The organism is Pseudomonas sp. GW821-FHT10C09, from assembly GCF_059415465.1.
The window spans coordinates 1-230686 of sequence record NZ_JBWKNG010000001.1 but is presented as its reverse complement, the minus strand read 5'-3'; the positions used below and the strand labels follow the sequence as shown (position 1 = coordinate 230686).

The window sequence follows — 230686 nt, the reverse complement described above, 5'->3', positions numbered from 1 at the left end:
GCTGTTTTTCAGTATAGACCCGGAACAGACAGGTACCTGTTCATCATCCTTGCCGGGCCATCACTTGCGATGTGGCGTTCAGCCGTTGGCATTCCCGTCTGGCATCGGCTTCCGCGTCAAAGCCGTCACCGATGAAACCCTGCGTGCGAGTGTCGGCGATGCGGTACCAGACCGCGGCGTCGGGTGGCGGGTGACCGGCTTCTCCGGCCCGGCGGCCATGAATGATGATCTTGTTGCAACGTTTCACAACGAAAATGTCTTCCATGGCGTCACCGCAGCTGATTCTTGTTCAGATCAACTATAGAAGTTCTTTGTGATCGTGCAAAAAATAGACAGGTCAGTTCGTCGCTTCAGCGCTGGCGATCATGCGCTCAAGGAACATGGCCATCCCGACTTCCTCTGCCTTGAGCCCTTTACGCAACCTTGGCCGAGGCAACTCAGCCAGAGCGCCGAGCATAAAAGCGTCGAGCACCGCCGGGTGGATGTAGCATTTGCGGCACACCGCGGGCGTGTTGCCTAACTGCCTGGCGACGTTCTTGACCATCTCTACCACATGGCGTTTTGCGTCCGACTCCGGCTCCCACTGCAATTCGCGCAACACCGATAACGCCAGCACACTGCCTGCCCACGTGCGGTAATCCTTGGCGGTGAAATCGGCCCCAGTGAGGGTCTGCAGGTAGGCGTTGACGTCGGCAGAACTGACGGTGTGTCGCTCGCCGTTTTCATCCAGATACTGAAACAGGTTTTGCCCGGGGATTTCCTGGCAACGCTTGATGATGCGGGCCAGGCGTCGGTCTCTCACCGTGATCTGGTGCTCGACGCCACTCTTGCCACGAAACTGGAAGCGGATCGCACTGCCGTTGACTTCAACGTGACGGCTGCGCAACGTCGTTAGGCCGTAGGAACGATTGTCCCGGGCGTACTGCGTGTTGCCGACCCGGATCAGCGTTGCATCAAGCAAGGTAATGACGGTGGCCATGACCTTTTCTCGGCTGAAGCCGGGTGCGGCCAACAGCGTTTCAAGCTGTTTGCGCAGTTTTGGCAGCGCCAGGCCAAAGTCGCGCAGGCGCGAATATTTGTCGGCATCGCGCACTTCGCGCCAGCGCGAGTGGTAGCGGTATTGCTTGCGACCGCGAGCGTCGCGGCCGGTGGCTTGCAGATGGCCGCGCGGGTCGGCGCAGATCCACACATCCGTGTAGGCCGGCGGCACGGCGAGGGCGTTGAGGCGTTTGATTTCGTCCGGATCGGTAATGCGCTGGCCCGCCGGATCGAAATAACAGAATTTGCCACGCAGCAGCTTTCGGCTGATTCCGGGCTGCGTGTCATCGACATAGTGCAGGTCGGGCGGCAGTACATCGGGCAGTGCGATATCGGACATGGCGAGTCAACCTCGACAACAAATCAGGAGTCAGTACAGCCATTGACCGCACTCATTTGTCGTTGGTGCCAAAAGACTCAGGCCAGCACCGCCACCGCTTTGATTTGTGCCCAGAGTTGCTGGCCGGGGTGCACGCCCAACTGATCCCGGGAGTAACGGGTGATACGCGACAGCAATGGCGTGCCAGCGGCGTTCAGGCGGATCAGCACATGGGCAGCGTTGTCGGCACTGATTTCACTGATCACGGTCACCGGCAGGCGATTGAGGATGCTGCTTTGCTCGACGCTGCGCAGGCTCAGGCTCACATCGCGCGCCTGCACCTTGCAACGCAGTGTCTGGCCCAGGGGCATGGGCGCATGGGCGACGCGAATGCCCAGATCGGTCTCGGGCAACTGCAAGGTCAGCAACTGATAGTGCGCGTCATACGCGCTGACATGCCCCTCGATCACCACGCCCGCGTCGTCGCCCATCGCCAGCGGCAGGTCGAGACGGGCGAGGGTTTCGCCGATAGGACCGCTGGCCAGCGCCTTGCCTTCGCTCAGCAAGACGATGTGGTCGGCCAGCCGTGCGACCTCATCCTGCGAGTGACTGACGTACAGCACCGGGATGTCCAGCTCATCGTGCAGGCGTTGCAGGTAAGGCAGGATTTCGTTTTTGCGCTGACTGTCCAGCGCCGCCAGCGGTTCATCCATCAGCAGCAGTTTCGGGCTGGTAAGTAGCGCGCGGGCGATGCCGACGCGCTGCCGCTCGCCGCCGGAAAGGTGCTGCGGGTGACGCTCCAGCAGATGCCCGATCCCCAGCAGTTCCGTGGCATGGTCCATGTCGACCCGGCGCTGCTGTTTCGGGATGCGCTTGAGGCCGAATTGCAAATTCGCCAGTACCGACAGATGCGGAAACAGACTGGCTTCCTGGAAGACATAACCCAGCGCACGTTTATGCGGTGGTACGAAAATCTTCTTTTCGCTGTCTTGCCAGACCTCATCGTTGACCTGGATAAAACCCTGTTGAGCCTTTTCCAGTCCGGCGATGCAGCGCAGGCAGGTGGTTTTTCCCGAACCCGAATGTCCGTACAGCGCGGTCACGCCACGACCGGGCAATTGCAGGTCCACGTCCAGGGCGAACCCGGAATAGCTCAGTTGCAGACGCATATCGATCATCGATCAGCTCCAGCCCGCTTTGGTTTTACGGCTGGAGTAGAGCGCCAGCAACACTGCAAAAGAGAACACCAGCATCGCCCCGGCCAGCCAATGGGCCTGGGCGTATTCCATGGCTTCGACGTGATCGTAGATCTGAACCGACACCACACGCGTCTTGTCCGGAATGTTGCCGCCGATCATCAAGACCACGCCGAACTCGCCGACGGTGTGGGCGAAGCCGAGAATCGCCGCCGTGACAAAACCCGGTCGTGCGAGCGGCAAGATCACGCTGAAGAAGGTGTCCCACGGATTGGCGCGTAAGGTCGCGGCGACTTCCAAGGGGCGAGTGCCAATGGCGGAAAAGGCGTTTTGCAGCGGTTGAACCACGAACGGCATCGAATACAGCACCGAGCCAACGACCAACCCCGCAAAACTGAAGGTCAGGGTGCCCAGCCCCAGCGATTGGGTGAACTGACCGACAAAGCCGTGAGGCCCTAGCGCCAGCAACAGATAAAAGCCAATCACCGTGGGCGGCAGGACCAGGGGCAGGGCGACGATCGCCCCGACCGGACCGCGCAACCAGGAGCGGGTGCGCGACAGCCACAACGCAATCGGAGTGCCGATGACCAACAGGATGGCCGTCGTCAGGGACGCCAGTTTGAGGGTCAACCAGATGGCGGAGAAATCGGCACTCGTCAGCGTCATTTAGAGTTGGTAACCGTAGGATTTGATGACAGCAGCGGCTTTCGGCCCCTTGAGGTAATCAACCAGTGCCTTGGCGGCCGGGTTGTCCTTGCCTTTGTTGAGGATCACCGCGTCTTGTTTGATCGGGTCATGCATGTCAGCTGGAACGATCCATGCCGAACCGCCGGTGACTTTGCCGTCTTTATAAATCTGCGACAAGGCTACAAAGCCCAGTTCGGCGTTGCCGGTGGAGACGAATTGATAGGCCTGGCTGATGTTCTGGCCTTCAACGATTTTGTCCTTGACCTTGTCGGTCAGGCCCAGCTTGTTCAGTACCTGAGTTGCGGCCAGACCATAAGGCGCGGTTTTGGGGTTGGCGATGGACAGGTGTGTGTATTCGTTCTTTTTCAGCACGTCACCCTTGGCATCGACGTAACCGTCTTTGGCGGACCACAAAGCGAGGGTGCCAATGGCGTAGGTGAAGCGCGAACCCTTGACGGCATCGCCTTCCTTCTCGAGTTTTTCAGGTGTGGTGTCGTCGGCCGAGAGGAACACTTCGAATGGCGCGCCATTCTTGATCTGGGTGTAGAACTGGCCGGTGGCACCATACGCCGCGACCAGTTTGTGCCCGGTGTCTTTCTCGAAATCGGCAGCGATCACCTGGATAGGGGCTGTGAAGTTGGCCGCGACAGCGACCTGGACTTCGTCCGCGTGTGCGGAGCCTAAAGCGAACACGGCGATCAGGCTGGCAAGGCAAGTAGGGGCAAAACGTGAGGCACGAATGGTCATGAAACGGCTCCGTTATAGGCGAATGCAGCAAGGGGTGAAACGCTATATAGCAGAATATATAGCGAAATGCCTTCAAACGGAATGTGTTGGTTTATGAGGTTATGTGGAACTGTAGCAACTGACGCAGTTGCTACAGGGGTTGGGCTTATCGACGCAATAGCTTGGCCAAAGCTTCATCCGCCAGGCGTCGGGTCAATTCTGCTGTGGTCATTTCAGTGCTCAACCGGAACGCTTGCCCGGCCCAGAGGTTGCTGAAATCCGCTTCATCCTTGGCTCGCAGCGGCATCAGCGCACCGCCGGCGAGTGGGAATTTCGGCGCCTTATCGCTGATCGGGCCGATCTCACGCATCACCCGATTGAGAATGCCGCGTGCCGGGCGGCCGGTGAAAAGGTTGGTGACGGCGGTCTCGCTTTCTTTGGCCGTGCGCAATGCTTTGTAGTGAGACGCGCTGACCTTGGCTTCTGGCGTAAACAAATAAGCCGTGCCCACCTGCACTGCCGAAGCACCCAACATAAAGGCTGCTGCAACGCCGCGCGCATCACTGATCCCCCCGGCGGCGATGACTGGCACTTTCACTGCATCGACAATCTGCGGCACCAAGGCAAGTGTCCCCACTTGGCTGCTCAGGTCGTCACTGAGGAACATCCCGCGATGACCGCCGGCCTCGTAACCCATGGCGATGATCGCGTCACAGCCGTGCTGTTCCAGCCAGATGGCTTCTTCCACCGTAGTGGCCGAGGAGAGAATTTTTGCGCCGGTGGCTTTTACCCGGTCCAGCAGGGATTTTTCCGGCAGGCCGAAGTGAAAACTGACTACGTCAGGGCGAAACTCTTCGACGACCTCGCACGCCGCAACATCGAACGGGGCCCGGTTTGAAACCGGTGTCGGCGCATCGAAATCGGCGCCCAGTTCCCGGTAGTAAGGTTCCAGCAAGTTCTTCCAGTCCCGGGCGCGTTGCTCGTCAGGGGCCGGAGGTTGATGGCAGAAATAGTTGATGTTGAACGGGCGCTGGCTGTGTTGGCGAATCGTCTTCAGTTCTTCGCGCAATTGCTCGATGGTCAGCAATGCAGCAGGCATCGAGCCCAGGCCGCCAGCGTTACTCGCGGCGATGACCATGGCCGACCCATTGGCCCCGGCCATGGGGGCCTGGATGATCGGCAGTTCGATCCCGAGCAGGTCAAGAATGCGGGTGTCTGGCCATTGGCTCATTTCAATGATTCTCCGACGTCAAACAGGGCAGGGACGGTAGAGCCGTTTTTTTACCAGCTATCACGGGTGAAAGGCCAGTCGACTTTTGGCTGCTCTGGCTTAAAGTCTTGTATGGCGAGATGTTTCCATGTGGTATTTCATCGGTTCCATTACCAGATTGATTCCATTGAGAGGCGACGATGTTCAAGGGTATTTTGATCGACAAAGACGACAGCGGTTATCGGGCCACACTGCAAGAGATCAATGACGATCAACTGCCCGAAGGTGATGTGACGGTACGCGTGGCGTACAGCACACTGAACTTCAAGGATGGCTTGGCCATCACCGGCAGCAGCCCTGTGGTGCGAAAATTCCCACTGGTGCCAGGGATCGATCTGGCAGGCACGGTTGAAACCAGCGACCACCCGGACTACAAGGCTGGTGATCAAGTGGTCCTCAATGGCTGGGGCGTGGGCGAAGGGCATTGGGGTGGATTAGCGCAGAAGGCGCGTCTGAACGGTGACTGGCTGATCCCGTTACCAAAGGAATTTACGGCGGCCCAAGCCATGGCCATCGGCACTGCCGGCTACACGGCCATGCTGAGCATCCTGGCGCTGGAACATAACGGCGTGACGCCCGACCAAGGCGAAGTGCTGGTCACCGGTGCCAACGGCGGTGTAGGCAGTTTCGCCATCGCATTGCTGAGCAAGCTGGGTTACCGCGTCGTCGCTTCCACCGGTCGCACCTCCGAACACGATTACCTGAAACAGCTGGGCGCCAGCGAAATCATCGACCGCGCCACCTTGTCAGAACCCGGCAAACCGTTGGCCAAGGAGCGTTGGGCGGCGGTGATTGACTCGGTCGGCAGCCACACCTTGGCCAATGCCTGCGCCAGCACCAAGGCCAACGGCACGGTAGCGGCGTGTGGTCTGGCGCAAGGCATGGACTTCCCGGCCTCGGTCGCTCCCTTCATTCTGCGCGGCGTGACCTTGGCCGGTATCAATAGCGTGACCCAGCCCAAGGCCAAGCGAGTACTGGCCTGGAATCGACTGGCCAAGGATCTGGACTTCGCGCTGCTGCCGCTGATCAGTCATGAAATCGGTTTGAGCGAAGCCATCGATGCCGCGCCGCGCCTGCTCGCCGGGCAATTGCGCGGGCGGGTGGTGGTCGATGTGAATCGCTGATCAGCGCGTCTCGCGTTCCAGCAACAGCCGCTTGCGCTCAACCCCCCAGCGATAGCCCGACAGGTTGCCGTCGCTACGCACCACACGGTGGCAAGGGATCGCCACCGCCAGACTGTTCGCGCCGCACGCCTGGGCCACGGCGCGCACAGCTTTGGGCGACCCGATGCGTTGGGCGATCTCGGCATAGCTCGCGGTGCGGCCGGCGGGAATCTCGCGCAAGGCTTGCCAGACACGCTCCTGGAACGCTGTACCGCGCACGTCCAGCGGCAAATCCAGGCCAATGGCTGGCGCTTCGATAAACCCTACGACCTGGGCAATCAGTTGCTCGAACTCATGATCGGCACCGATCAAGTTGGCACGCCGAAACTTGTCCTGCAGATCACAGACCAGTTGATGCGGATCATCCCCCAGCAGAATCGCACACACCCCGCGTTCACTTTGCGCCACCAGAATGGCCCCCAGGGAGCACTGGCCGACGGCAAAGCGGATGTCGTTGTTTTGCCCGGCAGCACGATAGTCGCCCGGCTTCATGCCGAGCAGGTTATCGGCTGCTTCATAGAAACGACTGTTGGAATTGAAACCAGCGTCGTACAAGGCGTCGGTGACCGAGCCACCATCCGCCAGACGATCACGCACCTTGCGCGAGCGATGGGCCGAGGCGTAACCCTTGGGCGTCAGTCCGGTGACGGCTTTGAACACTCGATGGAAGTGGAAGCTGCTGAGGCCCGCTGCGTCCGCCAGTTCATTGAGCGGCGGCAGATTTTCGGCGGATTCGATGTGCCGGCAGGCCGCGGCCACGGTGGCCGCGTGCTGGGCTGCGACATCACTTTGGTCTTTTGCCGCCCGTTTGCTGGGACGATATCCCGCCGCCTGGGCTTGCTGCGGCGTGTCGAAAAACTCGACGTTCTGCGGATTCGGCAAGCGCGCCAGGCTGCTGGGGCGGCAATAGATGCCGGTGGTTTTAACCGCGTAGACAAACTGCCCGTCTGCAGCTGGATCGCGTGCAACCACGGCGGCCCAACGAGGATCGATTTCGGTAGCGGTTTTAGTCGAATGAGTTGTCATGTCTGTAGTTCCATTAACCCGTTTCATTCAGATTAATCAGGCGGGAGTGGCGTGGCACTCCGGGTCTTGCGGTCAAATTCGAGACGTTCATCCGGCGGTGCGAAAGGTGAAGTTGATCCGTTGTTCACCCAGCGTCGGATGATGCCCGTCCTTGATCGGCAGTACGCCGTGATAACGCAAACGATCGACGCCACCCCAGACCACAATATCGCCATGCAAAAGCGGCACGCGCTGGCTTTTATCACTTCGTTCAAAACCGCCAAACAGGAACGTCGCCGGCAACCCCAGTGAGACCGACACGATCGGCGCTGCGTAGGAACCTTCGTCTTTATCCTGGTGCAAAGACATCTTCGCGCCGGGGACATAGCGGTTGATCAGGCAGGAATCGGGAACAAAATCCGCAAATCCCGCTTCACGTGCCGCCGCTTGCGCCAGCTCGAAAAACACATCAGGCATCTTCGGCCAGGGTTGCCCGGTCTGCGGGTCATTGCGCGTGTATTTGTAGCCGCTTCGGTCAGTGGTCCAGCCAAGAGCGCCGCAACTGCTCAAGGCCACGGACATGGTAAAGCCGCCGGGAGTGACCATCTGCCGAAACGGCGCGAGCGCCAAAACACCCTCCAGCGCAGTCAGTAAAGAATCCAGCCAGGGCAAGGCAAAGCCGCGCAAGACGCAGGCTTGCTCACCGAGTTGCTCGCGTTTGGGCGGCTGCTCGGCTTCTGTATCGGCAAACAAATCCAGGGTGAAGGGGCTCATGGCTCATAACGCATCGTGAAAGATGATTCCAAGGGTATGCCGTTTTCCACTGTGCAGGCGACTTACGCCATGGCGCATGTTGACGCGGTAATAGCCGCGAACACCTTTGACCGGGCGCTGGCTGACGGCAAAGATCAAGGCGTCGCCTTTCTTCAGGTCCATGACCAAAGGGCGTGACTGCATGCGCGGGCGCTGTTCGGTCAGCACGAATTCACCGCCGGTGAAATCTTCGTCGGGTGCTGACAGAAGAATCGCCACTTGCAACGGGAAGACATGTTCGCCGTACAGGTCCTGGTGCAGGCAGTTGTAGTCCTGCGGGCCATATTGCAGCAACAACGGTGTTGGGCGTTCCTGACCGGCGGCATGGCAGCGCTGTAAAAAGTCTTCGTGCTTGGCGGGAAAGCGCGTTGGCAGGCCCATGCATTCGTGCCAGCGATTGGCAATCGGCACGAGGCTCGGGTAAAGCTCGCTGCGCAGGCGCGCGACGGGGGCCGGCAGAGGGTATTTGAAGTATTTGTACTCGCCACGGCCAAAGCCGTGACGAGCCATGATCACCTGTGAACGAAAAAGCCCAGGCTGCGCGTAAAAGGCGCTGATCTCGTCGCAGGCTTTGGCATTCAGGAGCGATCGGATAATGGCGCAGCCATCCTGATCGAGTTGTTGCTCCAGCATGTTCTGACTCCTTAACCCAAGGTTGAGGTGGCCAGTCTAGGCAGCGGGGGCGGGGCGAACACTCCGGCGCTTGCGGTCAAACTTCAGGCACGGGAGCCGACATCCCTGTGGTCGCTCCGGGGGGGCTGTTACAGCGCTTTGCTGACGCTGATCTCGCTGATGACATCGTCGCTCTGGCCATGAATGGCATCGAGCGCGGCCTTGGCTTCTTCGGCGGTGCCGTTTTCGAGCTGGGCAAACTCGAAGCGGCGCTCGCCGTTGAGTTTGTATTTGATGACGTACTTGGTCGTTTGAGCCACGGTCATACCTGCCTTGTTTCGTGTGCGGACGTTGCTCAGCTCAGTTTCGTGCTGGAGCGACGGATGATCTTGATCGAGTGAGTCAGGGTCGGCTTGCGGGTCACGCTGATCGGCCGGCGGTTGACCGTGTCGATGGTGATGTTCCAGAAACCGGTGCTCGGCGCGGTAATCCGGGCCGGGAAAGTATCGAACGCGCCGCCGTGGTAGGTGTGACGACCGCCATTCTTGAAGCTGCGGAAGTTGGCGTCGTTCATCAAGCGGATGTTGCACGTTTGGGAGCACTGGATGACGACGATGTCGTCTTCATTGAGGTGCTCGCGCTGGTGGATAAATTTCATGAGGCGCCTCCAGAAGGGCTTTTTCTACAAAATCAAAACGATAGCATGGGCGATTGGCGCAGTTTATCAGCCCGGACAGGTTATTATCGGGTCGTCAGGGTTCGGTTTGACAATTAAAAACAGTAATTCGGAATTCTGTGAGCGATAAAAGTGGTGCGCCTCGGAGAAAATCAGCATTTGTGCTGTCCGAGGGTCTTTATCGGAGGTTTTGTATGAAGTGGGGTGTGTTAGTCCTGCCGTTGGCGTTGGTCGTAGGTGGTTGCGCGAATGTTTCGGAGATCAACGAGACGCTGCCGACCATGAGTGTGATCTCAGGCAAGAAGCCCCATGAGTACGCGCAGTGCCTGGTGGAGCAATTGGCTGATAGCCGTGGCGCTTTGCAAGTCGAGCCGCACAAAGACGGGATGCGCGTGATCGTTCCGGCGAAGTTCTCGTCGGCCCCGGCAGCCGTTTTTGATATTGAAGAGCGCTCCAACGGCAGCAGCATCAAGCTGCATGAGCGGATGTCCAATGTGCCGGTGCGCCCCAAGGATGTGCAGAAAGCCGCGAACACCTGTATTTCCGGCTGATAGACTGGCGACAATCTACATCGATGCCGTCAAGGCTGTGCTTTGACGGCATTGTCATTTCTGGAGTCAGGCATGAAGCGAGAGCAGGTTCGGGAGCGGCATGCAGAGGGTCATATCTCTGCCACCCATGTGATTCAGAATCCGGCGAATCCTGGGGAGTGGATCGTGTTTTTCAAGAAAAGCGCCGGGCGCAGTTATTTTCTGGTGGACGATAACGACGAAGTCGAATCTTTCAGTCGTCTCGACGACTTGATCGAGACCGTGCGCGGTCTCGGGATCAAGTTTGCTGAAATTCACATGTAGCGTCGGCCTTATTTGCAGACCACCAGGACGCTGCGGTTCTTGAAGTTGCCAACGTCGACGCCAAGGGTCTTGTCGCTCTCCTTGGTTGACGGCGTGCCGTCGGTCCCGACAATGCGATAGCCGGTGCCAGCGCAGGAGGCATCGGCTTTTTCATAGCAGGTGGCCCACGAGTTGGCTTCGCCGGAGCAGTCGATCGCCAGCCCCTGTTCACCGTTTTTCAGGTATGCCGTTTCCGAGGTGGCGCAGCCGCTCAGGGCCAATACTGCAATCAGAGGCAAAAATTTAGTCATGTCGTTGTCGTCGTCAGGATGATGGGGCTAAGCCTGTGACAGCGCTGGCATCAAAAGGTTATAGCGAAGGGCCACTTCTTTGCAGATGGCCACAAAAAAGCCCTGCGCAAAGCAGGGCTTGGTCAAAACCGGTTCTGATCAAGTCTTGTCTTTACCACGGCGTTTGGCGGGTGCCGGGTGTTCCAGCTCCAATACGGATGCCACCTCAATCGCCAGCTTCTCGGTAGGGAACGGTCCGGTGATGGTCTCGGTGCCGCCGAAGTTCTCTATCCACCATTGGCCGTCTTTCTGTTTGATCAGGAACCCGTTGACGCTTTTTACTTCCGACATCTATCTGCCTCGTTGGCTGGTTCAATTGCGCCATGATAACGCCAAATGCACCCAGAGAGTGCTGATGGGCGTATGGTGGTGCGATTGCATGTCTGGTGGGATCGCCCGTGCAGGTTCCGGGTTATCTGCTATCTATTAGAAGCTGTCGAAGGATCTGTGCAGCGAAATGCGGAACTATCCGCGAGAATATTTCTCTATGTTGGCATCGGTTAGCCAGTGCGGGGCATTGTAAGGTGCACGCCGCCTGATTAGACTGCGCCGAAACTCGTACACACAGCCCTTTCAAGGACTTATATGATCAAGAAATGCTTGTTCCCAGCAGCCGGTTACGGTACTCGCTTCCTGCCAGCGACTAAAGCCATGCCCAAAGAAATGCTGCCGGTGGTAAACAAGCCACTGATCCAGTACGGCGTCGAAGAAGCTCTGGACGCTGGTTTGACCGAAATTTCCATCGTTACCGGTCGCGGCAAACGCGCCCTGGAAGACCACTTCGATATCAGCTACGAGTTGGAAAACCAGATCAAGGGCACCGACAAAGAGAAATACCTGGTCGGTATCCGCAAGTTGCTCGACAACTGCTCGTTCTCCTACACCCGTCAGACTGAAATGAAAGGCCTGGGTCACGCGATCCTGACCGGTCGCCCACTGATCGGTGACGAGCCGTTCGCTGTGGTGCTGGCGGATGACTTGTGTGTAAACCTAGAAGGTGACGGCGTTCTGACCCAGATGGTCAAGCTGTACAAGCAGTTCCGCTGCTCGATCGTCGCCATCCAGGAAGTCGACCCGCAAGAAACTCACAAGTACGGTGTTATTGCCGGTGAGATGATCCGCGATGATATCTACCGCGTTCACAGCATGGTCGAGAAACCAAAGCCGGAAGATGCACCGTCGAACCTGGCGATCATCGGTCGCTACATCCTGACCCCGGATATCTTCGACCTGATCGAACAAACCGAGCCAGGCAAGGGGGGTGAAATCCAGATCACCGACGCCCTGATGAAACAAGCCCAGAACGGCTGTGTGATGGCCTACAAGTTCAAAGGCAAGCGTTTCGACTGCGGTGGCGCTGAAGGCTACATCGACGCGACCAACTTCTGCTTCGAGAACTTCTACAAGACTGGCAAGGCTTACTGATAGCTTCTGACCTGCTTGTATTGAAAAGCCACCTTCGGGTGGCTTTTTCATTTTCTGGCCCCATATCGTTTGCAACACTTGCCCGGCGAACGTCTGCGGGTATGCTTGTGGACTGCCGAGGAGATTGAAAATGGCCTTTGATTTTGATTTGTACGTGATTGGCGCCGGTTCCGGTGGTGTGCGAGCTGCGCGGTTTGCTGCCGGTTTTGGCGCAAAAGTGGCCGTGGCCGAGAGCCGCTATCTGGGCGGCACCTGCGTGAACGTCGGATGTGTGCCAAAGAAGTTGCTGGTCTACGGGGCGCACTTCGCCGAAGACTTCGAGCAGTCTTCCGGTTTTGGCTGGACGCTGGGCGAGGCGCAGTTTGATTGGGCCACGCTGATCGCCAACAAGGACCGTGAGATCAATCGCCTGAACGGCATTTACCGCAACTTGCTGGTCAACAGCGGCGTGACCTTGCATGAAGGTCACGCCAAAATCGTCGATCCGCACACCGTCGAGATCAATGGCGAACGCCACACCGCTAAAAACATCCTGATTGCGACCGGTGGCTGGCCGCAGATCCCGGAAATTCCGGGGCACGAGCACGCAATCAGTTCGAACCAGGCGTTTTTCCTCAAAGAGCTGCCAAAACGCGTTGTGGTGGTGGGCGGTGGTTACATTGCCGTGGAATTCGCCGGCATCTTCCACGGGCTGGGCGCCAACACCACGTTGCTGTATCGCGGTGAGTTGTTCCTGCGCGGCTTCGATGGTGCGGTGCGCAAGCATTTGCAGGAAGAATTGACCAAGCGTGGCATGGACCTGCAATTCAACTCCGACATCGAGCGCATCGACAAGCAGCCTGATGGCAGCCTGAAGGTGACGCTCAAGGACGGTCGTGAGCTGGAAGCGGATTGTGTGTTCTATGCGACTGGCCGGCGTCCGATGCTCGATAACCTTGGGCTGGAAAACACTGGCGTCAAACTCGACAAGAAAGGCTTTGTTGAAGTCGATGAGCAGTATCAGACGGCTGAGCCGTCGATCCTGGCGCTCGGCGATGTCATCGGCCGCGTGCAGTTGACGCCGGTCGCCCTGGCCGAAGGCATGGCTGTGGCGCGACGCTTGTTCAAGCCTGAGCAATATCGTCCGGTGGATTACAAGATGATCCCGACTGCCGTGTTCAGCCTGCCGAACATTGGCACCGTTGGCTTGAGCGAGGAAGATGCTCGCGAAGCCGGCCACGAGGTGGTGATCTACGAAAGCCGCTTCCGCCCAATGAAGCTGACCCTGACTGAATGTCAGGAGCGCACGCTGATGAAGCTGGTGGTGGATGCCAAGACTGACAAGGTGTTGGGCTGCCACATGGTCGGACCGGATGCCGGCGAGATCGTCCAGGGCTTGGCGATTGCCTTGAAGGCAGGGGCGACCAAGCGCGACTTCGACGAAACCATCGGCGTGCACCCGACGGCCGCCGAAGAGTTCGTCACCATGCGTACGCCTGTCGCTGGTTAATCGTCCTTGGCTGCGTCTGGCGCTGTTGCAACAGCAGCCGCCAGGCGCACGCTTTCATCGAGGCTCGCCTGAGTCTTGAGCAATTCAATCTCCAGCACTTTATTAGCCTGCGACTGCTCGTCGACGCTCTGTTTCAGCGACTGACTTTCCAGCAGGGCGACGCGTAAGCGTTCCTGGAGGAGGGTGCGTTCGCTGTCGATGCGGTTGACCTGTTCCAGCAGTTGGTCCTGCCGGCTATTGGTGTGTTTGAGTTGATCCTGCAACAGGCTCAGCTCCCTCTGAGAGCCACGGTTTTCGGTGAACAAGCGTTCATTGTCGCGGTGCAGTTGAGTGATCTCGTCCTGACGCACCATCGCGCTTTGCTGCGCTTGGCGTAATTCCATCTGAATCTGCTGCACCTGGCTTTCGTGACGGCTTTGTTCCTGCTCGCGCTGTTCCTTGACGGCGTTGCGGTAGTGCTCCAAGGCCTCGCGGGCGTGCAAGTGCTTTTCTTCCAGTGAGCGAATCTGCTCATCCTTGTCCTGCAAGCGCAATTCGAAACCGGCTAGCGCCTGATTCAGCCCGGCGTTGCGGGTTTGCTCGGTTTGCAGCATGGAGCGGGTTTCTTGCAGTGATTCAGATTCCTGGGTCAACGCCAGGCTTTGCATCTCGTACTGCTGATGCAATTCGGTATTGGCTTCCTGGGCTTCTGTGAGCTGGCTTTCCAGTGTTTTGCGTTGCTGGTCGAACTGCTCGCGAGCCTGATCGATAGGCTCTTGGGCCTTCTCTTTCAGGCGTTGGGCCAGGCGCGACACCAGGCCCGCCAATTCGTCATCAATAGGTTCTGCCACGGGCTCGGCCTGTTCGCGGCCGTCATCCAGTTCCTTCAGGTAGCGATGGATCGTGGTTTTCGAGCCGGTGTTGCCCATTTCGATCCGTACTGCATCGATGCTTGGGTTCTCGCCACGGGCGAGGATCGCCAACCGTGCCGCTTGCACCACTGCTTTATTTACGCCGCCACGAGCCATGAGTTCTCCTACGATTTCGTACTGTGGTACATGCCACTAAAGTACACAGTGTACCATCTGAAAAATAAAGATAAATGATGTCAGTTTGTCATGCGGGATATACTGGTATTACCCCGTGTGATGAGCCGAACGGCACGATTGCACCCGCCAACGCGGTACGTTTTAGAGAGTTGAGCCGATGACCGAGCTGGATCGATACCTACAGGCCGCCACACGCGATAACACCCGGCGCAGCTACCGGGCAGCCATTGAGCATTTCGAAGTCACGTGGGGCGGGTTTCTGCCGGCCACCGCCGACAGCGTCGCGCGCTATCTGGTGGCGTACGCGGGGGAGCTGTCGATCAACACGCTGAAGTTGCGGTTGTCGGCGCTGGCGCAGTGGCACAACAGCCAGGGATTTGCCGATCCGACCAAGGCGCCGGTGGTGCGCAAAGTCTTCAAGGGGATTCGCGCGTTGCACCCGGCTCAGGAAAAACAGGCGGCACCGTTGCAGTTGCAACATCTGGAACAGGTGGTGGCCTGGCTGGAGCTGGAAGCACAGACCGCCAGATCTCAAGATGATCGACCGACTCTTTTAAGAGCAAGGCGCGACATGGCGCTGATCCTCCTGGGATTCTGGCGCGGGTTTCGCAGTGATGAGCTGTGCCGTGTACAGATCGAGCACGTTCAGGCGATCGCCAGCTCAGGCATCACGCTCTACTTGCCGCGCACCAAGAGCGACCGCGAAAACCTCGGCAAGACCTACCAGACCCCAGCCTTGCAGCGTCTTTGCCCGGTGAACGCCTACATCCAGTGGATCACCGAAGCCGCATTGGTTCGCGGGCCGGTGTTTCGAGGCATCGACCGCTGGGGGCACTTGAGCGAGCAGGGGTTGCACGCCAACAGCGTCATCCCGTTACTGCGCCAGGCGCTGGAGCGCGCCGGTATTCCCGCCGAGCTCTACACCAGTCACTCCTTGCGACGCGGCTTTGCCAGTTGGGCCCATCAGAGTGGTTGGGACTTGAAGTCGTTGATGAGTTATGTGGGCTGGAAGGATATGAAGTCCGCCATGCGCTATGTTGAAGCGAGCCCGTTTCTCGGAATGGCTCGGGTCACTGAAAAGCCAGTGGTGCTGTAGAGCACGTTTTCTTCTATTAATACCGTCGGCTAATAGCGAAAACAAATCAGCAGCATGAGGTTTGCCAATGAGCCATCCGGGAATCGAGTGGGTAGGATTCACCCCATCAACTTGTTAACCCAACTTTTCAACCCTGACGGAGAGTCACCGATGCCTATCATCAACAGCCAAGTTAAACCGTTCAAAGCTGACGCCTTCAAAAATGGCGACTTCGTAAAAGTGTCGGACGCTGACCTGAAAGGCAAATGGTCTGTCGTTTTCTTCTACCCGGCTGACTTCACCTTCGTTTGCCCGACCGAACTGGAAGACCTGGCTGACAACTACGACGCGTTCCAGAAACTGGGCGTCGAGATCTACAGCGTTTCCACCGATACCCACTTTGCCCACGCTGCCTGGCACAACACTTCGCCAGCCATCGGCAAAATCCAGTACACCATGATCGGCGACCCGACTCACGCCATCTCCCGCAACTTCGACGTGCTGATCGAAGACGCAGGCTTGGCTGACCGTGGCACCTTCGTGATCAACCCTGAAGGCCAGATCAAAATCGTTGAACTGAACGATGGCGGCGTTGGCCGTGACGCTTCCGAGCTGCTGCGCAAAATCAAGGCTGCCCAGTACGTCGCTGCTCACCCAGGCCAGGTTTGCCCGGCCAAGTGGAAAGAAGGCGAGGCCACTCTGGCTCCGTCCCTGGACCTGGTCGGCAAGATCTAAGTCAGTGAGCGCTTCATCAGGGCGGTACGCCGCACCTACTCAGTAAGCTGCAACCGCCCTCAAAAACGCCCGGGCGAGATTCGCTCGGGCGTTTTTTTATGCCTGCTTTTCATGAAACACCAGAAAGGAAATCGCCCGTATGTTGGACGCCAATCTTAAAGCCCAGTTGAAATCGTACCTGGAACGGGTCACCCAGCCGATCGAGATCGTTGCTTCCCTCGACGACGGTGCGAAATCCCGGGAAATGCTCGAACTGTTGAAAGACGTTGCCAGTCTTTCCACACAAATTACCTTGCTCGATAACGGTGATGATGCACGCAAGCCATCGTTCTCGATCAATCGCCCGGGCGCCGACATCAGCCTGCGTTTCGCCGGCCTCCCGATGGGCCACGAATTCACTTCGTTAGTGTTGGCGCTGCTGCAAGTCGGCGGCCACCCTTCGAAGGCCAGTGCTGAAGTGATCGAACAGATTCGCTCACTCAAAGGCGAGTTCAGCTTCGAGACTTACTTCTCGCTGTCCTGCCAGAACTGCCCGGACGTGGTCCAGGCGCTGAACCTGATGGCCGTGTTGAACCCCAACATCCGCCACGTCGCCATTGATGGCGCGCTGTTCCAGGCCGAAGTCGATGAGCGCCAGATCATGGCGGTGCCGAGTGTTTACCTGAACGGCGTGAACTTCGGCCAGGGCCGCATGGGCCTGGAAGAAATCCTCGCAAAACTCGACACCAGCGGCATCGAGCGTCAAGCCGAGAAGCTCAGCGCGAAAGAAGCCTTCGATGTATTGGTCGTCGGCGGTGGTCCAGCGGGTGCAGCAGCGGCAATCTATGCAGCGCGTAAAGGCATTCGCACCGGTGTTGCGGCAGAGCGTTTTGGTGGGCAGGTGCTCGACACCATGGCCATCGAAAACTTCATCTCCGTGCAGGAAACCGAAGGGCCGAAACTGGCCAGCGCGCTCGAAGAACACGTCAAGCAATACGACGTCGATATCATGAACCTGCAACGCGCCACCGCGCTGATTCCGGCGAAGAATCCCGGCGAGTTGCACGAAGTCCGTTTCGAAAGCGGTGCCACGTTGAAAACCAAGGCGCTGATTCTTGCCACGGGGGCGCGCTGGCGTGAAATGGGCGTGCCGGGCGAGCAGGAATACAAAGCCAAAGGCGTCTGTTTCTGCCCGCACTGCGACGGCCCGCTGTTCAAGGGCAAACGTGTGGCGGTAATTGGCGGCGGTAACTCCGGCGTTGAAGCGGCCATCGACCTGGCGGGTATCGTCAGCCATGTCACGTTGCTGGAATTCGACAGCAAGCTGCGCGCCGATGCCGTGTTGCAACGCAAGCTGTTCAGCCTGCCGAACGTCACCGTCATCACCAGTGCTTTGACCAGTGAAGTGAAAGGCGATGGCCAGAAGGTGACCGGTCTGGTCTTCAAGGATCGCGATTCGGGTGAGTTCAACACGGTCAACCTCGAAGGCATCTTCGTGCAGATCGGTTTGCTGCCTAACACCGATTGGCTCAAGGGCACCATCGAGCTGTCGCCTCGTGGCGAGATCATCGTCGATGCTCGCGGTGAAACCTCGATGCCGGGCGTGTTTGCCGCCGGTGATGTGACCACCGTGCCGTACAAGCAGATCGTGATTGCGGTGGGCGAGGGCGCGAAGGCTTCCCTGAGCGCATTCGATCACCTGATCCGGACCTCGGCCCCGGCATAAGCGCCGACGCTGAAAACACAAAAAAACCCATGAGCGATCATGGGTTTTTTTGTGCCTCACACATCCGTGTGTGGGAGCGAGCAGGCTAGCTCCCACAGGGGATGTTTGGTGGGGCTTACAGCGGAGCAGGCTGGATGATTTCAACCCAGTACGCATCCGGGTCCTTGATGAAGGCCAGGCTTTTCATGCGTCCGTCATTCAAGCGCTTCTGGAAGTCGCAGCCCAGCGCTTCAAAACGCTCGCACGCTGCGCGGATGTCCGGCACGGAGATGCAGATGTGACCGAAACCACGCGGGTCGGTGTTGCCGTTGTGGTAGGCGAACTCAGGGTCGTTCTCGGTGCCGTGGTTGTGGGTCAATTCGAGAATACCGGGAATCGACTTCATCCACTCGGTGCGAGCGGCGGCGTCGGCCGGGATCTGGTTCTTGTCCACCAGGGCGAGGAAATACAGGCTGAATTCCGCTTCCGGGAAATCGCGTTTTTCCACCAGCGAGAAACCGAGGATGCGCGTGTAGAAATCCAGGGACTTGGTGATGTCCTTGACCCGCAGCATGGTGTGGTTGAAGACGAACTTCTGGGTGGCGGTGTCAGGTTGGGCGGTGACGCCTGGGAAGGTGTTCAATTCGTGCAGGCTCATGGGCCCTCCGGAAAATAAGTGGGGCTAACGAATGGTCACAATGATACGCAAGGGCTCTGACATCACCAAACCCAAACGGTCTGCTATTGCCTGACAGGCGGGCGAGGCTCAGACTTTACGGTTCAACTCGTGAGTGTTTATTGCAATGGTTCGATTCTGTAAGCCGATGTTCGTCCTGTTGGGGGTCCTTTCAGCCGTGGCAGGTGCTCATGCAGAGGCGCCGCAAGTGCCATGGCCAAGTGGTTGGGAAGTCGAAAACCTTGCGCAAGAAGGTGCGAACCCGGCTGTTTCCCGTCAGCGTGCGGTCAAAAACGATCAAAGCGGCACACCAGTCATGGTCATGGAGTTGACGATGACTCAGGTCGAAAGCGGTCATCAAGTGAATGTGCAAGGCGTGTTGCTTGAGATGCGCAAGGCGGTGCAGAAAGACTTCTTTCAAAGCGGCTATCAAAGTGTCTGCAACAAAATACACCCCGCGACATTGAGCCGCCTGTCGGCACTGGAAACAACCTGCACCATTACCCAGAACGGGCGACACGTGCTGTCGCAAACATTGGTGGGGGCGGTGGATGCCGATAAAGCCTATGTTCTTTCGTACGCGGGACAGGCCGAGGCTTACAAGACAAGTCAGGACGAAATTGAGCAGCTGCGTAACAGCTTGAAACTTTAGTGACGGGGTTTTACGTTGACGCAAATTGGCTGGATGCGGACATTTTTAGATACCCAAAGGCATTAAGCACAAAGTTAATCGTAAAGTTGCGAGTTGATCGTGGCAGATCGTTGCATTTAGTAGGTATCCATGAAAAAGCCCTGCATTGGCAGGGCTTTTTTATAACCGCAAGGTGTTAGCCGCGCAGCCAGGAATCAACAGTGGCTGCACCGTATTGTTCCTTCCAGGCCTTCAGGCCGCGGTGGTTGCCACCCTTGGTTTCAATCAGTTCACCGGTGTGCGGGTTCTGATAGACCTTGACCACGCGAGCGCGGCGGGTTTTAGGCGTTTTTGCTTGTTGCAGACCGGATTTTGCCGGGTTCGGATCGAGGATGGCGATGATGTCACGCAGGCTCTTGCCGTAGGTTTTCATCAGCCCCTGGAGCTTTTCTTCGAATTCGATTTCTTTCTTGAGCCCGGCATCATTCTTCAGCGATTCCAGCTGCTTGAGCTGCTCCTGAAGGGCCTTTTCAGCTGCACGAAATTCAGCGAGTCTGGACAATATCTTTACTCCAATAGTGTATTTGGCTGATACCAACCGCAAACAAAGCTATAAGCCAAGAGCCTTGAAGCGACTCGGTGATAGTGGCTCACCTGCCCATCTTGCACAGGCATGAAAAATTGTAGTAGTTAATTGCCCAAGAGTAAATCCTGACGTTTTCTTCATGTAACAGCAGTAGTCTTTTGATTCAATTTGGTGCATGAAGACGATGTCTCGTCGCTTAAACCCATTAGTTAATGGTGGGTTAATGCGTTAATGAATTCAGCGCCGGGCATCGGTTGGCCGAACAGATAACCTTGCAGGAAGTTCACACCGTGGGCGGTCAGGTAGTCACTTTGTTCTTCGGTTTCGACACCTTCGGCGACAATTCCCAGATCAAGCTTGGCCGAGAGTTCGATGATGGTGTCCAGAATATGCCGTGAAAGGGCGTCGATACCGATCATGGCCACAAAGCTCTGGTCGATTTTCAGGAAGTCCACATTGAACTGGCGTAGATAACCCAGGCTGGAGTGCCCGGTGCCGAAGTCGTCAATCGCGATCATCACGCCCAGTGCGTGAAGTTGTTCAAACAGCTCAAGCGTAATGTCGTTTGGCTTGATCAATTCGCGCTCGGTCAGTTCCAGCACCAGGTAAATCGAGCCGGGCGCAAAGGCACTCAGGAACGCTCGACAGTCCTTGACCAGTTCCAGGTCCTTGCAATGGCTGGCGGTGATATTGATGCCGATGTGAAAGGGCTCGGCAAACGTTGAAGAAACAGGCCCCAGCAACTGCGCAGTCTGGCGCATGAGCGAACGGGTCATGGGCACGATCAACCCGGAATCTTCGGCGAACGGGATAAACAGATCAGGCCGTACCAGGCCTTCCTTTGGGTGTTTCCAGCGCATTAACACTTCGGTGCCGGACCACTTCTGCGTATCGCCATGCACCACCGGCTGAAAGTAGGGGACAAACTCTTCAGCCGCGAGGGCGCGCTGCATTTCATGAATGGGCGACCATGATCGCCTTTGCAGCGCGTGGCCGATGGCACCCGAGACAACGCCAAAAAAAATCAGCAGGCTGAACAGCGGCGGGTATTCGCTGGCCATGTAACGCCAGTTTTCCCCCTCGGGGAAACCGGCTACGACCGAAAAGGCATAGCGCGAGGACGACAGTTCGCTTTCGGCCAAGGGCAAAGTGGGCAGGGCGCCTTGGTGGACTTTGCCGTCGACGGACAACCAGCTCGGGCCCACTTGCAGCAACAGTATTGTCTTGCGACCAATCAGGCGCAGTACGTTAGTCAAGTGGTAACCGTCCAGCGTCGTCAGCGCCCCCCGTTTCCCCTCATTCAGGCGATACACCAGCACCGCCGTATCGGGGGTGACAGGGTTGCCATTCATTAGCCACAACTTGCCTTGTACATAGTCCTTGGCGTCGACCTTTTGCTGAGCGTCACCGAACAACGAAGTGCAATAAAGGTTGTCGTCCCACACCAGGCTGGCCGAGCGCACAAACGGGCGGCGGGTGACCTGTTCACGCAAGGCCAGTTTCACGTCGTTGCAGTTTTGCCCGGCCAGCGGCAGCAACTCGCTCGCGGACTGCGCCGTGTTGTCCAGCATCAGTTCGAACTGGCGCAGGGCTTCGTCTGCGGTCACCCGTGTGCTTTGCTCAAGAGCACGTCCAGCCTGCATATAGAGAATGGCAAAGCCCAATATAATCGGGAGCAATCCACACAGCAGGCTCACCATAATGCGGATACGCAATGGGCGACGGCGTTTGGCACTCAATGGCATTCGCGAAATCTCTCACACAGAAACAGGGCTCTCAACGGCGGGCAGGACGACAACACGCCTCCCAAAAAGAGTTCAGGTAGTGGCCATGATAGTTGGCCCTCGGCGCTTATGCCGCTCAACGGGTATTCAGGTCGAGCGCCAGTTTGATAAAGGCCAGTGTGGCGGGTGACGACTGACGCTGGTCCAGCACCGCCAGCCCGACTTGGCGAATAACACGGGGCGACAGTGGTTTTTTCACACAGCGACTGTTGAGGTTGTCGGGCAGGGAGCTTTCAGCCACGACCGTCAACGCATCGCCGCGGCTGACCGTGTCCAGCGTGCTGATCAATTGTGAGCAGCGGTAGCGGATGTTCGGTATGAGGCGGGCGGCGCTGAACAGTCGCGACACCAACTCCGATGAGCCTGCCTCAGTCAGCACGAACGGGTCGTTGCACAAGTCGCTCAAGCTCAGAGTGTCCCGACCGGCCAGCGCATGGTCGGCAGGCACCAGTGCGACCATCTGGTCTTCCAGCAGCGCGAAGGTGTCGAAGCGCTCTTCAGGCAGTACCACAAAGCCGATATCGATTCGCCGCTCCTCCAGCCATTGAATCACCTGACGGTCCGGGCCTTCGTCGATGTGGACTTCAATGCCCGGATGCGTCGCGCGGTAGTGCTGCAGGATCTGCGGCAGCAGGCGGATCGACGACGTCGGGCCAAACGAGCCGATGCGCAACGTGCCGCGTTTCATCCCGCGCGCATCGGCCGCTTCCTGGCGCAAGGTGTTGGCCAGCCCGAGCATTGCCCGGGCGCGCAATAACAGTTGTTGGCCAATGTCGCTCAATTCGACTTGGGACTGATGCCGCCGTAACAGTTCCACGCCGAGTTCCTGTTCCAGCGACTTGAGCGCGTGAGACACCGCCGACTGGGAAATCCCCAGGCGATTGGCAGCCGCCGTGAAACCGCGCAGTTCCGCGACCAGCGAAAAGATCTCAAGTTGAGTCAGGGTCATGAGCTTTTACTCATTTTACGATGATCGTTCATTAGTCGAATGATACGTCATCTTCCTTGGCCTGGTTTTGCCTCTCCATGACAATGTTCGTAGAAACAACGACTTCGCACACATCGGTGTATCTGAAACTCGCCGCCGTCACCATGATCTGGGGCGGTACGTTCGTGGCCGGGCGTTTTCTGGCCGACAGTCTCAGCCCGTTGTTCGCCGCCAGTCTCAGGTTTTTGCTGGCCAGCGCGGCGTTGTTGCTGTTTCTGCTGCTGGCCCGAATCCCGTTGATCCGGCCGAACCCGCAACAATGGTTGCGCCTGGCACTACTGGGGTTCTTTGGGATCTTCTTCTACAACCTGTGTTTCTTTTATGGGCTGCATTACATCAACGCCTCGCGAGCCTCGTTGATCGTTGCGCTGAACCCGGCAGTGATCGGCCTCGCCTCATGGCTGATCTTCAAGGAGCGCCTGGGCCGGGCGAAAGTCTTCGGCATCGCGATCTGCATTGCCGGGGCGAGTGTGGTGATTGCCAGTCGTAACCCGCATCTATTGGCCGGCAACGTCGATGCCTGGATCGGTGACCTGCTGATATTCGGCTGCGTGCTCGGCTGGGGCATTTATTCGCTGTTCTCCAAAGAACTGAATCAGTCTTTGGGGCCGGTGCAGACGGTGACCTACTCGATTCTGCTGGGCACGGTGATGCTCTGGGTGACCAGTGCCATGCGCGGTGAACTGAATGTCAGCGCGTTGATCAGCCTCGGTCCGCAACAATGGCTGAGCCTGATGTACCTCGGCGTTTTGGGTTCGGCGCTGGCCTACATTGGTTATTACGACGGCATCCGGCAGATCGGCGCGACGCGTTCAGGGGCGTTCATTGCCTTGAACCCACTGACCGCCGTCATCCTCGGCGCACTGTTGCTGGGCGAGCCGTTGACGCTGGCGATGTGCCTTGGCGGCGTGCTGATTCTGGCGGGGATTTTCCTCTGCAATAAACCCCTTGCGCGAGTAGGGGAAAAGGGGATTTGATACAGAAGGCGGACAAACCTATTTACGCTGTGTAGAATCGGGTTACGCATACAATAATAAACGTCTTCTGGCAGCAGAAGCCTCGCCCGCAAGAGCCTTGGGTCGACAATGAAGAGTTTTGGGTTTCAATTGATCTACGGTGACTTCCTCGCCCGCAGCGTGCGGGGCATCTCCTGTGCGCCACCCGCCGGTCTCAGCATTGCTAGCAACTAACACTTTTTAACTGTTAATTCTAAAAGCATGATGAGGCGCCAAAATGGCAGATTTATACGAAAACCCAATGGGCCTGATGGGCTTTGAGTTCATCGAATTCGCATCGCCAACCCCGAACACCCTGGAGCCGATCTTCGAGATCATGGGCTTCACCAAGGTGGCGACCCACCGTTCCAAAAACGTGCACCTGTATCGCCAGGGCGCGATCAACCTGATCCTCAACAACGAACCGCACAGTGTTGCTTCGTACTTCGCGGCCGAGCACGGCCCGTCGGTGTGCGGCATGGCGTTTCGCGTCAAGGATTCGCAGCTTGCCTACAAGCGCGCGCTGGAAATCGGCGCCCAGCCGATCCACATCGAAACCGGCCCGATGGAACTGAACCTGCCGGCGATCAAAGGCATTGGCGGCGCGCCGCTGTACCTGATCGACCGTTTCGGCGAAGGCAGCTCGATCTATGACATCGACTTCGTGTTCATTGAAGGCGTGGACCGCAACCCGGTCGGTGCCGGCCTGAAGATCATCGACCACCTGACCCACAACGTGTATCGCGGTCGCATGGCCTATTGGGCCAACTTCTACGAGAAGCTGTTCAACTTCCGCGAAATTCGCTACTTCGACATCAAGGGCGAATACACCGGCCTGACCTCCAAGGCCATGACCGCGCCGGACGGCATGATCCGCATCCCGCTGAACGAAGAGTCGTCCAAGGGCGCCGGGCAGATCGAAGAGTTCCTGATGCAGTTCAACGGCGAGGGCATCCAGCACGTTGCTTTCCTGTCCGATGACCTGCTCAAGACCTGGGATCACCTGAAAAGCATCGGCATGCGCTTCATGACCGCGCCACCGGAAACCTATTACGAAATGCTCGAAGGTCGTTTGCCAAACCACGGCGAGCCGGTTGATCAACTGCAAGCGCGGGGCATTTTGCTGGACGGTTCGTCCGAGTCGGGTGACAAGCGCCTGCTGTTGCAAATCTTCTCGGAAACCCTGATGGGGCCGGTGTTCTTCGAATTCATCCAGCGTAAAGGCGACGATGGTTTCGGCGAAGGCAACTTCAAGGCGTTGTTTGAATCGATCGAACGGGACCAGGTTCGTCGTGGCGTGCTCGCCACCGAGTAACCCGCCACACCACTAAACAATGTGGGAGCGAGCCTGCTCGCGAATGCAATCGTTCATTCAACATCTTCGTTGACTGATACGACGCCTTCGCGAGCAGGCTCGCTCCCACATTTGTTTTTGGGGTGGGGTTAAGGGCGGCGCTGTCGCATCAGGTGTTTGAAGCCTTCGAACACCAGCACCACCACCGCCAACCAGATCGGAATATAGGTCAACCATTCCCCAGGCTTGATGCTTTCCCCAAGCAGCAACGCCACGCCCAGCAACAACACCGGCTCGACGTAACTCAACAGCCCGAAAAGGCTGAACGGCAACAAGCGGCTGGCGATGATGTAGACCACCAACGCCGACGCGCTGATCACCCCGAGAATCGGAATCAACAGCGACAGCCACGGGTGTTGATCGAACACGCCGAAGCCTTGCTCGCCACTTTGCACAAACCAGAACGCCACCGGCAGCGTCAACGCCATGTCCAGCCACAGACCGCCGAGGTTGTCCGAGGCCAGGCGCTTGCGCACGATGAAATAGGTGGGGTAGCCAATGCACACCAGCAAGGTCGCCCAGGAAAACCCACCGACCTGATACACCTCATTGACCACGCCGAGGCAGGCCAGCACCACGGCGACTTTTTGCAGATAGGACAGACGTTCGCCGTAGGCGATTCGCCCGGTCAGCACCATGGTCAGCGGCAACAGGAAATACCCCAGCGATACGTCCAGGCTGTAGCCGTTAAGCGGCGCCCACATGAACAGCCAGAGTTGCACACCGAGCAGGGCCGAGGAGGCGATCAGGGCGGCGATCAATTTCGGATTCGCCGTGGCGCGTCGGACAATCTCGACCACACGCGTCCATTCGCCGGACACCACCATGAACACGGTCATGCAGGGCACGGTCAGCAGCATGCGCCAGCCAAAAATTTCCACGCCGCTCAAAGGCGTGAGCAACGACGTGTAGTAGTACATGACGGCAAACAGCACCGAGGCCGAAACCGATAAAGCGATACCTTTAGACAAACTGCCCTCGCGAGGTTGAAGGTGAAACGGGGCGCAGAGGATACGTGGTTTTCGTATCAAATATTGTCCGATCGATCAACACAGATCGAATGTGGGAGCGAGCAAGCCCGCTCCCACATTGAATGTTTGTTTCTTCAGGTATTGCGCGGTTTACGGCCCGACACAAAATGGCTCACGTCATTGAACCCCGGCGTCGACGAGTGCCCGGGCACCACCAGCGAATCAATAAACGCCTCATCTTCAGCCGTAATCTTCACCGCTTGCGCCTTGGTGTACGCGTCCCACTGTTCTTCGGTGCGCGGCCCGACAATGGCTGAAGTGACGGCGCCGTTGTTCAATACCCAGGCAATCGCAAATTCGACAATCCCCACGCCACGTTCCTGCGTGTACTGCTGAATCTGCTGGGCAATGCGCAACGACTCAACCCGCCATTCGGTTTCCAGAATGCGTTTGTCTGCGCGCCCGGCGCGGCTGTTGGCGTCCGGCTTCACATCCGGCGCATATTTGCCGCTGAGCACACCCCGGGCCAACGGGCTGTAAGGCACCACGCCGAGGCCGTAATTGTGCGCGGCGGTGATTTGTTCAGTCTCGGCCTGACGGTTGACGATGTTGTACAGCGGCTGGCTGATCACCGGCCGGTCGACGCCCAGTTGATCGGCCACACGGATCACCTCGGCAATGCGCCAGCCACGGTAGTTGGACAAACCCCAATAACGAACCTTGCCCTGGCGAATCAGATCGCCCATCGCCGACACGGTCACTTCCAGCGGCGTGTTGTGGTCTTCGCGGTGCAGGTAATAGATGTCGAGGTAGTCAGTGCCCAAGCGCGTCAGGCTGGCGTCGATGCCATTGAACAGGTGTTTGCGGCTCAAGCCGCTGCGGTTCGGCACACCGTCCACCGGGCCGAAGCCGACCTTGGTCGCCAGCACCCATTCATGGCGATTGCCGGCAATCGCTTCGCCGACGATCTCTTCGGAACGACCGCCGGTGTAAACGTCGGCGGTGTCGATGAAATTGATGCCCTGGTCCCAGGCCTTGTCGATGATCCGCAGGGAATCTTCGGTGCTGGTCTGTTCGCCGAACATCATGGTGCCCAGTGTCAGGGTGGAGACCTGTAAACCCGAATGACCCAGCGTGCGATAGCTCATGAGGAAATCCTTTTACCGGTGGGAGAAAGGCCTCAATCAAATACCAGAACCTGCGTCGGGAGCAATCGGAATATCAGCTCAATTGAGTACCTGTGGGAGCGAGCCTGCTCGCGAATGCAATCGTTCATTCAACATCTTCGTTGACTGATACAACACCTTCGCGAGCAGGCTCGCTCCCACAGGGGTTGGCGGCAATAAACAGACATGTTTAAACGGTCGGGGTCTGTGGGGCTGGAGGCTACATAACCTTGCGCCGTTGCCTACGACTGCGCCAGAATCCGCCGGCTTGTGCGCCTTGGGGCTGGGCTCTATCGTTTGCTCGCCGCTGAAAAACAGCGGTCGGGTTTGGTAGCCCGGTTATCCGGCGCATAGCGCACCTAACACAGGGACTTCTTATCGTCCTCTGTTTATATGGTGGCCATGCGTAGGGCGCTTCCGGGCGCGCCGGGTTGCCAGATAACCGGTCTACCAACCTCCGTATGGCCGCCACCTTCGTTTGGTAGCGAGGGCGATGGCTCCACTTTAAATATCTGGAGTTACATCTATGTTCAAGATCACACCCAACCCACCAGAAACCGACACCGACGACGTTTCCCCCTACGAATCCACTGATTCCAAAAAACTCAACACCGCCGCCGACCGCGCCCTCGATTACTACCTCAAACCGGTCATCCCCAAAGACACCCCACGCAAACCCAGCACTATCTATTCCGTCGGCGCCGACACCGATAACGAAACCCTGCTGGTCAACGCCTGCGAGACGTTGGCGTCAGCGAGCGTCATGTTGAGCGATTTCGCCGGGCAACTGAACGGAACCCAGCGCCACACCCTGCTCGGAATTCAAAACTCCGTGATGCTGGGTGAACTGGCGGTGAACCGGATGCTCGACAACGTCGATCCGCATAGCTAACACACAACCCCTGTGGCGAGGGAGCTTGCTCCCGCTGGGCTGCGCAGCGGCCCCAAAAACTTGCGGCTGCTGCGCACCCGAGCGGGAGCAAGCTCCCTCGCCACAACAGAGTGTCTGCCTTGAGAAATGAAAACGGCCCGAAAGGGCCGTTTTTTGTAGGGGTGAAAAAGGCTTACACCCGCAACGTCCGCGTCATCCGCAGCGCCAGCAAGCTGCCACACACAATCACACCCGCCAGCAGATAAAGCGCAGCATCCGTCGAACCAGTGCTGTCCTTGACCCAACCCACGAGGTACGGGCTGAGGAAACCCGCCATCTGCCCCATGGAGTTGATCAACGCCAAACCACCCGCCGCCGCACCTGCGCTCAACAGCGCCGTCGGCACCGGCCAGAACATCGGCAGGCCGGTGAGGGCGCCCATGGTGGCGATGGTCAGGCCGAGGATCGCAATGGCCGGCGTCGTCGCGAAGTTCACCGCGATCAACAGACCCACCGCGCCCATCAACATCGGCACCACCAAATGCCAGCGACGTTCCTTGCGCAAGTCCGCCGAACGGCCGACCAGCAACATAAACACTGCCGCCAACAGGTACGGAATCGCGCTCAACCAACCAATTACCAGGTTATCGCTGAAACCGAGGTTCTTGATGATCGACGGCAGCCAGAAGTTGATCGCGTACACGCCGCTCTGGATGCAAAAGTAGATCAAACCGAACGCCCAGATCGCCGGGTTCTTGAACACCGCCAGCAACGAATCAGTGGTGGTTTTTGGTTTGTTGGCCAGGTCTTCAGCGTGATCCGCTTCCAGTACCGAACGCTCGAACGGCGTTAGCCATTTGGCGTTGGCGTAGCTGTCGCTCAACAGGAAATAGGCGAGGGCGCCGAGGATCACGGTCGGAATACCTTGCAGCAGGAACATCCACTGCCAACCGGCCAAGCCACCCTGGCCCGCCGCGAAGTGGTTGAGGATCCAGCCAGAGAACGGGCTGCCGAGCAGGCCGGACACCGGGATCGCCGACATGAACAGCGCCATGATGCGGCCACGGCGGAAGGTCGGGAACCATTGCGAGAGATACAGCACCACGCCCGGGAAGAACCCGGCTTCGGCCGCGCCGGTGAACAGGCGCAAGGTGTAGAACTCGGTCGGGGTGGTGACGAACAGCAGGCACGTCGAAAGCGTGCCCCAGACGATCATCATCAACGCGATCCAGCGCCGTGGGCCGAATTTGGTCAGGGCCAGGTTGCTCGGCACGCCGCACAGCACATAGCCGATAAAGAAGATCCCGGCACCAAGGCCGTACACGGTTTCGCTGAATTTCAGTGCGTCGAGCATCTGCAGTTTGGCAAATCCAACGTTCACCCGGTCGAGGTAGTTGAACAGGTAGCAGATGAAGATGAAGGGAATCAAACGCAGGGTAATGCGTTTGTAGACGGCGTTTTTCTCGTCAACGATGGCCTGGGTAGCGGCGGCGCTCTGTGACATGGCGGCTCTCTCTTTATTATGATTTTTTGCGATGCAAGGGTAACGTTGATCGCCCAGTGAGTCTCGGCCACGCTCCGGGTTGTTGTCTTTGTGCCTGAGCACAGGGTTTGCGACCAAGGCCTGTGCGGGTGAACAACCCGTCCCACCCCGTTTTCAAGGATCCCCGTTATGTTCGAACTCGATCACGACCTGGCCCAGGACATCGTCGACCGGGCGATGGCCATCCTGCCGTACAACGTCAACGTCATGGACAGCCAGGGATTGATTCTCGGCAGCGGCGAACCGGAGCGCATCAACACCCGCCACGAGGGCGCGCAACTGGTGCTGGCCAATGGTCGGGTGGTGGAAATCGACGCGCAAACCGCGATTCATCTCAAGGGCGTGCAACCGGGCATCAACTTGCCGCTGTTGCTGGATGGGCGCTTGATTGGCGTGCTTGGCATTACCGGCGAACCCGAGCCATTGCGCACTTATGCCGAGCTGGTGCGGATGACCGCGGAGATGCTGGTCGGCCAGCGCAATCAGCAGGCCGAGCAGCAATGGCGGCGTCAGCGTTGCGATGATCTGCTCGCGTTGCTGCTGAGCGAGGCGGGGGATTCGCCGCGCTTGCTCGATGAGGCGCAGCAGCTGGGGCTCAAGCCGCAGATGACGCGGGTGCCGTATCTGTTTGAATTGGGCATGGACCACGGCCCGGCGCAAACCGTTGAAGCGCTGAGCGCCTGGCTGACCTCGCGCTACCCGGACAGTTGGTGCGTGAGTTCGGCGAAGTCGTCGTTGCTGTGGTGCCGGCCGGCCTCGCAATCCATCGAGAATGATCGGCTGCTGGAAAAACTCGACGGCCTGGGCTGGAACATTCTGCGCATCGCGGTGGGCGGGCAGGCTGATGGGCTGTCGGGGCTACGGCGTTGCTACCGGCGCGTGGGTGATTTGTTGGCGTATGGACGCGATGTGTTACCGCGTTCGCGCTTGCTGACGCTCACTCGGTATCGACTGCCGGTGATGTTGTGGCGACATCGTAACGACGATGCACTGGACGAATTGCTCAAGCCACTGCGCAAGGTCATCGCCAAGGATGGTAACGGCCAACTGCTGGCGACGTTGCGCAGTTGGTGTGATCACGATGGGCAGAGCCAGGCGTGTGCCGACGCGTTGGGGATTCATCGCAATAGCTTGCGGTATCGAATGGAGCGGATTGCCGAGTTGAGTGGGGTTGATCCTCTCAAGCTGGATGGGATGTTGGCGCTTTATCTGGGTGTGCAGCTTCTGCCGCAAACCGACTAGGGTGGTGGATATAAGGACGCCTTCGCGAGCAGGCTCGCTCCCACATTTGGAATGCGCTCCCCTGTGGGAGCGAGCCTGCTCGCGAAGGGGCCAAACCGTTCACCACAAGACTTTGTAGAAATGAACAATAAACGTCACACCCGCTTGTGCAGCGGACTGGCGTTATTGTCCGGGGCTACTGGCAGCATGGAGCGCATTGGAACTGGAGAATTCGCATGAAAATCGTCATCGCCCCCGATTCGTTCAAGGACAGCCTAAGCGCCCAAGGCGTGGCAGACGCCATTGCATTGGGGTTGGCAGACGTCTGGCCGGATGCGCATTTGGTCAAATGCCCGATGGCCGACGGCGGCGAAGGCACGGTCGAGTCGATTCTGGCGGCGTGCGAGGGCGAACTGCGCCGCACACCTGTGCGCGGTCCGCTCGGTGCAACCGTCGACGCCGCCTGGGGCTGGCTGCCGCACAACCACACCGCGATCATCGAAATGGCTGAGGCCAGTGGCCTGCAACTGCTCCCGTTGAGCCAGCGCGACGCGTGCACCAGCAGCACGTTTGGCACCGGTGAGCTGATTAGCGCCGCCCTCGATGCCGGGGCGCAGCGAGTAATTCTGGCGATTGGCGGCAGCGCCACCAACGATGGCGGCGCCGGGGCCATGCAGGCGCTGGGCGTGAGGTTGCTGGATGCGCAGGGGCAAACCCTGGCACCAGGCGGTTTGGCGTTGGCGCAACTGGATCGCATTGATCTGAGCAACATTGACCCGCGTCTGGCTAAAGTGCGCTTCGACATTGCAGCCGATGTCACCAATCCACTGTGCGGTCCCCACGGCGCTTCAGTCATTTTCGGCCCACAAAAAGGCGCATCGCCCGAGCAGGTGCAGCAACTGGATAACGCGCTTGGGCACTTTGCCGAACGGTGCGCTGATGCATTAGGTCGCGACGTCAAGGACGAACCGGGCAGTGGGGCGGCAGGCGGCCTGGGATTTGCCGCCAAGGCATTCCTCGGTGCGCAGTTTCAGGCCGGCGTGGACGTGGTTGCGGAATTGGTCGGGCTGGCTGAAGCCGTGCAGGGCGCCGACCTGGTGATTACCGGCGAAGGGCGATTCGATGCGCAGACCTTGCGTGGCAAGACACCGTTCGGCGTGGCGCGCATTGCCCAACAGCAAGGTGTGCCAGTGATCGTGATCGCGGGCACGTTGGGCGAGGGCTATCAGGCGTTGTACGAGCACGGCATCGATGCAGCGTTTGCCTTGGCCAGTGGCCCGATGACGCTGGAACAGGCGTGCGCCGAGGCGCCACGGTTACTGCAAGATCGCGCGAGCGACATTGCGCGGGTCTGGCGAATCGCTGCTCGCACTGACTGACCCCGATCTGGAGGCAAACAAATTCTCTGTGGCGAGGGAGCAAGCTCCCTCGCCACAAGAGCGTCACCCATTCCGGTGTTTCGTACCCCTCGAAATATATTTCTCCAACCCCCGCAAAAATCCTCATCCCCGGCCGATACAGCCTATAGACGCTCACACCCCCGGTTCGACAGTGGCGCCGAGCTGAAGGGACGCACCCACATCCCTTCAGTGATTTCCGGCAAGGATGCTCGTAGCCTCAACCACCCGAGAATCCTCCTATGTCACTGCGTAATCTGAACATCGCGCCTCGCGCCTTCCTCGGTTTTGCTTTTATTGCCTTGCTCGTCATCGTGCTGGGTGTGTTTGCCGTGAACCGTATGTCGATCATCCGCCAGGCTTCCATTGATATTGAAAGCACGCAGCTGCCCAGTGTCGGCTTTCTAGGCAACATGACCGAAAACGTCCTGCGCCTGCGCATCCTTTCTTTCCGTGTGCTGACCAACCGCGAACCCGCTGCTTTGCAGGAAGCCCAGACACGCATCGGCGTGCTCATCGACAAGGTGCGAAGCGCCCAGGCCAGTTACTCAGCCTTGCCCGCGCAGCCGGACGAAGCTGCACTGTACAAAACCTTCACGGCAACGCTGGACGGTTACCTGCAAGCGCAAAACCAGATGATGGAGCTGTCGCGGCAGAACCAGCTCGACGAAATGCGCACCTTGATCAACACGCGGATCAAGGACGGCACCGATCAAATGGGCGAGCAGTTGAACAAACTGGTGGCCCTTAATAATGGATATGCCAAAGCGGCGGGCGCCGAAGCGGGCGAACACTACAGCAGCGCCATCACCGGCATCGTTGTGGTTGCGGTCATGGCCGCACTGCTGACCGTACTGCTCGCCTGGCTGCTGACCCGCAGCATCGTTACCCCGCTGAACCGCGCGGTGCAGGCGGCCGAAACCATCGCCGGCGGCAACCTGACCAAAGTCATCGAGGTCGACGGCAAGGACGAACCGGCCCGTTTGCTCGGTGCCTTGGCCGCCATGCAAACCAACCTGCGCCAAACCATCGAACAGATCGCCGGTTCAGCCACGCAACTGGGCGCCGCCGCGGAAGAACTCAGCACCGTGACCGAGGAAGCCTCGCGCGGCCTGCAACAGCAAAACAACGAAATCGAACAAGCCGCCACCGCCGTCAACGAAATGACCGCCGCCGTGGAAGAAGTTGCGCGTAATGCGGTATCGACCTCCGAAGCGTCCAGCCAGTCGACCCAGGCCGCCCGCGAAGGCCGTGACCGGGTGGTGGAAACCGTTAACGCGATCCAGACCATGACCCACGACGTGCAAAATACCTCGGTGATGATCGAAGGCCTGGCCGCGCAGGGCCGTGACATCGGCAAAGTGCTGGACGTGATTCGCGCCATCGCCGAACAAACCAACCTGTTGGCGCTCAACGCCGCCATCGAAGCCGCCCGCGCCGGTGAAGCCGGACGGGGTTTTGCCGTGGTCGCGGACGAAGTGCGAGCACTGGCCCATCGCACCGCGCAATCGACCCAGGAAATCGAAAAAATGGTCGCCGGCATTCAGAACGGCACAGGTGAAGCGGTTTCGTCGATGCAGCAAAGCAACCAGCGCACCCAAAGCACCCTGGAAATGGCCCGCGCTGCTGGCGTCGCACTGGAGCAGATCACTCAGTCGATCCACTTGATCAACGAACGCAACCTGGTGATCGCCAGTGCTTCGGAAGAACAGGCGCAGGTGTCCCGCGAAGTCGACCGCAACCTGGTGAACATCCGCGACCTGGCTACCCAGTCGGCGACCGGTGCCAACCAGACCAGCGTCGCCACCCATGAGCTGTCGCGTCTGGCGGTGGATTTGAATGCCATGGTGGCGCGTTTCGTGATTTGAGATAGGGTGAAGGCTGGGAGTCCGCGCGCGACAGGAGAATCACATGCGCTATTCAGCCTTGACCAAACGAATCGCCGGCGATGGAGCGGCAGCCTGGCAGATTCATGACCGAGCGCTGGACATGCGCGAGCAGGGCATTGATGTCCTGCTTCTGTCTATCGGCGATCCGGATTTCGACACGCCACAACCGATTGTCCAGGCCGCCATCGACAGCTTGCAGGCCGGCGACACCCACTACCCGGACGTGCGCGGCAGTCGAGGGCTGCGCAGCAGCATTGCGCGGCGCCATCGCCAGCGCAGTGGTCAAGCGGTGGATGGTGACCATGTGATCGTGTTTCCGGGGGCGCAATGCGCGGTGTATTCGGTTGCGCAATGCCTGCTCGATCCGGGCGACGAGGTGATCGTCGCCGAACCGATGTACGTGACTTACGAAGGCGTGTTCGGCGCTTGTTCTGCGAAAGTAGTGCCCGTGGCGGTGCGTCCGGAGAACGGCTTTCGCGTCGATCCGGCGGATGTCGCGGCACTGATTACGCCGAAAACCCGGGTCATCCTGCTCAACAGTCCCAACAACCCGTCCGGCGCCAGTTTGCCGCTCAACACCTGGCAAGCGCTCGCCGCGTTGTGTGTGCGCCATGACCTGTGGTTGATCAGCGATGAGGTCTACAGCGATTTGTTGTTCGAGGGCGAACACACCAGCCCGGCGAGTCTGCCGGGCATGGCCGAGCGCACCGCGACCATCAACAGCCTGTCCAAATCCCACGCCATGAGTGGCTGGCGGGTCGGTTGGGTGATTGGCCCCAAACCCATGGCTGAGCACCTGGTGAATCTGTCGTTGTGCATGCTGTTCGGGATTCCGGACTTTATCCAGAACGCGGCCCAATTGGCGCTGGATCAGGACCTGCCGGAAGTGGTGTTGATGCGTGAGGAATATCGTCAGCGTCGCGATCTGGTGTGCGCACGGTTGAGCGGTTGTCCGGGGATCAAGCCGATCCGTCCGGATGGCGGCATGTTTGTGATGGTCGATGTGCGCCAGACCGGGCTCGGCGCTCAAGGGTTTGCCGAGCGGTTGCTGGAGGGGTATGGCGTGTCGGTGTTGGCTGGCGAGGCGTTCGGGCCGAGTGCGGCGGGGCATATCCGGATTGGTTTGGTGGTGGATCGGGTGAAACTGGCAGAGGCGTGCCGGCGGATTGCGTTGTGTGCGGCAGATTTGTTGGAAGCCAGGCGGGCCTGAAAGACTTCTAGTGGATTTGATGGCACCTTCGCGAGCAGGCTCGCTCCACATTGGATCTGTGGCGTTCACAAATCCCCTGTGGGAGCGAGCCTGCTCGCGAAAGCGGACTACCAAACGCCGTAGGACTCAGCCCTGCCAAGCCCGGGTGTTCACCAGATTCTTCGGCCGCTCTCCAGCCAGCGCCATCAGCAGATTATCCACCGCACACCGCGCCATCGCCTCCCGCGTCTCATGCGTCGCCGACCCCATGTGCGGCGTTGCCACCACATTGTTCAACGTCATCAACGGCGAATCCGCCTGCAGCGGTTCACGCTCAAACACATCCAGCCCCGCCCCCCGAATCTGCCCGGATCGCAGCGCCTCGATCAGCGCTGCTTCGTCCACCACTTTGCCCCGGGAGATGTTGATGAAAATGCTCTCCGGGCGCATCAAGGCAAACTCCTCGGCGCCGATCAGCCCTTCGGTTTCAGCCGTCAGCGGCAAGGTCAGGCAAATGAAATCGGCCTGCTGCAACAGCTCGGTCAAACTGCGGTACTGCGCATTGAAACGCTGTTCAACCGCCGGTTTCGGCGAATGACTGTGATAGATCACCGGCATGCCAAACCCGAAATGCCCACGCTGCGCCAGGGCCTCACCAATACGACCCATGCCGATGATGCCCAACGTCTTGCCATGCACATCCGTACCGAAATGCACCGGGCCGATGTTGCGCGTCCATTGTCCTTTGCGAACCATGTTCGCCAGTTCCACCACACGCCGGGCGGTCGCCAGAATCAGCGCGAAACCGGTGTCTGCCGTGGTTTCTGTGAGCACATCCGGCGTGTTGCTCAGCAGGATGCGGCGCTCGGTCAGGTAGTCGATGTCGTAGTTGTCGACGCCAACCGACACGCTGGCGATGGCTTCCAGATTTGGCGCCAGGTCCAATAACTGCGCATCCAGTTTCAGGCTCGCGCCGAGCAAACCCTGGGCGCGGGGCAGGGCGTCGCGCAGTTGTTCGAGGCCCTCGGGATTGAGGTTGTCGATCAGCGTCACCTCGGTCTGCTCATGCAGTCGAGCCATGAGCAGCGGCGAGAGTTTCTTGTACAGCACAACCTGCTTTTTCATCGTCATCATCTCAACGTCAAATCAAGGGTGAGCAGCCGCTGGCCGTGGCGCAGCAGCCTTGGCCACGACGCGATCACTGGCGCCGGGCTTGAGGAAAATCGTCAGTACCACGGACAGCATCAACGCACCGCTCATCAGCAGATACGAAGCGCCGGGTGATCCGGTGGAACTGTTCAGGTAGCCGACCAGGTACGAGCCGCCAAATGAGCCGAGCGCGCCCATGCTGTTGATCAACGCCATGGCACCGCCCGCGACGTTGGCCGGGAGGATCTCCGGGACGATGGCGAAAAACGGCCCGTACGGCGCATACATGCAAGCGCCGGCAATCACCAGCAAGGTGTAGGACCACCAGAAATGTTCGGCGCCCAAGGCGTAGGAACCGTAGAACGCGATGGAGGCGATCAGCAGCGGCGGCCAGACGAAGCGTTTGCGCTTCTGCAATTTGTCCGAGCCCCAGGACACCAGCAGCATGCCGATCACGGCCGCCAGATACGGCAACGCCGACAGCCAGCCGGCCTCGATCATGTCCATCTGCGCGCCGGCCTTGAGGATTGACGGCAACCACAGCACGAAGCCGTAGACGCCAATGCTCCAGCAGAAAAACTGCAGCGCCAGGATGATCACCTTCGGCGAACGAAAGGCTTCGGCGTAGTTCTTCACCGCTTTGATCCCGACCTGTTCGGCGGCGAGGGCGCTTTCCAGGTCCTGCTTCTCTTGTTCGCTGAGCCACTTGGCCTGCGCCGGACGATCATCCGCCAGGCGCCACCAGATAAACGCCCACAGCACCGCCGGCAAACCTTCGATGATGAACATCCAGCGCCAGCTGAAATGCTGCACCAGATAGCCCGACACCACCGACATCCAGAGCATGGTCACCGGGTTGCCGAGGATCAGGAACGTGTTGGCCCGTGAGCGTTCGGCACGGGTGAACCAGTGGCACAAGTAGACCAGCATCGCCGGCATGACCGCGGCCTCAACTACGCCGAGCATGAAACGGATGACGACCAGCCAGTAGGCGTTGGAGACGATCCCGGTCAGCGTCGCGAGCCCGCCCCAGAGGATCAGGCTGACGAAAATCAGCTTCTTCACGCTGTGTTTCTGCGCGTAGATCGCGCCCGGCACCTGGAAGAAAAAGTAACCGAGGAAGAACAGCGCGCCGAGCATCGACGACAGGCCCGGCGTGATCATCAGGTCGGCGGCCATGCCCGAGGCGGCGGCGAAGCCATAGTTGGCGCGGTCCAGATACGCCAGGCTGTAGGTGATGAACACGATGGGCATGATGTACCACCAGCGGCGGGTGGCGAGTGAGGCGGTTTTCATGGGTGGTGCTCCTGAGCTTGTTGTTTTTGTCGCAGCAGGTAGTTAAATCTTCAGTGACTTGGAACTAGGTCAGACACAAATCCCCTGTGGGAGCGAGCCTGCTCGCGAAGAGGCCCTCAAATTCAGCAGATAATTCCAGCCGGGTCGGCAGACCTTCCATATCCCCCCGACTCTGCACCGCACGACTGCCAATCCAGTTGGCCCTCCGCACCGCATCGGCAACGCTGTGGTTTTCCAGCAGCGCGCTGATCATCCCGACCGCAAAGCCATCGCCAGCGCCCACCGTATCCACCACGGTTTGCACCGGTACGCCCGCGACAAACCCTTGATCCAGTGGCGTGCGGTAATAGGCGCCATGCGGGCCAAGTTTGATCGCCACCGCTTCAACACCCAGGTCCAGATAAAACGCTGCAATGTCCGCCGGGTCTTCAAACCCGGTCAGCAAGCGGCCTTCACTCAACCCCGGCAGCACCCAATGGGCGAGGGCGGCGAGGCGGTTGATTTCGGTAATCATCAGTTGCTCGCTGGCCCACAGGCTCGGGCGCAAGTTAGGGTCGAACGACACGCTGCGCCCGGCATTGCGCATGCGGGTCATCAGTTCAAAGGACATTTCCCGGGCAGACGCAGACAGCGCCGGTGGAATGCCGGTGGCGTGCAAGTGCCGGGCGTTGAGCAATGACGGAGCGATCGATTGCACCGACAAGTGACTGGCGGCCGAACCACGCCGGAAATACTCGACTGCCGGGTCGCTGCCATCGCCAGTACGGGACTTGAGCTGAAAACCGGTCGGGTGCGTCGGGTCGATGGCGACGTTGCTGCAGTCCAGGCCTTCGTTGCGCAGCGTATCGACGACAAATCGGCCCAATGAGTCAGCGCCCACGCGACTCAACCACGCCACGTTGAAGCCGAGCCGTGAAAGGCCAATCGCGACGTTGCTGTCCGCTCCGGCAATGCGTTTGTGGAACTGGCCAACCTCTGCCAGATCACCGCTGTGTTCGGCGACAAACATCGCCATGGTTTCGCCGAACGAGAGGATATCGAACTCAGACATGAGCGTTCTCCAACCGGGATTGGCCAAGACGGGCGAGGGCGGCGACGTGTTCGGTGGTCAGTTGCACCAGGTCATCGCCTTGCAGCGGGTATTCTGCCGCCCGCATCACACCTTGGGCCATGTGCCGCAGCAGGTGTTCCCACTCATGCACGTCATGGGCGGTTGGCGGGATCGCAACCAGTTTTCCGTCGGCCCGGCGGGTCACGGCTTTGCAGTGCACGTAACCGACATGGCGACCGAGCAACCGTGCAGCGCTGGCGGCGGACTGGTCCTGCCAGTGCCAGTTGCCGATGTCGAAGGTCATCTTGATTGGCAGATTGTGGTGTTCGACTTGGGTAAAAAAGCGTTGAAAGGGTTCGATACGGCCGCCGTGCAAGGTCTGGTCGTTTTCCACCAGCACCTGTATCGGGCTCCGGGCGAGGACGCGGCTGAGTGCCTGAAGATCATTGTTGTCGGTGAAGTAACCCAGGGAGACTTTCAGCCATTTGGCGCCGAACGCTTGGGCACGCTCGAGGGTGGCGGTCAGTTCAGGATTGGGTTTTGACTGACCGGCCAGCCACAGCTCCATGGGCGATGAGTAGATGCTTTCCAGCCCTTGGGCGTGGCTGTTGTCGGCCAGTTGCAGCGGGTTTTCATCGGTCAGCAACTCTTCGCGCCATTCAATTCGCGTAGCGCCGGCAGCGGCCAACACGTTGATAAAACTGCCCTGGCCGCGTTGGCGCACAAGGTCCGCGCCGTAGCTGGACAGGCTGATGGAGACGGGGGGTGTGTTCATTGTTTTTATACCTCTGAAACCGGTTTCATTTTTGTTCAAAAAAAATGCATGGCTGAAAGATGCGGCGTTCTTCAGGGCCCCTTCGCGAGCAGGCTCGCTCCCACAGATGAACGCATTCCAATGTGGGAGCGAGCCTGCTCGCGAAGGGGCCATAACATTCACCGAAGATTCCCAAGGGTCGACCCTCGAACAACCAGCCGCGCCGAAAAATCCAGTGTCCGCACCGCCCCGACATCCCCACGCAACCGCTTGAGCAGACACTCAAACGCACTCGCGCCAATCTCCTCCGTCGGCTGCGCGAGGGCGGTAATCCCACTGCCCACCAACGGATACCAATCCAGATCATCCAGCGCAATCAACCCTACATCCGCAAACAAATTGCACTGCAATTCGCGCAACGAATGAGTACTGGCCAATGCCGCAATGCCATTGGCACAAAACAACGCTTTCGGGCCGGGGCCGGGAGTGTTCAAGAACGTTTTCAGATACGAGGTCAGCTCGCTGCCGGTTTCAACTACGGCACCTTTAAGCGCCGGACGCTGCTCAATCTGCGCCTTGAAACTGCTGACCCGCTCGATCCGGGAACTAGTGCCGTCAAACGGCTCGGTCACCAGCAACACGTCGCGATAACCCCGCTCCTGCAAATGGGCGAGGGCCATTTCCACCGCTGCCGGGTTATCCAGCCCGACCAGGTCACTCTCAAGCTGCTCGACTTTGCGATCCACCAGCACCATCGGCATCTCGCGATGCAGTTCGCGCAGTTCATCGCGGTGATGACCCAAAGTGTTCACGATCAGGCCTTCGATGTTGTACGAGCGCAGCAACGCCAGGTGCTGACGTTCCTGCTCATCGTCGCGATCGGTGTTGCACACCACCAGGCTGTAGCCGTGCTGACGGCAGGCGGTTTCCACGCCGTGCATCACGGCAATCGAATAAGGGTTACGGATATCGGCCACCAGCATGCCGATCAGGCGGGTTCGTCCGCGCTTCAGACCTCGGGCCATCTGGTTGGGGCGGTAGCCGAGTTGGGCAATTGCCTGCTCGATGCGCAGGGCGGTGGCATCGGAGAGCAGGGCGCGGTCGTCGCCGATGAAGCGCGAGACGCTGGCCTTGGAGACGCCGGCGTGTTCAGCAACGTCGAGCATGGTGACGCGGCTGCGCTGGGCGGCGGAGAAATCGTTCAAGGGGACGACCTTTTTATTGGAGTTGACAGGTTCAGGTACTTTGTACTGAAACCGGTTTCAGGAAACTCCATTAATGGTCTTTCGTCAAGCAGGTCGTGCCTGTGCGCAGCGCAAGGAAGGCTGGTATTCCGATAAACGGTCGCAATACCTGTCAGATCTGACAGTAGGCGCCCAGGAGATAAGCGGGTCTAATTTCTTCAGGGTTCACCCGATCATTCTGAACCGGAGAACAGCAGATGGCATCGACAAATGCAGGAATTGGTGTGTTCGCCCGAGCTTTCACGGTGGAGGGGGTAGATCCAAATGACCCCACGGCGCAGTTGCCAGCTGATGCAGCAACCAATGGTGTGAATCTGAACATCCCCCTGTGGGACGCGCCATCCGTTGTGGTCGGGAACAGCGATTTACTGGAAATCTGGGTAATGGAACCGGGCGTTGCACTTGAAACGCTTTTCTACAGCAATCGTTTTCCTGTCCCGGTCACCATCCCGGCACGGTTCCATCTGCCGGCCCAATACCTGCGACGCCCAGGCGAGATCAGCCTGCGGTACCGGGTGACATCGGGAGACACTGGCAACGAGGACTCAGCGTTGCCACAACGATTCACCTTGAAGGTTCAACTACCGATCAATTTGTTGGAGCCGGAGTTCCCCAACGCCACATTGTGGGGGTACCTCTATTGCAAGACTGTCCCGCCCATGTGGGAGGAAATTCGGGTTCGTATCCCACCACAAGCGGGCAAGTTCGAACGCGACGATGAGTGCTTCCTGGATTGGGAGTCTTTCGAAAGTTTGAATGGCGTCGGCGCCGTCCCGGACACCTCCACACGTTTCAGCATGACGTTAACGGCTGACCACGCGGCTAATGGCTTCGACTTTGTTCTCGAACGGTATGACAGACTGATCAAGCCAATAAATGGGCTGGGTTCGGCATTGGTTAGTTACTCAATTTATCGTAATGGCATTCCAACGGGAAGATCCGCTGTAGGGCTCGTCAAGATCGATCGTGTTATTCCAGGGGATATAACTTTTTGTGGTCCGTGAAACATTGAAAGAGCAGCAAGTTGCAAGTGTTTAACGTTTAACAGCGTTTTAATCTTAAAGACGTCAATGCCAGATTATCGGAGCATGCAGCCAGCAGTCGCGCGGTTCTCCATCGGGCAATTACGTGTGCGTGTCAATGATTAACTCATCGATGGAGAGTACGAAAATGAATATGCAAGTTAAAACAGGTGGCGGGATTCTGGCTTTACCACCCACCATTGTCGGCCAATTGCCGGATGGTCGCCTGACTCGTCAGCAACTTATGGTAGATAAGCAAATAACGGTGCAATTAGCCGATGTTGACGATAAAGGCACGGACGGCGCGGCCAAAATTGAACTCATGGTGTTTCCGAAAGGTGTAACCCCCGTCGTGTTTGACCCAACTTATGTAGTACTTACCAAGAACAAAGACGAACAGACCGGGGGGGACTGGTCATTTCCGATTGATTTCGATATTGCCACCACCGTGCTGATTGATAAGTTTGATACGAACGGTGAGTATGCGTCTTACGAAATGGCTTTCTTCATTTACGATGCCTTTGGAAACGTCGATACCTCGACTACATTCGCCGAAGTCCTGGTCGACTTGACTGCACCTTACCAACCGCAACCCGGCCGAGGCAACGGCACGGGCACACGGCCGACGTCCGTAGCGCTGACAGGCGTGCCTGCCGTCATTGACGACGCCTGGTTGAACGACCCCGCCAACGCAGGTGGCCTGAGCCTGACCATTCCCACTGGCTATAGAAAATTTGAAGCGGGTAACGACAAGGTCAACTTTTACTTCTCTGTACAAACCACCTTCCCATTGATGCAAGGCGAAGGGGCCGCCGTTTCCGACTTTCCTCTGCCGGTGGGTGGCGTGATTAACATTCCGCTAGCGTATCTGAGTGCCTTGGCTGAGGGCGCCTACTTTTCTTCCTACAACCTCACCGACCTGGCGGGCAACATCAGCAATAACGCTAACATCACTAACGCATTCAGAAGGGTCAAGACACCGGCGCCCGTCCTGAAAGCGCCAACAATTCCGATCACCGGAGCGAATGGCCTTACACCGATCACCCTGCCGTTGCTCACGCCGCCAACTAAAGCAATCATGGAAATCGAAATTCCACTGAATTCGTTGCCCGGTGATCGGATCAGCCCACTCATCGAATCAGATGCAGGGATTTTTAGCTTGCCGGATCAACAAATTCCACCCGTCGGCACTCCAGGCCCGCTCAAATTCGAAATGGACTACGATTTTTTTGCGCAGGTTTTTGGCGATGCAAATGGGGCCGATGACGTCGAGTTCAGTTTCCGGTATGAACTGCATCGCATAGGCCTGGTGCCCATTCCTGTTTCGCAAGACAGCGTTGGTGTCGTTGGCCTTCAGTACGCAGGGCCAGAACAACCCAACCTGCCAGACCTGGAAAACCCAAACATTCCGCCGGTGGTGATCCAGGGCGCCGGCACACCGCCACCAACCCCCAACACCCTTGGCCCAGCTCAAGCAGGCAACGCGGCTGCCATGAACTGGCCTGTATGGACCGACTCGAATCGACAGGTCACTGGCCGTGAAATCGTCAAGTTCTACTACCAGGGCAAACTGGTGGGTGGTCCGATCCCCGTGCGTGTTGGCGATACAACCGTCACCGCCAGCTTGCCGTGGCCGACGATTCAGGCTGAAGGGAACGGTATTGGCGCTAATGCCCGAGAGGCTTACGTGACCATCGAATACCCTGGCAGCGACAACGTGATGAAACAGCAGACCACCACCAAAGTCGATGTGTCTGCGATTGTGATCAATCTGCCGGTTGCACAAATTATCGTCTCTGCCTTCAGAACGGCAACCACTGTGGTGCCGGAGCGTGTTGTGACCAGCATCAACTGCCCAAGCCTCAACCACCCGACGGTGGCGAATGGCGCGATGCCGCCTTATCAGCCGCGCCAGTTGCGGATCAGGATCCGTCGCGATATCAACATCCCGACGGGTGCCATGGTCAATCTGGATTTTGAAGGGCGGACAACCAACGCGGTGGGCGGGCCTTCCATCCAAGGCACACAGATTACCGCTTCATTACCGATGCCGGCGACGGGTGACCTGGAGTTCAGGCTCACGAACTACACAGCGATCAGGACGGTCCAGTTGCCAAGCACTGTTGCGGGTCAACGTCCTGCTACCCGCTATGCGCGGATCGCTTACACCGTCAACGGGGTTGTGTCCGAGACTATTGTGCCCGTGGCGCTGTTGAACTCGAGCCTGGTGTATTGCGAGCAAGAGCGTCCTGAAACTCCTTAACTGAGCTTCAAGTAAAACTTCTTACTGTTGGAGGCGGCACTAGTTGTCGTCTCCATCAGTGGAAGCGAAGTGTTGTACGTCCAGATACGGAGCCTCGCACATCAAAAATGGATAAGTCGTACGCACACAAAGATTTGTCCTACATATCACTGGGTAGGTAAACCGTAGTCTGGCGGCCGTTTTAGTCCGGCTCGTGCACCGTTTGAGTCGGAGACTTGTTCCTGACGGAATGCTATCGAGTAGGGCTCAACTATGTCGTCAAAGTCGCAACTTCCATTACCCCAAACATCAATCGGCATCTGGACATTATCGTTTATGTCCTTGATGTTGAATTCATCACTGATTCAGGCTGCCACCGTCCCTACGGGCACCAGCCAGTCCATCGACGCCACTACCCCCGTTGAGACCTGGCAACTTCAAACCAACGCCGCACTGCTCGGCTCCGGAGCTACAACGCTAGGTATCACCAGTGCACCGGGTGGGACAGTCAACCTGAGCAACTCGAGCACGACCACCGACGGAACAGGTGGTTTTGTCCACGGGATTACCCTGACAAACGCCAGCGCCACGCTGAGCAACTCAACGGTGACCAGTGCCACCGGAATGGGGATATCGGCTGTACGCGGTGTCGCAAGCGTCGGCGGTTCCAAGGTCACCCTGCGTGACCGGTCTGTTGTTCGAGGTTTCCAAGGGGGTATCGCGGGCAACCGTTTCAGTGACATCAACATCCAGAACTCGACCGTCGAAGGCACCGGTGCCAACAGCTTCGGGGTTCGCGTGCTTGAGGGGTCATTGGTGGCCAGCGGTAGCACGATTACCGGGGGGCTCAACGGCGTGACCGTGGGCACTGACACTCTGGCAACGACGGTCATTCCTACGACGATCGTCCTGGACAGTACTCGGGTGGAAGGCAAGACCGGCTCGGCCATTGTGGTCGGCATCAATGCGCCGAACTTTCCAACCGTGGCCAACATCCAGGTACGCAATCGCTCGACCCTGGCTTCCGGTAACAACACGGTGCTGGAAGTCCGCCCGGGCGCGTCGGCCAATTTTCTGGTTGATAACAGCGACTTGACCGGCAGTGTGGTGGTCGCCGCGGGTAGTTCAGCCGACGTCACGTTGCAAAACAATGCGTCATTGGTGGGTGATTTACAGAACGTGACCTCTGCAACACTCAACAATCAGGCGCGGATGACCGGCAACGTGTTGGGCGCCTCCAGCGTGGTCATCGACAACGCATCTACGCTGAACGGCAATCTGCAAAATGTGACCAATGCAAGAATCGACCACCAGAGCGTGGTGACGGGCAACGTGGTGGACGGCGCGAGCGTGGTGATCGACAACGCGTCTACGCTCAACGGCAATCTGCAAAATGTGGCCAATGCAACAATCAACAACCGGAGCGTGATGAATGGCAACGTAGTGGGCGCCGCGAGCGTAGTGATCGATAACGCCTCGACGTTCACCGGCAATTTGCAGGACGTGGCCCATGCCACGATCAGCAACCAGAGCGTGATGACCGGGAATGTCAACGCTGCCGCTGACAGCATTGCCGATCTGACATTAAGCAACGGCGCCAGCCTGACCGGTCAGGTGAACAATGTCGCCAATTTCTCGATCGGCAATAGTGCGCTGTGGCAAATGACTGACAGCCAGTCAGTTAACAACCTCACGCTCAATAATGGCGGGCGAGTACGCTTTGGCGGGAATCAGGACTACTTCCAGCTGAACGTGGCCAACCTGGCAGGCAGCGGTACGTTCGAGATGGGTACGGATTTCAACAGGGGTGTCAGCGACCTGTTGAATGTCACCGGCAGCGCAGCCGGCAATCATCAGTTACTGGTGACCAGTACAGGCCTTGAACCGGTCAATGACTCGTCGATCAAGGTCGTGCAGAGCGTCGCAGGCAGTGCTCAGTATGGCCTGGTCAACGATCGGGTCGACGTGGGTGCATTCACTTACCGCTTGGCCAAGCAAGGTGATGACTGGTACCTGCAACCCGATAAAACAGTCGTCAGCACGCCGACCCGCACCGCCCTGGCAATTAACGCCGCAGCGCCGACAGTGGGCTGGGGCGAGATTGTTTTAGTGAGCAACCGGATGGGGGATCTGCGCAAACTTGAGGTGCAAACAGGGGCTTGGGTTCGTTCTTTTGGTAGTCGGTACAGCATCAGCAACAACGCTTACGGCGATGGTTACAGCCAGAACCAGTACGGGCTTTCGATGGGGGTCGACACCCCCGTACAGATTGCAGGCGAGCAGGTATTACTGGGCGTGTTTGCCGGCTACAGCAAGTCGAACCTCGATTTGAGTCGCGGCAGTGCCGGTGAAATCGATAGCACGTCCCTTGGCCTCTATGGCACGTGGCTGGGCAATAGCGGTTATTACCTGGATACCGTGGCCAAACTTAATCATTTCCGCAACGATGCCAAGGTATCGATGAGTGATGGCAGTCAAACCAAAGGTCATTACAACAACTTGGGTGCGAGTGTGTCCGGCGAGTTTGGCAAGCACATCGACATCAGCGACGGGTATTACGCAGAAGTGTTTACCCTGTGGCAGGGCGCCGCCGTGCAAGGCAAGAATTTCAATCTGGACAACGGTTTGAATGTTGATGCCGACACCACGCGTTCGCTGCTGGGCAAGGCGGGTGTGACGCTGGGGCGCGCCATGACACTGGCCAACGGGAGCGTTTTGCAACCGCGTATTCGGACAGCCGTTGTTCGTGAATTCGTGAACAATAACGAAGTGCGAGTCAACAACAACAAGTTTAACAATGACCTGTCGGGCAACCGGCTCGAAGTCGGGGCCGGTGGTTCATGGACATTGAACAATCGCTGGCAACTCCATGCAGAACTGGAAACCAGTAAAGGTGACAATGTCACCAAAGACTATGGTGTGAACATGGGGGCTCATTACTCGTTCTGAGTGTGACGTAAAAAAGGGAAGCGCTGGCTTCCCTTTTTTATTGATAGCACTGTGAACTATCCTGCTTTTCGTACTTGAAAGTCACCTTTGATAATAAAGGTCTTACCGTTAGTATTTGGCAGTTCGAGGTTGACATTGAAGGAGCCTTTGACGTTTTCCCCTGACGCTGGCTCCAGTTTGATTTCGCCCGAATCACCTTCGTAAATAGTGCCGTCTTCGTCTTTGAAGCTAAAGCTCACGTCTGCGCGAGTTTTCAGTGAATGCACACCCGTTTCGAAATCGCCGGGTACGCACATATGGATTTCTCGAACAGGCGAGCTTTTAGCTCTTGTTTTTGGGGTTGGCCGTTCAACGGCAGTAATCTTAACGGTGTCAATTTTATTGAGGCCTGCTTTAAGCTTGTCGATGAATCGGGAAGTAGCGACAAATGCCGGAATTTCTTTGTGAGTTGCAAAAACGTCGGCAGTGACATAATTGCCCTCTGCAAAGCTGATACGTTTAATGACAGCGTTCATGGATTCGGTCTCCGTTACGTTAAGTAAGGTATCCAAAGGCCATGCTCGGCCCTAATCCTGGATGCACTATAAAAGCCCGTTAGGGGGTAGGTTGTAAACTGTCATTGTTGACAGTTTACAAGGGCTGGCATTCGTGAAATTAATGACGAAACCATGGCGCAAGATGTCTGCTGGCAGGTCCTTGTCGCGCTCTTCTCTATACCGTGACCGGCAACCAGACAGCACATAGCAACAACACGCTCATCCCTCTATTGAAATACGTTTGCGCGGCGGGTGAGCGCAACAATTTGCCAGACTTCGCCCCCACTATCGCCCAGCCCCCCACACACGGCAGTGATACCAAAAAGAACACCAGCGACAATTGCATCACTTGCAGCATTTTTCCTGCACTGCTCCCGGAAAAAACACCGACCACGGCCAACGCCATCATCCAGGTCTTTGGGTTTATCCATTGGAGCCCGGCCGCGCTCCATAATCCGAGTCGAGGCGTGCCGGACGTGGACTGTGGATCGATTCTGTCTGGCGGCGAACGAAAAATCTGCCACGCCAGGTAACTGAGCCAGACAATGCCGGCCCATCGCAGGGATGTTTCTATAAGGGGATGAGCGTTCAAGGCTTGCCCGAAACCGCTGCCTACCAGCAATACAACCAGCGCGGCACTGGTGCACGCACCGAAAATGATCGGCAAAGTCGCCTTGAAGCCATACCGGGCGCTGTTGCTCAGCACCAGAATGTTGGTCGGTCCCGGCGTGATGGACGCGACAAAAGCGAACAGCACAAACGGCAACAACGTGGGGAAAGTGGACGACATGACAATGGGCTCCGTGAATGATCTCAGGAGCTGATCCTCACAAAGTCGGCCTCACGCGTCTGGAAGATTTGAGCAGCGCTTGCGGTACATGGCCGGCGTCATGCCATACGCCCGCACAAACCAGCGCCCCAGATGGCTCTGATCGGCAAAACCCAGTTCCATCGCCACCGTCGCCGGCTGTTCGCCACGGGCCAACAGGCGTCGGGCAGTGGCCAGGCGCAGTTGCACCAGGTACGCATGGGGCGCCATGCCGTAGGCTGCTTTGAACGCGCGGGTCAGGCGGAATCGGTCGACACCGGTTGCCGCCGCCACCTGATCGAGACCGATGTCGAATCGGGCGTTGGCGTGCAAGTACTCCCGGGCTTTTTGCGCAACCAGCGGCAGGCGCGGGTCTTGGGCATAACGGGTGCGCCAGTGCAGGTGGCTGGTCAGGCGTTCAAGCAACCCGTCGAGGGCGGTCTGGCGCACGATCTTCAGTTCGCCGCCATGCAGGGTCTGGAAGGCGAGGCTGGTGGCGTGGGCCAGTCGTGCGTCGCTGGCCAGTGTGTTGGCGAAACTCAATTGACTGTTGTCGGGGGCAGTTTCGAATACCGCACTCAGTTCGCGCCTGAGCCACTGTGGATCGAGGTACAGCATGCGATAGGTGAAGCCATCCTCGGTTGGCGCTTCGCCGTCGTGGATGTCGCCTGGTTCGAGCAAAAACACCTTGCCCGGCGTGCTTTGGTGGCGGGTACGCCGGCAATTGAATTGCTGGACGCCTTGCTCGGTCACGCCCACCAGATAGCTGTCGTGCCAGTGCGGATCGTAAGCGTGGCCTTCGAAATGCGCGCGCAGGGTCTCGATGCCGGTGTCGGCATCCTGGGCCAGGTCGATCCAGTTGTGAGGGGCCATGAGCACCTGAAAGAAAGTGTATGACCCTGGCAGGTTAGCGCGGGATGGGGGGAGAGAGTCTAGAAGGTTTGTGCGCCCCCGGTAGTCCCAACGAGTTTTTGGGGCTACCGGGGGTATGGCACCGACTGATGTTACTTACGCCAAACGAACTGACCATTTTCCACCGATACCTTTTTATCGGGACTGCCTATGCCTACAGCTTCGAAAGTCAGACTACCTACAAAAAGATCTTCTGTCGGGTCAAATTCGAGATCAAGCGTGCCTCTGATCGCTTTAAAAACCTCAGGGGCCTGATTCGGTGTGAAGTACGTGGCGACAATCTCATCATTATCGGTGCCGAATGAATGGTTCCCGGCCTTAAGGCTTTCCTTGATACGGAGGACAATTTGGTGTTGTTTGGGTGGAAGCAGTTCCCAAACCGTCTGAACTGCAACGAGTTCCAAATGCTGATCAATGAGCTTGACAGCAACGCTGTCAGACTTGAATTTATCGCTGATGCCGCCTTTCAAATCTGCACTGAGCGTGTTTTCGTTCACCTGGGCAATGGCGGTGGCTGAGAGTGTCGATTCTTGAGGTTGTTTAGTAGGCATGGTGTTGCTCCTTGGCCAATGGATTCGGCAGGAAAGGAATTCCTGTATGCCCAAACATAAGTCAAAGACTATTGCAGCGAAACTGTCAAATATGACAGGTATAAAGGATTGGATTGCTATCGCGTTTCGCGGTTAGTCACCCAAAAAGCCCCGCTGCGATGTTGATTGAAAAGCCGAGAATTGCCGTGTTGAACAGAAAACCGATCAGCGACTGCGCCAATACAATCTTGCGCATGTCCCGGGTCGCCACGCCGACATCCGAGGTCTGCACCGCCACCCCGATGGTGAACGAGAAGTACAGGAAGTCCCAATAGTTAGGCGTTTCCAGTCCTTCCGCAAAGCGTAGTGCCAGGTCTTTTCCATCCCACGTGTAGAACAAACGGGCGTAGTGCACGCTGAAGATGACCCCGATCAGCAACCACGACCCGATGACAGTGAGCCCGGTAAAGCCGTAATGCAGGAGCTTACGGGTGGTTTCCAGGTCTTTACTGCCTGCCAGCTCGAAGGTGATGGTGGCGAGGCTGGCGATCGCGGCGATACACACCACAAACAGGACCAACCCGGCGTTTTCGTCTTCGATCTCGGCGATGCGCTTAACGTCCGGGGCCTTGGCGCGGGCGGCGAGCCAGAGCATGAGGATCAGGTAAGTCCAGACCCCGGCGTTCCAGCCGATGAGGATTTTGCTGATCACCGAATCGGCGGGAGCCAGAATGCCTGCCGCGAGGCCGAGGGTGGCGGCAGAGGACAGGCGAGGGTGGGTGTGGGTGAGGTAGGGCATGAAGACTCGATGCGTCAGGGCTGTGCAAACACCTTAGCCCAGCGCAGTCGGTTGTGACCACAAAGCTCAGAGCGACGCGGTCCATTGTGGGAGTGAGCCTGCTCGCGAAAGCGGAGTGTCAGCCAACATCAATGTTGAATGTGCAACCGCTTTCGCGAGCAGGCTCGCTCCCACAGGGATTGCATTCTCGCCAGACAACCGGGCTGCGAGCAAAAAAAAACCCTGAATTCAGGGGCTCTTTTTAGCGTGGTGAAGACACCACCAGCATCTGGCCAGGCTTCAGCGCCTGGCCAACGCGCGGGTTCCAGCGCTTGAGGTGCTGCATCTCGACATTGAAGCGCTTGGCGACGATGTACAGCGAATCGCCTTGCTGGACCTTGTATTGGGTCTGCGACTTCTTTTTGTCGGCTTTGCTGTTGGCGGCCACGACCGTGTTGACGCGGCCACCGCTGCGCTTGGTGTTGTCTTGCATCACCAGGGTCTGACCCGTCTTGAGGTGCTTGCCCGTCAACTTGTTCCAGCGTTGCAAGTCTTCGACGTCGACTTTGTTGGCCTTGGCGATGGTGCCGAGGTTGTCGCCGCGTTTGACCCGGTAGGTGGTGCGCTTGACGCTGGCGAGTTGAACATCGTCTGCGCCTTCGAAGACCGGTTTGCGAGGCTTCTTGCTGATCAACTCTTCCGGACGCATGGTCGACAGGCTGGTGGTCAGCAACTGCGCCTTGGACGTTGGCACCAGCAAGTGCTGGGGACCATCGAGGGTGGTGCGCTGTTTGAACGCCGGATTGAGCTGGAACAGTTCGTCTTCGTCGATGTTGGCAACCTCGGCAACCTTGGACAGGTCCATGCGCTGGTTGATTTCGACGACCTGGAAGTACGGTTCGTTGGCGATCGGGCTGAGGTTCACACCGTACGCTTCGGGCGCCAGGACCACTTGCGACAAGGCCAGCAGCTTCGGCACATACGCTTGGGTTTCTGCCGGCAGCGGAAGGTTCCAGTAATCGGTCGGCAGGCCGAGCCTTTCATTGCGCTCGATAGCCCGGCTGACAGTGCCTTCACCGGCGTTGTAGGCGGCGAGGGCGAGCAGCCAGTCACCGTTGAACATGTCATGCAGGCGGGTCAGGTAATCCATGGCCGCGGTGGTCGAGGCGGTAATGTCGCGTCGGCCATCATAGGCACGGGTCTGGCGCAGGTTGTAGTAACGCCCGGTGGAAGGGATGAACTGCCAAAGACCCACCGCGTCGGCCCGGGAATAGGCCATCGGGTTGTAGGCGCTTTCAATCACTGGCAGCAGCGCCAGTTCCAGCGGCATGTTGCGTTCTTCAAGGCGTTCGATGATGTAGTGAATGTACAGGCTGCCGCGCTCGCCGGCATTTTCAAGGAAGGACGGGTTACTGGCGAACCACAGTCGCTGTTGCTCGATACGCGGGTTGACGCCCAGGCCGTCCTGCAACTGGAAACCCTGGCGCATGCGCTCCCAGACGTCCTGCGGTACTTGCGGCGAGGGTTTTTCGCTGAGCCAGATCGGCTTCTGTTTGGCGCGAGCGGCGATATTCGGGGTATGTGCCGCGTCGGTCTGCGGCACATGGCTGGAACAGCCCGCCAGAGTGGCGGACACAGCCACCGCGATGGCTTGAGCCAAGCGGGTCAATGCGTCTGAATTGATGGCTTTACGAATAGATGACGACATTGGCTGGAAGTAAGTTCCGGGCAAAAATGTCGGCCGATTCTAGAAAGGGTACCCCCTGCGGTCAACCATTCAGAATTTTCATTGCAATAGGATGACGGTCTAGAACGTATCTTTCCAAGCCCGCAACGCAGCAAAAACCGCACTCGGAGCCCGGTTATTGGGGCCATTCCGTTCGTCCACTTTTTCTTTAACAGATGTTTCATCAACCCGTAAAAACGGATTGGTGAGCTTTTCCAGGGCCAGGGTCGACGGCAGGGTCATGATTCCGGCGGCGCGTTGTTGGGTCACTTTTTCGAGGCGCTCGGCGGTGTCGCGGTTGTCTGGCTCGACCGCTGCGGCAAACTTGAGGTTGCTCAGGGTGTATTCGTGGGTGCAATACACCAGCGTGTCTTCGGGCAATGCAGCCAGGCGTGTCAGCGAGGTGTGCATCTGCTGCGGCGTGCCTTCGAACAAGCGGCCGCAACCGGCGGCAAACAGGGTGTCACCGCAGAACAGCAGGCCATGATGATAATAGGCAATGTGCCCCAGGGTATGGCCGGGGACGGCGTACACATCGAAGTCCCAGCCGAGCACGCTGACCCGGTCGTTGTCCTTGAGCGCGATGTCCCGCTGCGGGATGGATTCGCTGGCCGGGCCGTAGACTGTCGCGTCTGTCGCTTTTTTCAGCTGCTCGACGCCACCGACGTGGTCATGGTGGTGATGAGTGATCAGAATATCGCTCAATACCCAGCCCGGATGTGCCGCAAGCCAGGCCTGCACGGGGGCGGCATCGCCCGGATCGACCACGGCGCAGCGCTGAGTACGGTGGTCTTGTAACAACCAGATGTAGTTGTCGGTGAAGGCGGGCAGGGCACTGATCTGTATCATCGTCGGATTCGCCAAGCGGAAAACAATGGCGCATCTTAGAACTTCCTGGCGCGTTGGAGAATGCAATGACCGATAAAGCGTTCGCTCAGGCTGATCCCGAGTGGCTGACATTGATCAGCGCGGCCCGTGAATGGCTGTCCGGCCCTATCGGGCAATTTTTGCTGGACGAAGAACGACGCATGCTCGAAGACGAGTTGGGGCGCTTCTTCGGCGGTTACCTGGTGCATTACGGTCCGTCGGCCCAGACGCCACCGTCGGCGCCGCAAGTGCAGCGCAATGTGCGCCTCGGTGCACCGTTGCCCGGCGTCGAGATCGTATGTGAAGAACAAGCCTGGCCGTTGAGCGAGCACGCCGCCGACGTGGTGGTGTTGCAGCATGGGCTGGATTTCTGCCTGTCGCCCCACGGTTTGCTGCGTGAAGCGGCGAGCAGCGTGCGGCCCGGTGGGCATTTGCTGATCATCGGCATCAATCCCTGGAGCACTTGGGGGCTGCGTCATGTGTTCGCCCATGACGCCATGCGCAAGGCGCGCTGTATCTCGCCATCGCGCGTTGCCGACTGGCTGAACCTGCTGGGTTTCGCGCTGGAGAAACGCCGCTTCGGGTGCTATCGTCCGCCGCTTGCGTCACCCGCCTGGCAAGCTCGTCTGGCCGGTTGGGAACGCAAGGCCGGTGACTGGCAACTGTCGGGTGGCGGCTTCTATTTATTGGTGGCGCGCAAGATTGTCGTGGGTTTGCGTCCACTGCGTCAGGAACGGCGCGAACCGATGGGCAAGCTGATTCCCTTGCCGATGGCCAAGGTCAATCGCCGTCGCATCGACCCGTAATACTGTTTATTTTCCCGACCGGGTCAGTCCCGGCCTCGGGCATCGTCGATCACGGATCGGCGAGCCACCGCATTTTCTGGATAGATTGGCATGAGCGATAGCGTAGAACTCTTCACCGACGGCGCCTGCAAAGGCAACCCGGGCCCTGGCGGCTGGGGCGCACTGCTGGTGTGCAAAGGCGTTGAAAAGGAACTGTGGGGCGGCGAAGCCAACACCACCAACAACCGCATGGAGCTGATGGGCGCGATTCGTGGCCTCGAAGAGCTCAAGCGCTCCTGCGACGTGTTGCTGGTGACTGACTCGCAGTACGTGATGAAAGGCATCAACGAATGGATGGACAACTGGAAGAAACGCGGCTGGAAAACAGCGGCGAAAGAACCGGTTAAAAATGCTGATCTGTGGAAGTTGCTGGATGAGCAGGTCAATCGCCACAAAGTCACCTGGAAATGGGTGCGTGGGCACATTGGTCACCACGGTAACGAACGGGCTGACCAGTTGGCCAACCGTGGGGTGGATGAAGTGCGCGGGTACAAGCAGGCCTGAGTGGGCGTATGTCGAAATACCGGGTCATGGCCATTCGCGAGCAGGCTCGCTCCCACATTGGAACTCGGTCAAGTGTGAGAGCGAGCCGGCTCGCGAAGGCCGTGACACGGTCTACCTGAAACACCTGGGCGAGCGTGTTAACATCGCCGCTTTTGCACGATTGACCCGTTGAGAGCTGAGCACTGATGGCCACCAGATCCGTTGTACTCGATACCGAAACCACCGGCATGCCGGTGACCGACGGCCACCGGATTATCGAAATCGGTTGTGTCGAGTTGATTGGTCGGCGCCTGACGGGCCGGCATTTTCACGTTTACCTGCAACCGGATCGCGAGAGTGACGAAGGCGCCATTGGCGTCCACGGCATCACCAATGAATTCCTGGTGGGCAAGCCGCGCTTCACTGAAGTGGCCGATGAGTTCTTTGAATTCATCAAAGGCGCGCAGCTGATCATCCATAACGCAGCGTTCGACGTTGGTTTCATCAACAACGAATTCGCCCTGATGGGCCAGCACGAACGTGCGGACATCACCCAACACTGCTCGATCCTCGACACCTTGATGATGGCCAGGGAACGTCACCCGGGGCAGCGCAACAGCCTCGACGCCTTGTGCAAACGGTATGGCGTCGACAACTCGGGCCGTGAATTGCACGGCGCGTTGCTCGACTCCGAGATCCTTGCCGACGTTTACCTGACCATGACCGGCGGCCAGACCAGCCTGTCGCTGGCCGGCAATGCGTCCGACGGTAATGGCTCCGGCGAAGGCGCGGACAACTCCGCCACCGAAATCCGCCGCTTGCCCGCCGACCGCATCCGCGCCCGAATCATCCGCGCCAGCGAAGATGACCTGGCTCAACATGTCGCGCGTCTGGAAGCCATCGCCAAAGCCGCCGGCGCCCCGTCGTTGTGGCAACAACTGGCGGACGCCAAGGCCCAGGCCTGATTCAAGGGCTGTTGTGGCGAGGAGAGCTTGTTGTGGCGAGGGGGCAAGCTCCCTCGCCACAGGTAAGCTGCCGAAGTCTTGGAATTGATGGCCACATGATGGTGCGCCGATTGACCCACTTCAGGGCATCGCCACTCGCCACATCCGCCTCAACCCTCTACCCTGAGGGTATTGGCAGGCCACGGTCTGCCGCCTCAGGACACTGAGCCCCATGTATAAAGATTTGAAATTCCCGGTCCTGATCGTCCACCGCGACATCAAGGCCGACACCGTCGCCGGTGATCGCGTGCGGGGCATCGCCCGGGAGCTGGAGCAGGAAGGCTTCAGCATCGTTTCGGCGGTGGATTACACCGAAGGGCGGCTGGTCGCGTCGACCCACCACGGCCTCTCCTGCATGTTGATTGCCGCCGAAGACCCCAGCACTCACTCGCATTTGTTGCAAAACATGGCCGAACTGATCGGCCTGGCGCGAGTGCGCGCGCCGGACCTGCCGATCTTCGCCCTCGGCGAACAAGTGACTCTGGAAAACGCGCCGGCCGATGCCATGGCCGAGCTCAATCAGCTGCGCGGGATTCTTTACCTGTTCGAAGACACCGTGCCATTCCTGGCTCGGCAGGTGGCCCGTGCTGCGCGCAAATACCTGGATGGTCTGCTGCCGCCGTTTTTCAAGGCGCTGGTGCAACACACTGCCGACTCCAATTATTCCTGGCACACGCCGGGCCACGGCGGTGGCGTGGCGTATCACAAGAGCCCGGTCGGGCAAGCGTTTCACCAGTTCTTTGGGGAAAACACCCTGCGTTCGGATTTATCAGTGTCGGTGCCTGAGCTGGGCTCGTTGCTCGATCACACCGGTCCACTGGCCGAGGCGGAAGCCCGAGCCGCGCGCAATTTCGGCGCCGATCACACCTTTTTCGTGATCAATGGCACTTCGACCGCCAACAAAATCGTCTGGCATTCGATGGTCGCGCGCGATGACCTGGTGCTGGTGGACCGCAACTGCCACAAGTCGGTGTTGCATTCGATCATCATGACCGGCGCGATCCCGTTGTACCTGTGCCCGGAGCGCAATGAACTGGGGATCATCGGTCCGATTCCACTGAGCGAATTCAGCCGCGAATCGATCCAGGCCAAGATCGACGCCAGCCCGCTGACCAAGGGCCGAGCGCCCAAGGTCAAACTGGCGGTGATCACTAATTCAACCTACGACGGTCTTTGCTACAACGCCGAGTTGATCAAACAGAACCTGGGCAACAGCGTCGAGGTGCTGCATTTCGACGAGGCCTGGTACGCCTACGCGGCGTTTCACGAGTTCTTCGCCGGACGCTACGGCATGGGCACCTCGCGCAGCGAAGACAGCCCGCTGGTGTTCACCACGCACTCCACGCACAAGTTGCTGGCGGCGTTCAGCCAGGCCTCGATGATTCATGTTCAGGACGGCGGTGCGCGGCAACTGGACCGCGATCGGTTCAACGAAGCGTTCATGATGCACATCTCCACCTCGCCGCAGTACAGCATCATTGCCTCGCTGGACGTGGCCTCGGCGATGATGGAAGGCCCGGCCGGGCGTTCGCTGTTGCAGGAGATGTTCGACGAGGCCCTGAGCTTTCGACGCGCCCTGGCCAATCTGCGGCAGCACATCGCGGCGGATGACTGGTGGTTTTCCATCTGGCAGCCGCCGTCGGTGGAAGGCATCGATCGCGTGACCACCGAAGACTGGCTGCTGCAACCCGATGCAGACTGGCACGGCTTTGGCGGTGTCACTGACGATTATGTGTTGCTCGACCCGATTAAAGTCACCCTGGTCATGCCCGGCCTGACCGCAGGCGGCGCGCTGAGCGAACGCGGGATTCCGGCGGCGGTGGTCAGCAAGTTCCTCTGGGAACGCGGGCTGGTGGTCGAGAAGACCGGGCTGTATTCGTTCCTGGTGTTGTTCTCCATGGGCATTACCAAAGGCAAGTGGAGCACGCTGTTGACCGAGTTGCTGGAGTTCAAGCGCAGCTACGACGCCAACGTCAGCCTGGCCACCTGCCTGCCCTGTGTGGCGCAACAGAGTGTCGGGCGCTATCAAGGCATGGGGTTGCGCGATTTGTGCGATCAATTGCATGCCTGTTATCGCAGCAATGCCACGGCCAAGCACCTCAAGCGCATGTACACCGTACTGCCGGAAATCGTCATGAAGCCCGCTGACGCCTATGATCATCTGGTAAGGGGCGAAGTGGAGGCGGTGTCGATCGATGCTCTGGATGGGCGGATCGCTGCGGTGATGCTGGTTCCGTATCCGCCAGGCATACCGCTGATCATGCCGGGTGAGCGGTTCACCGAGTCGACTCGGTCAATCATCGACTATCTTTCATTTGCACGGACGTTTGATAGCAGTTTCCCAGGATTCGTCGTCGATGTGCATGGTTTGCAACACGAAGACGAGGGCAATGGACGGCACTACACCGTCGATTGCATCAAGGAATGAGGACCTTTCCCAGTATGCAACCTGTCATTAATCCCAAGTACCCCGGCCTGTCGGTGCGTGTCGCCGATGACGGCTTTGCGGCCTACATCTGGGGCAGTGATTTCAGTTTTGAAGTCGCCGCCTATGGTGCTGCCGAAATCGGCAAACCGGTCGATCAGTGGCTAATTACGCCGATTACGCCTTATCGAAAGTGCTACGGCATTGACCCGGAAGAGTTCAGCAGCTTTCGCGATGCCGCCGACAGTGCGATTTTCATGGCGTACCTCGACGATGAGCCGGTCGGTCATCTGGTGGTCAGCACCAACTGGAACGGCTTTGCCCATATCGACGAGCTGGCGGTGCATGCCCCGGCGCGGCACCACGGGGTGGCCAAAGCCCTGCTGGACGTGGCTCAGTTCTGGAGCCGCAAGAAAAAACTGCCGGGCATCATGCTCGAAACCCAAAACAACAACCTAGGCGCCTGTCGGCTCTATGAGCGTTGTGGGTACGTGATCGGCGGGATGGATCATCTGCGCTATCGCGGGATCGATCCGAACACCGCCGAAGTGGCGCTGTTCTGGTATCGCTTGTTCGATAATGCGCTGGAACACCCGATCAGTTCGCCAGCATCGCCGCGGCTTGTTCCGTAACGATCTCCAGCAGTGTCTGAATGGCGGCGGCGGGCTCGCCGTTTTTCAGGGTCAAGGCGTAGAGGCTGACCGGCACCGCCGGGGCCAATGGGCAAACATCCAGTCCACTGGTTTTGGCGCCCAAGGCGGTAAAAGGGTCGACAATCGCCAGACCTTCACCGGCCTCGACCATGCTGCGCATCATCTGATGCGTCTGCACCCGGATATGCACGACCGGGGCTGGACGCAACGCCTGCAATTTGTTCTCCAGGGCACGGCTCAGCGGATCGTGGCCTTCGAGGCCGACCATCGACTGGCCCGCCAAGTCCTGCAACGAAATGTACTTCTGCTTGGGTTGCAGCCAGCCATGGGGCGCCAGGAGCTGGAGCTTGCCTTGGGCGATCACTTGGCAATGGATGTCGGCGTGATCGGGGTCATGCAGGCTTAATCCCAGATCGCTTTCGCGCAACAGCAGGGATTTGATGATCTCGCGGGTCGGTTGGCTCAACAGGCTGCAAGGCGCGTCGGGCAGGCGACGGCGCAGCGCGGCGATGCTCTGGGGCAGCAATTGTTGAGCAAGCGGCGGGGTGCAGATGATGCGCAGGGGCGGTGCCTGGTACTGCTTGAGACTGGCGGCCAGGCGTTGGACGGGCTCCAGCGCTTCGTAGACGTGGGTGATTTGTGCTTCCAGCTCCCGCGCTTCGCGGGTCGCCTGCAAGCGCCCACGCACGCTGGAGAACAGCATGAAACCCAACTGACCCTCGGCCTCGCGCAAAATGCCTTCAACCTCGGTCACCGGCAACTGCAGCCATTCGGCGGCGGTGCCCAGGTGACCGGTCTGCACAAGCGCGTGGATCACTTCGATATGGCGTAAACGCATGCGTGAAGTCCATGTTCAGCAGGTGAGGGAATCAGTGACTGAATCCTAACTCAAGTGCGTGCATATGACTTCTGCTCATAACGCGGGGTTATGAAGCGACGTTGGCTTCCGGCACGCTGCCGACGAAGGTGTCGGGTTCACGCACGATGGTCACGTCCGATTGAACCAGCAGAAACTGGTTGTCATCGAGCTTCTTGACGCGATCGCCAATGGCCAGTTTGTAGGTGGTGACAGGCTCCGTGCCGCCGAGGCCGTCTGCCGACGGGGTGGATTCCTGGAACTCATGCACGGAATAAACGCGGCCTTCCGCATCTCTTGCATGGAACTGACCGACAAGTACTGCTGCCATCTGTTTAGAACCTCTGGAGATAAATCACTCAATTTTCGGTTCTGTAGACCGTGGTTAAGCGAAGTAAGTTTTCCTACAAGAAAAAAATAGTCAGGGGCGGTGAAATTCAGAGCCCGCTGGGTGAATCGTCATCTATACCTACAAGTTCTTTCCATCGGACAGTCGAGACATCTTCCATGAGTAACGTCTATACGATCGCCGTCGTGGTCGGCAGCTTGAGAAAGGCATCGATCAATCGCAAGGTGGCATTGGCCCTGGCTGACCTGGCACCGGCAAATCTCAAGCTACAAATCGTCGAAATCGGCGACTTGCCGCTCTACAACGAAGACATCGATGGTGCTTCACCGCCGGCAGCCTACAGCACTTTCCGGCAACAAGTACGTTCATCCGACGCAGTGCTGTTCGTCACCCCGGAATACAACCGCTCGGTACCCGCGCCGTTGAAGAATGCAATCGACGTGGGATCGCGGCCCTATGGCCAGAGCGCCTGGAGTGGAAAGCCGGGCGGGGTGATCAGTGTTTCGCCGGGTGCAGTCGGCGGTTTTGGCGCCAACCACCACTTGCGCCAGTCCATGGTGTTTCTGGATGTACCGTGCATGCAGCAGCCGGAAGCCTACCTCGGAGGGGCGGGTTCGGCGTTTGACGAGGCGGGCAAATTGTCCGAATCAGTGAAGCCGTTCCTGCAGAGCTTTATCAATGCTTACGCGAAGTGGGTCGAACAACACAAAAAAGTCTGAAAACACCGTCTCCCCCTGTAGGAATGAGCCTGCTCGCGATAGCGTCGTGTCAGTTAAATCAATGTCAGCTGACAGACCGCTATCGCGAGCAGGCTCACTCCTACAGGGGTTAGGGGGTGTTCATCAGTCGGCCACAGATCATCGACTCGATCTCCGCCAGCCACGCAGCCGTTTGCACCGCCGCCGGCTGTGCGGTCACGCAATAACGCCGGCCACTCCAAGCGGTGATCAGCCACGCATCAATGTTCGTTTCTGACGGTTGCTCAGGTAAATCACTACACGCCGCAAACGCTTCGCGCCACTTCTGCGACAGCTCCTGGAACACCCGCCGATGGTGCTTGGGTTCGGCGATCTGGTGTTCGAGGGTCATCAGCTCATAGTCGAACAATGGCTGTTCAACGGCCGGGTTGCGCCAGTGCAAGGCCATGTCATCGGTCTGTAACCTTTTTTTGTACGGGATCGGGGGTGTGTAGAAATTGGGGCTTTACTCTGGTCATGCGTTGCGGCTGAATCGCGGTTTGTTTTTCCGCGCAAGGTTGCTTTGCATGCTCATCGCCTCACTCATTTTCCTGCTGACCATCACCCTGGTGATCTGGCAACCCAAAGGCCTGGGCGTGGGCTGGAGTGCGGTATTCGGTGCCGTGCTGGCGCTGATTTTCGGCGTTGTGCAGGTGAGCGACATCCCGATTGTGTGGCAGATCATCTGGAATGCCACCGGCACGTTCGTGGCGCTGATCATCATCAGTTTGCTGCTGGACGAGGCGGGTTTCTTTGCCTGGGCCGCCTTGCACGTTGCCCGTTGGGGCCGGGGCAGCGGGCGCAAGCTGTTTGCTTATATGGTCTTGCTGGGGGCATTAGTCTCGGCCTTGTTCGCCAATGACGGCGCGGCGCTGATCCTCACGCCCATCGTGATTTCCATGCTGCTGGCACTGCGGTTCTCCCCGGCGGCCACCTTGGCGTTCGTAATGGGCGCCGGTTTCATCGCCGACACCGCGAGCCTGCCGCTGGTGGTGTCGAACCTGGTGAACATCGTTTCCGCCGACTTCTTCCACATCACGTTCAACCGCTACGCGGCGGTCATGATCCCGGTCAACCTGGTGAGCGTCGCGGCCACGTTGGCGATGCTGATGTGGTTCTTCCGTCGCGATATTCCCAAGGATTACGACCCCGAACAATTGGAGCAGCCGGCTACCGCGATCCATGACAAGGCAACGTTTTATGCTGGTTGGGTGGTCTTGGTGATCCTGCTTGTGGGTTGTTTTGCCCTGGAACCGCTGGGCATTCCAATCAGCGCCATTTCCGCTGTTTGCGCCGCGTTGCTGCTGGGTATCGCCGCGCGAGGCCACAAGATTTCCACACGCAAGGTGATGAAAGAAGCGCCGTGGCAGATCGTGATTTTCTCGCTGGGCATGTATTTGGTGGTGTATGGCCTGCGCAACGCCGGGCTGACCGGGTATCTGGCCGGTTGGCTCGATGGTTTTGCCCATTACGGTGTGTGGGGCGCGGCCATGGGCACTGGCGTGCTGACAGCAATTCTGTCTTCGATCATGAACAATTTGCCGACGGTACTGATCGGTTTGCTGTCGATCGATGCCAGTCAGGCCAGTGGTGTGGTGAAGGAGGCGATGATTTACGCCAACGTCATCGGCAGCGACCTGGGGCCGAAGATCACGCCGATTGGCAGTCTGGCGACGTTGTTGTGGCTGCATGTGCTGGAGCGCAAGAGCATCCGGATCGGGTGGGGGTATTACTTCAAGGTCGGGGTGGTGCTGACGGTGCCGGTTTTGCTGGTGACGTTGGCGGCGTTGGCTGTGCGGTTGTCCTTTTAGACCTGGTCGGCCTCTTCGCGAGCAGGCTCGCTCCCACATTTGACGTCGTCATGGCGCAGATCCCCTGTGGGAGCGAGCCTGCTCGCGAAGGGGCCGGTCCAGACACCACACCTCTCAACCATTACCCGGCACATTCGGCCAAAGATCCGCCACCAGAAACAACCGCTCTGCTTCCTCCCAATCCCCCTCGGCGTTTTCGGTCAGGCGCACCATCAACTGCGCCGGCGCCAAAGGCTCCAGATCACCGAGCCACGCACTCAATTGCTCGACGCTCCAGGTCTGCTCCGCAGGATAATACGCCGGCGCCAGCCAGGCATGGCGGGGCAGGGGCTGCCAGCGGCCGAAGGGGCGTTGCACGACAAAGTCCGCCCAGTCTTTCTGATGCAGCCAGCTACCGCGCAAATGCTGCGGATGCGCGCCGCTGGGGGGGTCGGCGAGGCCCGGCCACGGATACAGCAGGTAACCGCCGAGCCACAAGTGCGCGCTGAACTGCTGGATATCCAGGGCTGCCAGCACTTCGCGACTTTCGCTGCGGGCAGAAATGGGCAATTGATGCTGAGCCAGGTGCGCCAGTTTGCGGTCCAGTCGATCATGACAGCCGGGGCCGAGCCACTGCGCGGAGTCATGCCCGTCGCCATTTTGCGGCCCCAGATAGAGCTTGATCGCCAGTTCCAGGTGATGCACGCCGTCGCGATCACGCAGCAGCATGTCCAATTCGCCCAGCGTGTGGCCTTCACGGCGGATCGGCAGGTTGGCGGCGATCAGCTCGATACCCGGCGCGTGACGCACCGCGTACTGCCAAAGGCGCTCGTAATACAGGCCCAAACGCCGGGTTCGGGCCTGGGACAGCCAATGCAGCAAGTCATAACTGTCACGGTCCAGTTGCCGCAGCCAGTGCTCCAGGCGATGCGGTTCTTGCACCCAGTCGCTGCCGGCCAGCGGATGCCGCTGCGGCCACGGCGTATCGACGAGCATCGGCGGCGCGAGGATGACCCAGGCCAGGTCGCGCACTTCGGGGTGGCGCAACTGATGGGGCAACGAGAGCAAATCGGGAAATAGGATCATCTTGCGAGCATAGCCCTAAACATGAGTACACCCTTGTGGCTGAAAGGATTTTGTCTATCCCGCGCTTTCGCCCATAATCGTCTTTTTCGCCGTCCTTGCAGGAACCCCATGGAGCAATTTCGTAATATCGGCATCATCGGTCGCCTGGGCAGTTCCCAGGTGCTGGATACCGTCCGCCGACTGAAACGGTTTCTGCTCGATCGTCACTTGCACGTGATCCTCGAAGACACCATCGCCGAAGTCCTTCCCGGTCATGGCCTGCAAACCTCGTCCCGCAAGATGCTCGGCGAAGTGTGTGACATGGTGATTGTGGTCGGCGGTGACGGCAGCCTGCTGGGCGCCGCTCGCGCGCTGGCCAAACACAATATTCCGGTGCTCGGCATCAACCGTGGCAGCCTCGGGTTCCTGACTGATATCCGCCCCGATGAGCTGGAAGTCAAAGTCGCCGAAGTGCTCGACGGCCACTACCTGGTGGAAAACCGCTTCCTGCTGCAAGCCGAAGTCCGCCGTCACGCCGAAGCCATTGGTCAGGGCGATGCCCTCAATGATGTGGTGCTGCACCCCGGCAAATCAACGCGGATGATCGAGTTCGAACTGTACATCGACGGCCAGTTCGTCTGCAGCCAGAAGGCCGACGGCCTGATCGTCGCGACGCCCACCGGTTCGACCGCCTACGCGCTGTCGGCGGGCGGACCGATCATGCATCCCAAGCTTGACGCTATTGTGATTGTGCCGATGTACCCCCATACCTTGTCGGGCAGGCCGATTGTGGTCGATGGCAACAGTGAGCTGAAAATCGTCGTGTCCAAAGATATGCAGATCTACCCGCAAGTCTCCTGTGACGGGCAGAACCACTTCACCTGCGCGCCGGGTGACACCATCACCATCAGCAAAAAAGCGCAGAAGCTGCGGCTGATCCATCCGCTTGACCACAACTACTATGAAGTCTGTCGGACCAAGCTCGGTTGGGGCAGTCGATTGGGTGGTGGAGGCGACTGATGCTCGATCCCGCGCGTAGCTACGACCTGATCGGTGACGTGCACGGTTGCGCTCTGACCCTTGAGCACTTGCTCGACCGGCTCGGTTACCACAAACAAGGTGGCGTCTGGCGGCATCCGTCGCGCATGGCCGTGTTTGTGGGCGACATCATTGATCGCGGCCCGCGGATTCGCGAGGCATTGCACATCGTCCATGACATGGTCGAGGCCGGCCAGGCGTTGTGCATCATGGGCAATCATGAATTCAACGCGCTGGGCTGGAGCACGCCGGCGCCACCGGGCAGCGGCAAGCAGTTCGTCCGTGAACACACGCCGCGCCATGCCCGGTTGCTGGGTGAAACCCTGACCCAGTTCGAAGACCATCCCGGTGACTGGCATGACTTCCTGCAATGGTTCTACGAGATGCCGTTGTTCGTCGATGCCGGGCGCTTCCGGGTGGTGCATGCCTGCTGGGATTCGGGCCTGATCGAGCCGTTGCGCGGATTATTCCCCAACGGTTGCGTCGATGAGCATTTCCTCCAGGCGTCGGCCGTGCCGGGCAGCTTCGCCTGCACCGTGTTCGACCGGTTGCTGCGCGGCACCGACATGCGCCTGCCCGATGGCTTGACCATGACCAGCGGCGACGGCCTGGTGCGTTCGTTCTTCCGGACCAAATTCTGGGAAGACGACCCGCAAACCTACGGAGACATTGTGTTCCAGCCCGACGCCTTGCCCGAGCCGGTGGCCAGGACGCCACTGTCATCCACGGAAAAAAATACCTTGCTGCGCTATGGCGTCGATGAGCCGCTGTTGTTCGTCGGCCACTACTGGCGCAGCGGCAAACCGGCACCGATCCGCCCGAACCTGGCCTGCCTGGATTACAGCGCCGTGCTCTACGGCAAACTGGTCGCCTATCGGCTGGATCAGGAAACCCGGCTCGATCCACATAAATTTGTCTGGGTCGATGTCGAACGGCCGGAGGTGCTGCGATGAGTGTGGTTGCCGTATTACGTCTGCCGCTGGCGGTGGATTTGAGCGGGTTCGTCAAACTGCTGCAGCGCATGCAGGTGCCGCACCGCGTCAGCGAGGAGTCGGGCGAGCAGGTGCTTTGGGTGCCGTCCAACATCAGCGAAGACGTGCGTTCGTTGTACGAACGTTTTCCGGCCGGTGATCCCGATCAGCAGCTCGACATCCCGGCAGCGCAAACCACGAGGCGCCCCGGTTTTGTCGAGCAACTGCGTTACGCCAGGGCGACCGCGGCGATTTTGCTGCTGAGCATCCTTGTCGGCGCGGTGACGCTGCTGGGCGAAAACCTCGACACGATGCGCTGGCTGACTTTCCTCGATTTTCGTGTCGTCGGCGAGTACATCCATTTCGTACCTTTGGCCGACAGCCTGGCGGCGGGGCAGTGGTGGCGGTTGATCACGCCGATGCTGATCCACTTCGGCATCCTGCACCTGGCCATGAACGGCATGTGGTACTGGGAATTGGGCCGGCGCATCGAGTCGCGCCAGGGCAGCATCAACCTGATCGGCCTGACGTTGCTGTTCAGCCTCGTCTCCAACTATGCGCAATATTATTTCAGCGGCCCGACCTTGTTCGGTGGCTTGTCCGGCGTGCTGTACGGCCTGCTCGGGCATTGCTGGATCTTCCAGCTGTTGTCGCCGAACCCGGCTTATCGCCTGCCGCGCGGCGTGCTGGTGATGATGCTGGTGTGGCTGGTGCTGTGCCTGTCCGGGCTGGTCTCGATGATCGGCTTCGGTGAAATTGCCAATGCGGCGCACGTCGGCGGGTTGCTCGTCGGATGCCTGACCGGTTTGTTGGGTGGTTTGTACAACCGCCGTAAACTGGCCGCCTAAAACAGTTTATGTATTAAAGAGCGCGGAGACCTTGATGTCCTCTTTTAACGAAATGATCCAAAACATCACCCCCGATATCTACCAGAGCCTGAAACTGGCGGTGGAAATCGGCAAATGGTCCGACGGTGGCAAACTCACCGCCGAACAACGCGAGCTGTCGCTGCAAGCGATGATCGCCTGGGAAATCCAGAACCTGCCCGAAGACCAGCGCACCGGTTACATGGGCCCGCAGGAATGCAGTTCGAAGTCGATCAGCGTACCGAACATTCTGTTCAAGTCGGAAGCCATCCATTGATCGAGATTGGCCGCGGTGCAATCAGTAAAATGTCGGCGCGTCTTGACGGGTCTGACGTGCAGTACGCGTTTCGTCTGGGCGATGTCGAGGTGCCGGTCAATCCGATGATCGGGACCACCGTACGCCTGGAATACCTGGGGGCGATCTTTTGCTCCCATTGCGGGCGCAAGACCAAAACCAGTTTCAGCCAGGGCTATTGCTACCCGTGCATGACCAAACTGGCGCAGTGCGACCTCTGCATCATGAGCCCGGAGCGTTGCCACTACGACGCCGGCACTTGCCGTGAGCCGGAGTGGGGCGAGAAGTTCTGCATGACCGACCACATCGTGTACCTGTCCAACTCGTCGGGGGTGAAAGTCGGGATTACCCGTGCCACCCAACTGCCGACCCGCTGGATCGATCAAGGCGCCCGCCAGGCGTTGCCGATCATGCGCGTGTCGACCCGTCAGCAGTCGGGCTTCGTCGAAGACCTGTTCCGCAGCCAGGTGGCGGACAAGACCAACTGGCGTGCCTTGCTCAAGGGCGAAGCGGTGTCGGTGGACCTGGCCGAAGTACGCGATCAGCTGTTCGACAGCTGCGCCGAGGGCCTGCAAACCTTGCAGGAACGATTTGGCCTACAAGCAATTCAGACCATTGCCGACGTAGATACCCTCGAAATCCGCTATCCGGTCGAGCAATACCCGGCCAAGATCGTCAGCTTCAACCTGGACAAGAATCCGATTGCCGAAGGCACGCTGTTGGGGGTCAAGGGTCAATACCTGATCTTCGACACCGGCGTGATCAATATTCGTAAATACACGGCTTATCAGCTCGCCGTGCATCAGTAAGGACTCCAGCATGCGCACCGAACAACCGAAGATGATTTACCTGAAAGACTATCAGGCGCCCGAGTACCTGATCGACGAGACGCACCTGACCTTCGAGTTGTTCGAGGACCACAGCCTGGTCCATGCGCAACTGGTGATGCGCCGCAATCCCGAGCGCGGCCCGGGCCTGCCGCCGCTGGTGCTGGATGGTCAGCAGCTTGAGCTTTTGTCGGTCACCCTGGCGGATCGCGAGCTGAGCGAAAGCGACTATCAACTAACCGAGAATCACCTGACCCTGCACCCGACCAGCACCACCTTCACGGTCGATACCAGCGTCAAGATTCACCCGGAAACCAACACCGCGCTGGAAGGCTTGTACAAATCCAGCGGCATGTTCTGCACCCAGTGCGAGGCCGAAGGCTTCCGCAAGATCACCTATTACCTCGACCGCCCGGACGTGATGAGCAAGTTCACCACCACGGTCGTCGCCGAGCAGCACAGCTATCCGGTGCTGCTGTCCAACGGCAACCCGATTGCCAGCGGTCCCGGCGAAGACGGCCGGCACTGGGCGACCTGGGAAGACCCGTTCATGAAGCCGGCGTACCTGTTCGCGCTGGTGGCCGGTGATTTGTGGTGTGTCGAAGACACCTTCACCACCATGACCGAGCGTTCCGTGGCATTGCGCATCTACGTCGAGCCGGAAAACATCGACAAGTGCCAGCACGCCATGAACAGCCTGAAGAAGTCGATGCGCTGGGATGAAGAGGTCTACGGTCGCGAGTACGACCTGGACATCTTCATGATCGTCGCGGTCAACGACTTCAACATGGGCGCCATGGAGAACAAGGGCCTCAACATCTTCAACTCCAGCGCCGTGCTGGCCCGTGCCGAAACCGCCACGGATGCCGCGCACCAGCGCGTCGAAGCCATCGTTGCCCACGAGTACTTCCACAACTGGTCGGGCAACCGCGTGACCTGCCGCGACTGGTTCCAGCTGTCGCTGAAGGAAGGCTTCACCGTGTTCCGCGATGCCGGGTTCTCTTCGGACATGAACTCGGCCACGGTCAAACGCATCCAGGACGTGGCTTACCTGCGCACGCACCAGTTCGCCGAAGACGCCGGCCCCATGGCCCACGCCGTGCGCCCGGACAGCTTCATCGAGATTTCCAACTTCTACACCCTGACCGTGTACGAAAAGGGTTCGGAAGTGGTCGGCATGATTCACACCTTGCTTGGGGCCGACGGCTTCCGCAAAGGCAGTGACCTGTATTTCGACCGCCACGACGGCCAGGCCGTGACCTGCGACGACTTCATCAAGGCGATGGAAGACGCCAACGGTGTCGACCTGACCCAGTTCAAGCGCTGGTACAGCCAGGCCGGTACTCCGCGCTTGGCGGTGAGCGAGTCCTACGACGCGGCGGCGAAAACCTACAGCCTGACCTTCCGCCAAAGCTGCCCGGCGACCCCGGACAAGGTTGAAAAACTGCCGTTCGTGATTCCCGTGGAGTTGGGCCTGCTGGACGCCAAAGGCGCGGCGATTGCCTTGCGCCTGTCCGGCGAAGCCAGCGCTCAGGGTACGTCGCGGGTGATCTCGGTGACCGAAGCCGAGCAGACGTTTACCTTCGTCGACATCGCTGAACAGCCGTTGCCTTCGTTGCTGCGTGGTTTCTCGGCGCCGGTCAAATTGAGCTTCCCGTACAACCGCGATCAACTGATGTTCCTGATGCAGCATGACAGCGATGGTTTCAATCGCTGGGATGCCGGTCAGCAGCTGTCGGTGCAAGTGCTGCAAGAGCTGATTGCCCAGCATCAGGCGGGTGAAACGCTGGTGCTGGATCAGCGCCTGATTTCTGCCCTGCGCACCGTGCTGTCGGACGAGAAGCTGGATCAGGCGATGGTCGCGGAAATGCTTTCGTTGCCGGGTGAGGCGTACCTGACGGAAATCAGCGAAGTGGCTGACGTCGATGCAATTCACATTGCCCGTGAGTTTGCGCGCAAGCAATTGGCTGACGGGTTGTTCGAGGCGTTGTGGCTGCGTTATCAGGCCAATCGTGATCTGTCGAAGAAGACCCCTTATGTGGCCGAAGCCGAGCACTTTGCTCGTCGTGCGTTGCAGAACATTGCGCTGTCGTACCTGATGTTGAGCGGCAAGCCGGAAGTGTTGGCGGCGACGCTTGAGCAGTTCGAGGCGAGCGATAACATGACCGAGCGCCTGACGGCGTTGGCGGTGTTGGTCAATTCGTCGTTTGAAGAAGATAAAGCCAAGGCGCTGGCGAGTTTTGCCGAGCACTTCAAGGACAATCCGCTGGTCATGGATCAGTGGTTCAGTGTTCAGGCGGGCAGTGCATTGCCGGGTGGTCTGGGGCGTGTGCGTCAGTTGATGCAGCATCCGGCGTTCAACATGAAGAATCCGAACAAGGTACGGGCGCTGGTGGGGGCGTTTGCCGGGCAGAACCTGATCAACTTCCATGCGGCGGATGGTTCCGGGTATCGCTTTCTGGCGGATCTGGTGATCGAGTTGAACGGGTTTAACCCGCAGATCGCTTCCCGTCAGTTGGCACCGCTGACTCGCTGGCGCAAGTATGACGATGCGCGTCAGGCGTTGATGAAGGGCGAGCTGGAGCGGATTCGTGCTTCGGGGCAGTTGTCCAGCGATGTGTTTGAAGTTGTGAGCAAGAGCCTGGCCTGAGTCTGGGTTTTCTCCCTCAGGGTTCATTCGGGCCCTGTGGGAGCTGGGTTTTCTGCCTTGGCGGCCTGACAGCCGACCATTCTCTTTCTCGGTGTGGTGTACATATCCATTCCTGCGGTTACGGCCACTTAGGGTTTCGCCCTTACGGCGACTCACTTTTTTTTCAAACGCCAAAAAAAAGTAAGCAAAAAAAGGCTCGCCCCGAGCGTCCGGCCCCTCGCTAAAGCTCGGCGTTCCTTCGCTCCGGTATCCATCCGGGGACACTGCCCTCCGGTCTGCTTCGCTACGACCTACATGCAGCGTGTTCGACTGCGTCGAACGGCGCTACGCGCCACTCCCCGGATGCACACCTCCACTCAGCCTCCCGAAGGGGCGGGCAGATCAAAAGCTGCAGGCGAGCTAACGCTCGGCCTGTTGAGTGGTGAGAAGCAATGGGTGTACGCCGATTCAATGTGGGAGCGGGCTTGCTCGCGAAGCTTTTGGCTTTGGCTTTGGCTTTGGCTTTGGCTTTGGCTTTTGATCTGCTTTTGATCTTTCGCCCCTTCGGCAGGCCGAGCGTAGGTGTTCATCAGGGGGGTAGGCGCGTAGCGCCGTGCGGCGAAGCCGCACACATCGAGAGGAGGTCGTAGCGAAGCAGACCGTAGGCGATGCCCCCTGATGGATACCGTAGCAAGGGAACACTGAGCCTTAGCGAAGTGCCGTACGCCGGGGCGAAGCCTTTTGGTTCCTTTTTGGCGTTTGAAAAAGGGACTCGCTGTAAGAGCGAAACCATAATCAGCCGTTACCGCAGCAACGGATATGTACACGCATCGAAATCACGCGTCCGAATGCTGTGCTATTCAGCACCTACCCATCCCCCTCAGGTTAACAAAACATAACGTGGCGTCGATTGTCAGACCTTTCCAAACCCCGATAGGATAAGCCAGCTTCCGAAGGGGCTCTAGATTGCGCGTTTCAGGACTAAGCTCCAGACTGCCAATCACAACGAGCCACCTTACGGCGCCCTGAAAGGTTGAACGACCTAACAATAATAATGGGGGAAGGTCTATGAGTGAGCCTGTCATGGGTGTGGGTATCTGCCGCCCGCCGGCACTGCGCAAATTCGCATTGCTGGCTACAGCGCTCTCGCTGTTGGGCTGTGCCGCATTGTCGGCACCTGCGCTGGCCGCTGCCGCGCCAGCATCCGATGTTGTTTATTCCATTGAATCGGCCAAGGCTGCCAAAAGCCTGATGCTCGATGTCGTCCACGCCGGCAAGCGCCTGGTGGCGGTCGGTGATCGCGGGCACATCCTGTATTCCGACGACCAGGGCGCAACCTGGGTTCAAGCCAAGGTCCCGACCCGGGCGCTGCTGACATCGGTGTTTTTCGTCGATGACAAACACGGCTGGGCCGTCGGCCATGACGCACAGATCCTCGCCAGCGAGGACGGTGGCGCCACCTGGACCAAGCAATTCGAAGATTTGAAACGCGAAGCGCCGCTGCTCGACGTCTGGTTCAAGGACGCCAACAGCGGCTTTGCCGTGGGCGCGTATGGCGCGCTGCTGGAAACCACCGACGGTGGCAAAAACTGGGAAGACGCCAGTGATCGCCTCGACAACGAAGACCAGTTCCACCTCAATGCCATCGCATCGGTCAAGGATGCCGGGCTGTTCATCGTCGGTGAACAGGGCAGCATGTTCCGCTCTGCTGACTGGGGCCAGACCTGGGAAAAACTTGAAGGCCCGTACCAAGGCTCGCTGTTCGGCGTGATCGGCACGGCGCAAGCCAATACGCTGCTGGCTTACGGCCTGCGCGGCAATCTCTACCGCTCCACGGATTTCGGCAGCACCTGGGAACAGGTTGAGCTGAAAGCCGCTCGCGGCGCGCTGGAGTTCGGGTTGTCCGGCGCAACGCTGCTCGACGACGGTTCCATCGTGATCGTCGGCAACGGCGGCTCGGTGATCCGCAGCAACGACAACGGCGAAACCTTCAGCGTGTTCAACCGTCCGGATCGCATTTCCGTTTCGGCAGTCACGGCGGCGGGCAACGGCAATCTGATTCTGGCAGGACAGGGCGGCGTTCGCGCTACTTCGCCAACCGGCTCAGAGCTGGGTAAATAATAAGAAGGGCGGAGCTATGACATCCATGACAAGTCATCACCAGGACAAGGCGACGTTTCTTGAGCGCCTGATTTTCAACAACCGCCCGGCAGTGATCACGATCTGCCTGCTGGTCAGTATTTTTCTGTTCTGGCAGGCGACGCTGATCCGGCCGTCCACCAGTTTCGAAAAAATGATCCCGCTCGAGCATCCCTTCATTCAAAAAATGATGGAGCACCGCAACGATCTGGCGAACCTGGGCAACACCGTACGCATCTCGGTGGAAGCCACTGACGGCGATATCTTCTCCAAGGAATACATGGAGACCCTGCGTCAGATCAACGACGAGGTGTTCTACATTTCCGGCGTCGACCGTTCCGGCCTCAAGTCGCTGTGGAGCCCGAGCGTGCGCTGGACCGAGGTGACGGAGGAGGGCTTCGCCGGTGGTGAAGTCATTCCGCAGAGCTACAACGGTTCCCAGCAAAGCCTCGATCTGCTGCGCAACAACGTCCTCAAGTCCGGTCAGGTCGGGCGTCTGGTGGCCAACGACTTCAAGTCGAGCATCGTCGATATCCCGCTGCTGGAGTCCTACCCGGACCCGCAGGACCAGGGCAAGTTGCTGGCACTGGACTACCGCCAGTTCTCCCACCAGCTGGAAGAAAAGATCCGCGACAAGTTTGAAAAACAGAACCCTAACGTGCAGATCCACATCGTCGGTTTCGCCAAGAAAGTCGGCGACCTGATCGATGGCCTGGTCATGGTGGTGATGTTCTTCGGCGTCGCCTTCATCATCACGCTGATCCTGCTGTACTGGTTCACCAACTGCATGCGCAGCACCGTGGCGGTCCTCAGTACCACGCTGGTGGCGGTGGTCTGGCAACTGGGGTTGATGCACTTCTTCGGCTTCGGGCTCGATCCGTACTCGATGCTGGTGCCGTTCCTGATCTTCGCCATCGGTATTTCCCACGGCGTACAGAAGATCAACGGTATCGCCTTGCAGTCCAGCGAGGCCGACAACGCACTGACCGCTGCGCGACGCACATTCCGTCAGTTGTTCCTGCCGGGGATGATCGCGATCCTCGCGGATGCGGTGGGTTTCATCACGCTGCTGATCATTGATATCGGTGTGATTCGTGAACTGGCCATCGGCGCGTCCATCGGCGTGGCGGTGATCGTGTTCACCAACCTGATCCTGCTGCCGGTGGCGATTTCCTACGTCGGTATCAGCAAGCGCGCCGTCGAACGCAGCAAGAAAGATGCACACCGCGAGCACCCGTTCTGGCGTCTGCTGTCGAACTTCGCCAGCAAGAAAGTCGCGCCGGTGTCGATCTTCCTGGCCTTGATCGCCTTCGGTGGCGGCCTCTGGTACAGCCAGAACCTGAAAATCGGCGACCTCGATCAGGGCGCTCCCGAGCTGCGTCCGGACTCGCGCTACAACAAGGACAACAATTTCATCATCAGCAACTACTCCACCAGTTCCGATGTGTTGGTGGTGATGGTCAAGACCAAGGCAGAAGGTTGCTCACGCTATGAAGCCATGGCGCCGATCGATGAGCTGATGTGGAAGATGCAGAACACCGAGGGCGTGCAGTCGGCGATTTCCCTGGTGACCGTGTCCAAGCAGATGATCAAGGGTATGAACGAGGGCAACCTGAAATGGGAAACCCTGTCGCGTAACCCGGACGTGCTGAACAACTCCATTGCGCGTGCCGATGGCCTGTACAACAACAGTTGCTCCCTGGCGCCGGTGCTGGTGTTCCTCAACGATCACAAGGCGGCAACGCTGGATCGTGCGGTGCATGCGGTGCAGGACTTCGCCAAGGAGAACAACAAGGACGGTCTGGAATTCATCCTCGCCGCCGGTAACGCCGGGATCGAGGCGGCCACCAACGAGGTGATCAAGGAATCCGAGCTGACCATCCTGATCCTCGTCTACATCTGCGTTGCGACCATGTGCATGATCACCTTCCGTTCGTGGGCGGCGACCTTGTGTATCGTCCTGCCGCTGGTGCTGACTTCGGTACTCGGCAACGCCTTGATGGCCTTCATGGGTATCGGTGTGAAAGTCGCGACGTTGCCGGTAGTAGCGTTGGGTGTGGGGATTGGCGTGGACTACGGCATTTACATCTACAGCCGCCTGGAAAGCTTCCTGCGTGCCGGTCTGCCGTTGCAAGAAGCCTATTACCAGACACTGAAGTCCACCGGTAAAGCCGTGCTGTTCACCGGTCTGTGCCTGGCGATCGGTGTGTGCACCTGGATCTTCTCGGCCATCAAGTTCCAGGCCGACATGGGCCTGATGCTGACCTTCATGCTGCTCTGGAACATGTTCGGCGCGCTGTGGCTGTTGCCGGCGCTGGCCCGCTTCCTGATCAAACCGGAGAAACTGGCCGGGCAGAAGGGCAACTCGCTGTTCGCTCATTGATCCTTGCCTGAAACAAAAAAGCCGCAACCCTGGTTGCGGCTTTTTTACATCTGAAGGTTGACGCTAAACCCATGTGGGAGCGGGCTTGCTCGCGAAGGCGGTGTACCCGTCAAGATGATATCGACTGACACTCCGCCTTCGCGAGCAGGCTCGCTCCCACAGGGGTTTTTTGTAGCCGTTGGATTGTATTTTTTCAGGAAGGATCGCTGCCCAACACCACATTCAACGCACTGCGCGCATCATCCAGCTGCACCAGCGTCGCGTGCCGTGCGCCGAGCGCATCGCGATTTTCGATGGCGGTGAGGATTGCCTTGTGCCGGGGCAGCGCGAGTTCATGCAGGTTCGGCCGTTGGTTGGAATGCTTCAACGCCTCGGCAATCGCCACCGACAGCATGTTGCACAGGTTGGCCAGCAAGTCGTTGTGGGTCGCATCGGCGATGCGGCTGTGGAAGTCCAGGTCCGGTTGCAGCAACGCTTCCGGGGTCGGTGCCGCTTCCATGCGCTGGTAGGCTTCGCCGATGGAGGCGATGTCAGCCTCCGTGGCGAACTGCGCGGCCAGTGCAGCGGCGGCGGGTTCGATGATGCTGCGCACACTGGTGAGCAAATCGAAAAACTGATTCTGCGGGCTGCTTTGCATCAACCAGTGCAAAACGTCCGGATCGAGCATGTGCCATTCCTTGCGCTGCTTGACCACCGTGCCGACACGCGGGCGCGAATACACCAAACCTTTGGCAACCAACACTCGGGTGGCTTCGCGCAGCACCGGGCGGCTGACCGCGTACTCCTCACACAGCAGGGCTTCGGCGGGCAGTTTGTCGTCCGGCTTGAAGCGCCCGGAAACGATCTGCATGCCCAGTTCCTGGACAATGCGCGAGTGCATGCTTTTGCGGTCGGAGGGTTTGCGGTAATCCATGGGGAACGGCGCGGTCCTGTGCGAAGGGGTGTCGCGCATGATAACAGGCACGACGGGATCTTGAGGCAGATGCAAAGCAAATGTGGGAGCGAGCCTGTTCGCGAAGGCGGTGTACCAGTCAAGTTGATATCGACTGACACTCCGCTATCGCGAGCAAGCTCGCTCCCACAGGAGGACGGTGGGGTTAGTGAGAGTGGCGCGGCACTTCGGCGCCGCGGCAGCCGACCAGGAAGTCGAAGTCGCAACCTTGATCCGCCTGCAGCACATGGTCGATGTACAGCTGACGATAGCCGCCCAGGATCATCTGTTGCGGTGGTTGCAGGTCCGCCATCCGCGCCGCCAGTTCAGCATCCGGAATATCCAGGTGCAAACGCCCGCTGGCACAGTCCAGCTCAATCCAGTCACCTTCTTTCACTGCGGCCAACGGCCCGCCTGCCGCCGCTTCCGGCGCGACGTGCAACACCACGGTGCCATACGCGGTGCCACTCATGCGCGCATCGGAAATGCGCACCATGTCGGTCACGCCTTGCGCCAGCAGCTTGGCCGGCAAACCCATGTTGCCGACTTCAGCCATGCCCGGATAACCCTTGGGACCGCAGTTTTTCATGACCAGAATCGAGTTGGCGTCGACGTCGAGCTCCGGATCGTTGATCCGCGCCTTGTACATGTCGAAGTTTTCAAACACCACCGCGCGCCCGCGATGCTGCATCAGTTCTGCCGTGGCTGCGGACGGCTTGAGCACTGCACCGAGTGGCGCCAGGTTGCCGCGCAACACGCAGATGCCACCGTCGGCGCGGATCGGGTTGTCGAGGGTGCGGATCACCTCGTCCTGACCGTAAATCGGTGCGTCTTTGGTGTTCTCGCCGAGGGTCTTGCCGTTGACGGTCAAGGCATTCGGATGCGGGATCAGGTTGGCTTCACCGAGACGGCGCAGCACGGCGGGCAGGCCGCCGGCGTAGTAGAACTCTTCCATCAGGAAGCGCCCGGACGGTTGCAGGTCGACGATGGTCGGCATGCCGCGACCGATGCGGGTCCAGTCGTCCAGTTCCAGGTCCACGCCGATGCGGCCGGCGATGGCTTTCAAATGGATCACCGCGTTGGTCGAACCGCCGATGGCGGCGTTGACGCGGATGGCGTTTTCGAAAGCTTCTTTAGTGAGGATTTTCGACAGCTTCAAGTCTTCGCGAACCATCTCCACAGCACGCATGCCGGACATGTGCGCCAACACATAACGTCGAGAATCAACCGCCGGAATCGCCGCGTTGTGGGGCAGGGAAGTGCCCAGTGCTTCGGCCATGCAGGCCATGGTCGATGCCGTGCCCATGGTGTTGCAGGTGCCCGCCGAACGAGACATGCCGCCCTCGGCCGCGAGGAAGTCGTCGAGGGTGATGGTGCCGGCTTTCACTTGTTCGCTGAGCTGCCAGACCACCGTGCCGGAGCCAATGTCCTGGCCCTTGTGCTTGCCGTTGAGCATCGGACCGCCGGTGACGACGATGGCCGGCACGTCGCAACTCGCTGCGCCCATCAACAATGCCGGGGTGGTTTTGTCGCAACCGGTCAGCAGTACCACGCCATCGATCGGGTTGCCGCGAATCGCTTCTTCGACGTCCATGCTCGTCAGGTTGCGGGTGAACATGGCGGTCGGGCGCAAGTTGGATTCGCCATTGGAGAACACCGGGAATTCAACCGGCCAGCCACCGGCCTCGATCACCCCACGCTTGACGTGCTCCGCGATCTGGCGGAAGTGCGCGTTGCACGGGGTCAGTTCCGACCAGGTATTGCAGATGCCGATGATGGGTTTGCCCTGGAACTGGTGGTCGGCGATGCCCTGATTCTTCATCCAGCTGCGGTACATGAAGCCGTTCTTGTCGGCGGTGCCAAACCATTGGGCGGAGCGCAGGGTGGGTTTCTTATCAGACATGATCGATTCTCTTATTGTATGACTATATTGTTGCGGCTACGGCGTAACATAAGCGCAAATTCGCCTGTTTGGAAGTGTTGTTGAGTAAATAGTAATACTATATAGTCGATTTCAACGGAGGGTTGGCCCTGGTGATTTTTGGCGAGAGGCGGCCCCCGAGGTTCTATAACAACAACAATCGGAGACCGATCTCATGAGCCAGGAACTGCGGCTTATCCGCCGCATCACGCTGAAACTGATTCCCTTCCTGATCCTGCTGTACCTGATCGCCTATGTGGATCGCTCCGCCGTAGGCTTCGCCAAGCTGCACATGGGCGCCGACATCGGCCTCGGTGACGCGGCTTACGGTCTGGGTGCCGGGCTGTTCTTCATTGGTTATTTCCTGTTTGAAATCCCCAGCAACCTGATGCTTGATCGCTTCGGTGCACGACGCTGGTTCGCGCGGATCATGATCACCTGGGGCGCCATCACCATCGGCATGGCGTTCGTTCAGGGACCGCAGAGCTTCTATGTGATGCGCTTTCTGCTCGGTGCGGCGGAAGCCGGGTTCTTCCCGGGCGTTCTGTACTACATCACGCAGTGGTTCCCGATTCGCCATCGCGGCAAAATCCTCGGTCTGTTCATCCTTTCCCAACCCATCGCGATGATGGTCACCGGGCCGGTGTCCGGTGGCTTGCTCGGTATGGACGGGACGCTCGGTTTGCACGGCTGGCAGTGGTTGTTCATCGTCATCGGCACCCCGGCGATCCTGCTGACCTGGCCGGTACTGCGTTACCTGCCTGATGGTCCGCAACAAGTGAAATGGATGGACCAGGCCGAGAAGGACTGGTTGTCCGGCGAGTTGAAAAAGGACCTTGAGGAATACGGCCAGACCCGTCACGGCAATCCGCTGCACGCTCTCAAGGACAAACGCGTGTTGCTGCTGGCACTGTTTTACCTGCCGGTGACGTTGAGCATTTATGGACTGGGCCTGTGGTTACCGACGTTGATCAAACAGTTCGGTGGCAGTGACCTCGTCACCGGTTTCGTTTCCGCAGTGCCGTACATTTTCGGGATCGTCGGTTTGCTGATCATTCCGCGCAGCTCCGACCGTTTGAATGACCGCTACGGTCACTTGGCCGTGCTGTACGTGCTGGGTGCCATCGGCCTGTTCCTAAGTGCCTGGCTGACGGTGCCGGTGTTGCAATTGGCGGCGTTGTGTCTGGTGGCGTTCGCGCTGTTTTCCTGCACGGCGGTGTTCTGGACCTTGCCGGGCCGCTTCTTTGCCGGGGCCAGTGCCGCGGCCGGGATCGCCTTGATCAACTCGGTGGGCAACCTTGGCGGTTACATCGGTCCGTTCGTGATCGGTGCGCTGAAGGAGTACACCGGCAACCTGGCGTCGGGGCTGTATTTCCTTTCGGGTGTGATGGTGTTCGGGCTGGTGCTGACGGGTGTGGTTTACCGGTTGCTGGAGCGCAAGCATGTGCTGCCGGCGGATCAGTTTGCGGCCAGTGCGCGTGGTGCGACCCGTACCTAGCCATCCCCAAATCCCCTGTGGGAGCGAGCCTGCTCGCGAAAGCGGAGTGTTAGCCGCCAAAGATGTCGGATGTGCTGACCTCTTCGCGAGCAGGCTCGCTCTCACAGGGTGCAATGCCGATTTCAAAAGTGTTAACAGGAGAATATTCATGCGTTTGGTTCAATTCGAATTAAGTAACGGCGAGCGCCGCGTCGGCGTCGTCGAGGGCGGTCTGGTCCGGGAAGTCCAGGACGCACACACCGTTCGCGATCTGGCACTGGCAGCCATCGAAGCCGGCACAAATCTGCAGCAGCAAGTAAATGCTTTGGGCCTGGGCATCAGCCACGACTACGCCGAACTGCTTGCCACATTGCGCATCCTGCCACCGCTGGATCACCCGGACCCGGCGCACATGCTGGTCAGCGGCACGGGCCTGACCCATTTGGGCAGCGCCTCGGCCCGGGACAAAATGCATCAACACGCCGGTGACGAAGCGGCCATGACCGACACCATGCGCATCTTCAAATGGGGCGTGGAGGGCGGTAAACCGGGCGCCGGGCAGGCGGGCGTACAACCGGAGTGGTTCTACAAGGGCGACGGCAGCATCGTCGTTCGGCCGGGTCAGCCGTTCCCGCTGCCACCGTTCGCCGAAGACGCCGGCGAAGAGCCCGAGCTCAGCGGCCTCTACGTCATTGGCCACGATGGCAAGCCTTATCGCCTGGGTTATGCAGTCGGCAACGAGTTCTCCGACCACGTCATGGAACGTAAGAATTACCTGTACCTGGCGCACTCCAAATTGCGCAGTTGCAGTTACGGCCCGGAGCTTCGGGTCGGCGAATTACCCCAACATCTGGCCGGCACCAGCCGCATCCTGCGCGACGGCGAAGTGCTGTGGCAAAACGAGTTTCTCAGCGGCGAAGCCAACATGTGCCACAGCCTGGAAAACCTCGAGTACCACCATTTCAAGTACAGCCAGTTCCTGCGGCCGGGTGACGTGCACATTCATTTCTTCGGCACCGCGACCTTGTCGTTCGCTGACGGTATTCGTACGCAGCCGGGCGATGTGTTCGAGATCAGCCAGGCCGAATTTGGTGCACCGTTGATCAATGGCATCGAGCCGGCGCCAGCAGCGTTCGAACCCGGCACCGTCGGCACCCTTTAAGGAGACATGCATGACCCAGATCCTTGGACACAACTACATCGGTGGCCAGCGCAGCGCTGTCGGCTCACTCAAGCTCCAGAGCATCGATGCCAGCACCGGTGAAGCGTTGCCACACGATTTTTACCAGGCCACCCCGGAAGAAGTGGACGCCGCTGCCAAGGCTGCCGCGACGGCTTACCCGGCCTATCGCAGCCTGAGCGCGGAACGTCGTGCGCAATTCCTCGATGCGATTGCCGACGAACTGGACGCGCTGGGGGACGAGTTCGTCGCCGTGGTTTGCCGCGAAACCGCGCTGCCTGCCGGGCGCATTCAAGGCGAACGCGGTCGCATCAGTGGCCAGATGCGCCTGTTCGCCAAAGTGCTGCGTCGTGGTGATTTTTACGGTGCGCGGATCGACAAAGCATTGCCCGAGCGCACGCCACTGCCACGTCCGGACTTGCGCCAATACCGTATCGGGCTTGGCCCGGTCGCGGTGTTCGGCGCCAGCAACTTTCCATTGGCGTTTTCGACCGCTGGCGGCGACACCGCCTCGGCCCTGGCAGCCGGTTGCCCGGTGGTGTTCAAGGCTCATGGCGGCCACATGGCCACGGCCGAATGGGTGGCTGACGCAATCCTGCGCGCCGCAGAAAAAACAGGCATGCCGGCCGGTGTGTTCAATATGATCTACGGTGGCGGCGTCGGCGAAGCGCTGGTCAAGCACCCGGCGATTCTGGCCGTCGGCTTTACCGGCTCGCTAAAGGGCGGCCGAGCCCTGTGCGACATGGCCGCTGCACGCGCGCAGCCGATCCCGGTATTCGCGGAAATGTCGAGCATCAACCCGGTGATCGTGTTGCCGCAGGCGTTGCACAGCCGCGCTGAAACCGTCGCCCGTGACCTGACGGCGTCGGTGGTTCAGGGCTGTGGCCAGTTCTGCACCAATCCAGGGTTGGTGATCGGGATTCGCTCGCCGCAGTTCAGCGCGTTCGTGCAGCAGGTCGCGTGGTTGATCAACGATCAGCCGGCGCAAACCATGCTCAATGCCGGAACCTTGAGCAGCTATGGCAAAGGCCTGGAAAAACTCCTCGCGCATCCGGGCATCTCGCACCTGGCGGGCAGCGCGCAAAAGGGCAATCAGGCTCAGCCGCAACTGTTCAAGGCAGACGTCAACCTGTTGCTCGAGGGCGATGAAGTCTTGCAGGAAGAGGTGTTCGGTCCGACCACGGTGGTGGTGGAAGTGGCTGATCAGGCGCAATTGAGCGCTGCACTGAACGGGCTGCATGGCCAGCTCACGGCGACGGTCATTGGCGATCCGGCGGACTTCGAACAGTTCGGCGAGCTTACGGCGCTGCTGGAGCAAAAGGTCGGACGGATTCTGCTGAACGGCTATCCGACCGGCGTGGAAGTGTGCGATTCGATGGTCCACGGCGGACCGTACCCGGCGACGTCCGATGCGCGCGGCACGTCGGTGGGCACCTTGGCGATTGACCGCTTCCTGCGCCCGGTGTGCTTCCAGAACTACCCGGACAGCCTGCTGCCGGACGCGTTGAAGAATGGCAATCCGCTGCGCATCCAGCGCCTGGTGGATGGCCAACCATCCAGAGAAGCCCTGTAACAGCCACACCCTAATCCCCTGTGGGAGCGAGCCTGCTCGCGAAAGCGGTCTTTCATTCAACAATGATGTTGAATTTTAAATCGCCTTCGCGAGCAGGCTCGCTCCCACAGGGGGTCGGTGTCATGAGCTATCATTGCGTCTTTCCCATTCATAGATTGATTGCCATGACTGCCCAAGCCGACACCTTGCTCAACACCCTCGAACACTGCGATATGGTGGAAATCGACGGGTTGCACGCATTCGAATTCTCCCTCGATGAAGACGACAACCTGCACATCGAATGCATCGACGGTCGTGTGTCTAAGCACTGGGAGTTCACCCCGGCCGAAGTTGAGGCCGCGACTTTCGATCCAGACCTGCAAAGCTGGCTGATCACTGGCAGTTCCGGTGAGCATCGTCTGGTGTGTACGGAAGCATTCGGCGGCGGTGACGACGAGGACGGCGAGCATGAGGATGCGTAAGATCTGGCCTCTGTTGATGGCCGGCAGTATCGGTGCGATGGGCACTCAGGTCTCCTCGGCCGAGGACTATCAATTGCTGGTGGGTTCCTACACGGCGGGTCAGAGTCAGGGCATTTATCGCATGAGCTTCGACAGCTCGACCGGGCAGATCAACCCCACGCCATTGCAAGTGATCAAGAGTGAAAACCCGTCCTGGCTGACCCTGTCCAAGGATCAGCATCGGCTGTTCGTGGTCAACGAAAACGGTCCGGGGCAGAAAGATCCAGTCGGGCGCGTCAGCAGTTATGCCATTGATCCCAAGACCCATGCACTGAGCCTGATCAATCAGGTGCAGAGCCTGGGCAACGAGCCGACCCATTCGAGCCTCAGCGGCGATGGCAGTCATCTATTTGTCAGCAACTATTCGGTGGTGGAAGATCCGGGCGGCACCCTCGCGGTGTTGCCGGTGGGCGCTGATGGCAAACTCAACAGCGTGGTGCAGATGAGCAGTCATCCGTCGAGTCGGGTCAACCCCGAGCGGCAGATGTCGGCGCACGTGCATTCGACGATGTCCTCGCCGGACGGTCGCTACGTGTTCTCCAATGACCTGGGCGCGGACAAGGTTTTTGTCTATCGCTTCGACCCCAAGGCCAACCCGGATCTGCCATTGAAGCCAGCCCAACCGGCATCGGTGCAGTTGCCACCGGGTAGCGGGCCGCGTCATCTGCTGTTCAGCGCTGATGGCAAGCATGCCTGGCTGAGCATGGAAATGAGTGCTCAGGTGGCCGTGTTCGATTACAAGGACGGCACGCTGGCGCAAACGCAGATGGTCGACCTCGCTGCGGGCCAGCCTACGTCCGATAAGGCAGCGGCAGCGCTGCATGCCTCCGCTGATGGCAAATTCCTCTACGTCAGCAACCGTGGCACCGCCAATCAGTTGCTGGTGTTTGCCATCGACCCTGCGACGGGCCACCTCAAGGAACTGCAGCGACGCTCCGTGGAAGGCGACCATCCGCGCGAATTCAGCCTCGACCCCAGTGGCCAGTTCGTGTTGATTGCCAACCAGAAGAGCAACCAGATTGTCGTCGTCGAACGCGATGCCAAGACCGGTTTGTTGGGTAAAACCGTGCAAAAGCTGCCGATGGACGCGCCGAGCGACCTCAAGTTCATGCTGCGTCAATAGGCCGCAGGCCCCGGTACAAGGGGCCTGCAACCTTCTATTAATGATGCTGATATCTGCTAATGCTACAAAGCATTTCAAGACGCGGACCCTCGAAGGTTAAGTTTGCTTCACGGCCCCACCGGGCAAGCAAGCCAACTGAATCCGAGGAATACCGCCATGAACTTCAATCTCTTCTCTGTAATCGCCGCTTCCGCCATCTCCGCCACCGTTGCTCTGCCAGCCAGCGCCAACGTTGAAATCAGCGAGAAAAAATCCCACTCCCAGAGCTACACCCAGAAATACCTGCAACAGAGCGCCAACTTCTACGCCGCTCTGGATCACAAAACCCAAGCCTGAACTTCAAGCCCTGCACCTTTTATGCAGGAGCGAAGTCACTTGCGTCGATCAAGCTGAAAAGCTTCGAGAAACCTGAGTGATGTCGCTCCTGCATAACGCGTTTACGACAGCATCACATTGCCATCAACTCTCGACTTGATATCACATCGCCACGAGTCTAGATTTGACGCTGAGTTTTTGACTCCTTTTCTAATAACAAGGATCGACAGCATGGCGATGCGTCTGGCAGTGGTTCTTCTTTTTCTGTATTCCACCCCCATTGTTTCGGCTGTCCAGCCCGTTCCAGACGAGCCGGATGCTGCGCGCGAGCGCTTGATGAGTTTTATCGAAGACTGAAATAGACTGGCTTAATGATCAACGAAGCTGATGGTCACTATGGATAACCCTGAGTGGTTGCCACAGCTTTTTTGATTGATTCTGTGGGCATCGAAACATGCCCGCGGAGAACACCATGGCCAGCTCAATCCTCACTTCTGCCAAACACGGCGCCTACCTGGCTATCGGTCTTTACGTCGCAATGGTGCTGGTGGTCAGCCTTTCGGCTCAATCGCAACACACCATCGACGCGCCGATTCAGGTCGCCTATCCCGCCATCCAGTTCGAACACCGCGCTCAAGACGTCGTGGTCGATCACGCAGAACTGGCGGGAGTGGTCGGGGCATGAAAGGGCGCAAACTCTGGGTGATTGCCTTTCTGGCATTCATCACCAACGGTTCATCGTTGCTGGGCATCGGGCAGGCTTCGGCGGGTTCTGTGGCTCGCTCGATAGAGGCCAATCACAACCTTGCACGCAATATTGAAACGCAAAAGGCGATGGGGCTGTTGGCGGGTAATCCACCGATCAAGCGCCAGGTCGATTTCTTCGGGCGGTTTCAGGTGGATTGCTCGGTGTTGCGGATGTGTGAAGTGTTTGCCTGAGCGACCAGTCGCCACAAGTTATGTGTGGGGTTACTTGTGCATCACGCCGGTAAACAGGCCTGACTCCAAAAAACGCTGCAACCAGTCTTGCAGCCGCACATAAGGCGTCTGCGCAAACCACTCGCGATCGACATGGGCGAACTGCCGTATGAACGGCATCAACGCTACATCCGCCAGGCTTGGATGTTCGGCCAGCAAGTAATCGCGCCCCTGCAGCAATTCATCAAGCTGACGCAAAAACACCTCACCTTGTGCCCGATAAACCTCCATCGGCTGTTCGGGGTAACGTTCGGCGTATTTGTAGCGATTCAAATGCACCTTGAACACCTGATCGTTTGCTTCGATGAGGGCGGCGATCTGCGCCTGTCCGGCGGGATCATCTTTAAGCAACCAGTCCTGTGGATCATTTTGCGCCAACGCCCAGTGCATGATCGCCAGGCTTTCATCGATGACCCGACCATCAACGCTCAGCACCGGCACCGTGCCTTTGCTCGACAGCGCGAGCATCTCGGCGGGTTTGGCCTTGAGGCTGACCTCGACAATATCAACCGCGACCCCTGAATAACGCAGGGCCATGCGCGCACGCATGGCGTACGGGCAGCGGCGGAAGGAATACAGCGTATTCATTTCACCTCCAGCGTACTCAGGCCGTTGCCCTGGCGATGGACCTGAATCTGCACCGGAATCCGTTCATGCATTTCCTGCACATGGGAAATCACCGCGACTTTACGACCCTGAGCCTGCAAGCCATCGAGCGCGTCCATGGCCAGTTGCAGGGATTCCGGATCGAGGCTGCCGAAGCCTTCGTCGATGAACAGCGATTCGATTTTCAACGTGCTGGACGCCATCGACGCCAAGCCCAAGGCCAGCGCCAGCGACACCAGGAATGTCTCACCGCCCGACAGCGAGTGCACCGAACGCAGTTCATCGCCCATCTCGGTGTCCATCACCAGCAACCCGAGCATGCTGCCACCGCGCTTCAACCGATAACGGCGCACCAGTTGGCGCAGTTGCACGTTGGCGTGATGCACCAGCAAGTCGAGGTTGTACGCCTGCGCGATCTTGCGGAAGGTATCGCCGGTGGCCGAACCGATCAGTGCACTCAAGCGAGCCCAACGCTGATACTCGGTGTAGGCGTCGGCGATCTGCTGTGCCAGCGCCTGATTGGCGTTTTGCCGGCGCTGATCCTCGGCCTGTTCGGCGCGCAGTTCGGCGCAGCGGTGTTCGCTGGCGGCAAACAGGTTTTGCAGTTCGGCGAGCGCGCTGGCCAATTGATCGGCATCGAGGTTGCCATTGTGCTGCGCCTGATGATTGAGCAGGCGTTTGTCGCGCTCTTGCAGCAAGACCTTGGCCTGTTCGATGGCTTTTTCACTGTGCTGCAATTGCTGGCGCAGTTCGCTGACCTGTTGATCGTCGACGCTCAGCAACGCTTCCAGACCACCGTCATCCAACTCCGGATGCTGGGCGCGCCAATCGGCGATCTTGCTGCTCAACTCGCGGTCTTCGGTTTCCAGCGCTTGAGAGCGCTCGTGCAAGGCCTTGAGTTCGGCGGCGAGTTGCACCAGGCGCGTGCGCACGGTTTGCAGTTCTTGATTGGCAGCCGACTCTGCAGTGCGTGCCTGTTCGACCGCATGATCGAGCTGCTGCTGCCATTGCTCGGCACTGGCGTGTACGCCCAACAATTGCGTCAGGCTCTGCTGGCAGGCCTGCTGTTGCTCGGCGAGGGTATCGAACTGCTGCCTGGCGACTTCCAGTTGCTGAATGCGCGTTTGCTGGCGGTCCTGTTCTTTTTCCAGCGTCTGCTGGCGTTGCAGTTGTTCTCCGAGTTCATCGCGTTGCTGCTCGAGTTGCTCCAGGCGCTGGGCAATCTGCCGGTCGAGCTGCATGAACGTCGCGGCGGGCTCGTTGCGCAACGCTTCCAACGTCTCGCTCGGGAGCAGGGTGCTGAACGCCGTCAGTTCTTCATCCAGACGCTGGCGATCGCTGCTCAACTCGCGTTGCTGAGTACTCAAGTGCTGCGCCGCTTGCTGGCTCGCTGTTTCGGCACTGCGCAGTTGATGCTGAAGGCGCGCGGCGTCCTGTTGCAAGGTGAGCAGGGCGGTTTGCCGTTGTTCGTCCTGGGTGATGCTCTGGTTCAACTGAGTGTTTTGCTGCGTCAGCCAGGCATCGCGCTTGTTCGTGTCCTGCGCCAGCAATTGCGTCGACAAAGGATGCGCGTCGAGGCTTGGCGTCAGGGCTTGTTGCTGAGTGGCGAGTTGCTCTTGCTGCTGTAGCAGCTCTTTCTGCTGAGCGATCAAGCCACCGACTTCTCCGCGCAAGTCAGTGAGTTTTTCCTTCAGTTGGTCGACGGCTTTCTGCGCGTTGGCCTGCTCGCTTTCATCATGGCGGCCGAGGCTTTGCAGCAGCGCTTCTGGCTGATGATAAGGATGGTCGGGGCTACCGCAAACCGGACACGGTTGATCGTCCTGCAACTGCTCACGCAATTCTTCGACGCTGGCACTGCGGGCCAGACGCTGACGTTCCAGCAGTTCGCGGGTAACGGTCAGGGTCTGTTCGGCGACCGTCAGTTCGTTCTTGGTTTTTACCCCGTCCTGGGTCAGCCGGTCCCGTTCTTGCTGAGCGGTCGACTGGCGTTGTTGAAGCTCCGCGCCTCGGCTGTCCAGCTCCCGCTGCTGGCTCCACAGTCGTGTCAGCTCTTCGAAGGCCCGTAGCTGCTTGCGGTTGTCCTGCAACAGATTGCCGAGCAACTGGATCTGTTCAGCCACGGCTTCGGGCTCGGCGCCGGCCTCTTTGTAGAGCACTTCCAGCTGCTGCTTTTGCGCGGTGAATGCTTGCGCTGCGCGTGTGGCGCTGAGCTCCAGGGCGGCCATTTCGGCCTGGCCCTTGTTCAAGCGATTGCCGATCAACATCAGCTGTTGCAGGCGATCACGATAGGCATTCCACGCCTCGCTGAGCGGCGCCAGTGCGGCGCTTTGTTCTAGCTCCCCGGCGATGCGTTGCAGGCGTTCGGCGACGAGTTTCTGCTGGTCCAGCAAACCTTGAATGGTGCTCTGACCCTGAGTGCAGGCCAGTTCGGCTTGCTGCTTGAGATCGGCGCTGAGGCTCGCGTCCTTGACCAGACGGGCGAGGGTGCTTTGCGCTTCAAAGGCCTGGCGCAGCAGCGGCGCACTGTGGGTGTGCTGCTGTTGTGCTTCGGTCAGCGCGGTGTGGGCGCTGCTCAGGCTCTGTTCGAGTTGGGTCTGGCGCTCGGTCAGTTCCTGTTGCTGTTGCGTGTGTTGCTGAATCTGCGCGGCCAGTGGTGTGAGCTGGGCGGTGAGTTCGGTTTTGCGGGCGAATTGGTGCCGTTGCGGGGCCAACTGCTCCAGGCGCGTCAGTTTCAGGCGTTCGCCGACCTGACTTTCCCAGTCTTGCTGCGCACCGGTCAATTGCTCCGTGGCGCTCAGTTGTTCGTCCTGCAACTGGCGCAGCTCTTTGAGCCAGGTGTGCTGCAGCTCAAGCTGCTTGAACTGCGCCTGCTGTGTCTTCAGCTGTTGCTGCGCTTCATTGAAGCGCTCATCCAGTTCGGCGCGGGCTTCGGGTGCCAGCGGTGTTACGCCGGTGGCCTGGTCCTGCAACAGTTTGTGCGCTTCACGCGCCTCTTTGGTCTTGTCGAACGCGCGGCGACCGAGCTGGGTGTACAGCGCGGTGTCGGTGAGTTTTTCCAGCAGTTCGCTGCGTTCGTTGTCGTTGGCCTTGAGGAAGGCGCTAAATTCGCTCTGGGCGAGCAAAACGGCGCGGGTGAACTGCTCGAAATTGAGGCCCAATACGGACTCGAGCTGGGTTTTGAACTCGACTTTCTGGCTGGCCAGCAGTTGATCCTGATCGATGTCGCGCAAGCTCTGGCGACTGGCTTGCAGCTTGCCGCCAGCCTTTTCCCGGGCGCGATTGGCTTCCCAGCGGGCGCGGTAACGCCGGCCGTCGATGCCGACGAAATCCACTTCGGCATAGCCTTCGCCGGTGCCGCGACGCAACAACGTGCGCGGGTCGCCGGTGCTGATTTCACCATCGGCGTCCGGTGCTTTCGCCGACACTTGCGCATTGCTCAGGCGCGGTACGGCGCCAAACAGGGCCAGGCACAAGGCATCGAGCAAGGTGCTTTTGCCGGCACCAGTCGGCCCGGTGATCGCAAACAAACCGGCGCTGGCCAAGGGTTCGGCGGTGAAGTCGATCTCAAACGGCCCTGCCAGGGAGGCGAGGTTTTTCAGGCGGATCGCGAGGATTTTCATGGCTGTTCGCTCTCCATCTGCACGTCTTGCAGCAACTCGGCAAAGTCCTTCAGCGTTTGCTCATCGACCTCACTACCGTAGCTGTCCTGCCAGGCGCGACTGAACAACTCCTGAGGCGTGAGCTGATCCAGTTCGACCAGCGTGGTGCCGTCGACGACGCCGTCACGGCTACCGTTGCCGGCGTACTCGGCGGCGATGCGCACCAGACGCACGGCTTTGCCTTGCAGGGCGGTTTCAATCTGATGACGCAGGTCGGGTTGTGGCTCGTCGAGGCGAACGCGGACTTCCAACCACGGTTGGCGCTGGATGTCGGCCAGCAAATCGATGTTGGGCAGGTCGGCCAGTTGCAGGAGGATCTCTGCCAGCGGCGCCGGGCCGATGCGTTGCAGGTTCACTGCCCTAGGAATCAGTTTCGGTTCGACGCTGACCAGGGTTTCGCCGTCGAGGGTGACGTCGAGAATCTGATGTTGATAACCGATCTCGGAGAACGACAGCGGAATCGGCGAGCCGCTGTAGCGGATGCGCTCTTCGCCGTTGACCTTCTGCGGCTTGTGCAAATGACCGAGGGCGACGTAACTGATGCTGGGTCCGAACAGGCTGGCGGGCAAGGCCTCGGCGTTGCCGATGATCAGGCTGCGCTCGGAATCTTCAGACACCGAGCCGCCGGCCATGTGCGCGTGGCTGATGGCGATTAATGCCTGGCCGGGTGTGCGCTTGGCGTTGGCCGCTTCGATCAGCCATTCGTGAACCTGGCCAATCCCGCGCAAATAGTTGTCGCCCAACTGCGCGCCGGTAACTTCGGCAGGGCGCAGGAATGGCAGCGCCAGGCACCAGCCGGCAATCTCACCGCTTGCATCCGGTAACGGCAGCAACAGGCGTTCAGCGTCCAGTTGCCCGTCGTCCAGCCACAACACGCGGCCGAGCGCATGGGTGCGCAAGCGGCGCATCAATGGCGCGGGCAGTTCGATTCGCGAGCCGGAATCGTGGTTGCCGGCGATCATCACGATGGTCAGCAATGGTTGCTGTTCATGAGCGCTGACGATGAAGTCGTAGAGGCGTTCCTGGGCTTTGACCGGCGGGTTGACCGTGTCGAAGATATCGCCGGCTATCAGCAACACATCGGGTTGGTCCAGCTTCAGCTGGCGCAACAACCACTCGAGAAAACAGGCGTGCTCGAAATCGCGTTCCTGGCCGTGCAGATTCTGCCCAAGGTGCCAGTCGGAGGTGTGGAACAGACGCAAGGCGGACTCCGTTGCAAATAAGGTGATGGCCGCGTGAGGAATGAGGGCGGCTAAAGGGGAAGGAGTTTACTGGCAAAAAAAGCGTGGCGCGCGGTGGATGTGATGAAACCGCAGAGTTGTGGTGAGGGGGCTTGCCACAGGCAAGCCCCCTCACCACAAAAGCTCGATTATTTGGGGTATAGGGGAGGGAGCCCGCTATCACCCACCGGATCCTGAACCCGCTCGGCAATCGGGATCGCCTTGATCGCGCGCCACAGTTCTTCGCCTTGCCAGTGCTGGCCGGTTTCGCTGTAGAGCGCACCGTTCAAGCCGTCCAGCGCATCGGACAAAGGCACGAAACGGGCGGCCATGTCGGCCAGGGTTTCCGGTTGTTGCCGGGCCCAGGCGTCGAGCGCCTGGCGGGTGGCGTGGGAGTCGTTCGCCAGGCAGGCGCGCTTGAGGTCGTCGAGGACAGTGCGCGGGCTCGGGCCGGTCTGCGTCGCACGCAGGATCGCCGGTTGCCAGCGCGCGCGCCACCAGAGGCCGAAGCCGAGCAGGGTGGTGCAGGCCAGGATCAGCGTGCTGAGTTTCCAGCGCCACAGGGTTTCGCTGTCCACGGTGGAACCGACCTGAGGCATCCCGGCCGGCGTATCGACCTGCATGCTCGGGTTGTTCGCGACTTGCAGCGTTCGCGCCGGCAGGCTGCTGCGTTCCAGATGATCTTCAAAGGTGTTCCACCAGACCACGTCCACCGCCGGCAATTCGATTGCACCGCTGCGCGCAGGCACCAGGGCTTCACGGTCTTCGCGACTGCCGATCAGGCCGCGCTCACTGTTCTGGTTGCCCAGTACCGGTTGATCCGGATAGCGCCGCAAGCCGTTGACGTCGGTGGCGGGCAGCGGCGGCAGTTGCGAACTGGCCAGGCCTTCAACTTTGAGGATCAGGCTGCGGGTCAACGAGTCGCCGACCTGGGTGTGGTCCGGTTCCGGGTTCCAGCTTTCGCTCAGCGTCACGCTGCGAGCCGGCAGCCAGGGCAGGTCAGCCGGGTAGGTGATGGGTTTGGCCTTGACCGTCAGCAACATCTGCGTGGAGCTGACGCGCATCAGCTTGCCGGATTTCGGCACCTGGGCGGCGGCGTCCTGCGCGGGCTGGGTGTCGACCAGCGTGGCGCTGAAGATCTGCGCCGGAATCGCCAATTCGCCGCTGTGTTGCGGATAAATCGCGTAGCGCATTTCGATCACGCCATGGCGCAGGCCGTTGATGACTTTTTCGTAGGTGCGCGACTCGCCCAGTTGTTCGATGCGCGCATCGGGCACCTGCAACGGGGTCAGGCTGCTGTCGTCGTACAGCGACACCGAATGGTAGATGCGCAAGGTCAGGATCGCCTGGGCCTGCACGTACACACTGCTCTGGTCGAGGCTGGCGTCGATGAACACCGGGGCCAGTTTGGTCGCCGTGTCCTGGTTTTCGCTCTCGACCACTTGCAGCGTGATCGATTGGCTCTGCGCCTCGCCCAGTTGCAACGGCGGAATGGTCACGCTGCCGTTTTCCTTGGGCAGCAAGGTAATGATCCAGCGCGTGGTCGCGCGGTTGTCGCCACTGAGGGTGTTCAACTGATTGACCTGACGGGTGCCGCGCACTTCGAACAGCGGCTCCAGCGGGCTCATGTCCGGCTTGCCGAACTGGGTGACGTCGCTGGATTCAAGGGTCAGCTCGACCGTCTCGCCGGAGTTCAGGCGACTGCGATCAACGCTGGCCACGAGCCCCTCTGCCTGAGCCTGAACGGCACAGCACAGCAGGGCAAGCATGAAGAGGGTGAAGCGGGTCATCGAGTTTTTCCCTGATCCTGATGTTGTTGCTGCTCGTACCAGAATTTGCGCCGGAGCAGTTCACCCGGGTCATCCGGGATCTTGCGCAACCATTGCTCCAGCGCTTGAAGCTGTTCGCCTTCGATCGTGTCGCTGGTCGGACGCGGTGGCGGCTTGGTGCTTTGCTCGTCGCCCAACTCGCTGCCCGGCACCTCATTGGCGCCCGGTTTCGGTGGCGAGGTGGTCTGTTGTTTGGCGTCCGGCGTGGTCTGTTGGACGTCGGTTTGCGGTTCACCTTCGCTCGTCGGTTGCGTGGCCGCACCGGGCTGCGATTCTTGCTCGGTGGACGGTGCCTTGTTGTCGTCGGAGGTCTCGGGCTCAACCGGTGGCGGAGTGTTTTTCTGTTTGAGCAGACTCTCCACCAACGCCTTGTTGGTCAGGGCCGGGCGCAAATCCGGTTGCAGTTCCAGCGCCTGTTCGTAAGCATCCAGCGCGGCTTCCAGTTCTCCACCTTTGGCCAGGGCATTGCCTCGATTGTAGTGGGCGTGGGCGTCACTTCCCTGGGCAAACCGCTGGGCGGCGCCACTGTAGTCGCCAGCTTCATACAGCGCCACGCCTTGCCATTGCGGATCCTCGAAATACTGTGCAGCCCTGGCCGGGTGGTCTTGCCTGAGCAAATGCAGGCCCCGTTGATCGGGGCGCAGCCACAGGTCTTCAAAGTCGAAGGCGTAACTCGGTTGCGGCAGCGCCAACAGCAACGGCAGGCAGAACAACCAGCCGCGCCGCCCGGCGCACGCCGCCAGCAACAACAGCGGCAGCAACAGCCAGTAACCCTGGTCGGCCCAGGTGTCGAGACGCAACATCTGTCCGTCGTTGCGTAACATGCGCGGGCCATCCAGCAGTCCGAGTGCGCGCAGGTCGGCCTCGTCCAGTTGCGCCTGGCGATAGCGTCCGCCGAGCTCATGGGCAAAGGCTTTGAGGCTTGAGTTGTCCAGGCGCGGCACCAGAATTGCGCCTTCACTGTCCTTGAGGAAGCTGCCGTCCTCCTGAGCCACCGGTGCACCTTCGGCGGTGCCGATGCCCAGCATCAAGAATTCGGTCGAGTGGCCGTCCAATGCCTGATGGATGCCTTCGCGTTCCTGTTCGGTCAGGGTCGAACTGATCAGCAGGATCCGGCCATCGCCCAAAGCTCCCTGACTTAGCAGAGCCAGGGCCTTGTTCACCGCGAGATCGGCGCGATGGCCGGCCTCGGGCATCAGCGACGGTTTCAGCGCATCGAGCAGGTTGCGGCTGGTCGACAGATCATCCGACAGCGGCACCAAGGTGTGAGCGCTGCCGGCGTAGACGACGATGGCCGTCTGGGCGTCGCTGCGCACCTCAAGCAGATCGAGCAGCTTGCGTCGCGCTTGTTCCAGGCGATTTGGCGTCACGTCGGTGGCGAGCATTTCCGGGGTCAGCTCAAGCACCACCACCAGCGGGTCGGCGGGTTTCTGACTGTTTTGTTCGACCCGCTGCCAACTCGGGCCGAGCAGCGCCAGCACGGTCAACACCCATGCCAGGCCAAGCACGACCCACGGCAGTTTGCTGTCGCGTCCGTTGCCACCGCTGAGCAGTGCTGCGTGAAAGGCCGGCGGCAGAATCATCTGCCAGCGCCCGGCGCGCTTTTGCCGGTGCCAGAGTTGCCACAGCAGCCAGCCGAGCACCGGCAACAGCAACAGCCACCACGGGCGAAACCAGAAAGGCCAGAGCGCGCTCATCGGCGTCTCCGCACGCGCAGGCGCTTGAGGCGCTGGCGCCAGTCAGGCAGGGGCGATTGCAAGAACAGATCCTTGGTAAACAGGCGTTGCAACAGGTTATCCGGCCAGCGTTCGCGCACCACCAACAGCATGCTCAGCAGCAGGGCCATCGCCAGCGGCCAGTGGTACAACGCCTGCGCCGGGCGAGCCTGGGTCGGTTGTTGTGTCACCGGTTCGAGTTTGTCGAGGGTGTCCTTGATGATCTGTAGTTCGTTACCGTCATGGGCGCGGAAGTACTGACCACCAGTGGCCTCGGCGATGGCTTTCAGGGCCGGCTCATCGAGGTCCAGGCTCGGGTTGACGCCGAGGAAGCCCAGCGTGCCGCTTTCTTCCGGGTTGGCGCCGATGCCGATGGGGTAGATTTTCACCCCTTCGCTGGCCGCCAGTCTTGCTGCCGTCAACGGGTCGATTTCGCCGCCGTTGTTGGCGCCGTCAGTCACCAGAATCAACACGCGGCTCTGTGCCGGGCGCAGGCGCAGGCGTTTAAGGGCCAGCCCGATGGCATCGCCGATGGCAGTATTCTTGCCGGCGATGCCGATGCGCGCTTCGTCGAGCCACACTCGCACGGTGTGGCGGTCGAAGGTCAGCGGCGCTTGCAGATAGGCCTGGCTGCCAAACAGGATCAGGCCGACCCGATCGCCATCGCGGCTTTCGAGGAAATCACCGAGCAAATGTTGCACCAGGCTCAAGCGGCTGACGTCCTCGTCCTGCCACTGCATGTCGGGGAAATCCATCGAGCCGGAAACGTCCACCGCCACCAGCAAGTCGCGGCCACTGGCGGCAATTGGCAGCGGTTCGCCGAGCCATTGCGGGCGCGCGGCGGCGATCAGCAGCAACAGCCACAGCAGCATGAACGGTGCCTGCTGACGCCAGGCCGGCAGGTTAGCCCGCGCACGGCGGCGGGCCAGGCCTTCGAGGTCATTGAGGAAGCTGACTTTGAGGGCCGGCTCGCCGCTGTCGGCCACTGGCAGCAACACGCGCATCAGCCACGGCAGGGGCAGCAAGGCAAATATCCACGGCCAGGCGAACTCAAACATGTTTGCGAATCCAGGTGTCGACGGCTTGGGTCAGGCCGGCGATGGCCTTGTCGTCGAGTTTGCATTCGGGTTTGTAGGCGCCTTCCACCAGCACCATCCAGCGCGTCAGGCCGGCCGCCGGGCAGCGGTTGTCGAGAAAGGCCAGCCATTTGCGCCCGTTGAGGGTGTGGCTCTGGCTGTAGGGGTAGTGGTTGCGGCACAGGCGCTTGAGCAAGCCGTTGAGCTGTTGCAACCAGGCACCGGCCGGTGCGCCGTCGTAGGGCTTGGGCATTTGCGCCAGTTCGGCCAGTGCGGCGAGACGCACCGGGTCCAGCGGTTGTTCGGCGCGAACGATGGGACGTTTGCGCACGAGCAAGTGTCGCATCCGCCACAAGCCAAAGCCGATCAGCGGCAGCAATAACAGCAACAGCCACCAGCCCGGCGCGGGCGGCCAGAATTCGATAGGCGGCGGCGTAATCAGCGGCTGCAATTGATCGAGGCTGCTCATCGACCTTTCCCCGGTTTCTGAGGGTTCAGAAACTCGCGCAGTTGTTCGACCATTTCACTCTGGGTGCTCAACGGCATCAGCAACACGCGCAGCTTCTGGGCGAGCAATTCCCAGCGGGCGATGCGCGCTTCGGCCTGCGCGCGGTAGGTCTGGCGCAGGTCGAAATTCAGGGTGTCGAGTTCCAGTTGCGCACCGCGTTCGGCGAAACGCAGCAAACCGGCGGCGGGCAGGGCGTGATCCAGCGGATCGGAGAGGGGCAGCAGCAACAGGTCGCAATGGCGCGACAGCAGGCTCAGCTGTTGTTCCGAACCTTCGGTCAAGGCGCGCTCGTCGCAGATAACGATCACCAGGCTGCCGGGGCGTAACACTTCCCGCGCCCGACGCAGGGCCATGTTGAGGGAATCGCGGTTCTGCTCGGTTTCGGTGTGCAGCGATTGATTGACCCGCACCAGCCGGTTGAGCAATTGCAGCAGGCTCTGTTTGCTGCGCCGTGGCTTGATTTCGTAATGCTCGTTGTCGCCGAACACCAACCCGCCGACCCGGTCGTTATGACCCAGCGCGGCCCAGCCGATCAGGCTCGCGGCCTGAGCGGCAAGCACTGATTTGAACATCAGGCCTGATCCGAAGAACAACCGGCAGCTTTGCTCGACCATGATGAAAATCGGCCGCTCGCGTTCTTCATGGAACAGTTTGGTATGGGGTTCCTGGGTGCGCGCGGTCACGCGCCAGTCGATGGTGCGCACATCGTCGCCGGCCTGATACACCCGCACCTGGTCGAAGTCGACGCCGCGCCCGCGAAATTTCGAGTGATGCAGGCCGATCAGCGGGCTGCGCTGGCTCGGCGTGGAGAATAACTGCACTTCACGCACGCGATGGCGCATGTCGATCAGCTCGGCGAGGCTGACACGGATGCCCGGCTCGGGCGGCAGTAGGGCGTTCATCGGGGTCAAGCGACGGCTACGACGTCGAGAATCCGCTGGACCACCCGGTCCTGGTCGATGCCAGCCGCTTCGGCTTCAAAGGACAGAATGATGCGGTGGCGCAGCACGTCAAACAGCACGGCCTGGATGTCTTCCGGGCTGACGAAGTCGCGGCCGGCCAGCCAGGCGTGAGCGCGGGCGCAACGGTCGAGGGCGATGGAGCCGCGAGGGCTGGCGCCGTAGGCAATCCAGTCGGCCATTTCCGGGTCGAACTTGCCTGGGTTGCGCGTGGCCATGACCAGTTGCACCAGGTATTCCTCCACTGCGTCGGCCATGTACAAACCGAGGATTTCCTTGCGCGCGGCGAAGATCGCCTGCTGGCTGACCCGACGTTCTGGCTTGGTTTCGCCGTTCAGGGCTTCGCCACGGGCCTGCTGGAGGATCTTGCGTTCGACCGCGGCGTCGGGGAAGCCGATTTTCACGTGCATCAGGAAACGGTCGAGCTGGGCTTCGGGCAGCGGGTAGGTGCCTTCCTGCTCGATCGGGTTTTGCGTGGCCATCACCAGAAACAGCGGCGACAGCTCATAGGTGCTGCGCCCGACACTGACCTGACGCTCGGCCATGGCTTCGAGCAACGCCGACTGAACCTTCGCTGGGGCGCGGTTGATTTCGTCCGCCAGTACCAGGTTGTGGAAGATCGGACCTTGCTGGAAAACAAAGCTGCCGGTTTCCGGGCGATAGATTTCCGTGCCGGTGATGTCGGCCGGCAACAGGTCGGGGGTGAACTGGATGCGGTGGAACTGCGCTTCGATCCCTTCGGCAAGCTCTTTGATGGCCTTGGTCTTGGCCAGGCCCGGGGCGCCCTCGACCAACATGTGGCCGTCGGCAAGCAAAGCGATGAGCAAGCGCTCGATGAGTTTTTCCTGGCCGAGAATCTGCGTTGAAAGAAAGGTTCGCAGCGCAAGCAGCGCTTCACGATGTTCCATCGATGACTGTTCCTGGAGAAGGTGGCCGAAGTCGTTCGAATAACGCTTGGGCTGGGGGCGTTACTTTAATCCATCGCGGGGGGCGGCGACTAACGGCATTTTGTGCAAAGTAAGGTAAATGATTGGTGGAATTGTCTGAAATTTGTCCGGGTCGGAAAGTGTTGCCGTTCTTTCGGGCCTCTTCGCGAGCAGGCTCGCTCCCACAGTTGACCGAGTCGTTTGATTGAAACGCGGTCAATGTGGGAGCGAGCCTGCTCGCGAAGGGGCCGGCAAAAGCACTGATATTCAGAGCTGGCTTATATAAGTCCCCGTCCCCTCAAGAATATTTTTCAGCGTTTCCTCGACTTCCGCCAAATCCCCAGCCTCCGTGTTGTGAATGATTTCCAAAGAATCATCCCCATTCAACGCATCCGCATCCGCCGCGGCGATTTCGATCAGCAGCCGGGTAGGGCTGAGGGTGACTTTCACGCCGTCCAGGGTCGAAGGCTCGCCGTCGAGGGTGATTTCCAGTTCATCCTCGTCCGGGTAGCGGGTCATCAGGAACATGTCGCCCGCCTCGCTGTGGCAGCAGAGCATGGCCATGTTGTCTTCCTCGTCATCGCAAGGGTTCACAATCAAGAGGGCGGTGGTCATTTGCATGGGGAATTCCTGGCTCGACGAGCGTGGTGAAGACGCACAAAACGCAATTCTGCCAGCCCAACGGAATTTCTGCTCGGCTGAGTGTCAGAGGAGGGGCGTGGACACTTGGAGTGTTACTGGTCATTTCTGGTACGCAGGTGCCGGAAAACCGGGGATAAAACGCCCGTTTTTGCCCACGGCTGCTAGTGTTGTTCGAGGCGTGTGCCGCCAGTTGCGTACCGATGACCGAATATGTCGCAGCACCGCAAGCACGGGCCTCGCCGCACTCGTTAAGCTGCGCAACGGATGAGCACCTGTAAAGACATTGCGCTGTTCGCAGCCCAGTCGGTTTTGCAGATGCCCATTCATGGAAGGTGAATGTGACCTGAGTGTCTCGTCCAGCTTCACCCACCTGTCCCCTGTTTCCTCTGCCCGAGAATCAGGAACAGGGTGACGGATCGCCCCGAAAGGGGTTTTGCACGCGACGCTTCCATCAATAACAAGCCCAAGCGGAGTACCACAGATGGCGTTCTTCACCGCAGCCAGCAAAGCCGACTTCCAGCACCAACTGCAAGCGGCACTGGCACAGCACATCAGTGAACAGGCACTGCCACAAGTGGCGCTGTTCGCTGAACAATTCTTCGGCATCATTTCCCTGGACGAGCTGACCCAGCGTCGGTTGTCCGACCTCGCCGGCTGCACCCTTTCTGCGTGGCGCCTGCTTGAGCGCTTCGATCACGCGCAACCACAAGTGCGCGTCTACAACCCCGACTACGAACGCCACGGCTGGCAGTCGACCCACACCGCGGTCGAAGTGCTGCACCACGACCTGCCATTCCTGGTGGACTCGGTGCGTACCGAGCTGAACCGCCGCGGCTACAGCATTCATACCCTGCAAACCACTGTGCTGAGCGTGCGTCGCGGCAGCAAGGGCGAGTTGCTGGAAATCCTGCCGAAAGGCACCCAGGGCGAAGGCATTCTTCAAGAATCGCTGATGTACCTGGAAATCGACCGTTGCGCCAACACCGCCGAGCTCAATGTCCTGAGCAAAGAGCTGGAGCAGGTGCTCGGTGAAGTCCGCGTCGCCGTCGCCGATTTCGAACCGATGAAAGCCAAGGTCCAGGAAATCCTCACCGGCCTGGACAACAGCCAGTACGCGGTCGACCCGGAAGAAAAAGGCGAAATCAAAAGCTTCCTGGAATGGCTGGTGGGCAACCACTTCACGTTCCTCGGCTACGAAGAATTCGTGGTACGCGATGAAGCCGACGGTGGCCACATCGTCTACGACCAGGATTCCTTCCTCGGCCTGACCAAACTGCTGCGTACCGGCCTGACCTACGATGACCTGCGCATCGAAGACTACGCCGTGAACTACCTGCGCGAACCGACCCTGCTGTCGTTCGCCAAGGCTGCGCACCCAAGCCGTGTACACCGTCCGGCTTACCCGGATTACGTGTCGATCCGTGAAATCGATGCCGACGGCAACGTGATCAAGGAATGCCGTTTCATGGGCCTGTACACCTCTTCGGTGTATGGCGAGAGCGTGCGGGTCATCCCGTACATCCGTCGCAAGGTCGAAGAAATCGAACGCCGTTCCGGCTTCCAGGCCAAGGCTCACCTGGGCAAGGAACTGGCGCAGGTGGTTGAAGTACTGCCGCGCGATGACCTGTTCCAGACCCCGGTCGACGAACTGTTCAGCACCGTGATGTCGATCGTGCAGATCCAGGAACGCAACAAGATTCGCGTGTTCCTGCGCAAAGACCCGTACGGCCGTTTCTGCTACTGCCTGGCCTACGTGCCACGCGACATCTACTCCACCGAAGTGCGCCAGAAGATCCAGCAAGTGCTGATGGATCGCCTGAAAGCTTCGGATTGCGAATTCTGGACGTTCTTCTCCGAATCCGTGCTGGCTCGCGTGCAACTGATCCTGCGCGTCGATCCGAAGAACCGTCTCGACATCGATCCGGTCCTGCTGGAAAAAGAAGTGGTGCAAGCCTGCCGCAGCTGGCAGGACGACTACGCCAGCCTGGTGGTTGAAAGCTTCGGCGAAGCCCACGGCACCAACGTGCTGGCCGACTTCCCGAAAGGCTTCCCGGCCGGTTACCGCGAACGTTTCGCAGCCCATTCGGCTGTGGTCGACATGCAACACCTGCTGAGCCTGAACGAAAAAAATCCACTGGTGATGAGCTTCTATCAGCCGCTGGGTCAGGTGTCCGGCCAGCGCATGCTGCACTGCAAGCTGTATCACGCCGATACCCCGCTGGCGCTGTCCGACGTGTTGCCGATCCTGGAAAACCTCGGCCTGCGCGTACTGGGTGAATTCCCGTATCGCCTGCGCCACACCAATGGCCGCGAATTCTGGATTCACGATTTCGCGTTCACCGCTGCCGAAGGCCTGGAACTCGACATCCAGCAACTCAACGACACGCTGCAGGACGCTTTCGTCCACATCGTGCGTGGCGATGCCGAGAACGATGCGTTCAACCGCCTGGTGCTGACCGCCGGCCTGCCGTGGCGCGATGTAGCGCTGCTGCGCGCTTACGCTCGCTACATGAAGCAGATCCGTCTGGGCTTCGACCTGGGCTACATCGCCAGCACCCTGAACAACCACACCGACATCGCTCGCGAGTTGACCCGGTTGTTCAAGACCCGTTTCTACCTGGCACGCAAGCTGTCCGGCGACGATCTGGAAGACAAGCAGCAACGCCTGGAGCACGCGATCATCGCCGCTCTGGACGAAGTCCAGGTGCTGAACGAAGACCGCATCCTGCGTCGCTACCTGGACCTGATCAAGGCCACCCTGCGCACCAACTTCTACCAGACTGATGCCAACGGCAAGAACAAGTCGTACTTCAGCTTCAAGTTCAACCCGCACCTGATTCCAGAGCTGCCGAAGCCGGTACCGAAGTTCGAAATCTTCGTTTACTCGCCTCGCGTCGAAGGCGTGCACCTGCGCTTCGGCAACGTTGCTCGTGGCGGTCTGCGCTGGTCCGACCGTGAAGAAGACTACCGCACCGAAGTCCTGGGCCTGGTAAAAGCCCAGCAAGTGAAGAACTCGGTCATCGTGCCAGTCGGCGCGAAGGGCGGCTTCCTGCCGCGTCGCCTGCCACTGGGCGGCAGCCGTGACGAGATCGCGGCCGAGGGCATCGCCTGCTACCGCATCTTCATTTCGGGCCTGTTGGACATCACCGACAACCTGAAAGACGGCGCGCTGGTTCCGCCGGCCAACGTCGTGCGTCATGACGACGATGACCCGTACCTGGTGGTGGCTGCGGACAAGGGCACTGCGACCTTCTCCGACATCGCCAACGGCATCGCCATCGACTACGGTTTCTGGTTGGGTGACGCGTTCGCTTCCGGCGGTTCCGCCGGTTACGACCACAAGAAAATGGGCATTACCGCCAAGGGCGCGTGGGTTGGCGTGCAACGTCACTTCCGCGAACGCGGCATCAATGTCCAGAAAGACAGCATCACCGTGGTCGGCGTCGGCGACATGGCCGGCGACGTATTCGGTAACGGCCTGTTGATGTCCGAGACGCTGCAACTGGTGGCTGCGTTCAACCACCTGCACATCTTCATCGACCCGAATCCTGCGCCTGCCAACAGCTTCGCCGAGCGTCAGCGCCTGTTCGACTTGCCGCGTTCGGCCTGGTCGGATTACGACACCAGCATCATGTCCGAAGGCGGCGGGATCTTCTCCCGTAGCGCGAAAAGCATCGCGATTTCCCCGCAGATGAAAGAGCGCTTCGACATTCAGGCCGACAAGCTGACCCCGACCGAACTGCTCAATGCCTTGCTCAAGGCACCGGTAGACCTGTTGTGGAACGGCGGTATCGGTACCTACGTCAAAGCCAGCAGCGAAAGCCACGCCGATGTCGGCGACAAGGCCAACGATGCACTGCGCGTGAACGGCAACGAACTGCGCTGCAAAGTCGTGGGCGAGGGCGGTAACCTCGGGATGACCCAACTGGGTCGTGTCGAATTCGGTCTCAATGGCGGCGGTTCCAACACCGACTTCATCGACAACGCCGGTGGCGTGGATTGCTCCGACCACGAAGTCAACATCAAGATCCTGCTGAACGAAGTGGTTCACGCGGGCGACATGACCGACAAGCAACGTAACCAGTTGCTGGCGAGCATGACCGACGAAGTCGGCAGCCTGGTGCTGGGCAACAACTACAAGCAGACTCAGGCTCTGTCTTTGGCTGCGCGTCGTGCCTTGCCGCGTATCGCTGAATACAAGCGTCTGATGAACGATCTGGAGGGCCGCGGCAAGTTGGATCGCGCCATCGAGTTCCTGCCGAACGAAGAAGCGATCAACGAGCGCGTTGCAGAGGGCCACGGCCTGACCCGCGCCGAGCTGTCGGTGCTGATCTCCTACAGCAAGATCGACCTCAAGGAGGCGCTGCTCAACTCCCTGGTGCCGGACGACGACTACCTGACCCGCGACATGGAAACCGCTTTCCCGCCGTCCCTGGTGAGCAAGTTCTCCGAAGCCATGCGCCGTCACCGTCTGAAGCGCGAAATCGTCAGCACCCAGATCGCCAACGACCTGGTCAACCACATGGGCATCACCTTCGTTCAACGACTCAAAGAGTCGACCGGCATGAGCCCGGCGAACGTGGCGGGCGCCTATGTGATCGTGCGTGACATTTTCCACCTCCCGCACTGGTTCCGTCAGATCGAAGCCCTGGACTACCAGGTGTCCGCTGACGTGCAGCTGGAGCTGATGGATGAGCTGATGCGTCTGGGCCGCCGCGCCACGCGCTGGTTCCTGCGCAGCCGTCGCAACGAGCAGAATGCCGCTCGTGACGTCGCGCACTTCGGTCCACATCTGGCAGCGCTGGGCCTCAAGCTCGACGAACTGCTGGAAGGCCCGACTCGCGAAGGCTGGCAGACCCGCTATCAGGCTTACGTCGCTGCTGGCGTACCTGAATTGCTGGCGCGCATGGTTGCAGGCACCACTCACCTGTACACCTTGCTGCCAATCATCGAGGCGTCGGACGTGACCGGCCAGAACGCAGCAGACGTCGCGAAGGCTTACTTCGCCGTCGGCAGCGCCCTGGACATCACCTGGTACCTGCAACAGATCAGCGCGCTGCCGGTTGAAAACAACTGGCAAGCCCTGGCCCGTGAAGCGTTCCGTGATGACGTCGACTGGCAGCAACGTGCGATCACCATCTCCGTCCTGCAACAGGGCGACGGCACTCAGGACGTGGAAACACGCTTGGCGCTGTGGATGGAAGCGCACGAAGGCATGATCGAACGCTGGCGCGCGATGCTGGTGGAAATCCGTGCCGCCAGCGGCACGGACTACGCCATGTACGCGGTGGCCAACCGTGAGTTGCTGGACCTGGCATTGAGCGGGCAAGCGGTGGTGACCACCACTTCAGCCGTCAGCGAAGAGCTGGAGCCAGCGGCCTGATCAGGCGCTGAATGAAAAAACCGTCTCGAAAGAGACGGTTTTTTTTGGCCTGGATTTTTTGTGGTGTCGGTTCAGGCCCTATCGCGAGCAGGCTCGCTCCCACAGTTGACCGCGTACCCCTATGGGAGCGAGCCTGCTCGCGAAGGGGCCTTAAGCCTCAATACAACTTCCGGCCCGAATTACTATCCAGCATCGACACTTTATCTGTCGGGCTGGTCAATAAATTACTGAGCGACTGGTCAAACTTCTGCAATGCCCTAACTTGCACATTCTGCTGCTCGTTAATATCCGCCACTATCTCTGAACTAGGTTTAAAGTCCGCCCAAAGAGGCGTCAGCGCTTTCGCATCATGCCCTTGTGCAGTGCCAATATAGTTGAGATTAGAGTCGTAAAAGTCTGCGCTGACATCCGCCGCTAAATCCGAACTACGCGAGGTCATCAACTGGCTGCGACTGTCGACAATCGCCACCACGTCCGGTTTCGCCGCCTTGAGGCTTTGCATGTCCGGGTACACCGTGACCGAGCCGAACTGGCGCTGCAACGAGGCCTTGACCCAATCCACGGCCAGGTCAGGCTTGGAAGTGGCGACGAAGGCGTCATGAATCGGCTGGACCAACAAACTCTGGCCGAAACCGGTGCCTGCGTTGGCCTGGTAATCCTGCAGGTAGGCGCGATTGGTCTGGGTGTTTTGGCTGTAGATGATGCCCAACGACACGTCATGGCCATTAGGAATGCTCGTGGCGTTGCTGCGGCCAACAGGCGCGGTAAAGATGCCGTCCAGCGAAGAGACCGCAGTTGGGGCGGTGGGGATCGAGCAGCCTGTTAAAACAACCGTCATCGTCAAGGTACTGACAAGCGCAAGTTTCATGGTGTTACTCCCGTGAAACAACTTGAAGTCGTGAAGTTTAAGTGCCGGTATTGCCCGGCGGTGATTCCAGACTAAACCTGTCTTTGCTGAATTAAATAACCAATAAGTGGGCTTATAGGCAGGCCAATAGTTTTATTTGGTTTAAACAGGGGCGTTTGATTGCTTCCAGAAATAAAAAGGCCCGAAATCGAAGTTTGGGCCTTTTTATTTATAGCTGTACGTTCAGCCATCAGTTTTCCAATGGGATCAACACTTTCTCATCAGGCGACAACACCATGAACACCAACAATTTGGCGGGCTTAGTGGCGCTGGCGTTTTTCGAGACCAGATGTTCCGATCCTGCCGGCTCGTACCAGTATTGGCCGGCCTTGTAGGTGATCGCTTTTTCACCCTTCACCTGAGAAGTGATCGAGCCGGAAATCACGTACGCCATGGCCGTGCCTTCATGCTTATGGGCAATCGAGGATTGGCCAGGCTTGTAGTCGACTTCGATCATCATGGCTTTTTTGCCGGGGACGTTTTTCAGCAATTCGTCCTGCAGCACCGTGACCTTTTCTGAAGGGCCTTCGTGGGCGAGCGCGCTGACTGAAGCGGTCAGGGCGAGGACAGCGAGCGGGGCAGCAAGGAAACGCAAAGCTTTCATGGTTCATTACCTGCGGTGGTTATCGTCAGCAACAACGATAGTCCGCAGGGTGGACCAATCAAACAGCCAATATTCGCGAAGGTGAGGGGACCAATCCAGTCCAATCGATGAGCCCCTGGGGCGAGCGAGCTCGCCACAGGGATAGCTGCTACAGGGTGTTCTAGCGGATCGGGAAGCTGTTGAAATCCACGGCGTTCGCCAGTTGATTGTCAATCAGGCCGATAAAGCCCTGGACTTCCGGGCAGTTGAAATGCGAGTGCATCGCCGCTTCCGATTGCCAGCGCGAGCTGACGGTCCAGCGGTTGGTGTCCTCGGGGCAGCGGTCGACCATATAGGAGTCGCAGCCCGGTAGTTCGCGCAGGGTTTCGACAATCTTTTGCAGTTGCTTGCCCAGTTCATCCGAGCGGCCGGCGGCGGCCTGCACCTGTACGGTATTGATCACTTCGTTGGACATTGCCCACACTCCTGAATCAGGCCGGACGAATCCTGCTCATTGAGGGATAACGCTTAGGCAGGATAGGCCTGCAACGCCGGACCGCCAATAGCCAATCGCCCGGTAAAGGCCCAGACCAATCCGTCAGGCCACCTGCTGCAAAATGTCGCGTAGACGGTCCAGGGCGGTGTCTATGTCCAGCGTGTCAATGGCACCAAAACCCAACAAAAGCCCGTCCTGTGGCGCTTGCTGAAAGTAAAAGGCCTCGATCGAATAGAGCCCGACTTCGACCTTTTTCGCCAATTCAATCACCAGTGCCAGATCGATAGGCACTTTGCACATCACCACCATGTGGAACCCGGCCGTGGTCGGCACTGGCTCGAACCACGGCGACAGATCGCCCGCCATGCGCGCCAGGATGCGTTCGCGACGCCCGGCATAGATCGTGTGGCAGCGGCGGATATGCTTGAGCAGGCAGCCTTCGGCGATGAATTTGGCCAATGCCCACTGCGGCATCGTCGACGTGTGCAGGTCGGTGAGTTGCTTGGCGCGGATCACCGCTTCAAGAATCGCCGGCGGCAAAATCGCATAGCCGAGCCGCAACTCCGGCAGCAGGGTTTTCGAGAAGGTCCCGACGTACGCGACGATCCCGCGCTCATCCATGCTTTGCAGCGAATCGGTAGGGCGGCCTTCGTAGCGAAATTCGCTGTCGTAATCGTCCTCGATGATGATCGCGCCCAGTTCATAGGCGCGTTCCAGCAGCGCCACCCGGCGTTCCTGGCTCATCGGCAGGCCGAGCGGGAACTGATGGGACGGTGTGACGTAGATCAGCCGCGTGCCGAGGGGAATTTTGTCGACCTGAATGCCTTCTGCGTCCACCGGCACACCGATTACCGTGGCACCGTGCGAACCAAACAACAGGCGTGCCGGCGGGTAACCGGGGTCTTCCATGGCGACGATGCTGCCGGGCCGCGTGATCACCCGGGAAATCAGGTCCAGCGCCTGTTGTGCGCCATTGCACACCACCACGTCTTCGTCCTGGCAATTGACCCCGCGCGAGAACGCGATGTGCCGGGCGATGGCGTTGCGTAGCGCCGGCAGGCCCTCGGGCAGGCTGTAGAAGCCCTTGGAGCCGGCGATCTGGCGCAAGGCATGGGAGGTGCAGCGACGCCAGTCATCCTGCGGGAACTGGCCCTTGCTGGTGGCGCCGCCAATGAAGTCATAACGCAACGAGCCTTCCAGCGTCGGATGCCGCAGGAACACCGGCAGCTTGCGCCAGGATTCGATGACCTCAAAACTCGCCAGCTCGGAATGGCTCTGTTTGCGGACGATTTTCGAGGGCCGCGCATTCACGTAAGTGCCTTTGCCGATCACCCCGGTCAGGTAGTTTTCGTAGGTCAACTGCGCGTAGGTGTCGGAAATGGTCTTGCGCGAAATCCCCAGCTGTTCGGCCAGCAAGCGGCTGGGCGGCAGCTGCGTCCCGGCGGCGAGGCGCCCGGATTCGATGGCGCTGCGCAACTGGTTGTACAACTGGCCCGTCAGGTCCTTGCGGCCGTTGATGACAACATGAAGTTCCATACCGGCGGGGCTCCTGCAGCGGTTGAGGCGCGTGTGCGTCGCGCCAGATTACCCGCATGCGCGGCCGTGCAGAAGTTGCGCAGGTGAAAAACCCGGGATTGGACTGGCGCCGAGTGGTCCACGGTTATTTCGCAGAATTGGATCTGTCGCGCCGCGGCCTCGACGGCTACCGTGAACTACACATCATCGCGTCACGAGGTCGCCCCATGAGTTCCCGCCTGGATTACTACAGCGCGTCGCCCAAAGCGATGAAAGCGATGATTGCCATGGAAGCCTTGACCAGCAACCTCAGTATCGAGCCTGCGTTGCTGCACCTGATCAAGATCCGCGCCTCGCAGCTCAACGGCTGCGCCTTCTGCACCGACATGCACTCGGTGGACGCACGGCGCCTGGGCGAGACCGATCGGCGCTTGTATTCAATCGTCGTGTGGCGCGACAGCGGCTTCTTCAACCCTCGGGAGCGGGCGGCGCTGGCCTGGACCGAAGCGGTGACGCTGCTCTCCGAAAGCCATGTGCCGGATGACGTTTTTGCACTGGCGAGGGAGCAATTCAGCGAAGCGGAGCTGGTCGATTTGACGATTGCCGTGACCACCATCAACAGCTGGAATCGCCTGGCGGTGAGTTTTCGGCAAACCCCTGGCGGCTGAATCGATTATCCGCGTCCGGTGTCACATGAGGTTCATAAACGCTGCGCAGGATGAGGTTTTCAAGGATCGATCGACAGGGAGTCACAGATGTCATTGATGGTATCCACCTACGCTGCCGGTATCGACCCGGTGCTGGCGCAATCCTTCCGGGTGAGCGCCCGTTGCGGGTGCTTCATGCAGGCCGCCCGCAGCCTCAATATCAAATCCACGCAGCTACGCAAACACCTGGCGCAGCTTGAGTCGCAATTGCAGTGTTCGCTGTTCAATCACCAGGACAATGGCCTGGCCCTGAGTCGTGAAGGCTTGGCGCTTCAGGCGCAGCTGATCGCGCTGGCCCATGAGCGCGATGCGCCGGTGATCGAGCAACCGCTGATTCGCCTGGCGGTGGCCGAGTCGATCCTGCACGACATCCTCGGCCGTGATCTGGTCGCCTTGTTGCGCCGCAACGCCAGCGTGCGCCTGGACATCATCACCCTCGACAGTGAACTGAGCCTGCAAGCCATCAGCGCCGATGTGGTGCTGTGGCTGGCCGGCACGGATTCGCCGCTGCCGGGGCCGAGTTTTGCGGTCAGCGAGCCGCAGCGACTGGCGCGTCTGGAGTACCTGCCGCACATCGCCAAACGCTATTCACGGGTCGCGGCGCGGCCAGACAGCCTCGATGATCTGGCCGACTTCATGCTTGTGCAGTGGCAGCATGACCGTCAGGTCGAGAGTTTTCGGCCGTGGAACAGCGTGGTAGATCAGCGTCTGGCCGGCGTGGTGCAGTTGCATTCCTACGAACTGATGCTGGAGATGATCCGCTGCAGTGCCTGCATCGGGTTGCTGCCACGCTACATCAGTCAATTCGACCGCGGATTGATTGCGTTGCCTGAACTGTTCGAACAGCCGATGCAGCGTCAGGTGTGGATGGCGGTGAATGCCGACACCCAAGGTCAGGCCGACGTGCAGATGATCGTCGAACTGATCCAGAACACCTTCAACGAACGCCGGGAGTGGTTCGAAGGTTAACAACGATCAAAAATGTGGGAGCGAGCCTGCTCGCGAAAGCGGTGGATCAGTCACATCAATACTGAATGTGCCGCCGCCTTCGCGAGCAGGCTCGCTCCCACATTTGGTTCTCGCCATGCCGAAAGAATGCGTTGTATCGTAAGCGGCCATGTCTGCATCAAGGATGAATCACCCATGCCCGCCACCGAACCGGTCATCACCCTCGAACGTTTCAGCGAAGCCCACATCGACGGCGTCACCGCGCTCTACAACGATCCGGCGATTACCCGTCAGGTCCTGCAAATGCCGTTTCAATCCACCGAGATCTGGCGCCAACGCCTGGCCTCGGATAACGAGCGCCTGGTGAAACTGGTCGCGCTGCATCAGGGCACGGTCATCGGCAACATTGGCCTGGAACAGTTCTCGCGGATCCGCCGCAGCCATGCCGGCAGTATCGGCATGGGCGTCGCGGTGGCATGGCAGGGCAAAGGCGTGGGTTCGACGCTGTTGGCGGCGGTGCTGGACATCGCCGACAACTGGATGAACCTGCGACGGGTCGAGCTTTCGGTGTACGCCGACAACGAAGCGGCCATCGGTCTGTACCGAAAGTTCGGTTTCGAGACCGAAGGCCTGTTCCGTGACTACGCCGTGCGTGACGGCCGACTGGTCGACACCTTGAGCATGGCGCGTCTGCGTCGCATGCCCAACGCCGATTGACTCAGTCGCCCAGTGCAAACGCCACCGCCGCCTGCGCATGCAGTTCGGTGGTGTCGAGCAGGGGCAGGGCGCTGTGCTCGGGTTTGATCAGCATGCCGATCTCCGTGCAACCGAGGATGATCGCCTGGGCTCCGCGCCGGGTCAGCGATTCGATCACTTGCTGATAAACCTTGCGCGACGTTTCACTGATTACCCCGACGCACAACTCGTCGTAGATGATCCGGTGCACGGCGTTGCGTTCCTCGGCTTCCGGCACCAGCACCGTCAAACCCATCGCGCTCAGGCGATCCTTGAGAAAATCCTGTTCCATGGTGAACGCGGTCCCGAGCAACCCGACCTTCAGCGCACCGGCATCGACGGCTGCCTGACCGGTCGGGTCGGCGATGTGCAGGAACGGAACCGTGATCGCGGCTTGAATCTGCCCGGCCACCTTGTGCATGGTGTTGGTACACAGCACCACACACTCGGCGCCGCCGGCTTCGAGCCGCCGCGCCGCATCCACCAGAATCGCCGCCGCATCGTCCCAGCGCCCGGCATGCTGGGCCTGTTCGACAGGCCCGAAGTCGACGCTGTACATTAGCAACTGCGCCGAACGCAACGGCCCGAGCCGGTCACGAACCTGCTGGTTGATGAGGCGATAGTATTCGGCGCTGGACTCCCAGCTCATGCCGCCGATAAGGCCGATGGTGCGCATGCGGTGCTCCCTGTGAAATGGCTAACCTAGCGAGAGTATCCCGTGGATCTTGACGGTCATCTATCAGGAAATTTCACATGCCCGGCGTGCTGGCGTTCACGCCGGTGGGTGTCGAGGTGTTTTCCGAGTCGGCGAGCGGTGGCGAATACCTGTTGCTACGTCTGGATGAGCAGTTTGCGAATGAGATGCTGCCTGCTGTCAGCCAGCGTGTTGAGTCGGCCGGTGATCGACGGGCGCTGACGTTGGCGCGTGAGATCCGATGCCTGTTGCTCACCCCTCAACCTGATCTGATGGCGCTAGAACAAACAGCCCTGGGCCTGATTGACCAGGCGCCTGTGAGGACGCAACACGGACCTGACGCCAAAGCGTTCGCCCCGGTGCTGGATCAGATCGCCGAACAGTTCCATGAACCGCTGACGCTGGACCAATTGGCCGCCACTTACGGGCACAACGAGCTGCGTTTTCTGCGCGACTTCACCCGGGTCATGGGCCTGACACCGCATGCGTATCTCGTTGAGGTGCGTCTGCAAGCCGCCCGACGGATGATCGAACACACGGACCTGCCGTTGGCCAGCATCGCCCTGGACAGCGGTTTCGCCCATCAGTCGCACATGGGCAGCATTTTTCGCAAACACCTGGCCATGACTCCCAGCCAATACCGCTCGCGCTTTTAGTCGTACGTCGGCGGCCTGCATCTGCCATGCTCAATGTCCGCAGCACCGCTCCAACCAAAGGAACACCGCAATGGACGACGTACAACAACTGGGCGAAATGCTTCGCCACTACGCAGAAAGCGAAGCGCACAAAAAGCAGACGTTCGAGTCGCAATCGGCGCTTTGGGCGACGCGTATCGGTGGGCTGTTCGATCAGATCCAGCAGTGGCTGGAACCGGTCCAGGCGCCGCACCTGCTGGAAGTGAGCCGCGAGGCGTATGTGGCTTCGGGGCCGAGCGTGCCGGTGGAGACGTCGCCGTTCAAGACCGAGAAACTGTCCATTGTCATTGCCGGCAAACCGGTGGAGTTCGTGCCGGACGTGATGGGCACTGGCGGTCAGATTTCCCTGGCGGTGATGGGGCTGACGGCTGCGCGCTATGGCAGCGTTTCGCTGGTGTGCCTGCCGCCGTCGACCAATTGGCAGTGGCGCAAGACCAATGGTTTGAAAGACCCGGACACGTTTGCGTTTGATGCGAACTTTCTGGCGCAGCAGTTACAGAGCCTGATCCCGCGTGATCGCGGCCAGGTCCTCCCGGACTGACCCAAAACCCCTTGTAGGAGCGGGCTTGCTCGCGAATGCGGTGTGTCATTCAACATCAATGGTGACTGACAGGGCCTTTTCGCGAGCAGGCTCGCTCCCACAGGGGACAGGTGGTGGGTTAGATTTTTAGGTTGCCCCAGCCAGGCTTTGTCTCTTCGGGTGCGACTGCCTTCACCTTCTTCCCGGTGGCCAATTCCACCCGCCGCGCCACCTCGGGATCATCGGCAAACGGAATCAGACTGGCATCCTCCAGGCTCTGCGTTGTCTCCCGCTTCAGGCAATGCTCAACCCCGAGCCAAAGCCCCAGCACCGCCATCACATTCAGTAGCACTTCAAACATTTCGGGCTCCTTGCCTCAGGCAATCTGCGCTTCGCGTTCAGCCATCGTCACGTCCGCAACGCGCACGGTGCGCCAGGTGTTGTAGGCCATCAACAGCATGCCGCTGAGGAAGAACACGCCGCCGGTAAAGCGCACCACATACCCTGGGTGGCTGGCCTGCAAGGCTTCGACGAAGGAGTAGGTCAACGTGCCGTCGTCGTTGATCGCGCGCCACATCAGGCCTTGGGTGATGCCGTTGACCCACATCGAGGCGATGTACAGCACGGTGCCGATGGTCGCCAGCCAGAAGTGCGCGTTGATCAGGCCGATGCTGTGCATCTGCTCACGGCCAAAGACTTTCGGCACCATGTGATAGACCGCGCCGAAGGTAATCATCGCCACCCAACCGAGCGCCCCGGCGTGAACGTGGCCGATGGTCCAGTCGGTGTAGTGGGAGAGGGCGTTGACCGTCTTGATCGCCATCATCGGCCCTTCGAAGGTCGACATGCCGTAGAAGGCCAGGGACAACACGAGGAAGCGCAGGATCGGGTCGGTGCGCAATTTATGCCAGGCGCCCGAGAGCGTCATCATGCCGTTGATCATCCCGCCCCAGCTCGGCGCCAGCAGGATCAGCGACATCGCCATGCCCAGCGACTGCGCCCAGTCCGGCAGCGCGGTGTAGTGCAAGTGGTGCGGGCCGGCCCAAATGTACAGGGTGATCAGCGCCCAGAAATGCACAATGGACAGGCGATAGGAATACACCGGCCGTCCGACCTGTTTCGGCACGAAGTAGTACATCATCCCGAGGAACCCCGTGGTCAGGAAAAAGCCCACCGCGTTGTGGCCGTACCACCACTGCACCATGGCGTCGGTCGCCCCGGAATACACCGGATAGGACTTGAACCAGTCCACCGGGATCGACAGGTGGTTGACCACGTGCAGCATGGCGATCACCACGATGAACGCGCCGAAAAACCAGTTGCCGACGTAAATGTGCTTGGTCTTGCGCTGCACCACGGTGGTGAAGAACACGATGGCGTAAGCGACCCAGACCACGGTCATCCACACCGCGCCGCTGAATTCGATCTCGGCGTATTCCTTGGTGGTGGTGTAGCCCAGCGGCAGGGTGACCAGCATGACCACGATCACCGATTGCCAGCCCCAAAACGTGAACGCGGCGAGGGTGTCGGAGTACAGCCGCACCTGGCAGGTGCGCTGCACCGCGTAGTAACTGGCGGCGAACTGCGCGCTGCCGGCAAAACCGAAAATCACCAGGCTGGTGTGCAGCGGACGCAAGCGGCCGAAGGTGGTCCACGGTAGGTCGAGGTTCATCTCGGGCCACACCAGTTGCGAGGCGATCCACACCCCCATCGCCATCCCCACGACACCCCAGACAATGGTTGCCACGATGAATTGGCGGACGACCTTGTAGTTATAGGCCTGTCCGAATGTTGCTGTGCTCATGGTCAATGCTTCCACGGTTGCAAAGTCTTGCACTGTAGAAACCCCGTCGAAAACAAAACAGACTCAGGAAAACTTCATTTATGCGGATCAGATATGAGGCAACCCCGCGGCCATCTACCACTGCCTGATACGGTTTTTTAGCGCTCAGGTGAATCTGTAACGCGCTGCGCCGCAGGTTCATAGTCCCCCTCACAAACGGTAATCGGCCGCAGAGCCCGATCCACCCTGATGAGGACGCCACATGTATCAGTACGATGACTATGACCGGGCCCTGGTCTTCGAGCGGGTTGCGCAGTTTCGCGATCAGGTCGAACGCTTCATGGCCGGTGAGTTGAGTGAAGAGGAGTTTCTGCCGTTGCGTTTGCAGAACGGTCTCTACCTGCAAAAACATGCCTACATGCTGCGCGTGGCGATTCCGTATGGCACGTTGAGCGCGACGCAACTGCGCACACTGGCGAGCATCGCTCGCGATTACGACCGCGGCTACGGTCACTTCACCACGCGGCAGAACATGCAGTTCAACTGGATCGAACTGGCCCAGGTGCCGGACATTCTCGAACGCCTGGCCGAGGTCGAAATGCACGCGATCCAGACGTCCGGCAACTGCGTGCGCAACATCACCACCGAAGCGTTTGCCGGTGTCGCGGCGGACGAACTGCTGGACCCGCGTCCCCTCGCCGAAATCCTGCGGCAGTGGTCGACCATCAACCCGGAATTCCTGTACCTGCCCCGCAAGTTCAAGATCGCCATCTGCTCGGCGGAGCAGGACCGGGCAGCGATCATGATGCATGACATCGGCCTGTACCTTTATCGTGATGACGATGGGCAGATGCTGTTGCGGGTGATCGTCGGTGGCGGCCTGGGGCGCACGCCGATCCTTGGCTTGCAGATTCGCGAAGGCTTGCCGTGGCAGCATTTGTTGTCCTATGTCGAGGCGGTGTTGCGGGTCTACAACCGCTACGGTCGAAGGGACAACAAGTACAAGGCGCGGATCAAGATTCTGGTCAAAGCCCTGGGGATCGAAGCTTTTGCCAAGGAAGTGGAGGAGGAGTGGCAGCACCTCAAGGACGGTCCGGCGCAGTTGACCGAGGCTGAATATGAGCGGGTCGCCAATGCCTTTGTGCCGCCGGATTATCGCTCGCTGTCTGACGTCGACCTCGCGTTTGGCACGCGCATGGCGGACAACCCGGCCTTCGCCCGTTGGGTCTCGCGCAACGTTCAGCCGCACAAGGTCGCGGGTTACACCAGTGTGGTGCTGTCGACCAAACCCGGCATCGCCTCGCCGCCGGGTGACGTGACGGACGCGCAAATGACGGCGGTGGCCGAGTGGTCCGAGCGGTTTGGTTTTGGCGAGATTCGCATCGCCCATGAACAGAACATCGTGCTGCCGGACGTGCCTAAGGCTGATCTCTACGCGCTGTGGTGCCTGGCGGATGAGCAGGGGCTGGGCTGCGCCAACATCGGTTTGCTCACCGACATCATTGCCTGCCCCGGTGGCGATTTCTGTGCGCTGGCCAACGCTAAATCGATCCCGATCACCCACGCCATCCAGGCGCGTTTCGAGGACCTGGATTACCTTCACGACCTGGGCGACATCAGCCTGAACATCTCGGGTTGCATGAATGCCTGCGGTCACCACCACATCGGCAACATCGGCATTCTGGGCGTCGATAAAAACGGCAGCGAGTGGTATCAGATCACCCTCGGCGGCAGCCAGGGCAAGAACAGCGCACTGGGCAAGGTCATCGGCCCGTCCTTCAGTGCATCCGAAGTGCCTGAGGTCATCGAGCGCATCGTTCACACCTTTGTCAGCTACCGCGAGAGCGAAGAACTGTTCGTCGATACCTTGCAACGCATTGGACTGGAGCCGTTCAAGGAGCAGGTGTATCCAAAAGTGCTGGAGGAATCGGCATGAACAATCTGCTGCGACTGGAGGAGGGTGTGGCGCGAATTGTGGCTGACGATCCGTGGTGGCTGGTCAGAAACCCGGAGGACGATTTGCCTGCGGGTTCGCTGATTTTGCCGTTGAGCCGCTGGCTGAAAAATCCCTTCGGGCATGCTGTGTGGCTTGGGCCCGACGATGAAGTGGAAAGCCTCAAGCCGTGGATGCCAATACTGCCGTTGATCGCCCTGGATTTTCCGAACTTTCGAGACGGTCGCGGTTACAGCCAGGCGTACCTGCTGCGCACTCGCCTGGGCTGGACCGGCGAACTGCGCGCAGTCGGTGATGTGCTGCGCGATCAACTCAGCCACATGCGCCAATGCGGCTTTGACAGCTTTGCGGTGCGCGAAGACAAATCGGCTGAGGATGCGTTGAAAGGGTTGGCGGGGATGAGCGTGTTGTACGGTCGTTCGGTGATAGAGCCGCGCCCGTTGTTCAGACGACGCTGAATAGCTGCTACAGGGTGTGTTTTAGCTTGGGGCAATGATGGCATTTTGGTAGAGTTCGCGACTTGTCAGGGAGCAAGTGAAGAAAGGAGTCGGGTGTGAGTGCGGGTAAAAAGATTTTAGGGTTGATATCGCTACTGCTGATGCTGGCCCTGTGGGCCTGTTACGTATATGTGTTCAAGGACAACCGCGACGGGCTGTTGGGTGGCGCCTTCGACAGCACGGCCTGGTGCGGCATACCACCGGCCAGCGATGGCGCAGCGATGGGCAAGGATCAACTGACCCTGCGGATCACCAACAACCTGCGCGGCGAGTTCATGATCAGCGGCGCGATAGTGGTTTCCGAACGCACGTTCAACCGCTACGACCTGGCCCGCAACGAGCTGCGCCTGCGTCTGGAGCCCTTGCAATGGTCGTACGGCGTCACGCCGGTCTTCCTTGAACAGGTCAAGGTCCAGCCACTGACGCGTAACCTGTCATCGCTGAACAAGAGCGCCTATGCCGAACTCGACCCCCGCCCCATTGGCGTGCAGGGGCGGGCGGCGGACTTCCCGTTCGACACCTACCGCTACGGCTATAAGCCGGTGCTGTATTACCTCAAGGGTAACGATCGTATCGACCTCAAGTTCAAGCACATCACCACCAGCATGGAGATGTCGAACACCTTCACGCCGATCCAGAAGTACAACCGTGCGGAATACATCAACGAGAAAAACTCGCTGGCGCGTGAGGAAGACTACAAACCTTATGCCGCCAATGAGTGTGCGTTCAGTGTCGAGCGCAAGGGCTCGTTCAAGATGATCGTCTTGATGTTGCTGCTGGTGATCGGCCTGCCGTTGCTGCATGTGTTTTATCGCGACGAGCCGGGCATCGACTTTCTGGCGACGCTGGTCAGCATCGGGGCGATCAGGGTGTTGCTGGTGGGGCCGCTGAATGACTTCCAGTTGTACAAAATCGACTTTTTGTTTGCAGGAGTGATTTTGCTGGTGGGCACGGTGTCGCTGATCAAGGCGATGCGGGCCAACAGTCGGCGGGAGTTGGCGTTGAAGAGTGGTTCTTCGTGGTAGGACGAGGGCGGTCTGCAAGGACTGGCAAATAACCTGTGGCGAGGGAGCTTGCTCCCGTTGGGGCGCGAAGCGGCCCTGAAAGCAGCGACTGCTGCGCAGCCGAGCGGGAGCAAGCTCCCTCGCCACAAAGTGTTCGGCTTCCAGATATTGGGAGCCGGTCATTTATTTCAACGCCGGATCTCCCATGTTCATTTTCTTCCAGCCCTGCAGCAGCACCTGCGCTTTCGGTTCCTGGCCGTTGTCCAGGTAGTACTGGATCAACGACAGCCGCGCATTGCGGTTGGCCGGTTGTACTTTCAGCAAACGTTCCAGCACTTCGCAGGCCTCTTCGACCTTGCCGCTGTCATGCAACGCCACGGCCAGTACGTAGCCGTATTGCGCGTTCTGCGGTTCCAGTTGTGCGGCTTTGCGCAGCGCCGACATGGCCTGATCCGACTTGCCCGCGCGCACCAGCGACAAGCCCTGGGTGTGCTGCAACAACGCGGCGTCCGGGTGGTCTTTTAGCCCTTGGGCCATCAGCGCCTGCGCCTCCTGGCTACGGCCATTGGCTTCCAGCCATTGCACCAGCGTCACCAGCGCCGGGTAGAAATCCGGATCGCGCTTGAGCGCCGTGCGCAGGTAGGCTTCGACCTGGTCGTTACGGCCGCTCGCCTGGTAGAGCATCGCCAGGTTGAGGTTGGCTTCGGCGCGTTCCAGCAGGCTCTTCTGTGCCGCTTCGTACTCGGCAATCGCCACGTTCCAGTTCGCCTGGGCAGCGCCCAAACCATTGCGAGCGGCACCCAGCAGGTCCCGGGCTGCGGCAATGCGCACGGCCATCACCGGGTCTGTCAGCAACGGCGTCAACAGCGGCGCCCGCTCAGGTGGCGGCAGGAACGCGCTGATCGCGCGCACCGCACTTTCACGCACCTGTGGCGCGGGATTGCTCAGGTCCTTGGTGGCCAGTTTCAACGCCTGTTCACTCGGGTACAGCGGCAATTCGGCGAGCAGGGTGGCTCGCTGAATCGCTGGCAAGTTGCTGCGTTGCAGTTGCTCATACAAGGCTTGCGCCGCGCCGGGCTGGCCGTTGCGAATCAGCCACAGGCTTTCGTCGTAACGCGGAGCCTGTGCGGTCGGTGCGCTGTTCCACAGTTTGAATTGTTCGGTGACTTTGTCGCCGTCCTTGCCCTGGTGACAGGTGAGGCAGGCGTCCGGGGTGCCGAGTTTTTTCGCCCGCTCAGGGTTGGGAATGCTGAAACTGTGGTCATGCCGCAAGTCATTGCCCATGTAGAATTTGCCGGGCATGTGGCAATCCACGCACTGCGAACCCGGCTGACCCATGGTGTGGCGGGTGTGCTCGACGGAATCGTAGTTTTTTGCCTGCAGGCCTTTGCCGTCGACGCCTTCCACCGGCGTTTTACCCGCGGTGTTGTGGCATTGCAGGCAAACGCCGTTGCCCGGCGCCTTGAGTTCGGTGCTGTGCGGGTTGTGGCAGTTGCTGCAGCGCACGCCCTTGTCGAACATTTTGCTTTGGGCAAAAGAGCCGTGTTCAAACACCTCGTCCTTGATCTTGCCGTCCAGCGCATACAACTCGCGAGTCAGGGGGCTCGGCAGGTAGTCATCCATCAGGCGTTTGCCGACGGTGTAGCCATCGCTCAGCGGTGCACGGCGTGAATGGCAGCGGGCGCAGGTTTCGATCTCGACCGTTGCGTTCTTGTCCTTGAGGTCGACGGCAAAACCGGCATGAATCAAATCACCTTTTTTCGCCGTCCATTCCAGGTGATTGGAGGCCGGGCCGTGGCAGGCCTGGCAGCCGACGCCGAGGCTGTTCCATTGGCTGTCGAAGGTGTTTTTCGCCGCATCGAAATTGCGTTTGAAGCCGGTGGTATGGCATTCGACGCACATGAAGTTGGCGTTCTGGCTCGGTTTGCTCCAGTGCAGCGGGTTCTTGAAATTCACCCCCTGGCCCGGATAGAGGTGGAACCAGCGGTGCTTTTCGGTATCCCAGGCCACGCCCAAGGGTTGCAAGCGACCTTCGCCCACTTCGATCAGGTATTGCTGCAACGGCGCGATGCCGAAGGTATAGGCCACTTTGAAGTCGGCGTTCTTGCCGTCGATCCCCGGCGTGTTGACCCAGAAGCCGTCGTCCTTGCGCGAGAAAACGGTGGTCTCGTTTTCCGCCTTGAAGGTGACGTTATTGAAGTCGCCCAGCATCGTTTCGGCATTGGCCGCCTGCATCGCCAATTGGTGATGGGAGCCTTTCCAGTCCTTGACCTGTTCGCTGTGGCAGCCCTGGCATTGTTGCTCATCGACCATCTTCGCCGGGGCCAGCGCGACCGGTTGCGGTTTGGCCGGTTGCGCGACAGGGGTAGCGACGGCAGCGGGTTTCAGCGGTGCCGGCGTGCTGCTGAGCAGAAACCAGCCGATGCCGATGACCGCCAACAGCAGTGCACCGATGGTCACGGGAAAGAGGTAGCGATTAATCAGGTTCGGTGGCGAATCAGGGTTGGGGTTTGTTGCTTTATTTTTATGTTTCGGCATTGCGACTTCCGTAGTCCAGGTGCGTTTGCCTTGAGGCGCGCGATCAAGCTGGGTGCAGCTTTGCTGGATGCCGGGCGTCTGTCAAATGACCGTTGCGAGAGAGTTCGCAGCGTTAGATGAAATGTGTGTTTTTTTTGAGTTTTTTATCGCGAAATGCCTATGACTCCAACCGCCTTTGCACTAGGGTGGTCGCCCTTAAAAACAGGAGTTCAAGCATGAAGCTTGCGTTAATGATGAGCACGTTGTGCATCGCCACAATCGCGGTGACAGGGTGTGCGAGCAAGGTCGTCGAGCCGGAGCAGTATTCCGGGTTCCTCAAGGATTACAGCCAGCTCCAGGAAGCCAAGTCGCCGTCCGGCGCGACGGTGATGCGCTGGGTCGATCCTGCGCTGGATATCAGCAAGTTCACCAGCGTCTATATCGAACCGACCCAGCTCTATCCGGCACCCCAGCCTACGGTAAAAATCCCCCAGGCCACGCTGAGCGGGATCACCGGTTATTACGACCAGGCGCTGAAGCGTGAAATGGCCAAGTCGCTGCCATTGGCCGCCGGCCCTGGGCCGGGTGTGATCGTGGTGCGTGCCGCCATTACTGCGGTCAGCAGCAAGACCGAAGGTTTGAAACCTTACGAAGTGATCCCGATTGCGTTGGTTGCCGCAGCCGTGAGCACCGCCAGCGGTATTCGTGATCAGGAAACCGATCTCGCCACCGAAGCAGCGTTCCTTGATGGCGGCAGCAATAAAGTCATCGCCCAGGTCGTGCGCAAGGGCACCGGCAAGCCGCTGGAAAACGATGCGCAGGTGATGAAGGCGGACGACGTCAAAGGCGTGATGGATGGCTGGGCGTCGGATTTGAATCAGTCGTATTTGAAGATCAAATCCAAATAATGTGCTGTGGCTGATGGCCTCTTCGCGAGCAGGCTCACTCCTACAGGGGGTTTTTGGTGTCCACAGCTCCAGTGTGGGAGCGAGCCTGCTCGCGAAGGCGGCCTGACAGCCGCCACATTCCTCAGTAATCCACACGCGCCATCCGGTTGTAATGGCTGACCAGCGAATCATAACCGCGGGTCACAGCATGAAAGTCATCGCTCAATCGCTGAGGTTCTGCCTTGTCCTGCCAGTCTTTGTGCAAGGTATTCAAGGCATCGAGGTACTTCTGGGCAGGCCCGGTGATGTGGCCCCAGAGGTAGCGCGGTACTTCGTTGCGTTTTCTCGTTTCGGGTAACTCTGCATGGTCGAATTGCTGGCGGTAATCCCAGGCCCGTTGCAGCTCTGCGGTGGTCAAGGCCAGCGCCTGCGGGGAAAGATTGCGGTTTTTGACCCCCTCAGTGACCACGTTCAGTGTGTCCTTGGCCTGAATCATGTAATCCAGCAGGTACCAATGAATGTCTTTGCCATGGCGCGCTTCGATCAATTTCAGCTGCTCGCGTCGCTGTTCAAGGTCCAGCGTTTCGACGCGGTGTCTCAACACCGCGGAGGCCAAAAGGTAGGCGTCAGCCCTGGGCTGAAACTGCACGGCGAATTCGGGCGGTAATTCATAGGTGGGCTGTGAGAAAACCGGTTGCTGGTAAAAACGGATTTTCAGCGTGAGAGGCGTCACGCGTTCCAGCGCCTGCACGTAGTCGTCTGTCAGCGTCACCAGCGACGTTTCATAGCCGAGGATCGAGAGTCTCTCGCTGATTTTCGGCGAACAGACATCCCTTTGTGCCTCGTTCACGGTAGTGGCAACGCCATCGTCGAAATCACGTTGGTTGGCCATCCAGTTCTGAACGGGTTCCCCGAGTTGCGGCGGTGACGTGTAACGCTCGTACGCGAGGTGCCATTGCACGTCGATCCGATTGATGCAGTTGATGATCGGGCTCAAGGCATTGGCTTGCGCAGTGACGGGCGCATCATGCTTGTCCAGCCACAGGTCGAATGTCGTCAGGGGCTTTCCGGACCCGATCATCCCCAGGGTAATCACGCCCCAGAATATCCCCACAGGGAACAACCATTCCCGAGTCATCGTTCGGCCTCCTTGCCGTACCACTGTTCCATCGTGGCCGGTGCGGCGCATTCGCTGGCACTGGCCGGCATGCGGCTGCACAAGCGTTCCGTCCATTGTTGCAGGCCCTGATTGCGATTGACCGTGCCTTGACTGGAAATCACTTTGAACACACCCAACAACGTCACCAGCAACAAAATACCTGCACCTGCAAGGCTGCGTTTGATCCAGGGACTGGAGGGCTGCCAAGAGACGCGCAGTGTGCCATCGTACCGGCGCATCAGACCCACACCCACCAGCGTGGCGACGTAAACGCCACTGCCGATCAGGCCATATACCTTGCCAATGCCCGCAGCCATTACGGTGCAAGGTAACAGGTCACGCAGTACGCCAAACGGTGGCGGGTTAAACCCGGGCAACAGGTACGCACTGAGTCGATCATCCAGCAACCACACACGATGCGCCAACTGATGCATCAGCCAGTGCAGTACCCAGCCGCCGGCTGAAAAAATGACTGACCAGAACACCGCGACGCCGATCAAGCTCCCGAGGCGCTCTCCATCGGGGGCGTATAGAACAAAGCTACCGATCAAGCACGCGAGAACGATGCCCAGGTAGATCGGCCAGTTGTCGACGGTGTGTTATCACTCGCGCCAGAAGAACGGCGTGCCGCCGGGCATGGCTTCGCAGATTTTCGGGAGGTTGGCGTACAACGCTGAGCTCAGCTGACGGCACTGCGCCCAATCCTCTTCGCTCAGGCGTCGGGCGAACGCCCGGCGTTGACTGAAACTGCCCGGCGCCAGCAGCAGGCGAGCGGCACGATGCACGGGGGTGGCGGCCGGTTGGGTGGCCAGGGTTTGTTGCGTTGCGAGGAAGATCGGCGCTTCGTGACGGTCCACCAGTCGCTGCCATTCGGCTTTCGGACAGGGGCTGGCGGGCCCGGCATGCCAGCCTTGCCCGGTTGAAACCGCTTCAAAAATCGTCGATGACCAGAAACGGCTGTCCAGCAATAACTGGCTCAGCAGCCCGTTGAACCACTGGCGATGGTATTCGCCCTTGAGCCATTGATGGCTGAAACACTGAGCATAGGTTTGCAAAAAAACTTCGGCGTCTTCGCGTTCAAGTGCCTCGCGCAAATAATGCGTGATGCCTTGACGCTGCTGCGCCAACAGCTGCTCGATCTGCTCCTCGTCGAGTTCCAGACGTTGCCAGGCGCTGAACCAGTGGAAAGTCTCGATCGCCCATTCCAACAGGGCTTTGGATGTGTCGGGATGCTCGACGCAATGACGCAGCACCTCGTCTTCCATGACATCCAGCGCGCCGTGTTGGAGGGCCAGGGCATGGCGTTGCTGCAACTCACCGAGGCTGACGCCGTTGAGCGAACGCGTGACCTGTTGCAGCACGTCGATTTGTGTCCCCGACAGATCGGTCAGGTCCCACGACGCTTCTTCACGCGGATCCTGCTCACTGAACTGTTCCCATTCCTTGGCATTCAGCGCGTGTTCATAAGCCTCGCGCAGGCGCTGAAATCCCTCGGGGTCTTCATCCGGGCGCGTCTGTTTGAGCAGGGCGGCGTATTGGCGTTTGATGGTGCGCGTGTCGGCGTCGGCCGACAGGCCCAGGACGGTCCAGCAACTCATTGGGGGTGCAACTCCATGAAATCCCGCGACGCGATACAGTGATGGCTATATGATTCTGCGCACCCTACCTGTTTCGCGTCGAAATGTCCTCGGGACTTACGTGCCGTCGCCGACAAACCAGCGGTAATACGGATTACCCCCATCACCCATCATCACTTCACGGATGTCTCGAGCCCAGGCATCCCGATCACCGTCATACGCGTGCAGACTCGCCCGATAGAACTGCATCAGGCGCTGCTGATGGGCGTTCATGCGTTCGATGAAGCCATCGTCGGCATTCAATAACGGTATCGGCTGACGCAAATCCAGCAGGGCCGGCAGCACGCGGCTGATTTCCTTGGCGCGTACCCACGGAGCGTATTCGATCCGTGGCTGATCATCGGTCACCGGCAGCGCATCGGCGGCAAACCGTTCCAGCCCGGCGCGGTCGGTCACCCATGTGGCAAGCAATGCCGCGGCTGAACCGACGCCCACATCCTGCATCGTGCTGCGCACGGATTCCTGCTGGAACCGTTGGCTGATCTTCGCTGCGTCCAGTTCGATAGGTTCCAGGGAGCCCACCAGCAGCATCTCGTGGAACTCGCTGGTCCACAGCGTGGCGTAGGGGAAAACGTCGAGGAAGCTGCGCACCAGCGAGCGCGAATCATCAATGTTCTGGGTCGGCAACGGCAGCCATTGCGCGACCAGGCCTTTCTTCTCCAGACGGCTGGCGGCCAGTTGGTAGAAATCCCGCGAATACAGATTCACCACGCCGGCGGCGGAGGGTGGTGGCGGTTCGAGGGTGATCAAGTCGTAATTCTGCGGGCTGCGCAGCAGTTCCTGGCGGCCGTCGCGCAAGCGCACATCCACCGTCGGGTCGGCGGCGGCATTGAAGTTGCCTTTGAACAACGGTGCGGCTTTGACCACCGACGGCAACAACTCGGCGACCACGCGATGTTCCAGCCCCGGATAGCGGGTCAGGGCGCCAGCGGTGATGCCAGTGCCAAAACCGATCACCAGCGCCGAGCGCGGTTCGCCGTTGTGGATCAGCAGTGGCAACAGCGCCTGAATCCGCATGTAGCGCAGCGATGGCATGGCGTCGCCGGTGTTCGATACGCCCTGGATATACAGGCGCTGGAAGGTCTTCGGCCCCTTGCCCTGTGTGACCACGGCCACCGTGCCGCCGCGTCCTTCTTCATAAAATGCCAACGTACCGTTGCGGGCGCCGGGCAGCAGGCTGGCGAGTTTGTCGACTGGTGTGAACACCGCCACGACCACCGACAACAGGCCGAGGGCGACCACAGCCTGACGCCGGCCTTTCTTGACGTGATGCCCTTTACGCACCGCGAAATAACCGATTCCGGCAGCGACAATCGCCAGCAGACCCAGGGTGCGTACCAGTCCCAGCAGCGGGATCAGCAGGAACCCGCAGAGCATCACGCCGACAATCCCGCCCAGCGTGTTGAACGCAACAACGGCCCCGACATCCTTGCCGACGTGGTCATGGCCCACGCTGAGGCGCAGCGCCAGCGGAAACGCCGCGCCCAGTAACACGGTCGGAACGAACACGATGCTCAGCGCCGCCACGGCGAACCGTGCGCTCATGCCCATCAACTCGCTGGCGCCCATGGCCAACACGGCGATTTCGGCCTGGGATTGCACATACACCAGCCAGCGCCCGAGAAAGGCCACTTCCAGCAATGCGATCAGGCCGGCGCCGGCAATCAGCAAGCCAAACACGCCCCAGGGATCACGAATGCGATCCACCCGACGGGCCAGCAGCGCGCTGCCGAGGAACAAGCCGGTGAGGTAGGTCGCCAGCACCACGGCAAACGCATAGGTGCGGGTGCTCATGAATTGCACGATGGATTGCGACCAGACCACTTCGTAGCCCAGCGCCACACCACCCGCGATGGAATACAGCCACAGCGCCAGGCGATCCGGCGCTTTGGCCACGTGGTGTTTGACCGGGGCCTCTAGCGGCGCCGGGCGATGGCGTTGAAACCACAGCGCACCAGCGGCGGCCAACAGGTTCAGCATTGCGGCGGCCAAGGCACTGCCGCGCACGCCGAGGGTGGCGATCAACACGAAGGCCGCGAGGAGGGTCCCGGCAATCGCGCCGGCGGTATTGGCGGCATAGAGTTGGCCGCCAGCCTTGCCCAGGTATTGCGGGTCACTGGCCAAAGAGCGAACCAGTACCGGCAGCGTCCCCCCCATTAACAGCGCAGGAATGCCCACCAGCGCAAACGGCAAGACCCATGCGGCGAGTCCGATATGCTGTTCCAGCCAGGCGAATGGACTGGCCGCCATGCTCATCGCAAAGGTCGCACCGACGCCCAGCATCGCCACCAATACTTCCAGCCCCGCGTACAGCAGAACCGGTTGCTGCAAGCGATCAGCCCAGCGGCCGAACAGCAATCCACCCAGGGCCAGCCCGGCAAAAAACGCGCTGATGCCCGTGGTGATCGCATACACCTCGACGCCAACCACCAGCGACAACTGCTTGATCCACAGCACCTGGTACACCAGCGCGGCGGCGCCGGAGACGAACAGCAGCAGGGCGGGAATCAACAGGGCCGGGGACGCGACGGTGTGCGGGGCAGGTAGGGTCGACGACTTGCTGGCGACGCGTGAGGACATTGCGGGTTGCCTTGTTCCGATTCAATAAAGCCTGTGACCTTGCTGGCCTCATGCTGAAAATAAGTCCGCTCGCCGGTGAAGGCGAGCGGCGGTCACGCGATCTTACTGTGCAGGCTGTGCAGCTTTCATTTTTTCAGCGATCTTCGCATCTACCGCAGCACGGATCTGGTCAACACTGAAGCTGGCCGGTTTCTGGCTTGGCGGGTACTCGATGAAGGTCTGCAGGAATTGCGCAGACTTGGTCACCGCTTGTGCGACCAGGTAAACGTTTTTGGTGGTCCAGTCGTAATACTGATCGGAAACGATGTCGGCGCGTTCATACGGGTCCATGCGCAGGTTGAAGATTTTCGGTACGCGCAGGCACACGAATGGTTCGCTCCAGACCTTGAAACCGCCTGGTGCGCGTTGCTCGCAGAACACGGCTTTCCAGTTATCCCACCGCATCGACACCAGCACGCCGTCGTCGTTGAAGTAGTAGAACTCCTTGCGCTCGCCTTTAGGCTGTTGACCCGTCAGGTAAGGCAGTTGGTTGTAGCCGTCCAGGTGCACTTTGAAGTTGGCGCCACCGGAAACCGGTGCCCAGCCCTTCAGCAGCTTGTCTTTCACACCGGTATCGCCAGCCGCCGCCAGCAGGGTCGGGAACCAGTCCATGCCCGAGAACATCTCGTTGGACACTTCACCGGCCTTGACCTTGCCCGGCCAGCGAATCATCGCCGGTACGCGGTAAGCACCTTCCCAGTTGGAGTTCTTCTCGTTACGGAACGGCGTGGTCGCCGCGTCCGGCCAAGAGAACTGGTTCGGGCCGTTGTCGGTGGTGTAGACGACGATGGTGTTGTCGGCGATTTTCAGGTCGTCGAGGGTCTTCAGCAGTTTGCCGACGTCGCCGTCGTGTTCCAGCATGCCGTCCGCATATTCGTTGCCGGGCATGCCGCTCTGGCCCTTCATCGATTCGCGTACGTGGGTGAACAAGTGCATGCGGGTGGTGTTCATCCAGACAAAGAACGGTTTGTCCGCCTTGGCCTGTTTCTCGATGAATGCCTGAGCGGCGGCGGTGGTTTCGTCGTCGATGGTTTCCATGCGCTTGGTGGTCAAGGCGCCGGTGTCTTCGATCTTGCCGTCAGCGAAGCTGTGGATCACGCCGCGCGGGGAGTTGGCCTTGACGAACTCAGGGTCGTCTTTGGGCCAGTACGGACGCTCAGGCTCTTCTTCGGCGTTGAGGTGGTACAGGTTGCCGAAGAACTCGTCGAAACCGTGGTTGGTCGGCAGGTATTCATCCTTGTCGCCCAAGTGGTTCTTGCCGAACTGGCCGGTCGCATAACCCTGGGACTTAAGTGCCTGGGCGATGGTGATATCGCGCTTTTGCAGACCGACCGAGGCACCTGGCGCGCCGACTTTCGACAGCCCGGTACGCAGCGGCGTCTGACCAGTGATGAATGACGAGCGTCCGGCCGTGCAGCTGTTCTCCGCATAGTAGTCGGTGAACATCATGCCTTCTTTGGCAATCCGGTCGATGTTCGGCGTCTTGTACCCGACCACGCCCATCGAATAGGCACTGATGTTGGTCTGGCCAATGTCATCGCCGAAGATCACCAGAATGTTGGGTTTTTCAGCGGCCCCGGCAGTTGCCGAAATCGCCATGACCGAGGCTGCCACGAGGGCGAGCTTCGGTAGCCATTTGTGTATGCGAGTCATCTGACCTGCTCCTTTTACTCACTTGCGTCGCCTAATGCGACAAACGTTTATTGCGGTCCTGCGTTACGCTTTTTTTACTTCACTTGCTCGGGAGTGGCGGCGTCGTAGGGATAGATTCGGCGCCATTCGGCGGCCATGTCCACGACCGTCCAGTCACGTGTTTTTGCTTCGTCGAGGGCCTTGTCCAGCCGTCCGATGTCGGACTTGCGGTCGTAGGCCCATTCGCGTTTGGCATCGGTGTGATGCACCAGCCCCATGAATCGTTTGCCCGGCCCTGCGGCGGTCCATTGCAGCATCTGCAAGTCGCCGTCGGAGTTGCCGAAGGCGAGGATCGGCCGCTTGCCGATGACCGCGTCGATGCTTTCCGGTTTGCCTGGGCCGTCGTCGTTGTGGGCCAGTTTCGGGGTGCGCAGGATCGAGGTCTTGCCGTCCTTGTATTGGAAGGCTGTGACAAATGTGGTGCCGATCACCTGCTCCGGCGGGATGCCGTAGACCTTCTCGGCAAAGGCGCGCATGAAGGCCGTGTCACCGCCAGAGACGATGTAGGTTTTGAAGTTCTGTTCGCGCAAGTAGTCGAGCATTTCCAGCATCGGCTGGAACACCATCTCGGTGTACAGCTTGCCGGTTTTCGGGTGTTTGGCCTGGCTCAGCCAGGTCTTGGCGTAGTCATCGAAGGCTTCGGTGGTCATCCCGGTGTGGGTCGCGCCGAAGATTTTCAGGATGCCGCCCATGCCGGAAGCGGCCAGCGCCTTGTGATCGTTTTCCAGTACGGCCTTGAACGGCTGGGTGGTTTTCCATTCCGGGTGTTGCGGCGCGGTGCGCTTGACCTCTTCGAGGGCAAACAGCAACTCGAAGTACATTGGCTGCTCGCTCCACAAGGTGCCGTCATTGTCGAACACGGCGATGCGGTCTTCGGGTTTGACGAAGTCTTTGCTGGATTGGTCGGTGACGGCCTGGACGAACTCGATGATGTGTTTCTTCGACGGACCGTCGTTCCACGAGGGCAGGGGTTCGGCGGCTTGCGCAAGCAACGGCAGGGCCAACGCGAAGAGCAAAGTCAGCCCGAAGCGGTGGCGGATCGATATCGGGTTCGTCATGGGAAATCCTTTTGGTGAACAGGGTTTAACGGCCGTAATGCCGAGGCGGGCAAGGCCTGCTGTTGTCGGGCCTGACTATGCAGCGTAGACAACGAATCCTTGAGTTGCCGCAATGCCTGATCTTCGGTTGGCGCAGGGCCGTAGCAGGCGCGCAGCAGGTCTTGCAGTCGAGGGCTGAGCGTGCTCAATTTCAGGCCCAGGTGGCTGCGCTTGAGCCACAGGTACAACGCACTCAACTGAGCCGGTTTGCCATCGATTTGCCGCGGAATCTGCCGCCAGGCGTAGTCGGCAGATTCCAGCCATGCCGCGTGCCGTGCCTGACGCCGGGCTTTGGCGTCGAGGCACGCGCGATACACGAAGGGACGGGCGAACCATCCGGCCAAAATCGCCACCAACAGCAACGCCAGGATCGCCAGCCAGTGTCCGGAAAGGTGTACACGGCTTTGTTGACCGAGTTTTTTCAGGTCTTCGGTGATTGAGAACACCGGTTTATAAGCGCTGTTGGCCGCAGCCTCGAAGCTCACCGCCGGGACTTGCGCGGTGCGGGTTTGCTGGCTGCTGGCGTCCCACCAGGTCAGGTCGATGGCAGGCAGGTTGTAACGGCCTTCGGTGTCGATGCGGTACGTCACAGTGTCAATGCGCTGGCCGCCGTTGAAGTTGCCTCGGCCGTCGTCCAGATTGCTGATTTGCGGGTTTTTCGGGTAACGGCTCAAGCCACTGATATCGCCGAGCGCTGGTGCTGGCAGGGACATGGCCATGGCGTTGTCGGCCTGCAAGGTCAACTGACGGGTGATGCTGTCGCCCACTTTCAGCGGCGTCGCCGAGTGGATGACTTTCTGTGTGAGACGCAAGCCTTGCGCTACCAACACCGGCTCACCGGGCTTGAACCCTGGCGGTTGCGCAGCGGTGAAGTGCAGTGGCTGGCTTTGCGCGCTCAACGGGGCACTGGCCTGGCCTGGCGTGGCCTGCACAGTCAGCGGCGGGATGTCGAAACCCTGGGCCAGATTCGGGGTGATCCGGTAGGTGTAGCGCATGCCGTTGAACGATTTTCCGTCGAGGGTCTGATTGATGTGCTCGGCGTGGCCGTCGGGTGGCAGGACCAGTGCGCCCGGCAGCTTGAGGTCAGGCAGGGTTGGCGCGTCGGTAAACCAGCTGTCGGTGAGGATGTCGAGTTGCAGCTCCAGAATGCCGCCCACCATGACTGAGTCATTGGGTTGCAGGTGGGTCTGCACGCGGAGGTCGGGTTCGGTGGCCAGGGCTGTGGTGGTGAGCAGGCAGAGGAGCAGGCCTGTTAGTTTGATAGTGACTGTTCGGACGCCTTCGCGAGCAGGCTCGCTCCCACAGTTGATTTGTGTGCGCTGAGGATCCCCTGTGGGAGCGAGCCTGCTCGCGAAGGCCACGACTCGGTTCATGGTCTGGCCCCCGCCTGATCCTGCAAACTGAATTTCTGCTTAAGGAACTTCGCCGGCGAGGTACTCAAGTTCTGCAACCACTGCTCATCCGAAGCCGCCTGTTCGGTTTGCACCGGTTTGCTCTGGCCCTTGCCCGGTGCCTTGTCCATCTTGATTTCGTCCGGCTTGACCTCGGGTGCGTTCTGCTCGGCGCTTTCAGTGTCTTTCTGCAAGGCAATCGCCAAGGCCAGATTGGCCGTGGCCTCGGGGAATTGCGGCTGCAACTTCAACGCCTGGGTGTACGCGGCAATCGCCTGATCAAATTTGAAGCGGCGCACGTAAATGTTGCCCAGGTAGAAATACGCCTGTGGTGTTTCCAGTCGGGCGAAACTGGCCAGTGCCAGATCGAAGTCCGCTGCGTTATAGGCGGCGATGCCTTTCCAGTATGGATCGACGAAGCGCGCAGCGGCCTGTGGGAAGTGCTCGTGCTCAAAGGCCCAGCGGCCTTGCTGATCAGGGGTGAAGAAGGCGTCGGTCAGAGCGTTGGCCTCGGCACTGCTCGGCTGGAAACCAACGCCCAGTGTCAGCAACAAACCAGCCATCCAGTTCAGGCTCCAGCCTTTGCGCACGCTGAAAAACGCAAGTAGCAGCAACGGCCAGCACAGCCAGTAACCGGCGTCTTTCCAGTGCAGTTCGCGCTGTTCGTCGCTGGCACTCTGGAAGTGCTGCTCGGCGTGCAGTTCCACCCAGTCGAGATCGTCATTGTTTAGCGTCAGGCTGCCCAGCGGCGCATCCACGGCGGATGCCAGTTGCTTGAGCGCCGCCTGATCAAAACTGCCGAGCACCGGGCGACCGTTGCTGTCGGTGCGCGGCTGGCCGCTGGCGTCATGGATGATGCCGCCATCCTCGCTGCCGACGGCGAGGATCAGCACTTGTAGCGTGCTGTCGTCGAGTTGCTTGTCGAGCCCGGCGAGTTGCGAAGTGTCGGCGCCGTCGGTGATCAGCAGCAGCGTGCCCGGGGTTTTCTCGGCGGCGAGCAGGCGTTTGGCTTGCTCTATCACTGCACCGACGTTTTTGCCTTGCTTGGCAATCAGGTCGGTGCTCAGAGCCTGAATGAACGTCTCCAGCAACGCCGGATCATCGGTGGGCGGCAACACCAGGTGCGCGCTGCCGGCGTAGGCGATCAGCGCGTTGCGCGCACCGGCGCGACGGTGGATCAGGTCGTGCAGTTTGTGCTTGGCCGCTTCCAGTCGACTCGGCGGTACGTCGCTGGCGTCCATGGACGGCGACAGGTCGAGGGCGATGATCAGCGGCGCACGGTTTTCCAGGAAGTCCGGGCGATCCTGCTCCCAGGTCGGGCCGGCGGCCGCGACAGCGCCGAGGATCAACACGGCGCAGACCAGATGCACCGGTCGCAAGCGTTGTTGATCCTGCGGGGTGATCAGCAGGTGCGGCAGCAAGTGCTCGGCAATGTTGCTGCGCAAGCGTCGTTGCCAGTCGCGGCTGCGGCGCCAGAGCAGCGGCAGCAAGGCGGCGAATGGCACGAGCAACAGCCAGAGCGGACGCAGGAAGTGGAAGTCGCTGAGGTTGATCTCCATTTCAAGCCTCCTGCCGCTGACGCGCGAGTGTCAGGTGGGGGCGGAGCAGGGCGCCCAGGTGATACAACGCCAGCAGCCCGATGGCGGCGCCGAGCGGCCACCAGAACAGGTCCTTTTTCGGCTGATGGCTGAGGGTTTTCACCTGGTGCGGGGTCAACTTGTCGAGGGTGCTGTAGACCTGATCCAGCGCGGTGCGGTCCTCGGCGCGGAAGAACTGGCCACCGGTGGCCTTGGCGATCTGTTGCAAACCTTGCAGGTTGACCTTGGCTTCGCCTTCGGCCGTCGGGTCGCCGATGCCGATGGTGTGAATCACCACGCCTTTGGCGGCGGCCATTTCTGCGGCGTGGTCCGGGGTGATGGCGCTGCTGGTGTCATTGCCGTCGGTCAGCAGGATCAGCACTTTCTCTTGTTCGTGGGCTTGGTCGAGCAGTTTCAGACTCAGGCCAATCGCATCGCCAATGGCGGTGTTGGGGCCGGCCATGCCGATGCCGGTGTCGTCGAGCAACAGCGACAGGCTGGCGTGGTCCAGGGTCAATGGCGCCTGCGGATAGGCGCCGCTGCCGAACACGATCAGCCCCAGGCGATCATCCTTACGCTTGTCGATAAAGCCATGCACGACTTCTTTGACGGCCGCCAGACGATTGATTTTCTGGCCATTGGCGTCGGTGAAATCGGTGGTTTCCATCGATTGGGAGATGTCGATGGCGAGCATCAGGTCGCGCACCGGTTGCTGGCGTTCGATGGGTTTTTCGACGAACACCGGGCGCGCGGCGGCCAGCAGCACCAGCGCCCAGACCATCAGGTTAAAGGCGAGCTGCCAGCGGTTATTGCGTGTGCCGGCCTGACTCGGTGCCTGACCGATCGCGCGGCTCATGGCACCGAAAAACGGCACGCGCACGGCGCTGCGGGCCTCGCGGTAATCGGGCAGGAAGCGATAGCCGAACCACGGTAATGGCAGCAGGATCAGCAACCAGGGGTAATCAAGCTGCCACATGATGATGCTCCACCCAGAGTTTGCAGGTGTTGAACAGGTGCTCGCGTTGCTCGGTTGGCAATGCGAGCAGGGTTGAATCAGGGGCATACGCCAACTGCGCCAGTTGCTGGCTGAAGTCGGCGGGTAGCGGCGATGCACTGTGCTGCACCAAAAAGGCCTGCCAGTCCTCACCTCCAAGCGCACCAACTGTCCCCTGTGGGAGCGAGCCTGCTCGCGAAGGGGTCTTCACAGTCACCATGGGTATCGACTGATCGGCCGCCTTCGCGAGCAGGCTCGCTCCCACAGGTTTTTTATTCCAAGGGGAGGGCATCGAGAGGGCGACACGTTTGAGCAGTTCGGGGAGTTCGCACAATGCTTTGAGCTGATTGTCGCTGGCCTGCAACTCAGCCAATCGCACCAACGCCTCCCGCCGATATCGATCCCGTCGCCACTGCCAATACCGCCGCGCACTGACCAATACAACAGCCACCACCAGCAACCCCAGCAACACCCACCAACCCCACGTCTGCGGCGCATAGCTGACCGGCGCCGGCAGGGCAATTTCCTTGAGTTGATCGATGCTCGGAATGTTCGGGTTCATCGCCGCCCCCTGCCGAGTTCTGCCCGCAGTTGTTCCTGCGCGTCGGTCGCGGTGCTGAACATCATCAACGGCACCTGGCTGCGACGCAGCAATGTCGCGACATCCTTGAGCCGCCCACTGAGGAAATCCCCCAGCGGCTGATGCACGCTGCGCTGCTCGACCGCCAGTTCCACCTGCAACTGGCCTTGAGTGACTAGCAAGCGCCCGTTTTTCGGCAGGTTCAGCGCCAAAGGGTCATACACCTGCATGGCGATGACATCGTTGTGCGTCGCCAATTGCCGCATCAATTGCAAGGTGCGTTCGCCGGCGCCGGCAAAGTCGCTGACGATGCAGATCAAATGGTCATGCCCGGCCACCGCCAGGCAATGCTGTAACACCTTGTCCAGTTGGTCTTCGCCTTCCGCGTCGGGGTTGGCGGCGTTCAGTTGCTGGTTCTGCTCGGCAATCCGGCTGCACAACGCTTCGATCCGTTTGCGGCTGCGCAGCGGAGCAATGCTGTCGATGCGTGAATCGTTGAACACCAGCCCGCCAACCCGATCACCGGCGTTAAACGTCATCCACGCCGCCAGTGCGCCCAGTTCAGCGGCGATGGCCGATTTGAAACTGCGCTGCGAACCGAAAAACATCGACATGCGCTGGTCCACCAGAATCAGTGCCGGGCGATCGCGCTCTTCGGTAAAGGTGCGCACCACCGGTTTGCCGGTGCGCAGCGAAGCGCGCCAGTCGAGGTGACGCAAGTCGTCTCCCGGCTGGTAGCGGCGCAACTCGTCGAAATTCAACCCACGCCCGCGCAGCCGCGAAGCATGGTTGCCGGCGAGGATGCTGCCTTGCGGTTGCCGCGCCAGAAAACTCAAGTCACGGGCCTTGAACTCCAGCGCCATCAGTTGCGCGAGCGAAACATAGACCAGGCCGTCGGTGCTTTTCATGTTCTACCTCAGGCCGGAATCGCAACCTTGTCGAGCAGACGATCAAGCACTTGATCCGCCGTCACGCCGTCAGCCACCGCGTCGTAACTCAGTTGCAATCGATGACGCAGCACCGGATGAACCACGGCGCGCACGTTATCCGGCGAAACGAAATCCTGCCCCTGCAACCAGGCATCGGCGCGGGCGCAACGGTCCAGACCGATGCCGCCGCGAGGGCTGGCGCCGATGGCGATCCAGCGGCCCAGATCGGCGTCGTAATCGGCCGGGTGGCGAGTGGCATTGATCAGGTCGATCAGGTAGCGGTCGATGGCCGGGGACACGTGAACCGCGCTGACTTCACGGCGCGCGGCGAAGATCACTTCCTGAGACAGTGAGAAGCCCTGGACCTGTGCCGTTTTGGCACCCAGCGCAAATTCTTCCTCACGCAGCAGGCGCAACACCTGGCTCTCGTTTTCTGCACTCGGGTAGTCGAGCAGGACTTTCATCAGGAACCGGTCCATCTGCGCTTCGGGCAGGGGATAGGTACCTTCCTGTTCAATCGGGTTCTGCGTGGCGACCACGATGAACAGTTCCGGCAGCACATGGCTGTTGCCTGCCACGGTAATTTGCCGCTCTTCCATGGCTTCCAGCAATGCGGCCTGGACCTTGGCCGGGGCACGGTTGATTTCGTCCGCCAGGATCAGGTTGCCGAACAACGGGCCGGGCTGGAACTGGATCTCGTTCTTGCCGTCGACCTGGTGCAAGACCTCGGCGCCGGTGATGTCCGACGGCAGCAGGTCAGGGGTGAACTGGATGCGGCTCATCTTCGCGTCCAGGTGTTTGGCCAGCGCCTTGACCGTGCGGGTCTTGGCCAGTCCTGGCAAGCTCTCCAGCAGCAAATGCCCGTTGGCCAACAGTCCAAGCAGAATCTGCCCGATCACCTGATCCTGGCCCAGGACGCTTTCGGCGATGCTGGCTTGCAGGGCGTTGAGGTCGTTGAGTGCAGTCATGACGGATCCTTGATTCAGAACATGAATGTTGGAATGACGGGAATGAGTCTGGAATCGGTGGCCATCCCTGGTCACTCCTTAGAAAAACGCTAATGTCAGGTTGACGCTGATGCCATTGCCTTCAGGCCGGTTTTTGGTATCGAACTCCGGTACCCAACGGGCGCTGACGCTGGCCTGGGCATCGTTGAACTTGCCAGCCCAGCCAACGGCCGGGCCAGCACCGACCGAGCGGCCGCGAAAGCCGCTGGTAGCGCCACTTCCCGAGTCATCAGTCACCTGCTGGATGTAGCCTGCGGCGATACCAGCATTCCAACCGTTGCCGAAACCGTGGGTCCACAGCGCATCGAGGGTGAAAATGTTGCCGTTGCGGTAATCGGTGGCGTCATTCTCGGTGTAGAACTCCAGCGCGCTGGACAGGGTGAATTCGCCACCCTTGCCGTCCAGGTGGGTGAAGGCGACGGTGGGCATGAAGGTGTAATTGTTCTGGCCAGGGTTGGCCAGACGGTCATCGTTGTAGGCACCGGTCGGCACATAGATCGGCAGGGACAACGAAATATGGTTGACCTCGTCGATGTGGTAACCCGCCGCAATCGGCGTCACCAGCATGTCGGCGAACTGGGTCCCGGTGTCCTCGTTGCCCAGGGTTCTGCCACGGGGGCCGGTGACACTGGCGGTGACGTCGGTGTATTGCACTGGCACGCCGATGGCCGAGGCGTAGTTCCAGCGACCCTTGCCGGTGTCCCAGATATGAGTGAAGTTGGCCATGGTGTAGGACACTTTCATGTCCAGCCCGGTACTCAAGGCACCGACAATCGGCACCTGAGAGTTACCCTTGAGGGTGCCGTCGTACCAAATGCTGGTCAGGGACATGACCCAGCCGGCCTCCGGCGGGACGATCCCGGCGTTGGAAAATACCTGTTGCCCGGTAATCGGCCGCCCGACACCGCCCTCGGCTGCCAGCGTCAACGGGCTTGCGCCAATGACGCACAGCGCCAGTAAAGGACGTACTACAAAAGGCCTGACCATGACTGACTCCGCTTACTGTTTTTGTTGTGAATTGACCGGCGTCAGCAGCGGCATTTGCCACTGACCGCTGGTGACTTCCGGTTTTGGCAGGTACAAGCGCAAGATTCCGTAGAACGGGCCTTTCGGCGCTGGCAGCCAGTTGTTTTGCAATGCTTTGGCCGGGGCTTTGTTTTGCACGTACAGGGTCAGGCCGCCGTCGGCGTCGAGCGTGAGATCGGGCAGCATCCGTGAGTTGATCAGGTAGCGATTCAGCGGGTTGGCCACCAGCAACTTGTTCTTGCCGTCGTACATCGTCAGCGACCAGAAGGCATCGGCCGGGGGCAGGGCGCCCTTGTCGAAGTGCAGGGTGTAATCGTGCTTCGAGGCATCGACCGGCTGGCCGTCCTTGTCGACGAAGTAGCCGATGTACTCCGCTTCTTCGGCCGAGTTGCCGAAGATCCCCATGTTGGCGCCGGCGTAGCGGTACAGGTAGTTGCCGTTAAGGTGATCACGGGTGCCGAAGAAGTCGCCGCTGGTGACCTGGTGAGTGTCGACCTTGTCCTTCTTGAACTGGGCGAACTCGGCTTTGGCGTCGCTGATGCCGTCTTCCAGCGCCTGGCGCTGTTCAGCGCTGAGGTCATGCAGATTGAATGGCTTGCCGGCTTGAATGCCGATCTTGGCAAAGCGCGCGAGCAGGTCTTTTTCCGCGTCCTGCGCCGGGGCGAACGACAGCATGAAGTTCAGATATCGGAACAGGTCCGGGGTGTCGCTCATGGTCGGCAGCGGTTTTGGCCAGTCAATCTTTGCTGCTGCCGGCGGTGCCTTCTGTTTGACGTAGTGGCTCAGGGTTTCGACCTTGTAGCCTTTCTGGATCTGCTTGACCTTGGCCAGGTCCTTTTCATCGAACAACTGTGTGCGATACAGCGCGTAGGCGATGTTGCTTTCGCTGCGCACCAACCGGTCCATTTCCACCGGTTGCTGACCTTGCCAGTTCGGCCCGGCGATCATGAAATGGCCGCCGTTGTTGCCGGTGCTGCGGGTGCCCAGGTAGGCAAAGTTCTGCGTGTACGCGTCAATCAATTGCACCGAGTAATAACGGTGTTCCTCGATAGGCGGCAGGGTCAGCACTATGGGTTCGGCGCGCAGGTCCATCCAGACAAACGAATAGGGCGTGTCGGCGTTGGGCGTGACGAAGGCGGTGTCTTTGGCGGTGAATGCCTTGGCGGTGTTGCCGATCTGGTTCAGCGGTGCCTTGAAGTTCGGGCTCTTCTTGTCGATGGCCTGGGTGTAGAGGGTCTTGTACATCTCTACCACCGGGAAGCCGTACAGATAGGCTTCCTTGGCGATGCCACGGGCTTCTTCAGGCGTGGCGGTGAAGAGATTCTGGGCGCCAACGCCGCAGCTGACGAACATGGTCATCAGGCTGAAACCGGCTGCGCGAATTGCACCGTGCATAAGTAGTCCTTATTTACCGAACGTAACGTTGATCCCGGCGAACAGAGTGAACTGCGGCAAGCCGTCGCCTTTGCGTTCAACTGTCCACTGCGGCTCGATGAATGCGTTAAGAATATTAGTCCCGGTTTTCCACACCTTGCCGCCACCGAAACCGATCGGGATGTAATGGGTGTTGTTTTTCAGGTCGAACGTCCAGGTACCGGTCGAACGCAGGTACCAGCCCTTTTCCAGGTTGTGCATGAGAAAGGGCTGCATGGTTGCGGTTTCGACATGGGCGCGGTCGTGGTCGCCGGCGAAGGAACTCTGGTATTGCACCAGTGCGCCCAGCAGGCCACGAGGTGAGGAGTCGATGGCCACGGCCGCCAGGCCTGCCTGCCACTTGCCGGTGCCCAATTCATCCTGTTCAGCGGTTGGCGCGGTGATTTGCGGGCCGATGCCCAGCTGCACGCCGTCGGTCTTGAGGATGAAGATGTCGAACAGGTTCAGGTCACCGATGCCGGTGCTGTAGCCGCTGTGCGGGTCGGGGCGGGTGCTGATCGGCAGGGTGGCGCGGAGCAATTGCGGCACGCCGATAAAGTCATTCGGTGCCATCGGCAAGGTGCCGCGCAGCAAGGCATCGTTGGTGTGGACGTCGGTGTCGTAAAGCTTGGGGGTGTAGTAATCCTGAAGGTTGGCGCCAGGGGCCAGACTCAACGGGTTGTTACTTTTGTTAGCCACGTCGGCGTTATCGGCGAACGCACAAACGACAGGCGCAAACCATGCCGCCATCAGCAACACAGCGTTTTTTTCCATAGTGGCTAACATGATTCCCCGGTTCCCTGGTGGCTCATTGGTCTACTCGGCACTTTCCGGCCGTTGCTGCGTAATCTCTTTCCGATCAAGCCTGTAGGAAAGTTCAGAAGCTAGCAGCTAACCACAACTTAGCCAATCCAAGGAGTTTTTTCTTTCGGATTGTGTGCAAAATCTGCTGATTTTGTTGTACTAAAAAGTTAATACGAATCATGGGGTTATCTGGCAAACCTGTTCCTTGGTCGAGCCGGTAATCCTGTGGGAGCGAGCTTGCTCGCTCCTACAGTGAGTGATGCTCAGCGTTTTTTCGCCTCCGCACGAATCCGCTCTTCCTGCTCGCGCAGCTCCGGGGTGAACTCGGCACCAAAATCCTCGGCCTCGAATATCTGGCGAATCTCGATCTCGGCGTCGGTGCCCGGCATCGGGTTCGGGCATCGCTTGACCCAGTCGATGGCTTCCTGTTTCGACTTCACCTGCCAGATCCAGTAGCCAGCGATCAGCTCCTTGGTTTCGGCGAACGGGCCGTCGACGACGGTGCGTTTCTCACCCGAAAAACGTACACGCGCACCTTTGCTGCTGGGGTGCAGGCCTTCGCCTTCTAGCATGATGCCGGCTTTGACCAGTTCTTCGTTGTAGTTGCCCATGGCGGTCAGCAGTTCTTCGGTGGGCATCACCCCGGCTTCGGAATCCTGGCTGGCTTTGATGATGATCATGAATCGCATGGTGTTATCTCCGGTGGAGGTGGGGGATTCAGTGTCTAGTCGAATGACCGAATCCTGAATCGACAGCGTCGCAAAAAAAACACCACCCATCTTCACGCAGCCGCATCCCGGGAGCTGCCGACAGCTGAGATCGCATTCGAAATAAATCCAGCGCCATAACTATGTACCGCACCCAACCACGGTGCCATCGACAAGCTGTGCCCTACAGACAAGGAGTGACTGTATGGCACAGCAAATACATAACGATGGATCGTCAGGGAGTGTCGTCATCAGGTCGGGGCCACCAGCGTCAAGTGGTGGAGGCTCTGGTGGGGGATTTGGTGGCGGCGGGGTTTCAGGCGGGTTCGGTAGCACCAGCAAGAAAAAGCGTAAGGCGCGTAAGCGAGCCCTGGAAGCTCATCGTCAGGCGCAGGAAAAAGAGCGCGTTGATGCTGACGGCCAAGCCCAAGCTCAAGCTCAAGCAGAGGCGGCACAGGCACAGGCCGCCGCAGCGCAGGCTCAAGAACAGGCGCGCATCCATGCCCTGAATCAGTTTCTTGGTGCTTTGGCGCAGCGCCATGACGCCATCAGAGTCGACGTTGACCGCAGCTTTTCGGCCAAGGCTGCACAACTCGCGCAAGTCCTTGAGCATGAAATCTCTGGTGCGCGGCGACCACCCGACATCGACCAAAGCGAGCGATGGCAGCTTTACACCATTACCAGGGAAAAAAGCCAAATCGACGGGCTCATCGCCCGTAAGACTGCAGAACTCAATGCAAAGAATGCAATTGCCCGTTCCTTCGATGGACACGATCCAACCACACGCACTTCCAGCGATTACCTGGCACGACTGGGGGAGTTTGGCCCAGCCCTGAATGAAGGGCACCAAATCTGGGAAAACGCCTACAACGCAGCCCACGAAGCCCGGCTTCTGTCAGCGCAAATAAACACGCTTACGGACAAATCCCATGCGTTGGCCAGACATCATGCCGAGCAGACCGTTGTCTGGCGTGAACGGGAAGCCCTGTGGGAGCGAAATCGGCAGTACGCCGAGCAGCGTGACGCGCGAGTGCGGTTCAAGCAACGGTCCGATGAAGACCGGCGGGTTGAACGGGGCAGGCTGGCCAACACGCTGACTGTGCCTGCGGCGGCAACCGCCGCTGGTGGAATGTTTTTGACCCGCGCAGGTGTGCTCGTTGCTCCAGACGTAGCAGCGGGAATTGAAGCCGCATTCAGGGTCGCAGGCAGGCACCTTGTCGACTTTGCCCGCATTGCAGTCAGGACAGGCCCGGTGTTTATCACCGCAATGGTCTACTCGCCGACGTTGGGTAATGGCGAATTAACTCCCGAGCAACGCAGGCGCCTGTTTCATTCGGTTGGTGTGCCGGCGCAAGCACTGGGTCTTTCTGACAATCGTGCGTTGCAATCGATCGCAGAGGCGGGCGGGTCGGTTGAAGTAGCCTATCGGTTCAAGGCAGAAACGGTGCTGGAGGGCACCGCGATCATTGCCGTGAGCACAGGAGGCGAGATTGACGCCCATGTTCCGGTCGTCAACGCGGTACTCGATCCGCTGACGGGAATCTATAGCGCAGAAATCCCCGGATCACCCATCAGGTACCTGCAATTTACGCCTGACGTGCCCGCTCTGGCTGCTACGACCCATCATGCCGGGTTGGCGGTGATTACGCCGCAGGTTCAGGGCATCCCGGAAGGTGTCGATTTACGCATTCAGGATTGCATTGTCTGCGTGCCGGGCCTTGCGCCGACTTACTTCACATTCGGCTTACCCGTCATGGGGTCTGGTGTCGTCACCGGTATCGGCGAGCCGGCCGGTGCTGACTGGTGGAAAACCACTGGCCGGGCGAACGGGGCGGCTATTCCGGTACAGATAGGCGACCAGTTCCGAGGCCGTGAATTCAACACGTTCGGGGCTTTTGATGAAGCGCTGTGGCGAACGGTTGGCGAGTCGCCGGCGCTGGTCGCCGAATTTGATGAGGTGAATAAAAAGCGTATCGAACAAGGCTTCGCGCCCTACGCGCCGAAAAGCACCTGGGTCGGTGAACGGCGTGAATTCGAACTGCGATACCAGGAGCTCGTTGAGCTTGGTGAAAACCCCTTCAACCTAGACACAATCAGCATTACCACGCCGCAAAGCACCCAAGGGCGGCTGGGTATCACGCCTGCGGTTCTACCCTGGCCAATTCGACCTGTAGGTGTTGGCACATGGACACCGCTCGTGCCGCCAGGCGCCGAAAGCCTCGGTCCTACAACTTCACCCTTCATACCGACTGTTCCGGTGGTTTATCCCGGCACTCCAACCATCCCGGTCCTACCCCAAAACGAGACGTTTCCGGCTGTTGACGAAGGGCTGATCGGTGCCAATATCCCTGGGTATCCGGCGGATATGGAACTGCCTTCGTCGGATGTTCTGTTTCTTGATCGGCGGGATGATCCGGGGGTTGCAACAGGTTTGGGGGCTGATGCCTCAGCGGTCTGGCTTGGGGGGGACGCGAGGGGAGTGGGTGCGCCAATCCCGTCCCGAATTGCGGATCAATTGAGGGGAAAGGCATTCAGTAATTTTCATGGGTTCAGGCGGGCGTTTTGGAAGGCTGTTGCGGCAGACGCTGAATTGAGCCTGCAGTTTAGTGGAGGCAACTTAGGCAGAATGCGAAATGGTTCCGCTCCTTTCTCTGCTGTTACTGCGGATCAGGTTGGGGGGCGTAAAGCTTTTGAGCTGCATCATGACGTTGAAGTTTCAAAAGGGGGGGATGTCTACGGTATGGACAACCTTTCCGTGATGACGCCTAAACGCCATATTCAACTACACAAAGGGAGAAATGCTCATGATTTTTAAAGAGAGGCTAACGGACTACACAGAGGCAGAGTTTTTGTTGTTTTTGAGGGAGCTTTTCCACCAGACAAGTGGTTTGAAAGGACGAGCGCTGGAAGTGTATTTGGATAAGCTCGTTGATCATTTTGAAATGGTCACCGAACACCCAGACCGCTCAGACGTCATCTTCTACCCAAAAGAAGGCCGGGAAGACAGCCCCGAAGCCATCTTGAAAGAAGTCAAAGAATGGCGCGCACTCAACAACAAACCCGGCTTTAAACCAGAGTGAAGCAATCCCTGAATGCGTAGAAATCATCTGCTCATAATCCATGAGCAGATGCCATTGCCCGACAGTTGTTAAGTGTCATAGACACAAGGAAAACCAAGGATGGAACTTAAAGCAGCACTCAAGGATTACACCGAACCGGAATTTCAAACCTTGGTAAACAGGATTTGGGCCGTTGATATGCGCAAGCGAGGTCATGATCAACTGATCAATCACTTTGACCGTATCGTTGGTCATCCTGAGGGTGCTGACCTGCTGTTTTACTCAAAAGATGAGTACAACCCGAATTCCCCCGAAGGGGTCGTCGGTCACGTCAAGGAATGGTGGCAACAACATGGCGTCCCTGCGTTCAAGGGGCAGAGTGCACTCGTGAGCGCGCCCATGCCGTACGTCCCGCTGAATCCCGCGCAGATGGCGCAGCAACGAGCGCTCCTCAGCCTGGCTGGCGTTCAAAGAATCGTCACGGAACTGGCGGCATCCGAACAAGTGATCGAAACCGCTCTCGGCCTACTTGAACAACGAATCAAGCACCTGCATGACCAGCAGGTCGATGAAGTGAAAACCATCGAGCGCGAGGCGAGTCTCCGAGCGCTGGAAGTGGCCGAGTACGAGGCGCGTAAGGCTGCGCACCAGTATGGATACTGGAAATCGAGCGTCGAGTTCACCAAGAGCGCCGCCCTGCGCGATATGACTGATGCTCGCTCAGAGCAGGCACAGTGGCAAAGTATCGCGCAACAGATCAGCGCCACCCATGAGCGGTACGCAGGGCATTTGATCGCGATCAACCAGCGTCTGCTGCGCTTGCAAGTTCAGGCTGAAGCATTGCTGGTCCTTGCACAGGCTCAACTTGTCCGTCAGCGCCATAAAGAGGGGGTTGGCCCGACCCAGGCGCCCGGTCTGCTTGTTGCCTGCCTCGCCTTTGCCAAGGTGCGCCCCAGCATTTTGCTTAACGGTGCCTTGTCGCAGCCTCTGGAAACCCATTGGGTGGCTCTGCAAAAATCCATACGTTCGGCGATGGCGGAGTTCACGTGGCAGCTCACGAATGAAGCCGAGACTCATACAGGTGTATATGCAGCGATCCTGCGATTTGAGTTTGTCAGTCGTGCCGAAACCGAGATGTATGGGTTGAGTGTACCCTTGGCCGAACTTCACCCTATGGAAGGGCAGGACTGGCAAGGTCTGGCGAAGTCTCAAGCCGGGATCGACATGCGCTTCAGAATGAACAGCGGTAGTGACTCCGTTCCACCCGGCACCCTGTCTCGCGGATTAAAACAGATACAGACGCTATTACAGATAGCCCTGAGGCCGACCAATGGAACGAAAGTGCCGGTGCGCGAGGCTATTTGGGATGATCGTCTGAATGCCTTTTGCTTCTCCACAGACTCAGCAGTACCGGTGGCCGTTAGATGGGTTTCGCCGGGCGTATCAGATACCCCCGCCGGCTTGGTACCTGCTACCGCGAGCAAGCTGGGATTTCTCTTGTCGGCACCTGTGCCAGTACTCGATGTGATCGACGATATTGAAACGGTTCAGTTCGATGACTATGTCGTCGTTTTCCCGAGCAATTCAGGGCTGGACCCGCTCTACGTCATGTTCAGGGATAAACGTGAGTATCCCGAGATAGCGATTGCAGAAATCACGCCCTGACACGACTTTCGTTCACGACCTGCTACTAATCTGCCATTCGGCCCGACAAAGGAATGTTGCCCTCTATGCCAGTTTTGGAATTGACCACCCTGATCCCCAACCGCACGCCGGAGTTTGTACTCGACTTCTGTCTGGAAGGCCTCAATTTCCCGAAGATCTTCCCGGAGCGAGTCACGCTGCTGAGTGATATCGACTTGAGTAACCTGCGCATCGAAGCCGGGCGCCAGTTCCGTTTTCGACACTGGATGTTCAATGCCATTCCCGCGAACTGGACCGTGATGATCCGTGAAGTGGGTGACCATCATTTCATCGATGAAATGGTCGAGGGGCCACTGGCTGCCTTTCGTCATGAGCATCGAGTGACGGCTGGGGAGGGCGGTACTCTGTACTCCGACCGTGTCACTTATGCGGCGATTGGCGGCGCAGTCTTGGAGTGGTTGCTGGTCAATGGCTACATGCGCCGAATCTTCGCAGCCCGGCATCGCAACATGTTGCGGTTGCTGGCTTGATGTGACGGTTCTTGTATTGCTTGTGAGCGTTGTATCCAATTCAGTGGGCAACACTTCACAATTTGTATCTGGGCATAGGTCGTCGGACCATTTCGTGGTTAACTTCGGCCTCTTCAAAATTCTCCACATCAACGTTCAGAAGGACTCCGTTCATGGCTCAAGTCACTCTTAAAGGCAACCCGGTTCAAGTCAACGGCCAACTGCCACAAGCCGGTTCCAAGGCGCCAGCCTTTTCCCTGGTCGCCGGCAATCTGTCCGATGTGACCCTGGCGAGCTTCGCCGGCAAGCGCAAAGTGCTGAACATTTTTCCAAGCGTCGACACCCCGACCTGCGCTACTTCGGTTCGCAAGTTCAACGCCCAGGCCAATGATGTCGCCAACACCGTTGTGCTGTGCATCTCCGCTGACCTGCCGTTCGCCCAGGCACGCTTCTGCGGCGCCGAAGGCCTGGAGAACGTGCAAAACCTGTCGACCCTGCGCGGTGCCGAGTTCATCGAGAACTACGGTGTTGCCATCGCTGACGGCCCGCTCAAAGGCCTGACCGCCCGTGCGGTCGTGGTTCTGGATGAAAACGACAACGTGCTGCACAGCGAACTGGTCAAGGAAATCGCTGAAGAACCGAACTACGAAGCAGCACTCGCCGTTCTGAAATAAGCGACGTCATTACAATTGTTAACGGCCTGGCCCTGTCCAGGCCGTTTTCATTTGTGATTCAGTGTCTTGCCCAAACATCCTGTTACGTAAGCCGAAGGTAAATTGCCGGTAAAGCCGCTTTGCTTAATAGCCGCCAGTGCTTATCGTTCAGCCTCATGTAAAACAAGCCCACGCGCCCAATGGTTGATCATTCAATGCAATCCTCCGCTTCCCGTAGTCCTCGTCGCTGGCTGTTCGGCCTGCTTGTCCTGTTGGTCATCGCTGGCGTGTGCTGGAAATTCTGGCCCACCGGTGCTGCTCACAAGGAGGGCGCAGGGCAGAAAGCCGTGGCCGGTCATACCGGCAGGTCGGGGGGAATGCGCCCGGGTTTCGGCGGGGCAACCGGTCCGGTGCCTGTGCGCGTGGCGCCTGCGGTCAAGGGTGACTTCCCGCTGTACTACAAGGCGTTGGGCACCGTTACCGCGCTGAACACCATCAACGTGCGCAGCCGTGTGGGCGGCGAGTTGACCAAGGTGGCGTTCGAGGAAGGGCAAATGGTCAAGGCTGGCGATTTGCTGGCTGAAATCGACCCACGTCCGTACCAGAATGCCTTGCTCCAGGCCGAAGGCACGTTGCTGCAGAACCAGGCACAACTGAAAAACGCCCAGGTCGATGTCGAGCGTTATCGCGGGCTGTTCAAGGAAGACAGTATCGCCAAGCAAACCCTGGACACTGCCGAAGCTTTGGTCGGTCAGTACCTGGGCACCGTCAAGACCAATCAGGCGGCGGTCAACGACGCCAAGCTCAATCTCGAATTCACCAGGATCCGCGCGCCGATTACCGGGCGTGTCGGTTTGCGTCAGCTCGACGTCGGCAACCTGGTCGCCGCCAACGACACCACGGCGCTGGCGATCATCACCCAGACCCAACCGATCAGCGTCGCCTTCACCTTGCCGGAAAACAACCTTGATGTGGTATTGGCCCGCTATCGCACTGGCGCCAAACTGCCCGCCGAAGCCTGGGACCGTAGCGACACCAAACTGCAGGCCACCGGCGTCTTGCAGAGCCTGGACAACCAGATCGACACCACCACCGGCACCCTGAAATTCAAGGCGCGCTACGAGAACCGCGATCAAACCCTGTTCCCTAATCAGTTCGTCAACGTCCACTTGCTGGCCGACACCCTCAAGGGTGTGGTGCTCGCACCGTCGGCTGCGATTCAGTTCGGCACCAACGGCACCTTCGCCTATGCGCTGGACGGCGACAAGAAGGTCACTATCCGTCAGTTGAAAGTCGGCGCCAGCGATGGCACGAATACGGTGATCACCGAAGGCCTGGCGCCCGGCGATCGTGTGGTACTGGAGGGCACCGACCGCTTGAAGGAAGGCAGCGAAGTCGAAGTGGTCAATAACCCCGACGACGTACCGACTACCCCGACCGGGCACCTGCAAGGCAAGTCGGCGGCGAACGCCACTGAGCCGGCCGCTGCCGACAAGGCGAAAAAGGGCGGCGCATGAACATCTCGCGGCTGTTCATCCTCCGTCCGGTCGCCACGACCCTGAGCATGCTGGCCATTGTATTGGCCGGTTTGATCGCCTACCGGTTGCTGCCGGTGTCAGCGTTGCCCCAGGTCGATTACCCGACGATCCGCGTGATGACGCTCTATCCCGGCGCCAGCCCGGATGTCATGACCAGCGCGGTTACCGCGCCACTGGAGCGCCAGTTCGGGCAAATGCCCGGCCTGACCCAGATGGCGTCGACCAGTTCGGGCGGCGCGTCGGTGCTGACCTTGCGGTTCAGCCTCGACATCAACATGGACGTCGCCGAACAGCAGGTACAAGCCGCGATCAACGCGGCGACCAATTTGCTGCCCAAGGACCTGCCCGCACCGCCGGTGTACAACAAGGTCAACCCGGCGGACACCCCGGTGCTGACCCTGGCCATTACCTCCAAAACCATGTTGTTGCCCAAGCTCAATGACCTGGTCGACACGCGCATGGCGCAGAAAATCGCCCAGATCAGCGGTGTCGGCATGGTCAGCATTGCCGGCGGCCAACGCCAGGCGGTGCGGATCAAGGTCAATCCCGAAGCCCTGGCGGCCAATGGTCTGAACCTCTCGGACGTGCGCACGCTGATCGGTGCTTCCAACGTCAACCAGCCCAAGGGCAACTTCGACGGCCCGACCCGGGTGTCGATGCTGGATGCCAACGATCAACTGACGTCGCCCAAGGACTACGCCAACCTGATCCTGGCCTATGCCAACGGCGCGCCGTTGCGGCTCAAGGACGTGGCAGAAATCGTCGACGGCGCGGAAAACGAACGCCTGGCGGCATGGGCCAATGAAAACCAGGCAGTGCTGCTGAACATCCAGCGCCAGCCGGGTGCCAACGTGATCGAGGTGGTCGACCGTATCAAGGCCTTGCTCCCGAGCATCACCGACAACCTGCCGGCCGGCCTCGACGTCACTGTACTGACCGACCGCACCCAGACCATTCGTGCCTCGGTCAAAGATGTCCAGCACGAGTTGCTGATCGCCATTGCCTTGGTGGTGATGGTGACATTCCTGTTTCTGCGCCGTGCCAGTGCGACGATCATTCCATCGATTGCCGTGCCGTTGTCGTTGATTGGTACGTTCGGCGTGATGTACCTCGCCGGGTTTTCGGTGAATAACCTGACCCTGATGGCCCTGACCATCGCCACCGGTTTTGTGGTGGACGATGCGATCGTGATGCTGGAGAACATTTCCAGGTTTATCGAAGAAGGGGACAGCCCCCTGAATGCCGCGCTCAAGGGCGCGAAGCAGATCGGTTTCACCCTGATTTCCCTGACCCTGTCGCTGATCGCGGTATTGATCCCGCTGCTGTTCATGGCCGACGTGGTAGGGCGCTTGTTCCGTGAGTTTGCGATTACGCTGGCGGTAGCGATCCTGATTTCGCTGGTGGTGTCCCTGACCCTGACGCCGATGATGTGCGCGCGGTTGCTCAAGCGTGAACCGAAGGAAGAAGAGCAGGGGCGTTTCTACCGGGCTAGCGGCGCGACAATCGACTGGATGATCGCGGCCTACGGGCGCAAATTGCAGTGGGTGCTCAAGCACCAGCCGCTGACCTTGCTGGTGGCCATCGGCACGCTGGCGTTGACCGTGTTCCTCTACATGGTGGTGCCCAAGGGCTTCTTCCCGGTGCAGGACACCGGGGTGATCCAGGGCATTTCCGAGGCGCCGCAGTCGATTTCCTTCGCCGCGATGAGCGAACGCCAGCAAGAGCTGGCCAAGGTAATCCTCGCCGACCCGGCGGTGGAAAGCCTGTCGTCCTACATCGGTGTCGACGGTGACAACTCCACACTCAACAGTGGTCGCCTGCTGATCAACCTCAAGTCCCACAGCAACCGTGACCTCAGCGCGACCGAGGTCATAGCTCGCCTGCAACCGGAACTGGACAAACTGGTCGGCATTCGCCTGTTCATGCAGCCGGTGCAGGACCTGACCATCGAAGACCGTGTCAGCCGCACGCAATACCAATTCAGCATGTCGTCACCGGACTCGGAATTGCTCACCTTGTGGAGCGGCCGCCTGGTCGATGCATTGTCCCATCGTCCAGAACTGACCGACGTTGCCAGCGACTTGCAGGACAAGGGTTTGCAGGTCTATCTGGTGATCGACCGCGATGCTGCTTCCCGGGTCGGGGTGTCAGTGTCGAACATTACCGATGCGCTTTACGATGCCTTCGGTCAGCGGCAGATTTCGACCATCTACACCCAGGCCAGCCAGTACCGCGTGGTTCTGCAATCGCAATCCGGGGAGAAAATCGGTCCGGATGCGCTGAACCAGATTCACGTGAAAACCACCGACGGCGGGCAGGTTCGCCTGTCCAGCCTGGCGCACATCGAAGAGCGCCAGGCGCAACTGGCCATTACTCACATCGGGCAGTTCCCGGCGGTGATGATGTCGTTCAACCTGGCGCCGGGTGTGGCGCTGGGGCATGCGGTCGAGATCATCGATCAGGTGCAGAAAGACATCGGCATGCCAATTGGCGTGCAGACCCAGTTCCAGGGTGCGGCCGAGGCGTTCCAGGCGTCGTTGTCGAGTACCTTGCTGCTGATTCTGGCGGCGGTGGTGACCATGTACATCGTGCTCGGCGTGCTGTACGAGAGCTATATCCACCCGATCACCATTCTCTCGACCTTGCCGTCTGCAGCAGTAGGCGCCTTGCTGGCGTTGATCCTGAGTGGCAACGATCTCGGCATGATCGCGATCATCGGCATCATTTTGCTGATCGGTATCGTGAAAAAGAACGCGATCATGATGATCGACTTCGCCCTCGACGCAGAACGCAATCAGGGCATGGACCCGGAAACCGCGATCTATCAAGCCGCGTTGCTGCGCTTCCGGCCGATTCTGATGACCACGCTGGCGGCGTTGTTTGGTGCGGTGCCGCTGATGCTGGCCACCGGTTCCGGCGCGGAATTGCGTCAGCCGCTGGGTCTGGTGATGGTCGGCGGGTTACTGGTGAGCCAGGTGCTGACCTTGTTCACCACGCCTGTCATCTATTTGTACTTCGACCGACTCGGCCGGCGTTGGGGCCACAAGTCTGACGCCGTGGAAGCGGTAGAACAGCCATGAACCTGTCCGGACCGTTCATCAAGCGCCCGGTCGCAACGATGTTGCTGAGCCTGGCGATCATGCTTCTGGGCGGCGTAAGTTTCGGTCTGTTGCCGGTATCGCCGTTGCCGCAGATGGATTTCCCTGTGATCGTGGTGCAGGCAAGCCTGCCCGGCGCGAGCCCCGAGGTCATGGCCTCGACCGTGGCCACACCGCTGGAGCGATCCTTCGGCGCCATCGCCGGGGTCAACACCATGAGCAGTCGTTCCAGCCAGGGCTCGACCCGGGTGATCCTGCAGTTTGACCTCGACCGCGACATCAACGGCGCAGCGCGGGAAGTGCAAGCGGCGATCAACGCCTCGCGCAACCTGCTGCCGAGCGGGATGCGCAGCATGCCGACCTACAAGAAGGTCAACCCGTCCCAAGCGCCGATCATGGTGCTGTCGCTGACGTCGGATGTGCTGGAAAAGGGTCAGCTTTACGATTTGGCCTCGACCATCCTGTCCCAGAGCCTGTCGCAGGTGCAGGGCGTGGGCGAAGTGCAGATCGGCGGCAGTTCGTTGCCGGCGGTGCGTATCGAGCTCGAACCGCAAGCCCTCAACCAGTACGGCGTGGCCCTCGACGATGTGCGCAACACCATTGCTAATGCCAACGTGCGCCGGCCGAAGGGCTCGGTCGAAGATGGCGAGCGGTTGTGGCAGGTCCAGGCCAACGATCAACTGGAAAAAGCCAAGGATTACGAGTCGCTGATCATCCACTACAACGGCGGCGCCGCCCTGCGCCTCAAGGATGTGGCTAAGGTCAGCGATGGCGTCGAGGACCGCTACAACAGCGGTTTCTTCAACGACGACGCGGCGGTGCTTCTGGTGATCAACCGTCAGGCCGGTGCCAACATCATCGAGACGGTCAATGAAATCAAGGCGCAGCTGCCGGCGTTGCAGGCGGTGCTGCCGGCCAGCGTCAAGCTGAACCTGGCGATGGACCGGTCACCGGTGATCAAGGCGACCCTGCATGAAGCGGAAATGACCTTGCTGATTGCCGTGACGCTGGTGATTCTGGTGGTGTTCCTGTTCCTCGGTAACTTCCGGGCCTCGCTGATCCCGACGCTGGCAGTGCCGGTGTCGCTGGTCGGCACCTTTGCGGTGATGTACCTCTACGGATTCTCGCTGAACAACCTGTCGCTGATGGCGCTGATCCTCGCCACCGGGCTAGTGGTCGACGATGCCATCGTGGTGCTGGAGAACATCTCCCGGCACATCGACGAAGGCGTGCCGCCGATGAAGGCCGCGTACCTCGGTGCACAGGAAGTCGGGTTTACCTTGCTGTCGATGAACGTCTCGCTGGTGGCGGTGTTCCTTTCGATCCTGTTCATGGGCGGGATCATCGAAAGCCTGTTCCGCGAGTTTTCCATCACCCTGGCCGCGTCCATCGTGGTGTCGCTGGTGGTCTCGCTGACCCTGACGCCGATGCTCTGTGCCCGTTGGCTGAAGCCGCACACGCCGGGTCAGGAAAACCGTTTACAGCGCTGGAGCCAGCGCGCCAACGAATGGATGGTCGGCAAATACGCGACCAGCCTCGACTGGGTATTGCGTCACCGTCGACTGACCTTGCTCAGTTTATTAGTGACAATCGGCGTTAACATTGCGCTGTATGTGGTTGTTCCTAAAACGTTTCTTCCGCAGCAAGACACCGGCCAGCTGATTGGTTTCGTGCGCGGTGACGACGGCCTTTCGTTCAATGTGATGCAGCCGAAGATGGAAACCTTCCGGCGTGCCGTGCTCAAGGACGACGCGGTGGAAAGCGTCGCGGGGTTCATCGGCGGCACGAACGGCACCAACAATGCCGTCATGATCGTGCGACTCAAACCGATCAAGGAACGCAGCATTTCCGCGCAGAAAGTCATCGAGCGCCTGCGCAAGGAAATGCCCAAGGTCCCCGGCGCACAGTTGATGCTGATGGCGGACCAGGACCTGCAATTTGGTGGTGGCCGCGAACAGACCTCGTCGCAGTACTCCTACATCCTGCAAAGCGGGGATCTGGGCGCATTGCGCGAGTGGTACCCGAAAGTCGTCACTGCGCTCAAGGCGTTGCCTGAGTTGACGGCAATTGACGCTCGGGAGGGTCGTGGTGCGCGGCAGGTCACGCTGATTGTCGATCGCGATCAGGCCAAGCGCCTGGGTGTCGACATGAGCATGGTCACGGCCGTACTGAACAACGCCTACAGCCAGCGGCAGATATCGACGATCTACGACAGCCTCAACCAGTATCAGGTGGTGATGGAAGTCGATCCGAAATACGCCCAGGACCCGGTGACGCTCAAGCAAGTGCAGGTGATCACCGCCGATGGCGCGCGGATTCCGTTGTCGACCATCGCTCACTACGAAAACAGCCTGGAAGACGATCGGGTCAGCCACGAAGGCCAGTTCGCCTCCGAAAGCCTGTCGTTCGACATGGCTGAGGGCGTGACGGTGGAGCAGGGCACCGCTGCCATCGAACGGGCGATTGCCAAGGTCGGTTTGCCTGAAGACGTGATCGCGAAAATGGCCGGCACCGCCGATGCGTTCGCCGCCACCCAAAAGAGCCAGCCGTGGATGATTCTCGGCGCGCTGGTGGCGGTTTATCTGGTGTTGGGTGTGCTGTATGAAAGCTACATCCATCCGCTGACCATTCTGTCGACCTTGCCGTCAGCCGGGGTCGGCGCGTTGCTCTCGATCTATGCACTGGGCGGCGAGTTCAGCCTGATCTCGTTGTTGGGACTGTTTCTGCTGATCGGCGTGGTGAAGAAAAACGCCATTCTGATGATCGACCTCGCGCTGCAACTCGAGCGCCATCAAGGCCTGGCACCGTTGGAGTCGATTCGCAGTGCCTGTCTGCAACGTTTGCGCCCGATCCTGATGACCACGCTGGCGGCGATCCTCGGTGCCGTGCCGTTGCTGCTGAGCCGGGCCGAAGGCGCGGAAATGCGCCAGCCACTGGGCCTGACCATCATCGGCGGGCTGATCTTCAGCCAGGTGTTGACCCTTTACACCACCCCGGTGGTTTACCTCTATCTCGACAAACTGCGCCATCGCTTCAATAAATGGCGTGGGGTGCGTACCGATGCTGCTCTGGAAACTCCGCTATGACTGACCGTTCGCTTATCAATCTGGCCGCCCCGCTGGCCGCCGCCCGAGGCTCGCGCCTGCTGAGCCTGGCGCTGTGCGTGGCGATGCTCAGCGCTTGTGCTGTCGGCCCGGACTATCAGCGCCCGCCAGCGGCTGCGCCGATGCAGTACAAGGAAGCGGCAGGCTGGCGTCAGGCCAGTCCAAGCGACTCTCTGGCGCGTGGCGCCTGGTGGGAGTTGTATGGCGATCGGCAGCTCAACGGTCTGATCGAGCAACTCAACCGCTCCAACCAGACGGTGGCCCAGTCCGAGGCCCAATACCGCCAGGCCCAGGCCTTGGTGCGCAGTGCGCGCGGGGCGTTTTTTCCGACAGTGGATTTGACCGTCGGCAAAAACCGCTCGAGCCAGGGCACCGGCAGCAGCAATTCGAGCCTGACCAGTTCTTCAAGCGGCATTCGTGACACGTACACGGCCCAGGCCGGCGTCAGTTGGGAAGCGGACGTGTGGGGCAAACTGCGCCGGGGCCTTGAAGCCGATACCGCCAATGCCCAGGCAAGTTTTGCCGACCTGGCCGCGATGCGCCTGAGCCAGCAGTCCGAGTTGGTGCAGAACTACCTGCAATTGCGGGTGATCGACGAACAGAAGCGCTTGCTGGAAGCGACGGTCGAGGCCTATCAGCGTTCACTGACCATGACTGAAAACCAATACCGTGCCGGCGTTTCCGGGCGGGACGCGGTGGCGCAGGCGCAAACTCAACTCAAAAGCACCCAGGCCGACATGGTTGACCTGATCTGGCAGCGCGCCCAGTTCGAGAACGCCATTGCCGTGTTGATCGGGCTGCCTCCGGCCGAATTCAGCCTGGCAGAAACCACCGCCATCCCGACCTTGCCTGAAGTGCCGGTGGGCCTGCCTTCGCAATTGCTGGAACGGCGTCCGGACATTGCCTCCGCCGAGCGCTCGGTGATGGCAGCCAACGCCAACATCGGCGTGGCCAAGGCCGCGTACTACCCGGATTTCACCCTGAGCCTGAACGGCGGGTATAGCAGCAGCACCTATTCCAACTGGATCAGCGTGCCCAACCGTTTCTGGTCGGTCGGCCCGCAACTGGCGATGACCTTGTTTGACGGTGGCCAGCGCTCGGCAGAAGTCGATCGTAGTGAAGCGGCCTACGACGAGACCGTGGCCAAGTACCGCCAGACCGTGCTCGATGGCTTCCGCGAAGTGGAAAACTACCTGGTACAGCTCAAGGTGCTGGAGCAAGAAGCCGGCGTGCGCCAGGAAGCACTGGAGGCAGCGCGTATCTCGTTGCGCCTGACCCAGAATCAGTACAAGGCCGGTTTGATTGCTTATCTGGATGTGGTGGTGGTTCAAGCTACGGCGTTGAACAACGAACGCAGCGTGCTGGATCTTTTGCAGAGCCGGTTGATTGCCAGTGTGCAATTGATCGCTGCGCTGGGCGGCGGTTGGGACGGGGCGTTGCAGGTCAGCGAAAACCAATAACACCATTCTTTGTGGTGAAGGGGTTGGTACGGCTGGTCGGGTTACCTGTGGCGAGGGAGCAAGCTCCCTCGCCACAGGTTTAGTGTCACGGCGTACCGATCCCATTTGGCATCAAACAAGCGTTTCATCGGGTTGATGGCCATTTGCTTATTTTGTCAGTGCGTTCTTTTACGCAATCAGTACAATCGCCCGCATTTGCCCCCCGAGTAAGAATGCTCTACGGCGGGCGCTCGCGAGATGTCTCATGCTGATCGGTAGCTATTCACCCACCCTGGTTATCATTTCGCTCTGTGTGGCGATTCTCGCGTCCTATACCGCGCTCGACCTGACCGGGCGAATTGCCACGGCCAAAGGCCGGGCGGTGCATTTGTGGACGGCGGGCGGTGCTTTTGCCATGGGTATTGGCGTGTGGTCGATGCACTTCATCGGGATGCTCGCGTTCAATTTGCCGATTGACCTGGGTTACGACCTCACGATCACCTTCCTGTCGCTGCTGACCGCCGTCCTCTCTTGCGGATTTGCCCTGTGGCTTGTCAGTCAGCCGAAGTTGCCGGCCTGGCAACTGGCGTTTGGCGCGCTGGTGATGGGTGCCGGGATCAGTGCGATGCACTACACCGGCATGGCCGCCATGCGCATGCAGCCGGGCATCGATTACGACCCGACTCTGTTTGGCACCTCGCTGCTGATCGCCGTGGGCGCTTCAGGCGCGGCACTCTGGATCGCCTTCCGTCTGCGTCAGCACACACCCTATGTCGGCCTGATCCGCGGTGGTGCGGCGATCATCATGGGCATCGCGATTGTTGGCATGCACTACACCGGCATGGCGGCAGCGCGTTTCCCGGACGGCAGTTTCTGTGGGGCGGCCGTCAGCGGCTTGAACGGCAAGGGCCTGGACAATCTGGTGCTGATTACCACGCTGGCGGTGCTGAGCATTGCCTTGCTGACGTCGGTGCTGGATGCACGTCTGGAAGCACGCACCGCTGACCTCGCACGCTCGCTGACCGAAGCCAACCGCGAACTGACGCAACTGGCCTTGCACGACCCCCTGACCGGTTTGCCCAATCGCGTATTGCTGGCCGATCGCATCGAACAGGCGATGTCCAAGGTCAAGGAGCAGGGCGGTTGTTTTGCGCTGATGTTCATCGATCTGGACGGTTTCAAACCGGTCAATGATGCCTTTGGCCACCACATGGGCGATCAGTTGCTGCGTGAAGTCGGCCTGCGCCTGCGGGAAGATTTGCGCAGCCAGGACACATTGGCCCGCATCGGCGGTGATGAATTTGTGCTGCTGGTGCGGCTCGCCGAGCCGGATGATGCGCTGAGCCTGGCGGCGCGCCAGGTCGGTTTGATTGCTCGTACGTTCCGGGTGGCCGAACATGACTTGCAGATTTCCGCCAGCGTCGGCATCGCGCTGTACCCAGGCAATGGACAGACCGCCCAAGACCTGCTGATGAACGCTGACGCCGCGATGTATCACGCCAAGGGTGCCGGGAAAAACGGCTACAGCTTCTTCGACGCCTCGATGAACAGCAACGCGCGCAAGCAGCTGCAATTGCTGCAAGACTTGCGCAATGCGCTGGAACAGAAACAGTTCAGCCTCTATTACCAGCCCAAGTTCGACGCGATCAATGGCCGGCCGGTGGGCGCCGAAGCACTGCTGCGTTGGGAGCATCCGACGCGGGGCATGATCCTGCCGGACACGTTTATCGATCTGGCGGAAAAAACCGGGCTGATCATTCCGATCGGCGAGTGGGTGCTCAACGAAGCCTGCCGCCAGATGCGCGAATGGTATGTGCTGGGCTACACCGACTGGCGGATCGCGGTGAACCTGTCGGCGTTGCAGTTCTGCCACGCCGGCCTGGTTCAGAGCGTGGCCAAGGCCCTGAGTACCCATCGGCTGCCGGCCAATAGCCTGACCCTGGAAATCACCGAAACCACCGCCATGAGCGATGCCGATGCGAGCATGACGGTGTTGCAGGAACTCTCGGCCATGGGCGTCGACCTGTCCATTGATGACTTCGGGACGGGTTATTCGAGCCTGATGTACCTCAAGCGCCTGCCGGCCAATGAGTTGAAGATCGACCGCGGTTTCGTCCGTGATCTGGAGCACGACATCGACGACGCCGCCATTGTCTCGGCGATCGTCGCGCTCGGTCAGGCGCTGGGCTTGCGAATCGTCGCTGAAGGGGTCGAAACCGGCGTGCAGCAAGACTTCCTGACCAAACTGGGATGTGATTCATTGCAGGGATATCTGCTCGGACACCCGTTGCCGGCCGACCGTTTCATGGTCGACATCCTGCGCGCAGAACAACTCACCACCGCCTGAGATCTTCACAGGTGTGCAACAGATGGGTGGTATCTGTTGATGTGAGCCCATGCAAAAGCCGGCAAGGGCGGTTATTCTTGACCCCGACTGCTTACGTAGGATTGGGAGAACGCTTACATGGACAAAGTCATCGTCATCACCGGTGGCGGCCGCGGCATTGGTGCCGCCACCGCCTTGCTGGCTGCCAAACAGGGCTATCGGATCTGTATCAACTACCAGTCTGACGAGTCCGCCGCGCAAAGTGTGCTGGAGCAAGTCCGCGCACTGGGCGCCCAAGCCATTGCGGTGCGCGCCGATGTCAGCATCGAAGATGAAGTGATCTCCATGTTCCACCGCGTGGACACCGAACTGGGCCGGGTCACGGCACTGGTGAACAACGCCGGGACCGTCGGGCACAAGTCCCGGGTCGACGAAATGTCCGAGTTCCGCATTCTCAAGATTCTCAAGACCAACGTGCTGGCGCCGATCCTCTGCGCCAAGCACGCGATTTTGCGCATGTCGCCCAAACACGGCGGGCAGGGCGGCAGCATCGTCAACGTGTCGTCGGTGGCCTCGCGTTTGGGCTCGCCCAACGAGTACGTGGATTACGCCGCATCAAAAGGTGCGCTGGACAGCTTCACCATTGGTTTGTCCAAGGAAGTGGCGGGTGAGGGCATTCGCGTCAACGCCGTGCGGCCGGGGTTTATCTTCACTGATTTCCATGCATTGAGCGGCGATCCGGACCGGGTCAGCAAGCTTGAGTCGGCGATTCCGATGGCTCGGGGTGGCAGGCCGGATGAAGTGGCGGAGGCGATTGTGTGGTTGCTGTCGGACAAGGCTTCTTATGCGACCGGGACTTTTGTTGATCTTGGTGGCGGGCGTTAATTCATAGCATTTGTATTGCCTGTACTGACCTCTTCGCGAGCAGGCTCGCTCCCACAGGTTTTGTGGACACTGAAGATCCACTGTGGGAGCGAGCCTGCTCGCGAAGGCGGCAGTCCAGACAACAACAATCGCTCAGAACGACCGCACTATCCGCCCCAACGTCTCCATCGCCTTCTCCGAATCCTCGGTCCACGGGCTGCCATAATTCAGCCGAATGCAATTGCGAAACCGTTGCGTCGGTGAAAAGATCGGCCCCGGCGCGATGCTGATGCCTTGCGCCAACGCCATCTGGAACAACTTCAAAGAATCCATCTGCGCCGGCAATTCCAGCCACAGAAAATAGCCGCCAGCCGGCTGACTGACGCGGGTCTGGGCCGGGAAGTAGCGGGCGATGGCGGCAAGCATGGCGCTTTGCTGTTCTTCCAGTGCATAACGCAATTTACGCAAATGCCGGTCGTAACCACCGTGTTGCAGGTAATCGGCGATGGCCGCTTGTGCCGGCATCGACGCGCAAAGTGAGGTCATGAGTTTTAAGCGTTCGATCTTCTGCGCATAACGCCCGGCCGCCACCCAACCGATGCGATAGCCGGGGGCCAGGCTTTTGGCGAACGAGCCGCAGTGCATCACCAACCCTTCGGTATCAAACGCCTTGGCCGGTTTTGGCGCCTGTTGTCCGTAATACAGCTCGGCGTAGACATCGTCCTCGATCAACGGCACCTGATGGCGGCGCAACAATTCCACCAGTTCCTGCTTTTTCGCCTCGGGCATGGTCGCGCCCATCGGGTTCTGGAAACTGGTCATGCACCAGCAGACCTTGATCGGATGGCGTTCCAGCGTCTGGGCGAGCACTCCCAGGTCAATGCCATCGCGCGGATGCACCGGGATTTCCACAGCCTTGAGTTTCAACCGTTCGAGTATTTGCAGGCAGGCGTAGAACGCGGGCGCTTCAATGGCCACCAGGTCGCCGGGTTCCGTGACCGCTTGCAGGCACAGGTTCAAGGCTTCGAGGGCGCCGTTGGTGATCAGCAGCTCTTCCATCGGCAGCATCAGCCCGCCAACCATGTAGCGCAGGGCGATTTGCCGACGCAATTGCGGGTTGCCCGGCGACATGTCGGTGACGACCATGCGCGGGTCCATCTCCCGGGAGGCGCTGGCCAGCGAGCGCGACAGGCGCTGCAACGGGAACAGGGTCGGGCTGGGGAAGGCTGAACCGAACGGGACGGTGTTTGGGTCCTTGATCGAGTCCAGCACCGAGAACACCAGTTCGCTGACATCGACTTCGGTGGACTCGTTGACCTGGCTGCTGATCACCGGCTCCGAAAACGGGCTCGGTGCGTGGACGTTGACGAAGTAGCCGGAGCGCGGGCGGGCGCGGATCAGGCCGCGGCGTTCGAGCAAGTAGTAGGCCTGGAACACCGTGGACGGGCTCACCCCGTAAGTCTGGCTGGCATAGCGCACCGACGGCACGCGCTGGCCGGGGCCGAGGACACCGGAGCGGATCAGTTCAGCGATGTCGTCGGCGAATTTTTCGTAGCGTTTCATCGAGTGCCTGGATTTGGTTTCATACAAAAAATCGAGGTGACTTCTTCGCGAGCAGGCTCGCTCCCACAGGTATTGCGTTGTCTTTGTGGGAGCGAGCCTGCTCGCGAATGGTGCCACCGCAGTCTAAGGGATCAACGGTTCATCGGCGCAACAAACCGGCTCTTCGCTTCGCTATAAATGCCCGGCTCATCGCTGTCTTCAATCTTGAAGATGATCGTCTGCGAACTGCTGCTCGGCCGTTCCGTGGTCATCGCCACCGATACCGGCACATCGACAATCTCGCCCGGCGCCAGGCTCAGTTGCGTCTTGCCTTGCAACTGGAAGCCGTCGCCCTCCACTAGACTCAAACGATAGTCCTGGCGCAGCTGGGTTTTATTGATGACCTTGAGGCTGTAGATGTTTTCGATCTGCCCCTGACTGTTTTCACGGAACAACCCACGGTCCTTGCTCACGTCCAGCGACACCATCGGCCGCTCCACCAGCGCGAGGGCGAGGGCGCCGATCATCACCAACAGCACCGCCGTGTAACCGATCAGCCGTGGCCGCAGCAGGTGCGTCTTGCCCCCCTGCAACTCATGCTCCGAGGTGTAGCTGATCAGCCCACGGGCATAGCCCATTTTGTCCATGATCGAGTCGCAGGCGTCGATGCACGCGGCACACCCGATGCACTCCATCTGCAAGCCGTCACGGATGTCTATGCCGGTCGGGCAGACCTGCACGCACAGCTGACAGTCGATGCAATCACCCAGACCGACCTCGGCCGGTTGCACTTCACGCTTGCGCGGGCCACGGTTCTCACCACGGGCCGCATCATAGGAAATGGTCAGGGTGTCTTTGTCGAACATCACGCTCTGGAACCGCGCATACGGGCACATGTGCATGCACACCGCTTCACGCAGCCAGCCGGCGTTGATGTACGTGGCGCCGGTGAAGAACAGCACCCAGAACAGGCTGACACCGCCCATTTGCCAGGTCAGCAGCTCTTCGGCCAATGGCCGGATCGGGGTGAAATAGCCGACGAAGGTCAGCCCGGTGAGCAGGCTGATCGCCAGCCACAGCGTGTGCTTGGTGGAGCGGCGCAGCAGTTTGTTCAAGCCCCACGGCGCGGCTTGCAGCTTGATGCGCTGGTTGCGTTCGCCTTCGGTGATTTTCTCGCACCACATGAAGATCCAGGTCCAGGAGCTCTGCGGGCAGGTGTAACCGCACCAGACTCTGCCTGCGAACACGGTGATCGCAAACAGACCGAACGCGGCGATGATCAACAGCGCCGACAGCAGGATGAAGTCCTGCGGCCAGAAGGTCGCGCCGAAGATGTGGAATTTACTTTCGGAAAGGTCCCAGAGCACCGCCTGGCGGTCGCCCCAATTCAGCCACACCGTGCCGAAGAACAGCAAAAACAGAAATCCCGCTCCGCTCAAACGCAAGGTGCGGAACAGGCCTGTGAAGCTTCGGGTGTGGATCAGGTTGTCGCTGGACTTGGCCTTCATCTTTGGACGCGAAGGCTCAAAAGTCTGTACCGCAGCGGTGCTTTCAACTAATCGGACGGGGATTCTATCGCTCATGGTCTGTCGCTCATCAGCCTCCATCAGGCCAGCGCACTATGAGCGTCGATCTGTTTGCATAACAGACTCAGGTATTGCAATAAAAAGCGGATCAGATGAGCGCTAATCCGCTATGTGCGACAACTTGAAGCACCAGCCCCGGCGCGACGCAGCCGCCTATCTCAAGCCTGCGCCGCGATTGTTGATCGGCGTCATCAAATTACCGAATCACTGTCCGTGGCCTTCAAATGCCGGCGACCATCCACCGCGCCTGCTACGGTCAATGCATCGGCTTCTGCTTCGGTGATGTAGATACGCTGGCCGGCAAGGTCCACTGCTGACATGGATTTTTCCGAGTCAGTGACAATGGTGACGTCGGGGCACAGGCGAATTTCCTCGCCGTTTTCGGTGGTGAAGAAGCAAGTCTCGTTTTCGATGCGCACAGTCATGGTGGTGTCCTTTTTTCTGCGGGTACTTAACCGTTAGGGCACATTCGCCGGCCATCGTTCGGTGCAACCGATTAATGGTCGGCGCGGTCCATCCTCAAACAACCCGCATAAGGACCACAGCATGAACGCCTGGTGGCATGAAGTTTGGGTGACGCTGCAAGCGGAGTTCGCCGACATCGGTGATGCATCGCAATTGACGCGAATTACCGTGCGCCTGCTGATAGCGGCGTTACTGGGCGGGATTCTTGGTTTCGAACGCGAGCACAAGGGCAAGGCCGCCGGAGTGCGCACCCACATGCTGGTGGCGCTGGGAGCGGCGCTGTTCGTGCTGGTGCCGCAGATGTCCGGGGCTCAGGCCGATGCGATGAGCCGGGTGGTGCAGGGCGTCATTGCCGGGATCGGGTTTCTCGGCGCCGGGACTATCCTGAAAAACACCGAGGGCGACGAAGCCCAGGTCAAAGGCCTGACCACCGCCGCCGGGTTGTGGATGACCGCCGCCATCGGCGTGTCGGCCGGCCTGGGGCGCGAGGCGACGGCGGTGTTCAGTACGTTGCTGGCGTTGGCGATTTTCAGCGTGATGCCCAGGATCGTGCGGGTATTCGAAAAGGACAAACTGGACAACTAGTAGTTGCCAGAAGCGCGGATAAATGCGTCATCCAAATTTTTTGCACCATAGTGTTCGATAAACTCCTCGCTATGAATGAACTGTTTGAAACTATGGTTGCTAATCATATAAAAACGATCGCAGTTGTAGACGATCTCTTCGGTATTATGAGACGAAACTAACACTGCAACTCCTTCTTTGGCTGCTCCGTGTAAGCACTTCCAAATGTAATGTCGAAACTCAGGGTCAACGCCAGCAGTAGGTTCGTCAAGAATGATGAAATCAGAACTCAAAGTTAGTAATGCTAAAGTGAAAAACCAACGTTTTTCGCCATAACTACAAGTTGATGATCTTTTATTCCATATACGTTTGTAGCGATCAACAATCTCTGGGCTCCAGGCGTGAAGTTTTGCCAGTGATTGGCGTTGTAAGTTTTTTTCTGGCGAGCAAAGCAGGGTGGTGATGTTAAAGATGTCAAACATTCGGAGTGTGTGTGGTGTGGTGATAGTTTGAGATAGATAAACCTGATTTTTAAACGTATTGATGATTTCGGCGTTTTTCCTGTCTTGTATGCCGCAAATTATATCAAAAAATGTTGTCTTCCCACTGCCGTTCGGCCCTAACAATCCAACAATATTGCCTGGGTTGATATTCATCGAGGCATTAATGAATAGTGGGTCTTTTGAGTGGCTGAATGTCAGGTTGTTGACGTTTAATGAGTGCATTAGTAGCGACTCCATACCGGATTTATTCTAAAATGGCGAAGGGTAAGAAAAAAAGCGCAAGAGAAAAATGATAATGTGCAAATTGCTATCTGAGGGCGCTGCCACAGTCCCTTGGACATAATTTCACTAGCAATCCACAAGGGATTTAATAATTGAATAAAGCTACCTGAGGAAAGTTGTGCGCTGATTCCGTATATGCCCGCAATTAACATTGCAAAAGAGATGATTGAGAATAATGTGTTCGCAGTCTGAAAGCTGGTAGGTAGTAGCGTCAATAGCAGTGCAGGGATGCTAAATAAGAGAAAGCAAAAATAGAATCTGGCTATTATCTGTAAAATTTCGTTTGTGTTGGGGGAGCCAAATGCCGCACGTGTCAGGCAGTAGAATACAGCGCAGTAGATTATTGATATGCAAGAGTAAGCTATGAATTTTGCGAGGAGAAAAATCAGTTTTCCTTCAGGTTTGTAAATGAATGATCGGGTAAATCCACTTTCCCTTCTGCCGATGATATAAAAGCTCAAGCCAAAAAACGCCACATTTGAAGAGATATAGGCGTAAAACCAAGAAGTGCTTTCCATGTAATTTAAACTGTAGGGTGGTATTTGGCCTCTGGAATAGTTAAGTAAATAAAATACTGCGCTAGGGGATAGTAGTGTCCAAAAAAAAGCGGCGGGCTCTTTTAGTTGTTCTTTTGTAAAAATCAAGGCGAGTTTTGACGCTCGGTAAGTGATGTGATTAGACATTTCGATACTCGCTTTAAGGGAAGGGGACCATGGTGCTTATACGGTCGCTGTATATTTCACGTCTGAAGCTGCTGGAATAAGTATTGTCTGTATTTATGTTTTGCGAGTTGTTCATGTGCAAAAATAGATCCGTAGAGACGTATTTAGTAAGGTAGTAGTTGTTGTTTTCGATTTTTATTGTTTTAACGTACAAGTATCCTATGATATTAGATGCGTTGAGTGCTCCTAACAGACTGCTAATGCTAAATTCTGATGATAGAGGAGATGGCGTGATATTTGAACATTCGACTTCGGTAATGGTTTGATAGGTTTGGTATGAATTGCAGTTTAAAAAGTGTTGGAGGTACGGATCTTCTATTTCGCTATTTTTTCTCTGGGTGGCACCATGTAAATCCATGAAGCGGTAGGTTTGCCATAACTCTAGGATCGATTTGTCGATTGCTTCTTCCTCTGTTGCTGCATATGCCATACCTGCACAATATTTAACATGTCTTTCTGGATCGCTGTTTCCATAGACAGTAAGTACACTTTTCCCAGGAAAATTCTGGTCCGAAATATCAATGATAGTTAAGTCTCCCGACAGACGCAGGTAATTATAAAGGTTGAGAGAGTTAAATTTTTTCAACTCGTTAATGGCTTCCTTGTTTGAAATGATTCTATTGCATTTTTTTGTTAGCCAGAATTTGGCAAGGAACTGCCTTTCAAGTTGTTCTTTCAAAGATCCAAGAATCGCAAGATTAGGGTCTGAATGGAAGCAGCAGCCGCAGGTGTCCCTCAGTGGATATATAAATGAATCGCCTGCTATGTTGTGCGCGCTGAGGGATATACAGGCGCTTGGGATGTGGCAACTTGAAAAATCGGAGGTGCGATAGACCTTTGTTAGATTAAAAGTGTGTAGTCGGATTTCTTTTTTTGTTATTTTTTTGACTGCTGTTTGGACGAAAGCAACGGTGAATTTTTCTACTTCTTTTGGGGGTAATACGCTATCTAGTGTTCCAGAGGTGTCCGGCCAGATCTCCATGTAGAAGTGCCTGCGTTCAAAGTACTCGCCGAGTGCAGCACGCGTTGCATTGCCGTCGCAACCTATGCCTGAACCACCGTTGCGCCAATAATCATTAATTTCTACCGATCTTGGCATGCTTAAAAGGCCAGGTGGCTGTAAAACAATTTTAGAAGGTAAAGATGCGATGTTGTTATGATTGTATAAGTTCATGTTGATTGCCTATCAAATGGACGCACATTGGTAGGAATAGTCCCGGATTTAATCCGATTGCCTTACATACCATTGTGTCGGTATATGCTGACCAAAGGCGACTTTTCAATTCGAGTTTTTTGCATTGTAGATCAATTAATGTATAAATTGACCCTGCTTCCATTAGGGCCATGCGATAACCGCGATACCGGTATTTGAAAAAAGTTTTTGGTAGGTAGGCTACATAAATTATTGCAATGCTTGGTGTGCCAATGGTGTTTGAAGGTGAAAAAATAGCGCCGATAAGGTTTTCTATGTTTTGAGAATTTTGAATTATTTCAAATGTTCTCGATTGAGGTAATAGATGCAGAATTTTCTCGCGGCAGGGCCATGGTTGTTCCTGTGTCAATGAACATACGAAAACTTCAATAGGGTATAATGCACCTCCACTTGGGTATCCTCGTTTGTGACTGTCCGGTGTTGCAGAGGTTAATGGATTGACTAATTGTTCGATAACGTCAAAGGGTATAACGCTTTCTGCGAATTTCTCGCATGATTCATTTCTGGATAAATCAGAGGTTATGTCTTTGTTCATTTTCAATGGAAAACAGAACTCCATGTCTGGATATATTCTTAATTCATTTCCGGTAAGATCTCGTAAATTGTTGTCGCTGATAAAGTGAAGTGCTGTTGAGTTTTCAAACGCCTCATGTATTGTGAAGTTTCCCTTCGTGTGGAATTGAATCGTTTGATCGTATGCTTGAGGATCTATGAACCTAAGGTAGTAATCATGAGGTAGTTTTTTCATGGGTTAGCCCTTAGGCAGTCACACATACACCAGTGTGCAGTACAGGATTCTTCGATTTTTCCATTGTTCAATGATATGGAAGTTTCTTGTAGAATGTTGTCTTGGTATCGATAGATGTCATCCTTGCCAGTCATTAATTTTATTTTTTGTATCAGTGCGCCGATAATTATACTTTTCTGATACAAGGATAGGCGCGGAGCAGGAGTGAATGTTTTTTTGCTACGACAAAAATTGAGAAGCCGAGACCACGTGTTGGAACTGGGGTGAAAGGATTCATTTTCGATAAGCCGATCTATCGTGCAGAAATGGCAAGGACTTCCAATGTTTGGCAGATAAGGTTGGCTAATAATAAAATGATCGCCCGCTGCGTAGGCGACACTAATTGCGCTTTCCGGATGATTTTTCGAAAGTTTAAAGTAATGTGTTTTTATTTTTTCGTAGTCATAATTTTTACATAGTAGTACAAAGAAATTTTTTGCGTTTAGTTCAAGGTTTAGGGTTGATTCTGAAGTTTGGTGGGCGACAATAGCTTCAGGTAGTTCGCTGTTTATTAGTAACTTCAATTCCTCGTGATTTTCCCAGTTATGAATCACGAATGTTTTTTTGAAATAGGTGTTCTCTTTTTCTATCTCGAGCCCTAATAGCGTCTTCAGTGATAGGTAGGCGTCACCTTTATCTAGATGATGTTCGTGAAACAGCTTATAAAGCTCGTTTTCTGTAATCGTTGGTTTGTCTTTGAGCTTGGTAATTACTTTGAGCAGAGAGGGTGAGTTTATTCGGGCTACTCCTCTCTCGGAAATCAAGATATCTTGGTTTTCAAAATTCAGAATATTGTAATTGTTTATTTTCAAATTCATGATTGCACCAATGAGGTTTTTTCGTTTCTAAACGAAAAAACCTCTAATCAACTTGCGATAAATTTATTGTTCAATGAGTGATCCGTCGATATTCCGTGTAACAGCGTTACCGCCGGATCCACCTGAACCACCTGAACCACCACTGCAACCACCGCCACCGCCGCAACCACCACTTCCTCCGCATCCACCTGCCCCTCCAGAACCACCAGCTATATGAGGGGTCGAGTTTTCGCCAAACTCATGTTTAAAACTAAGTAGGATTTCGATCATGTTTTCGTCTTTCATTTTGTTACTCCAATTTGGAAGGAGGTCACTTTTAAGTAAGTGACGTTAAAGGTTTAGTTTTTTGTAGCTTGGAATGCAAGTTAGACATTTTTTTGGTGTGGAAATACTCCGACTACAAGAAGTAATCATTCCTACGCATGAGGTTAAAGATACGTACTTTATGAGATTGCGTAGCAAACGATAAGATTTGCAGTCTCACGGTGTTGGATTTCGTTGCTGGCAGTGTTGTCGGCGGGAAATAGATTAGGTTTTGTTTAAGTGGTTGCGATGAATAGTCTGAGGATGGATGTAGTATTTTTCTCGAATGTTTGTAGGGTCAGTCTTATTGTTTTTTTTCATCCGCCAAGTTGTCCGACGAACGGTAGATATTTTAAGAAGACTTCGCGTCGCTAAACAGAAAATTCAGCGATAAGTTGTCTCTATTCATCTTTTGCTTTGGCGCTCCCACGCAAAGCGAGGGAGAAACCAAAGCGGTGGTAACACTAGGGCTGCACAATCACCGGCGGCATGGTGCTCGGTGGTTCTTCCCGAGGTGGCGGTTGAGTGCCGGGCGGGTCCTGCTCAGGCACGGGTTGCGGCTCGGTCGGTGGAATGACCGGGCTGTCGATGTTTGGGTCAGGCGTTTCGGCAGGGATTGGAATACTCATTGTTCAAGCCTCCAGTGGCACATGGCGTAAGTCGTGCTTAAGTGGATTGACCTCCTGACGCGGGAATTGATTCCCCGCAAAACGCCAGGGCAATTCCCTCTGAACTTTTATCGCCGCCGGTGGCTCCCAACCTAAGTGAATCAAATCAGGGAACACCCGCTACAAGAGCGTCCATGGGGCGTAAAGGAGAGATGCTCGATGACTGCTGAAAAACCGACAGAGCTGAACTACAACCCTCATATGCCGCTGTCGCAGGCTTTATTACTGCCGCGAATCGCCATTGAAAATACCCAGCCGAGCCTTGATGGCGGACAGTTCGCCGTCAAGGCCGTGGTCGGCCAGGACGTGGTGGTGACCAGCAAAGTGTTTGCCGACGGTCACGACAAACTGGCCGTGCGAGTGCGCTGGCGTGCCGAAGGCGACGAGGTCTGGCAAAGCGCAGTCATGGCGGACCTGGGCAATAACGGCTGGCAAGGCCAGTTCCGCGTCGAGCGTCAGGGCCGCTATCTGTTCTGCATCGAAGCCTGGATCGATCAATTCGCCAGCTTCTGCTATGAGCTGGAAAAGAAGCACGCGGCGCGAGTCCCGGTCAGCCTTGAGTTGCAGGAAGGTCGTACTCAGGTCCAGCAGGCCGCCGAACGTAGCGAAGGCGAGTTGAGCGAACAACTGGCGGCGCTGCATCACGAATTGTCCGGCCTGCTCGAAAACGAGCAGGTGGCGTTGTTTCTGCACCAACGTAGCGCCGAGCTGATGGCCCAGGCCGATCATCGTGCCTATGTGAGCCTTAGCCCCGAGTACCCGCTGGATGTCGAACGGGAGCTGGCGCAGTTCGCCAGTTGGTATGAGTTGTTTCCGCGCTCGATCACCGACGATCCGGCCCGTCACGGCACCTTCAATGATGTGCACTCGCGGCTGCCGATGATTCAGGACATGGGCTTCGACGTTCTGTACTTTCCGCCGATCCACCCGATCGGTCGCAGTTTCCGTAAAGGCCCAAACAATTCCCTGACGGCCGGTCCCGACGACCCCGGCAGCCCCTACGCGATTGGCAGCGAAGAGGGCGGGCACGAGGCGATTCATTCAGAGCTGGGCACCCGCGAGGACTTCCGCCGACTGGTCGCCACGGCGGCGGACTACGGACTGGAAATCGCCCTCGACTTTGCGATTCAGTGTTCCCAGGACCACCCATGGCTGCAGCAGCACCCGGGCTGGTTCAACTGGCGGCCGGACGGCACGATCAAATACGCCGAGAACCCGCCGAAAAAATACCAGGACATCGTCAACGTCGACTTCTATGCGACCGAGGCGATTCCAAGCCTGTGGGTCGAACTGCGCGACATCGTGGTCGGCTGGGTCGAGGAGGGCGTGAAGATCTTTCGCGTCGACAACCCGCACACCAAACCGCTGCCATTCTGGCAATGGCTGATCGCCGATGTGCGCGCGTTGTACCCCGAAGTGATCTTCCTCGCGGAAGCCTTTACCACGCCGGCAATGATGGCGCGGCTGGGCAAGGTCGGTTATTCGCAGAGCTACACCTATTTCACCTGGCGCAACACCAAGCATGAGCTGGCGACGTACTTCACCGAGCTGAACGAATCGCCGTGGCGTGAATGTTACCGGCCGAACTTCTTCGTCAATACACCGGACATCAATCCGGCCTTCCTGCATGAGTCCGGGCGCGCCGGTTTTTTGATCCGTGCGGCGCTGGCGACCATGGGCTCTGGGCTGTGGGGCATGTATTCGGGTTTCGAGTTGTGTGAATCAGCACCGATCCCGGGCAAAGAGGAATACCTCGACTCCGAGAAGTACGAGATTCGTCCACGGGACTTCAACGCGCCGGGCAACATCATTGCCGAGATCGCGCAGCTCAACCGCATCCGCCGGCAGAACCCGGCGCTGCATACGCACCTTGGCCTGAAGGTCTACAACGCGTGGAACGACAACATTCTGTATTTCGGCAAGCGCAGCGCGGACGGCAGCAATTTCATTCTGGTGGCGGTGAGTCTCGATCCGCATAACGTTCAGGAAGCCAATTTTGAATTGCCGCTGTGGGAAATGGGTTTGCCCGACGACGCCATCACCCAGGGCGAAGACTTGATGAACGGGCATCGCTGGACCTGGTATGGCAAGTACCAGTTCATGCGCATCGACCCGGCGTATCAGCCGTTCGGCATCTGGCGAATAACCACCTAACACGCAGAACCTGTGGGAGCGAGCCTGCTCGCGAAAGTGGTGAGCCAATCGCCAAAGATGGATCGGATGTACCGGCCTCTTCGCGAGCAGGCTCGCTCCCACAGGTAATCATTGTGTTTGGGCTCAGCGGCTTTTTCGATTTCAACAGGAGTTTCAAATGGCGAAGAAACCCAAGGCAGCCACCTTCATCAAGGACCCGCTCTGGTACAAGGACGCGGTGATCTACCAGGTTCACGTCAAATCATTTTTCGACTCCAACAACGACGGGATCGGCGACTTTCCCGGCCTGATCGCCAAACTCGACTACATCGCCGACCTGGGCGTCAACACCATCTGGCTGTTGCCGTTCTACCCCTCGCCTCGCCGCGATGATGGCTACGACATCGCCGAGTACCGGGGTGTCCACGCCGACTACGGCACGATGGCCGATGCCAAGCGTTTCATCTCCGAAGCCCATGAACGTGGCTTGCGGGTGATTACCGAACTGGTCATCAACCACACCTCGGATCAGCACGCCTGGTTCCAGCGCGCCCGCAAGGCCAAACCCGGCTCGGCGGCGCGGGACTTCTACGTCTGGTCCGATGACGACCACAAATACGACGGCACCCGCATCATCTTTCTCGACACCGAGAAATCCAACTGGACCTGGGACCCGGTCGCCGGCCAATACTTCTGGCACCGTTTCTACTCCCACCAGCCGGACCTGAACTTCGATAACCCGCAAGTCATGAAAGCCGTGCTTTCGGTGATGCGCTATTGGCTCGACATGGGCATCGACGGCCTGCGCCTGGACGCCATTCCGTACCTGATCGAACGGGACGGCACCAACAACGAAAACCTCCCCGAGACCCACGACGTCCTCAAGCAGATCCGCGCCGAGATCGATGCCAACTACCCGGACCGCATGCTGCTGGCCGAGGCCAATCAATGGCCGGAAGACACGCAACTGTACTTCGGCGACACCGACGCCAAGGGCTTGAACGGCGACGAATGCCACATGGCCTTTCACTTCCCGTTGATGCCGCGTATGTACATGGCGCTGGCTCAGGAAGATCGCTTCCCGATTACCGACATCCTGCGCCAGACGCCGGAGATCCCCGCCAACTGTCAGTGGGCAATTTTCCTGCGTAACCACGATGAGCTGACCCTGGAAATGGTCACCGACAAGGAGCGCGACTACCTGTGGAATTACTACGCAGCCGACCGTCGGGCGCGGATCAACCTGGGCATCCGCCGTCGTCTGGCGCCATTGGTAGAGCGAGATCGTCGTCGCGTGGAGCTGCTTAACAGCCTGCTGCTGTCGATGCCCGGCACGCCGACCCTGTATTACGGCGATGAAATCGGCATGGGCGACAACATCTACCTCGGCGACCGCGATGGCGTGCGCACGCCGATGCAGTGGTCGATTGACCGTAACGGCGGGTTCTCCCGCGCCGACCCGGCGAGCCTGGTGTTGCCACCGATCATGGACCCGCAATACGGCTACCTGTCGGTCAACGTCGAAACCCAGGCCGGCGATCCGCATTCGCTGCTCAACTGGACCCGACGCATGCTCGCCGTGCGCAAACAGTCCAAGGCTTTCGGGCGCGGTACGCTGAAAATGCTTTCGCCGAGCAACCGGCGGATTCTGGCCTACACCCGTGAATTCACCGGCGAGGATGGCAAGCACGAAATCATCCTCTGCGTGGCCAACGTCTCGCGCAGTGCCCAGGCGGCGGAACTCGACCTGTCGGCGTACGTCGGCATGGTGCCAGTGGAGATGCTCGGCGGTAACGCGTTCCCGCCGATTGGCCAATTGAATTTCCTCCTGACCCTGGCGCCGTACGGTTTCTATTGGTTCGGGCTCGCGGCGGAAAACCAGATGCCGAGCTGGCACGTGGAACCGGCCCAAAGCCTGCCGGACTTCACCACGCTGGTGTTGAAGAAACGCATGGAAGAACTGCTCGAAACGCCGTCTCGCGGCACATTGGAGCAAGGCATTCTGCCGAACTGGCTGCAGAATCGCCGCTGGTTTGCCGGCAAGGACGCAGCCATCGAACAGGTCAACCTGGCTTATGGCGTGCGCTTCGGCGATCCGTTGCACCCGGTGCTGTTGAGCGAAATCGAAGTCTCCAGCGCCGGCCAGACCCACCGCTACCAGTTGCCATTCGGTTTTATTCCCGAAGATCAGGTCGGCGCCGCACTGCCTCAACAGCTGGCATTGTCGCGGGTGCGACGTGGGCGTCAGGTGGGTTTGATTACCGACGCCTTCAGCCTCGAACCCTTTATCCATGCCGTGTTGCATGGCATGCAGAACGACACGGTGTTGTCGTCGAGCGAGGGTGACATCCGCTTTGAACCGACCGCGGAACTGGCGAAACTCGGGCTGACGCAAGAGTCGCCCATACGCTATCTCTCGGCCGAGCAATCCAACAGTTCGGTGGTGATCGGCAACAGCCTGGTGCTCAAACTGATCCGCAAACTCGCCTCGGGCGTGCACCCGGAACTGGAAATGAGCGCGTACCTGACCAATGCCGGGTTCCAGAACATCTCGCCACTGCTGGGCTCGGTGGTGCGCCGCGACGAACACGGCGAGGACACCTTGTTGATGATCGCCCAGGGTTATCTGAGCAATCAGGGCGATGCCTGGGAATGGACCCAAAACAACCTTGAACGCGCGCTGCGTGATGAGTTGGCTGACGCGATCTCCGAGCAGGAACAGCACTACAACGCGCTCGGTGAGCTGAAGGATTTCGCCGGCATGCTCGGCCAGCGCCTGGGAGAAATGCACCAGGTCCTGGCGGCGCCGACCAAAGACAAGGACTTCGCGCCGCAGGTGACTACTTCGAAAGAGGCGCTGGCCTCGGCCAAGGACGTGGCGGCGCAGCTGGAACACGCGCTCAAGTTGCTCAAGCAGCATCAAAATCAACTGAACCCGGCGGATCAGGCTTTGGTCAGTCGTTTACTGGACGAGAAAAAAGCCATCCTCAGCCATGTCCAGGAACTGGGCAAGAAAGCCGTCGGTGGCTTGCGCATCCGCGTCCACGGCGACTTGCACCTGGGCCAGGTGCTGGTGATCAAGGGCGATGCCTACCTGATCGACTTCGAGGGTGAGCCGGCGCGGCCGTTGCGTGAGCGACGGGGCAAGCACAGTCCGTACAAAGACGTCAGCGGTGTGTTGCGTTCGTTCGATTACGCCGCTGCGATGACGATCAATGTGCACAACGTCGACAACACGGCCGAAGCTCAGGGCGCGCGCCAACGGGTCGCCGAGCGTTACCTGATTGAAGCAAAACAGGCATTTGTCGACGCTTATCGGCTGGCGGCAGCTAGTCTTGCTCATGCGTGGCAAGATCCGGAAGGCGAGGACGCCGCGCTGGCGTTGTTCGGTCTGGAGAAGGCGGCCTATGAAGTGGCGTATGAGGCCGAAAATCGACCCACTTGGCTGCCGGTGCCGTTGCACGGCTTGTATGGATTATTGAGTGGGCTTAAACCCTTTTCCGATCTTGGTGGAGAGTAGTCATGAGTTTCTCGAACAAGGAACAGGGTCACGCTAAAGAGGCGTTACTGCCCAGATCGCGGGACATCGACGCGCTGGTACGCGCCGAACATCACGACCCCTTTGCAATTCTCGGCCCCCATGGCGATGGCGCCGGTGGGCAATTCATTCGTGCCTATCTGCCGGACGCCTTGAGCGTGCAAGTGTTGGCCAGGGACTCCGGGGAAGAACTCGGCAACCTTGAGGCCACCCAGACACCGGGGCTGTTTGTCGGGCATTTCGATCGGGCCCAGGCGTACCTGCTGCGCACCCGTTGGGCCGGCGGCGAGCAAGTCAGTGAAGACCCCTACAGCTTCGGCCCATTGCTTGGCGAGATGGATTTGTACCTGTTCGCCGAAGGCAATCACCGCGACCTGAGCAGTTGCCTCGGCGCGCAGTTGCAGACGGTTGACGGTGTCGACGGCGTGCGTTTCGCCGTGTGGGCGCCCAACGCCAAGCGCGTGTCGGTGGTGGGTGATTTCAACAACTGGGACGGTCGCCGCCATCCCATGCGTCTGCGCCATCCGACCGGGGTCTGGGAGTTGTTCATCCCGCGCCTGCGAGCGGGTGAGGCGTACAAATACGAAATCCTCGGCAGCCACGGCATATTGCCGCTCAAGGCTGACCCGATGGCGCTGGCCACTACCTTGCCGCCAGACACGGCCTCGAAAGTCGCCTCGCCGCTGAACATCGACTGGCAGGATCAGGCGTGGATGGAGTCGCGTGCTGAGCGTCAGCGAGCGACGGCGCCGCTGTCGATCTACGAACTGCATGCCGGCTCCTGGCAGTGTGAGCTCGACGATCTGGGCGAAGTCGCCCGCCAGTACACCTGGCACGAGTTGGGTGAGCGGCTGATTCCTTATGTGAAGGACTTGGGGTTCACCCATATCGAGCTGATGCCGATCATGGAGCATCCATTCGGCGGCTCGTGGGGTTATCAACTGCTGTCGCAATTCGCCCCCAGCGCCCGTTACGGTTCTCCGGATGACTTTGCCGCGTTCGTCAACGCCTGCCACCAGGCGGAAATCGGCGTGATTCTCGATTGGGTACCGGCGCATTTTCCGACCGATACCCACGGCCTGGCGCAATTCGACGGCACAGCGTTGTATGAATACGGCAACCCGCAGGAAGGTTTTCATCAGGACTGGGACACCCTGATCTACAACCTCGGCCGCACCGAAGTGCACGGTTACATGCTGGCTTCCGGGCTGCACTGGCTCAAGCATTTTCACGTCGATGGCCTGCGTGTCGATGCGGTCGCCTCGATGCTTTATCGCGACTATTCGCGCAAGGCTGGCGAATGGGTGCCGAACCGCCATGGCGGTCGGGAAAACCTCGAAGCCATCGACTTCTTGCGCCACCTCAACGACGTGGTCGCGCTGGAAGCGCCGGGTGCGCTGGTCATCGCCGAAGAATCCACCGCGTGGCCGGGTGTCAGCCAAAGCACGCAACAGGGCGGCCTGGGCTTTGCCTATAAATGGAACATGGGCTGGATGCACGATTCGCTGCATTACATCCAGCAGGACCCGGTGTACCGCGCCCATCACCATAACGAACTTAGTTTTGGCCTGGTGTATGCCTGGTCCGAGCGTTTCATCTTGCCGATATCCCACGATGAAGTGGTTCACGGCAAGCATTCGCTGATCGACAAAATGCCCGGCGACCGCTGGCAGAAGTTTGCCAATTTGCGCGCCTACTTGAGCTTCATGTGGACGCATCCGGGCAAGAAGCTGTTGTTCATGGGCTGCGAATTCGGCCAGTGGCGCGAGTGGAACCACGATCAGCAACTCGACTGGTATTTGCTGCAATACCCCGAACACAAAGGGGTGCAGAAACTGGTCGGCGACCTCAATCGGCTGTACCGCGAAGAGCCGGCGCTGCATGAGCAGGACGATGCGCCGCAAGGCTTCCAGTGGATGATCGGCGACGATGCGATCAACAGCGTCTACGCGTGGCTGCGCTGGAGCAAGGAGGGCCGGCCGGTGCTGGTGGTGGCCAACTTTACCCCGGTGCCGCGTGAGGGTTATCGCGTCGGCGTACCGTTTGCCGGGCGCTGGACCGAGGTGATCAACAGTGATGCGGCGATGTATGCCGGTTCCAACTATGGCAACAGCGGCGGGGTGTTTACCGAAGAGGAGCCGAGCCATGGCCAGGCATTGTCGCTGGTGTTGAATTTGCCGCCGCTGGCGGTGTTGATCTTGCGACCTGAGGGCTGATCTGACACCGAGTCGCTCCCTTCGCGAGCAGGCTCGCTCCCACACTGGATTTGTGTCGTATGCAAAACCACTGTGGGAGCGAGCCTGCTCGCGAAGGCGTCAGCGCTGACAAAGCCTCTCTTGATGCCTGTCGCTCACCACCGCATCCGCACCCCCAGACTCCCGATTAACCCGTTCAAATCATTGTCATCCACGTCACTGCTGTAATCCGCACTGACGTACAAACTCACCGCCGGCGTAACCCTCGCTACCAACCCCAACCCCACTTCAACCGTCGATGAATTGCGGCTGCTGCTGATCTTGTCGACCTGGTCGAGGGTCACGGTATTGCCGGTGTACACGGTGTGCCACAAGTTGGTCCGCACGTAGGGTTCGACGCCCAGGCCATTGATGTCGTAACTACCTTTCAATCGCGCACCGACCCGGCCGCTCCAGGACGTCAGGTCGCTGGATGACGCGTTCCCTGAGCCGGCATACGGCGTATCCAGTGTGATGCGTTGATTGATCAACTGCGCTTGGGGTTCGACTACCCAGTTCTCGCTCAGGCCAATCGGAAAGCCGCCTTCCACCGACAACGTCATCGCACTGCCTTCCGTTGCCTGCCGTGCGCCCTGGTCATTTCGGCTGAAGCCGTTGACCCGGCCGCCGCTGGCGGTCAAATCCACGTGCCAGCCTTGTGGGCCCGTCAAGCTCCAATATGCACCGAGGCTCTGGCCTTGAAGGTTGAGGGTGTCGTTGTCGGGGTCGGCCAGGGCTGGACTGGTCAACAAGCCGTTGCTGTTGCCTTGTAACCGGGTGGTGCCGCCGATCAGTCCGACCTGCTGGGTATGGCCACTGCCGCTCTGCAGGGTGAGGATCGCCGGCCCTTTGAATTCAGTGCTGCCCGGGATCGAAGAACCCTGTGACAGAAAGTCGGTCTGCGCCTGCCGCGACGGCTTGCCGTAGACCTGATCCCAGGTCGAGGGGGCTTCGTCTTCGATGGTCAGACGTGAACTTCGACTATCGGACGCGGAGCCGAAGACGCCGGGATAGAACGAGGTGAGGTGCGAGGTTGGCAAGGTGAGAACCGGTACATCCTGGCGATACCATGGAAGGGTTTCTTCCTCCGCGGGTGCCGCCTGGGTTTCGAGGGTCGAGCACAGCAGGATAGAGCTCGAGACAGTGCAAAAAGTGACTTTTATCTCTTGTTGGGTGAATGAAGTCTTCATGGGGGTCTACCTTGCAATCGCATGCGGTATCTCGCTGTGGCGTCTCTCCTACCCCGAATGAGGGGCGGCCGAATGGATTGAGGGCAAGCCGCTGGGCGCCCGGATTGGCGGGTGTCTGAGGGGGTTGCCCCCTGATGGTACTTCGGGGGTAGTAAGGTGTAGCTAAGAAGACCGTTGACAGCGCGTCAAGAAAATGGCCGATAAATGGTATGGGTATTTTAAGTGTTGCAAGTGACTGATTTACGGCGCAGATCTAAGCGCTTGTTTGTTCGATAAAACGTCAAAAAAACTGCGAATCAGAGCTTCTACTCGGTTGCTAGAGGTGTACCTCCACCGCCAGCGGCAAGTGATCCGACAGGTGCGTCCAGGGTTTATTGCCGAGGATTCGCGGTTCATGGCTGCTGGCGTTACGCAGGTAAATCCGGTCCAGGCGCAGCAACGGAAAACGCGCGGGATAGGTTTTCGCCGGTCGCCCGTTATGGCGTTCGAACGCTTCGTGCAGGTAGTCGCGACGGGCGAGGGCGGCATTGCCTTGCAGCTGCCAGTCGTTGAAATCACCGGCAATGATCACCGGGGCATCGTCGGGCAGGGATTCGAGCAGTTGGCAGAGGAGCTGCAATTGCAACTGACGATGACTTTCCAGCAGGCTCAGGTGTACGCAAATCGCATGCACTTCAGCGTGCCCCGGCACCTCCAACACGCAGTGCAATAACCCGCGCCTTTCGGGGCCGGTGATCGAGACATCCAGGTTACGAAACTCGCGGATCGGGTATTTCGACAGCAGGGCATTGCCGTGGTGGCCGTCGGGGTAGACCGCATTGCGGCCATAGGCGAAATCGCTCCACATGCTGTCGGCGAGGAATTCGTATTGCGAGGTCTGCGGCCAGTTGTAATAACGGGAAGAGTGCCGATCGTGTTCGCCGACCACTTCTTGCAGGAACACAAGATCCGCCGACGTACTGCGAACCGCCTCGCGCAGCTCCGGGAGGATGAAACGCCGGTTGAGGGCGGTGAAGCCCTTGTGAGTATTGACCGTCAGCACCCTCAGGCGATGAATCGCCGGGGACGGCTTGAGGGTGGCCCGCTGCTCGGAATCGCTGGTCACGTTGGCTCCTCTGAATGTTGGCTACTTATGCATGCGACTGATGCGGCGGCAGGCAGTTCAGTGGCAATCAGCGAAAGTGTGTTCACCACCGAACAACTGTGGGAGCGAGCCTGCTCGCGAAAGCGGTGTGTCAGTCAAAATACTTGTCGACTGACACACCGCTTTCGCGAGCAGGCTCGCTCCCACATTGGATTGTGTTGGATTCAGATGAAGACGATTTCATAGGGCAAGCGCATGCGGTCCAGGATCACCCGGGGTAGCAGCGGTGCAATGCCCAAGGCGGGTTCGCCGTCGAGCTGGCTGGCGTAGGCGTGGGTGGCGTGGCTTTTGCGCGCGACGGTCCAGGTGTCGAGGCGGACTTTGCGGGCCCGGTGCCAGGGCATCAGCGCCTGATCGCGAGCCGGCCAGTGCCAGGCCCATATTGGCAGTTCATGGAATGTCGCACCGACCATGCTCGCCGCCGCGGCGCTGGCACGGCCGACGGCGTCGTGGTCGGGTGTACCGTCTTCGCGCCAGGTGCTGAACACCACGTCACCGGGACGCAGGTAGCGGGCGATGAACCGGGTCAGTTGCGTCTCGTGTTCAGCGAGGACGAAATCAGTGAAGCCACCCCGAATCCATTTCAGGCTGTGCATCGGCAAGCCGAGCCGGCGCAACGCTTCGACGCTTTCCTGGCCGCGAAACACGCTCAGGCGTTTCTCGGACCATTGCTGCGAACCGGGTTGAGTGGCACTGCCATCGGTGACCGAAATCAATTGCAGGGGATGACCGAGGGTCGAGAGCAACTGCAGCAGGCCGCCACAGGTGACCACTTCATCGCCGGGATGCGGCGCGATCACCACGGCGCGTGCGCCGGGGGGAACCAGGGTCTGGGTGTTGATGACGGGGATGTTGTCCAGTTGCAGCGCGCTGTTCCAGATTTGTGCTGGCTGGCTGCTGTCGATGATGGAGACGGATTTCATCGGGGCTACGTCCTTGTTCTGTTTGATAGCAATGTGCGACTTCTCCGTACCCTGGATTGTCGCGTGCTGAGTATTGCTCAAGTAATCCTATTCGTCGCGTAACGGTTCCGACTAAGCCGGTTTTTTTTTAATCGATCTGTGCCAGATCGTGTAAGTAGTCGCCGAAACCACCCCGCGCGCGACTGTCCAGACGGGCGCTGGTGAGCACTTGCGGGCGATGACTCCAGGCAATTTTTGCGCCGCAGCGCTCCAGTTGTCGCACCAGTTGCACGTCTTCATGACAGGTCAGCGGTTCGAATCCGCCGGCGCGCCGATAGGCGTCGGCACTGATGCCCAGGTTGGCGCCGTGAATGTGCCGGTGGCCGTCGCGTGCCTGGTAATGCTGGTGATAGCGAATCTGCGCCGACTCATCGAATGATTCGTGCCACGCATCGACCGTGACCGTGCCGCACACCGCGTCCGCATCCAGCGACAACTGCGCCACCAGCCAGTCCTGCGCGACACGACTGTCGGCGTCGGAGCAGGAGATCCAGCGCACCCCCAATGCCAGCAGAAAACTTGCCCCGACTGCGCGTGCCTGGCCGACGTTGCGGGCCTCGATGCTCAGGCTGTGGACCGGGTAGCGCTGGACAATCTCCCCAGATCGGTCGGTGCAACTGTCGAGCACCACCAGCACTGCGACGCTTTCACCGCGCAGCAACTCATGTTGCGCGGCGCACAGGGCGGCTTGCAGGCAGTCGGCGAGCAAGTCTTCTTCGTTATGCGCGGGGATCAGAATGCCAATCATCGCAAGCCCTCAAGTGAGGCCACGGAGCGCGGTTCGCGGCTCCATAGCTCCAGCAGGAAATCCGCTTCCTGATGCAACACCAGACGCGCCAGCGGAAGGTGTTCGTGAAGCAAGTCATGCACTTGGCGCGCGTTCAAGGGGCAGCCGTCGATGGGCGGGCGCCAGTGACAGGCCAGCAGTTGGCCGTCGGCGGTGAGTGACTGTTCGGCCCGTTGGATCAGGCGTTTCAAGTCTTCGGCATCGAGGTAGTAACCGATTTCACTGAGCACGATCAGGTCGAATTTTTCTTCCGGCCAATCCGCAGGCAAGCGTGAGTGGCGCACTTCGGCATGATCAAACGGGCCGAGGCGGGTGCGCGCCAACACAACGGCTGCGGCGGCGGTGTCGCAGCACAGCAGGCGATCGCAACGGCTGGCCAGTTCAAAGCTCAGTTCACCATTGGCGCAGCCGGGCTCAAAGATCGCGCGGTAATGCGGGCGCGGCAGGGCGGCGAGGGTGATGGCGCGTTTGCGCTGCTCGTACCAGCGTTGACGAAACGCCCACGGATCATCGTTACCGGCAAACAAACCGTCGAAATAACGATCGTCGACACTCATAGAAACACCACCTCGAACGGCTGCAACAGGCGGTCCAGCACATAGGGCGCCAACACGGGCGGCAAGCCGATGTGCGGGTCTCCTTCCAACTGGCTGGCAAAGGCGTGAATCGCATGGCGCTTGCGTGCGATCAGCGGCGGCGTCAGGAGGATTTTGCGTGCCCGGTGCCACGGCACGAACGCGTCTTCCGGCGTTGCCCAGTGCCAGGTCCACACGGGCAGTTCATGCAGGGTCGCACCGACGCGGCTGGCGGCAGTGGCACTGGCTCGCCCGACGGCTTCATGATCGCAATGGCCGTCTTCGCGCCACGTGGTGAACACCACGTCGTTGGGGCGCAGATGCTGTTCGATGAACGCGCTCAACTCGGATTCGCGCGCGGCCACCTGGCTGTCACTGAAACCGCCGCGCAGCCATTTCAACTGGTGCAGCGGCAAACCGAGACGGCGCAGCGCTTCAGCCGATTCTTGCGGGCGAACGGCGCTCAGACGCTCCACCGGCCAGCGTGTCGAACCGGGATGACTGGCGCTGCCATCGGTGACCGAAATCAATTGCAGCGCCCGACCCGCCGCCGCAAGCACCTGCAGGAAACCACCGCAGCCCAGCACTTCGTCATCCGGGTGCGGCGCGATGATCACCGCGCGGGCGCCCTCGGGCACCAGGCTGAGGATGTCGATCACCGGCAGTTGCGCCAGATGACGGGAGGTTTGCCACAGTTGCAGGGGCGTGCCCTGGCCGACGATGGGGTTGGTTTTCATAACGTCCATGTCCCTTCAATAGCTTGTTTACCGAGCGCGGCGAGGTCCCGCTCGGCATGACTTTGACGCAGGAATACCGGCAGGTCCGCGATCAGTCGGGCGAACTGCCGGTCCTTGCAATAAGGCCCGGCGCCGAGGGCGTGGCCGACGTGGAGGATCACTAGTTCAGCGGCCTGTTCAACCACCGCCCGGGCACGGCGAGCGAGCAATTCGGCGTTTTCCAGCGGCGAGGCATCGATGCTCATTGCGCTGGCGCGCAACACCTGTGCGGCGGCGAAAAGAGCGCTGTCGACCGCGCCGAAGTGGGCGAGAGCATGGGGTTCTTCGCGTTGCGCGCAGTGAGTGCGCAGGCGTTCGGCGATGCTGTGTGCGGCGCCGTACCAACAGGCGGCAATGCCGATTCCGCCTTGCCAGAAACCCGGCCGTTGCAAGTAGTCGCCGGGTTGGCCAATGAGGTGAGCTTCAGCATTATCGAACAGCACTTCGACGCTGCCGGTGGCGCCCATGCCGACGGCTTGCCAGCCTTGATCCGTCACGCTGACGCGGGGTTGATCCAGTGCCACCGCGACCAATTGCTGACAGTCGTTTTCATCCCACGCGGTAAGCAAGGCATGGCTCAACACCGCCGCACCCGAGCACCAGGCTTTGCGCCCCTTCAAACCTTGTTGACTGATCCGCACCCGTGCATTCGGCGGTTCGGCGGCCCACATGCCCCAGGTGCTGTCGGGTGTGGGCTCGCCACCGAGTTGCGCGATGATTGCCAGTGCATCGGTGTGGCCTTCGTACAGTTTGCACAACCCCAGATCATGCCCGCCGACCTCGGCCAATCGCTGAAAACGCTCCAGCGTCCGGCCACTGCCCGGCAGTGGCAGCTGATCCAGTCCCGCTTCCACCAGCGCCCGCAGGCAACGACCTAACGCCTGAGTGTCAGCGTAATCCGCGGGTTGGCGAGCCAGAAACGCCTGAAGGTCCATTTCACTCTTCTTCCTCATGCTGCAATTCGAACAGCAGCAGCGAACGGCCGGTCACCGAATATTCGTGGCCGATTTCAAAGCGTTCCTGCCCGCGAATCGACGGTTGATTGGTGTCGATCATGCAAGTCCAGAACCCGCCGTCCGGCACTTCCGGCAAGGTGAAATTGACGATGTCGTGGTGCGCGTTGACCACCAGCAACAACGTCGCGTCGGCACCCTTACGGCGGATCCCGGTTTCCTGGGCGCGGCCATCGAGCAAGATACCGAGGCAACGACCGTGGGCCTCATTCCATTGCTCCTGGGACATTTCACTGCCGTCCGGCGCGAGCCAGGTCACGTCCTTGACCCCGATGTCTTCGTTGTAATTGCCCACCAGGAAGCGTCCGCGACGCAGGATCGGGTACGCCAGGCGCAACTTGATCAGTCGTTTGACGAACTTGAGCAGGGCCTTGCCGTCCTCACTGAAGTCCCAGTTGACCCAGCCGATCTCGCTGTCCTGGCAATAGGCGTTGTTGTTGCCTTCCTGAGTGCGGGCGAATTCGTCGCCGGCCACCAGCATCGGCGTGCCTTGGGACAGCAGCAGCGTGGCAAAGAAGTTGCGCATTTGCCGCTGGCGCAACTCGTTGATCTCGGGATCGTCGGTCGGGCCTTCGACGCCGTGGTTCCACGACAGGTTGTTATTGCTGCCGTCCTGATTGTTCTCGTCGTTGGCTTCGTTGTGCTTGTCGTTGTACGACACCAGGTCGTTGAGGGTGAAACCGTCGTGGGCGGTGATGAAATTCAACGAGGCATAAGGGCGACGGCCGCGCTGGTTGAACATCTCACCGGAGGCGGTCATGCGGCTGGCGAAATCGGCGAGTTGGCCGTCGTCACCTTTCCAGAACGCGCGCACGGTGTCGCGGAACTTGTCGTTCCATTCCACCCAACCCGGCGGGAAGTTGCCGACCTGATAACCACCGGGACCGCAATCCCATGGCTCGGCAATCATCTTCACCTGGCGCAGCACCGGGTCCTGCCGGCAGGCCACGAGGAAGCTGTGACGCTCATCGAAACCGTCGTGGTAGCGGCCGAGAATGGTCGCCAGGTCAAAGCGGAAACCGTCGACGTGCATTTCCGTCGCCCAGTAGCGCAAGGAGTCAGTGACCATTTGCAGGACGCACGGATGGCTCAGGTCCAGGGTGTTGCCGGTCCCGGAATCGTTGATGTAGAAGCGTTTGTCGTCGGGCATCAAGCGGTAGTACGAGGCATTGTCGATGCCGCGCATGGACAGGGTCGGCCCCTGTTCGTTGCCCTCGGCGGTGTGGTTGTAGACCACGTCGAGGATCACTTCCAGGTTGGCTTCGTGCAGGTGCGCAACCATTTCCTTGAACTCGGCAATCTTGCCGCTGGCCAGATAACGCGGGTCCGGGGCAAAAAAGGCGATGCTGTTGTAGCCCCAATAATTGGTCATGCCCTTGTGCAGCAAGTGCTGGTCATTGACGAACGCGTGGATCGGCAGCAATTCAACCGATGACACCCCGAGCTTGCGGATGTGTTCCAGCACGTCATCGACCATCAACCCGGCGAAGGTGCCGCGCACGTTCTCGGGGACGGAAGGGTGACGCATGCTGATGCCGCGCACGTGGGTTTCGTAAATGATGGTTTTGTCCCACGGCACGCTGACGCGATGGTCGTGGCCCCAGGTGTGCGCCGGGTCGATGACTTTGCATTTGGGCACGAAAGGCGCGCTGTCGCGTTCATCGAAACTGAGGTCGGCGTCGGGGTGGCCGATGGTGTAGCCGAACAGCGCTTCGGACCATTTCAACTGGCCGACCAATTGTTTGGCGTAAGGGTCGATCAGCAATTTGTTCGGGTTGAAACGGTGACCGTTGGCCGGGTCGTAGGGGCCGTAGACGCGATAACCGTAGATCAGCCCCGGATGGGCGTCAGGCAAGTAGCCGTGGTAGATCTCGTCGGTGTATTCGGGCAGTTCGATCCGTTCCAGTTCCACTTCGCCGGCGTCGTCGAAGATGCACAGTTCGACTCGAGTGGCATTGGCGGAAAACAAGGCAAAGTTGACCCCCAGACCATCCCAGGTTGCGCCCAGCGGGAAGGGCAAGCCTTCTCGGATTCGCGATGCCTCGGCGTGAGGTTCTGGCGCGGATTTTTTTGGCGTGGTCATAAATGCTCCTGCAAGAAAGAATCGGGTATTTTTCGAGGGCGAACGCGCCCTCAGTGGCGAGCGAACTCGCCACGTTTTCGATCAGCACAATTCGGTTGGCGCGTCAGGTGATCGGTGGTTTCTTCGCCACGCGAGGCTTCTTCTCGACGGCTTTCTCACCCGGCGGGATCACTTTCGACGCCGCTGCGGGTTTGACCTTGGCCTTCGATTTGGCGTCGCTGGCTTTGCCGTCCAGTGCACCATTGGCCTTGGCTGCTCCAGGCTTGGCAGCGGTTTTGCTGCCAGTGGCTTTCGGTGATTTTTTCGGCGCCAGGGCTTCCGCTTCGGCCAGCTTGTGCGCCATCTCCCAGTGGCGGGCTTCCTGACCCTCGGGTTTCCCTTCAGATTCCCAGATCTGATAGGCAAATTCGCGAACGCGTTTATCGTCGGTACTCATCGCAATGCTCCTGAACTGAACTCAAGCTTGGGTAAAGAGTTGGATAAAGAGATTGACCGGGACAACCCCCAGCGCGGCGCTGATGTTCAGCTCCCTGTTTTTTGTGACTGCGACGCTGGAAAAAAGTCCCTTCAGATTTTCATCGGAGGAGGCGAACGGTAATTTCACCCGTGTATCGCCCCACAGCGGCGCATCAATCTGTGGTTGGGCACTGTTTTTCAGCAGTTCGGCGCAGCGAATAGGGACGATCACGATGGCGCGTTTTCCTTCCAGCACGCGGGCAAATGCCAGCACCCGATGCGCCTGACTGCCGACCACTTCAAGGGCCTGACAGCGCCCTCGGGAAAACAGCTCGGCATGCTCGGCGCGCAGGTTCAGCACCTCGGCAATCAGCGTCTGCTTGATGCGCCCGTCACGCCAGTTCGACAACAGCTCGGGCACCTGCGGTGTCGCTTGAAGGGCTCGTTCACGACTGGCGTAATCCACCGGCCGGCGGTTGTCCGGATCGACCAGGCTGAAATCCCAGAAGTCGTTGCCCTGATAGAGGTCCGGCACCCCCGGCACGGTCATTCGCAGCAAGGTTTGCGCCAAGCCGTTGATAGCGCCGGAAGGCGCAATGGCCTGCGCCGCTTTACCGAGGGCTGCGCGCAACAGCTCACCTTCGGGGGCCAGAAACAGCCGCTCGATAAACGCTTGCATCGCCTGTTCGTACGGTTCGTTCGGCGCGCTCCAGCTACTTTGCAATTTGGCTTCGCGCAGGGCTTTTTGTTGCCACTGCCAGAGGCGTTTGGCGTAGTCCGCCAGCGCCGGTTGATCGTCAATGTGCAGGGTCAACGGCCAACTGCCGAGAATCGCCTGATACAGGATCAACTCATCGCCCGCCGACGGCATGTGGTCGTCGTCGCGCAGGGGGCGGGCAAGTGTGCGCCAGAGCGGGACTTGCTCGGCGTACCACGCGCTACGCTCGCTCAACACCGCCAGGCGTGCGCGGGTGTCTTCGCCGCGTTTGTGGTCGTGGGTGGCCGTGGCCAGCAGGTTGTCCGGGAACTCGGCCAGGCGCTGGGCGCAGACCGCATGGAAGTCCGACACCGGGGCGCTGAACTGTTCGGTACTGAAGCCCACGTCATTGCGCGAGAGCAACACGGCTGAACGATAGAACGCGGTGTCTTCGACGGCTTTGGCGGCGGCCGGTGACGTCAGTTGCTGAAAGCGTACGCAAGCATGCTTGAGCATCTTGCGCTGACGACCTACCGGGCGCTTGCGCCACGGCTCGCCGCCAAGCCAGCCGGCCAGGCAATCGAGCACCGGCCAATCGGCTTCGCTCAAGGTATGCCGCGCACCGTCCATGGCCTGCTGGAAAAACACATCGTCTTCGGCGGAGCGGCCACGAGGACTGATATAGGTCCGGTATACCGGGAAATGCACGATCAATTCCTGCAACGCCCGGCGGATCGCACCAAGGGTCAGGTCACGGGTCATCAGGTCGTCGCGGGCCACTTGCAGCAAGGCCTGGGCAACGCTTTCGAAATCACCGGCCAGCGAGCCGTTGAGGATCTGCTGCCGCGCCAGTTGCGCTTCCTGCTGAAAGTCGGACGGCCGTTCGCTGAAACGCTGCCAGAGCTCGCCCAGGGTGTGTGCGCCTTGCGGATCATGCTGCAACAGCGACAACTGGTTCATGAATTCATAACCGGTGGTGCCGTCCACCGACCAGTCGCGGTGCAGGGTTTCGCCTTCGCCAAGGATCTTCTCGACGTAGATCGGCAGGTGCCGCCCCGGTGACAGGCTATCGACCCGGCGTCGCAGTTTGCGGCAGTAACCACGGGGATCGGCGAGGCCGTCGATGTGGTCGATGCGCAGACCGTCCACCAGCCCTTCAGCCACCAATTTGAAGATTTTCGCGTGAGTGGCTTCGAACACGGCGGGCCGCTCGACGCGCAAACCACCCAGTTCATTGATATCGAAAAAACGCCGCCAGTTGATGTCATCCGCTGCGGTGCGCCAACTGGCCAGACGATAACTCTGGCGCTCGAGCAGGTTATGCAGGCGCTGGAAACCCTCGGGTGTCAGCGAGTCGTAAGCGCGGAGGTGCTGTTCGATGGACTTGAGCAGCACCGGATCGCTGGCCAGTTCACGCAGTTCGGCTTTCAGCGGCACCGCGAGGCGGTGCGCGTCGGTCTGGTAACTCAAGGTGGTGAAGCGCTCCGCGAGCGACTTCAGCGGTTCGACCTCGGTGGGCAGCAACTCGCCGTAGTTCATCGGGCAGATCGGGAAACGGTGGTCGTAATGCTGCACATAAAAGCTGCCGTGCTGCGCATCGAAGCGCAAGGGCAGGGTGCCGTCCTGCAAGGCAATGCCGTAGTCGCTGCCGAGGAACGGCAGCAACAACTGACCTTCCATCAACGGGTCCGGCGAGTGCCATTGAATGTCGAAAAACTCGCCGAACGGACTCAGGCGTCCCCATTCCAGCAAGTCCAGCCACCAGGGGTTATCCGCGCCACCGACGGCCATGTGGTTGGAGACGATGTCGAGGATCAGCCCCATCCGCTGTTCGCGCAGGGCACTGACCAGACGTCGCAGTGCGGCTTCGCCACCCAGTTCGGGATTGACGGTGGTCGGGTCCACCACGTCATAGCCATGCATCGAACCGGCGCGGGCGGCCAGCAGCGGCGAGGCATAGACGTGGCTGATGCCTAATTGCGCGAAATACGGCACCAGCGGCACCGCTTGATCGAGGGTGAAACCTTTATGAAATTGCAGCCGCAGGGTCGCCCGCAGCGGTTGGATATTCGATGCCGTCATTGGTCACGCTCGCCCGCCTGAAGCCGCGCGCAGGCGAGCAGTTCGAGGCGTCGGGCCGCGTCCGGGTCATCGAGCAGGGCTTCGCTGTCGCCGGGCAAGCGTCGTGACCAGTTGGGATGGGTGTCGATGGTGCCGGGCAGGTTGGCTTGCTGTTCGATGCCCAAGGCATCTTCGAGCGGCAGCAGCACCAATGGCGCGCGGGTATGCCCGAGGAAACGCACGCTGGCGTCGAGCACTTGATCAGTTTCGTGGGACTCCTCGCGAAAGTTCTGCGGGTCCTGGCTCAACACCCGTCGCAGGCCTTCGCGTTCGCGCTCGCGGTGTTGGCGCCACTCGATCTCGCCGCTGGCGTCGGTCAGGCCGAGCCGGGCGTTCCAGTCGATGTCGCGGCCGTGCCACCAGCCATTGAGTGTCGGCAGGTCATGGGTGCTGGTGGTCGCCAGCGCGTTGTCCGGCCAGTCGAGGATCGGTTTGAAGTGGGCGTTGTCCTGTTCGAACAGCAGCACACGCATGCCGAGGATCGAGCGTGCGCTGAGTTTTTCCCGCAGGCCATCCGGCACGGTGCCGAGGTCTTCGCCCAACACAATCGCCTGATGACGGTGAGATTCGAGGGTTAGCAAGCGCAGCAGATCGTCGACCGGGTAGTACAGGTAGGCGCCATCGCGGGGAAGCGCGCCGTTGGGAATCACCCACAAGCGTTGCAGGCCCATGATGTGGTCGATGCGCAAACCGCCGGCGTGGGCGAAATTGGCCCGGAGCATTTCGATAAACGCACGGAAGCCGTTGCGCACCAGGCCTTCGGGCGAAAACGCAGAGATGCCCCAGCCTTGGCCGGTCCGGTTGAGGATGTCTGGCGGCGCACCCACCGTCAGCGAGGCAAGTAATTCATCCTGGCGGCTCCAGGCCTGACTGCCACCGCCGTCAGCGCCCACGGCGAGGTCGGCGATCAGGCCGATGCTCATCCCGGCACTGCGGGCGGCGGTTTGCGCGCGCTCCAGGCAACGGGTGATCAGCCATTGGCAGAAGGCGAAGAAACCGATACGTGCAGCGTTCTCTTCAGCGAATTCTGCCAGGGCCGCGCTGCGCGGGTCGCGCCATTGCTCAGGCCACTCGCGCCAGTCGAGGCTCTCGCCTTTGGCGGCGCGGGTCTCTTGCAGGGCTTCGAAGCGGCAATGATTTTCCAGCGCTTCGCCCGAAGCATGGCGGAAGCTGCTGAAGTCTTCGTGCAAGGGATGTTCACCGTGGACAAAACCCTCGTACAGCGCTTGCAAGATGCGGTGTTTGGCTCGGGCAGCCACGGGCCAGTCAATCAGCGGGCGTTCTTCAAGCGCTTGCAGTTCTGCGGTCAGCCCGGTGGCGTCAATCGCCGCGCGCATGGCGCGCTCGCCGAGGATCGCACCGGGTGCGGCGTACAGGCTGTTGAGAAACAATCGGCTGGAGGGCGAGTAAGGGCTGTAGCGCTGCGTGTCGCTGCCGAACATGGCGTGCAGCGGACTGATCGCCAACGCCTCGGCGCCGCGTTCACCTGCCACTCGTGCGAGGTCTTCCAGCGCCTGGGTATCGCCGAAACCGCCATCGCCGGCACGTCGCAGGGAGTAAAGCTGCACGCTCAGGCCCCAGGCGCGCGGGATCGGATTGTCGACCGCGTCGCCGACGCTGTAGCAGCGCTCGGGCGCCACCGCCAGGGTGAAGGATTGTCCGTCGATGCTGACGTGCTGGTAGCCGACCGGAATCAGCCCCGGGAGCACGGCGTGTGCATCGAGCTTCAGGTACATCTTCGAGCCGTCTTCGAGGTGAATGTCGCACGGGGTTTCGGGCTCAAAGTAACGCGCCAGATCGAGGCCGGCACCGACATCGATCGTCAACAGCGGTGGCAGGCGGTGAGTCTGCTGGACGGCTTGCAGTTCCAGCAGGCTCGCGTCGATTTCCTGGGCACTGCCGGCCGGGTGGCCGAGGCCGGTGAGCACGGCGCGCAGCACCGACGGACCGACTTTTTGCGGGCGGCCATTGGCGTCGATCCAGTCGACGGCCAGGCCTGCGCGGCTGGCCAGTATTTCAAGTTGCGCATCGCTCATAGGCGCTCTCCATCCGGGGGTAGCAAAGGGGCTGCGGCCGTGAGACTGACTAGCGCGCAATACGGGGCGAGTTTGCCCTCGTGCAACAGGCCGGCCGAGTGGGGCGGGTGTTCGAACAGCAAGATTGTGTCGGCCTGTGGGGTGTGGACCACTGGCGTGTCGCTGAGGTTCAGGTCAATGCGCAGCTCGCTGCCATCGCCCAGCCGCCAGCGCGCCGTCACTGCAGCGTGGCCGAGCACGTCGGCGCCCAATGCCTGGGTGCCGGGAAGGCGAGGGATGAGGTGCTGATGGCGCAGCTGTAACAGGCGGCGATACAGATCGTGAATGGCCGGCAGTGCGCTGGCTCCCAGTTTGGGTTGCGACGCTTCGAAGGTCTTGGACGCATTCGGATCTGGAATCTGTTCACGTTTGTGCGGGTCGGCAAAGGCGCTGAACGCCGCAAACTCGTTGCGTCGACCTTCGCGCACCAGTTCTGCGAGTTCACCGTGGTGGCTGGTGAAAAACAGAAACGGCGCCTGCGCGGCGAATTCGTCACCCATGAACATCAGCGGGATCATCGGCGACAACAGCAGCAGTGCGGTGGCCGCGTAGAGCGCATCGGGGGGAGTCAGTTGGTGCAGCCGTTCACCTAACGCCCGGTTGCCGATCTGGTCATGGTTTTGCAGAAACAGCACGAAGGCGGTCGGCGGCAAGTGACCACTGGGTTCACCTCGCGGCGTGCCATGACGGTTGAGATGGCCCTGAAACACAAAGCCCTGGCTCAGGCAGCGGGCCAGTTGTTCGGTGGGCTGCTCGGCGTAATCGGCGTAGTAGGCGTCGGTTTCACCGGTCAGCAGCACATGCAGGGCGTTGTGGCCGTCATCGTTCCACTGCGCATCGAAACCTTTTTCCAGCAGGCTCGCCTCGTTGTGTTCGTTTTCCACCATCAGCCACACATGGCGCGAGGGTTCGGTTTGCTGGCGAACGCGCTGCGCCAGCTCTTCAAGGAAGTCCGGGCTTTCAATGGCGTGCACCGCGTCCAGGCGCAAGCCGTCGAAGCGATACTCCAGCAACCACATCAACGCGTTGTCGATGAAGAAGTCCCGCACTTCACGCTGACGGAAATCAATGGCCGCGCCCCAAGGGGTGTGCTTGTCTTCGCGGAAAAAGCCCTTGGCGTAGTGGTGCAGGTAATTGCCGTCCGGGCCGAAGTGGTTGTAGACCACGTCGAGAATCACCGCCAGGCCAAGGCCGTGGGCGGTGTCGATCAGGTGTTTGAGTTGTTCGGGCGTGCCATAGGACGCCTGGGGCGCGTAAGGCAAGACGCCGTCGTAGCCCCAATTGCGCTCACCGGGGAATTGCGCCAGCGGCATCAGTTCAATCGCGGTGATGCCCAGCTCGACCAGGCGCGACAAGTGTTGCTCGACGGCACTGAACCCGCCGAGCACACCGACGTGCAGCTCGTAGATGATCGCCTCGTTCCATGGCCGGCCCTGCCAGGTGTTGTGTTGCCATCGATAGGCCAGCGGATCGACCACCACGCTGTGGCTGCCGATGTCGCCGGCCTGCGCGCGGGAGGCCGGGTCCGGCACCTCCAGCTCGCCATCGATGTTGAAACGGTAGCGGGTGCCCGCGGGGCAGCGAGTCTTGATCACGAACCAGCCGTTAGCCTGGGGCAACAGCGGCAAGGATTGTCCATTTTCCAGTTCGACACTGACGTAAAACGCATCCGGCGCCCACAACGCAAAACGCGTGTGCTCTGCGTCCAGCATGATTGCGCCGTGGGGCCAGGTCTCAAGGGTCCGTAACGGCATCGTTGAAAACCTCTTACTGTCGGCCTGATTTACCCAAGGCCTTGGCCACAAGTTGTTCGTAGAGTTCGGCGTACGGTTCCACCGCCTTGCACCAGTTGAACGGCGCGGCCATGGCCCGGCAGCGCATGGCATGCAACAGATCGGGGAAGGCGAACACTTTGAACGCACGGCTCAGGGCTTCCTGATAACTCTCGACGGTGGATTCATCGAAGAGGAAACCGGTCACGCCGTTTTCAATAGTGTCCGCCAGGCCGCCGGTGTTGCGGGCGACCGGCAACGAGCCGAAGCGCTGGGCGTACATCTGGCTCAGGCCGCAGGGTTCGTAGCGCGAAGGCATCAGCAGGAAATCGCTGCCGGCGAACATGCGGCGGGCGTCGGTTTCGTTGAAGCCGATGCGCACGCCGATCTGCCCCGGGAAGCGCAGGGCCAGTTCACGCATGGCTTGTTCTTCTTCCGGTTCGCCACGGCCGATGATTGCAATCTGGCCGCCGGATTTGACGATGTACTCGGAGACCGCTTCCGTCAGGTCCAGGCCTTTCTGATAAACCAGGCGCGAAACCACGGCAAACAGCGGACCTTCGGAATCGGCCAAGCCGAACAATTCGCGTACGTGCGCGGCGTTCACCGCTTTGCCGTCCCAGTCGCCAATGCTGAACGGGCGGAACAGGTGTGTATCAGTCGCGGCGTCCCAGCTTTCATCGATTCCGTTGGGAATACCGCTGAGCAGGCCTTGCTGGGTCTTGGCCGCGAGAAAACCGTCCAGACCACAGCCGAAGGCCGGCGTAGTGATTTCCTGGGCGTAGGTGGCGCTGACTGTGGTGATGTGGCTCGAATAGGCCATGCCGGCCTTGAGGAACGACATCTTGCCGTAGAACTCCATGCCTTCCTGTTGCAGGGCGTGCGCGGGAATCCCCAATTCAGGGCAGGAGCCGAGGCTGGTCACGCCTTGATAGGCCAGGTTATGGATGGTGAACAACGTCGGGGTGCGCTGCCCACGCCAGTGCATGTAGGCCGGCGCCAGGCCAGCAGGCCAGTCATGGGCGTGCACCAGATCCGGGCACCAGTGAATTTGTGCGAGATTGGCGGCGATATCGGCGGCGGCGAGGCCCAGGCGGGCGAAACGAATGTGGTTGTCTGGCCAGTCGCGGCCATTGTTGGCGCCGTAGGGCGAACCTTCGCGCTCGTAGAGTTCAGGGCAGATCAACACGTAAATGACCAGACCGTCGGGCATGTCCATGCGCCCGATTTTGCAGGGCGGCAGTGCGGCGTGCCCACCCAGTTCACCAATGATGTGGATCGGGTTCTCGCTGTGCAGCACTTGCGGGTATCCGGGAATCAGCACCCGCACATCGTGCAGGTGCGACATGGCCCGTGGCAGGGCGGCGGAGACGTCGCCCAGGCCGCCGGTCTTGACCAGGTCGGCAATTTCGGAGGTCACGAACAACACTTTCTTTCTATTCGGATTCTGACTGGCAGCCGGTGCCAGCGTCTTGGTTCCCGGGACGCTGATGGATTGCGCGCTCGGTGCATTGACGGCGCTCGATTCGCCGACCTGCTGATGAGCACGTTCTCCCTGAATATCTAAAGCCGCACTTATCATATGAATCTCCCGTGGTGTTGATCTAATGCTTAGGTCTGGCACAAACGGTGGTGGCCAATTCCTGTGGCCGGATGCAAACGCGCACGCATCGTGGCAAATGCTGCCCAATGCGGTGAAGCAGATGGGTTGGAGGGGCCGTTGCAAGGAATGCACCAGTCGCGTTGGCCCTACCTTTAACCTGACCCATGGCCAGGACTGAAAGTTTCGAGTTTTTTACAGCCAGATGACCGACCGGTTTTACCTCGCGAAAATGAGTCTAGGCCAGATCCTAGAGCGGGGCGGGTCATCTGGTGAAATTGTTCGACAATCAGTTTCAAGAGGGTAAAAGAACCGCGCGCGCAGGGGGAAACGCACCGACGAAGTGCAGGTTTATTTTTGGGGGTGGGTCAAAACGGGACTGGCAAGTCACGAAAATGGGCGGATGGGGAGGGGTGGTTGCACTGTTGCGGTGCGGTTGGTTCAGGTTGATGTGGTGTATTTGATGGCCTCATCGCGAGCAGGCTCGCTCCCACATTAGATCTCCGGTGTACTCAGGACCAATGTGGGAGCGAGCCTGCTCGCGAAGAACGATAACTCGGTCTTAAGTGAAAACCCGGGTCGGGTTACCCGCCGCCCACGCTTGAACATCTTCGATCATCTGCGAAAAGAACATCTGATAGTTCTGCCGACTCACATAGCCGACATGCGGCGTCGCCAGCACATTTTCCAGCGTCCGGAACGGATGATGTTCAGGCAACGGCTCTACCTCAAATACATCCAGCGCCGCCCCGGCCAGGCGATTTTTCTGCAACGCCTTGATCAGCGCCGCCTCATCCACAATCGGTCCACGGGCGGTATTGACCAGCAGTGCCGTGGGTTTCATCCAGTCCAGCGCCTGGGCATCGACCAGGCCACGGCTGCGGTCGCTGAGCACCAGATGCACCGACAGCACGTCGGCCTGTTCAAATAATTCCTGCTTGCTGACATAGGCCACGCCGACTTCGGCAGCCGCTTCAGGAGTCAGGTTCTCGCTCCAGGCAATCACCCGCATGCCGAACACTTGCCCGAATTGAGCGACGCGTTTGCCGATGCTGCCGAGCCCGAGGATGGCCAGGGTCTTGCCGTGCAGGTCGCCACCCAGACCTTGCTGCCAAAGACCTGCGCGCAAGGCGTTGGCTTCGGCCACGAGGTTGCGGGTGGCGGCCATGATGAGCGCCCAGGTCAGTTCCGGCGCGGCGTGTTTGTAGCTGTCGGTGCCGCAAACCTGAATCCCCAACGCAGCGGCCGCTTTCAAATCCAGCGCCGCATTGCGCATGCCGCCGGTCACTAGCAGTTTGAGTCTGGGCAACCGACGCAGCAGGTCCTCATCGAACCGGGTGCGTTCGCGCATCACGCAAATCACCTCGAAGGCCCCCAGACGTTCGGCCAGGGTTTCGTTGTCGGCCGGGTAGTCGTGGACAAAACTCACCTCGCCAACGCTGTCCAGCACCGACCAGTCCACCACGTCGCGCGCGACGTCCTGCCAGTCATCGATCACCGCAATCTGCACCGCCATCAGCCTTACCTCATCAATGAACGGGGTTGGTTTTGTTCAGCCAGTCGAGCAAGGCCTTGTGGAATTGCGCCGGTTCTTCCATCTGCGGCGCGTGGCCCATGCCGGGGAATTCAACCAGGGTCGACTGGGGAATCAGTTTTGCCACTTCCTTGCCGAGCACGTCGTAGTGACCGAGCTTCGCCTTGACCTCGGGCGTGGCGATGTCACTGCCGATGGCCGTGGTGTCGGAGGTTCCGATCAGCAACAGCGTCGGCATCTTCAGGTCTTTGAATTCGTAGTACACCGGTTGGGTGAAGATCATGTCGTAGATCAGCGCCGAGTTCCACGCGACTTGCGTATGCCCCGGGCCTTTGTTCAGGCCGGCGAGCATGTCGACCCAACGATCGAACTCCGGCTTCCAGCGGCCACCGTAATAGGTGTTGCGCTCATAGGTGCGGATGCCGTCGGCGTTGAGTTTGAGCTCACGCGCGTACCATTGATCGACGGTGCGGTAGGGCACGCCGAGGGCTTTCCAGTCTTCCAGGCCAATGGGATTGACCAGCGCCAGTTGCTCGACCTGTTCGGGGTATTGCAGCGCATAGCGGGTGGCGAGCATGCCGCCGGTGGAGTGACCGAGGACGCTGGCCTTCTGAATGCCGAGGGCTTTGAGCAGTTGCTGGGTGTTGGTTGCCAGTTGCTGGAAGCTGTACTGATAATTGTCGGGTTTGCTCGAGGTGCAAAAGCCGATCTGGTCCGGGGCGATGACCCGGTAACCCGCCTCGCTGAGGGCCTTGATCGAACTGTCCCAAGTCGCGCCGCAGAAGTTCTTGCCATGCATCAGCACCACGCTGCGGCCATTGGCCTTGCCATGGGCGGCGACGTCCATGTAACCCATTTGCAAGGATTTGCCCTGGGACTCAAAGGCGAAATGCTTGACGGTGTAGGGGTAATCGAAGCCCTGCAATTCAGGGCCATATTCCGGCCCGTCGGCGTGGGCGACAAGGGGCAGTGCGGCGGTCAGCAACAGGCTGGGCAGCCAGCGGGAGAGGGCGAGGGGCATGGGTGAACTCCAAAGAAAACCCGCCGATGCTGGATCGGCCGGATTAGGGCGACATTAAACACAGGCAATCGCCGCGCTCGATCGTTCAACCCATCCAGCCCAGCGTGGCCAGGGCCAGTACGCCATAACGGGCGGCCTTGGCCAGGGTCACAATCAGCAGGAATCGCCCCAAGGGTTCGCGCATGACGCCGGCCACCAGCGTCAGCGGGTCACCGATGATCGGCACCCAGCTCAGCAGCAAAGACCAATGGCCGTAGCGCTGATAGTGCTCTCGGGCGTTTGCCAGATGACGAGGGCTGACCGGAAACCAGCGTCGGTCGCGAAACCGTTCGATACCGCGTCCCAACCACCAGTTCACCAGCGAACCGAGTACGTTGCCCAGCGTTGCGACGGCCAACAGCGACCAAAGCCAATAGTTGTCACTGAGCAACAACCCCACCAGCACCGCTTCGGACTGCAGCGGCAGCAACGTCGCGGCACCGAACGCGGCGAGAAACAGCCCGAGGTAAGCGCCGGACATCAATGGGCGGGGTAGTCCGCCACCACGACATCACTGCCGTCCTTTTTCAGGCCGATCACTTGATAGGCATCGCTCATGCCATCCATTTCCATCCCGGGCGAGCCCATGGGCATGCCGGGAGCGGCAACGCCCAGCAGGTCGTCACGCTTGCTCAGTGCCAGCACCTGGTCTGCCGGTACATGGCCTTCGACGAACTTGCCATTGATCAGCGCGGTATGGCACGACGCCAGACGCGGTGGCACGCCGTGCTGTTGCTTGAATTCGCTCATGTTGGATTCGACGTGGTCTTCAACCTTGAAACCGTTGGCTTCGAGGTGGCTGATCCATTTTTTGCAGCAACCGCAATTGGCGTCGCGGTGCACTTCGATGGGGATCAGGTCGGCGGCCTGAGCCAGGGAGGAAATAAAAAGCACGCTCAGGGCGGCCAGACGCAGAGGGGTTCGCATGGGAAAGTCTCGACTCGGGTGACGGTCAAAAAAAGAGGCATTTTGACCAGTTTAGCCACGGATGAGCGACGAGATTGTTTCCAAGTGATGCAAGCACAACGCAGCCTACGCAAAACCTGTGGGAGCGAGCAAGCTCGCTCCCACAGGTTTTGCCCCAGGCTTCAGGTTCTCAACGAACCTTGAACCGCCCCATGATCGAACTGACGCGCGCATTAGCGTCCACCAGTTGCCGGGTATTCAGTTCGCTGGCCTGACCGCTTTTCACCAGTTCATCCACCATGTGGCGGATCTGCACCATGCTGCGGTTGATCTCTTCGGTCACCGCACTTTGCTGCGAGGCGGCGGTTGCGATTTGAGTGCTCAGGCCGTTGATGTGGCTGACGGAACCGGCCATTTCATCCAGGCCGGAGTTGACCCGTGCTGTCGCGTCGGCGGCGGACTGGCAACTGGCCTGGGTGTTTTCCATTGCCGCGACCGAGGAACTGACGCCTTGGGTCAGGCGCGTGAGCATTTCATTGATTTCCGAGGTGCTGGCCTGAGTGCGGCCGGCGAGGGCGCGGACTTCATCGGCGACCACCGCAAAGCCTCGGCCTTGTTCACCGGCCCGGGCCGCTTCGATGGCTGCGTTCAATGCAAGCAAGTTGGTTTGCCCGGCGATGGCGCCAATCACCCCGAGAATCTCGGTGATGCGTTGGGCGTCCTGCTGCATGCTTTCGACTTTATGGGTAGCACTCGCCACTTCCTCGATCAACGCAACCACGCTGTTCGACGCTTCGCCCACCACCACCCGCGAACGGTCGGCATTTTCGTTGGCGCGCTTGGTGAAGGCCGCCGTCTCGGCAGCATTTTGCGCGACACTTTCAGCGGTCGAACTCATCTCGGTAATGGCGGTGACGGTCTGATCGGTTTCCGAGGCGTGGCGCACCAGAATCTGACTGGTGTGGGCCGAGGTGCGTTGCAGGTTGTCCAGGCTCGAGGCCATGGCGCCGGTGGCCTGGGTCACTTCACCGATCATGTTCTGCAAGTAGACAAGAAACGCGTTGACCGAGTGGCCGATGGCGCCCAGTTCGTCTTCGGCACGAATGATGATGCGTTTGGTCAGGTCGGCGTCGCCGGTCGACAGCGCGTCGATATTGGTCTTGAGGATTTTCAGGCGCTGGACCAGTTGGCGGATCGCGTAGATCTGCAGCATTGCCAGCAGGATCACCATCGGAATTTGCAGCAGGCTCAGAGTGCTGAGCACGTCGTCGCGCTGGGCGGTGATCAGTTTGCTCGGCAGGGCGGTGGCGAGGAACCACGGCGAGCCTTCGATGGGGCGCATGAAGAACGTGCTGTCTTCGCCGTTGTTGTCGAATTCGACGCGCTGCGACTGGTCACGGTTTTGCAGGCCGGCTTTCACCTGGCTGGCGAACGGTGAGTTGCTCGCCAGTTCACTGATGTTTTTCAGGACGATGGGCCCGCTGATGCGCGAACTGTTGCTAATGATCTTGCCGTCGGCTTCAACGATCAACATCTCGGCGCCAAGGTCCTTTTCCTTTTGCGCGATCAAGTCATTGAAGAAGCCCAGCGTCACGTCGATGGTTGACACGCCGTACGCCACGCCATTTTTCTGAATAGCCATGGCGCAGTTGGTGCGAGGCTCGGCACTGGCGTCATCTTTATAAGCCGCCGCCCAGGCACATTGGCCACGTGGCGTTTGCATGCCGCCCTTGTACCAGGCCTGGTCGTAGTAGTTCGGCGCAGCGTCGCTGTTCCAGAACGTGTTGACTGCCAGTTTGCCCGAGGCGTCGCGGTGCCAGAAGGTGCTGAATTTGTTGCGCCCGGCTTCACGTTGGCCGGGCAACGGCCAGATCCCGCCGCCGAAGACTTTCAATTCACCGTACTGATCCACCAGGCCTGGCAACACCGTGTCGATGCCGGCGCTGTCGAGCAACGGAATGGTTTGGGTAATGCTGCGTTGCTGGGCCTGAACCTTGTTCAGTTCACCCTGGATTTGCCGGGCGACGTCGGCGATGCGGTTGAGGGCCACCTGTTCTTCGGTATGGCGCAGCTTAGGCGCGACCAGCTGGCTGATGCCGACCACCGTCAGCACGAACAGCAACAGGATAAACAGGACCAGAAACAGCGTGTAGCGAGCCTGGATCGAACGGAATGTGGGCATGGGGCCGGTCCTTGTGTGCAGCACTTTTATTATTAGGTTTGGAGGGGGCATCGGTGCTTCATCGGGCTATCGGCTTGCGCAGGGATAGCTTTAGGCACGATCGTCCAAGAACGGGCATCAGTGGGAAAGGCGTCAGGTATCGAAACGGATACAAATAAACTAACCGAGATGTACGAAGAGCCCTGTTAGTTGTCTAGACCAATCCGGAAAAGTTTGTCTAGACCAATAAAGGCGGGCACTTGCTAGTTTGTATCTGAAATGTACGTAAATTGTAAAAAGCCGCAAATAGTTGTTGGAGTGGCCAGTTGCCAGAGCCGATACTCGCCCGCTCCAAACCCGCTCAAGAAGGAACTGAATATGGTCACGCAGTCGGAAGCTCAGTCATGACTATCGGCTATGCAGGAGGGTGGACGCCGAAGGCCGGTCTGCTGGTGCAGGACACAGGCGGCGGCAAGCCCGTGACGCACAGCGCCAGGGTCAAGCAAATGCTTGCGCTGGTGGGCTCGAATCCAAACGCGCTGAACGCGGCGAGAATGGATGAGCAGAAAATATTCAGGAACGTTAAAGGCTTCGACCCGGAAAATGTATCGTCCAAACAACTGGGAAATCTCAGTGCGTTTTTACGCGGCAAAGGTCTGATTTCCGATATTACGTCGATGACGCTGATGAACGCCGGGGACAAGTTCGACCGGTTCGGGGTACAGAATGACCCTGATGCGAAGTTCAATGCGCTGGAGTACTTTGCAACGCAACTGGACACCATCCAGAACAACAGCATCAAGGGCGATAAATATGCGATTGGCCTGATCCCGGAATACAAGACAGCCATCTACGTCCTGCAAAACCTGGCCACTTACGGCAAGGGCAATGGCACTACGGTCCCGACGGACAAGGGTGTCAACTCCAAGGCGTGAAAGGTTGCCGGCCCGCTCAGTTGAGCGGGCCAGGCACCGTTGCTAGCGGTCGAGCAACTTCATGACTTCCTCGGGGTAACGCATGCCTGCGGTGGCATTGGCGGGGAATATCGCTTCCAGCGCTTTCAATTCATCTGCGCTGAGTTTCACCTCCAGCGCCGCAACGTTTTCTTCCAGGTATTTGCGCTGTTTGGTTCCAGGGATCGGGATCAGGTAGTCACCTTGCGCCAGCACCCAGGCCAACGCCAACTGACCTGCCGACACGTCTTTTTCTGCGGCCAGTGCCTGTACTTGCTGCACCAGCAGCAGATTCTTCGCAAAGTTCTCCCCTTGAAAACGCGGGCTGAAACGACGGTAATCATCCGCCGCAAAGTCGTCCGGGCTTTTCAGTGCTCCCGTTAGAAAGCCACGTCCCAGCGGGCTGTAAGGCACAAACGCCACGCCCAGTCGCTGACACGCGGCCAGACAGCCGTTTGCCTCTTGATCGCGGCTCCACAACGAATACTCACTTTGCAGCGCGCTGATGGGGTGCACCTTGTGCGCTCGCTCCAGAGTGGCGACCGACGCCTCGCTCAAGCCCAGGTAACGCACCTTGCCGGCCTTAACCAGCTCGGCCATGGCGCCGACGGTTTCTTCGATGGCCACCTGCGGATCGATCCGGTGCTGGTAATACAAATCCAGGGTTTCAACGCCGAGACGCTTGAGTGTGCCGTCGATGGAGGCGCGAATGTAGTCCGGTCGGCCATTGACACCCCGTGCGGTGGGGTTGGACGGGTCACGGACAATGCCGAACTTGCTCGCCAGAAACACCTGGTCGCGTTTGCCGGCAATGGCTTTGCCGATCAACTCTTCGTTGGTGTGCGGGCCGTACATATCGGCGGTGTCGAGCAGGTTGATCCCGAGTTCGAGTGCGCGATGCAGGGTAGCAATGGCCTCGCGGGTGTCTACGCCAGTGGTGTAGAAATCGGTCATGCCCATGCAGCCCAGGCCGATGGCGGAAACCTGAGGGCCGTTTTTGCCCAATTGACGTGTTTGCATGAAATCAACTCCCTGTGGTGTGAGTGCACAGTGTCGACCTCGACAGAAACAAGATAAACCGGCTAAAACTGCTATCACTGTTCGTATTTTCTAAATAGTCATCAGGGCCGCCAGAACAATGGACCGTTTTAACGCCATGCGCGTGTTTACCCGAATCGTCGAGCTGGGCGGGTTCGCCAAAGCGGCAGACAGCCTGCAATTGCCCCGCGCGTCGGTCACTGTTTTGATCAAGCAGCTTGAAGCGCATCTCGGGGTGCAACTGCTGCAACGCACCACGCGACAGATCAGCCTGACACTCGACGGCGCGGCCTATTACCCGCGTTGTGTGCGGCTGTTGGCGGACCTGGAGGAGACTGAAGCGGTGTTTTCCGCCGCTCGACACAACCCCAAAGGGTTGCTGCGGGTGGACATGCCGGCAGGGATCGGGCGCTTGATCGTGATCCCGGCGTTGCCGGCGTTCACCCGTCGTTATCCCTTGATCGAACTGGAGCTCGGTCTGAATGACCGTCCCGTCGATCTGATCCGCGAAGGCGTCGACTGCGTGTTGCGCGGCGGCTCCGCGCTGGATGAGTCCTTGGTGGCGCGGCCGCTGGTCATGCTGGATCAGGTCACCTGCGCCAGCCCTGACTACTTGCAACGTCATGGGAGCCCTCAGTGTCTGGCAGACCTTGAAGGGCACCGGATGGTTGAGTATTTCTCTGGCACGACCGGGAAGCGTTTTGGGCTGGAATTCCAGGTTGATGACGACGTTCAACTCATGGATTTGCCCAAACAGGTGGCGGTCAACAGTGCCGACGGTTACCTCGCTGCCTGTGAGGCGGGATATGGACTGATTCAGACCCCGTATTACCACGTTGCCCGCCAGCTCGAGGAAGGACGTTTGTGTGAAGTGCTCGCGAACGTGCCGCCACCGGTGATGCCGCTGACGGCGCTGTATCCGCCTCACCGCCAGTTGTCCCGGCGGGTGAGGGTGTTTGTCGACTGGCTGGTGGAGCTTTGCGCGCAGCCGGGTCTCAACATTTACAGGAAGGGTTCAAGCGGCTGAACAGGTGTTGTCCAGCGCGCTGACGTCACGCTGCAAATTATCGTGCAACTGTTGCATGTCCGGGCAATGCAGGGCGAGGTGACGCGGCTGCGCCCCTCGGTGAAACAGCGCAAACCACCCGTTGCTGTGAAGGACGGGCATCAATCCGCTGAAGGTGAAACCCAGATTCGTCAAACGGTGCAGGTCCTCGGCAAAGTGGCGTGACAGCTCGATTTTGGCTGAAATGAGCCAATGGCCGGGCAGCCGCCGGAGCTGGTCCAGCAATGCGTCGTTCAAACGCTGAATGACGACGATGTAGCGCTGGTGGTGTTGCCTGATTTGCAACGGCATCGGTGCTGGCGACGTCGTGGCCCGATAAGTCCCGAACACATTGCACAAGCGTTGCATGAGCCCGCGGCAACTGTCAGGCCATTGAATGTCGGGCAACGGGCGTGTGTGCCCCAACGCAAGATAACAACCGATCACCATGGTTTCCGCCAGTGGCCTGGTAAGCGGGGACGGCGCGTAGTCGGGAAGCAAACCCGTGCTGTGAAAGCCAAGGCTGTGGGCCATGCGTTGCGTGTGGAGATGGTGCGTGACTTGTTTGATCACGACGTTTTTGTCCCGTTGCGCATCCGACTGCAACAGCAATTCCCGACCCAAGTGAGTCGCGATACGTTGCCCTCGTGCAGCGGGGTGGACCACGCTCAGGGCCAGCTCAGGGGTGTCCGGCAGCGAGTCGCGGCATAACGCGGCGTGCCCCAGAACACGTTCGCCATCGACCGCCAGCATCGAGAACCATCGCCCGTCGGCATTGTGCTGACTGATCATGCTCGGCAGATAGACGTCCGGGCGAGGGTAATCCTCTGCGTAGATCTGGCGAAACAACTGGCTGACAGCGGGCGCATCATCCGGCTGGAAACGACGATAAAGAAGTGTCGACATCACGTACGCTCCGTTGACGGCGAGTCATACATGCGCTGGTCCAGGACGCGCATCTGTTTGCCAGAGCGCGGGTGCAGGTTCAAATCGGTGATCGCGCAGGGCACCACGCGCAATTCCAGCAACCCCTGATTGTTCAGTTGCCCGATGCCGGGATAGTGGGCGGCCAACGCTTCATGCAGTGCGCTGCCAATGAGGGCAGTATCGGTGGACGGGGTGGCGGGCACCCACTTCACCGTTACGAGGTCTTTGACACCCTCTTGCTCGATTACCAGCTGCCATTGATCGCTGCCAGCGACGCGCTGCACGATCAACAGGATTTCATCGATCAGCAACGACAATGTCCCTACCCGAACCCGTTGACTGTGGGCACTGCGCCCCTTGAGCGCGAATTTTCGCATCGGCGTGGCGCTTGGCTCACGCCAGCAAGCACGGTCACCCACGGGATAACGCAACAGCGGCATGAGCCGACGCGTGAGATTGGTGACCACCAGCAAACCGGTACGGTCACACTCTTCTATGACTTCGCCGGTGAGCTCATCGACAATTTCCAGCAGTGTGTGGGGTTCAAACGTCCGATGCTCTCCCAAGGCACAGTCACGGCTACTGGCCCCGATCAGGCCGGCATCGACGCTGGCGTAGCCGGCGGAGGCGATGCGCGCATTGGGGAGCACAGTCTTGAGAATGGCGATTTGCGCGGGGAACAGGCTTTCGCCGCCGTACAGCAACGTATCGACCCCGCATAGCACCCGTTGATGCCGATTCAGGTAGGCGGCAAATTGCAACAACTGGGCTGGTACGCCGGCCAGTACGTTGATCCGATGCTGATCAACTGCATCGGCCAGTACGTCCATGTCGACGTTGCCCGTGAAGGGAAACTCGCATATGGAGTGTGTGACGTGCGCCAGTGAGTCGTGGAAGAACACGAAGCTGGCGTAAAGGTCACCGGAAAAAAACAGATTGGCGACCCGGTCGCCGTCCTTCAGCTGAGAGGAAATACTCTGTGCGAAGGTGTTTACCAATGTCTGCCATTCATTGGAGGTATAGACACTAAGTTTGCCGTGGCTGGTCGAACCGCCGGTTTTAAACACCAAGCCGTCGTCGACTCTTCCCGTCAGCACCGGCCAATGATTCAAGTCGTGACTGTCTGCCCAGTATTCCTCCACATTTATGAATGGCAGTTCATTCAAGGCGACTTCTCGCGCGGGCAAGTGTTGCAGGTGTTTGCGGTAGAAGTTCGAGTGTTGCCTTATGAAAGGCACGAGTTGTTCAAGCGAATAAGTGGAATTCACGGGGTTCTCTTTTGATCAGGCGTGTCTACGGTTAAAAGACAGGGTGTTGCTAATCAGCGATCTATTTGTATTCGGTTATCAATAACCAAGGGTGTTTTGCCGCTGTGTTTATTTCTTGTGAAATCCGATTCTGCACATTCGTGAACTTCTATTGTTAAAAAACAATTGTTCACCGCGTTCGACAAGGCTTCATCGGTCAATAACGACTGGCGAACGTTGCCACTGTCTGAATCAACTAGAACCCGCAGCCGTTCCATTCCGTTTGGTGCATGGTCCAGCTGAATTTGAATCGGTTTGCCGACACTGTCCTGCAGCGCTGATGGCGAAATGAACTCTGTGCCTACCCGCAACAGCTTGCCGTGGCGCTGAAGCAATTCGAACCGCGGTGATTCAAGCCCGCAGGGGCAGGGCTCGGGCACCCAGCGACCGGTATCGCCTACGTCATACCGACGCACGTCCTGGCCTTGCCGCGCTCGGGATGTAAACAATAATCGTCCGACTTCATCGGCCTGAACCGGTACGTCCTGTTCGAGCTCCACGATTTCCAGATGCTGGGTGTCGCACATCAAATGAAACACCCCATTGGCCGTCACTGCGCAGGCATGCCCCAACGGGCCGGCATCGACCGAGCCATAAATCGCCGAGCGAATCTGCAACACCCCACAGCTTTCCATCAGGCGCAGGCTGGCCTCTGCCGGGTGTTCACCACCGAGAAACACTTTGTTGATGCCGCCGTATGTGCGAAGGCGTTCCTGTTCGTTGAAAAACAGGCGGTGCAAGGTGCTCGGCATGCCGATCAGCACGGTAATGCGGTGGTCCGCGATCATTTGCGCTATTTCGCTGAAGTCGTCATTGGGCGGTGCCCCCATCGGGAAATGGGTCACCTCCATCTGCTCAAGGACCTTGGTAAAACTGGAAAACCCGCCGTACAAGCCGCCGCCGTAAAACAGGTTCATCACCCGGTCCGTTGTCGGGTCGAGGCCGGCGGCAAACATACCGTCGGCGGCCGCGCGCATTTGCCGCTCGAAGTCGCGATAGCTGTACCCGGCCAAAGCCGGTGTGCCACTGCTGCCCCCCGAACGAAAATACAGCTGAGCCGCAGTACTGATGGGCTGGGCCGTGAACGCGCTTTTATCCATGATCGGCGTTTGGTTTAAAGGGGGGGCTGGTGGTGGCGTGTCGAGTGTTGCCCGGCCAGTCGCTGTTTCGGGTGGCAAGCTCACCGAGAGGCGGCGACTCAGGCGCGACAACGCGTAGACACCGTCATGCGGCTCGCCGGCGTAACCGTCATGAATGGACCCGCAGGGCGCAATGCGCGTGACCCCCGCGTTGACCAACGTACGTACCAGCTGTGGCGTTTGTGCGGGCGAGCAGATCAGCGCGCAACTCTGCAGCACGTTACGCCACGGCAGCAGCGTCTCGGCGATCACGTGGTGCGGCACGGGTTTAAGCATCAGCGTGCGGAACAGGGGCGATGGGGCCAGTGTTTGATCATGCTCCCAGATGATCCGCCAACCTGAGCCGTTCCAGACCTGGCCGGTCTTGTTTGCAAAGCACAGATCCAGTCGTGCCATGGCGCAGCGTGTGGTGATTTCCGAGGCTTCCTGGTCAGTTGGCACCAGGGCCGGCCACTGCGGAGCGCGGCGTTCGAACGCTTCAACCAGTTGCTGCCCCAGCCCCAGCAAAACCACCGGATCGTCACTGTCGACCAACAGCCATTGCGGGCTGGAACAGGCCTGTTGATCCAGGCTGCATACCTCATCCACCAGGATATCCAGCGCTGATGCAGTGGCCGCGTCTGGCGACAAGTAAGCGAAACTGATTCTGTGCCCCCAATCGATCCAGCGACACCCGGCGCGGAGGTGCTGGCGAATGGCTTTGAGGGACGCCTCGCCACCCCAGGCCGACACGCCGTCGGCGTGGGTACAGAGTTGAGGGATCTGTGCCGTGCTGACCGGCAGCACTGCCACGAAATCCGCCATCCTGTCGCTGGTGTCACACCGCACCAGCGCCGCCAGTAACCGGGCGGTCAATCCATCATCGCTGGAGCTGGGGCGGAGCCAGTTGATATTGCCGGCCAGCAGGCTCTCGACGATGGCGCAGAACGCCAGCAATGGTGCATTACCCGGCGTCACATGCACCACCAGCCCCAGCGGATGCCAGCTCTCAAAGCTTGCTTGCTGGTAATCGATACGCCTCAGCGAGCGCGGTTGCACGCCCAGTTCACGCTCAAGTTTTGTGCTGAGGGCACTGCGTTGGCAGAAGTCGATCAGCCCTTGGCGTTGCTCGTCGTCGAGGGGTAAATCAACTGTGCGTGCCTGCAATTGCAAGGCAAAACGAGTGGCGGTTTCGATCACGGTATCGCTGTCGATCGGCGAATCAAGCAGCCGCGGCAGTTGCTGGTGCAGCCGCTCAAGGGTTGCCTCAAGGGTGACAACGTCACGCAGTTGGCCATTGATCAAGTACATGTCATGCCTCTCCAATCAGTTCGGACGCGGCCATTGCACAGCTTCGGCTGGCGGTGGTTCCGGCGCGTCCATGCAGTTCAAACCAGTCGGTTGCCAGGCCGCACCCGCAGTTTGCGCCGGGGTGCAGTGTCGCCAGATCGCCCATCACCACGGCATGCGCCGGACTTGAAGAAATGTACGGCGACACGAATTCCAGCAAGCCGCGTTTGCCATAGGGCTGGACGCTGAAGTCGGCGGGATTGCGCACGAAAACCTTCGAATAAACCGGCACATGAAAATGCTGGTGAGCACATTGGACGTAAGGCACGGCGTGCTCTACGGCGCCGTAACCATCCCGACAGCGAGTCAGGTCGATACCCAGTTGGCGGTTGATCCGTTGATACAACCGGGACAGAGGAATTTCCTGCGCCGCCTGGGTTTTCCAGCCGCCCCCGAGAATCACCAATGACTCGGCCGGCAGTTTGAGGTCCGCCAGGCCGGTGTCTTCCATGTGTTGCAGCGTTTGGGAAAGGAACGCCGGAAATCCGAGAATGCGTACGGGCAAGCCTTCTTCGGCAAATTCCCGCAATGCGCGGACAACCCCGAACGGGTCGAACGCGTGCCCATTGCCAGTCAGGCGCAATCCGTAAACCACTCGATTGACCGGCGCATAGCTGCACAAGAACTGATCGGTGAAAGCAGTCCCAAGGGTAATGGCTGCTTCGGGTTCATAGCTCAGCAGCAAGTAGTTGCAGGGACTGCCTGGAGTGTCCCAGCCGTAGTGCCGGAAAATGTGGTTCACCATGCCTTGGGCGGCGGCCATGCTGCGCGTGTCATAACGCATGCGACTTTTTTGGCCGCTGGTGCCTGATGAAGTCAGCTCGAGCGCGTCCTCTCCCAAAGAACCCAGCAATAAATGGCGCTTGAAGTAGTTGGCAAAAATCGGCGGCAGTCTTGACCAGTCATTCATCGACTCCAACGCCTTGGTATCAATGCCATTCGCCTTGAGCCAGCGCTCATAGCCCGGCGTGTGTTGGCAATGCAACAGGCTGATTTCGCTCATCGCCCGATCAAACAGACCGTCTGGCACTGAATCCAGGCAATAGGGTTTCGTTAACGCGCAAAGCGCATCGGTATGGGGTAACTGGATCATCAGTAAACCTGTGCTTGGGGATCAGACGGGAAGTGCGACAGCGTTGCGGCGTAGAAAAAACCGCAAGGGCAACAGGCATAGGAGCCCTGCGATGCCCGCCATCAGGGCAAAGGATTCATGGCTATTACCGGCGCCGACTGCCGCGAGAATTGAGCCGCCGGCCCCCATGACAACGATCGAGATCATGCCGATCATGGCCGAGACCAGTCCTTTGCTGTCGTCGCTTGTAAACAACGCGAGGCGGTAGAGTGCGGCATTGCTCATGCCAAGGCCGACGGCGTAAAGCCCAAGGCAGCTGATCAGCAAGGGCGTCGAGACGCCGTAGGCACTGAGGATGACCAATGCGACGAGCCCGCCGCACAGCGGCCACAGTGCGTATCGAATCAGTTGGGGAATCTCGGTCTTGGCGATCAATCGATTGAGTATCAGATTGCCAAGAATGACCGCAGCAAACACCGGGATTTGCCACAGGCCGTACGTAAGCGACGACAGCCCCAGATTATGCATCAGCAACAGCGGCGCCAGCCCGATCCAGGCAATCAAGGGCAAACTCATGATGCCCAGCGCGACAGTGGCACTGAGGAATCGCGGATTACCGAGCAGTGCGGCATAACGGCGTACAGTGCCACCCCATTCAAACGGTACGGCCATCAGGCGTTGGCCGTCGTGGCGCAACGTGCCCACGGTTTCCGGCATGTACACGTAAAGTGCCAGCCAGACCAGCAAGCCGCTCATGCCCAGCAGTAGAAACAGTTCCCTCCAGGTCAGCCACTCCAGCAACAGGCTGCCCAACAGCGGGCCGAGCAGGGGAGAAAGCAGGGCGACATTTCCCAGCAGTGCCATGATTTTTACTGCGTCCGCTTCGCAGAATATTTCTTGCAATGCCGGGTAGCTGACGGCGATTACAAACCCCAATCCCATGCCCTGTATCAGGCGTAATCCATTGAACGCATAAATGCTTTGCGCACTGAATGCAGCAGCGCAGGCGAGGGCAAATAGTGCGCAACCGATGAGTAACATTTTGCGGCGGCCGAAGTGATCGGACAGTGGCCCGATAAGCCATTGCAAAAGAACGCCCCCCGCCAGATACAGGTTGAAAGCGAAAGGGATATGTTGCGCGCTGGCATTCAAGTCATGAGTGACGGTCAACATGGCGGGCATGATCATGTCGCTGGCCATGTAGGTCAGTAGTTCGAATAGTGTTATTGCGAAGCAAAAGCCAAGTAAATGATACGGGCTTATGTTTATCAAAGGCCTGTCCATGGGTTTCCTGTTTTTCGTTGCAAGTTGAATGACGGGCTTTGTTGTTTCGCGATAAGAATATTCATCGGGCAGGGGAAGCCCTAATGAACGATTGAGACTTTAAGTTTCAGTGTCTTGCATGATGTTTCGGCGTGTATTGAAGGGTGGGAGGAGTGAATAAGCGTGTGCGAAAATGCCCGCAACAGGGCGGGCATTAGTTAAGGGGTTATGAGATTTTTCCTACGAGCTAAAGTAAATAATGTATAGAGCTCGTGCCCATAAAAAGTTATCGATGCTCGTAATAGCCGGGCCCGCCACGGTCGTAGTGGTGGTCCCCATGCCAACCGCCGTGGGGGAAAATAATGCAGCCACTCAAGGCCAAAATTGCGATCAGGGGAATCAGCTGTGTGATTCGACGAAACATTTCGAAATCCTCATGGTTAACGCCGCTATGAAGCCAAATCTCTTCATCGGCTGTAACATGAGACCCCGTTTTCAGCGCGCCATCCCCGCAGAAAGGTAGGGGATTGGCATGCGTTCGGATACAAAGCGGATACATTTTCAGGTTCAGGAACTCGCAATGACTCAATCGCAACGTTTGAAATACTCGATTCTGATCTCCCTGGTCGTGCTGGGGATCATGTTCGGCCTTTCGTATCTGCAAAACGAAGGTGTCATCAGCGAGAAGCTGTTTCAGTACATCGCTATTGGCGTGGCGGTGATCGTGGTGGTGATCAACGGCGTGATGCGTCGCAAGGTCAAGCCTTGAGCGACGCATCCTGAACGGATGAATCGCGATGGAGCATGGCTACGGCGTGCGGATGCAGGCTGTAGCTTTTGTCCGGATTGAGCGTGATCACGCCTTCGCTGCACAAGCGTTTCAACACTTCCCGCACGCTGAGAAAGGACAACGGAATATCCAGGTCCAGCAAGTGGCTGTGCACGCCGCGCACGCCGAGGCTGCGTTCGCTTTCGGCGGCGACCAGCAAGGCATCAATGACTTTGAGGCGAATCAGGCTGGTGCGCAGGCCAAAGCTCTTGAGCAGCAATCGGATGCGCTCATTGCCATTGCGCTCGCCGCGCTCGAAAACACCGGAGCCCATGGCAGGGCCCGTTGGTGCATTGCTACCGTCCATTGGCAGTTGCGAGTTGTACATGCAAAAACTCCTTTTCCGAGCCGGCCAGAAAATGTGAAGGGGGCTCTTCAGTCATTTAGACGAACGAGCACGACAAATAATGAAGGCCCAAATGTAGAAAATTTGTCGGCAGCATGTGAGCAGCATGTGAGAAGGCCATTTGGAATGGCTTTGCGAGCCTAAATTTTTGTCTTTTGTTTCGTTCTTGAGAAAGGCGGGTGTTTGTCTTTTCGATCAGGAGCGAGTGTGATTATTTCCAGGCAGTTAACCAGGCTAAGCCTTGCGGGTTTGTTAGTGACGCTGAGTCTTGCGGCAAACGCTCGCAGTCAGCCAGAACAGGCGAGCGCTGACATTCGCCGCACCAGTTTCGGCGTGCCGCACATTCGTGCCGACAATGAGCGGGGGCTCGGTTATGGCATCGGGTACGCCTACGCTCAGGACAATCTGTGTTTGCTGGCCAACGAAATTGTCACCGTCAATGGTGAGCGTTCACGCTACTTCGGTCCGCAACAGCTGACCGTCGAAGAGCGCGAGAATCTGGTCAGCGACCTGTTTTTCACCTGGTTGAATACTCCTGAAGCCGTCGCCGGTTTCTGGCAGGCGCAAACGCCCGAAGTGCAGCAACTCATTGATGGATATGTCAGCGGCTACAACCGTTCGCTGGCAGAACACCGTGCTCAGGGTTTGCCGACGCAGTGTCAGGGGGCGTGGGTACGAGAGATTACCGCCCAGGATCTGGTCAAGCTCACCCGTCGACTGTTGGTCGAAGGCGGAGTAGGGCAGTTCGCCGAAGCGCTGGCCGGCGCTACACCGCCCAAAGCCGTCGCGCAGGTCCCTGCTGAGCCGCGGTCATTCCAGGTGGCTGACTCGAGAATGCAGCGGTTTGCTTTGGATCGCGGCAGTAATGCCGTGGCCGTCGGTAGCGAACGCTCGTTCAACGGTCGCGGGATGTTGCTGGCCAATCCGCATTTCCCTTGGGTTGGCGGAATGCGCTTCTATCAAATGCACCTGACGATTCCCGGCAAACTGGATGTGATGGGCGCTGCGCTGCCGGGATTACCGATGATCAATATCGGATTCAACCAGCACCTGGCCTGGACCCACACCGTGGATTCGTCCAAACATTTCACGCTGTATCGATTGCAGCTTGATCCGAAGGATCCGACCCGCTACCTGCTGGACGGCAAGTCCAAACCACTGCACAAACAAACCCTGACGGTGAAGGTGAAGCAACCCGATGGTCAGACCACACAGGTCGAGCACGTGGTGTACAGCTCGGAGTTTGGCCCGATTGTGCAATGGCCCGGAAAACTCGATTGGGACGCTCAGTACGCGTACAGCCTGCGCGACGCCAACCTGGATAACGACCGGGTCTTGCAGCAGTGGTATGCGATGAACCAGGCAACCAGTCTCAAGGATTTGCAAGCCTCGGTGCACACCCTTCAAGGCATCCCGTGGGTCAACACCCTGGCCGTGGATGACCAGGGGCAAACGCTGTACATGAACCTGTCGGTGGTGCCAAACGTCAGCGCCGAGAAACTGGCCAAGTGCAGCGATCCACGGGCCGGGTTGCAAATGATCATGCTCGACGGCTCCAACAGTGCCTGCGCCTGGGACATTGACCCGCAAGCGGCGCAAAAAGGCATTTATGCATCCGCCAAACTGCCGCAGTTGTCGCGCAAGGATTTTGTGCAGCACTCCAACGATTCAGCCTGGATGGCCAACCCGGCGCAACCGCTCACTGGGTTCTCACCACTGATCAGCCAGGAAGGCCAGCCGTTGGGCTTGCGTTCGCGTTTTGCACTGGATCGATTGGCCACGCTGAACAAGGCCGGACCTTTGACGGCGGCGGATTTGCAACGGATGGTGATGGACGATCAGGTGTACCTGGCCGCGCAGGTGATGCCGGATCTGCTGCAGTTCTGTGCGGGTGATCTTGGGGCTGATGCTGCGGCACTGAAGCCGTTGTGTGCCAGCCTAAAGGCGTGGGACCGCCGTGCGAATCTGGACAGCGGGCTGGGTTTTGTTCACTTCCAGAATGTCATGGAACCCTTGCAGCAAAATCCCGATATCTGGCGTGTGGCATTTGATCCCGAAAGTCCGCAAGACACTCCGCGAGGCCTGGCCATTGACCGGGCGGATGTCGCCAAGGCGCTTCGCGAGGCCATGCTCGCTTCGGTTGAACAGGTGAAAGCCCAGGGATTGAAGTCCGACGCACGTTGGGGTGATGTTCAGGTGGTCAGCAGCGGCGGCCAGCAAACGCCGATCCATGGCGGCCCCGGCACCTTGGGCATCTACAACGCCATTCAAAGCGTGCCGAGAACAGACGGCAAACTTGAAGTGGTCAGCGGCACGAGCTATCTGCAGGTAGTGACTTTCGATGACAAGGGGCCGCACGCTCAGGGTTTGCTGGCGTTCTCGTTGTCCAGCGATCCGGGCTCGAAGTATGCGCGGGACCAGACGCTGGCGTTTTCGAAGAAGCAGTTGAGTGTGCTGCCGTTTACCGAGCAGCAGATCACGTCAGACCCGCACTACCAGGCGCAGACGATTCGCGAGCAGGATGGAAAAGCCGGGACAGTGGCTGCGCAATAACAGCAAAGGTACCTGGAGCAACAAACGAAGGCCGCACCCCACAAGGGTCGCGGCCTTCAGCTTTTCGGGGTTTGTAGCGGAATGGAGTTGAGGACCGGATTGCCGTCCTTGTTGCGGGTCAGGTAAACCGGCAGCACTTTGGGCAAGGACGCCACCAGGTTGTTGAGTTCCTTGATGTTGTAGATACCGCCGAGACGGATCTGGCCGGTGCTGTGATCGGCCACCATCACCGGTTTGCTCAGGTAACGATTGATCAACGGCAGGGCATCGGTGAGTGCCAGGTTATCAAGCACCAGTTTGCCACTGCGCCAGGCCAGCGAATTATCGTTGGCGTAGGTCTGACTGATTTGTGGCGCGTAGTCGCCCTGTTTAAAGCGCGCCTGCATGGCCGGACCGAGACGTAGACCATCGCCGGGGAGGTCGTCGTTGCTGGTGACCAGCACCGACCCTTCAATCAGGTTCACGCGGACCTGGTCCTCATACATCCAGACGTTGAATCGGGTCCCGGTGACGCGGATCCTGCCACTGGCGGCCTTGACGACAAAAGGGTGAGTCGTGTCATGGCTGACGCTGAAGAAAGCTTCGCCTTTTTTCAGCGTCACCCGCCGCTGATCCTTGTAGTTGCTGAACGTCAGCTCACTGCCAAGATTCAGTTCAACCTGGCTGCCGTCGCTCAGGGTGACCTGACGGACCGTATCACTGGCTTCAAAGTGTTGGTATGAGTTGGGCAACCAACCCATGCTCCATCCACTGTACGCCGCCAACGGCAACGCCAGGGCGCACACCGCGGCGGCAATACCGACACTGCGCCAAGGCGTAGCGGATTTGAGGCGCGGACCGTGCTTGACGGCTTCAGGACGCGGCAGATCCCCGGCAACCTCCCAGATCTCCAGCATGGCCTCATATTCGAATGCATGCAGCGGATTGGCGTCATGCCATCGTTCGAACGCTACCCGTTCTTCAGCCGTGCAGTCGACGGCATGCAAGCGCATGCACCAATGCGCGGCGGCATCGGTGATCGCGTCATAGTCGTCTGGCGATAGAGAGTTGTCGGTCATTGACTCATCCTGATTTCCGGCATTCTAACCTTGCGAGCAAGTCTGCGAGAACAGTCGTCATGGCAATTAACCATCAAATCCGCGTTTTTTTCAGTTCAGGGCGTGCTGACGTGGAGTTGTCGTCCCAGATGACCAATGAGCCAAGCGATGCTGTCGGCGTTACCCAGCTGTACTTTCAGCCTGATCAGCGGGTCTTTCTTGAAGGTGTGGCGGGCCCCGCTCAGGTTTTCTGCGCCAGTCAACTCCAAAACACGATCTTTCACTCGTTCAGTGTCCTCATGAATGGAATGGCCCAATTCCTGCCATTCGCCGGTATCAGGGTCCAACGCCATGAATAGTTGGGTATAGGGCGTCTGTAGCGAAAGTGCGGTGCTTTGTATCGTCGACAACTCGTTTTTGAGGACATTGGCCACCGGGTTTGACGTGTTGAACAGATCAGTGAATGGGCGGCCGGGGTCGAGGTAGGAAATGTCTTCGGCGTTACACGCGATGTGTCCAAGCTCATGAATAATCGTCATCGCTCGGCTATGGGCGCCTATAGGGAATTGCGCATCGCTAAGGTACTGGCGGTAGTGGTCGAAGGTGGATGCGAAGAACTTTTCGGCAAGGTGGATTTTTTTCTTGGCATCGCTGGGAACGATGAAGGCGAATGTATGCTCCGCGCCTGCAATCAACCTGCCGATCACAAAACGATTGGAATCAGGTTTTCTGAGAGTTGGGTCCAGCAAGGCCGATAAAATCGCAGTCACGACTTTTTCAAGCAGCTCCACATGCGTGGGCAGTACTTGCGATACGCCCATAAAGTCGGCAACGAGCCGATGCACCGGGGTTTGTGTGCCGTCGGAAGTCTTGAGCAATTGCAGGTTTCGGAAACTGTTCCAGGCATAGGTGGTTGCCTGGTCCAGCGCTTCGTCGATCTGACGGGCCTTGTGCGGAAAAAGTTGTCGGATCCGTGGCATTCCACTGGCGTCGATGTTCATGCCTCCCCATACCGCCATAGCGGTATCCAACCGGTTTAAGAGGCTGAAGTGGGGCGGTTGAATTTCCCGGTCCAGGCTCCATTGTTTCGCCAGGTTCTGGCGCAGAACCGGACCACGGTTTTGGGGGGCTGCAATGCGCCAGCGAGTGCCATGCCTGGCAACGGGATACACTTTTCCTTCGATGGGGGCGTACAGTTTTCGGGTTTTTGGATGGGTATAGAGCCCAAGCGACGAGTCTGGTGTCAGTGAACCCAGATCGACATCGACGCCTTCATGGCGGCTAACCTGCGTGCGTTCGGCAGCGGTGATGTCGACGTCATGCCAGTGGAATCGGCGGGCGGGCACCTCCGGAACAGGCGCCTGGGGCGTTGAAGGCTCTGCAGTCTGATTCCCCAGCGATTGCCGTAACGTTGCCAGTTGAGCAATGCCGCTGATGAATGCCCTTATCGCCGCTCCCCACTTATGCGTCTGCAGGTCTTCAGCGGATTGCTTGATGTCACGATAACTACGCCAAACCGTTATGGGGTAGGTGAGTTTTCCCATGAAAAACGACAGGGCCTGGTGCAGATCTTCGCCCAGCACGTGCTTGATGGTCGCCCATTCCGTGTGTCTTTTGTCGTCGGACTGACAACCGAGCAATCGACCCAACAGCGCCGCGTTGTCATTGAACAGCTGGCTGAACAGGTGCCCCCTGATCGGATTGGACGCCAGTGTGACCTCGCTGGCGTGATTCCCGGACGACGCAGATGTAGCTCGTGTGCCGCGGTTGAGGGGGATGGCCATCCGCTGCTCCAGCAGAGTCCGGTCGGGCTGCGGCAGGTGGGTGAGAATCCAGTCGAGCAGCGGCCCTCGCGTTTTCAACTCTGCCAGCAGTTGCGCTTCGCTTGCATATTCCTTGACCCCGTGATGCGGGCTGTGTGGCGCGACCAGGACTTGGGGCGCCGTGCTATCAGTGGCCGAGCCGATCAGGTAAACCCCGGCAACCTTGATGGCCTGTGCCGGTTTGATTCCCAGGAACTCAAGCGGGCGAATGAGGGCGTGGGCACCGTCGACTGCCGCGCGGGCGATGGCGTCCGGCATGTCCATGATTTGCCGGACCAGATCAAACCCGGTTTCGCTCAGGCGTTCCTGCAATTTTTCGGTGTGGGCGTAATGCATCAGTTGCCAGGGCAATTGTCGGTAGAAGCGTTTGCGGCGGGCTGTATTGGCCGGGGTATCGGCAAGGGCCTCACTCAGTATTTTTTGCTGTTGCTCGCCTGTTTTCAGGTTTCGTATCAGGTCTTTGATGTAGCGTTCGTCCATCTCATCGGGAATCACGGTGCTATCAAGCGATTCCAGTGTGAATCGGGCCTGGTCCAGCGCCTTGAAAGGCGTCAATGCGAAATCGGTGAGAGTTTGCACACTGGGCGGTGCCGTTGGGCGCGCGCTGAGCTGGATCAGCACCTTGTCCGGGTCGATGTCGAAGGTGTCTGCCTTGAGTTGTTTTCCCAGTTCCACGTGAGCCGTCCGGTGCAGAGACCGCAGGCCCGTCAGGTAGTCCTCGTCGTCTTTGACGTTATCGAGGTATTGCTGCAGCAGTTCCCCGTGCAGCACCAGGTCTTTAATCGAGGCGTTGGCCAACCATGTCGGGAGTTTTTGTTGAGTCGTCAGGGACAAGGCAATGTCCGTCGCACGGCGTAATCCTGTCAGCGGCTGCCGTAACGCCACCAGGTTCAGCAGGTCGGCCAGTGGCGCGGTGGGGAGTGGCGTGGCCAATGCGCGAGTGATGCATGTCTGGTCGAGCTGGACATAGGGCTTTTGAAGGTGATCGAGAAAATGCCCGTGGATCTGTTGCAGCGGCGCCAACGTGTAACTTCTGTCGGGTAATCGCTCGCTACGGCCGAGGTTCTCCAGCAGTGTTAAACGCAACGTGTGGTCCTTCAGGCGATGATCCAGCGCGGCGCGTAATCGTGACAGTGACTCGAAGGCCTCAAATCCCAAGGCCGGCGTCCACAAGATGGTCTTGCCCGAATGCTTCGGGTCCAGGCCTCCTCGTTCAGTCACTACAAAACAACTGGCCAGTTGTAACGGGTCTGTAAGCCCGCTTGGCTGCAACGCCAGGGAAAATACGCCCGGCAAGAAACCGTTCAGCGCGGCTCGTTGCAAGTGAATCGGGCTGTCGAGCACGGTTTTGATGATGGCCTGTTCCGTCGCCCCCAGGGTCCGTGTGACCGTGCGCAGCTTCAGTTCTGTGCGCAATGCCGTTGACAGGGTGTGGGTGAAACTCGATTGCAGGTTCGCCACCGATGAACTGACCAGGCTTTGTGCCTGGGCAAGGGTGCGCAGCCCTGGGGGAATGGCCGGGTGTGTGTCCAGGAGTTGATCGAGCGCCTGTTTAACCGAATCAAGGCGCAGCAGACCTTCCTTTGCCGAATCGGCACGTACGGTCACCGGTTGCGCACTCCAGCGCAGGTCAACCCGAGTACTCCAGCGGCCGGCGGCATCGCAAGCCAGCAGCCGGTCGTCAAGCAGACCACGGACATCCAGCGCGTTATCAATCAAGGCATGAGGGGACAACGTGCCTTCGCTTTCACGGTAACGGCTCAAGGCATGGCTGAGGTTGTCCCGTTGCTTGCCGAGGATGCTGGCAATGACTTCTTCAAATACCGGCCCGGTGACGGAGCGGCCTTCAATCAAGCACTCATCGGGCGCCAAGGCCAGAAAGGTACTGCGTTCCTCCAGCGACATGAAGTTGAGCAACGTGTCCTCATGCCCTTCGCTTTTGAGCATTTGCAGCACGATTGTCTTCACTGCGGACAGCGTGTCGGTGGCTTCGATGCCGCGAGACGGGGTGTACAAAAAACCCAGCGTATCGGCGGCGCCAATTATCAGCGCCGACGCCAGTTCCGCGTAGTGCTTGAAGGGGGCGGTGACCCGCACTTTTTCGACGCGCAACGCAGCGTCGGTTGAGGCGCTGCTGACTTTCTTCAGTTGCAGGTATTCCTGCGTCGTTAACGTGCCGTCCTGGCGCTGAAGTAGAAGCTTGAGGTGAAACGTATCGCGCAAGCCCTCGGTGAAATACGCCCGACGTGACCGTCCGATACTCATATCCGTGTTCCAGAACACGTCGAGCTGGCTGTGCAAGTGCGGCGTGAAGCTTTGGGCGATCTCTTTTACCGCGCTTTCCCAGGCGAGGTTATCGGCGTCGCTGCTCACACCGTGCCCTGGGTGGGCGAACACTCTGGAGTCGCCCGCGGGCCACTGGTTGGCCAGGTAAAAGTGGAGGAGGGCATCACTGAGTGAGCGCTCGGCAATTGTGTGATGGTATTCACCTTCGTTGAAGGGGGACGCCGTCCTGACAAAACTCTTCAGTCGAGTGAGGCGCTGGTCCAAACCGGGAAACGGCTTGTGCAATGCGTTTTTCAGCGAGTCATCCAGCATTGATTGCAACGTCGGCATCTTGAGCAGTTCGCCCATCATCGTGCTGATATTCAGCGCCTGATTGTGTTCAAGCCGGGTTTGCTGATCCTGGAACACTGCACCGGCGATTTCTGTTGTGGACAGGTCAGGTGTCGCGGTGGCGGATAGCGCGTTGCGTTGTTCGATAGAGAGAAAGCGCAACAACTCCTGTTTGCCCGTGTCCGACGCCAGCCATTCCTTGAGTTTGCTTTTGAGATCGTCCATGTCAGCAAACTTGATCAAGCCTTTCCATGGTGTGTAAAGCGTGACCTCGCCATCGTCCGGGCGGCTCATGGCAAACGCGCCGGCCAATGGAATATCCGGCGTGCCTGGACTGTTCAGTAGCAGCAGGTAAACGTACATCGGTTCTTTTTGCGCGGTGCGGGCGACTTCGGTCGCCAGATACACGTTCTTTAACCATTTCAGGTCGGCAAGGGTAAAGCTCAGGGCTTTTTCCCGGGCACCGGGCTGCCGCAGATTGGAGGCGCGTTCTGCCTCGTCGAAAAAATAGGGCGTTGAGGGATCGGTCATGGTTTTCCTCGATGTATGGGGTGGAGGAAAAACGGTACGGTCATCAGAAGGCTGGCGTGCGGTACATATTGCTTGAGCCGATCGGGTGGCTCAGGCTTGACAGGACGCCGGTAGAGCAGCGCTTAATCGGCGACTCTTTTGGGTTGCCCTGCAACCTTGTTTCACCCTGTTGCCCGTACTCAATAATAAAACTGGAGCTTCAGATGACCGCATCGCCCGAAATGGCCGTCAGTTCGAACACCCAAACGCTCGATTTCGACGCGCTCGTTCAATTGCTCGAACAGATTTTCCTGCGTCATGGCACCTCTGCCGACGTCGCCAGAACCCTGGCCCTCAACTGTGCCGGCGCCGAGCGCGACGGCGCTCACAGCCATGGCGTGTTCCGCGTTCCCGGTTATGTCTCGACGCTGAACAGCGGCTGGGTCAATGGCCAGGCTGTGCCGGTGGTCGAAGACGTGGCCTCAGGGTTCGTCCGGGTCGACGCTGGCAATGGTTTCGCCCAGCCCGCCCTGGCGGCCGCACGTTCCCTGTTGGTGGAAAAGGCGCGCAGCGCCGGCATCGCGGTGCTGGCGATTCGCAACTCGCACCATTTCGCCGCTTTGTGGCCGGACGTCGAGCCCTTTGCCTACGAAGGGCTGGTGGCGCTGAGCGTGGTCAACAGCATGACCTGCGTGGTGCCGCACGGCGCTGATCGTCCGTTGTTCGGCACCAACCCGATCGCGTTCGCCGCCCCGCGCGCGGATGGCGAGCCGATTGTCTTTGACCTGGCTACCAGCGCCATTGCCCATGGCGATGTGCAGATCGCGGCTCGCAAGGGCGAACGCTTGCCGGCAGGCATGGGCGTGGACAGCCTTGGCCAGCCGACGCAGGACCCGAAAGCGATTCTCGAAGGCGGTGCACTGCTGCCGTTTGGCGGGCACAAGGGTTCCGCCTTGTCGATGATGGTGGAACTGTTGGCGGCGGCGCTGACCGGCGGCAACTTTTCCTTTGAGTTTGACTGGTCGAACCATCCGGGCGCGAAAACCCCATGGACCGGTCAACTGTTGATCGTCATCGACCCAAGCAAGGCCGCCGGGCAAAACTTTGCCGAGCGCAGTCAGGAGCTGGTGCGGCAGATGCACGGCGTGGGGCTCAAGCGTTTGCCGGGTGATCGGCGCCATTCGCAACGGGCCAAGTCCGCTACTCAAGGCATTGCGCTGGACGCCGAGACTCTGGCGAACTTGCGGGCTCTCGCGCAGTAATCAGCCACCTTGTAGCAGGCATGAAAAAGGCGAGCCAAATGGCTCGCCTTTTTGCTGTGCGAAGCGGGGGAGGCTTAACGCCGACCCAGCAACAACCCGACCACCAGACCGAAACCGGCAGAGATGGCCACGGTTTGCCATGGATGACCGCCGATGTAGGTTTCGGTGGCTTCGACGGCGGGTTTTGTCCGGTCACGCACGCTGTTGACCGAGTCCCGTGCCTGCTGGAGTTTCAAGGCGATTTGCTCACGCAGGGTTTCTGCTTCCTCGCCGACCAGGGCGGCGCTGCTGTTCAGCAGTTTTTCCGATTCTTCAATCAGCGTGGTCAGCTCGCTGAATGCCAGATCCTTGATTTGGTCTTCGGCGACTTGTGCAGCGGTTTTCCGAGCCATTGAGGTACTCCTTGCAGGTAAGTAGGCAGTGAACAATGGAGTCTGGCGCGGGTGAAAAAGTTGCAGTGGATTTTCCCGTCGACCCTGCCGGGCAGAAAATTCCTGAGTCGGACATTTCGTCCTACAGTGTAAGATGTCGCCTATTTTACGCAGCAGGAAATTCCCATGAGCTTCAATCTGGCCGACAAACCCCTCGCCGAGCGCGCGGCGCTGGAAGATGAAAAATCCCGTCTGTTCGACCTCTGGCAAAGCAACCTGGGCAAATCCAAGGGTGAGGCCGCGCGATTGTTCGGCGAGCGCGCCAAGCGCAAAGGCAAGTGGGCTGAATGGGTCCGCGCCGAACTCGACGCGATGTCGCCGCCGGAATACGCCAACATGGTGCGCAGTGAAGTCAATCGCCTCATGGCGGCCAACAAGTAAGACCGGCCTTCAGGCGAAACACGCAACAATCGCCTCGCGCACTTTCAACACCACCGGGTCGAGTTGGGTGCTGGTACGCCAGCCCAATTCGATCGGGTATCGCGGCAAGTCCAGAGGGCAGGGCAGCAACGCCAGTCCACTGAGCGTCGCGATGCTTTGCGCGGCATGCGCCGGAATGGTCGCCACCGCCTGACTGCCCTTGAGCAGATACGGCAGCGCGGCAAAGTGGGTAGTCGACGCACACACCCGACGACTCAGCCCCAACGCCGCCAATCCTTCATCGGTGATGCCGATAAATCCGCCTGAAGACACCAAAATGTGCTCGCGAGCGACGAACGCTTCAAGGCTGATGGTTTGTTGGCCTTCGGCCAGGCTGGCGCGATCCACCAGGCACAGGTATCCGCCTTCTCCCAACACCTGACGGCTGAGCAAACGCTCGGCAAATCCGCCGGCGGTAATCGCCAGATCAATGCTGCGCTCCATCAAGGCGTGGGCGACGATCTGGCTGTGGGTTTGCCGGAAGATCAGCCGCAACTTCGGTGCAGTCCGCGCAATTTCTTCGATCAATTGCCGGCCGTAGGCGATCTCGAAATCGTCCGACATGCCCACCGACACTGAGCGGCCGTCGTACTGATGAGCCGCCGGATCGACCATCGCCAGGCTCTGGCGGCATTTGTTCAGTGCATCGCTGACCACCGGTTTCAATTGATTGGCCTTCAGCGTCGGTGCCAGTCCACGGCCGGTGCGCACGAACAGCTGATCGCCATACACTTCGCGCAGCCTGCGCAATGCGGCACTGACCGCTGACTGCGTCACGCCCAGACGCAGGGCCGCACGGCTGGCGCTGCACTCTTCATGCAGGGCTTCGAAGACTTTGAGCAGGTTGAGGTCGACGGTGGCGATATTCATAGTGTTCATATCATTCAGCAGTGAATCGGGCTTTATTCATGATCCCGTGGCGCCGGAGAATGAGCAATACCTGATGCCAATGGAGTCACTGCGATGCCCAAGTCAATCGTTGCCGCGCTGCAAATCGGCGCCTTGCCCGGTGGCAAGGCCGACACCCTGGAACAGATTCTGTCCTGGGAAAACGCCATAACCGAATCCGGCGCCCAATTAGTAGTGATGCCCGAAGCGTTACTCGGCGGTTACCCCAAGGGCGAAGGGTTTGGCACGCAACTGGGTTATCGCCTGCCGGAGGGGCGTGAAGCGTTTGCCCGATATTTCGCCAATGCCATCGATGTGCCAGGCGCCGAGACGCAAGCCCTGGCCGGGTTGTCGGCGCGTACCGGGGCCAACCTGGTGATCGGCGTCATCGAACGCGCTGGCAGTACGCTGCATTGCACGGCGCTTATTTTCGACCCGCAGGCCGGTTTGATCGCCAAGCACCGCAAGCTGATGCCCACCGGCACCGAGCGGTTGATCTGGGGCAAGGGCGATGGCTCGACGTTGCCGGTGATCGACAGCCAGGTCGGGCGGATCGGCGCGGTGATTTGCTGGGAAAACATGATGCCGCTGTTGCGCACGGCGATGTACGCCAAGGGCATTGAAGTTTGGTGTGCGCCGACCGTGGACGAGCGCGAGATGTGGCAGGTCAGCATGCGTCACATCGCCCACGAAGGACGCTGCTTTGTGGTCAGCGCCTGCCAGGTCCAGGACTCACCGCAGGCCTTGGGTGTGGAGATTGCCAATTGGCCGGCGGAGCGGCCGTTGATTGCGGGGGGCAGTGTGATTGTCGGGCCGATGGGTGACATTCTGGCCGGGCCGTTGCGCGATGGCGTGGGGCTGCTTACGGCGGAAATCGACACGGACGATTTGATTCGTGCGCGGTATGACTACGACGTGGTCGGGCACTATGCGCGGCCGGATGTGTTTGAGCTGACGGTGGATGAACGCGCCAAACCCGGCGTCCGCTTCAACACATAACCCTGTGGTGATTATGATTGCGGGGGCTGCCTAGGGACTGCGATCGCTCCCGGCAGGCTGAGTTTGCCGGTATCGGTGAAACGCATCGTGCCAAACAACCCGCCAGCCAGTTTGCCGCGCAGCACATACGGCAAATCATTCAGCGATTGCGTCTGGCTCAGGCCAAGGGTTTGGCGCAGTACCGAAAATGCCGAAACGCTGACCGGCACCGTCAGCACTGTTTCAGAGAAGCGCGCAATCGATCCCGACTGATCGCTCACCCCTGAAGCCAGCGGCTGTCCATTGACCTCCAGGTCCAGCGCCACGCCGTTGTAGTCGATGGAGCTGTCATTTGGGTTCTGCACGCGGATTTTCACCGCAAAACGAATTTCCATGCCCTGGCTTTGCAGCGGCTCGATGCCGACCACATTGACGTTCAACGGATCACGATTCGGAAACAGGGCGCAGGCGCTCAACGACAGTAAAAGTACAGAAAGCAGGACGGCGTGGACGCTGCGCATGAAAAGACTCTCGAAAAGAAAAGGGCTGAACCGCTCAAGGCTCAACCTTTAAGCCTTACGGACGGTTCAACTGTGCGACAGCCCCAGGCGTTGCGGGTTCAGCCTTGGCCGGCACATCGGGGTTTTCCATGACCTGCAGGATCGAGGCTTCCGGATCGAAATCGTCTTCTTCCAGCGCCATGAACTCCTCGGGCAGGAAGATGTTCAGCACGATAGCGCACAACGCCCCGACGGTAATCGGCGATTCGAAAATGTTGTGCAGCGCCAGCGGCAATTCGCGCAACACCTCAGGCACCGCCGCGACGCCCAGGCCCAGGCCGAGGGAAATCGCCACGATCAGCATGTTGCGTCGATGCAGGCCGGCTTCGGCGAGGATCTTGATCCCGGCCACCGCCACGGTGCCGAACATCACCAGTTCGGCGCCGCCAAGCACCGGTTTTGGCATCAGTTGCAGCACCGCGCCGATCATCGGGAACAACCCCAGCAGCACCAGCAGACCGGCGATGAAGAACGCCACGTAGCGACTGGCCACGCCGGTGAGCTGGATCACGCCGTTGTTCTGCGCAAACGTGACCATCGGCATGCTGTTGAACACGGCCGCCATGGCGGAGTTGAGGCCGTCGGCGAGCAGGCCGGATTTGATTCGGCGAATGTAGATCGGGCCTTTGACCGGTTGCCGGGAAATCATCGAGTTGGCGGTCAGGTCGCCAGCCGCTTCCAGTGGCGACACGAGGAAAATCACCGCGATCGGCACAAACGCGACCCAGTCGAAGTTGAAACCGTACTTGAACGGGACCGGCACGCTCATCAACGGGACTTCGGGCAGGCTGGCGAAATTGACGTCGCCCATCAGCCAGGCCACGACATAACCCAGGGTCAGGCCGATGACGATGGCCCCGAGGCGCAGAAAGGGCACGTCGACCCGGTTCAGCAGCACAATCGTGCCGAGCACCAACGCCGCCAGCGCCAGATGACTGGCCGCGCCGAGGTCCGCCGCACCGAAGCCGCCGGCGATGTCGGTCATGGCGACTTTGATCAGCGACAGGCCCATTAACGTGATGATCGTGCCGGTGACCACCGGGGTGATCAGCATCCGCAGTTTGCCGATGAACTGGCTCAACGCGACTTCAATGAACGCCGCAAAAAAGCACACGCCAAAGATCGTCGAGAGGATTTCATCAGTGCCGCCACCCCGAGCCTTGACCATGAACCCGGCGCTGAGAATCACACTGATGAACGAAAAACTGGTGCCTTGCAGACACAGCAAACCAGAGCCGACCGGGCCAAAGCGCCGGGCTTGAACAAAGGTGCCCAGGCCGGAAACGAACAACGCCATGCTGATCAGGTACGGTATTTCGCTTTGCAGGCCGAGGGCGCCGCCCATGATCAGGGTCGGGGTGATGATGCCGACAAAACTTGCCAATACATGCTGCAGGGCGGCGAAGACGGTGGCGGTCAGGTGAGGGCGGTCGTTGAGGCCGTAAATCAGGTCGTTGTTGCGCAAAACGGGGGCTTTTTCAGAGGCGGTCATGGTGGGTTGCAAGCCAAACGGCGGGCCGGGTCAGAAAATGGAGGCGCAGGATGCCAGCAGTGGGCACCGAGGGCAAACGATACAGCGGTCATGTATACAGACCTGTGGCGAGGGGGCAAGCCCCCTCGCCACATTTGACTTCAGGCGAATGCCGCGAGCAGATCCTCTTCAAACGCTTTCTGCGCATCCCCCGGCACCTGAGCGCGATGCCGCGCCAAATGAAACGCCACCTCAAAACTCATCTCGCCCTCACGCACGGCACGTAACAAGCCTTTGTCTTCCCAGCTGCGGGCAAAGTGATTGGGCAAGTAGCCGACATGCTTGCCAGACAGAATGAAGGCGAGGGTGCCCTCGACCTGCTCCGAGCGCGCCGAACATAATTTGCCCTGGAACGGCTCGTCACTGCGCAGGAAACGGTAAGGGTGATCGACCCGGTCGCAGGCTTGCAGCGCTTCGTCGTTCGGCGTGTCGTCGGTGAACAATGGGTGACCGGGGGCGCAATACAGGTGCTGGGTTTCAGTGAACAGCTCACGATAGTCAAACGCGTTTTGCACCTGGGAGAAATACCCGATGGCCAGGTCCAGCCGTTGTTGCAGCAGCAAGCGTTCCATTTCACCGGGCATGGCACTGATGAGTTCGATGCGCACTGACTCGTCCCGTTCGCGAAAACGCCGGATCGCGTCCGCCACCTGTTGCAGCACCGATTGATCAAGGGCTTCGGACAAACCAAGGCGCACTTCGCCAATCAATCTGCCGGCCACACCGTTGGATTGATGTCGAAATGCTTCGATGGACTCAAACAGTCCGCGCGTCGCGGTCAACAGCTGCTCGCCCTTGGGCGTGATCTTGAATCCGCCCTTGCCGCGACTGCACAGGCGATAACCGAGCCGGGTTTCCAGCTTGGCCATTTGCTGGCTGATGCTGGACTGGCTCAGGCCCAACTCACCCTGGGCCGCGCTGAAGCCGCCGCACTCGACCACGCGAACAAACAGGCGCAGCAGTTGCAGGTCGAGGTCGTGAAGTTGCCCGAGCATCAAACATTACTCCGCCATAAAGTCAGGTTAATAAACTTGATATTTCGTCAATGTAACCGAGCGCGCAACCTGCAACCACTTCCTCTGGTCAGGTGTTCGTCATGGCTCCCATGTTCAAGCTGTGTTTCCCCGCGTTGTGCCTCGCCATGGCGGTGTCGGCTCAGGCGCAGGAAAAGACCGTCAACCTCTACAGTTGGGCCGACTACGTGGCGCCCGAAACCTTGCAGGCGTTCGAAAAGGAAACCGGGATTCACGTGCGCTACGACACGTTCGATTCTTCGGAAGTGCTGGAAACCAAACTGCTGACGGGCGGCAGCGGCTATGACGTGGTGGTGCCGTCGTCCAGCGTGCTCGCCCGTGGTCTGGCGGCGGGCGCACTGAAGGAAATTTCCCACGAGGGACTCAAGGGTTACGCCAATCTCGATCCGGACCTGTTGGAAAAACTGGCTGCCGTCGATCCAGGCAATCGCTATGGCGTGCCGTATACCTGGGGCACGCTGGGTTTGGGGATGAACGTCGAAGCGGTGCAGAAACGTCTGCCGAATGTGCCGCTCAACAGCCTCGACCTGCTGTTCAAACCGGAATACGCCAGCAAACTGAAAGACTGCGGCATCGCGATTCTCGATTCGCCGCAGGAAGTGATTGGCCTGGCGCTGCACTATCTGGGTAAAGATCCCTACAGCACCGACAAGGCTGATCTGACAGCCGCCGAGGCGTTGTTGCATCAGTTGCAGCCGAATGTGCTGTACGTCGCCACCGGCCGGCAGATCAGCGATCTGGCCAATGGCAGTGTGTGCCTGGCGCTGACGTACAACGGTGACGCGAGCATGGCCGCTGATCAGGCGCGCAAGGCCAACAAGCCGTTTGAGGTTGCCTACCGGATTCCCAAGGAAGGCACGCTGGTCTGGCAGGACAACCTGGCGATCCCCAAGGACGCGCCGCACCCCGAAGAAGCCCGGGCCTTCATCGAGTTCATGTTGCGCCCCGAATCCGTCGCGGCGCTGACCAACACGTTGTTTTTCGCAACGGCCAACCAGGCGGCAACCCCGCTGGTGGATGAAGCCGTGCGCACCGACCCGGACATCTTTCCACTGCCCGACATGCGCGCACGCCTGTACGCCGACCAAAGCATGAGCCTCAAGGACCTGCGTTCGCGCACGCGCCTGTGGACCACCTTCCGTAGCCGCCAATAATTAAAAAGGAGATCACCATGGACGTCCCGATGCAAAACGATCAGGCCATGACCCGCGACAGCCTATACGGGACTGCCGCCGAAAGTACCTACGCCGGTATCACCAGTTTCATGCGCCGTCGCTACAGCCGCGACTTGCGCGGTGTTGATGTCGCGGTCAGCGGTGTGCCGTTCGACACCGCCACCAGCAACCGTCCCGGCGCACGTTTCGGGCCACGGGGGATTCGCGCCGCGTCCACCGGCATTGCCTGGGAACGCCACTGGCCGTGGACGTTTGATCCGTTCGATCATTTGGCCGTAATCGACTATGGCGATTGCGACTTCGATTACGGTTCGCCGCACACGATTCCGGAAAGCATCGAAGCCCATGCCGAGCACATCCTGAACAGCGGCAGCGCGATGCTGACCTTCGGCGGCGACCACTTTATTACCTATCCGCTGCTCAAGGCTCATGCGCGTAAACATGGAGCGTTGTCGCTGATCCATTTTGACGCCCACAGCGACACCTGGCCGGACGAAGGGGGCAAGCGGGTCGACCACGGCACCATGTTCTGGCACGCGGCGAAGGAAGGGCTGGTGGATCCGTCGCGTTCGGTGCAGATCGGTTTGCGCACCACCAATGACGACCACCAGGGTTTCCAGGTGCTGGATGCGCGGCAGGTGCATCGCCAGGGTTGCGAGGCGATTGTCGAAGCGATCCGGGCGAGGGTAGGGGATAACCCGGTGTACCTGACGTTCGACATCGATTGCCTCGACCCGGCTTTTGCACCCGGCACCGGGACACCGGTTTGCGGGGGCTTGAGCACCGTGCAGGCGCTGGAGATTCTGGGTGGGTTGCGCGGGATCAATCTGGTGGGCATGGACGTGGTGGAAGTCGCGCCGGCCTATGACCACGCGGACATTACCTCACTGGCGGCGGCGACCTTGGCCATGGAAATGCTGTGCCTCTATGCCGCCCGCCACAAGGTCGACCGGTAAACACCGTAAACCTGTAGGAGCGAGCCTGCTCGCGAAGAGGCCATCACATTCAATATTGATGTTGAATGTCAGTCCGCCTTCGCGAGCAGGCTCGCTCCCACAGTTTTGATAGGTGTCAGGCGACGGGAATGATCGGCTGGTCGAGGGTCTGGTCACCGCTAAACCGAGAGAAAGAGCCAGCAAGCGTTTCATGCGGCACGCCTTTGCCCACATCGCTGGCGCCATCGAGTCGCGACAATTGATCCGCGCTCAGTTGCACGTTCAGTGCCCCCAGCGTCGCATCCAGTTGCTCACGGGTGCGCGAGCCTAGAATCGGAATCAGCGCGGTGGTCGAGCGCTGGGCTTTTGCCCGCAACCAGGCAATGGCCACGTGCGTCGCGCTCGCCTCCAGTTCGGCTGCAACGGCGAGCAACGTGTCAAGAATGGCGGTTTCCCGGGCGCCTTTTTCCGCATGAATCAACATGCCGAGTTTGGACGCGCGATTGTCGCCATCGTTGGAGCGGTACTTGCCAGTGAGAAAGCCGCCACCCAATGGCGACCATAATGTCGCGGCCAGGCCCAAGGCTTCGGCCATCGGCAGTTGTTCACGTTCGGCAGTGCGTTCAGCCAGGCTGTATTCCACCTGAAGCGCTGCAATCGGCGAAAAACCACGCACCTCGGCCAACAGGTCGGCACGGGCGATACGCCACGCGGGGAAGTTCGACAGCCCCGCGTAATGGATCTTGCCGGCGCGCACCAGATCATCGAAGCCGCGCAGGATTTCTTCCATTGGCGTCACGCCATCGCTCATGTGCGCCCAGAACAGGTCAAGGTGATCGGTCTTGAGCCGGGTCAGGCTTTCTTCCACGGCGCGAACCATGTTTTTGCGGTTGTTACCGGTGTGAGAAATGCTCGCGGACGGCGTCGTCCCCAAGGTGTACTTGGTGGCGATGACCAGGCGATCGCGCTCTGTCGCGATAAATTCGCTGAGCATGACTTCCGACTGACCGGCCTGATAACCGTTGGCGGTGTCGATGAAATTACCACCGGCCTCCAGATAGCCATCGAAAATACGCTTGGCTTCGTCACGCTCGGCGCCATGTCCCCAACCCGTGCCGAAATTGCCGGCGCCCAGCGCCAGTTCCGAAACCCGCAAGCCGGTTTTGCGGCCGAACACTTTGTAATGCATGGAGTGACTCCTGAGAAAAGACGCCGGAATTGAATATAGATGTCTAGCAACATGTATTTAATATGATGCCGATAATCTATGCCGTCAATCCGCTTTTTCTGAAGTGGCAAAACAGGCGACCACCGGGACCCTTCGCTGCTGCCACTTTCTGACAGGGGCCTCTGCTAAGCTCCGACAATTCAGCTCCGACAACTAAGCTCCGACAACTTTTTCAGACAGGACCGGCCCATCGTGTCGCGTACCACTCGTTTACTCACATTGTTGCAAGTGCTGCGGGGCAAGAGTCGTCCGGTGACGGCCGCAACGCTTGCCACTGAACTGGAGATTTCCGAGCGCACGCTGTACCGCGACATCGCCGAACTGACCGCGCTCGGCGCACCGATCTTCGGTGAAGCGGGGGTTGGTTATGTGCTGCGCAGCGGTCTGTTTCTGCCGCCCTTGATGCTCAATGCCGACGAGACCGAAGCCATCGTCTTGGGGTGCGCTACGTCGATCAGCGCGGCGACGAAGTGTTGAGCAAAGCGGCAACCAACGCTTTGGCCAAGATTGCCGCCGTGTTGGCCCCTGAAGCCCAGGACGCGTTGCGCAACCCGACAGTGCTGCCGGGGCCGCCCGGTTATGGTTATCCGGAAAATGTGGTGCCTTTGAGCGTGATTCGCCAAGCCATCCGCGACCAGTCCAGGTTGAGCATAGACTACGCAGACGCCAACAAGGTGCCCAGCCAGCGGCTGATCTGGCCATTGGCGCTGGGCTTTCTCAACGAGGTGCGGATAGTTGTCGCCTGGTGCGAATTGCGCAGTGCCTATCGCACTTTCCGCACCGACCGGATTTTGGCCGCCAATGAGCAGGGTGAGCGTTATCCGGGGCGGCGCAGCGACTTGTTACGGGTCTGGCGCAAACAGATGCAACTGGATGAAGCGGGGCGTTTCACTCCTGACAAGAATTGACACAGGCTTGTCTTAACATGGTTGCAGAATCAATAAACAAGGAGCCGCAACCATGTCCAGTCCCGCCTCTTCACTGGCCCCCGCCATTGCCGCCTACATTGCCGCTGCCAATGCTCGCGACACCTCCAGGGTCGCCAGTTTTTTCGCCGAGGATGCCAATGTGTTCGATGAGGGCCAGCACCAGATTGGCACCCGCGCAATCGCCCAATGGATGGAAGACACCGCACAGCGCTATCAGCCCCGGGTCGAGGTGCTGGATGTTCAACAGCGCACCGGCAAGGTGCTGGTGCACAACCTGATCTCCGGCACCTTTCCCGGCAGCCCGCTGGAACTGCGCTACATGTTCCGCCTCAACGAACAAGGCAAGATCGCCCGCCTGGACATCTCGCTCTGAGCCGAGGGCATGGCATACTCCCGCGCATGAATGTCGACTCTCCGTTAAGCGCCTGGCAACACGCCATTGAAACCAAGGGTTTCGTCCAGGACGAAGCTCAGGAGCACGCCGTGTGGGCGCTGCAAAAATGCCACGAGGCCTTGCATGAAGGGCGAACGCCGGTCACCGGCGTTTACCTGTGGGGACCGGTCGGGCGGGGCAAGACCTGGTTGATGGATCAGTTCTATCAAACCCTGCGCGTGCCGGCCCGGCGTCAGCATTTCCACCATTTCATGGGCTGGGTGCACCAGCGCTCGTTTCAACTGACCGGCACCGCCGACCCCTTGAAGGCGTTGGCGCGGGAGTTGAGTGAGGAAGTGCGCGTCCTGTGTTTCGACGAGTTGTTCGTCAACGATATCGGTGACGCAATCATTCTCGGGCGCTTGTTTCAGGTGATGTTCGAGCAAGGCGTGGTGGTGGTGTGTACTTCCAACTTGCCACCGGATCAGCTCTACGCCGAGGGCTTCAATCGCGACCGCTTCATGCCCGCGATCGAGGCGATCAAGCGGCACATGCAGGTGATCGCGGTGGAGGGTGGCGAAGACCATCGCCTGCATCCGGGGACCGCGTTGCAGCGCTATTGGGTGAGCGATGCCGCGCATCCCGATGCACTGGGCGACGTGTTCAAGGCCCTGACCGTGGGCCAGTCCGTGTCCAGCGACCCGGTGACCGTCGGCTACCGTCACGTCAATGTCCTGCAGGCCAGCGCCGGCGTGCTGTGGTGCCGTTATGCCGACCTGTGCGAGCAACCTTTTTCGGCCATGGACTTCATGGCCCTGTGCGACACCTACAGCGCTATTCTGTTGAGTGAGGTGCCGAACCTCAGCGCGCAAAAACGCAAAGGGCGCATCGCTCGAGGCACCGAAGACGCCGCCGAGCACGTCGTAGCGGGAGACCGCGAGCTACCGCAACTGTCGGTACACGACGATGGCGTACGGCGTTTCATCGCGCTGGTGGACGAGTGTTACGACCGCAAAGTGCCGCTGTACCTCGAAGCGCAGGTGCCGATGGAGGCCTTGTACACCGAGGGTTATCTGGAATTCCCGTTCCGCCGCACGTTAAGCCGTTTGAAGGAAATGCAGCTGCAACGCTTTGCTGAAGCCTGATTTAGGGAGCCGCGAACATGAATCAGCCTCTGTCTCACCATTTGCTGACCATGGCTTATCAAAACGCCTGGGCCAATTACCGGCTCGCCAAGGCCTGGAACCAGTTGACCCCAGCCGAGCTGGCGGCCCCGCGAGTCAGTTTCTTCCCCAGCCTCGTTGCCACCCTCAATCACATCCTGACCTGCGACTGGTTCTACGTGGACGCACTGGAGCGCGAGTTGCGCGGTGATGATCCGCACCCCGATTGCTACGTTTTTTTCAAGGATGACGAACCGTTCAGCGTCGGCGCTGACCTCAAGCGCGAGCAATCGCTGGTGGACAATCGGTTGATCGCCTACTGCGAGCAATTGCGCGATGCCGACCTTGGGCGAATTGTCACCATCGCCCGGGACACGCCACAACATGACAGCCGTTTGCGTCTGCTGTCCCATTTGTTCGAACACCAGCTTCATCACCGCGGCCAGGTCCATGCCATGCTCAGCGGCACCTCGGTCGCACCGCCGCAGCTGGATGAGTTTTTCTGCTCTGGCGAGTCGGGTTTGCGCGCGGCAGATTTTGCCGAGTTGGGCTGGACCGAGGCGCTGATCTGGGGTGTTTGAGGCAGGATCAGGTTGTCGGCGATGGCGACTCAGGCTAATGTCCTTCGACTTTGCGGCGCGAGTGACGCGCCGGGACAACTCGACGGGATAGCAACGATGGAAATGGAATCCGCAGATTTTCTGGTGCTTCAGGCCAGCTACACCAACCCGGTGCACGCCGAGGCAATTGGCGTGGTGCTCAATGCCTATGCCCAGGATCCGATGGGCGGCGGGCAGGCATTACCCGAAGATATTCTGCAGCAGTTGCCGGGAGAGCTGGCCAAGCGTCCCCACGCGTTCAGTGTGTTGGCGTTTGTCGACGGCGCGCCGGCCGGTCTGGTCAATTGCTTCGAAGGTTTCTCGACCTTTGCCTGCCGACCACTGGTCAACGTGCACGATGTTTGCGTGGTGCCACAGTTTCGCGGTATGGGGCTGAGCCAGAAGATGCTGCAAAAGGTTGAAGACATTGCCCGTCAGCGCGGTTGCTGCAAGATCACCCTGGAAGTCCTCGAGGGCAATGCGGTCGCACAGGCGTCTTATGGCAAGTTCGGGTTTGCCGCCGGCATGTTCGACCCGGCCTATGGCCGCATGCTGTTCTGGACCAAGAACCTTTAACCCGGGCACTTGCGCGCTGTGGATCAGGCATAAAAAAGGTTCTTCACGGATTACCGGGAAAGACGCTCTTGATCTTCATGAAAAAGAATTCGCTATCCCGGTAACCGTACGCCA

198 protein-coding genes and 1 pseudogene (1 of these 199 cut by a window edge) are annotated in these 230686 nt (G+C 59.3%); 83 read left to right on the top strand and 116 right to left on the bottom strand.

The features are described 5' to 3' along the window. Positions 1-304: the 3' portion of a hypothetical protein gene (locus AC07N8_RS00995; protein WP_483842367.1), read on the top strand. The gene continues 110 nt to the left of window position 1, outside the view; 304 of the gene's 414 nt are visible here — the last part of the coding sequence; its start codon lies off the left edge, out of view; it ends in the stop codon at positions 302-304. Between the two features lie 33 nt (positions 305-337). Here the strand turns inward: AC07N8_RS00995 and AC07N8_RS00990 are convergent, their stop codons facing one another. From AC07N8_RS00990 to AC07N8_RS00970, 5 genes are all read right to left on the bottom strand, one after another. Next, complete coding sequence (locus AC07N8_RS00990; protein ID WP_483842366.1) at positions 338-1378, bottom strand: DNA topoisomerase IB; 1041 nt, start codon at positions 1376-1378, stop codon at positions 338-340. Positions 1379-1455: 77 nt separating this feature from the next. Further along, entirely contained in the window at positions 1456-2535 is a 1080-nt protein-coding gene (modC, locus tag AC07N8_RS00985) for a molybdenum ABC transporter ATP-binding protein (protein ID WP_493141906.1), read from the bottom strand. A 3-nt stretch (positions 2536-2538) separates the two neighbouring features. Next, positions 2539-3219, bottom strand: coding sequence for a molybdate ABC transporter permease subunit (modB, locus tag AC07N8_RS00980; RefSeq protein ID WP_483842364.1), 681 nt, complete (start codon positions 3217-3219; stop codon positions 2539-2541). After that, the gene (modA, locus tag AC07N8_RS00975; RefSeq protein ID WP_493141904.1) at positions 3220-3987 is read right to left on the bottom strand and encodes a molybdate ABC transporter substrate-binding protein; all 768 of its coding nucleotides are present in this window, start codon (positions 3985-3987) and stop codon (positions 3220-3222) included. A gap of 145 nt (positions 3988-4132) precedes the next feature. Further along, the gene (locus tag AC07N8_RS00970; protein ID WP_483842362.1) at positions 4133-5197 is read right to left on the bottom strand and encodes an NAD(P)H-dependent flavin oxidoreductase; all 1065 of its coding nucleotides are present in this window, start codon (positions 5195-5197) and stop codon (positions 4133-4135) included. 179 nt (positions 5198-5376) lie between these two features. On the opposite strand from AC07N8_RS00970, the gene acuI reads away from it, so the two are divergent. Beyond that, complete coding sequence (gene acuI / locus AC07N8_RS00965) at positions 5377-6360, top strand: acrylyl-CoA reductase (NADPH) (protein WP_493141903.1); 984 nt, start codon at positions 5377-5379, stop codon at positions 6358-6360. Here the strand turns inward: acuI and ada are convergent, their stop codons facing one another. The 5 genes from ada to AC07N8_RS00940 form a co-directional block, all read right to left on the bottom strand. Beyond that, entirely contained in the window at positions 6361-7425 is a 1065-nt protein-coding gene (gene ada, locus AC07N8_RS00960) for a bifunctional DNA-binding transcriptional regulator/O6-methylguanine-DNA methyltransferase Ada (protein WP_493141901.1), read from the bottom strand. It lies immediately after the preceding gene. Between the two features lie 87 nt (positions 7426-7512). Beyond that, positions 7513-8178 (bottom strand): DNA oxidative demethylase AlkB, encoded by a 666-nt coding sequence (gene alkB / locus AC07N8_RS00955; protein WP_493141900.1) that lies wholly within the window; start codon positions 8176-8178, stop codon positions 7513-7515. Positions 8179-8181: 3 nt separating this feature from the next. Further along, positions 8182-8850, bottom strand: coding sequence for a 2OG-Fe(II) oxygenase (locus tag AC07N8_RS00950; protein ID WP_493141898.1), 669 nt, complete (start codon positions 8848-8850; stop codon positions 8182-8184). Between the two features lie 128 nt (positions 8851-8978). Then, positions 8979-9155 carry a hypothetical protein gene (locus AC07N8_RS00945; protein WP_155953714.1) on the bottom strand — a complete coding sequence of 59 codons (177 nt, stop codon included), beginning with the start codon at positions 9153-9155 and terminating at the stop codon, positions 8979-8981. A gap of 29 nt (positions 9156-9184) precedes the next feature. Continuing rightward, positions 9185-9487 (bottom strand): DUF1883 domain-containing protein, encoded by a 303-nt coding sequence (locus AC07N8_RS00940; RefSeq protein WP_007946189.1) that lies wholly within the window; start codon positions 9485-9487, stop codon positions 9185-9187. A 212-nt stretch (positions 9488-9699) separates the two neighbouring features. Here AC07N8_RS00940 and AC07N8_RS00935 point away from each other — a divergent pair, with 212 nt between their 5' ends. Both AC07N8_RS00935 and AC07N8_RS00930 read left to right on the top strand, forming a co-directional pair. Then, positions 9700-10056 carry a hypothetical protein gene (locus tag AC07N8_RS00935; protein ID WP_493141896.1) on the top strand — a complete coding sequence of 119 codons (357 nt, stop codon included), beginning with the start codon at positions 9700-9702 and terminating at the stop codon, positions 10054-10056. A 72-nt stretch (positions 10057-10128) separates the two neighbouring features. After that, positions 10129-10359 carry a hypothetical protein gene (locus AC07N8_RS00930; protein WP_027922990.1) on the top strand — a complete coding sequence of 77 codons (231 nt, stop codon included), beginning with the start codon at positions 10129-10131 and terminating at the stop codon, positions 10357-10359. A gap of 8 nt (positions 10360-10367) precedes the next feature. Here AC07N8_RS00930 and AC07N8_RS00925 read toward each other — a convergent pair whose 3' ends face one another. Next, positions 10368-10649 carry a hypothetical protein gene (locus AC07N8_RS00925; protein WP_027922991.1) on the bottom strand — a complete coding sequence of 94 codons (282 nt, stop codon included), beginning with the start codon at positions 10647-10649 and terminating at the stop codon, positions 10368-10370. 138 nt (positions 10650-10787) lie between these two features. Next, positions 10788-10979 carry an SH3 domain-containing protein gene (locus AC07N8_RS00920; RefSeq protein WP_123431757.1) on the bottom strand — a complete coding sequence of 64 codons (192 nt, stop codon included), beginning with the start codon at positions 10977-10979 and terminating at the stop codon, positions 10788-10790. A gap of 294 nt (positions 10980-11273) precedes the next feature. Here AC07N8_RS00920 and galU point away from each other — a divergent pair, with 294 nt between their 5' ends. Both galU and gorA read left to right on the top strand, forming a co-directional pair. Further along, positions 11274-12113 (top strand): UTP--glucose-1-phosphate uridylyltransferase GalU, encoded by an 840-nt coding sequence (gene galU, locus AC07N8_RS00915; RefSeq protein WP_010460715.1) that lies wholly within the window; start codon positions 11274-11276, stop codon positions 12111-12113. A 130-nt stretch (positions 12114-12243) separates the two neighbouring features. Beyond that, the gene (gorA, locus tag AC07N8_RS00910; RefSeq protein ID WP_483842356.1) at positions 12244-13602 is read left to right on the top strand and encodes a glutathione-disulfide reductase; all 1359 of its coding nucleotides are present in this window, start codon (positions 12244-12246) and stop codon (positions 13600-13602) included. Here the strand turns inward: gorA and AC07N8_RS00905 are convergent. Continuing rightward, positions 13599-14609 carry a DNA-binding protein gene (locus AC07N8_RS00905; protein ID WP_493141893.1) on the bottom strand — a complete coding sequence of 337 codons (1011 nt, stop codon included), beginning with the start codon at positions 14607-14609 and terminating at the stop codon, positions 13599-13601. The genes gorA and AC07N8_RS00905 overlap by 4 nt on opposite strands. Positions 14610-14787: 178 nt before the next feature. On the opposite strand from AC07N8_RS00905, the gene AC07N8_RS00900 reads away from it, so the two are divergent. The 3 genes from AC07N8_RS00900 (at position 14788) to ahpF (ending at position 18145) form a co-directional block, all read left to right on the top strand. Then, positions 14788-15726 carry a site-specific integrase gene (locus tag AC07N8_RS00900; RefSeq protein WP_483842354.1) on the top strand — a complete coding sequence of 313 codons (939 nt, stop codon included), beginning with the start codon at positions 14788-14790 and terminating at the stop codon, positions 15724-15726. Positions 15727-15876: 150 nt separating this feature from the next. Continuing rightward, entirely contained in the window at positions 15877-16440 is a 564-nt protein-coding gene (ahpC, locus tag AC07N8_RS00895; protein WP_010460707.1) for an alkyl hydroperoxide reductase subunit C, read from the top strand. Between the two features lie 139 nt (positions 16441-16579). Then, positions 16580-18145 (top strand): alkyl hydroperoxide reductase subunit F, encoded by a 1566-nt coding sequence (gene ahpF / locus AC07N8_RS00890; RefSeq protein ID WP_483842352.1) that lies wholly within the window; start codon positions 16580-16582, stop codon positions 18143-18145. 115 nt (positions 18146-18260) lie between these two features. Here ahpF and gloA read toward each other — a convergent pair whose 3' ends face one another. Next, positions 18261-18782: a lactoylglutathione lyase gene (gene gloA / locus AC07N8_RS00885; RefSeq protein WP_493141890.1), complete on the bottom strand. Its 522-nt coding sequence runs from the start codon at positions 18780-18782 to the stop codon at positions 18261-18263. Positions 18783-18927: 145 nt separating this feature from the next. Here gloA and AC07N8_RS00880 point away from each other — a divergent pair, with 145 nt between their 5' ends. Next, entirely contained in the window at positions 18928-19452 is a 525-nt protein-coding gene (locus AC07N8_RS00880; protein WP_483842350.1) for a DUF4946 domain-containing protein, read from the top strand. A 175-nt stretch (positions 19453-19627) separates the two neighbouring features. On the opposite strand, the gene AC07N8_RS00875 is transcribed toward AC07N8_RS00880, so the two are convergent. The 3 genes from AC07N8_RS00875 to AC07N8_RS00865 all read right to left on the bottom strand — a co-directional run bounded on the left by AC07N8_RS00875 (position 19628) and on the right by AC07N8_RS00865 (position 22750). Next, positions 19628-19993, bottom strand: coding sequence for a histone-like nucleoid-structuring protein, MvaT/MvaU family (locus AC07N8_RS00875; protein ID WP_027922999.1), 366 nt, complete (start codon positions 19991-19993; stop codon positions 19628-19630). Positions 19994-20226: 233 nt separating this feature from the next. Then, complete coding sequence (locus AC07N8_RS00870) at positions 20227-21762, bottom strand: EAL domain-containing protein (RefSeq protein WP_493141888.1); 1536 nt, start codon at positions 21760-21762, stop codon at positions 20227-20229. A gap of 115 nt (positions 21763-21877) precedes the next feature. After that, a complete protein-coding gene (locus AC07N8_RS00865; protein WP_483842348.1) occupies positions 21878-22750 on the bottom strand; it encodes a LysR family transcriptional regulator in 873 nt (290 codons plus the stop codon). A 77-nt stretch (positions 22751-22827) separates the two neighbouring features. Between AC07N8_RS00865 and AC07N8_RS00860 the strand changes: the two genes are divergently transcribed. After that, on the top strand, positions 22828-23766 hold the full coding sequence (locus tag AC07N8_RS00860) for a DMT family transporter (RefSeq protein ID WP_493141886.1): 939 nt from the start codon (positions 22828-22830) through the stop codon (positions 23764-23766). Positions 23767-24022: 256 nt separating this feature from the next. Beyond that, positions 24023-25099, top strand: coding sequence for a 4-hydroxyphenylpyruvate dioxygenase (gene hppD / locus AC07N8_RS00855; RefSeq protein ID WP_483842346.1), 1077 nt, complete (start codon positions 24023-24025; stop codon positions 25097-25099). A gap of 128 nt (positions 25100-25227) precedes the next feature. Here hppD and rarD read toward each other — a convergent pair whose 3' ends face one another. Next, positions 25228-26109 carry an EamA family transporter RarD gene (rarD, locus tag AC07N8_RS00850; RefSeq protein WP_483842345.1) on the bottom strand — a complete coding sequence of 294 codons (882 nt, stop codon included), beginning with the start codon at positions 26107-26109 and terminating at the stop codon, positions 25228-25230. A gap of 134 nt (positions 26110-26243) precedes the next feature. Beyond that, positions 26244-27257, bottom strand: a complete 1014-nt coding sequence (locus AC07N8_RS00845; RefSeq protein WP_483842344.1) for an aldo/keto reductase — start codon at positions 27255-27257, stop codon at positions 26244-26246. Positions 27258-27801: 544 nt separating this feature from the next. Here AC07N8_RS00845 and AC07N8_RS00840 point away from each other — a divergent pair. Beyond that, on the top strand, positions 27802-28167 hold the full coding sequence (locus AC07N8_RS00840; protein WP_493141883.1) for a DUF6124 family protein: 366 nt from the start codon (positions 27802-27804) through the stop codon (positions 28165-28167). 172 nt (positions 28168-28339) lie between these two features. Here AC07N8_RS00840 and AC07N8_RS00835 read toward each other — a convergent pair whose 3' ends face one another. After that, a complete protein-coding gene (locus AC07N8_RS00835; RefSeq protein ID WP_310267930.1) occupies positions 28340-29650 on the bottom strand; it encodes an MFS transporter in 1311 nt (436 codons plus the stop codon). A gap of 168 nt (positions 29651-29818) precedes the next feature. Here AC07N8_RS00835 and AC07N8_RS00830 point away from each other — a divergent pair, with 168 nt between their 5' ends. From AC07N8_RS00830 to AC07N8_RS00815, 4 genes are all read left to right on the top strand, one after another. Next, a complete protein-coding gene (locus AC07N8_RS00830) occupies positions 29819-30931 on the top strand; it encodes a sugar diacid recognition domain-containing protein (RefSeq protein ID WP_483842341.1) in 1113 nt (370 codons plus the stop codon). Between the two features lie 215 nt (positions 30932-31146). Beyond that, on the top strand, positions 31147-32289 hold the full coding sequence (locus tag AC07N8_RS00825; RefSeq protein WP_493141880.1) for a glycerate kinase: 1143 nt from the start codon (positions 31147-31149) through the stop codon (positions 32287-32289). A gap of 260 nt (positions 32290-32549) precedes the next feature. Then, on the top strand, positions 32550-34175 hold the full coding sequence (locus AC07N8_RS00820) for a methyl-accepting chemotaxis protein (RefSeq protein WP_493141879.1): 1626 nt from the start codon (positions 32550-32552) through the stop codon (positions 34173-34175). A 43-nt stretch (positions 34176-34218) separates the two neighbouring features. Further along, positions 34219-35406, top strand: coding sequence for a pyridoxal phosphate-dependent aminotransferase (locus AC07N8_RS00815; RefSeq protein ID WP_493141877.1), 1188 nt, complete (start codon positions 34219-34221; stop codon positions 35404-35406). Positions 35407-35532: 126 nt separating this feature from the next. Here AC07N8_RS00815 and AC07N8_RS00810 read toward each other — a convergent pair whose 3' ends face one another. The 5 genes from AC07N8_RS00810 to AC07N8_RS00790 all read right to left on the bottom strand — a co-directional run bounded on the left by AC07N8_RS00810 (position 35533) and on the right by AC07N8_RS00790 (position 40840). Next, on the bottom strand, positions 35533-36510 hold the full coding sequence (locus tag AC07N8_RS00810) for a 2-hydroxyacid dehydrogenase (RefSeq protein WP_493141875.1): 978 nt from the start codon (positions 36508-36510) through the stop codon (positions 35533-35535). 21 nt (positions 36511-36531) lie between these two features. Continuing rightward, entirely contained in the window at positions 36532-37830 is a 1299-nt protein-coding gene (locus AC07N8_RS00805) for an MFS transporter (protein WP_483842336.1), read from the bottom strand. A gap of 64 nt (positions 37831-37894) precedes the next feature. Next, on the bottom strand, positions 37895-38881 hold the full coding sequence (locus AC07N8_RS00800) for a sugar kinase (RefSeq protein ID WP_493141873.1): 987 nt from the start codon (positions 38879-38881) through the stop codon (positions 37895-37897). Continuing rightward, positions 38874-39656 (bottom strand): sugar phosphate isomerase/epimerase family protein, encoded by a 783-nt coding sequence (locus tag AC07N8_RS00795; RefSeq protein WP_493141871.1) that lies wholly within the window; start codon positions 39654-39656, stop codon positions 38874-38876. The genes AC07N8_RS00800 and AC07N8_RS00795 overlap by 8 nt, the downstream gene beginning before the upstream one ends. A 158-nt stretch (positions 39657-39814) precedes the next feature. Then, positions 39815-40840 (bottom strand): LacI family DNA-binding transcriptional regulator, encoded by a 1026-nt coding sequence (locus tag AC07N8_RS00790; protein ID WP_493141869.1) that lies wholly within the window; start codon positions 40838-40840, stop codon positions 39815-39817. Between the two features lie 236 nt (positions 40841-41076). Between AC07N8_RS00790 and AC07N8_RS00785 the strand changes: the two genes are divergently transcribed. From AC07N8_RS00785 to AC07N8_RS00775, 3 genes are all read left to right on the top strand, one after another. Next, positions 41077-41883, top strand: coding sequence for a hypothetical protein (locus tag AC07N8_RS00785; protein ID WP_493141867.1), 807 nt, complete (start codon positions 41077-41079; stop codon positions 41881-41883). Positions 41884-42049: 166 nt separating this feature from the next. Further along, positions 42050-44164 (top strand): hypothetical protein, encoded by a 2115-nt coding sequence (locus tag AC07N8_RS00780; protein ID WP_493141865.1) that lies wholly within the window; start codon positions 42050-42052, stop codon positions 44162-44164. 315 nt (positions 44165-44479) lie between these two features. Further along, the gene (locus AC07N8_RS00775; RefSeq protein ID WP_493141863.1) at positions 44480-47092 is read left to right on the top strand and encodes an autotransporter outer membrane beta-barrel domain-containing protein; all 2613 of its coding nucleotides are present in this window, start codon (positions 44480-44482) and stop codon (positions 47090-47092) included. Positions 47093-47148: 56 nt separating this feature from the next. Here AC07N8_RS00775 and AC07N8_RS00770 read toward each other — a convergent pair whose 3' ends face one another. The 7 genes from AC07N8_RS00770 to gloB all read right to left on the bottom strand — a co-directional run bounded on the left by AC07N8_RS00770 (position 47149) and on the right by gloB (position 53231). Then, positions 47149-47607 carry a hypothetical protein gene (locus tag AC07N8_RS00770; RefSeq protein ID WP_493141861.1) on the bottom strand — a complete coding sequence of 153 codons (459 nt, stop codon included), beginning with the start codon at positions 47605-47607 and terminating at the stop codon, positions 47149-47151. Between the two features lie 196 nt (positions 47608-47803). After that, a complete protein-coding gene (locus AC07N8_RS00765; protein WP_483842328.1) occupies positions 47804-48418 on the bottom strand; it encodes a LysE family translocator in 615 nt (204 codons plus the stop codon). A 51-nt stretch (positions 48419-48469) separates the two neighbouring features. Then, positions 48470-49309, bottom strand: a complete 840-nt coding sequence (locus AC07N8_RS00760; protein WP_483842327.1) for an AraC family transcriptional regulator — start codon at positions 49307-49309, stop codon at positions 48470-48472. Between the two features lie 131 nt (positions 49310-49440). Beyond that, positions 49441-49899: a hypothetical protein gene (locus AC07N8_RS00755; RefSeq protein ID WP_493141859.1), complete on the bottom strand. Its 459-nt coding sequence runs from the start codon at positions 49897-49899 to the stop codon at positions 49441-49443. 136 nt (positions 49900-50035) lie between these two features. Beyond that, positions 50036-50677 carry a DUF1345 domain-containing protein gene (locus AC07N8_RS00750; RefSeq protein WP_493141857.1) on the bottom strand — a complete coding sequence of 214 codons (642 nt, stop codon included), beginning with the start codon at positions 50675-50677 and terminating at the stop codon, positions 50036-50038. A gap of 241 nt (positions 50678-50918) precedes the next feature. Further along, positions 50919-52364, bottom strand: a complete 1446-nt coding sequence (locus tag AC07N8_RS00745; RefSeq protein ID WP_483844085.1) for a transglycosylase SLT domain-containing protein — start codon at positions 52362-52364, stop codon at positions 50919-50921. 99 nt (positions 52365-52463) lie between these two features. Beyond that, positions 52464-53231 carry a hydroxyacylglutathione hydrolase gene (gene gloB, locus AC07N8_RS00740; protein WP_493144847.1) on the bottom strand — a complete coding sequence of 256 codons (768 nt, stop codon included), beginning with the start codon at positions 53229-53231 and terminating at the stop codon, positions 52464-52466. A 65-nt stretch (positions 53232-53296) separates the two neighbouring features. Between gloB and AC07N8_RS00735 the strand changes: the two genes are divergently transcribed. From AC07N8_RS00735 to AC07N8_RS00715, 5 genes are all read left to right on the top strand, one after another. Further along, positions 53297-54055 (top strand): methyltransferase domain-containing protein, encoded by a 759-nt coding sequence (locus AC07N8_RS00735; RefSeq protein WP_150780211.1) that lies wholly within the window; start codon positions 53297-53299, stop codon positions 54053-54055. A 90-nt stretch (positions 54056-54145) separates the two neighbouring features. Continuing rightward, complete coding sequence (gene rnhA, locus AC07N8_RS00730; protein WP_493144845.1) at positions 54146-54598, top strand: ribonuclease HI; 453 nt, start codon at positions 54146-54148, stop codon at positions 54596-54598. Between the two features lie 185 nt (positions 54599-54783). Then, positions 54784-55542: a DNA polymerase III subunit epsilon gene (dnaQ, locus tag AC07N8_RS00725; protein ID WP_493144843.1), complete on the top strand. Its 759-nt coding sequence runs from the start codon at positions 54784-54786 to the stop codon at positions 55540-55542. 211 nt (positions 55543-55753) lie between these two features. Beyond that, positions 55754-58009 (top strand): Orn/Lys/Arg family decarboxylase, encoded by a 2256-nt coding sequence (locus AC07N8_RS00720; protein ID WP_483844087.1) that lies wholly within the window; start codon positions 55754-55756, stop codon positions 58007-58009. A gap of 14 nt (positions 58010-58023) precedes the next feature. Next, positions 58024-58638, top strand: a complete 615-nt coding sequence (locus tag AC07N8_RS00715; protein WP_483844088.1) for a GNAT family N-acetyltransferase — start codon at positions 58024-58026, stop codon at positions 58636-58638. Here the strand turns inward: AC07N8_RS00715 and AC07N8_RS00710 are convergent. Both AC07N8_RS00710 and AC07N8_RS00705 read right to left on the bottom strand, forming a co-directional pair. Further along, entirely contained in the window at positions 58604-59497 is an 894-nt protein-coding gene (locus tag AC07N8_RS00710) for a LysR family transcriptional regulator (RefSeq protein ID WP_493144840.1), read from the bottom strand. The genes AC07N8_RS00715 and AC07N8_RS00710 overlap by 35 nt on opposite strands. Positions 59498-59585: 88 nt before the next feature. After that, a complete protein-coding gene (locus AC07N8_RS00705) occupies positions 59586-59846 on the bottom strand; it encodes a hypothetical protein (protein ID WP_123435611.1) in 261 nt (86 codons plus the stop codon). A 176-nt stretch (positions 59847-60022) separates the two neighbouring features. Here AC07N8_RS00705 and AC07N8_RS00700 point away from each other — a divergent pair, with 176 nt between their 5' ends. Then, positions 60023-60583 carry an NADPH-dependent FMN reductase gene (locus AC07N8_RS00700; protein WP_483844090.1) on the top strand — a complete coding sequence of 187 codons (561 nt, stop codon included), beginning with the start codon at positions 60023-60025 and terminating at the stop codon, positions 60581-60583. A gap of 109 nt (positions 60584-60692) precedes the next feature. On the opposite strand, the gene AC07N8_RS00695 is transcribed toward AC07N8_RS00700, so the two are convergent. Further along, entirely contained in the window at positions 60693-61010 is a 318-nt protein-coding gene (locus AC07N8_RS00695) for a hypothetical protein (protein WP_493144839.1), read from the bottom strand. Between the two features lie 118 nt (positions 61011-61128). Between AC07N8_RS00695 and AC07N8_RS00690 the strand changes: the two genes are divergently transcribed. After that, the gene (locus AC07N8_RS00690) at positions 61129-62412 is read left to right on the top strand and encodes an arsenic transporter (protein WP_493144838.1); all 1284 of its coding nucleotides are present in this window, start codon (positions 61129-61131) and stop codon (positions 62410-62412) included. 114 nt (positions 62413-62526) lie between these two features. On the opposite strand, the gene AC07N8_RS00685 is transcribed toward AC07N8_RS00690, so the two are convergent. Further along, entirely contained in the window at positions 62527-63477 is a 951-nt protein-coding gene (locus AC07N8_RS00685) for a DUF1853 family protein (protein WP_493144837.1), read from the bottom strand. 108 nt (positions 63478-63585) lie between these two features. Here AC07N8_RS00685 and AC07N8_RS00680 point away from each other — a divergent pair, with 108 nt between their 5' ends. From AC07N8_RS00680 to AC07N8_RS00645, 8 genes are all read left to right on the top strand, one after another. Further along, positions 63586-64476, top strand: a complete 891-nt coding sequence (locus tag AC07N8_RS00680) for an NAD(+) kinase (protein WP_027923400.1) — start codon at positions 63586-63588, stop codon at positions 64474-64476. Continuing rightward, positions 64473-65447, top strand: a complete 975-nt coding sequence (locus AC07N8_RS00675) for a metallophosphoesterase (RefSeq protein ID WP_483844099.1) — start codon at positions 64473-64475, stop codon at positions 65445-65447. Before AC07N8_RS00680 ends, AC07N8_RS00675 begins: the two co-directional genes overlap by 4 nt. Further along, positions 65444-66313, top strand: a complete 870-nt coding sequence (locus AC07N8_RS00670; protein ID WP_483844094.1) for a rhomboid family intramembrane serine protease — start codon at positions 65444-65446, stop codon at positions 66311-66313. The genes AC07N8_RS00675 and AC07N8_RS00670 overlap by 4 nt, the downstream gene beginning before the upstream one ends. A 34-nt stretch (positions 66314-66347) precedes the next feature. Further along, positions 66348-66608, top strand: coding sequence for a YeaC family protein (locus tag AC07N8_RS00665; RefSeq protein ID WP_483844095.1), 261 nt, complete (start codon positions 66348-66350; stop codon positions 66606-66608). After that, positions 66605-67435, top strand: a complete 831-nt coding sequence (locus AC07N8_RS00660) for a DUF2797 domain-containing protein (RefSeq protein ID WP_483844096.1) — start codon at positions 66605-66607, stop codon at positions 67433-67435. The genes AC07N8_RS00665 and AC07N8_RS00660 overlap by 4 nt, the downstream gene beginning before the upstream one ends. A 10-nt stretch (positions 67436-67445) precedes the next feature. Beyond that, complete coding sequence (gene pepN / locus AC07N8_RS00655; protein ID WP_483844097.1) at positions 67446-70103, top strand: aminopeptidase N; 2658 nt, start codon at positions 67446-67448, stop codon at positions 70101-70103. A 1047-nt stretch (positions 70104-71150) separates the two neighbouring features. Next, positions 71151-72203 carry a WD40/YVTN/BNR-like repeat-containing protein gene (locus AC07N8_RS00650; RefSeq protein WP_493144836.1) on the top strand — a complete coding sequence of 351 codons (1053 nt, stop codon included), beginning with the start codon at positions 71151-71153 and terminating at the stop codon, positions 72201-72203. A gap of 25 nt (positions 72204-72228) precedes the next feature. Then, complete coding sequence (locus AC07N8_RS00645; protein ID WP_027923407.1) at positions 72229-74604, top strand: efflux RND transporter permease subunit; 2376 nt, start codon at positions 72229-72231, stop codon at positions 74602-74604. 193 nt (positions 74605-74797) lie between these two features. On the opposite strand, the gene AC07N8_RS00640 is transcribed toward AC07N8_RS00645, so the two are convergent. Both AC07N8_RS00640 and AC07N8_RS00635 read right to left on the bottom strand, forming a co-directional pair. After that, entirely contained in the window at positions 74798-75517 is a 720-nt protein-coding gene (locus AC07N8_RS00640; protein WP_027923408.1) for a FadR/GntR family transcriptional regulator, read from the bottom strand. A 184-nt stretch (positions 75518-75701) separates the two neighbouring features. Continuing rightward, positions 75702-77438: an IlvD/Edd family dehydratase gene (locus AC07N8_RS00635; protein ID WP_077432073.1), complete on the bottom strand. Its 1737-nt coding sequence runs from the start codon at positions 77436-77438 to the stop codon at positions 75702-75704. Positions 77439-77631: 193 nt separating this feature from the next. On the opposite strand from AC07N8_RS00635, the gene AC07N8_RS00630 reads away from it, so the two are divergent. The 9 genes from AC07N8_RS00630 (at position 77632) to AC07N8_RS00590 (ending at position 84563) form a co-directional block, all read left to right on the top strand. Further along, positions 77632-78954: an MFS transporter gene (locus tag AC07N8_RS00630; RefSeq protein ID WP_483844036.1), complete on the top strand. Its 1323-nt coding sequence runs from the start codon at positions 77632-77634 to the stop codon at positions 78952-78954. 148 nt (positions 78955-79102) lie between these two features. Next, entirely contained in the window at positions 79103-80095 is a 993-nt protein-coding gene (araD1, locus tag AC07N8_RS00625; protein ID WP_493144833.1) for an AraD1 family protein, read from the top strand. A gap of 10 nt (positions 80096-80105) precedes the next feature. Beyond that, on the top strand, positions 80106-81686 hold the full coding sequence (locus tag AC07N8_RS00620) for an aldehyde dehydrogenase (NADP(+)) (protein WP_493144831.1): 1581 nt from the start codon (positions 80106-80108) through the stop codon (positions 81684-81686). Positions 81687-81850: 164 nt separating this feature from the next. Then, positions 81851-82147, top strand: coding sequence for a DUF5629 family protein (locus AC07N8_RS00615; RefSeq protein ID WP_493144830.1), 297 nt, complete (start codon positions 81851-81853; stop codon positions 82145-82147). Next, positions 82134-83309, top strand: coding sequence for a lactonase family protein (locus AC07N8_RS00610; protein ID WP_493144828.1), 1176 nt, complete (start codon positions 82134-82136; stop codon positions 83307-83309). Before AC07N8_RS00615 ends, AC07N8_RS00610 begins: the two co-directional genes overlap by 14 nt. A 156-nt stretch (positions 83310-83465) precedes the next feature. Beyond that, positions 83466-83645 (top strand): hypothetical protein, encoded by a 180-nt coding sequence (locus AC07N8_RS00605; RefSeq protein ID WP_483844041.1) that lies wholly within the window; start codon positions 83466-83468, stop codon positions 83643-83645. A gap of 210 nt (positions 83646-83855) precedes the next feature. Beyond that, on the top strand, positions 83856-83981 hold the full coding sequence (locus tag AC07N8_RS00600) for a hypothetical protein (RefSeq protein WP_483844042.1): 126 nt from the start codon (positions 83856-83858) through the stop codon (positions 83979-83981). 115 nt (positions 83982-84096) lie between these two features. Continuing rightward, positions 84097-84309, top strand: a complete 213-nt coding sequence (locus AC07N8_RS00595) for a hypothetical protein (RefSeq protein WP_483844043.1) — start codon at positions 84097-84099, stop codon at positions 84307-84309. Next, complete coding sequence (locus AC07N8_RS00590; RefSeq protein WP_483844044.1) at positions 84306-84563, top strand: hypothetical protein; 258 nt, start codon at positions 84306-84308, stop codon at positions 84561-84563. Before AC07N8_RS00595 ends, AC07N8_RS00590 begins: the two co-directional genes overlap by 4 nt. 30 nt (positions 84564-84593) lie before the next feature. Here AC07N8_RS00590 and AC07N8_RS00585 read toward each other — a convergent pair whose 3' ends face one another. The 10 genes from AC07N8_RS00585 to AC07N8_RS00540 all read right to left on the bottom strand — a co-directional run bounded on the left by AC07N8_RS00585 (position 84594) and on the right by AC07N8_RS00540 (position 97721). Then, a complete protein-coding gene (locus AC07N8_RS00585; protein ID WP_493144825.1) occupies positions 84594-85190 on the bottom strand; it encodes a glutathione S-transferase in 597 nt (198 codons plus the stop codon). Further along, positions 85187-88828, bottom strand: coding sequence for an AAA family ATPase (locus tag AC07N8_RS00580; protein WP_493144823.1), 3642 nt, complete (start codon positions 88826-88828; stop codon positions 85187-85189). The genes AC07N8_RS00585 and AC07N8_RS00580 overlap by 4 nt, the downstream gene beginning before the upstream one ends. After that, positions 88825-90069 (bottom strand): exonuclease SbcCD subunit D C-terminal domain-containing protein, encoded by a 1245-nt coding sequence (locus tag AC07N8_RS00575; RefSeq protein ID WP_493144821.1) that lies wholly within the window; start codon positions 90067-90069, stop codon positions 88825-88827. Before AC07N8_RS00575 ends, AC07N8_RS00580 begins: the two co-directional genes overlap by 4 nt. A 167-nt stretch (positions 90070-90236) precedes the next feature. Next, positions 90237-91877 (bottom strand): BatD family protein, encoded by a 1641-nt coding sequence (locus tag AC07N8_RS00570; protein ID WP_493144819.1) that lies wholly within the window; start codon positions 91875-91877, stop codon positions 90237-90239. Further along, positions 91874-93613 carry a VWA domain-containing protein gene (locus AC07N8_RS00565; protein WP_493144817.1) on the bottom strand — a complete coding sequence of 580 codons (1740 nt, stop codon included), beginning with the start codon at positions 93611-93613 and terminating at the stop codon, positions 91874-91876. Before AC07N8_RS00565 ends, AC07N8_RS00570 begins: the two co-directional genes overlap by 4 nt. Further along, the gene (locus tag AC07N8_RS00560; protein ID WP_483844050.1) at positions 93610-94689 is read right to left on the bottom strand and encodes a vWA domain-containing protein; all 1080 of its coding nucleotides are present in this window, start codon (positions 94687-94689) and stop codon (positions 93610-93612) included. The genes AC07N8_RS00565 and AC07N8_RS00560 overlap by 4 nt, the downstream gene beginning before the upstream one ends. After that, positions 94682-95176, bottom strand: a complete 495-nt coding sequence (locus AC07N8_RS00555) for a DUF4381 domain-containing protein (RefSeq protein WP_483844051.1) — start codon at positions 95174-95176, stop codon at positions 94682-94684. Before AC07N8_RS00555 ends, AC07N8_RS00560 begins: the two co-directional genes overlap by 8 nt. Beyond that, a complete protein-coding gene (locus tag AC07N8_RS00550; RefSeq protein WP_483844052.1) occupies positions 95173-96117 on the bottom strand; it encodes a DUF58 domain-containing protein in 945 nt (314 codons plus the stop codon). The genes AC07N8_RS00555 and AC07N8_RS00550 overlap by 4 nt, the downstream gene beginning before the upstream one ends. A 5-nt stretch (positions 96118-96122) precedes the next feature. Continuing rightward, complete coding sequence (locus AC07N8_RS00545; RefSeq protein WP_027923426.1) at positions 96123-97082, bottom strand: AAA family ATPase; 960 nt, start codon at positions 97080-97082, stop codon at positions 96123-96125. A 285-nt stretch (positions 97083-97367) separates the two neighbouring features. Next, positions 97368-97721, bottom strand: coding sequence for a hypothetical protein (locus tag AC07N8_RS00540; RefSeq protein ID WP_483844053.1), 354 nt, complete (start codon positions 97719-97721; stop codon positions 97368-97370). Positions 97722-98223: 502 nt separating this feature from the next. Here AC07N8_RS00540 and AC07N8_RS00535 point away from each other — a divergent pair. Continuing rightward, complete coding sequence (locus AC07N8_RS00535; RefSeq protein WP_483844054.1) at positions 98224-103125, top strand: NAD-glutamate dehydrogenase; 4902 nt, start codon at positions 98224-98226, stop codon at positions 103123-103125. Positions 103126-103282: 157 nt separating this feature from the next. Here the strand turns inward: AC07N8_RS00535 and AC07N8_RS00530 are convergent, their stop codons facing one another. The 5 genes from AC07N8_RS00530 to pdxR all read right to left on the bottom strand — a co-directional run bounded on the left by AC07N8_RS00530 (position 103283) and on the right by pdxR (position 106647). Then, positions 103283-103993, bottom strand: coding sequence for an ATPase (locus AC07N8_RS00530; RefSeq protein ID WP_493144814.1), 711 nt, complete (start codon positions 103991-103993; stop codon positions 103283-103285). 71 nt (positions 103994-104064) lie between these two features. Continuing rightward, positions 104065-104223: a hypothetical protein gene (locus tag AC07N8_RS00525; RefSeq protein WP_483842173.1), complete on the bottom strand. Its 159-nt coding sequence runs from the start codon at positions 104221-104223 to the stop codon at positions 104065-104067. After that, positions 104223-104636 (bottom strand): cupin domain-containing protein, encoded by a 414-nt coding sequence (locus tag AC07N8_RS00520; protein WP_483842172.1) that lies wholly within the window; start codon positions 104634-104636, stop codon positions 104223-104225. Before AC07N8_RS00520 ends, AC07N8_RS00525 begins: the two co-directional genes overlap by 1 nt. Positions 104637-104796: 160 nt before the next feature. After that, on the bottom strand, positions 104797-105090 hold the full coding sequence (locus AC07N8_RS00515) for an antibiotic biosynthesis monooxygenase family protein (protein WP_483842171.1): 294 nt from the start codon (positions 105088-105090) through the stop codon (positions 104797-104799). A 123-nt stretch (positions 105091-105213) separates the two neighbouring features. Further along, entirely contained in the window at positions 105214-106647 is a 1434-nt protein-coding gene (gene pdxR, locus AC07N8_RS00510) for a MocR-like pyridoxine biosynthesis transcription factor PdxR (protein ID WP_493144811.1), read from the bottom strand. A 206-nt stretch (positions 106648-106853) separates the two neighbouring features. On the opposite strand from pdxR, the gene AC07N8_RS00505 reads away from it, so the two are divergent. The 3 genes from AC07N8_RS00505 to AC07N8_RS00495 all read left to right on the top strand — a co-directional run bounded on the left by AC07N8_RS00505 (position 106854) and on the right by AC07N8_RS00495 (position 108998). Next, complete coding sequence (locus AC07N8_RS00505; RefSeq protein WP_027923433.1) at positions 106854-107294, top strand: carboxymuconolactone decarboxylase family protein; 441 nt, start codon at positions 106854-106856, stop codon at positions 107292-107294. 87 nt (positions 107295-107381) lie between these two features. Continuing rightward, the gene (locus tag AC07N8_RS00500; RefSeq protein ID WP_493144809.1) at positions 107382-108302 is read left to right on the top strand and encodes a LysR substrate-binding domain-containing protein; all 921 of its coding nucleotides are present in this window, start codon (positions 107382-107384) and stop codon (positions 108300-108302) included. Between the two features lie 174 nt (positions 108303-108476). After that, positions 108477-108998: a GNAT family N-acetyltransferase gene (locus AC07N8_RS00495; RefSeq protein WP_493144807.1), complete on the top strand. Its 522-nt coding sequence runs from the start codon at positions 108477-108479 to the stop codon at positions 108996-108998. Position 108999: 1 nt separating this feature from the next. Here the strand turns inward: AC07N8_RS00495 and AC07N8_RS00490 are convergent, their stop codons facing one another. Further along, a complete protein-coding gene (locus tag AC07N8_RS00490) occupies positions 109000-109692 on the bottom strand; it encodes an aspartate/glutamate racemase family protein (protein WP_483842167.1) in 693 nt (230 codons plus the stop codon). A 77-nt stretch (positions 109693-109769) separates the two neighbouring features. Here AC07N8_RS00490 and AC07N8_RS00485 point away from each other — a divergent pair, with 77 nt between their 5' ends. After that, the gene (locus AC07N8_RS00485) at positions 109770-110366 is read left to right on the top strand and encodes a helix-turn-helix domain-containing protein (protein WP_493144804.1); all 597 of its coding nucleotides are present in this window, start codon (positions 109770-109772) and stop codon (positions 110364-110366) included. 70 nt (positions 110367-110436) lie between these two features. Beyond that, positions 110437-110946 (top strand): hypothetical protein, encoded by a 510-nt coding sequence (locus tag AC07N8_RS00480; RefSeq protein WP_493144802.1) that lies wholly within the window; start codon positions 110437-110439, stop codon positions 110944-110946. 118 nt (positions 110947-111064) lie between these two features. On the opposite strand, the gene AC07N8_RS00475 is transcribed toward AC07N8_RS00480, so the two are convergent. Then, positions 111065-111286 (bottom strand): cbb3-type cytochrome c oxidase subunit 3, encoded by a 222-nt coding sequence (locus AC07N8_RS00475; protein WP_493144800.1) that lies wholly within the window; start codon positions 111284-111286, stop codon positions 111065-111067. Positions 111287-111301: 15 nt separating this feature from the next. Next, entirely contained in the window at positions 111302-112729 is a 1428-nt protein-coding gene (gene ccoN / locus AC07N8_RS00470; RefSeq protein ID WP_493144798.1) for a cytochrome-c oxidase, cbb3-type subunit I, read from the bottom strand. Between the two features lie 241 nt (positions 112730-112970). Between ccoN and AC07N8_RS00465 the strand changes: the two genes are divergently transcribed. From AC07N8_RS00465 to AC07N8_RS00455, 3 genes are all read left to right on the top strand, one after another. Further along, a complete protein-coding gene (locus tag AC07N8_RS00465; protein WP_493144796.1) occupies positions 112971-114644 on the top strand; it encodes a nitrite/sulfite reductase in 1674 nt (557 codons plus the stop codon). Further along, positions 114641-115120, top strand: a complete 480-nt coding sequence (locus tag AC07N8_RS00460) for a DUF934 domain-containing protein (protein WP_483842161.1) — start codon at positions 114641-114643, stop codon at positions 115118-115120. Before AC07N8_RS00465 ends, AC07N8_RS00460 begins: the two co-directional genes overlap by 4 nt. Positions 115121-115215: 95 nt before the next feature. Continuing rightward, entirely contained in the window at positions 115216-116184 is a 969-nt protein-coding gene (locus tag AC07N8_RS00455; protein WP_493144794.1) for a hypothetical protein, read from the top strand. A gap of 162 nt (positions 116185-116346) precedes the next feature. Here AC07N8_RS00455 and AC07N8_RS00450 read toward each other — a convergent pair whose 3' ends face one another. Then, a complete protein-coding gene (locus AC07N8_RS00450) occupies positions 116347-118701 on the bottom strand; it encodes a tetratricopeptide repeat protein (RefSeq protein ID WP_493144792.1) in 2355 nt (784 codons plus the stop codon). Between the two features lie 215 nt (positions 118702-118916). Between AC07N8_RS00450 and AC07N8_RS00445 the strand changes: the two genes are divergently transcribed. After that, complete coding sequence (locus AC07N8_RS00445; RefSeq protein ID WP_483842158.1) at positions 118917-119588, top strand: DUF3313 domain-containing protein; 672 nt, start codon at positions 118917-118919, stop codon at positions 119586-119588. A 121-nt stretch (positions 119589-119709) separates the two neighbouring features. Here AC07N8_RS00445 and AC07N8_RS00440 read toward each other — a convergent pair whose 3' ends face one another. From AC07N8_RS00440 to AC07N8_RS00365, 16 genes are all read right to left on the bottom strand, one after another. Further along, entirely contained in the window at positions 119710-120705 is a 996-nt protein-coding gene (locus AC07N8_RS00440) for a DUF3829 domain-containing protein (RefSeq protein WP_493144790.1), read from the bottom strand. Beyond that, entirely contained in the window at positions 120702-121226 is a 525-nt protein-coding gene (locus tag AC07N8_RS00435; RefSeq protein ID WP_493144788.1) for a hypothetical protein, read from the bottom strand. Before AC07N8_RS00435 ends, AC07N8_RS00440 begins: the two co-directional genes overlap by 4 nt. Before the next feature lie 102 nt (positions 121227-121328). Further along, entirely contained in the window at positions 121329-122324 is a 996-nt protein-coding gene (locus AC07N8_RS00430) for a J domain-containing protein (RefSeq protein WP_493144787.1), read from the bottom strand. Between the two features lie 96 nt (positions 122325-122420). After that, positions 122421-124943, bottom strand: a complete 2523-nt coding sequence (locus AC07N8_RS00425) for a fused MFS/spermidine synthase (protein WP_493144785.1) — start codon at positions 124941-124943, stop codon at positions 122421-122423. A 102-nt stretch (positions 124944-125045) separates the two neighbouring features. After that, positions 125046-126635 carry an arylsulfatase gene (locus AC07N8_RS00420; protein ID WP_483842154.1) on the bottom strand — a complete coding sequence of 530 codons (1590 nt, stop codon included), beginning with the start codon at positions 126633-126635 and terminating at the stop codon, positions 125046-125048. A gap of 74 nt (positions 126636-126709) precedes the next feature. Continuing rightward, positions 126710-127732: an HAD family hydrolase gene (locus tag AC07N8_RS00415; RefSeq protein WP_493144783.1), complete on the bottom strand. Its 1023-nt coding sequence runs from the start codon at positions 127730-127732 to the stop codon at positions 126710-126712. Next, positions 127729-129144, bottom strand: coding sequence for a BatD family protein (locus AC07N8_RS00410; RefSeq protein WP_493144781.1), 1416 nt, complete (start codon positions 129142-129144; stop codon positions 127729-127731). The genes AC07N8_RS00415 and AC07N8_RS00410 overlap by 4 nt, the downstream gene beginning before the upstream one ends. After that, a complete protein-coding gene (locus AC07N8_RS00405; protein ID WP_493144780.1) occupies positions 129141-130721 on the bottom strand; it encodes a VWA domain-containing protein in 1581 nt (526 codons plus the stop codon). The genes AC07N8_RS00410 and AC07N8_RS00405 overlap by 4 nt, the downstream gene beginning before the upstream one ends. Position 130722: 1 nt before the next feature. Continuing rightward, entirely contained in the window at positions 130723-131715 is a 993-nt protein-coding gene (locus AC07N8_RS00400) for a vWA domain-containing protein (RefSeq protein ID WP_493144778.1), read from the bottom strand. Further along, positions 131702-132295, bottom strand: coding sequence for a DUF4381 domain-containing protein (locus tag AC07N8_RS00395; RefSeq protein WP_493144777.1), 594 nt, complete (start codon positions 132293-132295; stop codon positions 131702-131704). Before AC07N8_RS00395 ends, AC07N8_RS00400 begins: the two co-directional genes overlap by 14 nt. Beyond that, on the bottom strand, positions 132292-133221 hold the full coding sequence (locus AC07N8_RS00390; RefSeq protein WP_493144776.1) for a DUF58 domain-containing protein: 930 nt from the start codon (positions 133219-133221) through the stop codon (positions 132292-132294). The genes AC07N8_RS00395 and AC07N8_RS00390 overlap by 4 nt, the downstream gene beginning before the upstream one ends. Positions 133222-133229: 8 nt before the next feature. Then, positions 133230-134210 carry an AAA family ATPase gene (locus tag AC07N8_RS00385; RefSeq protein ID WP_493144775.1) on the bottom strand — a complete coding sequence of 327 codons (981 nt, stop codon included), beginning with the start codon at positions 134208-134210 and terminating at the stop codon, positions 133230-133232. 78 nt (positions 134211-134288) lie between these two features. Beyond that, positions 134289-135236: a SphA family protein gene (locus AC07N8_RS00380; RefSeq protein WP_493144773.1), complete on the bottom strand. Its 948-nt coding sequence runs from the start codon at positions 135234-135236 to the stop codon at positions 134289-134291. A gap of 12 nt (positions 135237-135248) precedes the next feature. Beyond that, the gene (locus tag AC07N8_RS00375; RefSeq protein WP_493144771.1) at positions 135249-136670 is read right to left on the bottom strand and encodes a DUF1254 domain-containing protein; all 1422 of its coding nucleotides are present in this window, start codon (positions 136668-136670) and stop codon (positions 135249-135251) included. Between the two features lie 9 nt (positions 136671-136679). Then, a complete protein-coding gene (locus AC07N8_RS00370; RefSeq protein ID WP_493144857.1) occupies positions 136680-137462 on the bottom strand; it encodes a hypothetical protein in 783 nt (260 codons plus the stop codon). 293 nt (positions 137463-137755) lie between these two features. Continuing rightward, complete coding sequence (locus tag AC07N8_RS00365; protein ID WP_493144770.1) at positions 137756-138181, bottom strand: YciI family protein; 426 nt, start codon at positions 138179-138181, stop codon at positions 137756-137758. A gap of 223 nt (positions 138182-138404) precedes the next feature. Between AC07N8_RS00365 and AC07N8_RS00360 the strand changes: the two genes are divergently transcribed. The 11 genes from AC07N8_RS00360 (at position 138405) to AC07N8_RS00310 (ending at position 156454) form a co-directional block, all read left to right on the top strand. Further along, positions 138405-141014 (top strand): pyocin-S2/colicin E7-DNase domain-containing protein, encoded by a 2610-nt coding sequence (locus AC07N8_RS00360; RefSeq protein WP_493144768.1) that lies wholly within the window; start codon positions 138405-138407, stop codon positions 141012-141014. Then, a complete protein-coding gene (locus AC07N8_RS00355) occupies positions 141004-141279 on the top strand; it encodes a bacteriocin immunity protein (RefSeq protein ID WP_493144766.1) in 276 nt (91 codons plus the stop codon). The genes AC07N8_RS00360 and AC07N8_RS00355 overlap by 11 nt, the downstream gene beginning before the upstream one ends. 99 nt (positions 141280-141378) lie before the next feature. Continuing rightward, the gene (locus AC07N8_RS00350) at positions 141379-142923 is read left to right on the top strand and encodes a bacteriocin immunity protein (RefSeq protein WP_493144764.1); all 1545 of its coding nucleotides are present in this window, start codon (positions 141379-141381) and stop codon (positions 142921-142923) included. Between the two features lie 65 nt (positions 142924-142988). Continuing rightward, positions 142989-143432, top strand: a complete 444-nt coding sequence (locus AC07N8_RS00345; RefSeq protein ID WP_493144762.1) for an SRPBCC family protein — start codon at positions 142989-142991, stop codon at positions 143430-143432. 152 nt (positions 143433-143584) lie between these two features. Further along, entirely contained in the window at positions 143585-144085 is a 501-nt protein-coding gene (gene tpx / locus AC07N8_RS00340) for a thiol peroxidase (RefSeq protein ID WP_008030203.1), read from the top strand. Positions 144086-144264: 179 nt separating this feature from the next. Then, the gene (locus AC07N8_RS00335) at positions 144265-145581 is read left to right on the top strand and encodes an MdtA/MuxA family multidrug efflux RND transporter periplasmic adaptor subunit (RefSeq protein WP_483842139.1); all 1317 of its coding nucleotides are present in this window, start codon (positions 144265-144267) and stop codon (positions 145579-145581) included. Next, a complete protein-coding gene (locus tag AC07N8_RS00330; protein ID WP_483842138.1) occupies positions 145578-148682 on the top strand; it encodes an MdtB/MuxB family multidrug efflux RND transporter permease subunit in 3105 nt (1034 codons plus the stop codon). Before AC07N8_RS00335 ends, AC07N8_RS00330 begins: the two co-directional genes overlap by 4 nt. Next, entirely contained in the window at positions 148679-151786 is a 3108-nt protein-coding gene (locus AC07N8_RS00325) for an efflux RND transporter permease subunit (RefSeq protein ID WP_493144760.1), read from the top strand. Before AC07N8_RS00330 ends, AC07N8_RS00325 begins: the two co-directional genes overlap by 4 nt. Next, on the top strand, positions 151783-153264 hold the full coding sequence (locus AC07N8_RS00320) for an efflux transporter outer membrane subunit (RefSeq protein ID WP_493144758.1): 1482 nt from the start codon (positions 151783-151785) through the stop codon (positions 153262-153264). The genes AC07N8_RS00325 and AC07N8_RS00320 overlap by 4 nt, the downstream gene beginning before the upstream one ends. Before the next feature lie 244 nt (positions 153265-153508). Further along, entirely contained in the window at positions 153509-155590 is a 2082-nt protein-coding gene (locus AC07N8_RS00315; protein ID WP_493144756.1) for a putative bifunctional diguanylate cyclase/phosphodiesterase, read from the top strand. A gap of 117 nt (positions 155591-155707) precedes the next feature. Then, a complete protein-coding gene (locus AC07N8_RS00310) occupies positions 155708-156454 on the top strand; it encodes an SDR family oxidoreductase (protein WP_483842134.1) in 747 nt (248 codons plus the stop codon). Positions 156455-156586: 132 nt separating this feature from the next. Here the strand turns inward: AC07N8_RS00310 and mapR are convergent, their stop codons facing one another. The 3 genes from mapR to AC07N8_RS00295 all read right to left on the bottom strand — a co-directional run bounded on the left by mapR (position 156587) and on the right by AC07N8_RS00295 (position 159986). Beyond that, positions 156587-157996 (bottom strand): GntR family transcriptional regulator MpaR, encoded by a 1410-nt coding sequence (gene mapR / locus AC07N8_RS00305; protein ID WP_483842133.1) that lies wholly within the window; start codon positions 157994-157996, stop codon positions 156587-156589. A 131-nt stretch (positions 157997-158127) separates the two neighbouring features. Next, the gene (ccoG, locus tag AC07N8_RS00300) at positions 158128-159558 is read right to left on the bottom strand and encodes a cytochrome c oxidase accessory protein CcoG (RefSeq protein WP_493144754.1); all 1431 of its coding nucleotides are present in this window, start codon (positions 159556-159558) and stop codon (positions 158128-158130) included. A 194-nt stretch (positions 159559-159752) separates the two neighbouring features. Then, a complete protein-coding gene (locus tag AC07N8_RS00295) occupies positions 159753-159986 on the bottom strand; it encodes a DUF3203 family protein (RefSeq protein WP_483842131.1) in 234 nt (77 codons plus the stop codon). Between the two features lie 121 nt (positions 159987-160107). Here AC07N8_RS00295 and AC07N8_RS00290 point away from each other — a divergent pair, with 121 nt between their 5' ends. Beyond that, positions 160108-160611, top strand: coding sequence for an MgtC/SapB family protein (locus AC07N8_RS00290; protein ID WP_493144753.1), 504 nt, complete (start codon positions 160108-160110; stop codon positions 160609-160611). Here AC07N8_RS00290 and AC07N8_RS00285 read toward each other — a convergent pair. The 7 genes from AC07N8_RS00285 to AC07N8_RS00255 all read right to left on the bottom strand — a co-directional run bounded on the left by AC07N8_RS00285 (position 160608) and on the right by AC07N8_RS00255 (position 165847). Then, positions 160608-161315 (bottom strand): ATP-binding cassette domain-containing protein, encoded by a 708-nt coding sequence (locus AC07N8_RS00285; protein WP_493144752.1) that lies wholly within the window; start codon positions 161313-161315, stop codon positions 160608-160610. The two genes, AC07N8_RS00290 and AC07N8_RS00285, sit on opposite strands and share 4 nt — an antisense overlap. Next, positions 161315-162058, bottom strand: coding sequence for an ABC transporter permease (locus AC07N8_RS00280; RefSeq protein ID WP_493144750.1), 744 nt, complete (start codon positions 162056-162058; stop codon positions 161315-161317). Before AC07N8_RS00280 ends, AC07N8_RS00285 begins: the two co-directional genes overlap by 1 nt. Positions 162059-162071: 13 nt before the next feature. Next, the gene (locus AC07N8_RS00275) at positions 162072-163271 is read right to left on the bottom strand and encodes a YcaO-like family protein (protein WP_493144748.1); all 1200 of its coding nucleotides are present in this window, start codon (positions 163269-163271) and stop codon (positions 162072-162074) included. Further along, positions 163252-164058 carry a SagB/ThcOx family dehydrogenase gene (locus AC07N8_RS00270; protein ID WP_493144746.1) on the bottom strand — a complete coding sequence of 269 codons (807 nt, stop codon included), beginning with the start codon at positions 164056-164058 and terminating at the stop codon, positions 163252-163254. Before AC07N8_RS00270 ends, AC07N8_RS00275 begins: the two co-directional genes overlap by 20 nt. After that, positions 164055-164915: an McbB family protein gene (locus AC07N8_RS00265; RefSeq protein WP_493144744.1), complete on the bottom strand. Its 861-nt coding sequence runs from the start codon at positions 164913-164915 to the stop codon at positions 164055-164057. Before AC07N8_RS00265 ends, AC07N8_RS00270 begins: the two co-directional genes overlap by 4 nt. 63 nt (positions 164916-164978) lie before the next feature. After that, complete coding sequence (locus AC07N8_RS00260) at positions 164979-165200, bottom strand: hypothetical protein (RefSeq protein WP_493144742.1); 222 nt, start codon at positions 165198-165200, stop codon at positions 164979-164981. Positions 165201-165682: 482 nt separating this feature from the next. Then, on the bottom strand, positions 165683-165847 hold the full coding sequence (locus AC07N8_RS00255; RefSeq protein ID WP_493144740.1) for a hypothetical protein: 165 nt from the start codon (positions 165845-165847) through the stop codon (positions 165683-165685). A gap of 198 nt (positions 165848-166045) precedes the next feature. Between AC07N8_RS00255 and AC07N8_RS00250 the strand changes: the two genes are divergently transcribed. The 3 genes from AC07N8_RS00250 to glgB all read left to right on the top strand — a co-directional run bounded on the left by AC07N8_RS00250 (position 166046) and on the right by glgB (position 173773). Beyond that, positions 166046-168040 (top strand): alpha-1,4-glucan--maltose-1-phosphate maltosyltransferase, encoded by a 1995-nt coding sequence (locus tag AC07N8_RS00250; RefSeq protein WP_493144738.1) that lies wholly within the window; start codon positions 166046-166048, stop codon positions 168038-168040. 157 nt (positions 168041-168197) lie between these two features. Beyond that, on the top strand, positions 168198-171539 hold the full coding sequence (treS, locus tag AC07N8_RS00245) for a maltose alpha-D-glucosyltransferase (protein ID WP_493144736.1): 3342 nt from the start codon (positions 168198-168200) through the stop codon (positions 171537-171539). Between the two features lie 2 nt (positions 171540-171541). After that, positions 171542-173773 carry a 1,4-alpha-glucan branching protein GlgB gene (gene glgB, locus AC07N8_RS00240; protein WP_493144734.1) on the top strand — a complete coding sequence of 744 codons (2232 nt, stop codon included), beginning with the start codon at positions 171542-171544 and terminating at the stop codon, positions 173771-173773. A 134-nt stretch (positions 173774-173907) separates the two neighbouring features. Here the strand turns inward: glgB and AC07N8_RS00235 are convergent, their stop codons facing one another. From AC07N8_RS00235 to AC07N8_RS00150, 18 genes are all read right to left on the bottom strand, one after another. Further along, positions 173908-174981 carry an autotransporter domain-containing protein gene (locus tag AC07N8_RS00235; protein WP_483842125.1) on the bottom strand — a complete coding sequence of 358 codons (1074 nt, stop codon included), beginning with the start codon at positions 174979-174981 and terminating at the stop codon, positions 173908-173910. A gap of 316 nt (positions 174982-175297) precedes the next feature. Further along, entirely contained in the window at positions 175298-176086 is a 789-nt protein-coding gene (locus AC07N8_RS00230) for an endonuclease/exonuclease/phosphatase family protein (RefSeq protein WP_483842124.1), read from the bottom strand. A 203-nt stretch (positions 176087-176289) separates the two neighbouring features. Then, the gene (locus tag AC07N8_RS00225) at positions 176290-177048 is read right to left on the bottom strand and encodes a PIG-L deacetylase family protein (protein WP_483842123.1); all 759 of its coding nucleotides are present in this window, start codon (positions 177046-177048) and stop codon (positions 176290-176292) included. Between the two features lie 127 nt (positions 177049-177175). Then, positions 177176-177835 carry a glycosyltransferase family 2 protein gene (locus tag AC07N8_RS00220; protein ID WP_483842122.1) on the bottom strand — a complete coding sequence of 220 codons (660 nt, stop codon included), beginning with the start codon at positions 177833-177835 and terminating at the stop codon, positions 177176-177178. Then, the gene (locus AC07N8_RS00215) at positions 177832-178431 is read right to left on the bottom strand and encodes an SAM-dependent methyltransferase (RefSeq protein WP_483842121.1); all 600 of its coding nucleotides are present in this window, start codon (positions 178429-178431) and stop codon (positions 177832-177834) included. The genes AC07N8_RS00220 and AC07N8_RS00215 overlap by 4 nt, the downstream gene beginning before the upstream one ends. Further along, positions 178428-179186, bottom strand: a complete 759-nt coding sequence (locus AC07N8_RS00210) for a PIG-L deacetylase family protein (protein WP_493144730.1) — start codon at positions 179184-179186, stop codon at positions 178428-178430. The genes AC07N8_RS00215 and AC07N8_RS00210 overlap by 4 nt, the downstream gene beginning before the upstream one ends. Further along, positions 179183-180160 (bottom strand): acyl-CoA dehydrogenase family protein, encoded by a 978-nt coding sequence (locus AC07N8_RS00205; protein ID WP_493144855.1) that lies wholly within the window; start codon positions 180158-180160, stop codon positions 179183-179185. Before AC07N8_RS00205 ends, AC07N8_RS00210 begins: the two co-directional genes overlap by 4 nt. Position 180161: 1 nt before the next feature. Continuing rightward, a complete protein-coding gene (gene glgX / locus AC07N8_RS00200; protein WP_483842119.1) occupies positions 180162-182321 on the bottom strand; it encodes a glycogen debranching protein GlgX in 2160 nt (719 codons plus the stop codon). Between the two features lie 103 nt (positions 182322-182424). Further along, on the bottom strand, positions 182425-182757 hold the full coding sequence (locus AC07N8_RS00195) for a DUF2934 domain-containing protein (protein ID WP_493144728.1): 333 nt from the start codon (positions 182755-182757) through the stop codon (positions 182425-182427). Between the two features lie 21 nt (positions 182758-182778). Continuing rightward, positions 182779-185556: a malto-oligosyltrehalose synthase gene (locus AC07N8_RS00190; protein WP_493144726.1), complete on the bottom strand. Its 2778-nt coding sequence runs from the start codon at positions 185554-185556 to the stop codon at positions 182779-182781. Then, a complete protein-coding gene (gene malQ / locus AC07N8_RS00185; protein ID WP_493144724.1) occupies positions 185553-187631 on the bottom strand; it encodes a 4-alpha-glucanotransferase in 2079 nt (692 codons plus the stop codon). The genes AC07N8_RS00190 and malQ overlap by 4 nt, the downstream gene beginning before the upstream one ends. After that, a complete protein-coding gene (gene treZ, locus AC07N8_RS00180; RefSeq protein WP_493144722.1) occupies positions 187628-189424 on the bottom strand; it encodes a malto-oligosyltrehalose trehalohydrolase in 1797 nt (598 codons plus the stop codon). The genes malQ and treZ overlap by 4 nt, the downstream gene beginning before the upstream one ends. A 13-nt stretch (positions 189425-189437) precedes the next feature. Next, entirely contained in the window at positions 189438-191024 is a 1587-nt protein-coding gene (gene glgA / locus AC07N8_RS00175) for a glycogen synthase GlgA (RefSeq protein ID WP_483842114.1), read from the bottom strand. A gap of 580 nt (positions 191025-191604) precedes the next feature. Beyond that, on the bottom strand, positions 191605-192558 hold the full coding sequence (locus AC07N8_RS00170; RefSeq protein ID WP_493144720.1) for a D-2-hydroxyacid dehydrogenase family protein: 954 nt from the start codon (positions 192556-192558) through the stop codon (positions 191605-191607). A gap of 13 nt (positions 192559-192571) precedes the next feature. Continuing rightward, entirely contained in the window at positions 192572-193597 is a 1026-nt protein-coding gene (locus AC07N8_RS00165) for an alpha/beta fold hydrolase (RefSeq protein ID WP_493144718.1), read from the bottom strand. A gap of 85 nt (positions 193598-193682) precedes the next feature. Further along, positions 193683-194117 (bottom strand): YqaA family protein, encoded by a 435-nt coding sequence (locus AC07N8_RS00160; RefSeq protein ID WP_493144717.1) that lies wholly within the window; start codon positions 194115-194117, stop codon positions 193683-193685. Beyond that, the gene (locus AC07N8_RS00155; RefSeq protein WP_493144715.1) at positions 194117-194563 is read right to left on the bottom strand and encodes a DUF411 domain-containing protein; all 447 of its coding nucleotides are present in this window, start codon (positions 194561-194563) and stop codon (positions 194117-194119) included. Before AC07N8_RS00155 ends, AC07N8_RS00160 begins: the two co-directional genes overlap by 1 nt. Before the next feature lie 169 nt (positions 194564-194732). After that, entirely contained in the window at positions 194733-196724 is a 1992-nt protein-coding gene (locus AC07N8_RS00150) for a methyl-accepting chemotaxis protein (RefSeq protein ID WP_493144713.1), read from the bottom strand. Between the two features lie 383 nt (positions 196725-197107). On the opposite strand from AC07N8_RS00150, the gene AC07N8_RS00145 reads away from it, so the two are divergent. Next, complete coding sequence (locus AC07N8_RS00145) at positions 197108-197638, top strand: hypothetical protein (RefSeq protein ID WP_483842108.1); 531 nt, start codon at positions 197108-197110, stop codon at positions 197636-197638. A gap of 42 nt (positions 197639-197680) precedes the next feature. Here AC07N8_RS00145 and AC07N8_RS00140 read toward each other — a convergent pair whose 3' ends face one another. After that, positions 197681-198676 carry an aldo/keto reductase gene (locus AC07N8_RS00140; RefSeq protein WP_493144711.1) on the bottom strand — a complete coding sequence of 332 codons (996 nt, stop codon included), beginning with the start codon at positions 198674-198676 and terminating at the stop codon, positions 197681-197683. 118 nt (positions 198677-198794) lie between these two features. Here AC07N8_RS00140 and AC07N8_RS00135 point away from each other — a divergent pair, with 118 nt between their 5' ends. Beyond that, positions 198795-199721 carry a LysR family transcriptional regulator gene (locus AC07N8_RS00135; protein WP_493144709.1) on the top strand — a complete coding sequence of 309 codons (927 nt, stop codon included), beginning with the start codon at positions 198795-198797 and terminating at the stop codon, positions 199719-199721. Here AC07N8_RS00135 and AC07N8_RS00130 read toward each other — a convergent pair. Genes AC07N8_RS00130 through AC07N8_RS00110 form a run of 5 tightly spaced genes read right to left on the bottom strand, consistent with a single transcriptional unit; the run spans position 199710 to position 206797 of the window. Further along, positions 199710-200645 (bottom strand): GNAT family N-acetyltransferase, encoded by a 936-nt coding sequence (locus tag AC07N8_RS00130; RefSeq protein ID WP_483842105.1) that lies wholly within the window; start codon positions 200643-200645, stop codon positions 199710-199712. The genes AC07N8_RS00135 and AC07N8_RS00130 overlap by 12 nt on opposite strands. Further along, entirely contained in the window at positions 200645-201934 is a 1290-nt protein-coding gene (locus AC07N8_RS00125; RefSeq protein WP_493144707.1) for a phenylacetate--CoA ligase family protein, read from the bottom strand. The genes AC07N8_RS00130 and AC07N8_RS00125 overlap by 1 nt, the downstream gene beginning before the upstream one ends. Positions 201935-201987: 53 nt before the next feature. Next, the gene (locus AC07N8_RS00120; RefSeq protein WP_493144705.1) at positions 201988-204402 is read right to left on the bottom strand and encodes an aldehyde dehydrogenase family protein; all 2415 of its coding nucleotides are present in this window, start codon (positions 204400-204402) and stop codon (positions 201988-201990) included. A gap of 1 nt (position 204403) precedes the next feature. Continuing rightward, complete coding sequence (locus tag AC07N8_RS00115) at positions 204404-205534, bottom strand: LuxE/PaaK family acyltransferase (RefSeq protein WP_483842102.1); 1131 nt, start codon at positions 205532-205534, stop codon at positions 204404-204406. A gap of 21 nt (positions 205535-205555) precedes the next feature. Continuing rightward, positions 205556-206797 carry an MFS transporter gene (locus AC07N8_RS00110; protein WP_493144702.1) on the bottom strand — a complete coding sequence of 414 codons (1242 nt, stop codon included), beginning with the start codon at positions 206795-206797 and terminating at the stop codon, positions 205556-205558. Between the two features lie 559 nt (positions 206798-207356). Here AC07N8_RS00110 and AC07N8_RS00105 point away from each other — a divergent pair. Further along, the gene (locus AC07N8_RS00105) at positions 207357-207545 is read left to right on the top strand and encodes a hypothetical protein (RefSeq protein ID WP_427634392.1); all 189 of its coding nucleotides are present in this window, start codon (positions 207357-207359) and stop codon (positions 207543-207545) included. Here the strand turns inward: AC07N8_RS00105 and AC07N8_RS00100 are convergent. Further along, positions 207535-207933, bottom strand: a complete 399-nt coding sequence (locus AC07N8_RS00100; RefSeq protein ID WP_483842100.1) for a fe2+ zn2+ uptake regulation protein — start codon at positions 207931-207933, stop codon at positions 207535-207537. The genes AC07N8_RS00105 and AC07N8_RS00100 overlap by 11 nt on opposite strands. Positions 207934-208158: 225 nt before the next feature. Here AC07N8_RS00100 and pvdQ point away from each other — a divergent pair, with 225 nt between their 5' ends. Beyond that, entirely contained in the window at positions 208159-210504 is a 2346-nt protein-coding gene (gene pvdQ / locus AC07N8_RS00095; RefSeq protein WP_493144700.1) for a bifunctional acylase PvdQ, read from the top strand. A 56-nt stretch (positions 210505-210560) separates the two neighbouring features. Here the strand turns inward: pvdQ and AC07N8_RS00090 are convergent, their stop codons facing one another. Both AC07N8_RS00090 and AC07N8_RS00085 read right to left on the bottom strand, forming a co-directional pair. Continuing rightward, a complete protein-coding gene (locus AC07N8_RS00090) occupies positions 210561-211562 on the bottom strand; it encodes a FecR family protein (protein ID WP_493144698.1) in 1002 nt (333 codons plus the stop codon). 95 nt (positions 211563-211657) lie between these two features. Continuing rightward, positions 211658-216511, bottom strand: a complete 4854-nt coding sequence (locus AC07N8_RS00085) for a dermonecrotic toxin domain-containing protein (RefSeq protein WP_493144696.1) — start codon at positions 216509-216511, stop codon at positions 211658-211660. Between the two features lie 203 nt (positions 216512-216714). Here AC07N8_RS00085 and AC07N8_RS00080 point away from each other — a divergent pair, with 203 nt between their 5' ends. Then, positions 216715-217752: an Ldh family oxidoreductase gene (locus AC07N8_RS00080; RefSeq protein ID WP_483842096.1), complete on the top strand. Its 1038-nt coding sequence runs from the start codon at positions 216715-216717 to the stop codon at positions 217750-217752. A gap of 74 nt (positions 217753-217826) precedes the next feature. Here the strand turns inward: AC07N8_RS00080 and AC07N8_RS00075 are convergent, their stop codons facing one another. Then, on the bottom strand, positions 217827-218144 hold the full coding sequence (locus AC07N8_RS00075) for an ElaB/YgaM/YqjD family protein (protein ID WP_483842095.1): 318 nt from the start codon (positions 218142-218144) through the stop codon (positions 217827-217829). Positions 218145-218309: 165 nt separating this feature from the next. On the opposite strand from AC07N8_RS00075, the gene AC07N8_RS00070 reads away from it, so the two are divergent. Further along, positions 218310-218564 (top strand): hypothetical protein, encoded by a 255-nt coding sequence (locus tag AC07N8_RS00070; RefSeq protein WP_109786463.1) that lies wholly within the window; start codon positions 218310-218312, stop codon positions 218562-218564. 9 nt (positions 218565-218573) lie between these two features. On the opposite strand, the gene AC07N8_RS00065 is transcribed toward AC07N8_RS00070, so the two are convergent. Further along, positions 218574-219482, bottom strand: a complete 909-nt coding sequence (locus AC07N8_RS00065; RefSeq protein ID WP_493144693.1) for a LysR family transcriptional regulator — start codon at positions 219480-219482, stop codon at positions 218574-218576. Positions 219483-219566: 84 nt separating this feature from the next. Between AC07N8_RS00065 and AC07N8_RS00060 the strand changes: the two genes are divergently transcribed. Continuing rightward, on the top strand, positions 219567-220490 hold the full coding sequence (locus AC07N8_RS00060; protein ID WP_493144691.1) for a carbon-nitrogen hydrolase family protein: 924 nt from the start codon (positions 219567-219569) through the stop codon (positions 220488-220490). An 11-nt stretch (positions 220491-220501) separates the two neighbouring features. Here the strand turns inward: AC07N8_RS00060 and AC07N8_RS00055 are convergent, their stop codons facing one another. The 3 genes from AC07N8_RS00055 to AC07N8_RS00045 form a co-directional block, all read right to left on the bottom strand. Beyond that, positions 220502-220990 carry an LEA/WHy family protein gene (locus AC07N8_RS00055; RefSeq protein ID WP_493144689.1) on the bottom strand — a complete coding sequence of 163 codons (489 nt, stop codon included), beginning with the start codon at positions 220988-220990 and terminating at the stop codon, positions 220502-220504. Between the two features lie 55 nt (positions 220991-221045). Then, the gene (locus tag AC07N8_RS00050) at positions 221046-222521 is read right to left on the bottom strand and encodes a nucleobase:cation symporter-2 family protein (protein ID WP_483842091.1); all 1476 of its coding nucleotides are present in this window, start codon (positions 222519-222521) and stop codon (positions 221046-221048) included. A 140-nt stretch (positions 222522-222661) separates the two neighbouring features. Continuing rightward, positions 222662-223555 (bottom strand): LysR family transcriptional regulator, encoded by an 894-nt coding sequence (locus tag AC07N8_RS00045; protein WP_483842090.1) that lies wholly within the window; start codon positions 223553-223555, stop codon positions 222662-222664. Between the two features lie 101 nt (positions 223556-223656). Here AC07N8_RS00045 and AC07N8_RS00040 point away from each other — a divergent pair, with 101 nt between their 5' ends. Further along, entirely contained in the window at positions 223657-224748 is a 1092-nt protein-coding gene (locus AC07N8_RS00040; protein ID WP_123436366.1) for a polyamine ABC transporter substrate-binding protein, read from the top strand. A 17-nt stretch (positions 224749-224765) separates the two neighbouring features. Beyond that, entirely contained in the window at positions 224766-225725 is a 960-nt protein-coding gene (gene speB / locus AC07N8_RS00035; protein ID WP_483842088.1) for an agmatinase, read from the top strand. Positions 225726-225840: 115 nt separating this feature from the next. On the opposite strand, the gene AC07N8_RS00030 is transcribed toward speB, so the two are convergent. Beyond that, positions 225841-226893: an aldo/keto reductase gene (locus tag AC07N8_RS00030; RefSeq protein ID WP_483842087.1), complete on the bottom strand. Its 1053-nt coding sequence runs from the start codon at positions 226891-226893 to the stop codon at positions 225841-225843. A gap of 231 nt (positions 226894-227124) precedes the next feature. On the opposite strand from AC07N8_RS00030, the pseudogene AC07N8_RS00025 reads away from it, so the two are divergent. The 5 genes and pseudogenes from AC07N8_RS00025 to AC07N8_RS00005 all read left to right on the top strand — a co-directional run bounded on the left by AC07N8_RS00025 (position 227125) and on the right by AC07N8_RS00005 (position 230572). Continuing rightward, positions 227125-227840 (top strand): annotated as a pseudogene (locus tag AC07N8_RS00025) (helix-turn-helix transcriptional regulator). 52 nt (positions 227841-227892) lie between these two features. After that, positions 227893-228234: a nuclear transport factor 2 family protein gene (locus tag AC07N8_RS00020; RefSeq protein WP_483842085.1), complete on the top strand. Its 342-nt coding sequence runs from the start codon at positions 227893-227895 to the stop codon at positions 228232-228234. A gap of 26 nt (positions 228235-228260) precedes the next feature. Beyond that, a complete protein-coding gene (gene zapE, locus AC07N8_RS00015; protein ID WP_493144683.1) occupies positions 228261-229379 on the top strand; it encodes a cell division protein ZapE in 1119 nt (372 codons plus the stop codon). Between the two features lie 17 nt (positions 229380-229396). Next, complete coding sequence (locus AC07N8_RS00010) at positions 229397-229978, top strand: DinB family protein (RefSeq protein ID WP_493144681.1); 582 nt, start codon at positions 229397-229399, stop codon at positions 229976-229978. Between the two features lie 102 nt (positions 229979-230080). Continuing rightward, positions 230081-230572 (top strand): GNAT family N-acetyltransferase, encoded by a 492-nt coding sequence (locus AC07N8_RS00005; RefSeq protein ID WP_483842181.1) that lies wholly within the window; start codon positions 230081-230083, stop codon positions 230570-230572. Positions 230573-230686: the final 114 nt, after the last annotated feature.

What these genes read in the sequence shown, in the direction of transcription:
- AC07N8_RS00990 (WP_483842366.1), bottom strand. Translation starts at nt 1,378, where the DNA reads ATGTCCGATATCGCACTGCCCGATGTACTGCCGCCCGACCTGCACTAT.
- modC (WP_493141906.1), bottom strand. Translation starts at nt 2,535, where the DNA reads ATGATCGATATGCGTCTGCAACTGAGCTATTCCGGGTTCGCCCTGGAC.
- modB (WP_483842364.1), bottom strand. Translation starts at nt 3,219, where the DNA reads ATGACGCTGACGAGTGCCGATTTCTCCGCCATCTGGTTGACCCTCAAA.
- modA (WP_493141904.1), bottom strand. Translation starts at nt 3,987, where the DNA reads ATGACCATTCGTGCCTCACGTTTTGCCCCTACTTGCCTTGCCAGCCTG.
- AC07N8_RS00970 (WP_483842362.1), bottom strand. Translation starts at nt 5,197, where the DNA reads ATGAGCCAATGGCCAGACACCCGCATTCTTGACCTGCTCGGGATCGAA.
- acuI (WP_493141903.1), top strand. Translation starts at nt 5,377, where the DNA reads ATGTTCAAGGGTATTTTGATCGACAAAGACGACAGCGGTTATCGGGCC.
- ada (WP_493141901.1), bottom strand. Translation starts at nt 7,425, where the DNA reads ATGACAACTCATTCGACTAAAACCGCTACCGAAATCGATCCTCGTTGG.
- alkB (WP_493141900.1), bottom strand. Translation starts at nt 8,178, where the DNA reads ATGAGCCCCTTCACCCTGGATTTGTTTGCCGATACAGAAGCCGAGCAG.
- AC07N8_RS00950 (WP_493141898.1), bottom strand. Translation starts at nt 8,850, where the DNA reads ATGCTGGAGCAACAACTCGATCAGGATGGCTGCGCCATTATCCGATCG.
- AC07N8_RS00945 (WP_155953714.1), bottom strand. Translation starts at nt 9,155, where the DNA reads ATGACCGTGGCTCAAACGACCAAGTACGTCATCAAATACAAACTCAAC.
- AC07N8_RS00940 (WP_007946189.1), bottom strand. Translation starts at nt 9,487, where the DNA reads ATGAAATTTATCCACCAGCGCGAGCACCTCAATGAAGACGACATCGTC.
- AC07N8_RS00935 (WP_493141896.1), top strand. Translation starts at nt 9,700, where the DNA reads ATGAAGTGGGGTGTGTTAGTCCTGCCGTTGGCGTTGGTCGTAGGTGGT.
- AC07N8_RS00930 (WP_027922990.1), top strand. Translation starts at nt 10,129, where the DNA reads ATGAAGCGAGAGCAGGTTCGGGAGCGGCATGCAGAGGGTCATATCTCT.
- AC07N8_RS00925 (WP_027922991.1), bottom strand. Translation starts at nt 10,649, where the DNA reads ATGACTAAATTTTTGCCTCTGATTGCAGTATTGGCCCTGAGCGGCTGC.
- AC07N8_RS00920 (WP_123431757.1), bottom strand. Translation starts at nt 10,979, where the DNA reads ATGTCGGAAGTAAAAAGCGTCAACGGGTTCCTGATCAAACAGAAAGAC.
- galU (WP_010460715.1), top strand. Translation starts at nt 11,274, where the DNA reads ATGATCAAGAAATGCTTGTTCCCAGCAGCCGGTTACGGTACTCGCTTC.
- gorA (WP_483842356.1), top strand. Translation starts at nt 12,244, where the DNA reads ATGGCCTTTGATTTTGATTTGTACGTGATTGGCGCCGGTTCCGGTGGT.
- AC07N8_RS00905 (WP_493141893.1), bottom strand. Translation starts at nt 14,609, where the DNA reads ATGGCTCGTGGCGGCGTAAATAAAGCAGTGGTGCAAGCGGCACGGTTG.
- AC07N8_RS00900 (WP_483842354.1), top strand. Translation starts at nt 14,788, where the DNA reads ATGACCGAGCTGGATCGATACCTACAGGCCGCCACACGCGATAACACC.
- ahpC (WP_010460707.1), top strand. Translation starts at nt 15,877, where the DNA reads ATGCCTATCATCAACAGCCAAGTTAAACCGTTCAAAGCTGACGCCTTC.
- ahpF (WP_483842352.1), top strand. Translation starts at nt 16,580, where the DNA reads ATGTTGGACGCCAATCTTAAAGCCCAGTTGAAATCGTACCTGGAACGG.
- gloA (WP_493141890.1), bottom strand. Translation starts at nt 18,782, where the DNA reads ATGAGCCTGCACGAATTGAACACCTTCCCAGGCGTCACCGCCCAACCT.
- AC07N8_RS00880 (WP_483842350.1), top strand. Translation starts at nt 18,928, where the DNA reads ATGGTTCGATTCTGTAAGCCGATGTTCGTCCTGTTGGGGGTCCTTTCA.
- AC07N8_RS00870 (WP_493141888.1), bottom strand. Translation starts at nt 21,762, where the DNA reads ATGCCATTGAGTGCCAAACGCCGTCGCCCATTGCGTATCCGCATTATG.
- AC07N8_RS00865 (WP_483842348.1), bottom strand. Translation starts at nt 22,750, where the DNA reads ATGACCCTGACTCAACTTGAGATCTTTTCGCTGGTCGCGGAACTGCGC.
- AC07N8_RS00860 (WP_493141886.1), top strand. Translation starts at nt 22,828, where the DNA reads ATGACAATGTTCGTAGAAACAACGACTTCGCACACATCGGTGTATCTG.
- hppD (WP_483842346.1), top strand. Translation starts at nt 24,023, where the DNA reads ATGGCAGATTTATACGAAAACCCAATGGGCCTGATGGGCTTTGAGTTC.
- AC07N8_RS00845 (WP_483842344.1), bottom strand. Translation starts at nt 27,257, where the DNA reads ATGAGCTATCGCACGCTGGGTCATTCGGGTTTACAGGTCTCCACCCTG.
- AC07N8_RS00840 (WP_493141883.1), top strand. Translation starts at nt 27,802, where the DNA reads ATGTTCAAGATCACACCCAACCCACCAGAAACCGACACCGACGACGTT.
- AC07N8_RS00835 (WP_310267930.1), bottom strand. Translation starts at nt 29,650, where the DNA reads ATGTCACAGAGCGCCGCCGCTACCCAGGCCATCGTTGACGAGAAAAAC.
- AC07N8_RS00830 (WP_483842341.1), top strand. Translation starts at nt 29,819, where the DNA reads ATGTTCGAACTCGATCACGACCTGGCCCAGGACATCGTCGACCGGGCG.
- AC07N8_RS00825 (WP_493141880.1), top strand. Translation starts at nt 31,147, where the DNA reads ATGAAAATCGTCATCGCCCCCGATTCGTTCAAGGACAGCCTAAGCGCC.
- AC07N8_RS00820 (WP_493141879.1), top strand. Translation starts at nt 32,550, where the DNA reads ATGTCACTGCGTAATCTGAACATCGCGCCTCGCGCCTTCCTCGGTTTT.
- AC07N8_RS00815 (WP_493141877.1), top strand. Translation starts at nt 34,219, where the DNA reads ATGCGCTATTCAGCCTTGACCAAACGAATCGCCGGCGATGGAGCGGCA.
- AC07N8_RS00810 (WP_493141875.1), bottom strand. Translation starts at nt 36,510, where the DNA reads ATGAAAAAGCAGGTTGTGCTGTACAAGAAACTCTCGCCGCTGCTCATG.
- AC07N8_RS00805 (WP_483842336.1), bottom strand. Translation starts at nt 37,830, where the DNA reads ATGAAAACCGCCTCACTCGCCACCCGCCGCTGGTGGTACATCATGCCC.
- AC07N8_RS00800 (WP_493141873.1), bottom strand. Translation starts at nt 38,881, where the DNA reads ATGTCTGAGTTCGATATCCTCTCGTTCGGCGAAACCATGGCGATGTTT.
- AC07N8_RS00795 (WP_493141871.1), bottom strand. Translation starts at nt 39,656, where the DNA reads ATGAACACACCCCCCGTCTCCATCAGCCTGTCCAGCTACGGCGCGGAC.
- AC07N8_RS00785 (WP_493141867.1), top strand. Translation starts at nt 41,077, where the DNA reads ATGGCATCGACAAATGCAGGAATTGGTGTGTTCGCCCGAGCTTTCACG.
- AC07N8_RS00780 (WP_493141865.1), top strand. Translation starts at nt 42,050, where the DNA reads ATGAATATGCAAGTTAAAACAGGTGGCGGGATTCTGGCTTTACCACCC.
- AC07N8_RS00775 (WP_493141863.1), top strand. Translation starts at nt 44,480, where the DNA reads ATGTCCTTGATGTTGAATTCATCACTGATTCAGGCTGCCACCGTCCCT.
- AC07N8_RS00770 (WP_493141861.1), bottom strand. Translation starts at nt 47,607, where the DNA reads ATGAACGCTGTCATTAAACGTATCAGCTTTGCAGAGGGCAATTATGTC.
- AC07N8_RS00765 (WP_483842328.1), bottom strand. Translation starts at nt 48,418, where the DNA reads ATGTCGTCCACTTTCCCCACGTTGTTGCCGTTTGTGCTGTTCGCTTTT.
- AC07N8_RS00760 (WP_483842327.1), bottom strand. Translation starts at nt 49,309, where the DNA reads ATGGCCCCTCACAACTGGATCGACCTGGCCCAGGATGCCGACACCGGC.
- AC07N8_RS00755 (WP_493141859.1), bottom strand. Translation starts at nt 49,899, where the DNA reads ATGCCTACTAAACAACCTCAAGAATCGACACTCTCAGCCACCGCCATT.
- AC07N8_RS00750 (WP_493141857.1), bottom strand. Translation starts at nt 50,677, where the DNA reads ATGCCCTACCTCACCCACACCCACCCTCGCCTGTCCTCTGCCGCCACC.
- AC07N8_RS00745 (WP_483844085.1), bottom strand. Translation starts at nt 52,364, where the DNA reads ATGTCGTCATCTATTCGTAAAGCCATCAATTCAGACGCATTGACCCGC.
- gloB (WP_493144847.1), bottom strand. Translation starts at nt 53,231, where the DNA reads ATGATACAGATCAGTGCCCTGCCCGCCTTCACCGACAACTACATCTGG.
- AC07N8_RS00735 (WP_150780211.1), top strand. Translation starts at nt 53,297, where the DNA reads ATGACCGATAAAGCGTTCGCTCAGGCTGATCCCGAGTGGCTGACATTG.
- rnhA (WP_493144845.1), top strand. Translation starts at nt 54,146, where the DNA reads ATGAGCGATAGCGTAGAACTCTTCACCGACGGCGCCTGCAAAGGCAAC.
- dnaQ (WP_493144843.1), top strand. Translation starts at nt 54,784, where the DNA reads ATGGCCACCAGATCCGTTGTACTCGATACCGAAACCACCGGCATGCCG.
- AC07N8_RS00720 (WP_483844087.1), top strand. Translation starts at nt 55,754, where the DNA reads ATGTATAAAGATTTGAAATTCCCGGTCCTGATCGTCCACCGCGACATC.
- AC07N8_RS00715 (WP_483844088.1), top strand. Translation starts at nt 58,024, where the DNA reads ATGCAACCTGTCATTAATCCCAAGTACCCCGGCCTGTCGGTGCGTGTC.
- AC07N8_RS00710 (WP_493144840.1), bottom strand. Translation starts at nt 59,497, where the DNA reads ATGCGTTTACGCCATATCGAAGTGATCCACGCGCTTGTGCAGACCGGT.
- AC07N8_RS00705 (WP_123435611.1), bottom strand. Translation starts at nt 59,846, where the DNA reads ATGGCAGCAGTACTTGTCGGTCAGTTCCATGCAAGAGATGCGGAAGGC.
- AC07N8_RS00700 (WP_483844090.1), top strand. Translation starts at nt 60,023, where the DNA reads ATGAGTAACGTCTATACGATCGCCGTCGTGGTCGGCAGCTTGAGAAAG.
- AC07N8_RS00695 (WP_493144839.1), bottom strand. Translation starts at nt 61,010, where the DNA reads ATGGCCTTGCACTGGCGCAACCCGGCCGTTGAACAGCCATTGTTCGAC.
- AC07N8_RS00690 (WP_493144838.1), top strand. Translation starts at nt 61,129, where the DNA reads ATGCTCATCGCCTCACTCATTTTCCTGCTGACCATCACCCTGGTGATC.
- AC07N8_RS00685 (WP_493144837.1), bottom strand. Translation starts at nt 63,477, where the DNA reads ATGATCCTATTTCCCGATTTGCTCTCGTTGCCCCATCAGTTGCGCCAC.
- AC07N8_RS00680 (WP_027923400.1), top strand. Translation starts at nt 63,586, where the DNA reads ATGGAGCAATTTCGTAATATCGGCATCATCGGTCGCCTGGGCAGTTCC.
- AC07N8_RS00670 (WP_483844094.1), top strand. Translation starts at nt 65,444, where the DNA reads ATGAGTGTGGTTGCCGTATTACGTCTGCCGCTGGCGGTGGATTTGAGC.
- AC07N8_RS00665 (WP_483844095.1), top strand. Translation starts at nt 66,348, where the DNA reads ATGTCCTCTTTTAACGAAATGATCCAAAACATCACCCCCGATATCTAC.
- pepN (WP_483844097.1), top strand. Translation starts at nt 67,446, where the DNA reads ATGCGCACCGAACAACCGAAGATGATTTACCTGAAAGACTATCAGGCG.
- AC07N8_RS00650 (WP_493144836.1), top strand. Translation starts at nt 71,151, where the DNA reads ATGAGTGAGCCTGTCATGGGTGTGGGTATCTGCCGCCCGCCGGCACTG.
- AC07N8_RS00645 (WP_027923407.1), top strand. Translation starts at nt 72,229, where the DNA reads ATGACAAGTCATCACCAGGACAAGGCGACGTTTCTTGAGCGCCTGATT.
- AC07N8_RS00640 (WP_027923408.1), bottom strand. Translation starts at nt 75,517, where the DNA reads ATGGATTACCGCAAACCCTCCGACCGCAAAAGCATGCACTCGCGCATT.
- AC07N8_RS00635 (WP_077432073.1), bottom strand. Translation starts at nt 77,438, where the DNA reads ATGTCTGATAAGAAACCCACCCTGCGCTCCGCCCAATGGTTTGGCACC.
- AC07N8_RS00630 (WP_483844036.1), top strand. Translation starts at nt 77,632, where the DNA reads ATGAGCCAGGAACTGCGGCTTATCCGCCGCATCACGCTGAAACTGATT.
- araD1 (WP_493144833.1), top strand. Translation starts at nt 79,103, where the DNA reads ATGCGTTTGGTTCAATTCGAATTAAGTAACGGCGAGCGCCGCGTCGGC.
- AC07N8_RS00620 (WP_493144831.1), top strand. Translation starts at nt 80,106, where the DNA reads ATGACCCAGATCCTTGGACACAACTACATCGGTGGCCAGCGCAGCGCT.
- AC07N8_RS00615 (WP_493144830.1), top strand. Translation starts at nt 81,851, where the DNA reads ATGACTGCCCAAGCCGACACCTTGCTCAACACCCTCGAACACTGCGAT.
- AC07N8_RS00610 (WP_493144828.1), top strand. Translation starts at nt 82,134, where the DNA reads ATGAGGATGCGTAAGATCTGGCCTCTGTTGATGGCCGGCAGTATCGGT.
- AC07N8_RS00605 (WP_483844041.1), top strand. Translation starts at nt 83,466, where the DNA reads ATGAACTTCAATCTCTTCTCTGTAATCGCCGCTTCCGCCATCTCCGCC.
- AC07N8_RS00600 (WP_483844042.1), top strand. Translation starts at nt 83,856, where the DNA reads ATGGCGATGCGTCTGGCAGTGGTTCTTCTTTTTCTGTATTCCACCCCC.
- AC07N8_RS00595 (WP_483844043.1), top strand. Translation starts at nt 84,097, where the DNA reads ATGGCCAGCTCAATCCTCACTTCTGCCAAACACGGCGCCTACCTGGCT.
- AC07N8_RS00590 (WP_483844044.1), top strand. Translation starts at nt 84,306, where the DNA reads ATGAAAGGGCGCAAACTCTGGGTGATTGCCTTTCTGGCATTCATCACC.
- AC07N8_RS00585 (WP_493144825.1), bottom strand. Translation starts at nt 85,190, where the DNA reads ATGAATACGCTGTATTCCTTCCGCCGCTGCCCGTACGCCATGCGTGCG.
- AC07N8_RS00580 (WP_493144823.1), bottom strand. Translation starts at nt 88,828, where the DNA reads ATGAAAATCCTCGCGATCCGCCTGAAAAACCTCGCCTCCCTGGCAGGG.
- AC07N8_RS00570 (WP_493144819.1), bottom strand. Translation starts at nt 91,877, where the DNA reads ATGACCCGCTTCACCCTCTTCATGCTTGCCCTGCTGTGCTGTGCCGTT.
- AC07N8_RS00565 (WP_493144817.1), bottom strand. Translation starts at nt 93,613, where the DNA reads ATGAGCGCGCTCTGGCCTTTCTGGTTTCGCCCGTGGTGGCTGTTGCTG.
- AC07N8_RS00560 (WP_483844050.1), bottom strand. Translation starts at nt 94,689, where the DNA reads ATGTTTGAGTTCGCCTGGCCGTGGATATTTGCCTTGCTGCCCCTGCCG.
- AC07N8_RS00555 (WP_483844051.1), bottom strand. Translation starts at nt 95,176, where the DNA reads ATGAGCAGCCTCGATCAATTGCAGCCGCTGATTACGCCGCCGCCTATC.
- AC07N8_RS00550 (WP_483844052.1), bottom strand. Translation starts at nt 96,117, where the DNA reads ATGAACGCCCTACTGCCGCCCGAGCCGGGCATCCGTGTCAGCCTCGCC.
- AC07N8_RS00545 (WP_027923426.1), bottom strand. Translation starts at nt 97,082, where the DNA reads ATGGAACATCGTGAAGCGCTGCTTGCGCTGCGAACCTTTCTTTCAACG.
- AC07N8_RS00540 (WP_483844053.1), bottom strand. Translation starts at nt 97,721, where the DNA reads ATGCAAATGACCACCGCCCTCTTGATTGTGAACCCTTGCGATGACGAG.
- AC07N8_RS00535 (WP_483844054.1), top strand. Translation starts at nt 98,224, where the DNA reads ATGGCGTTCTTCACCGCAGCCAGCAAAGCCGACTTCCAGCACCAACTG.
- AC07N8_RS00530 (WP_493144814.1), bottom strand. Translation starts at nt 103,993, where the DNA reads ATGAAACTTGCGCTTGTCAGTACCTTGACGATGACGGTTGTTTTAACA.
- AC07N8_RS00525 (WP_483842173.1), bottom strand. Translation starts at nt 104,223, where the DNA reads ATGGCTGAACGTACAGCTATAAATAAAAAGGCCCAAACTTCGATTTCG.
- AC07N8_RS00520 (WP_483842172.1), bottom strand. Translation starts at nt 104,636, where the DNA reads ATGAAAGCTTTGCGTTTCCTTGCTGCCCCGCTCGCTGTCCTCGCCCTG.
- AC07N8_RS00515 (WP_483842171.1), bottom strand. Translation starts at nt 105,090, where the DNA reads ATGTCCAACGAAGTGATCAATACCGTACAGGTGCAGGCCGCCGCCGGC.
- pdxR (WP_493144811.1), bottom strand. Translation starts at nt 106,647, where the DNA reads ATGGAACTTCATGTTGTCATCAACGGCCGCAAGGACCTGACGGGCCAG.
- AC07N8_RS00505 (WP_027923433.1), top strand. Translation starts at nt 106,854, where the DNA reads ATGAGTTCCCGCCTGGATTACTACAGCGCGTCGCCCAAAGCGATGAAA.
- AC07N8_RS00500 (WP_493144809.1), top strand. Translation starts at nt 107,382, where the DNA reads ATGTCATTGATGGTATCCACCTACGCTGCCGGTATCGACCCGGTGCTG.
- AC07N8_RS00495 (WP_493144807.1), top strand. Translation starts at nt 108,477, where the DNA reads ATGCCCGCCACCGAACCGGTCATCACCCTCGAACGTTTCAGCGAAGCC.
- AC07N8_RS00490 (WP_483842167.1), bottom strand. Translation starts at nt 109,692, where the DNA reads ATGCGCACCATCGGCCTTATCGGCGGCATGAGCTGGGAGTCCAGCGCC.
- AC07N8_RS00485 (WP_493144804.1), top strand. Translation starts at nt 109,770, where the DNA reads ATGCCCGGCGTGCTGGCGTTCACGCCGGTGGGTGTCGAGGTGTTTTCC.
- AC07N8_RS00480 (WP_493144802.1), top strand. Translation starts at nt 110,437, where the DNA reads ATGGACGACGTACAACAACTGGGCGAAATGCTTCGCCACTACGCAGAA.
- AC07N8_RS00475 (WP_493144800.1), bottom strand. Translation starts at nt 111,286, where the DNA reads ATGTTTGAAGTGCTACTGAATGTGATGGCGGTGCTGGGGCTTTGGCTC.
- ccoN (WP_493144798.1), bottom strand. Translation starts at nt 112,729, where the DNA reads ATGAGCACAGCAACATTCGGACAGGCCTATAACTACAAGGTCGTCCGC.
- AC07N8_RS00465 (WP_493144796.1), top strand. Translation starts at nt 112,971, where the DNA reads ATGTATCAGTACGATGACTATGACCGGGCCCTGGTCTTCGAGCGGGTT.
- AC07N8_RS00460 (WP_483842161.1), top strand. Translation starts at nt 114,641, where the DNA reads ATGAACAATCTGCTGCGACTGGAGGAGGGTGTGGCGCGAATTGTGGCT.
- AC07N8_RS00450 (WP_493144792.1), bottom strand. Translation starts at nt 118,701, where the DNA reads ATGCCGAAACATAAAAATAAAGCAACAAACCCCAACCCTGATTCGCCA.
- AC07N8_RS00445 (WP_483842158.1), top strand. Translation starts at nt 118,917, where the DNA reads ATGAAGCTTGCGTTAATGATGAGCACGTTGTGCATCGCCACAATCGCG.
- AC07N8_RS00440 (WP_493144790.1), bottom strand. Translation starts at nt 120,705, where the DNA reads ATGACTCGGGAATGGTTGTTCCCTGTGGGGATATTCTGGGGCGTGATT.
- AC07N8_RS00430 (WP_493144787.1), bottom strand. Translation starts at nt 122,324, where the DNA reads ATGAGTTGCTGGACCGTCCTGGGCCTGTCGGCCGACGCCGACACGCGC.
- AC07N8_RS00425 (WP_493144785.1), bottom strand. Translation starts at nt 124,943, where the DNA reads ATGTCCTCACGCGTCGCCAGCAAGTCGTCGACCCTACCTGCCCCGCAC.
- AC07N8_RS00420 (WP_483842154.1), bottom strand. Translation starts at nt 126,635, where the DNA reads ATGACTCGCATACACAAATGGCTACCGAAGCTCGCCCTCGTGGCAGCC.
- AC07N8_RS00415 (WP_493144783.1), bottom strand. Translation starts at nt 127,732, where the DNA reads ATGACGAACCCGATATCGATCCGCCACCGCTTCGGGCTGACTTTGCTC.
- AC07N8_RS00410 (WP_493144781.1), bottom strand. Translation starts at nt 129,144, where the DNA reads ATGAACCGAGTCGTGGCCTTCGCGAGCAGGCTCGCTCCCACAGGGGAT.
- AC07N8_RS00405 (WP_493144780.1), bottom strand. Translation starts at nt 130,721, where the DNA reads ATGGAGATCAACCTCAGCGACTTCCACTTCCTGCGTCCGCTCTGGCTG.
- AC07N8_RS00400 (WP_493144778.1), bottom strand. Translation starts at nt 131,715, where the DNA reads ATGTGGCAGCTTGATTACCCCTGGTTGCTGATCCTGCTGCCATTACCG.
- AC07N8_RS00395 (WP_493144777.1), bottom strand. Translation starts at nt 132,295, where the DNA reads ATGAACCCGAACATTCCGAGCATCGATCAACTCAAGGAAATTGCCCTG.
- AC07N8_RS00390 (WP_493144776.1), bottom strand. Translation starts at nt 133,221, where the DNA reads ATGAAAAGCACCGACGGCCTGGTCTATGTTTCGCTCGCGCAACTGATG.
- AC07N8_RS00385 (WP_493144775.1), bottom strand. Translation starts at nt 134,210, where the DNA reads ATGACTGCACTCAACGACCTCAACGCCCTGCAAGCCAGCATCGCCGAA.
- AC07N8_RS00380 (WP_493144773.1), bottom strand. Translation starts at nt 135,236, where the DNA reads ATGGTCAGGCCTTTTGTAGTACGTCCTTTACTGGCGCTGTGCGTCATT.
- AC07N8_RS00375 (WP_493144771.1), bottom strand. Translation starts at nt 136,670, where the DNA reads ATGCACGGTGCAATTCGCGCAGCCGGTTTCAGCCTGATGACCATGTTC.
- AC07N8_RS00370 (WP_493144857.1), bottom strand. Translation starts at nt 137,462, where the DNA reads ATGGAAAAAAACGCTGTGTTGCTGATGGCGGCATGGTTTGCGCCTGTC.
- AC07N8_RS00365 (WP_493144770.1), bottom strand. Translation starts at nt 138,181, where the DNA reads ATGCGATTCATGATCATCATCAAAGCCAGCCAGGATTCCGAAGCCGGG.
- AC07N8_RS00360 (WP_493144768.1), top strand. Translation starts at nt 138,405, where the DNA reads ATGGCACAGCAAATACATAACGATGGATCGTCAGGGAGTGTCGTCATC.
- AC07N8_RS00355 (WP_493144766.1), top strand. Translation starts at nt 141,004, where the DNA reads ATGATTTTTAAAGAGAGGCTAACGGACTACACAGAGGCAGAGTTTTTG.
- AC07N8_RS00350 (WP_493144764.1), top strand. Translation starts at nt 141,379, where the DNA reads ATGGAACTTAAAGCAGCACTCAAGGATTACACCGAACCGGAATTTCAA.
- AC07N8_RS00345 (WP_493144762.1), top strand. Translation starts at nt 142,989, where the DNA reads ATGCCAGTTTTGGAATTGACCACCCTGATCCCCAACCGCACGCCGGAG.
- tpx (WP_008030203.1), top strand. Translation starts at nt 143,585, where the DNA reads ATGGCTCAAGTCACTCTTAAAGGCAACCCGGTTCAAGTCAACGGCCAA.
- AC07N8_RS00335 (WP_483842139.1), top strand. Translation starts at nt 144,265, where the DNA reads ATGGTTGATCATTCAATGCAATCCTCCGCTTCCCGTAGTCCTCGTCGC.
- AC07N8_RS00330 (WP_483842138.1), top strand. Translation starts at nt 145,578, where the DNA reads ATGAACATCTCGCGGCTGTTCATCCTCCGTCCGGTCGCCACGACCCTG.
- AC07N8_RS00325 (WP_493144760.1), top strand. Translation starts at nt 148,679, where the DNA reads ATGAACCTGTCCGGACCGTTCATCAAGCGCCCGGTCGCAACGATGTTG.
- AC07N8_RS00320 (WP_493144758.1), top strand. Translation starts at nt 151,783, where the DNA reads ATGACTGACCGTTCGCTTATCAATCTGGCCGCCCCGCTGGCCGCCGCC.
- AC07N8_RS00315 (WP_493144756.1), top strand. Translation starts at nt 153,509, where the DNA reads ATGCTGATCGGTAGCTATTCACCCACCCTGGTTATCATTTCGCTCTGT.
- AC07N8_RS00310 (WP_483842134.1), top strand. Translation starts at nt 155,708, where the DNA reads ATGGACAAAGTCATCGTCATCACCGGTGGCGGCCGCGGCATTGGTGCC.
- mapR (WP_483842133.1), bottom strand. Translation starts at nt 157,996, where the DNA reads ATGAAACGCTACGAAAAATTCGCCGACGACATCGCTGAACTGATCCGC.
- ccoG (WP_493144754.1), bottom strand. Translation starts at nt 159,558, where the DNA reads ATGAGCGATAGAATCCCCGTCCGATTAGTTGAAAGCACCGCTGCGGTA.
- AC07N8_RS00295 (WP_483842131.1), bottom strand. Translation starts at nt 159,986, where the DNA reads ATGACTGTGCGCATCGAAAACGAGACTTGCTTCTTCACCACCGAAAAC.
- AC07N8_RS00290 (WP_493144753.1), top strand. Translation starts at nt 160,108, where the DNA reads ATGAACGCCTGGTGGCATGAAGTTTGGGTGACGCTGCAAGCGGAGTTC.
- AC07N8_RS00285 (WP_493144752.1), bottom strand. Translation starts at nt 161,315, where the DNA reads ATGCACTCATTAAACGTCAACAACCTGACATTCAGCCACTCAAAAGAC.
- AC07N8_RS00280 (WP_493144750.1), bottom strand. Translation starts at nt 162,058, where the DNA reads ATGTCTAATCACATCACTTACCGAGCGTCAAAACTCGCCTTGATTTTT.
- AC07N8_RS00275 (WP_493144748.1), bottom strand. Translation starts at nt 163,271, where the DNA reads ATGAACTTATACAATCATAACAACATCGCATCTTTACCTTCTAAAATT.
- AC07N8_RS00270 (WP_493144746.1), bottom strand. Translation starts at nt 164,058, where the DNA reads ATGAAAAAACTACCTCATGATTACTACCTTAGGTTCATAGATCCTCAA.
- AC07N8_RS00265 (WP_493144744.1), bottom strand. Translation starts at nt 164,915, where the DNA reads ATGAATTTGAAAATAAACAATTACAATATTCTGAATTTTGAAAACCAA.
- AC07N8_RS00260 (WP_493144742.1), bottom strand. Translation starts at nt 165,200, where the DNA reads ATGAAAGACGAAAACATGATCGAAATCCTACTTAGTTTTAAACATGAG.
- AC07N8_RS00255 (WP_493144740.1), bottom strand. Translation starts at nt 165,847, where the DNA reads ATGAGTATTCCAATCCCTGCCGAAACGCCTGACCCAAACATCGACAGC.
- AC07N8_RS00250 (WP_493144738.1), top strand. Translation starts at nt 166,046, where the DNA reads ATGACTGCTGAAAAACCGACAGAGCTGAACTACAACCCTCATATGCCG.
- treS (WP_493144736.1), top strand. Translation starts at nt 168,198, where the DNA reads ATGGCGAAGAAACCCAAGGCAGCCACCTTCATCAAGGACCCGCTCTGG.
- glgB (WP_493144734.1), top strand. Translation starts at nt 171,542, where the DNA reads ATGAGTTTCTCGAACAAGGAACAGGGTCACGCTAAAGAGGCGTTACTG.
- AC07N8_RS00235 (WP_483842125.1), bottom strand. Translation starts at nt 174,981, where the DNA reads ATGAAGACTTCATTCACCCAACAAGAGATAAAAGTCACTTTTTGCACT.
- AC07N8_RS00225 (WP_483842123.1), bottom strand. Translation starts at nt 177,048, where the DNA reads ATGAAATCCGTCTCCATCATCGACAGCAGCCAGCCAGCACAAATCTGG.
- AC07N8_RS00220 (WP_483842122.1), bottom strand. Translation starts at nt 177,835, where the DNA reads ATGATTGGCATTCTGATCCCCGCGCATAACGAAGAAGACTTGCTCGCC.
- AC07N8_RS00215 (WP_483842121.1), bottom strand. Translation starts at nt 178,431, where the DNA reads ATGAGTGTCGACGATCGTTATTTCGACGGTTTGTTTGCCGGTAACGAT.
- AC07N8_RS00210 (WP_493144730.1), bottom strand. Translation starts at nt 179,186, where the DNA reads ATGAAAACCAACCCCATCGTCGGCCAGGGCACGCCCCTGCAACTGTGG.
- AC07N8_RS00205 (WP_493144855.1), bottom strand. Translation starts at nt 180,160, where the DNA reads ATGGACCTTCAGGCGTTTCTGGCTCGCCAACCCGCGGATTACGCTGAC.
- glgX (WP_483842119.1), bottom strand. Translation starts at nt 182,321, where the DNA reads ATGACCACGCCAAAAAAATCCGCGCCAGAACCTCACGCCGAGGCATCG.
- AC07N8_RS00195 (WP_493144728.1), bottom strand. Translation starts at nt 182,757, where the DNA reads ATGAGTACCGACGATAAACGCGTTCGCGAATTTGCCTATCAGATCTGG.
- AC07N8_RS00190 (WP_493144726.1), bottom strand. Translation starts at nt 185,556, where the DNA reads ATGACGGCATCGAATATCCAACCGCTGCGGGCGACCCTGCGGCTGCAA.
- malQ (WP_493144724.1), bottom strand. Translation starts at nt 187,631, where the DNA reads ATGAGCGATGCGCAACTTGAAATACTGGCCAGCCGCGCAGGCCTGGCC.
- treZ (WP_493144722.1), bottom strand. Translation starts at nt 189,424, where the DNA reads ATGCCGTTACGGACCCTTGAGACCTGGCCCCACGGCGCAATCATGCTG.
- glgA (WP_483842114.1), bottom strand. Translation starts at nt 191,024, where the DNA reads ATGATAAGTGCGGCTTTAGATATTCAGGGAGAACGTGCTCATCAGCAG.
- AC07N8_RS00170 (WP_493144720.1), bottom strand. Translation starts at nt 192,558, where the DNA reads ATGGCGGTGCAGATTGCGGTGATCGATGACTGGCAGGACGTCGCGCGC.
- AC07N8_RS00165 (WP_493144718.1), bottom strand. Translation starts at nt 193,597, where the DNA reads ATGCCCCTCGCCCTCTCCCGCTGGCTGCCCAGCCTGTTGCTGACCGCC.
- AC07N8_RS00160 (WP_493144717.1), bottom strand. Translation starts at nt 194,117, where the DNA reads ATGTCCGGCGCTTACCTCGGGCTGTTTCTCGCCGCGTTCGGTGCCGCG.
- AC07N8_RS00155 (WP_493144715.1), bottom strand. Translation starts at nt 194,563, where the DNA reads ATGCGAACCCCTCTGCGTCTGGCCGCCCTGAGCGTGCTTTTTATTTCC.
- AC07N8_RS00150 (WP_493144713.1), bottom strand. Translation starts at nt 196,724, where the DNA reads ATGCCCACATTCCGTTCGATCCAGGCTCGCTACACGCTGTTTCTGGTC.
- AC07N8_RS00145 (WP_483842108.1), top strand. Translation starts at nt 197,108, where the DNA reads ATGACTATCGGCTATGCAGGAGGGTGGACGCCGAAGGCCGGTCTGCTG.
- AC07N8_RS00140 (WP_493144711.1), bottom strand. Translation starts at nt 198,676, where the DNA reads ATGCAAACACGTCAATTGGGCAAAAACGGCCCTCAGGTTTCCGCCATC.
- AC07N8_RS00135 (WP_493144709.1), top strand. Translation starts at nt 198,795, where the DNA reads ATGGACCGTTTTAACGCCATGCGCGTGTTTACCCGAATCGTCGAGCTG.
- AC07N8_RS00130 (WP_483842105.1), bottom strand. Translation starts at nt 200,645, where the DNA reads ATGTCGACACTTCTTTATCGTCGTTTCCAGCCGGATGATGCGCCCGCT.
- AC07N8_RS00120 (WP_493144705.1), bottom strand. Translation starts at nt 204,402, where the DNA reads ATGTACTTGATCAATGGCCAACTGCGTGACGTTGTCACCCTTGAGGCA.
- AC07N8_RS00115 (WP_483842102.1), bottom strand. Translation starts at nt 205,534, where the DNA reads ATGATCCAGTTACCCCATACCGATGCGCTTTGCGCGTTAACGAAACCC.
- AC07N8_RS00110 (WP_493144702.1), bottom strand. Translation starts at nt 206,797, where the DNA reads ATGGACAGGCCTTTGATAAACATAAGCCCGTATCATTTACTTGGCTTT.
- AC07N8_RS00105 (WP_427634392.1), top strand. Translation starts at nt 207,357, where the DNA reads ATGACTCAATCGCAACGTTTGAAATACTCGATTCTGATCTCCCTGGTC.
- AC07N8_RS00100 (WP_483842100.1), bottom strand. Translation starts at nt 207,933, where the DNA reads ATGTACAACTCGCAACTGCCAATGGACGGTAGCAATGCACCAACGGGC.
- AC07N8_RS00090 (WP_493144698.1), bottom strand. Translation starts at nt 211,562, where the DNA reads ATGACCGACAACTCTCTATCGCCAGACGACTATGACGCGATCACCGAT.
- AC07N8_RS00085 (WP_493144696.1), bottom strand. Translation starts at nt 216,511, where the DNA reads ATGACCGATCCCTCAACGCCCTATTTTTTCGACGAGGCAGAACGCGCC.
- AC07N8_RS00080 (WP_483842096.1), top strand. Translation starts at nt 216,715, where the DNA reads ATGACCGCATCGCCCGAAATGGCCGTCAGTTCGAACACCCAAACGCTC.
- AC07N8_RS00075 (WP_483842095.1), bottom strand. Translation starts at nt 218,144, where the DNA reads ATGGCTCGGAAAACCGCTGCACAAGTCGCCGAAGACCAAATCAAGGAT.
- AC07N8_RS00070 (WP_109786463.1), top strand. Translation starts at nt 218,310, where the DNA reads ATGAGCTTCAATCTGGCCGACAAACCCCTCGCCGAGCGCGCGGCGCTG.
- AC07N8_RS00065 (WP_493144693.1), bottom strand. Translation starts at nt 219,482, where the DNA reads ATGAACACTATGAATATCGCCACCGTCGACCTCAACCTGCTCAAAGTC.
- AC07N8_RS00060 (WP_493144691.1), top strand. Translation starts at nt 219,567, where the DNA reads ATGCCCAAGTCAATCGTTGCCGCGCTGCAAATCGGCGCCTTGCCCGGT.
- AC07N8_RS00055 (WP_493144689.1), bottom strand. Translation starts at nt 220,990, where the DNA reads ATGCGCAGCGTCCACGCCGTCCTGCTTTCTGTACTTTTACTGTCGTTG.
- AC07N8_RS00050 (WP_483842091.1), bottom strand. Translation starts at nt 222,521, where the DNA reads ATGACCGCCTCTGAAAAAGCCCCCGTTTTGCGCAACAACGACCTGATT.
- AC07N8_RS00045 (WP_483842090.1), bottom strand. Translation starts at nt 223,555, where the DNA reads ATGCTCGGGCAACTTCACGACCTCGACCTGCAACTGCTGCGCCTGTTT.
- AC07N8_RS00040 (WP_123436366.1), top strand. Translation starts at nt 223,657, where the DNA reads ATGGCTCCCATGTTCAAGCTGTGTTTCCCCGCGTTGTGCCTCGCCATG.
- speB (WP_483842088.1), top strand. Translation starts at nt 224,766, where the DNA reads ATGGACGTCCCGATGCAAAACGATCAGGCCATGACCCGCGACAGCCTA.
- AC07N8_RS00030 (WP_483842087.1), bottom strand. Translation starts at nt 226,893, where the DNA reads ATGCATTACAAAGTGTTCGGCCGCAAAACCGGCTTGCGGGTTTCGGAA.
- AC07N8_RS00020 (WP_483842085.1), top strand. Translation starts at nt 227,893, where the DNA reads ATGTCCAGTCCCGCCTCTTCACTGGCCCCCGCCATTGCCGCCTACATT.
- zapE (WP_493144683.1), top strand. Translation starts at nt 228,261, where the DNA reads ATGAATGTCGACTCTCCGTTAAGCGCCTGGCAACACGCCATTGAAACC.
- AC07N8_RS00010 (WP_493144681.1), top strand. Translation starts at nt 229,397, where the DNA reads ATGAATCAGCCTCTGTCTCACCATTTGCTGACCATGGCTTATCAAAAC.
- AC07N8_RS00005 (WP_483842181.1), top strand. Translation starts at nt 230,081, where the DNA reads ATGGAATCCGCAGATTTTCTGGTGCTTCAGGCCAGCTACACCAACCCG.